The following is a 193,639-nucleotide window of genomic DNA, read 5'->3' on the forward strand; positions in this document are numbered from 1 at the left end:
TTCCTGGGCCTGGATGTACGGGTCAAGGAGTCGGGGCGTTACAACGGTCGACGCAAGCTGAGCAAGCAAGGCGACTCGGAAACCCGACGCTTGCTTTACAACGCCGCCATGGCGGCAAGCAGGACCAAGGCTTGGCAATCCCGCTATCAGCAATACCTGCAGCGCGGTCTGAAGCGAACAGAAGCGCTGATCATCCTTGCGCGTAAATTAGCCCGTATTGCCTTCGCTCTGATGAAGACCCAACAGCCGTATCGACCTACGGTCGATACGGTGGGGTAGACATAGAATCTCCTACAGGGATTTGCATTGACTCTTTTTCCGGAGGCTCGAATGACCCAGGCAGACTTCATCATCATCGGCGGCGGCATTGCCGGTGCCTCCACCGGCTACTGGCTGTCGCGCCATGGCCGGGTGCTGGTGCTGGAACGCGAATCGCATCCGGCCTACCACTCCACCGGGCGCTCCGCCGCGCTCTATACCGCCGCCTATGGCACGCCCCAGGTACGCGCCCTGACCCTGGCCAGCCGGGACTTTTTCGATGCACCGCCGCAAGGGTTCTGCGAGCACCCGCTGCTGACCCCGCGCGGCGAAATGACCGTGGACTTCACCGGCGACCCCAGCGAGCTGAACAACCAGTACCTGAGCGCCAAGGCCACGGTGCCGGAGATGCAGCTGCTGAGCGCCGACGAAGCCTGCGCGCGCCTGCCGATCCTGCGTCGCGAGAAGGTCCACGGCGCCCTCTACGACCCAAGCGCCAGCGACATCGACACCGACGCCCTGCACCAGGGTTACCTGCGCGGCATCCGGCGCAACCAGGGCGAGGTGCGTACCGACTGTGAAGTGCTGGAGCTGAGCCGCGACGAACAAGGCCAATGGCAGGTACGGACCGCCGGCCAGACCTTCAGCGCGCCCATCCTGATCAACGCCGCCGGCGCCTGGGCCGACCAGGTCGGCGCCATGGCCGGCGCCCGGCCCCTGGGCCTGCAGCCGAAACGCCGCGCAGCCTTTATCTTCGCCGGCCCCGAAGGCGTCGATATCCACCACTGGCCGATGCTGGTGAGCCTCGACGAATCCTTCTACATGAAGCCCGACGCCGGCATGTTCCTCGGCTCGCCGGCCAACGCCGACCCGGTGGAGCCCCACGATGTACAGCCGGAAGAGCTGGACATCGCCATGGGCATCTACCAGATCGAAGAGGCCACCACCCTGACCATTCGCCGCCCGACCCGCACCTGGGCCGGCCTGCGCAGTTTTGTCAGCGACGGCGATCTGCTAGCCGGCTTCGACCCCCAGGTACCGGGCCTGTTCTGGGTCGCCGCGCAAGGCGGCTACGGCATCCAGACCTCGCCGGCCATGGGCCAGGCCAGCGCCGCCCTGGTGCGTGGCGAAGCCTTGCCGGAGCAACTGGCGCGCTTTGGCCTGGACGCCGCCATGCTCTCCCCCGCCCGCCTCGGCTGACCCCGCTCAGGTGACGCGCCCCAACGATTGCGGCACACTCGCAGCGCCCTGCCTCGCAGGGCGCTGACACCGCCTGGAGACCCACCCCATGACCTCACCCGCGCAGGACCCTGTCCTGGATAACTTCCGAGCGATCGCCGATGCCATCGCCACGCTGTTCTTCCCCCATGCCGAGGTGGTCATCCACGATCTGCGCACACAGAAGATCGACTACATCGCCAACAACATCTCCAAGCGCGAAGTGGGCGACGACTCCGCCCTCGAAGACATGCTCGGCGAGGACGCCAATGAGCGGAATATCGGCCCCTATGAAAAGCTCAACTGGGACGGCCAGAAGATCCGCAGCCTCAGCAGCGTGCTGCGCGACGGTAGCGGCCAGCCGCTGGCGGTGCTGTGCATCAACCTGAATATTTCGCTGTTCGAGAATGCCAAGGCGGCGCTGGACCTGTTCCTCTCGCCGAGCAAACTGATCCCGCAACCGGACTCGTTGTTTCGCGACGACTGGCAGGAGCGCATCAACACCTTCCTGCACAACTGGCTGCGCGAACGGCAGCTGGGCCTGAACCTGCTGACCCGCGAACATAAGCGCGAACTGGTGCTGGCGCTGCACGCCGAAGGCGCGTTCAAGGGCAAAAGCGCCGCCAACTATGTGGCCAACGTGCTGAACATGGGGCGGGCGACGGTGTACAAGCACCTGAAGGAATTGAAGGGCTGACGGCCCCCTGAAAAGCCTCGCTCCGACAAAACCGTAGGAGCGAGGCTTGCCCGCGATGGCGTCCTCACGAACGCCACGCGACATCAGTCGCCGTAGATGTCGGACTTGAAGTACTTCTCGGAAATCTTCTGATATTCGCCACTGGCGCGAATGCCATCGATGGCGCTATTCAACTGGCTGACCAGCTCGGTATTACCCTTGCGCACCGCGATCCCCGCGCCCTCACCCACGTATTTCGGGTCCTTCAGTTCCGGCCCTACAAACGCATAGCCCTTGCCGCGCGGCATCGACAGGAAGTCATTCAGCGGAATGGTGTCCGCGAAAATCGCATCGAGGCGCCCGGCCGCCAGGTCCATGTAGATCTCTTCGTTGTTGCTGTAGCGCTTGACGTTGATGCCCTTGGGCTCGAATACCTCGGTGGCGTAACGGTCGGTGGTGGTCGCCCGTTGCACACCGACGTTCTTGCCCTTGAGGCTGGCGTACTGATCATCGACCGTGGCGCCTTCCTTCATCACCAGCCGCGAGGAAGTGAAGTAGTACTTGTGGGTGAAGTCGACCGACTTCTTGCGGTCTTCGTTGATGGTCATCGACGACAGCGCCATGTCGATCTTTTTCACTTTCAAGGAGGGAATCAGGCCGTCGAATTCACCCTCGCCCCATAGGCACTTGACCTGCATCTGCGCACACAGGGCATTGCCGATGTCGTAGTCGAAACCGACGATCTCGCCCTTGTCGGTTTTCGAGGCGAACGGCGGATAAGCCGCCTCGATGCCGATGCGCAGGGTTTTCTCGGCGGCGAACAGGCTGCTGCACGCCAACAGGCTCAGGGCCAGGCCACTGATGAGGGGGAGTTTCTTCATGTTCGTTCTCTCGCGGGTTGTTGTTGGTTTGGCAAGACAGAAGAAAGGGGTGAAACGGTGGAGCCTTGTTTGTACTTTTAAATCCATACTGGACTTTTACGTATATTTCGTCAACGCAGCGGACGCGGTTCAGCCGGCCTTTGGTCGAGAGGCAGAAATGGGAAAAAACAGGGAAATGGAGGGTGCAGTTGAGGACCTGCGGTCAAGACGGATGGATCAGGCAATCATTCTTTCCAACGGTCCGCCGCCGCGTGATCGCTGTCGCGACCTTCCACCCAGCGCGGGCCGTCGGCGGTGGTTTCCTTCTTCCAGAACGGTGCGCGGGTTTTCAGGTAGTCCATGACAAAGGCACAAGCGTCGAACGCCGCCTGGCGGTGGGCGCTGGCGGCGCCGACAAAGACGATCGGCTCGCCCGGCTCCAGCGCGCCGATGCGATGCAGCACTTCCAGCTTGAGCAGCGGCCAGCGCTGTTCGGCCTCGGCGGCGATCTTGCCGAGGGCCTTTTCGGTCATGCCCGGGTAATGCTCAAGAAACATCCCGGCCACCTCCAGGCCATCGTTGAAATCACGCACGTAGCCGACAAAGCTCACCACTGCGCCGACGCCGACATTCGCCGCATGCATCGCGTTGACTTCCGCCCCCGGATCGAAGGCGCCCGATTGCACACGAATCGCCATGTCAGCCCCCGGTCACAGTAGGAAAAAACGCCACTTCGTCGCCGTCGCTCACTGGCTCGTCGAGCTGGCACAGGTCTTCGTTGCGGGCGCACATCAGGTTCTGCTCGCTGAGCACCTCGGCGCCCTCGCGTTGGGCCAGCAGGGCGCGCACATCGTCGACCGTGGCGAAATCGCCGGCGACCCGCAGCGAATCCACGCCCAGCGCCTCGCGATAGCGGGCGAAAAACTTCACAGTCAGGTTCATTGTTCATCCGCCTGGTAATGACCGCTCTTGCCGCCCAGCTTCTCCAGCAAGCGCACACCTTCGATGGTCATGCCGCGGTCCACGGCCTTGCACATGTCATAGATGGTCAGGGCGGCGACGCTGGCGGCGGTCAGGGCTTCCATTTCCACCCCGGTCTGCCCGGCCAGCTTGCAGCGGGCAACGATGCGCACGCTGTCCTCGCCTTCGGCGCTGAGCTCGACCTTGACGCTGGTAAGCATCAGTGGATGGCACAGGGGGATCAGATCGCTGGTCTTTTTCGCCGCCTGGATGCCGGCGATGCGCGCCACGGCGAACACATCACCCTTGGGGTGACCGCCGCTGACGATCATTTGCAGGGTTTGCGGGAGCATGCGCACCCGGGCTTCGGCCGTGGCTTCGCGGGACGTCACGGCTTTGTCGGTGACGTCGACCATATTGGCGCGACCTTGGGAATCGAGATGAGTCAGCACAGCCTTACTCCTGATCAGGAAAGGCGATTGTAAACCCGAGGGTCAAATTTCCGCACGCTTGATTACGCGATCCTTGTAGCCGCTGGCGCAGCCTGCGATCGGCCGCGTAGCGGACGTGATCCGGACTTCCCCAGGGTTACCGGGGAAATGCAACAGGTCCTCTGGCGTCTGCTGCGCAGCCGATCGCAGCCTGGCAGCAGCTACAGAAGATTTCATCCAGGCATAAAAAAACGGGCGGCCTCGCGGCCGTCCGTCTGGCGAGGGTTACAGATGGGATTCGGCGTATTCGGCCAGAATCGAGCGTGGAACCCCTTGCAGGGTGATGTGCACCCCGTTGGGGAAGTCCTTGAAGCGTTCAGTGAGGTAGGTCAGCCCGGAGCTGGTCGCGGACAGGTAAGGGGTATCGATCTGCGCCAGGTTGCCCAGGCACACCACTTTGGAACCGGCGCCGGCACGGGTGATGATGGTTTTCATCTGGTGCGGGGTGAGGTTCTGGCATTCGTCGATCAGGATCAGGCTCTGCTGGAAGCTGCGGCCACGAATGTAGTTGAGGGATTTGAACTGCAGCGGCACCTTGCTGAGGATGTAGTCGACGCTGCCATGGGTGCTTTCGTCATCCATGTGCAGGGCTTCGAGGTTGTCGGTGATGGCGCCGAGCCAGGGCTCCATCTTTTCCGCTTCGGTGCCCGGCAGGAAGCCGATCTCCTGGTCCAGCCCCTGCACGCTGCGGGTGGCGATGATGCGCCGATAACGCTTGCTGACCATGGTCTGCTCGATGGCCGCGGCCAGGGCCAGGATGGTCTTGCCTGAACCTGCTGCCCCGGACAGGTTGACCAGATGAATGTCCGGATCGAGCAGGGCGAACAGCGCCAGGCCTTGATAAATGTCGCGCGGTTTCAGGCCCCAGGCTTCCTGGTGCAACAGGGGTTCCTGATGCAGGTCGAGAATCAGCAGCACATCGGCGCGAATCTCCTTGATCCAGCCGACAAAACCCTGTTCGTCGATGATGAACTCGTTGATGTGCACCGCCGGCAGGTTGTCGGTGAGTTGCACCTGGTGCCAGGTGCGGCCGTGATCCTGGCGGGTTTCCACCTTGCTCACGCGGTCCCAGAAGGAGCCGGTCATGTTGTGGAAGCCGTTGGGCAGCAAGGCCACGTCGTCGACCAACTGGTCGGTGCTGTAGTCCTCGGCGGCGATCCCGCAAGCGCGCGCCTTGAGGCGCATGTTGATGTCTTTGGTCACCAGCACCACGCGCAGCTCCTTGTCGCGCGCGTGCAGGTCGATCAACTGGTTGATGATGATGTTGTCGTTGAGATTTTCCGGCAACAGGCTGTTGGGCTCGGAGCGCTTGCTCATGAGGATCGACAGCAGGCCTTTGGGGCCGCTCTTGCCACGCTGGATAGGCACACCCAGCTCGACGTCTTCAGGCGAGGCCTCACCCAGGGTCTTGTCGATCAGGCGAATGGCCTGGCGGCATTCCGCTGCAACGCTGTGATGGCCGCTCTTGAGCTTGTCGAGTTCCTCCAGGACGATCATCGGGATCGCCACATGGTGTTCTTCGAAGTTCAGCAGGGCGTTTGGATCGTGAATCAATACATTGGTATCGAGTACATAAAGGATTGGCTGGTTGGAGGAAGGGCTACGTCCGTGGTCATCCATACTCGGTCACCTTATGTGGGGGCCAGTCGACGCAATACCATGGCGGTGCTGCGCCTCGAATTGACCGTCGAATTCACCCGCAGGGGTTCGAGTGAAGTGCACACAAAAGGAGTCTTGGGAGACGCCACCTGTGTTGCAGGTTTCGGCGGTCTGACTTCGTAATACTCCAAAACCTGTGACAGGAAAAAGCACTTTGACGCTTTTTTTAAGTTTATTTTGCAGAGTGACGAATAGCCCTTGGCGCGCTGCCCCGGCACCGTTAAAGTCGTAAGTCCGCCTGCCTCGAAATCCTGGCCAAAATCGGCAAAAACCTCCTCTCTCCCCCGTAAATACGGACCTTTCGTCGTTTCTAGCGAAACGCGTCCTGACAATCCTCCCAACCGATTCCGCTCTGCGCCGTCTGCGTCAGCAACCAGGGCAATGCCGTCTTCACCGCGTCCTGCCGGGCGTTGAAATTGATCACCCCGTGCCGCCACAACAGCATCAGGGTCAGCACCCGCTGGCCACTCTGTTCGCCCTTGAGCTTGCCGGCGCCGTCCTGCGGATCGATGTCCCACAGCGCCACCTGCAAACCCTGTGCATTAAAGAAGGCCTGCGCATCCGTCCGGCGCTGGCCGTAGGGCGGGCGAAACAGCGGCACGTAGTTTTCCGGCAACTTGCCCTTGGCCAGTTCGACGCCGCGCTCGATCGAGTCCTGCCAGTCCTGCCAATGACTGTGGGAACGATACTCCCAGCCCAGCACACCCACGCACTGCTGCGAATACAGGGCCTGCAGGCTGGCCACCGAACGCTGCTCCAGGCGGCTCTGCAACTCGCTGCCAAGTACGAAGAAGGTGCCGTTCATGTTCGACTTGCGCAGGTATTCGGTCAGCCAGGGGGTGTTGTCCGGGGCGAGATTGGCGGCACTGTCGAAGGTCAGCAAAAACAGCCGGTCATTGAGCTCGTCGCCATTGCGCTCGTAGTCGCCAAAACGCTCGATCTCGCTGGCGGTCTGGGGAAACAGCGCGGCCTTGCGCAGCAGCTCGTCCAGATATTGCTCATGGAAGGCCCGGCTTGGTTCGGCCCAGCGGGCGTAATAGGAGTCGTCGCCCAACTGGAACTTGCCGGCCTGCTCGCGCAGGGTGTCCATGTCTTCCACCAGGAAACAGAAGGAAGCGTCCTGGTCGCAGCTCTGCTGGGCGAAGTTGTAGTTGCTCAGCAATTGCCGCCAGAGCCGCTGGCGAACGGCATCGATCGACGCCATGTTGATGATCCGCAGGCCCAGGCGCTGCTTCAACGAGGCTTCATCCCAGGCCTCGCTGTCCAGCAGGGCGCGGGCGAAGGTGAGGATCTCCGCCCGTGACGCCACGTCGAACAGGGTCGGGTTGCCGAGTTGTTCCGGCCAGGTGCTGCGATCCAGGGTCGCCACCTCGTTCGGCGCCGCCAGGGCGCCGAAACTCAATAGCCAGATCGAAAGAAAAAACGCGCTGCGCAAAGGGATGTCTCCATAACAAAACCCGCGCGGCACTATAGCCGATGCCAGCCTCTCGGCCCTATTGCCTAGGCCGCTCCCCTTCCCTTTATAAAGAGCAGACACGCGCCTCCCTGCAGCAGGCCATCGCCGATCGACGGACGACCGGCGGCATGCCCTATTGCCTTCATAGGTGGAGTCAAAGCGCCCAAGCCCCTAGAATCCCCCGACGCTTACAGGAGACGACTTCATGCTGATGGTGATTTCACCCGCCAAGACCCTCGATTTCGAGACCCCGCCCGTCACTCAACGCTTCACCCAGCCGCAGTACCTCGATCACTCTCAGGAATTGATCTTGCAATTGCGCGAACTGAGCCCGGCGCAAATCAGCGAACTGATGCACGTCTCCGACAAGATCGGCGGCCTCAATGCCGCGCGCTTCGGCAGCTGGACCCCGGCCTTCACTCCGGCCAATGCCAAGCAGGCGTTGCTGGCGTTCAAGGGCGACGTGTACACCGGCCTGAATGCCGAAACCCTGAGCGAAGCCGATTTCGACTACGCCCAGCAGCATCTGCGCATGCTCTCCGGCCTGTACGGCCTGCTGCGCCCGCTGGACCTGATGCAGCCCTATCGCCTGGAAATGGGCACCAAGCTGGCTAATGCCCGCGGCAAGGACCTGTACGCCTTCTGGGGCACGCGCATCAGCGAATGGCTCAACGAAGCCCTGGCCGAACAGGGCGACGACCTGCTGCTCAACCTGGCTTCCAACGAATACTTCTCGGCGGTCAAGCGCACGGCCCTGAACGCCCGGATCATCAATACCGAGTTCAAGGACCTGAAGAACGGCCAGTACAAGATCATCAGTTTCTACGCCAAGAAGGCTCGGGGCATGATGAGCCGCTTCGTCATAGAAGAACGCATCAACGACCCGGCGGCCCTCAAGCAGTTCGATGTCCAGGGTTACCGCTACAGCGACGAACAGTCGAAACCCGATAATCTGGTTTTCCTGCGCGATCACGCACCGGAATAACGCACGCGGTCGATGCACTGGTTTCGCGCAAACGAGTGCGTCGACGAGCGGTCACTTTCCTCTTTGACTCCCGCCAAAACGCCAAACAATTGGCGCCAAAATATTTTCTTCTGAATTTATAACTTTTGTTTCACTCGACAGAGGTCATTTTTTTCAGTAGTGGCACACAAATTTTTTATCGGTAGTGGCATAAAAATATCCCCGCGCTTTAACTCCCCATAACTAAAGGCTGAAATGGTAAGTGCTATCAATATGAAAGCAGTGCCATCTTTTGCAATATTTCAAGAAATTTCAGAAAACAGGATCAGCGGTCTGGAACTATGTCCTGAACCACCGCTCATACCACCGGTAACGATTCTCAACGAGTTTGTAGGAGATGACTTACATGGAATCCAACGACAGTAGCGAAGTTGTCATATTATCCTGACCTACTGCTCAGGAACTCGAACTTAGGGTCAATACACAGGAGATAATGCACCATTACTATCCCCTACAAGGCCATGGCATAGCCCGCCTTAAAACGCTTCCGGGAGCGTGTAACTACCTGATTATCATGGGCCTGCTCCTATAAATCAGGATTATCGCCAACCTCGGAGCTGCCTTCCAGCAGGAAGGACGGCGACATTTAAGGGCAGCCCCTACAACAAGGCCAAGTTGCGCACAACTTGAGTGCAATTATTTAGACACTCGGAACTTAGTCTGCCTGCACTGGATATCTCAACGCCTGCTCGTTGAACTTCCGAGTGCGCAATTAAAGCTGGCAAACATTAACTCCGGCCATCTAATGGCGTGAATAACACAGAGGTAAATGCGATGCGCATCAGCATATTTGGTTTGGGTTACGTCGGTGCAGTATGTGCCGGTTGCCTGTCTGCACGGGGCCATGAGGTCGTTGGCGTCGATGTTGCCAAGGACAAGATCGATATGATCAACGCCGGTAAATCGCCGATCGTTGAACCGGGTCTGGGTGAACTTCTGGCGCAAGGTATTCAAACCGGTCGTCTGCGCGGAACCACCAACTTCGCCGAGGCGATTCGCGACACCGACTTGTCCATGATCTGTGTCGGCACGCCCAGCAAGAAGAACGGCGACCTGGAACTCAACTACATCGAAGCGGTATGCCGCGAGATCGGTTTCGTCCTGCGTGACAAGACCTCCCGCCACACCATCGTGGTGCGCAGTACCGTACTGCCGGGCACTGTCGCCAACGTGGTGATCCCGATCCTCGAAGACTGCTCCGGCAAGAAGGCCGGCGTCGACTTCGGCGTCGCGGTCAACCCTGAGTTCCTGCGTGAAAGCACCGCGATCAAGGACTACGACTTCCCACCGATGACCGTGATCGGCGAATTCGACAAGGCCTCGGGCGACGTCCTGCAATCGCTGTACGAAGAACTCGACGCACCGATCATCCGCAAGGACATCGCTGTCGCCGAGATGATCAAGTACACCTGCAACGTGTGGCACGCCACCAAGGTCACCTTCGCCAACGAGATCGGCAACATCGCCAAGGCCGTCGGCGTCGATGGCCGTGAAGTGATGGACGTGGTCTGCCAGGACAAGACCCTCAACCTGTCCCAGTACTACATGCGCCCGGGCTTCGCCTTCGGCGGTTCCTGCCTGCCCAAGGACGTGCGCGCCCTGACCTTCCGCGCCGGCTCCCTGGACGTCGATGCGCCGCTGCTCAACTCGCTGATGCGCAGCAACGAGTCCCAGGTGCAGAACGCCTTCGACATCGTCTCCAGCCACGACAAGCGCAAAGTCGCCCTGCTCGGCCTGAGCTTCAAGGCCGGTACCGACGATCTGCGCGAAAGCCCGCTGGTGGAGCTGGCGGAAATGCTGATCGGCAAGGGCTTCGACCTGAGCATCTACGACAGCAACGTCGAATACGCCCGCGTCCACGGTGCCAACAAGGACTACATCGAGTCCAAGATCCCCCACGTCTCGTCCCTGCTCAACGCGGACTTCGACTCGGTGATCGACAACTCCGACGTGATCATTCTCGGCAACCGCGACGAGAAGTTCCGCGCCCTGGCCGAAGACGTGCCGCATGGCAAGCAGGTCATCGACCTGGTCGGGTTCATGTCCAAGGCCACCAGCGCGAGCGGCCGGACCGAAGGTATCTGCTGGTAACCAGCGGTATCGGGGGCAGTCCCCCGTTCCTGTAGCCGCTGCCGCAGGCTGCGATCGAACCCGAAGGGTCGCGACGTACCTGCAACCGCCGGAGGTCCTGCGGACCTATCGCAGCCTCCGGCAACGGCTACAGGAATGTGCCCCCTTTGGCTTTTTTGCCTGCCTTAACCCCATCGGGCCACCCCACAGGCTCGCCCGAGATCGAGACGGATGCAGATTATGCACAGGCTAAAGCACGGCCTACTTCAGGCCGCAGGTTGGCTGTTTTTCTTGAGTTTACTGATGGGTCTCGCCCTGGCGTTGCCCGCGTCCACATTCGACTCCGAATCGAAGGACTTCATCTTCCTGATTGGCGCCGTGGGTATCTGGCGCTACTCGATGGGTGCCACGCATTTCGTGCGCGGCATGCTGTTTCTCTACGTGGTCTACCCGCACCTGCGCCGCAAGGTCCGCAAGCTGGGCAAGGCCGCCGATCCGTCCCACGTGTACCTGATGGTCACCAGCTTCCGCATCGACGCCCTGACCACCGCCCAGGTCTATGGCTCAGTGATCCGTGAAGCCATCGACTGCGGCTTCCCCACCACCGTGGTCTGCTCGATTGTGGAGATGTCCGACGAGCTGCTGGTGAAGAGCCTCTGGGCCCGCATGAACCCGCCGGCCCACGTCAAGCTCGACTTCGTGCGCATCCCCGGCACCGGCAAGCGCGACGGCCTGGCCTTCGGTTTCCGCGCCATCTCCCGCCACCTGCCGGACGACCGCGCCGTGGTCGCGGTGATCGACGGCGACACCGTGCTCGGCGAAGGCGTGGTGCGCAAGACCGTGCCCTGGTTCCAGCTGTTCGGCAACGTCGGCGGCCTGACCACCAACGAGTTCTGCGAAGTGCGCGGCGGCTACATCATGAGCGAGTGGCACAAGCTGCGCTTCGCCCAGCGCCACATCAACATGTGCTCCATGGCCCTGTCCAAGCGCGTGCTGACCATGACCGGACGCATGTCGGTGTTCCGCGCCAGCGTGGTCACCAACCCGGACTTCATCGCCGACGTGGAAAGCGACTCGCTGCAACACTGGCGCCTGGGCCGCTTCAAGTTCCTCACCGGCGACGACAAGTCCAGCTGGTTCAGCCTGATGCGCCTGGGCTACGACACCTTCTACGTGCCCGATGCGGCGATCAACACCGTGGAGCACCCGCCGGAGAAGAGTTTCATCAAGGCCAGCCGCAAGCTGATGTTCCGCTGGTACGGCAACAACCTGCGGCAGAACTCCCGGGCCCTGGGGCTGGGTCTCAAGCGCCTTGGCCTGTTCACCAGCGTGGTGCTGTTCGACCAGCGCGTGTCGATGTGGACCTCCCTGCTCGGCCTGACCGTGGCCCTGATCGCCAGCTTCAAGTACGGCACCGCCTTCATCCTGGTGTACCTGCTGTGGATCGGTATCACCCGCCTGCTGCTGACCCTGCTGCTGTCCTGCTCGGGGCACCGGATCGGCCCGGCCTACCCTTTGATCCTCTATTACAACCAGATCGTCGGGGCCCTGGTGAAGATCTACGTGTTCTTCCGCCTCGACCAACAGTCCTGGACCCGCCAACCGACTGCTCTGTCCCGTGACCTCGCCAGCTTTCAACGTTGGTTCAACACCTGGTCGTCTCGGACCATGACCTTCTCCGCCGGCAGCATTTTCGTCGCCGCGCTGCTGCTGATGGTCTGACCCGCCTTGCCTGAATTAACTAGGAAATCGCCCTTATGAACACCGCCGTGAACGTCAACGTAGTGCATGAATCCGAAGCCCAACGCCAACACGCCCGGGTCAAGATCCCGGCCAAACTGCGCTTCTTCGGCCCCGACCGGACCCCGGTCGAAGCGCGGGTCATCGACCTCTCGGCCGGCGGCCTGAGCTTCAACTGCGGGCAGCTGCCGATCAAGGTCGGCGACGTGCACAAGGGTCGCCTTCAGTTCGTCATCGACAACCTCGGGCTGGCCATGGACGTGGAGTTGCAGGTGCGCTCCGTGGATCGCCAGAGCGGCCGGGTCGGCTGTCAGTTCCAGAACCTCGAGCCCCAGGACATCTCGACCCTGCGCCAGCTGATCACCTCGCACCTGGCCGGCGACATCGTGACCATGGGCGACGTGCTCGCCACCCTGCAGCGCGACAACTTCACCAAGGCGCGCAAGAACAAGGACGCCGGCCACGGCATGAGCGCCCTGGGCCGCCTGCGCGCGGTGACCTTCAGCGCCGGGATCTTCGTCGTTGGCCTGGCGGCCTTCGGCTTCATCCTCAAGTCGGTGTACGGCATGTACTTCGTCAGCCACGCCCAGGCCGGCCTGGTCAGCGCGCCGGGGATGAACGTCACCATGCCGCGCGACGGCACCGTGCAGAGCCTGATCCAGGCCGACGGCGTGGCCGCCAAGGGCGCCCCGCTGGCGACCTTCAGCACCAGCATGCTCGACGTGCTCAAGGGCCACCTGAACGAAGACCAACTGCAACCGGCCAAGGTCGAGGAACTGTTCGGCAAGCAGATGACCGGCACCCTGACCTCGCCCTGCGACTGCACCGTGGCCCAGCAGATGGTTGCCGACGGCCAGTACGCCAGCAAGGGCGACGTGATCTTCCAGCTGGTGCCGCGCAACAGCCAGGCCAACGTCGAAGCGCGTTTCTCCTACCGCCAGTTCGCCGACGTGCGTCCAGGCACCAAGGTCAGCTTCCAGATCGCCGGCGAAGACGAGGTGCGCAGCGGCACCATCGTCAGCAGCACCAGCCTCAACGGCAGCGACCTGTCCTCGGACATTCGCGTGCAGATCAAACCCGACGCCCCGCTGAGCAGCACCTTCGCCGGCCGCCCGGTGGAAGTCAGCAGCGACCGCGGTCCGTCCGTGAACTGGCTGATCGACAAAGCCATGGCTGCCGGTCTCTAACCATGACTATTCATACCCCACTCCCGATGACGAAAACGGCCCCTGTAGCCGCTGCCGCAGGCTGCGATCGAGTGCAACGCACTCGTGAAGGGGATGAATGCAGTCTGGCGAACACAGCGCGCCGTCCAGAACCCGTCCGCTACGCGGCCGATCGCAGCCTGCGGCAGCGGCTACAGGGTTCGGCATTGCTGTTGCCTCTGGTGACCGCCATGGCCCTGGCCGGTTGCGCCGGCCTGCCCGACCAGCGCCTGGCCAACGAAGCCCTGAAGCGCGGCGACACTGTGCTCGCGGAGCAGAACTACCGGCAGCTGGCGGACCTGGGTTACAGCGACGCCCAGGTCGGCCTGGCCGATATCCAGATGGAAACCCGCGACCCGGCGAAGATCAAGCAAGCCGAGGCGACCTACCGCGCCGCGGCCGACACTTCGCCGCGGGCCCAGGCGCGCCTGGGTCGCCTGCTGGTGGCCAAGCCCGGCTCCACCGAAGCCGAGCACCACGAAGCCGAAGGCCTGTTGAAAAAGGCCTTCGCCAATGGCGAAGGCAACACCCTGATCCCGCTGGCGATGCTCTACCTGCAATATCCACAGAGCTTCCCCAAGGTCAACGCCCAGCAGCAGATCAGCCAATGGCGCAGCGCCGGCTACCCGGAAGCCGGCCTGGCCCAGGTGCTGCTGTACCGCACCCAGGGTACCTACGACCAGCACCTGGCCGAGGTGGAAACCATCTGCAAGGCGGCGCTGAACGTCACCGATATCTGCTACGTCGAACTGGCCACCGTGTACCAGAAACGCGGCCAGCCGGAGCAACAGGCCGAGCTGCTCAAACAGCTGCAGGCCGGCCACGCCCGCGGCGTCATCAGCGCGCAACGGGTCGACAGCGTGGCCCGGGTGCTGGGCGACGCCAGCCTGGGCAAGACCGACGAGAAAACCGCGCAGGCGCTGCTGGAGCCGATCGCTCCCGGCTACCCGGCCTCCTGGGTCACCCTGGCGCAACTGCTCTACGACTTCCCTGAACTCGGCGACGTCGACAAGATGATGCAGTACCTGGACAACGGTCGCGCCGCCGACCAGCCCCGCGCCGAACTGCTGCTGGGCAAGCTCTACTACGAAGGCAAGATGGTCCCGGCCGACGCCAAGGTCGCCGAAGAGCACTTCAAGAAGGCCCAGGGCAAAGAAGTCGCCGCCGATTACTACCTCGGCCAGATCTACCGCCGTGGCTACCTGGGCCAGGTCTATCCGCAAAAAGCCCTGGACCACCTGCTGACCGCCGCGCGCAACGGCCAGAACAGCGCCGACTTCGCCATTGCCCAACTGTTCTCCCAGGGCAAGGGCACCAAGCCCGACCCGCTCAACGCCTATGTCTTCAGCCAGCTGGCCAAGACCCAGGACACCCCGCAAGCCAACGAGCTTGCGCAACAACTCGAAGCCCAACTGCCGCCAGGCCAACGCGCCGAGGCCCAACGCCTGCTGCAACAGGAGCAGGCCGTGCGTGGCGCCTTGAGCCAGAACACGTTGGAACTGCACGCGCTGCAGGAAGAAGACGGTGAGGAATCCCTATGAAGTTCACTCCATCCAGCCACGCCAATCCTGTAGCCGCTGCCGCAGGCTGCGATCGAGCGCGTAGCGCTCGCCAACCGGGCGACCGAGATCTGTCAGTGGCACCGCGTGCGCAGGTTTTGCGGCTGCTGCGCAGCCAATCGCAGCCTGCGGCAGCGGCTACGGGAAAACTGTTCAGTCTGTCGAAACTGGGTGTGGCCCTGGGTTTTGCCCTGCTCTGGTCCAACCCGACGCTGGCGGCCGTCACCGACACCAAGAACTTCGGCCTGGAAGTGAAGATCACCGGCCAGTCCGAAGACGACCGTGACCTCGGCACCCTGGGCGGCGGCGACGTCAACGGCGTCGGCCTCGACCTGCGCCCCTGGGTCTACGGCGAAAGCGGCAACTGGAGCGCCTACGCCATGGGCCAGGCGGTGACCTCCACCGATATCATCGAGACCGACACCCTGCAGCAGTCCGACGGCGCCAGCACCGAAAGCAGCAACAACAGCGATCGCAAGAGCAAGAAGAACTACCTGGCGATGCGCGAGTTCTGGATCGGCTACAGCGGCCTCACCCCCTACCCGGGCGAGCAGTTGAAGTTCGGGCGCCAGCGCCTGCGCAACGACGATGGCCAATGGCGCGACACCAACATCGAAGCCCTGAACTGGACCTTCGACACCACCCTGCTGCGCGCCAACGTCGGCATCGCCGAGCGCTTCAGCGAGTACCGCACCGACCTCAAGGAGCTGGCGCCGGAAGACAAGGATCGCCTGCACGTCTACGGCGATGTGGCCTACCAGTGGACCCCAGGGCATTGGGCTGGCGTGCGCGCGCACCACAGCCACGACGACGGCAAGCTCGACTACCCGGTCCCGGGCGAAGCCACCGACTCCCTGGACAAGCGCCAGAACGGCGACCTGACCTGGCTCGGCCTGGAAGCCAACAGCGACGCCTACAACTGGCGCAACACCAACACCGTCAACTACTGGGCGAGCATCACCGGCATGAGCGGCGACCGCGACAAGGTCAACGCGCTGAACGCCGACGGTACCCGCCCGGCCCAGGCCAAGAGCGGCGAGAACCTCGACGGCTGGGCCACCGACCTCGGCGTGCGCCTGCGCCTGGACCCGAAATGGCAGGTCGGTGCGGCCTACGCCCGCGCCAGCGGCGACTACGAACAGAACGGCCTGGAAAGCAACCGCTCGAACTACACCGGGACCCGCTCGCGGGTGCACCGTTTCGGCGAAGCCTTCCGCGGCGAAATGAACAACATGCAGACCGCCACCCTGTTCGGTTCCTGGATGCTCGCCGACGAATACGACGCCAGCCTGATCTACCACAAGTTCTGGCGCGTGGACGGCAACAAGCCGGTGGGCAGCAACGGTATCAACGCCGTGGAAAACAACTACGACGACGCCACCGGCGCCCTGCTCTCCAGCTCGTCCCTGCCGCTGCGCGATGGCGAGAAAGACCTTGGCCAGGAAGTGGACCTGGTGGTCACCAAGTACTTCAAGCAAGGCCTGCTGCCGGCCGCGCTCAGCCAGTCGATCGACGAGCCTTCGGCGCTGGTGCGCTTTCGTGGCGGCGTGTTCAAGCCGGGCGATGCCTATGGCAAGAACGTCGACTCGTACATGCACCGCGCCTTTGTCGACGTGATCTGGCGCTTCTGATGCGAGCCGCCAAGGGAGTGCCTGAGATGAACAGCCCGATGAACAGCCCAGCGATCAGAGGCTCGATCAGCCTGTTGGCCGGCGCCATGCTGCTGGCCAGCAGCGCCGCCTTCGCCAACGTCGAACCGGCCCCGGCCGCCGCGCCCGGCAAGCAGCCGACCGTGGCCAAGGAGCTGCAACAGGCCAAGACCTACACCGTCAGCAGCGCGCCCACCGCGCCGCTGCACCTGGCCAAACCGGCCCTGCCCGACCTCTCCGGCTACACCGCCGAAGCGGCGGCGGCGAAGATCGTGCGCAGCAAGCCCGGCAAGATCAGCGTGCGCCGCATGATGCAGGAAGACGCGCTGAAGGACTTTATCGGCGGTGACAACAAGATGGCCGAATGGGTGGTGCGCCAGCACGGCATCCCCCAGGCGATCTTCATCGACGACGGTTACGTCAACCTCAAGGAGCTGGCGAAGAAGCTGCCCAAACAGTACATCAGCGAAACCTCGCCGGGCGTGTACCTGGCGCGGCTGCCGATCGTGGTCGGGCGCAAGGGCATCCTGGAAATCGACCAGCAGACCCAGGAACTGCGCCTGTCCCAGGAAGGCGGTTCGTTCCTGGTCAACGACGGCCAGCTGTTCGTGCGCGACACCAAGGTCACCGGCTGGCGCGAGAAGGACAACGGCCCGGCGACCTTCAACTCGCCCAAGGAATTCCGTCCGTTCCTGCTGGCCTGGGGCGGCACCGAGACCTATATCGTCAACAGCAAGATGGCCAGCTTCGGCTACGCCAACAGTAAGTCCTACGGCGTGAGTATTTCCCAGTACACGCCGAACATGGCCAAGGTGCTCAAGCGCCCCGAACCCACCGGCTGGATCATCGGCTCGGAGTTCTCGGACATGTGGTACGGCTTCTACTGCTACGAGACCCGCGACTTCGTGGTCAAGGGCAACACCTACAAGGACAACATCGTCTACGGCATCGACCCCCACGACCGTTCGCACCGGCTGATCATCGCCGACAACACCGTCTACGGGACCAAGAAGAAGCACGGGATCATCATTTCCCGGGAAGTGAACGACAGCTTCATCTTCAACAACCGCAGCTACGAGAACAAACTTTCGGGCCTGGTGATCGACCGTAACAGCGTGAACAACCTGATCGCCGACAACGAGATCTACCGCAACCACACCGACGGCATCACCCTCTACGAGAGTGCCGACAACCTGCTGTGGGGCAACAAGGTGATCAGCAACCGGCGCCACGGCATCCGCATTCGTAACAGCGTGAACATCCGCCTGTACGAGAACGTCGCCATGGCCAACGGCCTGACCGGCGTCTACGGCCACATCAAGGACCTCTCCGACACCGACCGCGACATCAAGCTCGACCCGTTCGATGCCCAGGTGTCGCTGATCGTGGTCGGCGGCGAGCTGGCCGCCAATGGCAGCGGCCCGATGTCCATCGACTCGCCGTTGAGCGTCGAGCTGTACCGCGTGTCCATGCTCGCCCCGACCAAGAGCAGCGGCATCAGCTTCTCGGGGATCCTCGGCGAGCGCCAGGACGAAATTCTTGACCTGCTGGTGCGCCAGCAGAAAGCCGTGCTGATCGACCCTGTCGAACGCCAGACCGAAATGCACGATTGAGGATGACTGTCATGCGCCCACACCTGATCAAACTCTTGAGCCTCTCGGCATTGACCGCGGGCATTCTCGCCGCCAGTAACAGCGCTCGCGCCGATGAAACCCAGGCACCGAAGTTCACCGCCGAGCCCTGCTGCAACCTGTGCCCGGCGGCCCACGACGCGAAGAACTACACCACCCGCTACCAGCAGAACTTCACCACCCTGGTGCAAGCCCAGGGCGACTGGCTGTTCCGTACCCAGGAAGACCTGCGCACCGAATTCAACACCACCCCGGAAGGTTATCGCCGCCTGCAACAGCTGCACGACGCCTTCAAGAGCAAGGGCGTGGAGCTGGTGCTGGTCTACCAGCCGACCCGTGGCCTGGTGAACCGCAACAAGCTCAACCCACAGGAGAAGGCCAGCTTCGACTACGACAAGGCACTGAAAAACTACCAGGGCATGCTCGGCCGTTTCGCCCAGATGGGCTACGTGGTGCCGGACCTGTCGCCGCTGACCAACGAGCAACTGCCGGAGACCCTGCCGGCCCACGATTTCTACTTCCGCGGCGATCAGCACTGGACTCCGTACGGCGCCCAGCGCACGGCGAAGATCGTGGCGCAGAAGGTCAAGCAGTTGCCGGCCTTCGCCGACATTCCCAAGCGTGAGTTCGAGACCCACAAGTCCGGGCGCATGGGCAAGACCGGCACCCTGCACAACATGGCCGGCCAGCTCTGCGGCACCAGCTACGCGATCCAGTACATGGACCAGTTCACCACCGAACCCAAGGGCGAAGCCGGCGACGGCGACCTGTTCGGCGATTCCGGCAACCCGGAAATCACCCTGGTGGGCACCAGCCACAGCGGCAAGAACTACAACTTCGCCGGCTTCCTGCAGGAAGAGATCGGCGCCGACATTCTCAACGTCGCCTTCCCCGGCGGTGGCTTCGAAGGCTCCATGCTGCAGTACCTGGGCAGCGAGGAATTCCAGACCAAGCCACCGAAGATCCTGATCTGGGAATTCTCGCCGCTGTATCGCCTGGACCAGGAAACCATCTACCGGCAGATGATGGCCCTGCTCGACAACGGCTGCGAAGGCAAGCCGGCGCAAATGAGCGCCAGCGCCACCCTCAGGCCCGGCAAGAACGAGCTGATGGTCAACAGCAAGAACATGGACCTGCGCAACAGCAGCCACCAGGTCGATATCCGCTTCGCCGACACCTCGGTGAAAACCCTGCAAGCCACCCTCTGGTACATGAACGGGCGCCACGAGGACATCAAGATCGACAAACCGGAAACATCCGACACCGACGGGCGTTTCGCCTTTGAACTGCGCACCGACGAAGACTGGGCCTCGCAAAACCTGCTGGCGGTCGAAGTCCAGGGTCCGGAAGCCGGCGCCGCGGCACAGAAAGTCGAAGCGAAAATTTGCAAACGCAACGTATTCCCGGACGCCGGTCAACGCACCGCGCAAATCGGGCAATGAGGTTCCTATGCAAAGCAAAACGCTGAAACAGTTACTGGCACCGAGCCTGTTGAGCCTGGCGATGTTCGCAGGCCTGACCCAGGCCGCGGCCCCACTGCGCCCGCCCCAGGGTTATTACGCGCCGGTGGATAAATTCAAGAGCGGCGACCACAGCGAAGGCTGCGACGCCATGCCCGCGCCTTACACCGGCTCGCTGCAATTTCGCAGCAAGTACGAAGGTTCGGACAAGGCTCGCGCGACCCTCAACGTGCAATCGGAAAAAGCCTTTCGCGACAGCACCGCCGACATCACCAAGATCGAGCGCGGCACCAGCAAGCGGGTGATGCAGTTCATGCGCGACGGCCGTCCGGAACAATTGGACTGCACCCTGAGCTGGCTGAGCGCCTGGGCCCAGGCCGACGCGTTGATGTCCAAGGACTTCAACCATACCGGCAAGTCCATGCGCAAATGGGCCCTGGGCAGCATGGCTTCGGCCTACCTGCGCCTGAAGTTCTCCGACTCCCATCCGCTGGACACTCACCAGCAGCAGGCGCAGCAGATCGAGGCCTGGTTCAGCAAGATGGCCGACCAGGTGGTCAGCGACTGGGACAACCTGCCGCTGGAGCAGACCAACAACCACTCGTACTGGGCCGCCTGGTCGGTGATGGCCACCGCCGTGGCGACCAACCGCCGCGACCTGTTCGACTGGGCCGTGAAGGAATACAAGGTCGGCGCCCACCAGGTCGACGCCGACGGCTTCCTGCCCAACGAACTCAAGCGCCAGCAACGTGCCCTGGCCTATCACAACTACGCCCTGCCGCCGCTGGCGATGATCGCCAGCTTCGCCCAGGTCAACGGCGTCGACCTGCGCCAGGAAAACAACGGCGCCCTGAAACGCCTGGGCGAGCGGGTGCTGGCCGGGGTGAAAGACCCGGATGAGTTCGAGGAAAAGAACGGCAAGGAACAGGACATGACCGACCTCAAGGTCGACTCGAAATTCGCCTGGCTCGAACCCTTCTGCAGCCTCTACACCTGCGCTCCGGATGTACTGGAACGCAAGCACAAGATGCAACCGTTCAAGACCTTCCGCCTGGGTGGCGACCTGACCAAGGTCTACGACCCCTCGCATGAGAAGGGCAACAAGGGTTCATAAGCGACACCTGTAGCCGCTGCCGAAGGCTGCGATCGACTGCGAAGCGGTCGTGCTTTTGAGGCCGAGGGAAGGCCCTTCGGGCCTTATCGCAGCCTACGGCAGCGGCTACAGGGAATGATGTGAATGCAATACGCCGCCCCCGGTTTTTCACGGGGGGGTTTGGGGGGGCTCTGGCCCTTTACTGTTGGTCAAACATGGAGAGATCGGGATGGTTTTCTCATCCAATGTGTTCCTGTTCCTGTTCTTGCCGATCTTTCTCGGCTTGTACTACCTGAGCGGGCAACGCTATCGCAACCTGCTGCTGCTGATCGCCAGCTACGTGTTCTATGCCTGGTGGCGGGTGGACTTCCTGGCGCTGTTCGCCGGCGTCACCCTGTGGAACTACTGGATCGGCCTGAAAGTCGGCGCCGCCGGTGTACGCACCAGGCCGGCCCAGCGCTGGCTGCTGCTCGGCGTGGCGGTCGACCTGTGCATCCTCGGCTACTTCAAGTACGCCAACTTCGGCGTGGACAGCCTCAACGCGATCATGACCTCGTTCGGTCTGGAGCCGTTCATCCTGACCCACGTCCTGTTGCCGATCGGTATCTCGTTCTACATCTTCGAGTCCATCAGCTACATCATCGACGTCTACCGCGGCGACACCCCGGCCACCCGCAACCTGATCGACTTCGCGGCGTTCGTGGCGATCTTCCCGCACCTGATCGCCGGCCCCGTGCTGCGTTTTCGTGACCTGGCCGACCAGTTCAACAACCGCACCCACACCCTGGACAAGTTCTCCGAAGGCTGCACGCGCTTCATGCAGGGCTTCATCAAGAAAGTGTTCATCGCCGACACCCTGGCGGTGGTCGCCGACCATTGCTTCGCCCTGCAGAACCCGACCACGGGCGACGCCTGGCTGGGCGCCCTGGCCTACACCGCGCAGCTGTACTTCGACTTCTCCGGCTACAGCGACATGGCCATCGGCCTGGGCTTGATGATGGGTTTTCGCTTCATGGAAAACTTCAAGCAGCCCTACATCAGCCAGTCGATCACCGAGTTCTGGCGGCGCTGGCATATCAGCCTGTCCACCTGGCTGCGCGACTACCTGTACATCACCCTGGGCGGCAACCGCAAAGGCACGCTGATGACCTATCGCAACCTGTTCCTGACCATGCTGCTCGGTGGCCTGTGGCACGGCGCGAACATCACCTACGTAGTCTGGGGCGCCTGGCACGGCATGTGGCTGGCGATCGAGAAGATGCTCGGCATCAACACTTCGCCGCGCAGCCTGAACCCGATCCGCTGGGCGCTGACCTTCCTGCTGGTGGTAATGGGCTGGGTGATCTTCCGCGCCGAGAACCTGCACGTCGCCGGTCGCATGTACGGCGCCATGTTCAGCTTCGGCGACTGGTCGCTGTCGGAACTCAACCGCGCCAGCCTCACCGGCCTGCAAGTGGCGACCCTGGTCGTGGCCTACGCCACCCTGGCGTTCTTCGGCCTGCGTGACCTGTATCGCAACCCGACGCCGGTCAAGAGCAAACCCGAAATCAACACCGAGGCCGACGGTCCGGCCACCGCCCAGCCGGGCCTGATCAAGGCCGTACCGGGGGACAAGCCAGGCAGCATCCACCAGCCGGGCTACACCGTGGGCGTCGAAGCCCAGGTCCAGCCGGCCTACTGGGTCGCCGACTGGCCGCGTTACGTGATGCGCGCCCTGGTGCTGCTGCTGTTCATCGCTTCGATTCTCAAACTCTCGGCGCAAAGCTTCTCGCCGTTCCTTTACTTCCAGTTCTGAGGGATCTGACCATGACCCGCTCATTACGCGTCTTCTATATCGCCCTGTTCCTGGTGACCCTGATGGTCCTGGGCCTGTGGTCGGTGCGCAGCTTCTTCGGCTTCAGCACCAGCAACGACGCCACCGTGCTCAACGGTCGCTGGGCCAAGGCCGTGGAAACCCACTACGACGACGAGTTCCCGATCAAGCGCCTGGGCACCAACCTGTGGGCGGCCCTGGACTTCAAGCTGTTCAACGAAGGTCGTCCGGGCGTGGTGCTCGGCCGCGACCAGTGGCTCTACAGCGATGAAGAGTTCCACCCGATCGTCAACGAAGAACTCAACCTGCAAGGCAACTACGCGCTGGTCGAAGGCGTGCGCCAGGCCCTGAAAGAGAAAGGTGTGAAACTGGTGATGGCGATCGTGCCGGCCAAGGTGCGCCTCTACCCGGAACACTTGGGCGACGTCCAGCCGGCCAGCATCCACGCCAACCTCTACCAGGACTTCCACGCCCGCGTGGCGGCCGACAAGATCCTCGCCCCCGACCTGCTGGGCCCGCTGCAACAGGCCAAGCAGAACGGCCAGCAAGTGTTCCTGCGCACCGACACCCACTGGACCCCGGCCGGCGCCGAAATCGCCGCCAACCAGTTGGCCAAGGCGATCGCCGACAAGGCACCGCTGATGGGCCAGCCGCAACGCTTCGTCACCGAAGCCGAGCAGACCGTGGTGCACAAGGGCGACCTGCGCCTGTTCCTGCCCCTGGACCCGCTGTTCGAAAACCTGATGCCGGCCAAGGAGCCGCTGCAGAAACGCGTGACCCGTGCCGCCGACGATCAGCCGGCCGCCGACGACGCGCTGTTCGCCGACAACGAAGTGCCGGTGGCCCTGGTGGGCACCAGCTACAGCGCCAACCCGAACTGGAACTTCGTCGGCGCGCTCAAGCAGGCCCTGCACAGCGACGTGGTCAGCTACGCCGAAGACGGCCACGGCCCGGTGTTGCCGATGCTCAGCTACCTGAAAAGCGATGCCTTCAAGAACAGCCCGCCCCAGGTGCTGATCTGGGAGTTCCCCGAACGATATCTGCCGGTCAATAACGAAATCGGCGACGCCGACCCGCAGTGGGTCGCAGAGCTCAAACAAGCCGGCGCCCGCCAACAGAACGTAGCTGCACTCAACAAATCCGAGACGCCCGATCGGGCGCAAAACTGAAAGAGAGGTGACATCCATGACTTTCACTATCACTGCGCGTTGTCTCGCCAAGGCAATCACACTGGCTGCCGGCATGAGCGTCCTGTCCCTGCCCGCCTTCGCCGGTGGCGACGCCGCGCTGTACGGCCCGACCGCGCCCAAAGGCTCGTCCTTCGTGCGTATCTACAACGCCAGCAACCAGGAAGTCAGCGCCACCGTCGGCAGCACCAACCTCAGCGACGTCGCGCCGCTGGCCAGCAGTGACTTCAGCTTCATGCCCGGCGGCGACTACACCGCCAAGGTCGGCAGCCAGAGCGTGCCGGTGAAACTCGCCGCCGACCACTATTACACCCTGGTCAATAACGCCAGCGGCCAGCCGCAACTGATCGAAGAACCGCCGTTCAAGAACAAGCAGAAATCCCTGGTCCGGGTGCAGAACCTGAGCGACAAGGCCCTGACCCTGAAGACCGCCGACGGCAAGACCGACGTGGTCCAGTCGGTGGCCGCCAAGGGCCGTGGCGAACGTGAAATCAACCCGGTGAAAGTCAGCTTCGCGCTGTACGAGGGCGAGAAAAAAGTCAGCGACCTCAAGCCGGTCGCCCTGGAGCGCGGCGAAGCCGCGGTGCTCTACGTCACCGGCAACGGCAGCAGCCTGTCGCCAGTCTGGGTCAAGCGCCCGGTCTCGACCCGCTGATGGATCGATCGGGCAGGTGAAGGCCATTTCTGTAGCCGCTGGCGAAGCCTGCGATCGGTTGCGCAGCAATCGTGAAAACGGCTCACGCGGTCTTTCAGCAAGACCGTAGCGCCTGAGTCACGACCGCTTCGCGATCGTTCGCAGCCTGACGGCAGCGGCTACAGGGATCGGCATACACCGCCCGGCAAGCAACAAAAACAAGAGAGTGAAACGACAGAACTTTCGTGGCTCTAACCCAAACGATTTTTGAAGGAGTAACAACATGATTCCGGTGATCTTGTCAGGTGGTAGTGGCTCACGTCTTTGGCCGCTTTCGCGTAAGCAATTCCCCAAGCAGTTCCTCGCCCTGACCGGCGAACACACCTTGTTCCAGCAAACCCTCGAGCGCCTGGTGTTCGAAGGCATGGACACGCCGATCGTGGTCTGCAACAAGGACCACCGCTTCATCGTCAACGAGCAGCTGGCGGCGCGCAAACTCGAAGCCCAGCGCATCCTGATGGAGCCGTTCGGCCGCAACACCGCGCCGGCCGTGGCCCTGACCGCGATGATGCTGGTCAACGAAGGACGTGACGAGCTGATGCTGGTGCTGCCGGCCGACCACGTGCTGGAAGACCAGAAAGCCCTGCAACGCGCCCTGGCCCTGGCTACCGTGGCCGCCGAGCGTGGCGAGATGGTGCTGTTCGGCGTGCCGGCGACCAAGCCGGAAACCGGTTATGGCTACATCAAGTCGACCAATGATGCGCTGCTGCCGGAAGGCGTGAGCCGCGTCTCGCACTTCGTCGAGAAACCCGACGTCAAGCGCGCTGCCGAGTTCGTCGAGGCCGGTGGCTACTTCTGGAACAGCGGCATGTTCCTGTTCCGCGCCAGCCGCTTCCTCGAAGAGCTGAAAAAGCACGACCCGGACATCTACGACACCTGCCTGCTGACCCTGGAGCGCAGTGCCCAGGACGCCGACACCGTGGACGTCGACCCGGCCACCTTCGCCTGCTGCCCGGACAACTCCATCGACTACGCGGTGATGGAAAAGACCCAGCGCGCCTGCGTGGTGCCGCTGAGCGCCGGCTGGAGCGACGTGGGCTGCTGGTCGTCGCTGTGGGACGTGCATGAAAAGGACGCCAACGGCAACGTCAGCAAGGGCGACGTAGTGATCCAGGACAGCCGCAACTGCATGATCCACGGCAACGGCAAACTGGTGTCGGTGATCGGCCTGGAAAACATCGTAGTGGTGGAAACCAAGGACGCCATGATGATCGCCCACAAGGACAAGGTCCAAGGCGTGAAGCAACTGGTCAACACCCTCAACGAACAGGGCCGCAGCGAAACCCAGAACCACTGCGAGGTCTACCGTCCGTGGGGTTCCTACGACTCGGTGGACATGGGCGGGCGCTTCCAGGTCAAGCACATCTCGGTCAAGCCGGGCGCGTGCCTGTCCCTGCAGATGCACCACCACCGCGCCGAACACTGGATCGTGGTCAGCGGCACCGCCGAAGTCACCTGCGACGAGAACGTGTTCCTGCTTACCGAAAACCAGTCCACCTACATCCCGATCGCCTCGGTGCACCGCCTGCGCAACCCGGGCAAGATCCCGCTGGAGATCATCGAAGTGCAATCGGGCAGCTACCTGGGCGAAGACGACATCGAACGCTTCGAAGATATCTACGGGCGCTCTACTCCGGTGGAACGCGGCATCTCGGTGAAAACCATCGCCCAGTAACCACAGCGACAAGTTTCAAGCGGCAAGCTGCAAGTAAAAGCAGGGAGTCGTTGCCAGCAAGTCCTTGCCCCCCGTCCGACCGACTGCGTCCCCTATCCGCAGGCGGTTGGGCGGGGGATTTTTTATGTCCGCGCGCCTGAACGAGGACCTCCTGTAGCCGCTGCCGCAGGCTGCGATAAGGCCGAAGGCCTTCCAGCGATCTCATGACCCTGCGCCCGCTTCGCGGTCGATCGCAGCCTGCGGCAGCGGCTACAGTCGTTTCGCCAATTCCTACCCGACATTTCGAAAACACCGCAGGGCGTTTCAGATAGCTCTCAACGACTCCATCCATACCGCTCATTAGTGTTTCGCGAGGCTCAAACACATAGCGAACACAGCGATGGCCGAGCAACCCTCCGGCAACAAATACACCACCGATTCTCGTGGCGAACCGACCCCGATGCCTCGTGTGCTGCGCCCGGCCAACCCCAATCCACCGCTGCCGGGCGCACGTACAAATAACACTTCGATACTGACCACGCCTCAAGGCCTTGACGCTCCGGTGAAACCACCACAAGTCCAGCCCCCGGCACCGGTCGCTCCCGGCTTCTACATCGTGCCCCGGAGCATGCCGCTGAGCGAGTTGCAGCGCCGCCTGTTCGACAGCCCCTCATCCGACGTCCTGGCCAAATATCTGGCCCTCAATCCGGGCCTTGGCGATACGGTCAAGGCCGGCAGCCTGATCGTGCTCAGCGACCCCGCCAACCACGCCTGCACCTACGAGGAAGCACAACTCATGCTCGCCGCCGAGCAGGTTAAGATCGCCCTCGAACCGCTGACGCCCGACGAAGCCGACTTTATGGTCCGCCATCAGGCCGAGATCGCCGGCTTTACCGGCCAGGCCTCGACCTGGCTGGGCATCGGCACCGCGACGATGGGCAAACACCTGGACAAACTGCGCGAGACCCTGCACGACATGGAACGTCTGCATCAAGACAGCTACCGCCAACACGGCCACCTCAAATCCCCCGAGTTCTTCGCCCGGCGCCAGCAATTGCTCAGGCAACTGGACGCCCAACTGCTGAACTCCACCCGCCTGCGCGGCTACACCACCCTGAGCGACCACCCCAAACTGAAAACCGCCCTCGGCCTCTCCAGCCGCAGCCTGGTCCATCAATGGGACAAGGCCGGTGGGCCCGGGCAGATACCGGGCTATGTCGCCCACGTAAAATCGGTCAGCCGTGCGGCGAAGTACATGCAGATGGGTGGGTATGTGGGGATTGCGCTGGGTGGGGTTTCGTCGGTATTGAAGGTTCAGGAGGTCTGTCAGGGGGGGTCAGATAATCAGAGTTGCAGGAAGGTGATGTTTACTGAGACGGGGAAGTTTGTCGGGTCAACCGCTGGAGGAATACTGGGTACTGAAACCGCAATGGCAGGAAGCAGATTTATTTGTGCTGCTCTCGGGGCCTCTACCGCAATTGGCGGAGTGCTATGTGTTGCAACCTTGGTAGGCGTAGGAGCATCCCTGGGAACAGATTCTGGTGATGTGATTGGGGAGAGGATTGGGGAAATCATTTATGAGCGCGCGCAGCCATGGTAGATGAGAAATTCTGGTATTCAGGGATCGCGCTTGTACTACTCCTCTGTCCAGTTCTGCTAGCTCTTGCAAGTCTTACATTCAGCTACTACCTGAGTCGCCGCCACTTGAAAGAGATGCTGGTAGCCATGCAGGAGAGTTCTTACTTCTATGGATGGCTCGACAAGCTTCCCTATCAGGGATGGTTCGAGCGCATTCTGATGTTTGTCAGCGTTCGAGGAATGATGCTCTTCCCTAACGCCGGAGTTCGTAGAGGCTTTCTTTGTGCAAAGGATGTACGCAATTTCCCTCCACGACTGAAACACCTTCTGACTGTAAAAAATACGTTGGACGGCGTCGTGATCCTATGGACAGCCATTGTGTATACGTTTTTGAAGTTGGATAGCTGATGACCTCTATGGAGCTTTACACGTCTTGTGGGATGAAGGCATCCAAGACAGTTGTTCAGGTGATGAGCCGGGAAAGAACTGAGGAAGTTATTTACGGGGTAATCCGACCATGATGGCAAAGAGTTTTTGGTATTCATGGTTAGGCCTCGTACTGGTCGCCAGTCCGCTTCTACTGTGCGTAATAAACCTCTTGTTCAGCTACTACCTGAGCCGTCGCTACCTGAGAGAAATGCTGGAGGCCCTGCAACGGAACCAACACTTTTATCGCTGGGCCGAGAGCCTTCCCTACGAGGGATGGTTCACCCATTTTTTTATGCTGGCCGCCGTTCGAGGATCGATGCTTTGGCCTGGTCCTGCGGTTCGTAGAGGCTTTCTTTCCGAGGAAGACATAGACAACTTCCCTCCCCATCTCCAACGCCTGTTAACTATCAGGAACTGGATGGATGTTGTGCTACTGACCTGGGGCTCGATCATGTATGCGTTGTTGAAATTAACAGGCTGACTTTCTCTAGCCAGGGAGGCATCTTTTCATCAGGTTTTATTTTTAAAGATGCGCATGTACATCCTTGAGCGTCTCGAAGATCTCTTTCCCATCGGCGGCCAGTATATTCAGTTCGCCAAACACCGTTTCCCAGTTGCCCAGCGCTTCCAGCGTCTGATCGATGTAGTCGTCAGGCTTGAGAAACTTGTAGTCCGCACACAAACGCCTGATCGCCTTTCTGGAGGGGCGCCCCTGGCCGTCGAACGCGGTGGTGTGTTCTCCCATGCCGGTGGAGAAGGTAAGGTCGTACGCGGGCGCGAGAACCCATTGCCCCTCCAGGCCGTCCTGCCTCTCTTCGTACAGAAAGGCAAAGTTCTTCGCGTGATCGTCGTAGTTGTGGGCCAGGCCGTTGAACACCATGAGCCGGGCCATTTTCTCCACTTCCTTGGCGCTCTTGGTCAGTGCGAAAGTCAGCCTCAGCAAGTCCTTGTAGTCCAGGCATGGAATTCTGAAGTCCGCATGCAGAATCCCGGCAGCGGTCATCATGTGGACTTTCCGGTTGTGCTGTCGATCAAAGCGTCGAGTCGCAAAGAAGCGCTCGTTCCGTCCCTGTTCCGAGGGCACTGTGATCAGTTCGCAATGAGCCATGGCAACCCCGGCCGTGCGGGCCATTCGGGCATAGGCACATTCAATTGCGCCCATCGACCACGGCTCCTGAAGGGCTCTGAACTTCACGATCCAGTGCGCGTAGCCCTCAGGCAAGGGTTCAAAGGCCGAAACCACATGGGACAGATCCTCCGAAAACGCAACGGCTGCCTTGGGACGCGCGCCCCCCGGCGAGCCACCGGCAATCCGCAGAGCCTTCAGGACCTCAACCGTCTCCCCCACCTGGACCTGGATCGAAGCCTCATACAACGCTGAAAGACTGATGGGCTCCCGAGCCACTTTTTCCGACATGGGGTAGTACTCAAGGGCGCCCATCCCCCGGTTGCCGATGTAGGCAAGCCGGTCGAGCTGAGTCAGGCCATGGGTGACCCGCGCTCCATACTCCGCAGTAAAAAAACGCCCCATCAGCAGCAACCCCCAACCGTCGGGAAGGGAATCGGCAAAGGCCCCATGGATACCGAGAAACAGATGGGTATCGGGCTGCTGCGGCTTCTCGTCGAAGGTCAGTTGGGGGGATAGGTTGAAACCCTGGGTCAACCAGTCCTTGGCGTAGGTGAAGTAGGTACCTTGGCGGTTCCAGCTAAGCAGCCCCACCTGCCGGCCATGCATGAAGACCCCCAACGCCTCGATCGGCTTGTATTTCTTGATGCCTGGTTCAGTCATCGGGTTCCCCTTTGGCGTTTTGAGTTTTGCAACTCAAACAGCGTGTTCGGTGAAGGTGGCTTGAACAGTTTGAGCATCGGATCGAGTTCATCCAAAGCTGCCGCGATCAGCACCATCGATTCGAGGGAAATTGCCCCATGCAGCTCGAAGCGCTTGATCGTCGAAGCGGGTACCCCGGATTTCTCGGCCAGGGTTCTGCGCGACAGGTTTTTTGACAATCTGAGGGCCTGTGCGTTTTTTCCGATCTCGGCCGTGATCTCGGACGGTGTGTACATAAAACGGGTAAGCGACATAACGCTGCGTCTGCCTCCGGCTTGCTGATTATAAATCAATCATATGGATAACATAGACTCCATTATAATATAAAGCTAACAATAAGGGGCCATATATTACCCATAACAAAATATTGGCTACGAGGCATTGAGTAAAACGTACCCAAGGCATCATCCATCGCCAATCCCACCTACGCTTAGGTAGGATGACTGCTCTATTCCCCCCGAGGTTCTCCTCATGTTCATCGGCGTTCTGCTGGTTATCACCTGGCTGATCCTGCTGGTCCGTTACCCCGCCAAGGCCTTGCCGGTGTCCATGGCTGCCGCTGTCGGCCTGGGCCTGGTGGCGGTGTGGGTGGTCTGGCTGGACAACCGCGAAGCCCAGCAACTGGCGCGCCTGGAATTGCGCATCAGCTATGCCCCCGAGCATTGCCCGGCGGATCGCCCGCTGCTGCTGAAGATGAACAACGGCAACGATGTGCCGCTGACCGAACTGCGCTGGCGCGTCGCCGCCTACGCCCCGGGCGACACCGTGAACCTGGCCGACAACCAGTACAGCGCCCCGCGTTATCGCGGCCCCGGCGAGTTGCAGGCCGGCGCCAACTGGGAAGACTGCCTGCCCCTGCCGCCGCTGCGTCCCGGCTACCGCCCGCAAACCCTGGAGTTTCGCGCCGAACGCTTGCAGGGCAGTTTCTCCGACTGATTCCCCCCTTCCCTCTTTTTGTACAAGGACCGCGCCATGCCCGTTGCGCTGATCACCGGTTGTTCCAGCGGCATCGGCCGCGCCCTGGCGGATGCTTTCAAGGCCGCCGGTTTCACCGTCCTGCCCACCGCCCGCAGGGCCGAGGACGTAGCCATGCTGCAAGCCGCGGGTTTTGACGCGGTGCAACTGGACGTCAACGACGGCCCGGCGCTCACCGCCCTGGGCGAGCGCATCAACCAGCAATATGGCGGCCTCGACCTGCTGATCAACAACGCCGGTTATGGCGCCATGGGCCCGCTGCTCGATGGCGGTGTCGAGGCCATGCAACGACAGTTCGAAACCAATGTGTTCGCCCTGGTCGGCGTGACCCGGGCCATGTTCCCGGTGCTGCGCCGCAGCCGCGGGCTGGTAGTGAATATCGGCAGTGTGTCGGGCGTCCTGGTGACGCCTTTTGCCGGTGCCTACTGCGCCTCCAAGGCGGCGGTGCATGCCTTGAGCGATGCGCTGCGCATGGAGCTGGCGCCGTTCGGCATCCGGGTGATGGAGGTCCAGCCCGGGGCTATCGCTTCGAGCTTTGCCAAGAATGCCGGGCACGAAGCCGAACAGCTGTTGACCGAACGATCGCCCTGGTGGCCGTTGCGCGAAGGCATCCGCGCACGGGCCAGGGCCTCCCAGGACCACCCGACACCCACCGGCGAATTTGCCGCCAGGCTGCTCAGGGCCGCGCAGCAGGACAAACCACCGCGCCTGGTTCGGATCGGTAATGGCAGCCGGGCGTTGCCCTTGATGGCCAGTCTGTTGCCCAAGGGGTTGCTGGAGAAGGCGCTGATGAAGCGTTTTGGCCTGGGCGCAAAACTGTAACGGCCAATCACCGGCCGCGGAACGTCGCGCGGCCGTTCCCACGGGTTCCAGAAAACGTCTTTTAGTCGCCTAGGTTGTACCCTCCCCCAATCCCAGTAGAATGCGCGCACTCAAGGCTCCCAGGGCCTCGATCAGGCCGCATGGATCGCTGGCGAACCGCTGAAACTCCCCCTCTCCTTTCCATGCTCGCCGTCACTCAATCGTCGATCAGGGAATATCCATTGAAACCTCAACACTTGCTGCCGCTGGTACTGGCCACCGCGCTTATCGGCTGCACACCGTCGCCAGACGAGGAGCTGAACGCCACCCTGCCCCAGCTCAGCCTCAAGGAGCTGTTGCCGCCAGCCGTCGCCAACGAGTACTGCAACCCCAAGCTGGACAGCGATCTGCTGTATGGCATCGGCTACCAGCTGTACAACGACGATAAACCCGAGCAGGCGCGCAGCTGCCTGATCATGGCCGCGCCCACCCACGACCGGGCCCTGTGCTACCTAGCGAGCATCGCGGAACAGGACAGCAGCAAGGACAGCGCCGAGCGCGACCGCGAAGCCTTCGGCTACATGGCCTATTCCGCACTGAAGAATGACTCCTGTGCCGAGTTCGGCATGTTCCAGAACTTCACCTACGGCATGCGCGGGCAGACCCCGGACAGCGACCTGGGCCTGCGCTGGCTGGAGCGTTCCGCGCGCCATGGCGACGCGGACGCGCAACAGACCCTGGTGCGCCTGCACAGCAACAAGAACAATCTGCCTCTGGCCTACAGCTGGGCCAGGGTCCTGGATGACAGCGCACAGATCGACGCCTTGAAACAACGGATGAACCCGCAACAACTCAGCGAAGGCGAACAAGGTTTCGAGCAACTGGGCAAGCACGTCACCAGCAAGGACGCGGTGCGCAAGGAAGCCCGCGAGGAAAACATCGCGGTGTACTCGGCGAACATCCATATGGAATACCCCGAGACCTTCAAGGGCCTGTCGGTGGCCGAGCGTCATGCCCTCATGGAGCAGGCCGTGGCCACGGTGAGCGCCCGTCCCGAGTTCAGCACCCGTGGCCAGCTTTACGCCTATGTGATCATCGCGCGGCAGGCCCAGTTGAAGCAGGCCGGCGTCGATGTGCTGCAGAACCCGCAGATCGTGGAACTGCTCAGCGATAAAGAACTGGAAGTGGCGGATGCCGTGAAGAAAGCCGACGTGATCCTCGGCCAGGCCGCCCTGTAACAGCGGGAACACCGCCGGCCGCGCCTACAGGGGCCTTATACATGGCCGCTGTCTTGTAGGTGCCAGCTCCTACAAGGGGGCGGGGTCAGGGTCAGGTTGTTCACCCAGGCAACCCCAGTAGAATGCGCGACCTTGAGCCCTTGGGGCTGCTGAAAAAGGTGCTGATGAAGCGTTTCGGATTAAGCGCCAGGCTCTGCGCATTCAACGCCGGCCATCACGCGCATGACACCGTTGTATGCCGCGCCGATGCCCGTAGAATGCCCGCACTCCAATCGCAAGGAAGCGGCACCTCAAGCACGGAGCGGCTGCACCCCGCCCCTGCTCATGCCCTCTTGGCGTCCTCCCTTTTACGATTGAACCTCAGGGACTCTCCATTGAAATCTCGTAGCCTGCTGCCCTTGGCTATCTTCACTCTGCTGCTGGGCTGCAATGCCTCGTCACCGGACGAAAAACTCAATAATTCCCTGCCGGACTTGAGCCTCGAGCAGATCCTGCCCAAGGTCGAGGCCAACCAGTACTGCACGCCGGAGATGGACAGCGAATTGCTGCTCGGCCTCGGCATCCGGCTGATCAATGAGGACGAGGTGCTGTATGGCGCAGGCCGTACCTTGCTGGCGAGCAAGGAAATAAAAATGGCCCGCAGCTGCCTGATCATGGCCGCCCCCCGCTACACCACGAGCTTGTGCATCCTGGGCAGCATTGTCGGCGCCAGGCAAAACGACTATGACAAAAGCGAAGCCTTCAACTATATCGCCTACGCCGCCAAGCATAATGAATCCTGCGCGGAAGCAGGCCTGTACGACATCTACAGCGTTGGCAAGCTGGGCTATCCACCGAACAAGGAATTGGCCATGGGCTGGCTTGAGCGCGCCGCTCGGCACGGCGACCAGGAGTCGCAACAGGACATGGTGCGTTGGAACAGCGAACAGGACAATTTCCCGGTGGCCTATGCCTGGGCCAGGGTCCTGAATGAGGCAAAAACAATCGAGGCAGTGAAGCGCAAAATGAGCCCTCAGCAAATGGCCGAGGGCGAGCAGCACTACACCCAACTGCTCAGCCAACTCACCCCCGAAAAGGATATCAAGCAGGCGCTGCGCAAGGACATCATCGCCCTAAGCTCAGGGGATCTTTACTACAGCCACCCGGAGGTGTTCGAGGGCATGTCCCCTATGCAACGGCGTGCTTTCGTGGCCCAGCTGGTGGACATGCAGGACCTCTATCCGAAGTTTCACACGCGCGGCCAAGTGGTGGCCTACGCCTTGATTTCCCGCCTTGTGCAAAGTACCGGGCCGGCCGTGGACCTGTGGCAGGACCCGGCGCTACATGCCTTGCTGATCGACGATGATCTGAGCGTGGAAGACACCGTGGCCAAGGCCAAAACCATCCTGGCCAAGCGCAAGCAATAGCTTGAGAGGCTGGCGCTACTCCTCTTGAAGCCGCCGCCGAGGCGTCGCGTGCGCAAGGCCCAAGAGCCCTTTGCCGTGGCCAAACAGATGCTGCGGTTTCGGTTGTGCCCCCTCGCAATCCCAGTAGAATGCGCGCTCTTGAGCGCTTGCGCTCAACACAGCATGGAATCGCTGGCATCGACACTGAAAGCACGGAACTGCTCAAGCTCCCTCCTCTCCCGTCCTGTCCCTGCTTCATTCCATGCATCTCTTCATTCAATCGCAGATCAGGGAATATCCATTGAAACTGTTCAACGTGCTGCCAATGGCATTGGTTGTGTTGCTGGCCGGCTGTACTACCGCATCCGATAAAACCGCCGATAAAGAATCGTCCCTCAACGACACACTGCCCAAGTTGACCCTGCAAAACGTATTGCCAACTGTGGCCAGCAACGAACAGTGCAATGCACAAATGGACAGCGACATTCTGTTCGGCGTCGGCTTCCTGCTGTACGAAAACCAAGAGCTCGATGCTGCGAAAACCTGCATGGTGCTGGCCGCGCCGAAACACCCTCGCGCGTTCTGCTACCTGTCGATGATTGCCGGTCAAGATGAAAGCAAAACCGATGAACAGCGCAATACCGAATCTTTCAACTACATGGCTTACTCGGCGCTGCAGAACGACTGGTGCGCCGAATATGGCCTGTACCAGGCCTACAACTACGGCAATACCAGCGCCAAACAGGACACGGCCCTCGCCCTGCGCTGGCTGGAGCGCTCGGCCCGGCACGGCTACCCCGAAGCGCAAAAGGACCTGATCGAAAAGTACGAGGAACAAGGCAACCTGAGCGCCGCCTATGCCTGGACCCGAATCATGGCCAAGGCCGATGACACCAGCGCAGCCGATGCCTTGAAAGCCAGGATGAGCGCCGCACAGATCGCCGACGGTGACCAGCGCTACACCCAACTCACCGGCCAGGTCACCAGCAAACAAGCCCTGTACGCCGAAGCGCGGGAAGAAGACGTCGGCCGTTACTCTGCCGAGATCTATCAGGACTACCCGGACACCTTCAAGGGCCTGTCGTCCGCCGAGCGTTACAACTACGTCAAGCAAAGCATGTTCAAGGCCATCGACCTGCCGTTCGTCAAAGGTCGTGGCCATGTCCTGAGCTACATCGTGGTGAATCGCCAGGCTCAACTGAAAAAGCCCGGCGTGGACATCGCGCAGGACAAGAAAATCGTCGCGGTGATGAAGGACGATGAACTGTCCGTCGCCGAAACCATCGAGCAGGCACTGTCGATCGTCAACAAGACCTACCGCTAACCAGGCCTGTGGCGAGGAGCTTGCCTGCTCGCCACAACCCGGCCTTGGCCACAAATACCCCTGTGAGGCGGGCTACTCCCCATCCTCCTTCACCACCACCGTGCAGGTAATCCCCGCCGCCAGCAGCACGCCTTCCGGCACTTCGTCGATATGGATGCGCACCGGCACGCGCTGGGCCAGGCGCACCCAGTTGAAGGTCGGGTTGACGTCGGCGATCAGCTCGCGGCTTTCCGGGTTGTCGCGGTCGTAGATGCCGCGGGAAATACTCTCCACATGGCCCTTGAGCACCTCGCCGCTCATCAGCTGCATCTCGGCCTTATCGCCGACGCGCACATGGGGCAGCTTGGTTTCCTCGAAGAAGCCGTAGACCCAGAACGAGTTCATGTCGACCACTGCCATCTTCGGCTCGCCGATGCGCGCGTAGTCGCCGCGGTGCACGTTGAGGTTGGTCACGTAGCCGTCCACCGCGGCGCGCACCTGGGTGCGCTTGAGGTTGAGTTCGGCGGCCTCCAGTTGCGCCTGGGCCTGCTGGTAGTCGGCCAGGGCCGAGTCGGCGATGTTGCTGGCGTCGTCGCGGTTCTCCTTGGAGATCACCAGGTTGTCCAGGTCGGCGCGGCGGTGGGCGTTGACCTTGCGCATCTCCCAAGTGGCCTTTCTCGAAGCCACCAGCGACTGCGCCTGCTTGACCGCGATCTGGTAGTGCTCGGGGTCGATCTGCATCAGCAGGTCGCCCTTTTTCACCAGTTGGTTGTCGCGCACCGGCACGTCCACCACTTCGCCGGTGACGTCGGCGGCGACGTTGATGATGTCGGCGCGCACCCGGCCGTCGCGGGTCCACGGCGTGTTCATGTAATGCACCCACAGGGTGCGGCCGATCCACAGGGCCAGGGCCAGCACCAGCAGGGTCGCGAGCAGGCTGAAAAACTTTTTCATCAAAGGACTCTCAACGGTAGACAGTCAGCGCCATGGCGCCGAACAGACAGCAGAACAGGCTCAGGCGCAGCAGCGCCGGGTGCCAGAAAAAACGGTACAGGTCATAACCCGAGATGAAGCGGTCCAGGGCCCAGGCCAGGGCCGCGGCAATGAAGAACATCAGGGTCATGGTCGGCATGTACACGCCGTGGAAGGCGATTTCACGAGGCATGTTCAAGTCCTTGGGGCGGGGCCTGTACGGCTGGCGGCGCGGCATAGGCGGCCAGCGGCGATTGCGGGTCGAGCAATGAGCTGCGGATGAAGTGCAGGTAGCTCTTCACCCGGCGCAAGACCGAAGTATCGAAGTGCGGGGCGAAGGGTTCGTCGCTGGCCTGGACCCGGCCGATCGCGTGATCGACCGCGACCAGCGCGCGCGCAAGGTTGCTCTGGCCCGGTTGCAGGAACAGCCGCACCAGCGAACGGCCCATGACCCGGATCGCCTGGCGCCACGGCTGGGATTCGGCGTAGGCCGGGTGCACCGGGAGGATCGCCTGTTCCTTGCGCAGCTCGATGATGGCGTGGCCCACCTCCAGCACCACGAACATCCAGCGCAGCAGCTCGCGCTGCACCTGTGGCTGCCCCGCCGCCAGGCCATAGGCCTGGTGCAGCAGGTCGCGGGTGCGGCTTTCGAAGCTCGACGCCAGGCCCTTGAGCTTGCCGCTGATGGCGTACACCACCTGGCCACGCAGGTCCTGCTCCAGGCGGCGCCACAACCAGCGGCTGTTGGGCGGCAGGATGATCGCCCCGGCGGCGGCGCAGACCAGCATGCCCATGACCATGGCGATGTAGTCGTTGATGAAGGCGTAGGGGTTGTAGACGGTCAGGTTATCCGGCACCGAACCGGTGCTGAAGAAGATCAGCAGCCCCAGGCCGACCCCGGCGTACTGCGGGCGTGAAGCGAGGAACGAACCGAGCACGATCACCGGCGCCAGCATCACGCACAGCAGTGGAAAACCGTCGATCCAGGGGAACACGAAAAACATCTCGACGAAGCCGACCACGGCCCCGATCAAGGTGCCGCAGGCCATCTGGAAGGCCATGCGTTTCGGGTTCGGCGTGGCGGCCGAGAGGCCGACGGTGGCCGCCGCGATCAGGGTCATGGTGGCGCCGCTGGGCCAGGCGGTGGCGACCCAGTAGCTGCCGAGCACGATCAGAATGAACGAAGCGCGGATGCCCGAGGCGGCCGAGGCCAGCCAGTTGGTCTGCGGGGTGAAAGGTTCGTCCCAGCGCTCGCGTTCATGGCTGTGCTCGGCCAGGGACGCGTGGGTCTGGGCATAGCTGTGCAGCTCGTCGACGAAGCGATAGAGCAGCTCATAGGCGGTGTGGAAATCCAGTTGCTCGGCATCGCTCGGCTCGTGCTCCTGGAACAGCGCGCGCATGCTGCGCACCCGCGTCGGCAGCTCGGCCTTGTAGCTCGCCAGTTGCTCGGCCAGGCGCGCGGCATCGGGGCTGGTCAGGGCGCGGCCGGAGAAACCGTCCAGCAGTTCGGCGAGGTCCTGCAACCCCGGTTTGGTCGCCGCCAGCACATACTCGGCGGCACTGTTGCGCAAGCGTTCGAGCAACTGGTGCAGGGCGTTGAAACGGGTGGTGATGCCCATGAACTCACTGTTCAAACGGCTCAGGCGACCATTGCGCCGACGCATGTGCGGGTCTTCGAACACCGTGACGCTGCGCAGGCCTTCCAGGCCCACCGCCTCGGCGATGAAACGCACGTTGCCGCTCTCGAACGCGTCGCGCTGGCTGCGGCCGCGCAAACCGTCGGTGACGAACAGGGCGAACACCCCGAAGCGCTGGTACAGGGCGTTGCGCATCGCCGCGCTGGCGGTCTGCGGCAGGATCGCGGCGCTGACCAGGGTCGAGCAGAGAATCCCCAGGGAGATTTCCAGTACCCGCCATACCGCCGCCATAAAGGCCCCGTCCGGATGGGCCAGGGCCGGCAAACCGACCATCGCCGCGGTGTAGCCGGCCAGCACGAAGCCGTAGGCGCGGAAGTTGCGATAACGCGCGGCGCCGGCCGAGCAGATGCCGACCCAGATCGCCAGCGAACCGAGGAACAGTTCGGTGTTCTGGGCGAACAGGGCGATCAACGCCACCATCACCGCCGACCCGGCCAGGGTGCCGAGAAACCGATAGAAGCTCTTGGCGAACACCTGGCCGCTCTGCGGCTGCATGACGATAAACACGGTGATCATCGCCGTGCGCGGTTGCGGCAGCTCCAGGCGCATGGCCAGCCACAGGGTGAGGAACGCGGCGGCCAGGACCTTGAAGATATAGACCCAGGTCACGCCGTCGCTGCGTGCCCAGTCGAAGAAACCCCGGCGCCATTCAAGGGAGTACAGCCAGCGCAAGGGAGCAGGCAAGGGAGTCATGGGGTCTTACTCGGTGATCAGCACTTGGTGGTCGGCTTTTAATGGTCAGCTTTTAATGGTCAAAGATGGCCAGCGCCGCCGGGGTCTTGCTCGGTTGGGTCCGGCTGTCCTCGGGCACATCGCGCCCCGCCTCCAGGCCGCCGCCCAGGGCCGTCACCAGCTCGGCATGGGCGCTCAGGCGCGCGGCCTGGACCTGCTGCTGGATCTGCTGCTGGCGGAACAGCATGCCCTGGGCATTGAGCACATTGAGGTAGTCGGTGAGGCCGCGCTGGAAGGCGACCATGGCGATGTCGTAGGTCTTCTGCGCCGACGCCACCGACTCGGCGGCGAACTCGGCCTGCTTGTCCATGGACTCGCGGCGGATCAACTGGTCGGAGATGTTCTTCAGGGCGTTGACCAGGGTCTGGTTGTAGTGGGCCACGGCGATGTCATAACCGGCCGCGGCCTCGCCCAGCTCGGCGCGCAGGCGGCCGCCGTCGAAGATCGGCAGACTGATGGCCGGGCCGACGTTGTAGTTGAGCTTCTTGCCGGTGAGGAACTCCAGCGCTCCACCACCGGTGGCCATGTAGCCGAGGCTGCCCACCAGGTCGACGTTGGGGTAGAAGCCGGCGTGGGCGACATCGATGCCGCGGGCCTGGGCCGCCACCTGCCAGCGGCTGGCGACCACGTCCGGGCGCTGGCCGAGCAGTTCGGCGGGCAGCGCCGACGGCAGTTTCAGCGGCGCGGCCAGGGACAGGCTCGGCCGTTGCAACTGCGCGCCCGCCCCCGGTCCCTTGCCGGCCAGGGCGGCGATCTGGTTGCGGCCCAGGGCGATTTCTTCGTCCAGGGCGTCCAGCTGGCGATGGGTTTCCGGCAGCGGGGTCTGCGCCTGGCTGACTTCGAAGTGGGTGCCGATGCCGCCGGCCAGGCGCTTTTGCGCCAGTTCGAGAATCTGTTCCTGCTGCTTCAGGGTGGCGAGGACGATGTCGCGCTGGGCGTATTGCAGCGACAGCTGGATATAGGCGCGCACGACATTGTTCTGCAGTTCCAGCTGGGCCAGGCGCGCCTCGGCGGCGCTCATGTGCGCCAGGTCCACGGCACGCTCGCTGGCATTGCTTTCCCGGCCCCAGAGGTCGAGGGCGTAGCTGAAGCCGAGCGCGGCGTTGTTGTCCCAGGTGGTGCTGTTGGCCAGTTCGCCCGGGCCGTAGAACTGATCGGTGGGCCAGTTATGGCGCTTGAGGGTGGCGTCGCCCTTGATCTGCAGCGACTCGGCCGACTCGGCGATGCCGGCCATGGCACGCGCCTGGCGCACCCGGGCGGCGGCCATGGCCATGCTCGGGCTGCCCTGCACGGCCAGGCTCACCCAGTGGTTCAGCTGCGCATCGCCATAGGCCTGCCACCATTGGGCGGCGGGCCAGCGGGCGTCACGCGCGGCGCTCTGGATCGCCTCGTCGGTGGCCAGTGTATTGGCCGGTAGTGCCTTGCCCTGCGGGGCAATGCCCCCGGTTCCGATGCAGCCGCTGATTGCTAACGATAAAGCCCAAACACTGAGAGTCTTCAGCTCTCTGCTGATGCGACGCGGCACTGCTGCGAATTCCTGAAATAGGGAGGGAGGCGATTCTGTGCGGGAGCCGGTCGCTCGCGAGGCGGCGTCGCTGAAACACCGCGTTGCGGGATCGCCAGCGCGGCGGCCCCTACAGATCGGCGCAATTCTAGGCGGCGGGCTTTACGGCGATAAGCTGGGATTCCTGTGAATCTTTATTACCGTTCGCGCGATAATCCCTTGGTGCAATAGCCAACAATCTGTTACTTCGTGTCACAATTTGCCATCTCCCCAGAGAGCACCCCATGGACACTTTGCAAAACATGCGTGCCTTCAGCTGTGTCGCCGAAGCCGGCAGCTTCACCGCCGCCGCCGTCCAGCTCGACACCACCACGGCGAATGTCTCGCGCGCGGTCTCCAATCTGGAGGCCCATCTGCAAACCCGCTTGCTCAACCGCACCACTCGCCGCATCGCGCTCACGGAGGCCGGCAAGCGCTACCTGCTGCGCTGCGAGCAGATCCTGGCCTACGTCGAAGAAGCCGAGGCCGAGGCCAGCGATGCCCACGCGCGGCCGTCCGGGCAGTTGAAAGTGCACACCATGACCGGCATCGGCCAGCACTATGTGATCGACGCCATCGCCCGGTACCGCAAGTCGCACCCGGACGTGACCTTCGACCTGACCCTGGCCAACCGCGTGCCGGACCTGCTGGACGAGGGTTACGACGTGTCCATCGTGCTGGCCAGCGAACTGCCGGACTCGGGTTTCGTTTCCCAGCGCCTGGGCATCACCTACAGCATCGTCTGTGCGTCGCCGGCGTACGTGAAAGCCAATGGCTGCCCGAGCAGCCCCAGCGACCTGTCGAACCATGCCTGTCTGCGCCTGGTGAGCCCGGTGATCGCCCTGGACAAGTGGCTGTTCGACGGCCCCGAGGGCCAGGAAGGGGTCACCCTCAACGGCTCGCCGTTCCTGGTGAACTCCGCCGACGCGCTGAAAACCGCGATCACCAGCGGCATGGGCCTGGGCGTGCTGCCGGTGTACGCGGCCATCGAAGGCCTGCGCAACGGCACCCTGGTGCGGGTCATGCCCAAGTACCGCTCCCAGGAGCTGAACCTGTACGCCATCTACCCGTCGCGCCAGTACCTGGACGCCAAGATCAAGACCTGGGTCGAGTACCTGCGCAACACCCTGCCGGAGATTCTCGCCGCCCATCAGGCGGAGCTGACGGCCTATGAACTGAGCGGCGGCCTCAGCGGCGTGCGCCTGGTCCCATGAGCCAAGCCCTTCAGGGCTTTGTCATGCTTCTCCCATCCCTGTAGCCGCTGCCGCAGGCTGCGATAAGGCCGAAGGCCTTCGGCGATCTCAAGAGCACGTCTCCTGCGGAGCCGATCGCAGCCTGCGGCAGCGGCTACATTCGCAGAACCTTCTCGCCCCCACGGCCTGCCGCAGCCGCTACAAAAAGCCCGTGGGGAATGTTAGCTTGCTTGGCATTCTCCTCTGCCTGACGAGCTTTCCCGCGATGAAAAAGACCGTACTTGCCTTCAGCCGCATCACCCCGGACATGATCGAGCGCCTGCGCCAGGACTTCGAGGTGATAGTGCCCAACCCCAAGCTGGGCGATATCGGCGCGCAATTCAACGAAGCCCTGCCCCACGCCCACGGCCTGATCGGCGTCGGTCGCAAGCTGGGCCGTGCGCAGCTGGAGAACGCCAGCCGGCTGGAAGTGGTCTCCAGCGTCTCGGTGGGCTACGACAACTATGACCTGGCCTACTTCAACGAACGCGGGATCATGCTCACCAACACCCCGGACGTGCTCACCGAAAGCACCGCCGACCTGGCCTTCGCCCTGCTGATGAGCAGCGCCCGGCGCGTCGCCGAACTGGACGCCTGGACCAAGGCCGGGCAATGGCAGGCCAGCGTCGGCGCGCCGCTGTTCGGTTGCGATGTGCATGGCAAGACCCTGGGCATCGTCGGCATGGGCAACATCGGCGCGGCCATCGCCCGACGCGGGCGCCTGGGCTTCAACATGCCGGTGATCTACAGCGGCAACAGCCGCAAGGCCGCGCTGGAACAGGAGCTGGGCGCGCAGTTCCGTAGCCTCGAGCAGTTGCTGGCCGAAGCGGATTTCGTCTGCCTGGTGGTGCCGTTGAGCGAAAAGACCCGGCACCTGATCAGCCACCGCGAACTGGCACTGATGAAGCCAAGCGCGATCCTGGTGAACATCTCCCGCGGCCCGGTGGTGGATGAGCCGGCGCTGATCGAAGCCCTGCAGAACGGCACGATTCGCGGCGCCGGCCTGGACGTCTACGAGAAGGAACCGCTGGCCGAGTCGCCGCTGTTCCAGCTGAAAAACGCCGTGACCCTGCCGCATATCGGCTCGGCCACCCATGAAACCCGCGACGCCATGGCCAACCGCGCCCTGGCCAACCTGCGCAGTGCCCTGCTCGGCGAGCGCCCGCAAGACCTGGTCAACCCGCAGGTGTGGAAAGGCTGATACCACTGCCTATCACCACCTGTGGCCGCCTGCCCCCCTGTAGCCGCTGCCGAGCCTGCGAGGCTGCGAAAAGGTCCGCAGGACCGTCAGCGCTAGACCTGCAGAATCAGGTCGCCTGGTTTTGCGACGGCTGCGCCGCCGTTCGCAGCCTCGCAGGCTCGGCAGCGGCTACAGATTCAGATTCAAATCCGGATGCAGATGCAGGCACAAGTCTGGGCTTGCGGAACACCAGCACGTTGCCCAGCATCACCAGGACCAGCCCGGCCAGCGCCGGGGCGGTCCACTGGTAACCTTCGGCGAAGGCCGAGACATTCAGCGCCACCACCGGGAACAGCACCGTGCAGTAGGCCGCCCGCTCCGGGCCCATGCGGCCGACCAGGGTCAGGTAGGCGGTGAAGCCGATCACCGACCCCGGGATCACCAGATACAGCAAGGAGCCGATGTAGCGCGTGTTCCACTCCATATCGAAAGGGATGCCCTTGACCAGGCAATAGCCCGCCAGCATCGCCGCGCCATAGGCCATGCCCCAGGCGTTGGTGGTCAGCGGCCTGAGGCCGGCTTTCTGTTGCAGGCTGGACAGCATGTTGCCCGCCGAGAAACACAGGGTGCCCAACAGCGCCAGCCCCAGGCCGAGCAGGGTTTGCGGGCTGGCGCTATGGCCGGCCAGCTCCGGCCAGAACAGCAGGCCCAGCCCCAGCAGCCCCAACGCCCCGCCCAGCAGCACGTTGCGGGCGATCTTCTGGGCAAAGAACACCCGGGCATTCAGGGCGTTCCACAGGGTCGCCGTGGAAAACACCACCGCCACCAGGCCGCTGGGAATCCACTGGCTGGCGTGCAGGAAACACATGAAGTTGATACAGAACAGGCACAGCCCCTGGGCCAGGCAGATCAGGTGCCCGCGGCGGTTCATCACCTGCAGCTTGCGGCTGAGCAGCAACATGGCGAACAGCACCAGGGCCGCCAGGGCGAAGCGATAGACGATGGACACCGGAATCGCCACCACCCCCAGCTGCCACTTGAGGGCGATCCAGGTGGTGCCCCAGATCAGGACGGTGAGCAGATAAAGCGAAAGGTTCATGGCGCGGGACTCCTGTGCAGGGCAACCCAGTCTCAGGCCATCGCGTGCCCGGACGCTTGCATAAACTTGCGCTTTTGTCGGTTGCCGGGCTGGCAGCGCACCGCCCACGGAGTAGGATGCAAAACATCGTGTAGCCGCTGCCGACAGGCTGCGATCGGCTCCGCAGGAGACGTGCTCTTGAGATCGCTGAAGGCCTTCGGCCTTATCGCAGCCTATCGGCAGCGGCTACAGAATGCCGTTCAATTTCAGACCTGACCGCCATGCCCGCACTGGAAACCCTGCAAGTCTTTCAAGCCCTGAACCGCTCGCCCAATGCTCGCCTGGAGCACAGCGCCGAGCTCGGTGACGGCCTGGCCGCGGCCTTGTGGAGCAACCATCACGACGCCCAGGACTACGAAGCGCCGAGCCACCACACCCTGTCGTGCTACATCGCCGGCGGCACCGGGACCTTTCGCCGCGGCCAGCCGGGGACCAAGGGCGGCCCGGACAAACTGTGCATCCTGCCCGCCGAGCACCAGTCAGCCTGGGTGATCAACGGCGGGATCCGCCTGGCCCACCTGTATTTCAGCCCGGAACAATTCGCCCTGGGCTGCGTGACCCTGCTGGACCGCGAACCCCGCGAGCTGCAATTGCAGGAAACCACCTTCCTCGACGACCCGCAGCAGGCCAGGCGCTTTCGGCAACTGATCCGGATGAACTGGGACGAACCCGGCGAGCGCCTGCTGACCAGCAGCCTGGCCCACGAGATGCTCAGCCACGCCCTGCTGACCCAGGTCGGCCAGCGCCAGGGCCTGCGCCTCAAGGGCGGGCTGGCGGCGCATCAGCGCCGGCAACTGGTGGAGTACATCGACAGCCAGCTGGCCGAGCCGATCAGCCTGGGGCAACTGGCCGCGCGCTGCGCCTTGTCGGAATACCACTTCGCGCGGATGTTCCGCGCAAGCTTCGGCCTGCCGCCCCATCAATACCTGCTGGCGCGACGCCTGAAGCATGCCCGCGACCTGTTGCGCGGCACCCGCCTGCCCCTGGGCGAGATTGCCCTGGCCTGCGGCTTCGCCAGCGCCAGCCACTTCACCAACCGCTTTCGCCAGGCCCTGGGCGGAACGCCCGGGGAATATCGCCAGGCGTTTCTGGGCTGAGCGCAACCGTCAGTTACACCGCGTCGCCTTTATCGCGAGCAAGCTTCTCCTACAGAAAATGAACGCTGCTTCTGTAGGAGCGAAGCTTGCTCGCGATGGCGATGTGTCAGGCAAACCCGGCCCCAGCCTTATTGCAGCAGCACCTGCGTCACCCGGTCTTCCAGGGCCTTGATCTGCGCCCCATCGGCGCGGTAGTTGTTCGACAGCATCACCAGCACCAACCGGCGGCCATCGGCCGCGCGCAAGTAACCGGACAGCGACGACACGCCCTGCATCGAGCCGGTCTTGGCGTGCAGGTTATCCACAGCCCCGGTGCCTTGCAGGCGATAACGCAGGGTGCCGCCGGTCATGCGCTGGGCATCGCCAGCCACCGGCAGCGCCGCGTACCAGGTGGCGAACCAGGGCTGCTTGCGCGCCACCAGCAGCAGGTCGCTGAGGCTCTGGCTGGAAATCTGGTTACGCCGCGACAGCCCGGAACCGTCCACCTGCACCAGCCCCTGCGGGCTCAGGCCCTGACGTCGCAGGAAAGCCTCGATGGCCGCCACCCCGGCAGCGGCGGTGCCGGCATTGGCGGTCTTGCGGCCCATGGCCTTGAGCAGCACTTCGGACATGTTGTTGTTCGACAGCTTGAGCAAGGGTGTGATCAGGCCCGCCAGCGGCATCGACGAGTGGCTGGCCAGCACCCGGGCGGCGGGCGCCGTGGGCTGGCCGAGGCGCACCTGGCCCTGCACCGTCACGCCCTGCTCGGCCAGGGCCTGCTGGAACACGTCCGCCACCAGCCGGGTCGGCTCCCACACGCTGACCCAGTTGCGCCGCGACTGCCCCGGCGGCAAGGCGCCGCTGACCAGCAGCAGATTGCTGCCATGCTCACGGCCGACCTGCAGGCTGTCCGTCGCCCCGACCCGACCCTGATTGCGCAGGCTCATCAGCCGGTTTTCCGGGCTGACGCGCACCGCCAGCGGCGCTCCCGGCACCGTCGGTGCGGTTACCGCAACCAGTACGCTGCCGGCGTCGAAGTCGTCGTTGGGGGAGATATTGAGGGCGGAAATCTGCGCCGCGTAATACAGGCTTTCATCGTCGCTGGCCCAGTCGACGCCGAGCCGCTGGTCATCGAAAGCGGTGTCGTCGAGCACCAGGTCACCCGTGACCTGACGAATGCCGGTACGCGCCACCGCCGCCGCCAGCTCACGGTAGTCCGCGACCTGCATGCTCGGATCGCCGGAGCCGCGCAGGTAGAGATTGCCCTGCAGCCGCTCGCCCTGTTGCGCACCGTCGCCCAGCACCTCGGTGGCGAAACGGTAGTCGGGGCCGAGGATGTCCAGCGCGGCGGCGGTGGTCAGCAGCTTGAGGCTCGAAGCCGGGATCAGGCGGCTGTCGGGGTTGTGCTGATACAAGGCCGCACCGCTCTTGGCATCGCGCACCGTCAGCGATACCGTGGCGCCCTGGAGCGCCGGGTCGGCCAGGACCTGATCCAGGTTGGCGGCGTACCGGGCGCCGGGATGGCTGGCGCAAGCCGCCAGCGACAAGGCCAGGAACAATCCCAGCCCGCGAGTGTAAAAACGATGTACTGAACCCATGAGAAAGGTATTTCCTTGATGACCTCGAACCCACCGCCGACAGCCTTGCGGCTGTGGCGGGCGCCCAGATAACGATTGGCGAGGGGCGCGTGTCAACGAACAATCGAAGCCGACACCTCAGGCCGGACGTTGCGCAGCGCTCATTGCGCCAACGCGGCCAGCGGACTGACCAGCAACCCCAGCCCGGCCGCCAGCAGCGCCAGGCGTGGTTGATACGGCAGCAACAGCACCAGCGACAAGGCGCTGAGCATCAAGGCCGCGCACCACTGCACCAGGCCGAAAGCCCAACCGGCCGCCGCGATCGCCGCCCACAGCGAACCCGCCAGCAGCAACCAGCCGCCGAGGCGCAGGCCACTGCGGCGCCGGGCCGTGGGTTTGTAGCCCAGGAGTTCGGCGTGGTGACGGTCCATCGACAGGCACAACCCGGCAAAGCCTGGGTAACACAACAGCAGCGCCAGGAGCATTCAGTTCACCTCGGTTTCAAGGGCGGCCCGTCGCGAGCGGGCGGCAACGGCAGGCTGGGCGACAGGACGCGACATCTTCCAGGCCGCCCAGGCCAGGAACAGCCCCGCCGCCAGACAGGTCAGGTCGAACCCGGCCCGGACCCAGTCGCCGTGCACCAGGAAACCATCCAGCACATCGGGCACCGTCAGCGCGTCCAGCAGCGGCACACTGGCCAGCAGCAACGCCGCCGTGCCCAACTGCTCGACCCAGGCCTTGCGCCCGCGACGCAGCGCGGCGTGCAGCAGGCTCAGGCCCCAGACGATAAAGAAGCTGTTCACTTCCCAGTCCGCCCGCTCGGCAAAGCTCACCGGCAATAGGCGGTTGGCCCAGAAGAAGGTGGCGACGGCCAGCACCAGGCCGGACATGCTGGCGATGTTCAGCACTTCCACCAGCCGCAACTCGAAGGGCGTCACGCCGCTCTTGGCATGCTTGAGCTGGCGCTTGCCGAGCCAGATCACCAGCCCGGTGCCGATCATCGCGGTGGCGGCCAGGCCGCAGACAAAGTACAGCCAGCGCAGCAGCGGCCCGGCGAAGAGGCCCATGTGCAGCCCGTAGAAACCGCCTCGGATAGCGACGATCGGCGACTGCGGCGGGGCAACCTGCAGCAGCTTGCCACTGACGCCGTCGAACGAAACCGCACTGCCAAAATCGCGAACCACCTGGTCGCCACCGTGGCGCATGACATTCACCGAGGCATTGGCATCCCCTGGATTGTTCACCGTGATACGCCCCACGCGGCCACCCGGCCACTGCTCGCGGGCCTGCTGCAACAGCGGTTCGAGCTGCACCAGCGGCGCCGGCCGGCCCGCGGCCGGTGCGTTGCTGGTGGCGGGAAACGCCTCATTGAACAGTGCCCGGCTGTCTTCGCCGTAGGTGGCCAGGATGCTCGCCGGCATGACCATCGACATGAAGATCACCAGGCTGCTGTAGGTGATCATCAGGTGGAACGGCAGCACCAGCACACCCACCGCGTTGTGCCCGTCGAGCCAGGAGCGCTGGCCCTTGCGAGGGCGGAAGGTAAAGAAGTCCTTGAAGATTTTCTTGTGGATGATGATGCCGCTGATCAAGGCGACGAACATCAGCATGGCCGCCGCGGTGGACAGCCAGCGGCCCCAGGGATAGGGCATCTGCAACTGGAAATGGAAGCGGTAGAAGAATTCGCCGCCGCGGGTATCGCGGGCCTGCAGCTCGGCGCCGGTGGCCGGGTCCAGCAGCTTCTGGGTGAAGGCGCCGCGCTCGCCGGGCTTGCCCGGAAATTGCCACATCACCGACAACACCGGCTCGCGGGCATCGGGCAAGTTGATGAACCAGCGCGAGGCGCCTTGGGCGTGCTGCTGCAAGTAGCTCTGGGCGAGGATCACGCTGGTCTCATTGCTGACCGAGCGCGACGGCACTTCGGGCTGCATCCAATGGCTGATTTCATCCTTGAAGTAGGCCAGGGTGCCGGTCAGGAAAATCGCCAGCAGCAGCCAGCCGAATACCAGTCCGACCCAAGTGTGCAACCAGGCCATGGACTGGCGAAATCCCTCCTTCATGAGAGATTCATCCAATACGCCAACGCAGAAATCGCCGCCAACACCAGCGCCGGCAGCAGCAACCCGGACCAGGCCTGCCAGGCCGTGCGGCAGGCAAAGCACCAGAGCACCGCCACCAGGTAGAACAGGAAGGACGCCATCATGCCGCCGAATACCGCATCGGCGCGGGACACAGGGAGCAGCAGGGTCAGGCAAGTGCTGGACAGCGCCGCCAGCAGGTAACCGCCGAACACCGCGGCCAGCACCCGCGAAATCACAGCCAGACGATAGGAAAAAGGGATCGCAGCAACTTTGCTTTTCATGTTTCGACCTTGAAACCAAGACAGCCCGGCATTGGCAAATACCTCACGCGAGCTCAAGTCGGCGCAATATTAATGATAAATATTCTCATGTGCAAAAAACACCAATCTACCGAGGGCTCTTCCGTCGGTCCGGGTTGATTGCCCAATGCCATGTCAGGCCACTACAATGCGAACAATTCTTGTTCTCTTAAGCATTTTCATGCTGCCGGAGCGTTCGGCTTGGCTCACTCCTCTACCGTCGAAGTCCTCTATCACGCCCATCACAGCTGGCTGAACGGCTGGTTGCGGCGTCGGCTCGGCTGCCCCGACAGCGCCGCCGACCTGGCCCAGGACACTTTCATGCGGGTGCTCAGCGCCCGGGAAACGCCGTCGATCGTCGAGCCACGGGCGTTCCTCACCACCATCGCCAAACGGGTGCTGTGCAACCACTACCGGCGCCAGGACCTGGAACGGGCCTACCTCGACACGCTGGCGCAGATGCCGGAACTGCTGGCGCCGTCCGAGGAGGACAAGGCGATCATCCTGCAGACCTTGATGGAGCTGGACCAGTTGCTCGACGGTTTGCCGCGCCTGGTGAAACGCGCGTTCCTGCTGGCCCAGGTCGATGGCCTGAAACACGGCGAGATCGCCCGCGAACTGGGGATTTCCATCGCCACGGTCAAGCGCCACCTGCACAAGGCAGCCCTGCGCTGCTACTTCGCCCTGTGATCGCTGCACTCCCCCGCCCGCCGGACATCGGCGCCCAGGTCGCCGAACAGGCCGTGCACTGGCTGCTCGAAATGCAGGCGGGGCCGCTCAGCCCGCGCCAGCAACTGGCCTGGCAGCAGTGGCACGACGCCCACAGCGAACATCAACGGGCCTGGGAACATATCCAGCGGGTCAACCAGCGGCTGCGCGGCCTGTCTTCGCCCCTGGCCCATGCCGCGCTCAATGCGCCGAAGTCCTCCAGCCGGCGCCAGGCGCTGAAACTGCTGCTGATCCTCGGCGCCGGTTCCGCCGCGGCCTGGGGCTTGCGCGAACACAATCCGCTGACCCCGCTGATGGCCGACTACCGTAGCCCGGTGGGCCAGCGGCGCACGCTGCAACTGAGCGATGGCAGCCAGCTGCAGCTCAATACCGACAGCGCGGTGGACGTGAGTTTCGATGGCCAGCAACGGCTGATCCGGCTGTTGGCCGGGGAGATCCTGCTGACCGTCGCGGCCGATAGCCGGCCGCTGTTGATACAGAGCACCCACGGCCTGCTGCGCCCGCAAGGCGCACGCTTGAACCTGCGCCAGTTCAGCCAGCGCACCCAGCTGGCGGTGTTCGAGGGCAACGTCAGCCTCAGCCCGTCGGATTACTCGGCAGCGCCATTGCAGGTAAGCAAGGGGCAACAATTGAGCTTCACCCGCAGCGCCTGGGACACCCCGCGACCGCTGGACGCCAGCAGCGGCGCCTGGAGCGAAGGCATGCTGGTGGCCGCCCATATGCGCCTGGCGGACTTCCTCGACGAATTGGGCCGCTACCGTCGCGGCCAGCTCAACTGCGATCCACGGGTCGCCGACCTGCTGATCTCCGGCAGTTACCCACTGGACGACAGCGAACGGATCCTCGACCTGCTGGAAATCAGCCTGCCGGTGAAGGTCCGGCGCTTCACCCGTTATTGGATCACGGTCGAGGCCCGCGCCTGAAACCTATCGCCTCTGTAGCCGCTGCCGCAGGCTGCGATAAGGTCCGAAGGGCCTTCGAGGACCTCAAGAGCACGTCCCCTTCGGGGCCGATCGCAGCCTGCGGCAGCGGCTACAAATCAGCGCCGATTCCAGGTTTTTTCCGACGCGCAGATTTTTTTCATTTTGTGTGAGCCGTTTTCCAGCACTCGCGTGACAGAGAAGGAAAGCCCCCTTGACTGCAACCTTCTCAGGATCGATGTCCATGCCCCAGCGCCCCACTCGCCTTACGCCCCTTGCCCGTACCCTGCGCCAGTTGCTGCTGGGCGCCAGCCTGAGCTTTTCCGCCCTGCCGCTGGCCATCGCCGCCGACGGCCCGACGCGCGATTACCACATCGCGGCGGCGTCGCTGGAAAACGCCCTGAACCAGTTCGGCCGTGAAGCCGGGGTGCTGATTTCCTTCGGCTCCCAGGTCACCCGCGGCATGCAGAGCCAGGGCCTGGAAGGCCGCTACACCACCGAAGAAGGTCTGAATGCCTTGCTCAAGGGCACCGGCCTGCAAGCCCGCGCCGAAGGCAACAATGCCTTCAGCCTGCAACCGGTGAGCGCCGAGGGCGCACCGGCGGCCCTGGAACTGGGCGCCTCCAGCGTGGTCGGCGACTGGCTGGGCGACGCGGCGCAGAGCAACGTCTTCGAACACCCGGGTGCGCGGGACGTGATCCGCCGCGAAGAATTCGAACGCCAGGGCGCGACCCAGGCCCGCGATGTGCTCAACCGCATCCCCGGGGTCAACGCCCCGGAAAACAACGGCACCGGCAGCCACGACATGGCGCTGAACTTCGGCATTCGCGGGCTCAACCCGCGCCTGGCCTCGCGCTCCACGGTTCTGATGGACGGCATTCCGGTGCCCTTCGCGCCCTATGGCCAGCCGCAGCTGTCCTTCGCCCCGGTCAGCATGGGCAACATGGACGCGGTGGATGTGGTGCGTGGCGGTGGCGCGGTGCGTTACGGGCCGCAGAACGTCGGCGGCATCGTCAACTTCGTGACCCGCGCCATCCCCGATGCGCCTACGGTCAAGGGCGGCTTCCAGACCGAGACCAGCCCGTCCTCCAGCCACGACGGTTTCAAGACCACCGGCAACCTGCTGGCCGGCGGCACCGCCGACAACGGCCTGGGCGGCGCCCTGCTGTACTCCGGCACCCGTGGCGGTGACTGGCGCGAACACAGCGACACGCAAATCGACGACCTGATCCTCAAGGGCCATTACCAGCTCGACGACGCCAACAGCTTCAACGCCATGGCCCAGTACTACGAGGGCGAGGCCGACATGCCCGGCGGCCTGAACGTCGCCGACTACAAGGCCGATCCCTATCAGTCGACCCGCCCGTACGACAAATTCTGGGGCCGCCGCACGCTGATCAACTTCGGTTATCGCTACCAGGAAGATCGTCGCGAATTCACCGTCAACAGCTTCTTCACCAAGACCCTGCGCAGCGGCTACCTGGACCAGGGCAGCTTCCTGTCGCTGTCGCCACGCGAATACTGGGTGCGCGGCATCGAAACCCGCTTCGCCCAGGGCTTCGACCTGGGGCCGACCAGCCATGAGCTGGGCATCGGCTACCGCTACGTCAACGAGGCCGGCCACGAGTTGCGCTACCGCACGCCGATCAGCACCAACCAGCAATTACCGAGCACCAGCAGCCGCAACGACCGCGATACCCGCGGCGGCACCGAGGTCAATGCATTCTTCGTCGACGACCGCATCGACATCGGCAAGTGGACCCTCACCCCGGGCATCCGCTACGAGATGATCGAGTCCCAGCAGACCAACAACCTGACCAACGTCAAATATAAGGGCGACTACAACACCGCGCTGCCGGCGCTGAACGTGATGTACCACCTGACCGACAGCTGGAACCTCTACGCCAACACCGAAGGTTCGTTCGGCAGCGTGCAGTACAGCCAGATGCCCAACCGCGTGAGCAGCGGCGAAGTGAAACCAGAGAAGGCCCGCACCTGGGAACTGGGCACCCGCTATGACGACGGCGCCCTGCGGGCGGAGATCGGCGCGTTCCTGATCAACTTCGACAACCAGTACGACAGCAACCAGACCAACGACTCGGTGATCGCCCGTGGCGAAACCCGCCACCAGGGCATCGAGACCAGCGTCAATTACGCGCTGGACGGCCTGAGCCCGGCGCTGGCCGGTTTCGATCTGTACGCCACCTACGCCTATGTCGACGCCACCATTCGGGAAGACGGGCCGAACAAGGGCAACCGTGTGCCGTTCTCGTCCAAGCACAAGGGCACCCTCGGCATCGGCTACACCGAAGGCCCGTGGAAGCTGAACTTCGACAGCAGCTACCAGAGCAGCCAGTTCGCCGACAATGCCAACACCTCCGCCGAAAGCGCCGACGGCAGCACCGGGCGGATTCCCGGCTACATGCTGTTCAGCAGCCGCGCCGCCTACGACTTCGGCCCGCAACTGTCGGACCTGAGCGTGGCGGTCGGGGTGAAGAACATCTTCAACCACCAGTACTTCACCCGCTCGTTCGACGACAACAACAAAGGCAAGTACGTGGGCGAACCGCGGACCCTGTACGTACAGACCTCCGTGGCGTTCTGATCCACGGCCACCACCTGGCAGTAGGAGCGAAGCTTGCTCGCGATAGCGTCCGGCCTGACACACCGCGCCGCCTTCATCGCCGGCAAGCCTGGCTCCTACAGAACACCAAATCATTCCGCTCTGCCGGCACGCACTTGCTGGCGATGGCATCGAGGCTGACAAAACAGCTCGACATGTTTATCAAGGCGTTCAAGCCAAAAGATCAGTAATCAATTACAACGGCGCCAAAAATCAGCTGCTGATGACTTGCGCCCTGTCATTCAGAAATAACCATATAACAAATCAAACCTATAAAAATCCGATGTTGGTTGCACACAGCAATGACGATGAATTGAAGGCAGTAGTCAGTCACGTGATGCCATCCTTTTCAGGAGTATCGATCTCACGGACAACCTCAATTGGAGCTTGCTATGCAAAACGACTTTACGTCCCCAACCTCTGTTGTCTTTTCTAACCGAGGTGCAGATATTGAGTTCAAACCCAGGAAGAAAAATATCCTGATGAGAATCATATCTAAAACCTCCATTTGCAGTCAGTCTCTCGCAGCCGGCGGCTGCGAAGGGTGGAAGTGGTAAACATGATCGTTTGACAGTGGAGAACCTCTTTGCTTGCAAAGAGGTTCTGATAATTGGTTGAAAGCGAGTATGATCAATATGAGTTCAAACTTCTACTCTATTGCCGACTTTGATGAAGATAGCGTCCCCGGCTTCGCGGCAAAAGCCTACAAACTGACACTGCCTTATGTGACTCAATTCTTGACAGCCAGACACCCGCATCGAAATGGCGCTGTCTGTCCATTTATCGCTGGCGCCCTTAAAAACGAAACGCTGTATTTCAGCTTTGCCGACTTCCATGACCATCACGACTGGTCCGCCTTCATAGAACAATGCATCAGATTCATGGAAAGCAAGCGGAGTGATAATAAACTTGGTCGCGCCTTGATCATCCTGCTTCCTGACGACTTCGACCTGGAGGCCTTGTTACGAATTCATGTAGATAACAAAGTAAAATGTGTAGAGTCCTTTTTAATGCTTGGCGCCCTCTACAAAGACAGCAATGCAAAAAGCCTTCACAGCCCTGATTTTTTCCCTCTGAGAACACCTACCCCAACTCTTGTGATGCGAGAAATCACCGCTGGCGACTTAGTTTTTCTTGAACCTAAGCATTACAGCATTTTTACCCGCCTGAAGTTTCTTAAATCATATGTTCGTCGCTTCGAAAGCGACAATTCTTCAGCGTACGAAATGCGCCAGGCTTCTGTTTCAAGGAAGATCATTAGGCAATACAGCATAAAAATAGTTTTGGATTGCCTTTTCCGACTGGCATTGCTCTCTATCGTCATCGGCAGCATCACTGTAGCTCTTAAAGGAGCCACGCATGTTTACCTCCAATAGGTATTTCATTTCAGGCATTGTGCTGATCATCTCTCAGCAAGTCTCCCTGGGCATATCAACCTATTATATTGCCATGGCTGGTGCAGCTCTTTCGCTGCAAGACTACCAACTGCTAAAGACTCGGATCATCCTTTTCTTCTCATTTGCCTTACTGGGATACCTGATTAGCTCCGCAGTAGAGTTCATTTCTGCAAAGCTCAAGATTGATTTATGGGAGAAATACATTTTTTCCGTTTACGAGCATCTTCGCCATAATCAACCTCTTTCGTCTGAAGCAAACCGCAAGAATGTCCAGAGCTGGCTGGGCAGTGAAGTACCGACAACGCTGGATGGCACGGTCAATCTCTATTTCGGCATGACTTCCGTGTATAGCAATATCATAGCCACCCTCTATGTATTTTATTGGGTACTCGGGACCCACATCGCCATACTAATGGCAAGCTCCATTCTGATTTCATACTTCCTGGTAAAAGCCATGAAAAGCAGAATAAGTGCCTCCGCCACAGAAATACAACAGAAGAGGCTCAACGTAGTCAAGCGTGCAAGTTCGCTTTGGGATTACTACCTGAATGCAAACTCATCCATGATTGGTTACTCGGAGGCTTCTTCCAGATCATTGATCGCAGACTTCCTGAAATCCTCCCTGTACTACACCAGGCTTGAGCAACTGGCCGCGTGCTTGCCGATATCTATAGCCGTCGCAATAATTCTGATATACCTGCAAGGGCTGCCTCTGAGCCAATCTGTTCCTTGGGGGATGATCGTTGCGGTTTTACCGCGGTCCCTGCAAGTATTCGGAAATGTTCACTCAATGAGTTTGTATAACAGCAAGTACGTGTACTTTCGCAAAAGAATCAGCAACCTGTTGAATTTCACCGATACATTGGAGCCACTGAACCTCAACAAACAAGTCGTTCGCGAAGACATATCGATTTGCAATACCGTGAATGGAAAGACCATCCCCATTGATCAATTGCTCGATGACATTCGCACAATCGCCAGCCTTAAAGGAAGGTTTCTCGTGTCAGGCAAGAATGGCTCTGGAAAGTCGTCTTTTTTAAAACTGATCAAATCAGAGTTTGCCGAGTCGATTTTGCTGCCAAACCACGTAAGTTTTCATGAAACCGACGCTCCACTTTCCACTGGAGAAAGTCAGGTTCAAAAGCTCCTTCATGTACTGAATCAAAAAGCCCGGATAATCCTGCTTGATGAGTGGGATGCAAATCTGGACAGCCAGAACAAGATACGAATCGGCAACATCCTGAGCCAGAAAGCCGAGGAAATATTGATTATTGAAGTTCGGCATATTCAAGAGGCGATCTGAAATCAACTCCAAATGCCTACTGTCGAGTCCCTTGCCACGCGGGTATCCGCATTTGCCCGATCAGCCCACGACCTGTCACGAACACAACAGGATGAGCCAGGGTTGAGCTACAAAAAAAGGCCATCGCAGTGCGATGGCCTTTATGTCTCCCCCAATAATGAGGGCCTGCATTGGATGTCCAGCATCTACAAACATCACCTGCGCAGCAGGCGCATGTTTTTGAACAGTAACTCAGCCGTCAGCTATTGAGCGCGGCCTGTTCGTTTTCCAGGAATTCCTCTTCAAGCAAGGCGTCGGCCTGGCCTTCGCGGGCGCTTGGCGCTGCCGCGGCGCGCTTGTTGCGCAACCGGCCGAACAGGTGTTCCAGGGAATTCTCCAGCTTGGTGGCCGCTCCTTCGATGGCCAGTTCCAGGGATTCGGCTTTGTGGGTCACGGAAATCGGTTGATGGCCTTTTGGCCGCGCCTCCAGTTGGCAGCGTAAATCGTGGGGACCGGGCTTGTCGCCGTTCTCGTCCCGCAGGTGAACCTCGACTCGGGTCAGGTCCTCCTCGTAGCGTTCGAGCGTGCTCTCAATGGTAGTACGTACCCACTCCTCCAGTCGGATGCTGCTTTGAATATGGTTATCGCTATTGACCTGGATTTGCATAGTTCTTCCCTTATTTCAGCTAGCTCGCGAGAGGAACCGCGTGCCCCTGAGGGCGTACTTTTTGCGGCCTCTTGGTTACAGAGTTGGGCAGAGCGCGGAACAATTCAAGCCCTTAAAAAAGATAAATATCTATTCGCAAATAAAGCCGGACAAGGAGCAAAAGCGCTGTTAATGTCGGGAGTTGGGTCGCCTCTGTCCCTGGCCTTTTTCACTCATAACTGCCCCTCTCCCAGAGGGTGCTGGCTGCGAAAAATCCCCGCCTCCTCCACCAGCCAGTCGTGCACCGCGCGCACGCCCGGATGGCTCAGCGCACCCGGCGCATACAGCAGCACATAACGCTTGTGATTGGGCACCGCGAGGCCGAACGGCACGATCAAGGTGCCGCGCTCCAGCTCATCGTTGAGCAGGGTACGCCGGGCAATCGCCACCCCCATCCCGGCGATCGCCGCCTCGATGGTCAGGTGATTGCGATTGAAGGTATGCCCGCGCCGCACATCCGCGCCCTCGAAGCCGATGGCATTGAGATAGAACTCCCACTCCGCGTACTCATAGCTGCCGCGCCAGGCGGTGATGTCGTGCAGCAACGGAAAATGCACCAGATCCGCCGGGCCGTGCAACGGCGGTCGCCCACGCAACAGGCCCGGGGCACAGACCGGAAAGATCTGTTCATCCAGCAGGGCTGTGGATAACAGCCCCGGATAACTGCCGTCGTTGAGGTCGATGGCCAGGTCGAAATCGCCTTCGTGCAAGGCCACGCTGCTGTCCTCAGCCACCAGCCGCAATTGAATGTCCGGAAACCGCTGCTGCAGCCGGGGCAAACGCGGGGTCAGCCATTTGCCGAGAAACGACGGGATCGAGCGCAGGCGCAAGGTGCCGCTGATCATCCCGGCATCCAGCCGGCGCAATTCGGCGTCGATGCTGCCATAGGCCTCGTTCACCGTAATCGCCAGCCGCTGCCCCTCGGCGCTCAGTTCCACCCCACGGGCGCGCCGGTGAAACAGGCGAAAGCCGAGCCGCTCTTCCAGCAGGCGGATCTGCTGGCTGACCGCCCCCGGGGTGATGTGCAGTTCTTCCGCGCAACGGGTGAACGACAAGTGCCGCGCGGCACAGGAAAACACATGCAGCCAGACATAGGTCTGGGCATGAAACTGACGACTCATCGTTTAGTCCTGCTAAAGGCTGTCTTAGGAAAATTCGTTGGTCAGTCTTGACCGAGCTAGGCAGTATCGCCGACCTAACGCTCGGCCTACAAAAAATGGCAGCGATTTCTCTTCCATTGCTTGTAAGGCTTTAGCATGGCTATCAGTGTTTTCGATCTCTTCAAAGTCGGTATCGGTCCATCCAGCTCCCACACCGTCGGCCCGATGCGCGCCGCCGCGACCTTCGCCCAGGGGTTGTTCGAGCAAGGGTTGCAGGAGCAGGTGCAGCGGGTGGAAATCCGCCTGTACGGCTCGCTGTCCGCCACCGGCGTCGGCCATGCCACCGACCGTGCCTGCGTCATGGGCCTGATGGGCGAATGGCCCGACAGCATCGACCCGCGCAGCATCGGCCCGCGCATCCAGCAACTGCGTGAAAGCGGCGAGCTGAGCCTCGGCGGTCGCTCGACCATCGCCTTCGACTGGCACCGCGACCTGTTGCTGCTCGACGAGAGCCTGCCCTACCACCCCAATGCCATGTCGCTGTCGGCCTTCGGCGCGGACGGCCTGCTATGGCGGCAGACCTACTACTCGGTGGGCGGCGGTTTTATCGTCGAGGAAGCCGAAGTGGCCGAAGGCGCCCCGACGGCCAACGGCGTCGAACTGCCCTACGACTTCAACAGCGCGGTGGAACTCCTGGCCCTATGCCAACGGCACCAGTTGCGAGTCTCGGAACTGATGATGGCCAACGAACGGGCCTGGCGCAGCGATGCCGAAATCCGCAGCGGCCTGCTGCACATCTGGGCGGTGATGCGCGAATGCGTCGAACAGGGCCTGCGCCACGAAGGCACCCTGCCCGGCGGCCTGGATGTGCCGCGCCGCGCGGCCAAGCTGCATCGCAACCTGCTGGAAATCGGCAAGCCCAACGTCATCAGCTCGACCCTGTCGGCCATGGAATGGGTCAACCTGTTCGCCCTGGCGGTGAACGAGGAAAACGCCGCCGGCGGGCGCATGGTGACGGCGCCGACTAACGGCGCGGCGGGGATCATCCCGGCGGTGCTGCATTACTACATGAAATTCAACCCCGAAGCGTCGGACGACGACGTGGTCGACTTCTTCCTCGCTGCCGCCGCGGTGGGCATCCTCTGCAAGAAAAACGCCTCGATCTCCGGCGCCGAAGTCGGCTGCCAGGGCGAGGTGGGCTCGGCCTGCGCGATGGCTGCCGCGGGCCTGGCCGAGGTGCTTGGAGCCACCCCGGAGCAACTGGAAAACGCCGCCGAAATCGGCCTGGAACATAACCTCGGCCTGACCTGCGACCCGGTCGGCGGCCTGGTGCAGGTGCCCTGCATCGAGCGCAACGCAATTGCCGCGGTGAAGGCGATCAACGCCACCCAGATGGCCCTGCGCGGCGACGGCCAGCACTTCATTTCCCTGGACCGGGTGATCCGCACCATGCGCGATACCGGCGCCGACATGCACGACAAATACAAAGAAACTTCACGGGGCGGCCTGGCCGTGAGCTGGGTGGAGTGCTGAGGAGCATTCCCCCAGGCCGTAGGAAAACTACTGCGCTCGGCAATACTGCGTTAAAAACAGGCTCGGAATGCTCATGTAGGTCCCTACACTCCGCTTCCTCGCCTGTTTTTGCCTTGTCTTGCCTTCGCTCGCTACGTTTTCAAACGGCCTGACTGTCCGCCCCACGTGAGCCCGAGCAAAAATAATAACGAGGCAATACCGATGACCGATGTACGAACACCCGCTGCCGAAAACCCTGCTGTAGAAACTGCCCGCGACACCACGACCGCCAGCCAGGGCTGGAGCAAGCACGACACCACCTGGATGCTCGGCCTGTACGGCACCGCCATCGGCGCCGGCACCCTGTTCCTGCCGATCAACGCCGGGGTCGGCGGCTTCTGGCCGCTGATCGTGCTGGCGCTGCTGGCCTTCCCGATGACCTTCTTCGCCCACCGCGGGCTGACCCGCTTCGTGTTGTCCGGGCGCTCCGGCGACATCACCGAAGTGGTGGAAGAGCACTTCGGCATCGGCGCCGGCAAGCTGATCACCCTGCTCTACTTCTTCGCCATCTTCCCGATCCTGCTGGTGTACAGCGTGGCGCTGACCAACACCCTGGGCAGCTTCATGGAGCACCAGCTGCACATGACCCCGCCGCCACGGGCGATCCTGTCGCTGGTGCTGATCCTCGGCCTGATGGCCATCGTGCGCTGCGGCCAGGGCGTGATCGTGCGAGCCATGAGCGTGCTGGTCTATCCCTTTGTCGCCGCGCTGTTGCTGCTGGCCCTCAGCCTGATCCCGAACTGGAACGGCGCCTTCTTCGCCTCGGCCAATGACGGCATGTCCATGCCGCTGTTCCTCAAGACCCTGTGGCTGGCGATCCCGGTGATGGTGTTCTCGTTCAACCATTCGCCAATCATCTCGGCCTTTGCCGTCGACCAGAAGCGCCACTACGGCGCCCAGGCCGAAGGCAAGAGCAGCGGCATCCTCGCCGTGGCCCACGGCATGATGGTGCTGACGGTGATGTTCTTCTGCTTCAGTTGCGTGCTGGCCCTGTCGCCGGCCGACCTGGCCGCGGCCAAGGCGCAGAACATCTCGATCCTGTCGTACCTGGCCAACCACTTCCAGACGCCGGTGATCGCCTATGCGGCGCCGCTGATCGCGCTGGTGGCCATCACCAAATCCTTCCTCGGCCACTACATCGGCGCCAGCGAAGGTTTCCAGGGGCTGATCGTGAAAAGCCTGCGCAGCCGCGGCCGGAGCCTGTCGTCGCGCTGGCTGGAGCGTTGCACCGCGCTGTTCATGGTCCTCACCTGCTGGGCCGTGGCCACCTTCAACCCGAGCATCCTCGGCATGATCGAAACCCTGGGCGGACCGGTGATCGCCTGCCTGCTGTTCCTGATGCCGATGTACGCGATCCGGCGCGTGCCATCGCTGCGCCAGTATTCGGGCCAGCTGTCGAATCTGTTCGTGGTGCTGATCGGTCTGATCGCACTGTCAGCGATCATTTATTCGTTCATGCCCTGAAACGGGTAGCCAAAGAAAAACGGACCTTTTGGTCCGTTTTTTTTCGCCCCCGGGTTTATTGGTCGGCGGCTTTCCCGGCATGCCCTTTGCTTTGCAAGACCTGAGGAATACGGACGTTATCAAACCTCAGCGAACGGCCTGCCAATGGTCTGGAAATGCGAACTAATCCCGATCCCGGCCGGTCAATGACTGCACGATACAATCAGGCGGTGACGCACATGGATAACCCCTTTCAGCTGATTACCGATGCCTTCGCCCCGGAATACCGGGTCAACCTAAGCATCCAGGGCCTGGACGGCAGCATCATGCTGACCCTGTCCAAGGCCGGCCGGGTCGTGGCCAAACGCATGATCAGCGCCGAGCAGCGCAACGATCCGCAGCGGCTCAAGCGCCTGGTGCAAAGCATTCAGTTCGGCATCGCCATCGAGCAGGGCCACAGCGCCGTGGCCATCCTCGAAGCCATGACCAACAGCGACAGCTTCAAGCTGCCGCTGCCGGCCGCCAAGGGCCGGCCGCCCCTGAGCGTGGCGATTTAAAGCTCGCCCTTCTCGACTTCCGGGTGCTCGCTGGAACCCGCGCCGACTTTGCGTTGCGGGTGTTCGATTTTCACCGAGGGGAACTGCGACGAGGCGTAGCGCACCACCAGGATCGAGAACGCCAGCAGCAGGATACCGCCGCACAGGTAGATGATCCCCAGGTCCGGCGGGTTGTGGTGCGACACGTTGGAGATCAGCAGGCGGGTCAGCGCGGTGATCGCCACGTAGATCAGGAAGCGCACCGGCATGTGGTTGGTCTTGAAGTAGATGCCGACCATGGCGCCCAGTTCGAGGTAGATGAACAGCAGGAGAATGTCATCGATCTTGATATGACCTTCTTCGAGCATCCCGAGAAACTCCATCACCGCCGCCCAGGCCGTCACCGCGCCGATGGCGAACAGCGCCAGGTAGTGAAAGGTCTCGACGAACAGGTTGCCCAGGGACTCGGCCAGCTGATGGACGTTCTGCCGCAGTTTCTCGGCCCAATTGATTTTCACGATGGTTTTTCCTTAGGTCGACTCGACCGGATGATGCGGGTTGGACGTGACGGTTGTTCCTGCATGCAGAAAAAAGGCCAGCGTCGGGGGTGAGATGGTGGCTGATGCCGACAAGGCACGTTCAGGCCGGTGGCAATCTGTAGCAGCGAGCTTGCTGGCGATAGCGTCTGTTCAGACAAGGTGCTGAATGGCCGCTGCGCGGATCGCGCGCAAGCTCGCTCCTACAGGGGAAGGCTGACAAACCCGGAAACCCGACTAGATTAAAAAGCCACTATTCAAAGCAGAAGGATTCGCTTATTCTTCGCGCCTGTATATAAATACAGTAGTAGCAAATACCCATTATCGTGAAGGCATGTGAGGTGGTGAATGGCCGTCGAAGTGGTATACCGCAGCAGCCGAGATCTGGAGCGCTTGTTCATGGATAAAGCCGAAGCTGACCGTCATGACAAAATGCTCGAACTGGCTGAATTGCTGGCGCAAGTGTTACAAAAAGCCGTGCCGTCCCTGAGCGAGCAGCAGGTGGAAGAAGCCGGGATCTACATGGCGAAGAACCGCGATGTGTTCGCCAAGGCCTTCAAGAGCCAGCCGGACGCCCTGTCCGAACTGCTCAGCGCGCCGGTTGCGGCGGCCGAGCCAGAAGCTCCGCTGGCAGCGCCCGAAGCCGCTGAACCCGCAGCACCGGCCAAGCCCGCCAAGGCGAGCAAAGCCGCCAAGTAAGCAGGCTCGAATTGAACAGGCCCTGGGTTTGCGCCCAGGGCCTTTTTCATGCCTGTGGAAAACTAAAGCTCAGGTTGCTCCAGCGCCTCGACCAGCGCCTTGAAGAAGCGCGCCGCCTCGCCGCCGGTCACCACCCGATGATCGAAGGTCAGGGACAGCGGCAGCAGCGGATGCACCACCACCGCGCCGTTCAGGGCCACCGGTTCGTCGCGGATCACCCCGGCGGCGAGGATCGCCACTTGCGGCGGCACCACCACCGGGTTGGCGTAACGGCCGAACAGGGTGCCGAAGTTGGACAGGGTCAGGGTCGCGCCCATCATCTCCTGGGGCGGAATCGAGCGTGCCTGCACGTCGGCGCGCAGGCGCGTCACCCCGGCCTTGAGGTCCGCCGCGTCGCGCTGGCCGACATTGCGCAGCACCGGCACGAACAGGCCGTCGGGGGTGTCCACGGCAATGCCCAGGTCGAGGTGCTGGTGCTGCTTGATCGACAGGCTCTTGCCATCGAACGCGCTGTTGAGCACCGGTTCCACCGCGCAGGCCGCCGCCAGCGCCTTGGCCAGGCGGATCAGCGGATCCCGGGCCTGACCCCAGCGGTGCAGGTCGGCATCGCCGTAAATCGTCACCGGCACCACCTCGGCATGGGAGCGGGCCATATTCAGCGCCATGCTCCGGCGTACCCCGCGCAGCCGGTCGCCGCCGAACCGCTCGCGCGCCTGCTGCGCGGCGTTTTCCACATCGCCGCGGCTGATCAGCCCATCCTTGGCCGAACCGCTCAAGGCATTCACGTCCACGCCCAGTTGCCGGGCCAGTTGGCGCACCGCCGGCGTGGCGCGGACCGCCATATGCTCGCGGGTCGAGGGCGCGGCGCCGACAAAAAACCGGTCTTCCTGGCTGGCCCCGCCACCTTCGAGGCGCCCGACTACGGTGCCGGCATCCGCCTCGCCTTCGTAGCCGAGCAAGGGTTCGCCGACATGCAGGATGTCGCCCGGCGCGCCATAGGTTTTCGCCACCACGCCGTCATAGGGCGCGGGAATGTCCACCAGGGCCTTGGCGGTTTCCACCGACACCAGCAACTGATCGGCCTTGACCGTATCGCCGGCCCTGACGTGCCATTGGACAATCTCCGCTTCCTGCAGGCCTTCGCCCAGATCGGGCAGTTTGAAATATTTCATCGCAGCCTCCTCAGGCGAAGTTCAGGGTGCTGTCGCAGGCGTGAAGAATGTCTTCGACGCCGGGGATGTACAGCGACTCCAGGCGATACAACGGCGGTGGAATGTCCGGCGCGGTGACCCGCAGGATCGGCGCCTGCAACTCCAGCAACACCCGCTCGTAGAGGCTGGCGGCGATTTCCGCGCCGACGCCGCAGGTGCGGGGCGCCTCGTGCACGATCACGCAGCGCCCGGTCTTGCGCACCGAGGCTTCCAGGGTATCGAGGTCCAGCGGCTTGATGCAGGCGACGTCGATCACCTCCGCCGACACGCCCTGCTCGGCCAGCGCACTGGCGGCCTGCAAGGTCTCGACGATGCTCGCGCCCCAGCTGACCAGGGTGATGTCGCTGCCTTCGCGCAGGGTGAAGCAACTGTCCAGCGGCAGGCGCTTGCCGTCGTCCACCAGCGGTTGCGGGTTCATGCGGTAGAGGCGGGTCGGCTCGAGGAACAGCACCGGGTCGGGATCGTCGATGGCCGCCAGCAGCAGGCCATAGGCCCGCGCCGGCGAGGACGGCACCAGCACCCGCAGCCCCGGAATATGGGCGAACAAGGCTTCGGTGCTTTCACTGTGATGTTCCGGTGCGCGAATCCCCGCGCCCATGGGCGTGCGCAACACCATCGGGCAGGTGATGCGTCCGCGGGTGCGGTTGCGCATGCGGCTGGCATGGGACACCAGGTGCTCCATGGTCGCGTAGATAAAACCCATGAACTGGATTTCCACCACCGGCTTCAGGCCTTGGGCGGCCATGCCCACGACCAGTCCGCCAAGCATGGTTTCCGCCAGCGGCGAGTCGATCACCCGCTTGAAGCCAAAACTGTCGCGCAGCCCCAGGGTGGCGCGGAACACCCCACCGTTCACGCCGACGTCCTCACCCAGGACAATCACGTTCTCGTCCTCGGCCATGGCCCGGTGCAGCGCCAGGTTCACCGCTTCGAGCAGGCTGAATGTGCCGTTACTCATGGTCCGCACCTCCCGCGCGGCGAGCCAGCCGTTCGAGGAACACCTCGCGCTGCTCGGCCAGGGCCGCCGGCCACTGTGCGTAGACGTAGTCCAGTACCGACTCGGGGGCCTGGGTGCCCGCCGCCTCGAAGTTATCCACAGCACGTTGCACCAGCGCCTGGCATTCCACCATCAGCGCCTGCTCGCGGTTTCCGTCCCAGACGCCCTGCCCGACCATGAAGCGTTGCAGGCGCTTGACCGGTTCTTCCAGCCAGGCCTGCTTGACCTCATCCGCGGCCCGATAGCGCGTGGCATCGTCGGCGGTGGTGTGGTCGCCCAGGCGATAGCTCAGGCATTCCAGCAGCACCGGTCCCTTGCCATGCCGGGCACGCTCCAGGGCCGCCTGCACCCGGTCGTACACCGCGAGCATGTCGTTGCCATCGACCTGCTCGCCGTGGAAGCCGGCGCCGATGGCCTTCTGTGCCAGGGTCGGCGCGCCGCACTGGATACGCCGTGGCACCGAGATCGCCCACTGGTTGTTGTTGACCACGAACACCACCGGCAACTGCCAGGTGCCCGCCACGTTGAGGGCTTCGAGGAAGTCGCCCTTGCTGGTGGCGCCGTCGCCACAGGTGGTCACCACCACCCGGTGCTCGCCACGGATCTTGAACGCACTGGCCACGCCGCAGGCATGCAGGGCCTGGGTGGCGATCGGCACGCAGATGGGGAAATCCTCGGCCGACGCCGGGTCGGCGAAATCGCTGCCGCGCTCGTCACCGCCCCAGTACAGCAGGATTTCCTCCATGCGCACCCCGCGCATCAGTTGCACGGCGGTGTCGCGGTAATAGGGCACCAGCACGTCTTCGGGCCGCATCAGGCTGCCGATGGCCACGCCAATGGCTTCCTGGCCGAGGGTCGGCGCATAGGTGCCGATGCGTCCGGTGCGTTGCAGGGCCACGGCCTTCTGGTCGAACAGGCGGGTCAGGACCATCTGCCGGTAGAGCCGGGTCAGCAGATTGAAGTCATCGGCCCAGGCCGGCAGGTCGCCGAGCAACTGGCCGTCCGGGGACAAATAGCGGGTATAGGGAAGTGCAACCTTGTGCGGCATCACATGGCTCCTGGCACGCCGGGTCAGCGTGCAGTTGTTGCGCCCCGTGCTTGTGGCGCGGAGCCTACAGGGCGAAATGCCGGGTAAGGCCTTCGCGCCTAGCGGTACAGCACGCGCTCCGCCAAGTCGTCGGCCACCCGCGCCGGGGAGCGCTTTTCAGCCTGGGCGTGAGCGAAGACTTCGGTGAGCCGCTGGCTGATCTTCGACAGGTGGGCGGTGATGGTCGCCAGGTCTTCACCGCGATGCTTGAGCGAAACGTAGATCAGCCCGCCGGCGTTGATCACGTAGTCCGGCGCGTAGAGGATGCCGCGGTTTTCCAGCTGGTCGGCGACCTGCAGGTTGGTCAGTTGGTTGTTGGCCGAGCCGGCGACCGCCGAGCAGCGCAGTTGCGCCACGCTGTGGCTGTTGAGCACGCCGCCCAGCCCGCAGGGCGCAAGGATGTCGCACGGGGTGCTGAGCAAGGCTTCGTTGGCGATCGGATGGGCGCCCAGTTGCTCCATGGCCAGTTGCACCTTGCCGGAATCGATATCGCTGACCAGCAGTTCGGCACCCGCGGCATGCAGCTGTTCGGCGAGGGCGAAGCCGACATTGCCCAGGCCCTGGATCGCCACCCGCAAGCCTTCGAGGTTGTCGCTGCCCAGGCGGGCCATGGCGGTGGCGCGGATGCCGGCGAACACTCCCATGGCGGCATGCGGCGCCGGGTCGCCGGAGGCGGTGGTGCTGGTGACGTGCTGAGTGGTTTGGGCGATGCAGTCCATGTCGGCGACCGAGGTGCCGCTGTCGATGGCGGTGATGTAGCGGCCATCGAGTTGCTCGACGCAGCGCCCGAAGGCTTCGAACAAGGCGGCGCGGCTTTCGACGTGTGGCGGACGGATGATTACCGCCTTGCCGCCGCCGTGGGGCAAGCCGGCCAGGGCGGCCTTGTAGCTCATGCCCTGGGCCAGGCGCACGGCATCGACCACGGCACTTTCGTCGTCGGGGTAGGCAAGGTAACGACAGCCTCCCAAGGCAGGCCCCAGGCGACTGCTATGAATGGCAATCACCGCCTTCAACCCGGTGGCCGGGTCAACGCTCAGGTGCAGCGATTCAAGGCGAGTGCTTTGCATGAGAGCGAACATCGTCAGGCTCCCGAATCACTTCTTGTAGTCGCCAGTATAGGCTTGTGCATGAAAATTGCTGGAGCGCGCGGGAATAAGCCCGGCGCCTTTCCGGGGCTTTAGGAAATAACCTGCTACGGCATGTGTGCGGCACTGGACGAACGCCCGCGACGGGGCTAAAACGAGGCATTCGCCGGAGATTTCGATGAACCCGCGTCAAGCTTTTTTCGCCTGCCTGCAACAGTCCCCGCCCGCACTTTTCGAGGCGGCGCTGTGGATCGCCGCCGAGCACGACAAAGAGGTGGCGCCCGAGCAGTTGCTGCAGGACTTCAAGGAGCTGCAACAGCGGGTCAGCACAGGCTTGCCGCTGCTGCCAGTCAGCGAACTGGGCCAGCCGCTGCTGCGGCGCATGAACGACCTGGGGTTCCAGCAGGACGAGTTCTTGCCGCTGCGCCCGCAGGCGGCGCTGCTGGACAAGGTGCTGCACACCCGGCGCGGGCAACCGCTGGCGCTGGGGCTGATCGCCCTGGAGCTGGCGCGGCGCCTGGAAATCCCCATGGTCGGGGTCAACTTCCCCGGGCACTTTCTATTGCGCGTGCCCGGTGCCGATCATCTGCTCGACCCTTGCGGCGGGCGCCGCCTGTACCCCAACGACTGCCGTGAGCTGCTGGAGCGCCAGTACGGGCCGAACATCAAGCTGGCCGCCGAGCACCTGGCCACGGCCAGCCCGCAGCAGATGCTCCAGCGCCTGTCGCGCAACCTGCGCCAGTTGCACCTGAGCCACGACGACCACCTCAATGCGCTGATCGATGCCGAGCGGGTCCTGGAACTGGGCAATGGCAGCGCCTCCGACTACCTGGCCCGCGCCAGCCTCTACCAGCACCTGGACTGCCCCAACGCCGAACGCTTCGACCTGGAGCACGCCCTGCTGCTCAGCGAAGACCCGATCCAGCGCCTGCGCCTGACCGAACGCCTGGGGCACTTGCCGCCCAATACCATCGTGCACTGATGGGGCGCTCTGCCTCCCATGCCACAATGCCCGGCGACAACCCTTCGTTTGCTTCAAGGATGAACAGCATGAACAGCGCCGAACGCTTTCTTCAGGACTTCCACCAACGTCGCCCCGGCACCACGCCGCCGGCTTTTTCCGGGCTGAGCCTGCCAGGGCGCGGTTCATCCTACGAGATGCTGGCAGCCACGCTCGCCGCCGCTCAGCCCCACGCACGGGTGCTGGACCTGGGCTGCGGCGACGGTTTCCTGCTGGATCTGCTGGCCAGGGAGTATCCCGATGCGCAGTTGACCGGCGTGGACATGAGCGCAACCGAACTGCAGGCGGCCCGCACCCGCCTCGCGAACCGCAGCGTGCTGCTCAATGAGCGGGCCCAGTGCCTGTCGATGGCCACCGGCAGCGTCGATGCCGTGGTCTCGCACCTGGCCCTGATGCTGATGAGCGATATCGAACAGGTGCTGGGGGAAATCCATCGGGTCCTGGCCAAGGGCGGGCAACTCTCGGCCATCGTCGGCCGGGCCTTTCTGTTGGGCGAGCCGGGCCAGCACTACCTGCAGGCCTTTCGCGCCGCCGCCCGACGCGACCAGCTCCGTCCCCTGCCCCTGGTGGATCCCCGTACTCAGTCACGGCGTGGATGGCGGGCGCTGTTGGACCACAGCTTCACCTCGCTGCACTTCGAGGAACTGGACCTTGAGTGGACGCCCACCTTCGAGGAGCTCTGGGATTCGTTGGCAGAAACCTACGACCTGGATCGCCTGACACCCGCCAATCGCGCCTTGATGAAGAGCGAACTGCGCACGGCCACACAACCCTTGCTGCGGGCGGACGGCACGCTGCTGACCGGCTGGGGGTTGCTGCTGATCCAGGCCACGGCGGCATGACAGCCCCGCCCGGGCTCTGGCAGGATGCTCGGCTCACACCAGGGAATGGGCACAGCATGCTGATCAGAAAAGCTCATGGCGACGACGCGCAACGCGTCTTCGTCATTCGCAACCAAGCCATCAACCACCAGTGCAGCGGCCATTACCCCGCCGCCGACCTGCAGGTCTGGACCGCCGGCAGCCTGGGGGACTACTTCATCGAAGTCCTGGAAAAGACCGGGCACGTAGCCGTCATCGACGGCCAGATCGCCGCCAGCGGCATGCTCGACCTGGAGTCGGGGCAGGTCGATGCGGTGTTTGTCGATCCGACGTACATGGGCCGCGGGATCGGCCGGCAGATGATGGACTACCTCGAACAGCTGGCACAGCAGGCCGGCCTGCCGCACCTGATCCTGGACTCGACCCTGAACGCCGCAGACTTCTATCGCCACTGTGGCTTCGTCGGCGAGCAGGTTGCCCAGTACCATTCGCCCCGGGGCCTGACCCTGGCCTGCGTGCCGATGATCAAGCATCTGGCACGCTGAGCCCGCGCTCGTTCAGGGTTTGAGCGGCGCCTGCAGTTCTGGGGCAGGCCCCGCGCCTGCCGAAGGCGCCTCGGACGGCGAACGCACCTGGATGATCAGCAGCGCCGCAATCACCGCCGGAATCGCGCAGAAGAAAAAGATCTGCTGCACCGGGATGTGCATCGCCAGCAGCAGGCTGCCGAACAGCGGGCCGAGGATCGAGCCGAAGCGGCCGACGCCCAGGGCCCAGCCGGTGCCAGTGGCGCGGACATGGGCCGGGTAGAAGTTGCTGGCGAAGGCGTTGAGGGTCAGTTGGCCGCCGATGATGCAGAAGCCGGCGGCGAAGACGAAGGCCACCAGGTAGCGCGGATTATCGTGGTTCAGGCCCAACAGCAGGGTGCACAGCGCCGCCCCGGCCAGCACCGCCGAGAGCAGCCGTACCTTGCGTTGCAGGCGGTCGGCGAACCAGGCCATGCAGATCGCCCCCAGGGTGCCGGCGAACAGGAACATCGAGGTCACCAGGTTCGCTTCGTTCAATCCCAGGCCACTTTCCAGCAGCAGCGACGGTAACCAACTGATCATGAAATACAGCAGGATCAGGCTGACGAAAAAAGTCGACCAGATCAGCAGCGTCGGGCGCGCATAACCGTGGCGGAACAACTCGATCACCGTGAGCTTGCTGCCCTGCCCGGCTTGGTTCTGCGCGGCCGAAGCGGCCGGTGGCTGCCAGTCCGGCAGCATGCGCGCGGTGACCCTGCGCAGGCGGGCATAAGGCGGCTGATCGCGCAGCAGGCGCGGCAACGATTCGGGGAGGAACCAGGCCAGGAAGGGAAACAGCAGCAACGGCGTGGCGCCGCCGGCGAGGAATACCGCCTGCCAGCCGAAGCGGTCGATGAAACCCGCGGCGACAAAACCGCCGGCCGCGCCGCCGAAAGAGAAACCGCAGGCGGCCAGGGTCACCATCAGGGTGCGCAGGCGGGGTGGCGAATATTCCGACATCAACGCCATGGCGCTGGGCATCGCCCCGCCCATGCCGATGCCACAGATAAAACGCGCGACCATCAGGCTGTTCAGCGAATCGGCGAACACCATCATCACCGTGAGGCTGGCGTAGATCAGCACGCAGGCCAGCAGAATCCGCCGAACGCCAAAGCGGTCCGCCAGCGGCGTCACCGCCAGCGAGCCCAGGGTCAGGCCCAGCAGGTTGGCACTGAACACCGGACCGAACGCGGCCTTTTCCAGGCCCCAATCCTGGGCCAGGGCCGGCACCACATAACCCAGCACCTGGGCGTCGTAGCCGTCGGTGACCAGCAACAGGGCCAGGAGCAGAAGAAGCAACCACTGATAACGCGACACCGGACGGGCGTCGAGGGCCGCCCGGAAGCTGGCAATCTGATTGTGCATCGCAAGGTACCTGCTGTTTTTTATGGTTATGGGAGCCGGCAGACCGTCATTGCTCTTGGGCGGCAAGGATCGGTCTTGTGTACGTCTTCAGGCGCGGGAGCAAACTGCTCCCGCGGACCTGTCCCCTGTAGCCGCTGCCGCAGGCTGCGATGGTCCGGACCACGCTGGTCGCGGGACCGCCAGCGCCCTCAGGAGCGGCGCCCGCAGCGCGGTCGTGCGCAGCCTCGCGTTGCTCGGCAGCGGCTACAGGAGTAAACCCGCGCAACACAGTCGATGTAGCCGCTGCCGCAGGCTGCGATCGCCTCGAAGAGGCGTGGATCTTCAGACCGCTGAAGGCCTTCGGCCTTATCGCAGCCTGCGGCAGCGGCTACACAGGTCAGGCAGGCGTATCGGGCTGGTTGGCCGGATGGGCTTTCTGGAAGGCTGGGTGTTCGGCGGCCAGGGCGGCGACCCGGCGAATCCGCGGGTAGGCGTCCAATGGCACCTTGAAGCGCTCGGCCGCGTACAGCTGGGGAATCAGGAAGGTGTCGGCCAGCCCCGGTTGCTCGCTAAAACAATACCCCTGCTCGCCGATCAACTGCTCGACCGCCGCCAGGCCATTGCTGATCCAGTGGCCGATCCACTCCAATACCCGGGCCTCGTCGTAGCCCCACTGGCGCAGCAGGTTCTGCGTGCTGGAGTTGTGCAGCGGATGGATATCGCAGCCGATCAGCAACGCCACCGCCCGTTCGTGGGCGCGGGCCGCCAGCTCCTTGGAGAGCAGCGGCACCTGTGGATAACGTTCTTCCAGGTATTCGACGATGGCCAGCGACTGGATCAGCAGCTCGCCGTCGTCGGTGCGCAAGGCCGGCACGCGGCCTTGCGGGTTGATTTGCAGGTATTGCGGCTGGCGGTTCGCACCGCCGCCGGCCGCCAGCAGGTTGACCGGCAGCGCCTGGTAATCCAGGCCCTTGAGCGCCAGCGCGATGCGCACCCGGTAGGAGGCGGTCGAACGGTAGTAGGTATAGAGCTCCATGACGCGCACCTCTTCTTAACGGGCAGGCAGGATTTTGCCGCGGCATTCGCCGAAACCGATGGACGCGAAACCCTCGCGACGGCAGCGGCCGCGCAGGATGATTTCATCACCGTCCTCAAGAAATCTACGCACTTCGCCGGACGCCAGTTCGATCGGTTTCTTACCGCCTTCGGTGATTTCCAACAGGCTGCCGAACTGGTTGCTTTGCGGGCCCGACAGGGTGCCCGAACCGAACAGGTCGCCGGCCTGCAACTGGCAGCCGTTGACGCTGTGGTGGGCGACCATCTGCGCCACGGTCCAGTACATATACTGGGTGTTGCTCAGGGTCAGGCGATGAGCCGGCAGGCCTTGCTCACGCATCGCTTCGGTGAGCAGCAGCACTTCCAGCTCGATGTCGAAACCGCCGGCGGCCTGGTCGCGCTTGTCCAGCAGGTACGGCAGCGGCTGCGGGTCGCCTTCGGGACGTGGCGTCTGGGCACGGCGGAACGGCTCCAGGGCTTCGGCCGTCACCACCCAGGGCGAGATGCTGGTGATGAAGCTTTTCGACAGGAACGGGCCCAGCGGCTGGTATTCCCAGGCCTGGATATCCCGCGCCGACCAGTCGTTGAGCAGGCAGAAGCCGGCGATGTGCTCGGCGGCGTCGCCAATGGCGATCGGCTCGCCCAGCTCATTGCCCTGGCCGATCCAGATGCCCAGCTCCAGTTCGTAGTCCAGCCGCGCGCATGGGCCGAAGGTCGGCTCGCTCTGGCCGGCGGGCAGGGTCTGGCCCTTGGGCCGGCGTACGTCGGCACCGGAGGTACGGATGGTGGAAGCGCGGCCGTGGTAACCGATCGGCACGTACTTGTAGTTCGGCAGCAACGGGTTGTCCGGGCGGAACAGCTTGCCGACGTTCTGCGCGTGCTCGATGCCGACATAAAAGTCGGTGTAGTCATTGATCCTTGCCGGTAGGTGCATCTGGCAATCGGCGGCCAGGGGCAGCAGTTTCGCCCCCTGGGCCTCGACCTTGCCACGCAGGCTGCTGCCTTCGCCGAGCAATTCCAGCAGGCGCTCGCGCAGGGCCACGCGGGCCGGACGGCCCAGTTCGAAAAAGGCATTCAACTGGCCGCCACGGGTGGCTTGCACCGCGGCCTTGGCCGGGCCCTCGAACAGCCCGGCGTCGAGCGCCGCTTCCAGGTCGAAGATGTGCTCGCCGATGGCCACGCCGCTGCGTGGCGCCGAACCCTTGTGGCTGAACACCCCCAGCGGCAGGTTCTGCAACGGGAAGTCGGCATGATCGTTGGCGGAGGCAACCCAGCTGCGGGTGATAGTTGGCTGATTCATGGGTTATTTCCGATTCGGGTTGAAGGTGGCGGGCAGCGAGGCCCAGCAAGCATCGTAGTCGTTCTGCAATTGCGGGCACTGCAGGGCGAACTGGCTCGGACGCAGCACCTGGCTGGTCTCGAACATGAAGGCCATGGTGTTGTCGATCTTGGCTGGTTGCAGCTCGGCGTTGATGGCCTTGGTGCAGCTTTCGCCATCCGGGCCGTGGGCGCTCATGCAGCTATGCAGCGAAGCACCGCCGGGCACGAAGCCTTCGGCCTTGGCATCGTAGGCGCCCTGGATCAGGCCCATGTATTCGTTCATCAGGTTGCGATGGAACCACGGCGGACGGAAGGTGTTCTCGGCCACCATCCAGCGCGGCGGAAAGATCACGAAGTCCAGGTTGGCCAGGCCGTGCACGCTGGTGGGCGAGGTCAGCACGGTGAAAATCGACGGGTCCGGGTGATCGAAGCTGACAGTGCCGAGGGTGTTGAAACGGCGCAGGTCATATTTGTACGGCACGTTGTTGCCGTGCCAGGCCACCACGTTCAGCGGCGAATGATCCAGCTCGCAGCCCCACAGCTCGCCGAGGAACTTCTGCACCAGGGTGGTCGGCTGCTTGAGGTCTTCGTAATGGGCGACCGGGGTCAGGAAGTCCCGCGGGTTGGCCAGGCCGTTGCTGCCGATCGGCCCCAGGTCAGGCAGGCGCAGGGGCGCGCCGTGGTTTTCGGCTATATAGCCGCGCGCCTGCGGGTCGAGCAGTTCGACGCGGAACTTCAGGCCGCGAGGCAATACCGCGATCTCCAGCGGTTCGACTTCCAGCACCCCAAGCTCGGTGGCGATGCGCAGGCGGCCCTGTTCGGGCACCAGCAGCAACTCGCCGTCGGCGTTGAAGAACACCCGCTCCATGGAGCGGTTGGCGCGGTAGGTGTAGATGCTGATCCCGGCGGGTTTCTGTGCTGCCGAGTTGGCGACCATGTTCACCAGGCCGTCGATGAAGTCGGTCGGCTCGCTGGGGATCTCCAGCGGGTTCCAGCGCAGCCGGTTGGGGGTGATCTCGCCCAGCGGCCCGCCCGCCAGCTGGCGATCCAGCTTGACGAAGGCCGGGTGGTTGGCCGATGGCTGGATACGGTACATCCAGGTGCGCCGCGCTTCGCTGCGGGCCATGGTGAAGGCCGTGCCGGTGAAGAGTTCGGTGTAGAGGCCGTAAGGGGCTTTTTGCGGGGAGTTCTGACCGACGGGCAAGGCGCCTGGCAGGGCCTCGCTGGAAAACTGGTTGCCGAAGCCCGACTGGTACGCAAGCCCGGACGCCGTGGAATCGAGGTTCATGGAGCCTCCTGGAAGTGGAGTTGGCAGCGGCCTGCGACTCCATGGGGAGAGCTCTCGGCACGCCAGTGTTATTTTTATCGTAATCCAATTACGGATAACGTAATTTGATTGGTATTGACCGTCAAGCTATAAAGACGCCCATTCGTCCCGGGATCACACCGCCTCCATGGAAAAGCCGCGCAGTACCAGCGACAGCAACGGTAAACAGAAAGTCCGCTCGGCCGAGGTCGGCACCGACATCCTCAAGGCCCTGGCCGAGCTGTCGCCGGCGACCTCGCTGTCGCGCCTGGCCGAACATGTGCAGATGCCGGCGAGCAAGGTCCACCGTTACCTGCAGGCGCTGATCGCCAGTGGTTTCGCCGAACAGAACACCGCCACCAACCACTATGGCCTGGGCCGCGAGGCCTTGCGGGTGGGCATGGCGGCGCTGGGCAGCATGGATGTACTGAAGGTCGCCGCCCTGCCCCTGGCCGAGCTGCGCGATGAATTGAACGAAACCTGCTTCCTCGCGGTATGGGGCAACCAGGGCGCGACCGTGGTGCATATCGAACCGGCCGTGCGCGCGGTGACGGTGGTGACCCAACTGGGTTCGGTGCTGCCCTTGCTCAGCTCGTCCACCGGGCTGGTGTTCGGCGCCTACCTGCCGAATCGCGAAACCGTCGATTTGCGCGAGCAAGAACTCAAGGCCCACGCGCCCCATGCGCTGGCGGACGAGCAGGCCTATGCCGCCCTGTGCGAGCAGATCCGCCAGCGCGGCCTGCACCATGTGCACGGCCTGCTGATGCCCGGCGTGGATGCCTTGTCGGCGCCGGTGTTCGACGCCACCGGCAAGGTCGCCGCCGTGCTGACGGTGGTCGGCCCGACCTCGCTGTTCCACGCCGACGAAAACGGCCCGGCGGCGCAACGCCTGCTGGCCGCGTCCCAGGCGGTGAGCTGGCGCATGGGGTACCAACCCTAGACGCGGATACACCAAGTCGTCAGGTTGGCGGCCGCTGCGCGCCCGATCGCAGGCTGCGCCAGCGGCTACACAACCCTGTAGCCGCTACCGAAGGCTGCGATCGGCGGCATAGCCGTCGTAAAAAGACCCACGCCATTTGATGAAACACCGCGTCTCCTGGGGTTGGCGGCCGCTGCGCGCCCGATCGCAGGCTGCGCCAGCGGCTACACAACCCTGTAGCCGCTGCCGAAGGCTGCGATCGGCGGCGTAGCCGTCGTCAAAGCGGGCCACGCGGTTTGGCGGGAGGCCGCGTTGTCAGGTTGGTGGCCCTGATAGCTGTCCGACCACTACATCAATCCCAACGCCTTGGCCTTGGCCACGGCCTGGGTGCGGCGCTCCACCCCGAGCTTGCTGTGAATGCGCCGCGCATGGGTCTTCACCGTGTGCAGGGAAATGAACAATTGCTCGGCGATCTGCTGGTTGGAGCTGCCCAGGGCGATCAGTTGCAGCACCTCCAGCTCCCGCTGGCTCAGCGGGCTCTCCCCTGCCGCCGGCAGCGGCATGGGCGCTTCGGGTTCGGCCACCGGCTGGACGTCAAACATCCGCGGCTGACGCAGACGCAATTCATGCAGCGCCTGCTGCAGGTTGCACCGCGCCCCAAGCTCCAATCCCTCCTGCAAGGCACGGGCGGACAACGCCCGATCCCCCAGCACAAAGGCGACCTCGGCCAGGGCCAGGTGCAACTCGGTCTGCAGGCACAGCATGCCCCGTTGCCGGGCCTGTTCGAGCAGGCGCTGCAAGCTTGCCATCGGTGCCTCGGCGCGCTGCAGGTACACCTCGGCCAGCACCAACAGGTACTCGATACGCGGAATCAGTTCGAGGGTGGCCGGTGGCGCCTGGCGCGCCTGGGGCCCGCGGTAGTGACGCAGCACCCGGCTCAAGGCCTCCCGGGCCAGTTCCGGCCGCCCCTGTTGCAACCAGAACACGCTGCTGACCTGCAGCAGCACGGCGCGGTACACCGTGTCCGGGATCTGCCGTTGCTGCATCAGCCGCTCGGCATCGCGCAGGCGTACAAACGCGTGGGCATAGTCGCCCTGGTTGGCGGCCAGGAACGCCTGGCCGAGAAACCCGTACAACGCGCGTTTGTCATGGCTGAGCAGACAACGTTCGAGCCCAATCTGGAAATGCCCGGCGGCCTGTTCCGCCTGCCCCTGGCGCAAGGCCAGGCGCCCTTGGCACAAGGCGATACGACCGAGCAGCGGGCCGGCCCGATAAGCCTGGCGACTCAACAATTGCTGCACATCGTCCAGCAGGCTCTGCGCCCTGTGGGGCGCCCCACGCTGCTCCAGCAGTTGGGCATGGTCCAGTTCCAGCAGCGCTTCGAACAGCAAGGAATCCTGGGCCCTGGCCAGGCACAGCGCCTCGCGGTTGAGCATTTGCGCCACGTCCAGTTCGCCCCGGAGCAAGGCCTGCTGGGTCAGGCCCGAAAGGCACAGCAGGCGGGTCGGCCAGGCATGGGCCGGCAGTTCGCTCAGCGCCTCGAGAAAATGCATTCGCGCCGGTTCCATCAACCCTTGCAGATGCAGCAGCCAGCCCTGCTGCGCCTGCCAGCGCGCCACCAGTTGCCGCTGCCCGGAGGCCGTCGGCTGCGGCGTAAAACGCGCCATCTGCGCCACGCAGTGTTGCGCCTGGTCGAAACGCCCGGCGAACAGCAAGGCCGCCGTCAACAGCCCGACCAACTGCGGGCTGCCGAGCAGCAGTTCCTCGCCCTGCTGCTCATGCAGGCGCAACAGCAACACCACGTTCTGCTGCTCGAACAGGTGCTCGAAACTGAAGTGCTGCAACAGGCTGACCGCCACTTCGTATTCCTGCGCCAGCAACGCCTGCTCGAACGCCGCCTGCCAGTCCTCCTGCGCGGCGAACCACTGGCAGGCGCGACGATGCCAGGAGCGTCCCGCCGGCCAGGGCTCGTCGCGCATCAGCCGGGCCAGGGGCGCGAACACTTGCAGCCACTCCGGCGCAGCCTCCCAGGGTTCGATGAAGCAGCCCAGTTCCTGCAATGTCCGCAGGTACCGGGCGCCCTCCCCGGCGCCGAACAGGTGCTCGCACAACGCGGCATTGAAGCGCGGCAGGTGCGCCAGCACATGCCAGACCTCGGACAGCTCCGCCGGCAACACGCTGAACAGTTCGTGCTCCAGGTATTCCAGCAGAGTATTGGGCCGCCCTTGCCGGCACGGCGTGGCCACCAGCTCGCTGCCTTCGAGCAGGGCGATGCGCACCCCGGCGCACCAGCCGGCACTGCACTGGAAAATCCGGCTGGCGGTGTGGATCGACAAAGGCTTCGGCAATTGTTGCAGCAGTCGCTCGATGTCCTCCTGGGTGAACGCCAGCTCGGGCCCCGTGCATTCGTAGAGCTGGTCGTCGAGCAGCAGCCGCGGCCAGTTGCATTGCGGCCGGCGGCGCCCGCCCAGCCACCAGGTCAGCGCCGGGTTGCTGATCGCCAGCAGGCGGTCGAGCAGCAGGTCCAGCGGCGGCGCGGCGACCCGGCAGTAATCGTCAAGGAACAGCCAGGTCGGGGTCTGCACCTGCGCCAGATGGTCCAGCACGGCGGCCTCGTCCGATGCGGCCAGGCCCAACGCCCGCGCCAGCTCGCCGCACAATTGCAGCGGTGTCTGCGCCGCCCCGGCCTGGGGCAACCAGCACACCCGGCACCCGGCCGGCGCCTGCAACAGGCATTCGGCGAGCAGGGCCGTCTTGCCGCTGCCGGCCGGCGCACAAAGCAGTTTCACCCGGGCGGGCGATGCCAGGAGCGGGGCACTCAGACGGCTGCGGGACAGGTGATGGGACGACAAACGGGGCAGGAATCCAGGACAAGGGGTCATGGCGGTCATGGCGGCGTGCCTTTTTATAGTTTTAGCCTGCGTGCCCCCACCCTAGCCTTGTCGCCGGTGCTTGTTGAGAAGTATTCAGCACGCTGATCCGCGCCCATAAAAAAGGCGACCGATTGGTCGCCTTTTGCCATCGTTTGTATCCCGGGCCTTACCGGACGCCGGTTGCGCGCAGGGCGGCCGGGGTGTAGTCGGCGGCCTTGGCGGCGAAACCGAACTCGAAGCTGTGCTTCTCTTCGTTCTTCATCCCCAGGGCGAGGTAGCGCCCGGCGATGATGTCGTACAGCGCTTCGAGGGTGTAGGCCGGCACCTGGGCGTTGTAATAGAACTGCGCATGCCCTTCGGCCACCCGCCACAGCTGGCCGCGCCCGTCGTAGTGGTCCACCAGCGCCACCTGCCAGCTGTCCTCGTCGATGTACATGTGGCGCTTGGCGTAGATATGCCGCTCGCTCGGCTTGAGCGTGCCGACCACTTCCCAGACCCGGTGCAGCTCGTAGCGGGTCAGGTCCTGGTTGATATGCCCGGCCTTGACGATGTCGTCGTACTTGAGGCTCGGCGAATCCAGCTTGTAGCTGTTGTAGGGGATGTACATCTCCTTCTTGCCCACCAGCTTCCAGTCGTAGCGGTCCGGCGCGCCGGAGAACATGTCGAAGTTGTCCGAGGTGCGCAGGCCGTCGGCGGCGGTGCCCGGCCCGTCGTAGGCCACTTGCGGGGCGCGACGCACACGGCGCTGGCCGGCGTTGTAGATCCACGCCAGGCGCGGTTCCTTCACCTGGTCGAGGGTTTCATGCACCAGCAGCACGTTACCGGCCTGGCGCGCTGGAGCGGTCACCGCCTGCTTGAAGAAGGTCAGCACGTTGGCGCCTTTCTCCGGGTCCAGGTCGGGGATTTGCTGCGGCACCGCCACCTCTTCCTCGAAGCGGATCGGCGTGTAGCTGCCGTTGGTCTGCGGCGTGGCCTGGGTGATGATCCGGCGCAGGTTGCCGCCGTGATAACGGGTGACGTGGTTCCACAGCACTTCCACGCCGGTCTTCGGAATCGGGAAGGCGTAGTAGCGGTTGCCGGTGAAATTGGCCAGGCCGTTGCCTTCGTTGATCGAAGTGACATTCAGCGCGCTGCGCTTGGCCGACTCGTAGATGTCCGCCGGCAGGCCGACCGTGCGGTGGGTCGGGTAGACCGGGATCTTGTAGGTTTGCGGGTAGCGCTTGAACATCGCCACCTGGCCGTCGGACAGCTTGTCCTTGTACTTGTCGACCGTGGCCGCGGTGATAGTGAACAGCGGCTTCTCGCTGGCGAACGGGTCGGCGAGGAAGCCCTTGGCATCCACCGCCCCGGCGTTCTTGCCGATACCGCCGGTCCAGGCCGGGATCGAGCCGTCGGCATTGCCAGCCTTTTCCGCGCCGAGCGGGGTCAGGCTGGTGCCGAGCTTGTCCGCTTCCTGCGGGGTGACCGCCGCCATCACGTTGACCGCCAACAGGGTCAAGGCCAGGGCACCGCATTGCAAAATCGTCTTGCGCATAAAGTTGTCCTTCTTCAGGGCCGGATCAGAAGTTCACGCCGAAGCTCAACGCGAGGAAGTCGCGGTCTTTGAGGGTGTTGTAGTCACCGCCGAAAAAGTCGGTGTAACTGAGGCTGGCGGTGTAGGTGTTGCGGTAGTCGGCATCGACCCCGAGGCTCACCGCCTTGGCGCCTTCGTTGAACAGGCCGTTGGGCCCGTAGCCGTTGACGTCGTGGGACCAGGACAGGTTGGGCTTGAGGTTGATCCCGGCGATCAGGTTGTTGTAGTCGAGGATCGCCCGGGCGCGATAACCCCAGGACGTGGCCGTGACGAAACCGTCGGTATCGCCGCCGAAACCGTACTGGCCGTAGACCGAATCGCGGCCGTAGCGCAGCTGGCTTTTCGACTCCAGGCCACCGACATGCACGATCGCCGCCTCGCCCACCAGGGTCAGGCGGTCGGCGCCCAGCACCTGATCGAAGAACTGGGTCAGGGTGCTCTGGACCTGGGTGATTTCCTTGCGCCGGTAACCGGTGTTGTCGGCACCCGCCGAGGTCCGCACCGGCGACGCCAGGCCGCCGGCGATGGGGTTGACCAAGGCCAGGGTCAGGTCGTTGGTGTTGATCTGCACCGGGGCGTTGGGCCGGTAGCTGATCTCGCCGGTCCAGGCGGTGCCGGTGGGCAGCGTGGTGGAGAAGCTGGCGCCGTACAGGCGGATGTCTTCCGGATATTCGAGGTAGTACTGGCCGCGACCGAGCATCACGCTCTGGGCCAGGGCCGAACCGGTGCCCGGGGCGATGCGGTTGGCGGTGCTGACGATCCCCGGAATGCTCGCCAGGGTGCTGCCCGGGGCCGTGATGGTGCCAACCGTCGGGGTGCGCGCATGGTAGTTCATGAAGTACAGGCCGTACTCGGTGTCGTCGCCCAGCCAGCGCAAGGCGGTGCCCCACTGCCCGGAGTCGCGGGCATCGCGGTCGCCGGCGCGGCCGATCACCACGCCTTCGGGGGCCACGGTGAAGCCCTGGCCGAACGCCGCGGCAATCGGTTGCAGCGGGCGGATCGCCGGGCTGCCGACGGTGTAGCCCGTGGTGCAGCCGTCCGCCACCACGTCGTTGCCGAAGAAGGTGCCGCAGTTGTCGACCACGGTCTGGTCCCACTCCAGCTGATAAAAGCCTTCCACGGTCAGCTGGTCGGTCAGGCCCTGGGAAGCGAACAGCATGTTCACCGGGATCAGGCCTTCCTTGATCTCGGCACCCGGACGGCGAAACGCCGAGACATCGATCGGGTTGATGCTGTTGATCGAGTTGCCGATGAAGGTGCTTTCGCCCCAGCTGACCACCTGCTTGCCGGCGCGCACGGTGCCCGGCAGGTCGGCGATGGAGTAGTTGTGATAGATGAAGGCATCGAGGATCTGCCCACCGGACGACTTGGCGCCCTCCTTGCGGTTGTGGTCGCTGATGGGCTTGAACTCGCGGTCTTCGTCCTTGAGTTCGAAGTCGTACCAGTACTTGCCGCGGACGAAGACGCCGGTGTCGCCGTACTTCAGTTCAAGGTCATGGATGCCCTTGAAGATCTTCGAAAAGGTCTCGCCCTTCTTGAAATTCAGACGCCCGTCGTCGCCGGTGGAAGACTGCCCGCGACCGCCGTTGGACACACCCACCAGGTCCTTGTCGGCATCGCGCATGCCCCAGCTGGCGCCGATGGACAGCGAAGAATCGAACTGCCCCTCGATCTCCCCGATGTTGAATGAAACGGCCTGCGCCTGGGCGCAGCCCCCCAAGGCCACCGCGACGGCCAGCGCCCGCGGTGTGAAGATGGCGCGCATTGTTGTTTTTGTCATGCGTCTTCCCCGGTGAGTGACAGAAGGCCTCACCCTACTGCCGGCGCACAGGAGCGATAAGCGCACCAAGGAGGTATTCGCGCTGTCGCTCGAAAGGATGAATGCCCCCTCCAGCCGGGCCTTTGCGCGATGCATCGACGGGCTGGATGGACGGGTATCAGGTGGATGGATTGCGCCCTTGCGGGGCATGCCCGGGCGACGTGCACCACTGTTGCCCAGGCTGTAACAGTCCTTGTCCACAATCGCTATTTTTCATTGAGCAGCCAGCCCTTATTCTGGCCTCGCTCTCACGGTAAACAGCCACGCAGAGTCGCCCAGAGGTGTGATCACGCCACCTTGGGGGTAAGAGGATTCAGAAGGTTTGAAGCAACGATATTCAGATCTTCACCGGGTGTTCACTGACGTTGATTTGTTGCTCCTTGATCTAACGTCTTCCTTCGGCCGCTGCCTTGCAGCGGCCTTTTTTATGCCCGGTAGAAAGCCAGGTCGATGCTCAAGGTGTCTGCTCGCCGTGACAATGGAAACGCTGCAACAGGCGATGGGCTAACGGCGCCAGGATCAGGCCGAAGGCAGTGATGAAGGCATAAGGCAAACAGCCGCGCAGGCCGCGGCTGTTCGGGTTGGCGGGCGCTGCTTCAGATCGCGTATTTCTGCAGGTTCTGCATCATCTCTTTCAAGGCTTCGATGTTGTCCTTGGGGTGCGCCGCGCCTTCGAAGTCGCAGATCTGCTGCCAGTGGGCGGCGACATCTTCCGGGGAGAAGCCTTCGCGCGGATCGAAGCCCAGGCCCAGGCTGCGCTCCCAGCGCACCTTGCCCATCCAGCCGCCGCCGACCTCGAACAGGCCCGATGTCTCCTGGCAGTTCTCGCTGCCCAGGTACACCACCAGCGGGCTGATCAGCTCCGGCTTGAGTTGCTCGAACACCTGGGGCGGGATCAGCCCTTCGGTCATCCGCGTGCCGCCGGTTGGCGCGATGGCGTTGACCAGGATGTTGTTCTTGCGGCCTTCGATGGCCAGGGTGCGGGTCAGGCCGTAGAGGCCGAGCTTGGCCATGCCGTAGTTGGACTGGCCGAAATTGCCGTAGATGCCGGAGGTGGACGCGGTGAAGATCACCCGGCCATAACCCTGATCGCGCATGTGCGGCCAGGCGGCGCGGGTCACCTTGTAGGCGCCCTCGACGTGGACGCGGTACACCAGGTCCCAATCGGCGTCTTCCATCTTGTGGAAGGTCTTGTCGCGCAGGATGCCGGCGTTGTTCACCAGCACATCCACCCGGCCGAAGGCATCCAGGGCGTTCTGTACGATCTTGTCGCCGTCGGTGACCGAATCGTGGTTGGCTTCGGCGATGCCGCCGGCTTCGCGAATCTGCGCCACCACCCGGTCGGCCGCCGAAGCATTGGCGCCCTCGCCCTGGGTCGAACCGCCCAGGTCGTTGACCAGGACCTTCGCCCCGTGCCGGGCGAACAGCAATGCATGAGCCTGCCCCAGACCGCCGCCGGCACCGGTGACGATCACGACTTTATTCTCGAAGCGCACAGACTCACTCATACCGAACTCCCACAGGCCAGATGGACAACAGACGGACAATGGCTTCGAGTGTCAGGTACGCGGCTGGCGGTCACAATAAACACGGCTGGAGCTGAATGGTGCGCAATAAGGCAGGGGGATGATCGAGGGGTAACGACGGCGTGGGGCGCATCGACGCCTGGCGTGCACAGGCCAAGGTCGCAGCATCGCGATAGCTGCGGACAGCGGGTGTCTCAGGAGCAGGCCAGTTTTCGCGGTGGAAACTCCAGGCTGTCGCGGAAAGCCAGATAGTGCTTGAGCACCTGGCCCGGGGCCTCAATCTGCGGGTAGTGACCGATCCCGGCCAGCAGCACGGTATCCGGTGCAGGGATCAGCTGGCAGTAACGCTCGACCATGTGCGCCCCGGAAATCGGGTCCACCGCGCCGTCGATCACCCGTAGCGGCACCTCGCCGCGCTGCATCGCACTCACCCAGCGGTCGCGCTGCACCCGGCGCTCAGGAATGTAGCCGATCAACTTGTGCAGGATCCGCGGGCCGTTATTGGCCTCCACCAGGCTCCAGAAGTCATCCAGCACGCTTTCGCTGGGCCGGGTCTGCGGGCCGAAAATCTGGCTGAAACTCTTGGCCAGGCCCTCACGGCTGAAGACGCGACCGAGCATCCAGCCCAGCGGGCTGAGCAGCAGCTTCTGCGTCAGCACCGGGCGATGGGTTTCCGGGAACAGGCCGCCATTGAGGAACACACAGCTGGCCATGTTGCAACGCTCTTCGTAGTGCCGGGCGAGCATTTCCTGGGCGACGCTGTCGCCATAGTCGTGGGCCAGCAGATGCACTGGGCCATCGACCCCCAGATGCTCGAGCAAGGCCTGCTGCAGGTCCGCCTGTTCCAGCAGGCTGTACTCATGGTCCCGCGGCTTGGCCGAATCGCCAAACCCCAGCATGTCGCAGGCGATCAGCCGATAGCGCTGCGCCAAGGGCTGCCACAGGTAATGCCAGTCCCAGGCGGCGGTGGGAAAACCATGGATCAGCAGCAGTGGCTCGCCCTGCCCCGCGGTCCAGTAGCGAATGGCATGGCCGCGAAACGCGAAGCTATGTCCGCGCTTGCGCCACACGCACAGAGGAATCTCGGCCATAGGCATCAGAGTTTATAACCCGCGTCTTGTTTATCGAGTTTGCGCAGCAGTGCCGGCCACGCCAGCGCGCCGCCCATGCCTTGAGCGCTTTTGGTGACCCCGGCGATCATCGCCTTGGCCCCGGCCAGAATCTGCGGCTCGATGGCGATCAGTTGCGCCGCACCGTTCTGCGCCAGCACCTGGATCTCGCAGGCGCGCTGGAAGGTGAACATCATCAGGAAGGTATCGGCGATGGTGCCGCCACAGGTCAGCAGGCCGTGGTTGTGCAGCATCAGGAAATTGCTGTCGCCCAGGTCGGCCTGCAGCCGGGCCTTTTCCTCGTGGTTCAGGGCCACGCCCTCATAGGCGTGATAGGCCAGGCTCGACAGCACGAACAGCGACTGCTGGCTGATGGGCAACACTCCCTGCTGCTGCGCGGACACCGCGACCCCGGCCGCGGTGTGGGTGTGCAGCACGCAGGCCACGTCGTGCCGCACTTCGTGCACGGCGCTGTGGATGGTGTAGCCGGCAGGGTTGATCTCGTAGGGGCTGTCCATCAGCTTGTTGCCGGCCTGGTCGACCTTCACCAGGCTGGAGGCGGTGATCTCATGGAACATCAGGCCGAACGGGTTGATCAGGAAATCTTCGGTGCCAGGGACCTTGGCGGAGATGTGGGTGAAGATCAGATCGTCCCAGCCATGCATCGCCACCAGGCGGTAGCAGGCGGCCAGGTCGACGCGGGTCTGCCATTCGGCGGCGCTGACCTGGTCTTTCACACTCGATGTCGATTGAACGGAGGATAGGCTCACGGCAAGGACCTCAGTGACGGCAGTTTTTTATTATTTTTTGGACGTGGGGATCAGTCTAGTCAGCCCCTCGGGTTCAGGTAGTTGCCTTGGCAGCCAGCTTACTGACCGAGCGGGTCAGTGGTCATTTTAGTTGCAATCGGCACAGGTCAAACGTCAAAGCAACGACGCCAATAAAGGGGCGGCGAACAGGTTCAGCAGGCCCGTGAGAACCATCACCAACCCAGCCACCGAGCCCTCTTCGCCACCGACTTCATGAGCGCGGCTGACCCCGGCGCCGTGGGCGCCGACTCCGAACAAAGCACCGCGAGCCAGGGCGCTGCGCAGCGGCAGCCACTTGAGCAGGACACCGCCGAGCATGGCGCCGAACACCCCGGTGAACATCACGAACACCGCCGTCAGTTCGGGCACGCCGCCCAGGTCATGGGCCAGCGGCATGGCGAAGGGCGTGGTGATCGAACGCGGCACCAGCGACATAGTCACCGAGCTGTCCAGGGCCAGCACCCGCGCCAGTCCGAAGGAGCTGGCGATAGACGCCGCGCTGCCCGCCAGCATGCCCAGGAGCAACGCCGACCAATGCCGCACCAACAGCTGCCGCTGCTGCCAGATCGGCACTGCGAAAGCCACGGTGACCGGCCCCAGCACCAGCATCAGCCAATGGGTATTGGCGGCGTATTCGGCATAGGCGGTGTGCAGCGGCACAGCGATCGCCAGCAACAGGGCCGGCACCAGGATCAGCGGCGACAGCAGGTAGCGCCCGGTGCGCCGGTAGATCCAGCGGCTGAACAGATAGGCCGCGAGCGTCAGCAACAGCCAGAACACCGGCATGGGCTCAAGCGTCATGGCGCATTCTCCAGCGGCACACCCACTCCACCGTGAACGCGGTGACCAGCATCACCATCAGCGTACTGACGCCAATCACCAGCAGGATCCGCCAGCCGTCCTGGCGCAGCAGGCCGCCGTAGTCCAGCAGGCTCATCAGGGCCGGAATGAAGAACAGCAGCATCTCGGCCATCAGCAGGCCCGCGCCCATCTGCAACGCCGCCGGCTTGACCCAGCCCAGGGCGAACGCCAACAGCAGCAAGGCCAGGCCGATCACCCCACCAGGAATCGGCCACGCCAGCCACCCGGCCAACTGGCAGCCGAACAGATAAATAGCCAGCAACACCGCCAGTTCGGATAACAGGCGACCCAGGTGTTTCAAGGTGGAAGCGTTCATGGAATTCGGTCCTCGCAGGCCTGCATTTTAGGCAAGCGCCTGCCATCACCGAAGCGAATTGTTAGACTGGAAGCCATTCCAAAATGGAATCAAGAGCACGGACTCAACCCCATGGACTTCAAACAGCTGCGCAGCTTTGTCGAAGTGATTCACCAGGGCGGCTTCACCCAGGCCGCCAAGACCCTGCACATCAGCCAGTCGGCGGTGAGCAAGCAGATCGCCCAGTTGGAACAGAGCCTGGGCACGCCGCTACTGGATCGCCAGGGCTCGCATATTCATCTCACCGCCGCCGGCAGCGTGGTGCTGCAACGCGCCGAAGGCATGCTGCGCCTGCGCAACGAGTTGCTCAGCGAGCTGGACGACCTGAGCCTGTTGGCTCGTGGGGAATTGCGCCTGGGCCTGCCCCTGCTGGGCAGCGACGCACTGTTCGCCGGCCTGTTCGCCGAGTACCGCCGGCGCTACCCGAACATCAGCGTGCAGTTGCTTGAAGGCGGCAGCCTGAATATCGAGCAGGCGGTGCTCAACGGCGAACTGGAGATCGGCGGCAGCCTGACACCCAAGGATCCGACCTTCGCCTATCAGCCTTTCTGCGACGAACCGCTGGATGCCTTGCTACCGGCCGACCATCCACTGGCGATCAAGGCCCAGGTGCGCCTGGAGGAACTGGCGGACACGCCGTTCCTGCTTTATCAACGCAGCTTTGTGCTCAACGACCGGCTGTTGCAGGCCTGTCAGCAGGTGGGGTTCACCCCGAAGGAAGGTGGGCGCAGCGGCCAGGCGGACTTTCTCGCCGCCCTGGTAGCCGCCGGGCAAGGCGTGGTGCTGTTGCCCAGCGTGGTGGCGCGCGGCCTGGTGCGGCCTGGCGTGGTACGCCTGACGCTGCAAGCGCCCGACTACCTGCGCTGGGACATCGCCTTCATCTGGCGCCAGGGCGCCTATCTGTCCAAGGCCGCACAAGCCTGGCTGGCGCTTTTGCGCGAGCGTCCGGTCAGCCGCGCAAAGCGCTGATCAAGTCGGCCAGCCAAGGCTCGGCGTCGGTTTCCGGGGTCACGCTTTCGCTGGCGTCCAGGCGCAGCATTGCCAGCACTTCACGCACGCCCAGCTCGGCGAACAGTTCGCGCATCTGCTCGCCACCGCCACAGAAGGTGTCGCCATAGCTCGAATCACCCAGGCCGATCACCGCGCCGGGCAAACCGCGCCAGGCCGCCGGCAGTTGGTCGCGAATGGCCAAATACAGCGGCAGCAGGTTGTCCGGCAACTCGCCCATGCCGGTGGTCGAGGTCACGGCCAGGAACGCCTCGGGGCCAAACGCCTGGACATCCGCCAGGGTCGCGCGCGGGTTGTGCCAGGCTTCGAAACCTGCGGCATTGAGGAGCTTGGCGGCGTGCCGGGCGACTTCTTCAGCCGTGCCGTACACCGAGCCGGAAAGGATGGCGACTTTCATCAATCTGATCCTGAAGCTGAGTAAAAGACTGGGATATTAACAGTTGCACGAAAAAATCCAGCCTTGTAGCGCGATTTACCCATCATGGCCAGTGGACAGCTTCGCGCCATGTCTTAGAATTGCCGCCACCTGCCGATCGACTGCGGAAAGCCTCCGATGATCAACGCCCATCTGCTGCAACTGGTGATCAACGCCTCCAACGACGGGATTGTCGTGGCCGAACAGGAAGGCGAAGACAACATCATCATCTACGTCAACCCGGCGTTCGAACGGCTCACCGGCTACAGCGCCGACGAGGTGCTGTATCAGGATTGCCGCTTTCTCCAGTCGGGCGACCGTGACCAGCCGGGAATCCCGCTGATTCGCCAGGCCTTGGATAGCGGCCAGCCCTGCCGCCAGGTGCTGCGCAACTACCGCAAGGACGGCAGTCACTTCTGGAACGAACTGTCGATCACCCCGGTGTTCAACGAAAGCGACCAGTTGACCTATTTTGTCGGGGTGCAGAAAGATGTGACGGTCCAGGTCAAGGCCCAGCAACGGCTGGCGCAGGTGGAAAAGGAGCTGGCCGAAACCCGCGCGGAACTCGCCGTTTTCCAGGCGACGAGCGGCGCTAACAAGATGCCGAATTAGTTGTCAGTACGCTTAATCACCAATGATTTTGTCACCTTCCCCTTCGAGCAACATCATGCGCCGTGACGCTCTCCTCACCCAGGATGAACTGGACTTCATTCAGACCATGCAGCACAACCCGCAACTCAACATGCGGGATGCGAACTCGAGCCTGCTGGTGAATGGAGGCTCACAGATCCGCGACCTGCTCACCCGCCTGGCGGCCAATGAGCAAGTGACCATTCAGGCGCACTTTGAAAACCAGCAGATGAGCTTTCCCCTGCACCTGGTGGAAGACGAGTTCCACGCGCTGCATCTGCGCCTGGGCGTGCCGAGCATCTTCGAGGACGGGCCGAGGGTCCGCCCCTGGCGCCTGACGCTGGCGGAGCCGGTGGCCTTGGAAAACGCCAAGGGGCAGCCCACTGCGCTGTGGGTGCATGAGGTGTCGTTCAACAGCGTGTTGCTGGAAATCCGCAACCGGGCCAAAGCGCCAAAACAGTTCGCCCAGTGGTTCAGCCCGTCGGGCTACGAGCGCATCGCCCTGCGCGGCCGCCTCGAACGCCAGACCGACGCCGGCTTCTATGCCTATCGGTTGAACCAGAGCGACACGGATGAAACCGAGCGCCTGCGCCAGTTCATCCTGCAACAGCACCGCCTGGCACACCCCAACCTGCACATCTGAAATCGCAGCTTTTGGCTGCCTGGGTATCAGCTCAGGTATCGAGCGTACCGCTGAGAAACTGCCGCAGGCGCTGCATCATCAAACGCCCGTCACTCCCCAGGCAGCCCACCGGCGAAGCGCTCAGGCTGTCCTGGGCCAGCTCGGCGACATCTCCCGCCAGCATCAGCGGACACTCCAGGGTCAGCGCCAGGCGGTTCAAGCGTCGAGGCAGCTCCGGCGCCGGCGCGTGATTGGAAAACAGCACCAGCGCCTGGGGCTTGATCTTCTCGCAGACCAGGGTCAGCTCGTCGAACGGCTGCCCCAGCGCCAGCACCCGGACTTCCAACTCGGCACTGCCCAGCATCAGCGCCGCCACCAGCAATTCCAGTTCCCGGCATTGCCCGGCAAGCGCCGCCAGCAGCACCGGGCGCAGCGCTTGGCCGCGCTGCAACAGCAGGCGCTGGGAGACCCGCGAACGCAGGAAGTGATCGAAGAACAGCCATTCGCTGGTGTGGCCGTAAGGTTCCTGGTACTGCGCCAGCTGCCGCCAGAACGGCATGAGGATGTCCTGGAACACCACCGACAATGAATAGCTGGAGAAGATCTGGCCGTACAGCCGCTCCAGGTGCGGCTCGTCGAAGCCGCCGACCGCCCGCTTGAGTTGCCCCTGCCACTGCAGGTAATCGCCCGATGCGCTGTCGCCCGGCATGGCCTGCGGCGCCTCGCGGGCGGCCCGGGTCTTGGCGAGGATCTTGCCGACCTTGCTGACCGCGACACCTCGATCGATCCAGCCGAGGATCTCGCGGACCGTCTCGACATCGTGCATCGAATACAAACGGTGCCCACTCTCGGTGCGCGTCGGCTGGATCAATCCATAACGACGCTCCCAGGCCCGCAGGGTCACCGGGTTGATCCCCGTGAGCCGTGAAACTTCCCGGATTGGAAACAGATCGTCCTGCGAGGGTTGGTCGAGGGGCTGTGTCGGGCGGGAAAGTTCAGTAATAACGGGCATCTGGGCAGAAAACACCGATGGATAAAGTGACGGCCATTCTACTCCCCATCGGTGACAGTTCTTCAACACAGGGCAAAGCGACCGCTGCCTCTGGTGTATTTGTCACAATCAGGAATAATCCTTGCTTGCTTTCAAGACGCAGCCCAACACCCCGGTGCTGCGTCCGGCGTACGGCCTTACCCAGGCAGCGCATTGGTTTTACGGAGATACATAATGTCTACCTCACCCGTTACCCTGATGGTCGCCCGGCGTGTCGCCGATGGCCGTTACCAGGACCTGATCGCCTGGCTGCGCGAAGGCGAACAATTGGCCACCGACTTTCCCGGTTATCTCGGCTCCGGCGTGCTCGCTCCGCCGCCCGACGATGACGAATTCCAGATCATCTTCCGCTTCGCCGACGAGCAGACCCTGCACGTCTGGGAGCACTCCGCCTCGCGCACCGCCTGGCTGGCCCGCGGCAGCGACCTGTTCGCCCATCCCCATGAACACCGGGTCAGCGGCATCGACGGCTGGTTCGGCGCAACCGGCCAGCGCCCTCCGCGCTGGAAGCAGGCGGTGGCCATCTGGTTGGCGTTCTTCCCGGTGTCGCTGATCTTCAACTTCATCCTCAGCCCGTTGCTGGGCGAACTCAGCCTGGCGCCGCGCGTGCTCGTCAGCACCCTGGCCCTGACGCCGCTGATGGTCTACTGGTTCATTCCACTGTCCACCCGCCTGCTGTCCGGGTGGCTGAACAGCACGCCGCCCCGTCCGCTGCCGACAGCACCCGCCCCGCAGAGCCACCGGTAGGAACCGGCTCGCCGGCGATGAACGATAACGCGGTCTGCCAGACAGACCGCGGCGCCATCGTCGCGGGCAAGTCGGATCGCCGCCCGCTCGCTCCTGCAGCGGCTTGGGCGAACCCCGCCCCGCGCTGGTATAGTTTTGCTCTACCTGCGACGCGAGCCGTTCATGACTACTTCCCCTGCCCCGATCCTGATCACCGGCGCCGGCCAGCGTGTCGGCCTGCATTGCGCATTGCGCCTGCTGGAAGACGGTCACCGGGTGATCATCAGCTATCGCACCGAACGCCCCGGCGTACAGGCGTTGCGCGAGCTTGGCGCGATTGCCCTGTTCGCCGACTTCTCCAGCGAAGCCGGGATCCAGGCCTTCATCAGCCAATTGCACGAGCACACCGACAGCCTGCGGGCGATCGTGCACAACGCCTCGCAATGGCTGGAGGAAACGCCCGGCCAGGAAAGCGCGGCCTTCGCCGACATGTTCAGCGTGCACATGCTCGCGCCCTACCTGATCAACCTGCATTGCGCCGACCTGCTGCGGCGCTCCAGCCCCGCCGACATCGTGCACATCGGCGACGACGTCACGCGCCGCGGCAGCAGCAAGCACATCGCCTATTGCGCCACCAAGGCCGGCCTCGACAGCCTGACCCTGTCCTTCGCGGCGAAATATGCCCCGACGATCAAGGTCAACGGCATCGCCCCGGCTCTGTTAATGTTCAATCCCGACGACGACGCGGCGTACCGCGCCAAGGCCCTGGCCAAGTCCGCCCTGGGCATCGAACCCGGTTGCGAGGTGGTCTACCAGAGCCTGCGTTATCTGCTCGACAACCCTTATGTCACCGGCACGACCCTGACCGTCAACGGCGGGCGGCACCTCAAGTAAGGCTTCCCGCGAGGACGTTGCATGACGCTTTCCCTGCCCCAGCACTACCGCGAGATCCTCAAGGGTCTCGGCGAAGACCCCGAGCGCGAAGGCCTGCTCGACACCCCGCAACGCGCGGCCAAGGCCATGCAGTACCTGTGTCATGGCTACAGCCAGTCGGTGGACGAGGTGGTCAATGGCGCGCTGTTCGCCTCCGACAACGATGAAATGGTCATAGTCGCCGACATCGAACTCTATTCCCTGTGCGAACATCACCTGCTGCCCTTCATCGGCAAGGCCCATGTGGCTTATATTCCCACCGGCAAGGTGCTGGGCCTGTCGAAGATCGCCCGGATCGTCGACATGTTCGCCCGCCGCCTGCAGATCCAGGAAAACCTCACGCGGGAAATCGCCGACGCGGTGCAGCGGGTAACCCAGGCCGCCGGCGTCGCGGTGGTCGTCGAAGCCCAGCACATGTGCATGATGATGCGCGGTGTCGAGAAGCAGAACTCGACCATGCACACTTCGGTGATGCTCGGCGCCTTTCGCGATTCGAGCACCACGCGCCAGGAATTCCTGCAATTGATCGGACGGAGCAAGTAGCAATGCCACAACTTCAGCCAGGAATGGCTCGCATCCGGGTCAAGGACCTGTGCCTGCGGACCTTCATCGGAATCAACGAGGACGAGATCCTCAACAAGCAGGATGTGCTGATCAACCTGACCATCCTGTATGCCGCGCAGGAAGCCGTGCGCGACAACGACATCGACCATGCGCTGAACTACCGCACCATCACCAAGGCGATCATCGCTCACGTGGAGGGCAACCGCTTTGCCCTGCTCGAGCGCCTGACCCAGGAAATCCTCGATCTGATCATGGCCAACGAATCGGTGCTGTACGCCGAGGTCGAAGTCGACAAACCCCACGCCCTGCGTTTTGCCGAGTCGGTGTCGATCACCCTCGCGGCCAGCCGCTGATATCATCCGCGCCACATTTGATCGCACAGAGCCGAACATGACCGAGCAACAACGCCTGGAACTCGAAGCCGCCGCCTTCCGCCGCCTGGTCGCACACCTGGACAGCCGCAAGGACGTGCAGAACATCGACCTGATGAACCTCGCCGGCTTCTGCCGCAACTGCCTGTCCAAGTGGTACAAGGCCGAGGCCGACGAGCGCCAGATCGAGGTCAGCCTCGATGACGCCCGTGAAGTGGTGTATGGCATGCCCTACGCCGAGTGGAAGAACCTCTACCAGAAAGAAGCCAGCGCCGAGCAGCAAGCGGCGTTCGCCAAAGGAAAACCCAATGACTGACCTGAACCCCCTGCGCGCCAGCCTCAAGAGTGGGGAGCATGTCTTCGCCGACACCCTGGCCTTTATCGCCGCGGGCTACGACTACCAGCCGCAGGCCTTCAACAACGGTGGCGTGGAAAACGCCGCCGGGCAGAACGAAGGTTCGTGCAAGACCCTGGGCCTGGCCCTGCTGGAAGGCTTGAGCGACGAAGAAGCGCTGCTGGCGTTCGGCGAACATTACCGCTCGGTACTGGCCACCCCTGAAGGCAGCGACCACGGCAATATCCGCGCGCTGATCGCCCATGGCCTGGCGGGTGTGAAGTTTGCCCAGCAGCCACTCAAGCGCCGCTGACCCGCTCGCTCCTACAGAAGAAGCAGATACAAAAAAACCGGCCTGGGCCGGTTTTTTCATTGCAACGGTCTGAGAATCAAGCGTTCTGCAGGCCATCCAGGTAACGCTCGGTGTCCAGGGCGGCCATGCAGCCGGCGCCGGCCGAGGTAATGGCCTGGCGGTACACGTGGTCGGCCACGTCGCCGGCGGCGAAGATGCCCGCGATGCTGGTGGCGGTGGCGTTGCCTTCACGGCCGCCCTGCACGACCAGGTAGCCGTCCTTGAGCTCCAGCTGGCCTTCGAACAGCGAAGTGTTCGGGGTGTGGCCGATGGCGATGAACACGCCGTCGACCTTGATTTCGTCGAAGCTGCCGTCGTTGTTCTTCAGGCGCGCGCCGGTGACACCCATGTTGTCGCCCAGCACTTCGTCCAGGTTGGCGTTCAGCTTGAGTTCGATCTTGCCTTCGGCAACCCGGGCATTGAGCTTGTCGATCAGGATCTTCTCGGCGCGGAAGGTATCGCGACGGTGGATCAGGGTGACCTTGCTGGCAATGTTGGCCAGGTACAGGGCTTCTTCGACAGCGGTGTTGCCGCCACCGACCACGGCCACTGGCTTGTTGCGATAGAAGAAACCATCGCAGGTTGCGCAGGCCGACACGCCCTTGCCCATGAACGCTTCTTCCGAAGGCAGGCCCAGGTAACGGGCGCTGGCGCCAGTGGCGATGATCAGGGCGTCGCAGGTGTAGGTCGCGCTGTCGCCGGTCAGGGTGTATGGCTTGGCGGCGAAGTCCACGGCATTGATGTGATCGAAGACGATTTCGGTCTCGAAACGCTCCGCGTGTTCACGCATGCGCTCCATCAGCGCCGGGCCGGTCAGGCCGTGGACGTCGCCCGGCCAGTTGTCGACTTCGGTGGTGGTGGTCAGCTGACCGCCGGCCTGCATGCCGGTAATCAGCAGCGGCTTCAGGTTGGCGCGGGCGGCATAGACCGCGGCGCTGTAACCGGCAGGGCCGGAACCGAGAATAATCACACGCGAATGACGTACATCAGACATGACTCACTCCTATCGACCGGCCCGGATCACTGGCGCGGAACGCCGGATTGCCGGCTGGAATAAAAAAGGACGGCGAAAGCACTTGGGGAAGGCTTCAGGTTCGCCCGTCCGAAAAATAATGGGTGCAGCGTATAGAGGGGGCGAAGATTAAGGAAATACGGTTTAACAATCCAGCTCATAGGAGGTCTCTATCCGGTATCGGTGTATTTACCGGCGCCTTTGTTACAGTTGATGTCGACCTTGCGACCGCGCTTTCGCCGGTGGGGCAAAGCCGGTAAGGTCGGCGCGTTTTCCCCTAGGAGCTCCCTATGCCCGCCCCCGTTCTGTCCGGCCCGCAATACCTGCGCGAAGGCCTCAAGCTGGTGCTCAGCCCCGGCTTGCGTCTGTTCGTCCTTTTGCCCCTGGCTATCAACCTGGTGCTGTTCGTCGGATTGATCTATTTCGCCGGCCATCAGTTCAGCCTGTGGGTCGACACCCTGATGCCTTCCCTGCCGGACTGGCTGAGCTTTCTCAGCTACATCCTCTGGCCGCTGTTCGTGGTGCTGGTGCTGCTGATGGTGTTTTTCACCTTCACCATGCTGGCCAACGTGATTGCCGCGCCCTTCAACGGGTTTCTCGCGGAGAAAGTCGAAGTGGTGGTCCGCGGCACCGACGATTTCCCGCCCTTCAGCTGGGCCGAACTGCTGGCCATGATCCCGCGCACCCTGGCCCGGGAAATGCGCAAGCTGGGTTATTTCCTGCCGCGGGCCATCGGCCTGTTCATTCTGTCCTTCATTCCGGTGGTGAACCTGGTGGCCGCGCCGCTGTGGCTGCTGTTCGGCGTGTGGATGATGGCGATCCAATACATCGACTACCCGGCGGACAACCACAAGCTGGGCTGGAACGAGATGCTCGCCTGGCTGCGGGAAAAGCGCTGGCAGAGCATGAGCTTTGGCGGGATCGTCTATCTGGTGCTGCTGATCCCGGTGGTCAACATCCTGATGATGCCGGCGGCGGTGGCCGGGGCGACGCTGTTCTGGGTGCGTGAGCGCGGCGCGGAAAACCTGGTGGCCCAGCAAGGCTGAGCGGGTCACAAATCCATCATCGCAACGTCACAATGACGACATGGCCTCGGCTGACACTGAGGCCATGACGACAGCTCTGCATATCACTCTGATCACCGAAACCTTCCCACCGGAAATCAATGGCGTGGCCAATACCCTTGGCCGCCTGTGCGATGGATTGCGCGCCCGTGGACACCAGGTGGAACTGATCCGCCCGCGCCAGGGCAGCGATCAGAGCCGGATCAGCGACGACGGCCTGCTGCTGTGCCGCGGCTGGCCACTGCCGGGTTATCCGGGGCTGCAATGGGGCCAGTCGTCGATGCACAAGCTGCTGCGGCGCTGGAAACGCCATCGCCCGGATGTGCTGTACATCGCCACCGAGGGCCCACTGGGCCTGTCCGCGCTGCGGGCGGCGCGGCGCCTGGGGATCTCCGTGGTCAGCGGTTTCCACACTAACTTCCAGCAGTACTCCAGCCAGTACGGCCTGGGTTTGCTGACGCGCCTGCTGACTCACTACCTGCGCTGGTTCCACAACCGCTCCAAGCTGACCCTGGTGCCCAGCGCCAGCCAGCGCCTGGAGCTGGAGCGGCGCAACTTCGAACGCCTGGCGCTGCTGTCGCGCGGGGTCGACAGCCAGCTGTTCCACCCGGCCAAGCGCCTCAACGAACTGCGCCAAGGCTGGGGCCTGGGCAACGACGATATCGCGGTGATTCACGTTGGCCGCCTGGCGCCGGAGAAAAACCTGGGCCTGCTCAAACGCTGCTTCGCCCAGCTACAGAGCACTTATCCACAGCAGTCGATGAAATTGATCGTGGTGGGCGATGGCCCGCAACGCGCGGTCCTGCAGAAGGAGTTGCCGGACGCCGTGTTCTGCGGCTCGCAACGCGGCGAAGCGCTGGCCAGTCACTACGCGTCGGGGGATCTGTTCCTGTTCCCCAGCCTGACCGAAACCTTCGGCAACGTGGTGCTGGAGGCCCTGGCCTCGGGGCTGGCCGTGGTGGCTTACGACCAGGCCGCGGCGGCCCAGCATATTCGCCATGGCTACAACGGTGTGCTGGCGATGCCCGGGGACGAATGCGCGTTCTGCGATGCCGCCAGCTGGCTGCTGGAAGATCCCGAGACCTTGCGCCGGGTGCGCCTCAATGCCCGCCAGCACGCCAGCCGCCAGGGCTGGGCGGCGATCATCGAGCAGTTTGAAAGCCAGCTGCGCGGCGCTTGCACGGAAGAAGTGGTGGTGCCTGAGGGGCGGTTGTTGCCCTAGCGTTGAAAACATCAGGGCCAAAAGCATCGCGGGCAAGCCTCGTGATCCTGTAGGAGGCTTGCCCGCGACGGTGTTTCCGGGGCCGCGCTCAGACCAGCGTCATCAACGCCTCACGGCTGAACGGCAGGATGTCCTGCTCGCGACCGTCCCGCACCTTCTGCGCCCAGTCCGGGTCCACCAGCAACGCGCGCCCTACCGCTACCAGGTCGAACTCATCGTTGTTCAAGCGCTCCAGGAGCTTTTCCAGGCTCGCCGGCTGCGCCACCTTGTCGGTGTTGACCATGAACTGCAGGAACTCGCCGTCGAGGCCGACGCTGCCCACGGTGATGGTCGGCTTGCCGGTGAGCTGACGGGTCCAGCCGGCCAGGTTCAGCTCGGAACCCTCGAACTCCGGCTCCCAGAAACGCCGGGTAGAGCAGTGGAAGATATCCACGCCAGCGTCCGCCAGCGGCTTGAGGAACTCGCCCAGGGCCTCGGGGGTTTGAACCAGGCGGGCGCTGTAGTCCTGCTGCTTCCACTGCGAAAAGCGGAAGATGATCGGGAAGCCAGGGCCCACCGCGGCGCGCACGGCCTGGATCAGCTCGATGGCAAACCGCGAACGCTGGGCCAGGTCGCCACCGTACTCGTCGGTACGCTGGTTGCTGCCCTCCCAGAAGAACTGGTCGACCAGATAGCCGTGGGCACCGTGGATCTCCACGCCGTCCATGCCGATGTCCTGGGCATCCTTGGCGGCCTGGGCGAAGGCGGCGATCACTTCGCCGATGTCGTCCTGGGTCATGCCGTGGACCACCACCTGGCCGTCCTTGAGTTTTTCCGACGGGCCGTAACCCGGCACGCTGGCGTCCGGCTCGGTGCCCAGGCGGCGCACACTGCCCACATGCCACAGCTGCGGAACGATCTTGCCGCCTTCGGCGTGCACCGCGTCCACCACCTTCTTCCAGCCGGCCAGGGCCGCTTCGCCATAAAAGCGCGGAACGTTCGGATAGCCGTTGGAGGCCTTGTGCCCGACCGTGGTGCCTTCGGTGATGATCAGGCCGACCCCGGCCGCGGCGCGACGACGGTAGTACTCGATGACTTTCGAGTTCGGCACGCCACCTGGGGAAAACGAACGGGTCATCGGCGCCATCACCACCCGGGTCGACAGCTCCAGGGCACCCAGCTGAAAGGGTTTGAACAAGGCTTGAACGGGCATGCGGTACTCCAGGGGTGACGGTCTTAATCGCGGGAAATGGCAAGTCGGGCGGGTACACCGACGGCCTTATGATGGCGATAATATTCCGTGCTCCCGGCAACGCCCAGCACTATTGATCGGGGTGATTAAGGTGCCAAAGCGGAGGAAAGCGAAGGTGCGCGAACGCGCGGTAAAACCGGCCGGGCAGCGGGGCCCGGCGTGCAGATTCAGCTCAAGGCTTTTTCGATGGCCTGGATGACCGTCGAATCGTCGGGCGCGGTGCGTGGCGAGAAACGCGCCAGGACGCGGCCGTCCTTGCCCAGCAGGAATTTCTCGAAATTCCAGGTGATGTCGCCCGGGAACTCCGCCCCTTCGCCCGCCAGCAGACGGTACAACTGATGGCGCTCCGGACCGTTGACGTCCAGCTTGCTGCTCAACGGAAAGGTCACCCCGTAGTTGAGGCTGCAGAATTCCTGGATCTCCTGCTCGGAGCCCGGTTCCTGCCCGGCAAACTGATTACACGGCAGGCCTAGCACGCTGAACCCCTGGCCTTTGTATTGCTGGTAGAGGTTCTCCAGCGCCGCGTATTGTGGTGTCAGACCACACTTGGAGGCGACGTTGACCACCAGCACGACGTGCCCCTTGAAAGGCGCGAGCGGTAGCTCCTGACCATCCAGGGCTTTCAATTTAAGGTCGTGAAAAGCACTCATGACGAACTCCAAATTCCCGTGTTCTTGCAGAAAACAGCCACTCGACAGTACCGCTTGTTGCCCGGCGATAAAAGCCGCCGACTAAAAAGGCGCCCTCGGGCGCCTCTCCAGTCAGATTTGAGCTTAGCGCAGAAATCAGTGGTGATGGCCACCTTCGCCATGGACGTGACCATGGGCGATTTCTTCCTGGCTGGCGTCACGGATGTCGACAACCTTGACCTTGAAGTTCAGGCGCTGGCCGGCCAGCGGGTGGTTGCCGTCGACAGTCACGTCGTCGCCGTCCAGGTCGCGGATGGTGACGATCTGCATCTGGCCGTCCGGAGCGGAAGCGTGGAACTGCATGCCCACTTCCAGTTCGTCGACGCCTTCGAACATGCTGCGGCTCAGGGTGCTGACCAGTTCGGCGGCGTATTCGCCATAGGCATCTTCCGGCTCAACGGCAACGCTCAGCTCGTCGCCGACGTTCTTGCCTTCCAGGGCCTTTTCCAGGCCTGGAATAATGTTCCCTGCGCCATGCAGGTAGACCAGCGGTGCGCCGCCGGCGGAGCTGTCGATGACCTCACCAGCGTCGTTGGTGAGGGTATAGTCGATGGAGACAGCCTTGTTGGCGGCGATCAGCATGGGGCGAGACCTTTTGCATAAGAATGAAGAACGTCCAAGTTTAGCGAAGCAATCGCCCGAAAGCGAACGGAACCCGGACAAACGGAACCTGACGCCAGGCTCGACGATCGTCGGCTTTCATCAGGATGAAGATGGCCACTGGGTCGTCGAGCTGTCCTGTGGCCATACCCAGCACCTGCGCCACCAGCCGCCCTGGCAATCCCGGGCCTGGATCCTGGATCCGCTCAAGCGTGCGGAAAAAATAGGCCAGCCCTTTGCCTGCGGTTGGTGCGCACAAGGCTCGGTTAGCGCTAACCTTGGCGCCTGAATTTCCGGTAGAGCAGTAAACATAAGCGACTCACCGTTGCCATGCACCCGTCGAGAATCCGCATGCAAACTTTTTTTATCGCGCCCACCGATTTTGGTGTGGGTCTGACCTCCATCAGCCTCGGGCTGGTGCGTACCCTGGAACGGGCCGGCCTCAAGGTCGGCTTCTTCAAACCCATTGCCCAGCCTCACCCAGGCGATACCGGCCCTGAACGCTCGACCGAGCTGGTGGCCCGCACCCATGGCCTGAAACCGCCGCAGCCGCTGGGCCTGGCCCATGTCGAACGGATGCTCGGCGACGGCCAGCTGGACGAACTGCTGGAAGAAATCATCACCCTGTACCAGCAGGCGGCCGTCGGCAAGGACGTGCTGGTGGTCGAAGGCATGGTGCCGACCCGCAGCGCCAGCTATGCCGCGCGGGTCAACCTGCACCTGGCGAAAAGCCTGGACGCCGAGGTGATCCTGGTGTCCGCCCCGGAAAACGAAGTGCTCACCGAGCTGTCCGGTCGCGTGGAGTTGCAGGCCCAGTTGTTCGGCGGCCCGCGCGACCCAAAAGTGCTGGGAGTGATCCTCAACAAGGTGCGGACCGACGAAAGCATGGAAGCCTTTTCCGCTCGTCTGAAAGAGCATTCGCCCCTGCTGCGCAGCGGCGACTTCCGCCTGCTCGGCTGCATCCCCTTCCAACCGGAACTGAACGCACCGCGCACCCGCGACGTCGCCGACCTGATGGGCGCCCAGGTGCTCAACGCCGGCGACTACGAAAGCCGGCGCATGACCAAGATCATCATCTGCGCGCGCACCATGCGTAACACCGTGGAGCTGCTCAAGCCCGGCGTATTGGTAGTGACGCCCGGCGATCGCGACGACATCATCCTCGCCGTGAGCCTGGCGGCGATCAACGGCGTGCCCCTGGCCGGGCTGCTGCTGACCAGCGACACCCTGCCCGACCCACGGATCATGGAGCTGTGCCGTGGCGCCTTGAATGCCGGCCTGCCGGTGCTGTCGGTGAGCACCGGTTCCTACGACACCGCCAACCAGTTGAACGGCCTGAACAAGGAAATCCCCATCGACGACCGCGAGCGCGCGGAGATCATCACCGACTTCGTCGCCAGCCACCTGGACGCCAAGTGGCTGCACCAGCGCTGCGGCACGCCGCGGGAAATGCGCCTGTCGCCGGCGGTGTTCCGCTACCAGTTGATCCAGCGCGCCCAGGAAGCCAACAAGCGCATCGTCCTGCCCGAAGGCAGCGAGCCGCTGACCGTGCAGGCCGCGGCGATCTGCCAGGCACGCGGCATCGCCCGTTGCGTGCTGCTGGCCAAGCCGGCGGATGTCGAGGCGGTCGCCCGGGCCCAGGGCATCGAGCTGCCGCCTGGCCTGGAAGTCATTGATCCGGACCAGATCCGCGAACGCTACGTCGAGCCGATGGTGGCGCTGCGCAAGAGCAAGAGCCTCAACGCGCCGATGGCCGAACAGCAGCTGGAAGACCCGGTGGTGATCGGCACCATGATGCTGGCCCTGGACGAAGTCGATGGCCTGGTGTCCGGCCTGATCCACTCCACCGCCAATACCATCCGCCCGGCCCTGCAGTTGATCAAGACCGCGCCGGGTTGCACCCTGGTGTCGTCGGTATTTTTCATGCTGTTCCCCGAGCAGGTGCTGGTCTACGGCGACTGCGTGATGAACCCGCACCCGAGCGCCAGCGAGCTGGCCGAGATCGCCCTGCAAAGCGCCGACTCGGCGGCCGCGTTCGGCATCACCCCACGGGTGGCGATGATCAGCTATTCCAGCGGTGAATCGGCCAGTGGCGAAGAAGTGGAGAAAGTCCGCGAAGCCACCTTGCTGGCCCATGAAGCCCAGAGCTCGCTGCTGATCGACGGCCCGTTGCAATACGATGCCGCGGCCAACGAGGCCGTGGCCCAGCAACTGGCGCCCAACAGCCTGGTCGCGGGCAAGGCCACGGTCTTCGTGTTCCCCGACCTGAACACCGGCAACACCACCCACAAGGCCGTGCAGCGCAGCGCCGACTGCGTCAGCCTTGGGCCGATGCTGCAAGGCCTGCGCAAGCCGGTGAACGACCTGCCGCGCGGCGCCCAGGTCGACGACATCGTCTACACCATCGCCCTGACCGCGATTCAAGCCGCCAACCGACCCCTGGATGTGTAAATTGGATTTTCTACCTGCACCGCTGCGGGGCGTGATCGCCTCGCTGTTGTTGGCGCTCAACACCATCGTCTGCTGCACCCCGCTGTTCGTGGTGGCGATCTTCAAGTTGCTGCTGCCCTTCCCGGCGGCCCAGCGCTTCACCGACTGGCTGATGAGCCACATCCATGAAGCCTGGATCAGCAACAACAAGGCCTGGATGAGCCTGCTCGGGCACACCCGCTGGCACCTCAGCGGGCTCGACAGCCTGGACTACCGGCACTCGTACCTGATCACCAGCAACCACCAGAGCTGGGTCGACATCATGGTCCTGCAGTACGTGCTCAACCGGCGTATCCGCCCGCTGAAGTTCTTCCTCAAGCAGGAGCTGATCTGGGTCCCGGTGATCGGCCTGGCCTGGTGGGCCCTGGGCTTCCCGTTCATGAAGCGCTATTCCAAGGCCTACCTGGAAAAACACCCGGAGAAAAAGGGCAAGGACCTGGAGACCACCCGCAAGACCTGCGCGAAATTCCGCGACAACCCGGTGGGCATCTTCAACTTCGTCGAGGGCACACGCTTCACCCAGGCCAAGCACGCGCAACAGGCCTCGCCGTTCCGCTACCTGCTCAAGCCCAAGGCCGGCGGCATCGCCTTCGTGCTGGACGCCATGGGCGAGCAACTGGAATCCATCGTCAACGTCACCATTCATTATCCGGCGGGCCAGCCGGGTTATTGGGACCTGCTGTGCGGCAAGGTCAACGAGGTGGTGGTGCATTTCGAGGAGTTGCCGATCCCGCCGCAGTTCATCGGCAAGAACTACGACCAGGATGGCGTGTACCGCCTGGAGTTCCAGGGCTGGATCAACCAGCTGTGGCAGAACAAGGATGCGCTGCTGGAACAGATGCATCGGGAATATCCGGGCAAATAACGGAACATCCGCGATAGCTTTTCAAGGCCACAAAAAAGCCCGCCGTCGATCACTCGACGGCGGGCTTTTTTATCGGCCGCTAAAGCTTAGATCGCGCCACGCTTGCGCAGCAGTTCCAGCACTTGCTTGACGCCCTCTTCCAGCGACACGGACTGGGTGTCGATCACCAGATCGGCATCCAGCGGCACGTCGTACGGGAAGGACTCGCCCGGGATGTTATCCCCGCCCGCGGCGTACAAGCCCTGCGGATCACGCTCGGCGCAGGCCGCCGGCGAAGCCTGGACGTAGACCGTCAGCAGACGTTCCTTGCCGATCAGGTCCCTGGCCTGTTCACGACCTTCCGCACTCGGTGCAACGAACGCCGCCAGGGTCAGCAGGCCGGCTTCGTTGAACTGGCGCGCCACGTGCGCAGCACGCCGCCAGTTCTCGGTACGCCCCGCGCGATCCTGGGGCAGGCCCTTGTTCAGATCATGACGCAGGTTCTGGCCGTCGAGGACGAACACCGCGCGGCCCAGGTCGAACAGCTTGCGCTCGACCGCGTAGGCCAGGGTGCTCTTGCCGGCGCCGGAAAGGCCGCTGAACAGCACGGTGGCCGGTTGCTGGCCGAAGCGCTGGGCACGCTCCTCGGTGGCGACATGGGCCAGCTTGCCATGGTGCGTGGCGCTGCCATGCACCACAGGCTGGGCGACGATCATGCCGGCGCCAACGGTGCCATTGGTCAAGCGGTCGATGACAATGAACGCACCGGTGGTGCGGTTGCTGTCGTAACCGTCGAGGGCAATCGGCGCGTCGAGGGCGATCTTGACCTTGCCGATCTCGTTCAGTTGCAGGGCGCTGGCCGGACCTTCTTCAAGGGTGTTCACGTCGACCCTGTTGACGATGCTGGCGATGGAGCCCGGCACGTAGCTGGTGGCGCGCTTGATGTCGTATTTCTTGCCCGGCAGCATCGGCTCTTCGGCCATCCAGACCAGCATGGCTTCAAAGCTGTCAGTCACCGGCGGTACGTTGTCGGCATGCACCAGCAGGTCGCCACGGGAGATGTCGATCTCGTCTTCCATGGTCAGGGTCACGGCCTGGCCCGGGCCGGCATGCTCCAGCTCGCCTTCGAAGGTGACGATGGATTTCACCCGGCTGCTCTTGCCCGACGGCAGCACCACGACTTCGTCGCCCTTGTGCACGATGCCGCTGGCCAGGGTCCCGGCGAAACCACGGAAGTTCAGGTTCGGACGGTTCACGTACTGCACCGGGAAGCGCAGGTCGCTGAAGTTGCGGTCGCCCGCCACTTCCACGGTCTCGAGGATCTCCATCAGCGACTGGCCGGTGTACCACGGCGAGCGCTCGGACTTGTTCACCACGTTGTCGCCCTTGAGGGCCGACATCGGCACGAAGTGCAGGCTGGTGGGCTTCATCTTCAGGCCTTCGGCGAACTTCAGGTAGTCGGCCTTGATCGACTCGAACACGCCCTGGTCGAAGTCCTTGAGGTCCATCTTGTTGATGGCCACGACTATGTGCTTGATGCCCAGCAGGGAGGCGATGAAGCTGTGGCGACGGGTCTGGGTCTGCACGCCGTAACGGGCATCCACCAGGATGATCGCCAGGTCACAGGTGGAAGCACCGGTGGCCATGTTGCGGGTGTACTGCTCATGGCCGGGGGTGTCGGCGATGATGAATTTGCGCTTGGCGGTGGAGAAGTAGCGGTAGGCGACATCGATGGTGATGCCCTGCTCCCGCTCGGCCTGCAGGCCGTCGACCAGCAACGCCAGGTCGATATCGTCGCCGGTGGTGCCGACTTTTTTCGAGTCGCGGGTAATGGCTTCCAGATGGTCTTCGTAGATCATCTTCGAATCGTGCAGCAGGCGCCCGATCAGGGTGCTCTTGCCGTCGTCGACGTTACCGCAGGTCAAGAAGCGCAGCAGTTCTTTGCGTTCGTGCTGGGCCAGGTAGGCGAGGATGTCCTCGCTGATCAATTCGGATTGATGCGACATGTTAGACCCTACTTAGAAATAGCCCTGACGTTTCTTGTCTTCCATGGAACCGGCGCCATCGTGATCGATGACCCGGCCCTGGCGCTCGGAAGTTCGCGTCAGGAGCATTTCCTGAATGATGTCCGTCAGGCTTTCGGCCTCGGACTCCACCGCGCCCGTCAACGGGTAGCAGCCAAGGGTACGGAAACGCACCTTCTTCTTGACGATGCGGGCCTTCTCCTCGTCGGAGAGGTGCTCGAGGATGCGCTCGTCGTCGATCATGATCAGGGTGCCGTTCTTCTCGATCACTTCGCGCTCGGCGGCGAAGTACAGCGGCACGATCGGGATGCCTTCCAGATAGATGTATTGCCAGATGTCCAGCTCGGTCCAGTTCGACAGCGGGAAGACGCGGATCGACTCGCCCTTGTTGACCTTGCCGTTGTAGACGTTCCACAGCTCGGGGCGCTGGTTCTTCGGGTCCCAGCGGTGCTTGCTGTCGCGGAACGAGTACACGCGCTCCTTGGCGCGGGATTTCTCTTCGTCACGCCGGGCACCGCCGAACGCCGCATCGAAACCGTACTTGTCCAGCGCCTGCTTGAGGCCCTCGGTTTTCATGATGTCGGTGTGCTTGGCACTGCCGTGGGTGAAGGGGTTGATGCCCTGCGCAACGCCTTCCGGGTTGACGTGGGTGATCAGTTCCAGGCCCAGCTCTTCGACCATGCGATCGCGGAACTTGTACATCTCCTGGAATTTCCACTGGGTGTCGACGTGCATCACCGGAAACGGCAGCTTGCCCGGGAAGAACGCCTTGCGCGCCAGGTGCAGCATCACGGCGGAGTCTTTACCGATGGAGTACAGCATCACCGGGTTGTCGAACTCGGCGGCCACCTCGCGGATGATGTGGATGCTTTCCGCCTCCAGCTGTTTCAGATGCGTCAGTTTGTCGACCATGGCTACTCACGAAAGCTTTCTTATGGACGGCCTGCGGGCCGTGTTCGAGCGGGGCATGCTAGCACAGCGACCTCTTCTAATCAGGACGCCAACTAGATCGAAACGGTATATGAATATACCCGCCTGTTTGTTGTGTTTACGCCTCTCTGTAGCCGCTGCCGCAGGCTGCGATCGACTGCGCAGCAGGCGTGCTCTTGAAGGCCCTGCGGGCCTTGTCGCAGCCTGCGGCAGCGGCTACAGGACAAGGCTTTATATAGGGTTCGGGCAGTCGATGAACAAGTGCTCGAGGGCGAAGCGTCGGGCCAGGTAGTCCCCCAGCGCCTGCACGCCGTAACGCTCGGTGGCGTGATGGCCGGCGGCGATAAAACTGATGTCGTTTTCCCGGGCGCTGTGGAAGGTCTGCTCCGAGGCCTCGCCACTCAGGTACAGGTCGACGCCGGCCAGCACCGCCTGGTCGATGTAGCCCTGGCCGCCGCCGGTGCACCAGCCGACACGCCGGATCATCTTGCTGCCTTCGACCACCAGTGGCTCGCGCCCCATCACCTCCTGGACCTTGCGCGCGAAATCCCGCGCGGTCATGGGCTCGGCAAGGGAGCCGACCAGCCCGACGATCTTCAGGTTGTCCGGGTCCAGCGGACCTTCCACGGTGATATCCAGTTGCCGCGCCAGCTGCACGTTGTTGCCGACATCCGGGTGCAGGTCCAGCGGCAGGTGATAAGCCAGCAGGCTGATATCGTGCTTGAGCAGGGTTTTCAGCCGGCGCTGCTTCATGCCGGTGATGCAGGGGTTCTCGCCTTTCCAGAAATAACCGTGATGCACCAGCACCAGATCGGCATTGGCCTCCACCGCGGCGTCGAGCAATGCCTGGCTGGCCGTGACGCCGCTGACGATGCGCATCACTTGTGGCCGGCCTTCGACCTGCAGGCCATTGGGGCAGTAATCGGCGATTCGCGAACTGCCCAGGTAACGGTCCGCTTCCTCTACCAGAGTGCTCAGGGCAACGGCCATAAAAGACTCCTAAATATCCCGTTCAGAGGCGCGCGCGGCCTCGTATAATGCGCGACATTATGGGCCGTCCCGGGCGGCCTGCAACCTCTCAGGACTTGCTCAATGCTCAAGGCTCTGCGTTTTTTTGGCTGGCCACTGTTGGCCGGCGTGCTTATCGCGTTGCTGATAATTCAGCGCTACCCGCAATGGGTCGGCCTGCCCAGCCTGGACGTCAACCTGCAGCAAGCCCCACAAACCAAGGCGCTTCGACAAGGCCCGGTATCCTATGCCGATGCCGTGGCAATCGCCGCGCCGGCGGTGGTCAACCTGTACACCACCAAGGTCATCAACAAACCGGCGCACCCGTTGTTCGAGGACCCGCAGTTCCGCCGCTTCTTCGGCGACAACCTGCCCAAGCAGCAGCGCATGGAATCGAGCCTGGGCTCCGGGGTGATCATGAGCCCCGAAGGTTATCTGCTGACCAACAACCACGTGACCGCCGGCGCCGAACAGATTGTGGTGGCGCTCAAGGACGGTCGTGAAACCCTGGCCCATGTGATCGGCAGCGATCCGGAAACCGACCTGGCGGTCCTCAAGATCGACCTGAAGAACCTGCCCTCGATCACCGTCGGGCGCTCCGACAGCATCCGCATCGGCGATGTGACCCTGGCCATCGGCAACCCGTTCGGGGTCGGCCAGACCGTGACCATGGGCATCATCAGCGCCACCGGGCGCAATCAGCTGGGCCTGAACAACTACGAAGACTTCATCCAGACCGACGCGGCGATCAACCCGGGCAACTCCGGCGGCGCGCTGGTGGATGCCAACGGCAACCTGACCGGGATCAACACGGCGATCTTCTCCAAGTCCGGCGGTTCCCAGGGCATTGGCTTCGCCATCCCGATCAAGCTGGCCATGGAGGTGATGAAGTCGATCATCGAGCACGGCCAGGTGATTCGTGGCTGGCTGGGTATCGAGGTGCAGCCGCTGACCCAGGAACTGGCCGAATCGTTCGGTTTGTCCGGGCGCCCGGGCATCGTGGTGGCGGGGATATTCCGCGATGGTCCGGCGCAAAAGGCCGGCATGCAGTTGGGTGACGTGATTCTCAGCATCGATGGCGAACCGGCCGGCGATGGCCGTCGCTCGATGAACCAGGTGGCGCGGATCAAACCCAGCGACAAGGTCAGCATCCAGGTGATGCGCAACGGCAAGGAGCTCAAGCTCACCGCCGAAATCGGCCTGCGCCCACCACCGGCGCCGGTCAAGGAAAAAGAGTAAAGGCATCGCGAGCCAGCTCTCTCCTATTGGAGCGAGCTGGCTCGCGATAGGGCTTACAGCTCGCCCAGGCCGTCGATCAGGGCCTGGTTCTGCTCCGGCGTGCCGATACTGATCCGCAGGAACTGGGCAATCCGCTCCTGCTTGAAGTGCCGGACAATCACCCCCTGCTCCCGCAGCTTGGCCGCCAGGCCCGCCGCATCGTGTTGTGGATGACGGGCAAAGATGAAGTTGGCGGCCGACGGCAGCACTTCAAAGCCCTTGGCGCGCAACTGCGCCACCACCTGCTCGCGACTGTCGATCACCAACTGGCAGGTCTTGGCGAAGTACTCACGATCATCGAACGCCGCCGCGGCACCAACGATCGCCAGGCGATCCAGCGGGTAGGAGTTGAAGCTGTTCTTGATCCGCTCCAGCGCTTCGATCAGGTCCGGGTGCCCCACCGCCAGGCCGACCCGCAGGCCAGCCAGCGAACGGGACTTGGACAGGGTCTGGGTCACCAGCAGGTTCGGATAGCGATCCACCAGGCTGATGGCGGTTTCACCGCCGAAGTCGATGTACGCCTCGTCCACCACCACGACCGAGTCCGGGCTGGCCTTGAGGATCTGCTCGACGGCCTCCAGGGCCAGCAGGCAACCGGTCGGCGCGTTCGGGTTGGGGAAGATGATCCCGCCGTTCGACCTGGCGTAATCGGCTGGGCGGATCTGGAATTGCTCATCCAGCGGCACCGCCTCGAAGTCGATGCCGTACAGGCCGCAATACACCGGATAGAAGCTGTAGCTGATATCCGGGAACAGCAGCGGCCGGTCGTGCTGCAGCAAGCCGTGGAAGATGTGCGCCAGCACTTCGTCGGAACCATTGCCGAGGAACACCTGGTTGCTCTGTACCCCGTAATAGCGGGCCACCGCCTGCTTGAGCAGGTCGCCGTTGGGGTCCGGGTACAGGCGCAGGTTGTCGTTCAGTTCGCCCTGCATCGCGGCCAGCGCCTTGGGCGACGGGCCGTAAGGGTTTTCATTGGTATTGAGCTTGACCAGTTTGGTCAGCTTCGGCTGTTCGCCCGGCACGTAGGGCACCAAGTCCTTGACGAACGGACTCCAGAATTTACTCATGCTTATTGCCCCTGTTCCTGGTCAGCGATGATCCGGTATTCCGCACTGCGGGCGTGGGCGCTCAGCGATTCGCCACGGGCCAGCACCGAGGCGGTCTTGCCCAGTTCGGAAGCGCCCTGCTCCGAGCAGAAAATGATCGACGAACGTTTCTGGAAGTCATACACCCCCAGCGGCGAGGAGAACCGCGCCGTGCCGGAAGTCGGCAACACGTGGTTCGGGCCCGCGCAGTAGTCGCCCAGGGCCTCGGAAGTGTGACGGCCCATGAAGATCGCGCCAGCGTGGCGGATCTGTGGCAGCCAGGCCTGCGGATCGGCAACGGACAGCTCGAGGTGCTCCGGAGCGATGCGGTTGGCCACGTCGATGGCCTGCTGCATGTCGCGCACCTGGATCAGCGCGCCACGGCCGTTGATCGAGGTATTGATTATTTCCGCGCGTTCCATGGTTGGCAGCAACTTGGCGATGCTGGCGGCGACCTGGTCGAGGAACGCGGCGTCCGGGCTGACCAGGATCGCCTGGGCGTCTTCGTCGTGCTCGGCCTGGGAGAACAGGTCCATGGCGATCCAGTCCGGGTCGGTCTGGCCATCGCACACCACCAGGATCTCCGAAGGGCCGGCGATCATGTCGATACCCACCTGGCCAAACACGTGACGCTTGGCGGTGGCCACATAGATGTTGCCCGGGCCGACCACCTTATCCACCTGCGGCACGCTCTCGGTACCGTAGGCCAGGGCGGCAACGGCCTGGGCGCCACCGATGGTGAACACCCGATCGACGCCGGCGATGCAGGCCGCGGCCAGCACCAGTTCGTTGACTTCGCCACGCGGGGTCGGCACCACCATCACCACCTCGGTGACGCCCGCCACTTTGGCCGGGATGGCATTCATCAACACCGAGGAGGGATAAGACGCCTTGCCACCCGGCACATACAGGCCGGCGCGGTCCAGCGGCGTGACCTTCTGGCCCAGCACCGTGCCATCGGCCTCGGTGTAGCTCCAGGAGTCCTGCTTCTGTTTTTCGTGGTAGCTGCGCACCCGCGCCGCGGCTTTTTCCAGGGCTTCGCGCTGGGCCAGGGTGATCCGGGTCAGGGCCAGTTCCAGGCGCTCGCGCGGCAGGATCAGGTCGGCCATGGATGCCACTTGCAGGCCGTCGAAACGCTGGGTGAATTCCACCAGCGCCGCGTCGCCGCGCTCGCGCACCGCCTTGATGATGTCCAGCACCCGCTGATTGACCGAGTCGTCAGACACACTTTCCCAGCTCAGCAGATGATCCAGATGATGCGCGAAATCCGGGTCAGCAGCGTTGAGTCGGCGAATTGCAGTGGGAGCGGTCATAGCGAGGGCCTCATTGAATGGCTAATGCTCAGGCACCCTAAGCTACCAGTCCATTCGCGCGGGCACCTGAGAAAATTGGCTATGACACGGATAGACGGGCGCGGCTCGCGCCGCGCGAGTGAATCAACCGCGGTGTCGCGACTCCACTGCTTTGCGCAGGGTGTCGATCAGTGCCTGGATGCGGGCGTGCTGCATTTTCATGGAGGCCTTGTTGACCACCAGACGGGAACTGATCATGGAAATCAGCTCCTGGGGCTCCAGGCCGTTGGCCCGCAGGGTGTTGCCGGTGTCGACCACGTCGATGATCTTGTCCGCCAGGCCGATCAGCGGCGCCAGCTCCATCGAGCCGTACAGCTTGATGATGTCGACCTGACGGCCCTGCTCGGCGTAGTAGCGCTTGGCAACGTTGACGAACTTGGTGGCGACGCGCAGGCGGTCCTTGGGCTCGACCGCGCCGATGGCACCGGCGGTCATCAGCTTGCACTGGGCGATCTGCAGGTCCAGTGGCTCGTACAGGCCCTGGCCGCCGTATTCCATCAGCACATCTTTGCCGGCAACGCCGAGGTCGGCGGCACCATGTTCGACATAGGTCGGCACGTCGGTGGCGCGCACGATCAACAAGCGCACGTCGGCCTGGGTCGTGGGGATGATCAGCTTGCGGCTCTTGTCCGGATTCTCGGTGGGCACGATGCCGGCTTCAGCCAGAAGCGGCAAAGTGTCATCAAGGATGCGGCCCTTGGACAGTGCGATGGTCAACATGGGAAACGTAAGTCCTTATCAGGATACTCATGCCCGGTCGCAAATGGCGCCAGACACGCATCGAGCCTGAACACAGGCTCGACTTGGAACGAAACCTTGGGGCACGTCCCTGTGCCCATCACGCAAACTAGCCCGGTACGCGGCGGATCTTGGCGCCGAGCATCTGCAGCTTCTCTTCGATGCACTCGTAACCACGGTCGATGTGGTAGATGCGATCGATCAGGGTGTCGCCTTCGGCCATCAGGGCCGAGATCACCAGGCTAGCCGAAGCCCGCAGGTCGGTGGCCATCACGGGTGCACCCTTGAGGATTTCGGTACCGGTGACGATGGCGGTGTTGCCTTCGACCTGGATCTTCGCGCCCATACGGTGCAGTTCATAAACGTGCATGAAGCGGTTTTCGAAGATGGTCTCGATCACCGCGCCAGTGCCTTCGGCAATGGCGTTGAGGGAAATGAACTGGGCCTGCATGTCAGTCGGGAACGCCGGGTACGGCGCGGTACGCACGTTGACCGCCTTCGGACGCTTGCCGTGCATGTTCAGCTCGATCCAGTCCTCGCCAGTGGTGACTTCGGCGCCGGATTCCTTGAGCTTTTCCAGGACGGCTTCGAGGATGGTCGGATCGGTGTCCTTGACCTTCACGCGACCGCCAGTCACGGCGGCGGCGACCAGGTAGGTGCCTGTCTCGATACGGTCCGGCATGACCTTGTAGGTCGCCGAGTGCAGGCGCTCGACACCGTCGATGGTGATGGTGTCGGTACCAGCGCCGGAAACCTTGGCGCCCATGGCGTTGAGGAAGTTCGCCAGGTCGACCACTTCCGGCTCGCGGGCGGCGTTCTGCAGCACGCTGCGGCCCTTGGCCAGGGCCGCTGCCATCATGATGTTCTCGGTACCGGTCACACTCACGGTATCGAAGAAGAAGTGCGCGCCGCGCAGGCCGCCTTCAGGCGCCTTGGCCTTGATGTAGCCGCCTTCGACGTCGATCACCGCGCCCATGGCTTCCAGGCCGCGGATGTGCAGGTCGACCGGACGCGAACCGATGGCGCAACCGCCAGGCAGCGCGACTTCGGCTTCGCCGAAACGGGCAACCATCGGGCCCAGCACCAGGATCGAGGCACGCATGGTCTTGACCAGTTCATACGGCGCGACCAGGGTCTTGATGGTGCGTGGGTCGATTTCGACGCTGAGTTTCTCGTCGATCACCGGCTCAATGCCCATGCGACCGAACAGCTCGATCATGGTGGTGATGTCGTGCAGGTGTGGCAGATTGGCGACCGTGACCGGGCCATCGCACAGCAGGGTTGCAGCCAGAATCGGCAGGGCAGAGTTCTTTGCCCCGGAAATGCGGATTTCGCCATCAAGACGAACGCCGCCGGTAATAATCAATTTATCCATAAGAATCTCGACGCCCTTGGGCTCAGGTGCGCTCGGCCCAAGCCGCGCTGCTGAAAAATTTCATAGTGACCGCATGGATGCTGCCATCGGCGATCCATGGGTTCAAATGGGCATAGATGCTCTGCTGACGCTTGACCGGACTCAAGGCCACCAGTTCGTCACTGATCACATTCAGCTGAAAGTTGCAGCCTTCGCCCTCAACTTCTACCTGAACGGATGAAAGAGTCTCGGACAGCTTTCCTTCAAGGAAGCTCTTCACTTCGTTGGCCTGCATGCTCAACCTCAATCGGCGCCCTGTGCGCGCGGGTCGGACATCATACAAAAAAGCCCCGCGCCTGCGAACCCCGCATAGCAGGACTCTGACGGGGGGCTTGCTTGTCGATGGTTACTAAGGCTGCGCCAGCAGCTCGGTCAAACCGGAAACCTCGGCGATTTCGCGCATGTCTTCAGGTAACGCACGGATGCTGACGGCCTTGCCGGCTGCCGCGGCGTCGCGCATGAAGGCCAGCAGCAACGACAAGCCGACGCTACTGGACTTCTCCACCGCCGAACAGTCGAGCACCAGCGCCGCCGCGGTGCTGGAGGCGATCAGGGCCTGCCCCTGCTTGCGCAGGCCCGGGCCGGAACGATAGTCCAGCACACCGCTGATCAGCAGTTCGCCGGCTTCACCCAGACGGACGGCCGACTCACTCATTTCACGACCTTCTCTGGAGAGTTTTCGGTCGATTCCTTGGCCTTGGCCACTTCGCCAGCCCAGTTGTTGATGGTCTTGTCCAGGTCATTGCCGTTGCGCTGCATGGCATCGGCGAACTGATCGCGGAACAGCTTGCCGATATTGATGCCGTTGATGATCACGTTGCGCAGCTTCCACTCACCGCTGATCTTCTCCAGCGTGTACGACACAGGATAGATCGCACCGTTGCTGCCCTTGACCGTCATGCCGACGCTGGTACGGTCACCCGACTCGTCCCTGGCAGGGTCAACGACGATGCCCTGGTTGTTGTACTCCAGCAAGGCGTTGCCATAGAACTGGAACAGGCCCTTCTTGAAGTTCTCTTCAAAGGTGCGCATCTGTTCCGGCGTGGCTTTACGCGAGTACTTGACCGTCATGATGCTCTTGGAAATGCCTTCGGCATCCACGACCGGCCCCACGATGCTGTTCAGCGCCGCATAAAAGTCCTGCGGGTCCTGCTTGTACTTTTCTTTGTTGGCGGCCAGGTCGGCCAGCAGACGGTTGGTGGTGTCCTGTACCAGATCATGCGCGGAAGGCGCCGCCACGGCGTGAGCCATCAACGGCAACGCCGCCAGTAATACCAACAGGCTACGTCGCAAGGTAGAGATCATGAAAAAATCCTCATTTGGCGTCTTTGCTAACGGTATTGAGCAGGAATTTACCGATCAGGTCCTCAAGCACCAGTGAAGACTGGGTGTCGTGGATGGTCCCGCCATCCTTGAGCAACGTGTCTTCGCCGCCGACGCTGATACCAATGTATTTCTCGCCGAGCAACCCAGCGGTCAGGATAGATGCAGTGGAGTCGGTCGGCAGGTTATCTACGCGTTTTTCCAACTGCAGCGTGACCCGACCGGTGAAACTGTCGCGGTCCAGATCGATAGCCGTAACCTTGCCGATGGTCACACCGGCCATGGTCACTTTAGCTCTGACCGTCAAACCGGCGATATTGTCGAAATATGCGTAAAGTTTATAAGTATCGGTGCTCGAGGTCGGGGACAAGCCACTGACCCGCAAGGCAAGCAACAGCAAAGCCAGGATGCCAGCCAGCAGGAAAAGGCCGACACCGATTTCCAGGGTGCGGTTTTGCATCAGAAATCTCCAAACATCAAGGCGGTCAGAATAAAGTCCAGGCCGAGTACAGCCAACGAGGCGTACACAACGGTCTTGGTAGTGGCACGACTGATCCCCTCTGAAGTGGGCTCGCAGTCATAGCCTTGGAATACGGCGATCCAGGTCACGACAAAGGCGAAAACGATGCTCTTGATGATGCCATTGAGCACGTCATCGCTGAACGTCACGCTGTTTTGCATGTTCGACCAGTAGGAACCTTCATAGACTCCCAGCCAGTCGACGGCCACCCACGAACCGCCCCAGATGCCCACCACGCTGAAAATGATCGCCAGCAACGGCAGGGAAATGAAACCGGCCCACAGCCGTGGCGCGATAATGTATTTGAGCGGGTCGACACCGATCATCTCCAGGCTGGAGAGCTGCTCGGTGGCTTTCATGTTGCCGATTTCCGCGGTCAGCGCCGAACCGGCCCGGCCGGCGAAGAGCAATGCCGTGACCACCGGCCCCAACTCACGCAACAAGGTCAGGGCCACCATCTGCCCCACCGCTTGCTCCGAACCGTAGCTGGACAGGATATTGAAGCCCTGCAGCGCCAGTACCATGCCGATGAATATCCCGGAGACCACAATAATCACCAGGGACATCACGCCCACCGAATGCAGCTGCTTGACCAGCAGGCCGAAGCCGCCGCCGATACTGCCGCGGCCGAACAACACATGAAACAGCATCAGGCTCGAACGCCCGAGCACCGCGAGAACGTCGATGCCCGAGTGGCCGAACAGACGAATTCGCTCCAATAAAGATACTTTGCGCATCAGCGCTTCCCCAGAAGATCTGCGCGGTAGTCCGGCGCTGGAAAGTGAAAGGGTACCGGACCGTCGGGGTCGCCTTTCATGAACTGGCGGATCCGCGGGTTATCGGAATCCATCAGCTCGTCGGGCGTGCCCTGCCCCAGCACCTGGCCATCGCCCACCACATAGATGTAGTCGGCGATGCTCGCGGTTTCCGCCAGGTCATGGGAAACCACGATGCTGGTGATACCCAGCGCGTCATTGAGCAGACGGATCAGGCGCACCAGCACGCCCATGGCAATGGGGTCCTGGCCTACGAACGGCTCGTCGTACATGAGGATCTGCGGGTCCAGGGCGATGGCCCGGGCCAGGGCCACGCGACGTTTCATGCCACCGGACAGCTCGTCGGGCATCAAGTCGATGGCACCGCGCAACCCGACCGCCTGCAACTTGAGCAGGACGATATCGCGGATCATTTCATCCGGCAGCTTGGTATGAACGCGCAGCGGAAAGGCGACGTTCTCGAACACATCGAGATCGGTGAACAGCGCGCCGCTCTGGAACAGCACGCCCATCTGCTTGCGGGCGTCGAACAGATCGCCGCGCGACAATTTGGGCAGGTTCTGGCCATTGACCCAGACTTCACCGCTGCTGGGACGCAATTGCGCGCCCATCAACCGCAGGAGCGTGGTCTTGCCGCAACCGGAAGGCCCCATGATGCCGGTGACCTTGCCCCGCGGAATACGGATATCGACATTATTGAAGATGCTGCGCGCACCGCGCTTGAAGGACAGTCCCTTCAGCTCGACCGCGTAGGCGTTATCGGCACTCATCTAAACTCCTTGCGATGCAGCCTCTCACTCGGACGCTTGGCTCCCTGCCGGGAGTACATGCACCCAGGGCAGGCCGAACTGGCGGCGAACTATATCACTGCTGATACGGAGCCCCCAAGGCCGAAGCCATCCGTGTTCAGGATCACGACAGCCTAAAACAGGCTTTACAGAACAATTCCTGCCTATAGAAGGACAAAGGCTGACGAACTTGCGTGAGGGAATCGATCATTACCGCTATAATCGCCGCCTTTTCATCAGGCTATACGATTTCTGACATGAGCCAATCCAGCGACCTGATTCAATCGGCACAACGCACCATCCGCCTCGAGATAGAAGCCGTACAAGGCTTGCTGCCACATATCGACGCAGATTTCGTACGCGCTTGCGAGATGATTCTGGCCAGCAAAGGCCGCGTAGTAGTGGTCGGTATGGGCAAGTCCGGGCACATCGGCAACAAGATCGCCGCCACCCTGGCCAGCACCGGCACCACCGCGTTTTTTGTCCATCCGGCCGAAGCCAGCCATGGCGACATGGGCATGATTACCCGGGACGACGTGATCCTGGCCCTGTCCAACTCCGGCTCGACCAATGAAATCGTGACCCTGTTGCCGCTGATCAAGCGCCTGGGCATCCAGTTGATCAGCATCACCGGCAACCCTGATTCGCCACTGGCCAAGGCCGCCGAGGTGAATCTCAACGTCCAGGTCGAGCAAGAGGCCTGCCCGCTGAACCTGGCTCCGACCTCCTCGACCACCGCCGCCCTGGTCATGGGCGACGCCCTGGCCGTGGCGCTGCTGGAAGCCCGCGGCTTTACCGCCGAAGACTTCGCCTTCTCCCATCCGGGCGGCGCGCTGGGCCGGCGCCTGCTGCTGAAAGTCGAGAACGTCATGCATGCCGGCGAGCAACTGCCGCAGGTCCAGCGTGGCACGCTGCTCAAGGACGCCTTGATGGAAATGACCCGCAAGGGCCTGGGCATGACCGTCATTGTCGAGGCCGACGGGCGCCTGGCGGGGGTCTTCACCGATGGCGACCTGCGCCGCACCCTGGATCGCACCATCGACATCCACCACACCACAATCGATGAAGTCATGACCGTTCACGGCAAGACCGCCCGCGCCGAAATGCTCGCGGCCGAAGCCCTGAAGATCATGGAGGACAATCGAATCAACGCACTGGTCGTGGTGGACAAGGACGATCGCCCGATCGGCGCCTTCAACCTGTCCGACCTGCTGCGCGCGGGAGTCATGTAATGAGCACGGATCTGCTGCAACGCGGCAAGAACATCAAGCTGGCGGTATTCGACGTCGACGGCGTACTGACCGACGGTCGCCTGTATTTCCTCGAAGACGGCAGCGAATTCAAGACCTTCAACACCCTCGACGGCCAAGGCATCAAGATGCTGATGGCCACGGGCGTGCAGACGGCGATCATCAGCGGCCGCAAGACGCCGGTGGTCGAGCGTCGGGCGAAAAACCTGGGGATTCCCCACCTGTTTCAGGGTCGCGAAGACAAACTGGTGGTGCTGGACGGGCTTCTTGCCCAACTGGGCCTAAGCTATGAACAGGTCGCCTACCTGGGCGACGACCTGCCCGACCTGCCAGTGATCCGCCGGGTCGGCCTGGGCATGGCCGTCGCCAATGCCGCCAGTTTTGTCCGTGAACACGCCCATGGCGTCACCCAGGCCCGTGGCGGCGAAGGCGCCGCCCGCGAGTTCTGCGAGTTGATCCTGCGCGCCCAAGGCAGCCTTGAAGCAGCCCACGCCGCCTACTTATAGAGCCTCCCATGCTGAGCAAAAAGATTCGCAACATCCTGATCTTCGGCATCATCACCGTGTTGTTCCTGGCGGTGGGGTACTGGAACATCAGCCCGGAACGCTTCCTCGACAAGCCGGTCGCGCAGGTCGACGAAAGCGCCATCGACTATTACGCCATCAACGCCCGTAGCGTGCAGTACCTGCCCGACGGCAAGCTGCAGTACGAAATGACTTCCGACAAGGTCGAGCACCTCAAGGCCACCGAGGTAACTCTGCTGACCAAGCCGGACCTGCAGATGTATCGCGGCACCGCCTTCCCCTGGCACGTCCAGAGCGAGCGCGGCGAAGTCAACCCGGACGGCACCCAGGTCGAGTTGATCGATTCGGTGCGGGTTTCGCGCACCGACGAGAAAAATCGCAACCTGCTGATCACCACGACCCGCATGACAGTATTCCCGCAGAAGCAATATGCGCAGACCGATCAAGACGTTAGAATCGACGGCGCCGGCGGCGTGACGACTGGCAAGGGAATGAAAGCGTATTTGAAAGACGGCAGGATGAACCTGCTATCGAACGTAAGAGGACAGTATGAGGCTCGTTAAAACCCTCCCTATTTTGCTCGGTCTGGGCGCAGCACTGGGAAGCGTGAGCGCCTGGGCTCTGCCGAACGATAGCCAGCAACCAATCCGCATCCAGGCCGACGACGCTCAACTGGACGACAAGAATGGCGTAGCCACCTACAGGGGCGACGTGATCATCACCCAGGGCTCGATGAAGGTCACCGGCAATACCGTGACCATCACTCGTACCCAGACCGGTGATATCGACGTGGTGACCTCGGTGGGCAACCTGGCCTACTTCGAGCAGATTCAAACCCAGGGCGACACCAAGCCGGTCCAGGGCTACGGTGTGACCATCCAGTACCACGCCGCGCAGAACCGCGTCGTACTGATCGACCGCGCCAAAGTCGTCGACAAGGACGGCAACATCACCCAGGGCGAGAAAATCGTCTACGACACCAACAAGAAGCTGGCCAGCGCCGGTCGCGCCACCGGCAGCAAGGTCACCGAGTCGCGCCCACGGATCGACATGGTCATCCAGCCGAAAAAGAAAACTGACGAGCAAAAGGCCCAGTAATGGCAACTCTGAAAGCTCAGCACCTGGCCAAGAGCTACAAGAGCCGCCAGGTCGTGCGTGACGTCAGCCTGTCCATCGACAGCGGCCAGATCGTCGGCCTGCTCGGCCCCAACGGCGCCGGCAAGACCACCTGCTTCTACATGATCGTCGGTCTGGTCCAGGCCGATCAGGGACGCATCCTGATCGACGACCTGGATGTCAGCCACCAGCCGATGCACGGCCGCGCCCGCGCCGGGATCGGCTACCTGCCGCAAGAAGCCTCGATCTTCCGCAAGCTTTCGGTGGCCGACAACATCATGGCCATCCTCGAGACCCGCAAGGAGCTCGACAAGGCCGGCCGTCGCCAGGAGCTGGAAAGCCTGCTGCAGGAGTTCCACATCAACCACATTCGCGACAACCTGGGCATGAGCCTTTCCGGCGGTGAACGTCGCCGCGTGGAAATCGCTCGCGCCCTGGCCACCGCACCCAAGTTCATCCTGCTCGACGAGCCCTTCGCCGGCGTGGACCCGATCTCGGTAGGCGACATCAAGCAGATCATTCATCACCTGAAGGCCAAGGGTATCGGCGTGCTCATCACCGACCACAACGTCCGTGAAACCCTGGATATCTGCGAAACCGCCTACATCGTCAACGACGGTCAGCTGATCGCCGAAGGCGACGCCGAAACCATTCTCGCCAACGAGCTGGTCAAGGAAGTTTACCTGGGCCATGAGTTCCGCCTGTAAGCCCTGAGGTGTTTGGCTGGTCGCCAGAGCGCCCGCCCCAATAAAACCCTGCCGTTTTTATTGTTACAGCGCTCTAGGCAAACACTTCAGTTTCAGGCATATAATTTGCTTATGTTTGGCGCTCACGCGCCCTGTAGTGGATGGCGCATGTGCGCCGGCGAATAAGGTGTTAAGCCCCTGCCATGAAACCATCGCTAGTCCTCAGAATGGGCCAGCAGCTGACGATGACACCGCAGCTGCAACAGGCCATCCGCCTGCTCCAATTGTCGACCCTGGACCTGCAACAGGAAATCCAGGAGGCCCTGGAGTCCAACCCGATGCTCGAGCGCCAGGAAGAAGGCGACGACTTCGATAACACCGATCCGCTGGCCGACAACGCCGAGCAGAAACCCAATACCGATATCCAGGAACCCTCCTACCAGGAAACCGCCCCGACGGTGGACAACCTCGAGGACGGCGAATGGAACGAACGCATTCCCAACGACCTGCCGGTCGACACTGCCTGGGAAGACGTCTACCAGACTAGCGCCAGCAGCCTGCCCAGCAACGATGACGACGAGTGGGATTTCACCACCCGCACCTCGGCCGGCGAAAGCCTGCAGAGCCATCTGCTCTGGCAGTTGAACCTGGCGCCCATGTCCGACACCGATCGCCTGATCGCCGTGACCCTGATCGACTGCATCAACAATCAGGGCTATCTGGACGAAACCCTCGAGGAAATCCTCGAAGCCTTCGATCCGGAACTGGACATCGAACTCGACGAAATCGAGGCTGTCCTGCACCGTATCCAGCAATTCGAGCCCGCCGGCATCGGCGCCCGCAACCTGGGTGAGTGCCTGCTGCTGCAACTGCGCCAGCTACCCGCCAAGACCCCTTGGCTGACTGAAGCCAAGCGCCTGGTCAGCGACTTCATCGACCTGCTCGGCAGCCGCGACTACAGCCAGCTGATGCGGCGCATGAAGCTCAAGGAAGACGAACTGCGCCAAGTCATCGAACTGGTACAGAGCCTCAACCCACGGCCGGGCTCGCAAATCGAATCCACCGAAGCCGAATACGTGGTCCCCGACGTCATCGTGCGCAAGGACAACGAACGCTGGCTGGTGGAGCTGAACCAGGAGTCCGTGCCGCGCCTGCGCGTCAACCCACAGTACGCCGGCTTCGTGCGGCGCGCCGACACCAGCGCCGACAACACCTTCATGCGCAACCAGTTGCAGGAAGCCCGCTGGTTCATCAAGAGCCTGCAGAGCCGTAACGAAACCCTGATGAAAGTCGCCACCCAGATCGTCGAGCATCAGCGCGGCTTCCTCGAGTACGGCGATGAGGCGATGAAACCGTTGGTCCTGCATGACATCGCCGAAGCAGTCGGCATGCACGAATCGACGATTTCACGGGTGACCACGCAAAAATTCATGCATACCCCACGGGGCATTTATGAACTGAAATACTTTTTCTCCAGCCACGTAAGTACCTCCGAAGGCGGTGAATGCTCGTCCACGGCGATCCGCGCGATCATCAAAAAACTGGTCGCCGCGGAAAATCAGAAAAAGCCGTTGAGTGACAGCAAGATCGCTGGTTTACTGGAGGCACAAGGCATTCAGGTAGCCCGTCGTACCGTCGCCAAGTACCGCGAATCCCTGGGGATCGCGCCTTCCAGCGAACGGAAGCGGTTGATGTAGCCGCCGGGCTCGCCACAGCGTTCCAGTGGCAGGTCAATCGACCTGCCGCTTTATGCACTGGCAACGAAGGAGAAGCTGTATGCAAGTCAACATCAGTGGACACCAACTGGAAGTGACCGAACCTCTGCGCGCTTACATCGGCGAAAAACTCGACCGACTTGAGCGGCACTTTGACAAGATTACCAATGTGCAGGTAACGCTGGCCGTCGAAAAACTGAAGCAGAAAATCGAGGCCACGCTGCATATCCATGGTGGGGAAGTCGTCGCCAATGCAGAACATGACGACATGTATGCCGCAATCGACTTGCTCACGGACAAGCTTGACCGCCAACTGAAAAAGCATAAGGAAAAGCAACTCCACCTTCTCCAAGGCACGGGTCGCTAACACTCCCCTCCCATGATCCGACTTGAAAGCATCCTGACCCCCGGCCGTTCCCTGGTGAACGTGCCGGGCGGCAGTAAAAAACGCGCCCTCGAACAAATTGCCAACCTGATCAGCCGCGAAGTGCCCGATCTGGAGATGCAAGATGTCTTCGAAAGCCTGATTGCCCGTGAAAAACTGGGCTCTACCGGTTTTGGCAACGGCATCGCCATTCCACACTGCCGCCTTAAAGGCTGTGAGTCGCCCATCAGTGCCCTGATGCACCTGGACGCTCCCATCGATTTCGACGCCATCGACGGCGCACCGGTCGACCTGCTGTTCGTACTGCTGGTCCCGGAAGCCGCCACCGATGCGCACCTGGAACTGCTCCGGCAGATTGCCAGCATGCTGGACCGCAAAGAAGTGCGCGACAAGCTGCGCAGCGCCACCAGCAACGAAGCCTTGTACAAGGTTGTCCTGGACGAACAGAACGGTCAGTAATCATGCGCTTGATCATCGTCAGCGGCCGGTCCGGCTCAGGTAAAAGCACCGCCCTCGATGTACTCGAGGACAATGGTTATTACTGCATCGACAACCTGCCGGCCGGGCTGTTGCCCGAACTGGCCGAGCGGGCGCTGATCCATACCGAACTGACACAGCCACTGGTCGCCGTGTCGATCGACGCCCGCAACCTGCCAAGCCACCTGTCGCGCTTCCCCGAACTGCTCGAAGAAGTCCGCAGCCGGCATATCCAGTGCGATGTGGTGTACCTGGACGCTGACGAAGAAACCCTGCTCAAGCGCTTTTCCGAAACCCGCCGCCGTCATCCCTTGAGCAGTAACAATCGCTCACTGGCCGAGGCGATCCAGGACGAAAGCCATCTGCTGGGACCGATCGCCGACCTCGCCGATCTCAAGGTCAACACCACCAACCTGAACCTCTATCAACTGCGCGATACCATCAAGTTGCGCCTGTTGAACCAGCCGGAGCCGGGCACCGCCTTTCTGGTGGAGTCCTTCGGATTCAAGCGTGGCATGCCGGTCGATGCCGACCTGGTGTTCGATGTGCGCTGCCTGCCCAACCCGTACTGGAAACCCGAGTTGCGCGCCCAGTCCGGACTCGACCAGCCGGTTGCCGAATACCTGGCCGCCCAGCCAGACGTCGAGGAAATGTTCCAGGACATCTCCAGCTACCTGCTGAAATGGTTGCCCCGTTTCGCCGCCAGCAACCGCGCCTACGTCACTATTGCCATTGGTTGCACGGGCGGCCACCATCGCTCGGTCTACCTGACCGAACGCTTGGGCCAAGTCCTGCAAAAGTCCCTGAAGAACGTCCAGGTTCGCCACCGCGACCTTAGCTGAAAGGATCTACCCCGCGATGCCTGCTCTGGAAATTGAAATCATCAACAAACTGGGCCTGCATGCCCGTGCCTCGGCAAAGTTCGTCGGCGTGGCCGGCCAGTTTCCTTGCCAGATCCGCGCAGGGAGAACGCCGGAGTCGATGGTCGACGGCAAGAGCATCATGGCAATGATGATGCTGGCCGCGGGCAAGGGCACCAAGATTCATCTGAAGACCGAAGGCGAACAGGAGCAGGAGGCGCTGGAAGCGCTGGTGGCACTGATTAACAACTTCTTCGACGAAGGCGAGTAAGGTCGGCAGGGCAAACCTGCCGAAAGGCACTCAAGCGAGTGCCGTATCCATGACCATCATCAGGCAAAAGCCGACACACAAGCCCAGGCTGGCCAGCTTCTCATGACCGTTGCGTCGGGATTCGGGAATCACTTCGTGGGTCACCACCAGCAGCATCGCCCCCGCCGCCAACGCCAGCCCGAGCGGCAACAGCATCTCGGCCAGGCTCACCAGCCACGCACAAAGCAACGCGAACACCGGCTCCACCAGGCCTGAAGCGGCACCGATCAGGAATGCCTTGACCCGAGACATGCCGGCGCCAGCCAGCACCAGGGCAATCACCAGGCCTTCCGGCACATCCTGCAAGGCAATCCCCATAGCCAGGCTATCCGCCTCCGGCATGCCGCCACCCGCGGAAACACCCACGGCCATTCCTTCGGGAATGTTGTGGGCGATGATGGCAAACACAAACAGCCAGATTCGCGGCGGGATGACCGGATGCTCAAGAGTGCCCACCAGCTTCTCCGGGCTGCCTCCTGACACCTTGCGATCCACCAGAAACAACCCCAAGGCACCGAGCATGATGCCGAAGCTGATCAGGCCACTCGAAGCCCAGGGCGACAACCCGAGTTTTTCCGCCGCGGCGATCCCGGGCACGATCAGCGAAAAGGCCGTGGCCGCCAGCATCACCCCAGCGCCGAATCCCAACAGGGTGTCACTCAGCGCCAGCGGCATCTTCCGAATGACCAGCACCGGCACTGCCCCCAGCGCGGTTCCCAGGGCACAGACCGCCCCGCCCTGCAACGCACGCAACAAGCGCGGCTCCAGGTCCAGCCAGGACAAGCCCTGGGCAACCAGCAATGCAGTGCCCGCCAACAGCAACAGCGAACCGAATGCGTAACGAAACATCCGCCCGCTGCCGATCGTCAGTGTTTCAGTGCCCATAGTCAGCCTTAGGTCTTTTTATAGGAGGGGGCTCAAACCAGTGCGGCCTGGTAGCGCTGGGCTACTTCGGGCCAATTGATCACGTTGTAGAACGCATTGATGTATTCCGGCCGCCGGTTCTGGTAACGCAGGTAATACGCGTGCTCCCATACGTCCAGACCGAGAATCGGGGTATTGCCGTTCATCAATGGGCTGTCCTGGTTGCCGCTGCTCTCGACGACCAGGGTCTTTTGCGGGGTCACGCTGAGCCAGGCCCAACCGCTGCCGAAACGCGTGAGCGCGGCCTTGGTGAAGGCCTCCTTGAAACTCTCGAAACCGCCCAGCTGCTCGTCGATCGCCTGGCCCAGCGCACCGTTCGGCTTGCCTCCGCCGCTCGGCGCCATCACCGCCCAGAACAACGAATGGTTGGCATGGCCACCGCCCTGGTTGATCACCGCTGCACGCAGTTTCTCCGGCAACTGCTGGACCCCGGCCACCAGTTTCTCTACTGACCAGTCGGCCCATTCGGTACCTTCCACAGCCGCGTTGAGGTTGTTGATGTAGGTCTGGTGATGCTTGGTGTAGTGAATTTCCATGGTCTGCGCATCGATGTGCGGTTCCAGGGCATCGTAGGCGTAGGGCAATGCAGGCAAGGTAAAGGACATATCAATGTGCTCCGTAATGAGGGGCATTCGGCGTCGCGGTGCCGGCAGTCGATTGCGCGATATTGCTCTCCAGCAGGCGATGCGTACGGGGGTATTCACCGTGCTCACTAATGAAGTTGAGCAACTCAACGTAAGTCTTGCTGCTCTGGCGCAGCGCGGCTTCCCGCAGCGCCGGCGCCAGGCGGCTGTCCTGCATGGTCTGCAACAACCGCTGATGGATGGCGCAGAGGTACTCCGCGCTCTCCTCCGGCTGGTTCAGGCGCAGGTGCAGGTCCGCCAGGTTGTGATGGGAGATGACACAGGCCGCCACCGCTTCGTCGGCATCGCTCCAGCGCTCGAACAACACCTGCGCCAGGGCCAGGGCCTGCAAGTAATACTCGCGGGCATCCACCAGGTCGCCCTGCATGAAGAAACGGTTTGCCCTTTCGATCGTGCGTTTCCAGTGCTCCATGGTGAACCTCCAAAGCGATGTCGGGATTTACACGCCGCCCGCGGTGAGTTTTTCCGGGTCGAGCAGGATCTCCAGCTGGCTGCGTGACAGATCAGTGTGTTCAAGGGCGACATCGATCACCGGGCGCCCCTGCTTGTAGGCGGTCTTGGCGATTTCAGCGGCCTTCTGGTAACCGATGATCGGATTGAGCGCCGTGACCAGGATCGGGTTGCGCGACAGCGCCTCCTTGAGCTTGGGCTCGTTGACCTTGAAGCTGGCAATCGCCTTGTCCGCCAACAGACGGCTGGAATTGGCCAGCAACTCGATGCTGCTCAACAGGTTCTGGGCAATGATCGGCAGCATGACGTTCAGCTCGAAGTTGCCCGACTGCCCCGCCACCGTGATGGTCATGTCGTTACCGATCACCTGCGCCGCCACCATCGCCGTGGCCTCCGGAATCACCGGGTTAACCTTGCCGGGCATGATCGAAGACCCCGGCTGCAATCCTTCCAGTTCGATTTCGCCGAGACCGGCCAACGGCCCGGAGTTCATCCAGCGCAGGTCGTTGGCGATCTTCATCAAGGTGACCGCGATGGCCTTGAGCTGGCCCGAGACCGCCACCGCGGTGTCCTGGGAGCCGATCAGGGCGAACAGGTTCTTGCCCGGGGTGAACCGCACCTGGGTCAGGCTGCTCAGCTGCCGGCTGAAACCCGCGGCGAACTGCGGGTGAGCGTTGATCCCAGTGCCCACGGCCGTGCCACCCTGCGCCAGGGATTGCAGGCTCGGCAGCAGATCCTGCAGGTGACCGATATTGGCCTTGAGCTGCTGCGCCCAGCCTTCCAGCACCTGGCTCATACGCACCGGCATCGCGTCCATCAAGTGAGTGCGGCCGGTCTTGATGAAGGGATGGACCTCGACCGCCTTGCGCTCGATGACGTGCACCAGATGCACCAGCGCCGGCAGCAGTTGTTCGTGCAAGCCCAGCGCGGCGCTGACATGGATGGTGGTCGGAATGATGTCGTTGCTGCTCTGCCCGCAGTTCACATGGTCGTTGGGGTTGACCGGTTCGCCGAGCAGGCGGCTGGCCAGGGTGGCAATGACTTCGTTGGCATTCATGTTGGAACTGGTGCCGGACCCGGTCTGGAAGATATCCACCGGGAAATGCTGCATGAAGTCGCCTTCCAGCAGGCCCTGGGCAGCGTCGACTATGGCCTTGCCCTGGGATTCGCTCAGTTGCTTGAGCTCGACGTTGGCCTTGGCCGCGGCCGCCTTGGCCAGGATCAGCGCGCGGATGAACTGCGCCGGCATGCGCTGGTGGCTGATGGGAAAGTTATCCACCGCACGCTGGGTCTGTGCGCCATACAGCGCCTGCTCCGGAACATGCAGTTCGCCCATGCTGTCGCATTCGATACGGGTATTACTCATCGGGAAATCCTTGCACCAGTTCGATAAGGGGAATGGATGGCAGCAACGAGCAGGTCGCCAGTTGCCAGGCATGGCTTTGCCAGCGCTTGAGCCGGCATTTGCAGAAAGACAGGCGTTCCAGGTCACGCAACGGGCGCCAGGCCTGGTCCAGGCACTGGCTGCGCCAATGCCAGGGCAGCGCGGTATCGGTGGCAGTATCGAGCAGCAGGCGGAATGAGGTTTCGGCAATCAGCCAGGGCGAGGTGGCGGTGCAACACGCCAGATAGCGCCCTTCGGCCAGGTAATGCTCGATCAGCCGCGGCTCGTCCGGATCGAGGGCACAACGGATCTGGCGGCTCATCCAGCGCCAGCTTTCGAGGTAAGGCTGCTCGTGCAAGGCAGAACTCATGACCTGGGCTCATTCGATAATGAGATTTATTATTATATGATATTGAGAATCAAAACAAGCTCAAGACCAGGCTATCCACACAGGTCGCTACGGTTTGTCAGTGGCCGAAACCCAGGAAATAAAAAAGCGCGCGCCCCGGACGGGACGCGCGCTTTGGTTGATGTCGTCGCAGCTTAGCTGCCAGCGACCGTCATGCGTTCGATCAATACCGAACCGGTGCGAATGTTGCTGCGCAGCTCCAGATCGTTACCGACGGCGATGATCTGCTTGAACATGTCACGCATGTTGCCGGCAATGGTGACTTCCTGGACAGCGAACTGGATTTCGCCATTTTCGACCCAGAAACCGGCCGCGCCTCGGGAATAATCGCCGGTGACCATGTTCAAGCCGTGGCCCATCAACTCGGTGACCAGCAGGCCCCGGCCCATGCGACGCAGCAAGGCCGCCTGGTCTTCCTCGCCATGGGTGACGAACAGGTTGTGCACACCACCGGCGTTGGCGGTGCTGGGCAGGCCGAGCTTGCGCCCGGAATAAGTCCCCAGCACGTAGGACACCAGTTCGCCGTTCTCGACGAAAGGCTTGGCGTAAGTAGCCAGGCCATCGCCATCGAAGGCCGAACTGCCCAGAGCGCGCATCAAGTGCGGACGCTCATCGATGGTCAGCCATTCGGGGAACAGCCGCTGCCCCAAGGCGCCTTCGAGGAAGGACGACTTGCGGTACAGGTTGCCGCCGGAAATCGCCCCCAGGAAGCTGCCAAACAGACCGCCGGCCAGTTCCGCGGAAAACAGCACCGGCACTTCGCAGGTCGGTACCGGGCGCGCGCCCAGGCGGCTCGCGGCACGTTGCGCGGCGCGCTGGCCGATAGTCACCGGGTCCGTCAACAGATGGCCCTGGCGATTGACGTCATACCAGTAGTCACGCTGCATCTGACCGTCGGCTTCGGCGATCATCACGCAACTCAAGCTGTGCCGAGTCGAAGCATAACCGCCGATAAAACCGTGGCTGTTGCCGTACACGCGGCAGCCCTGGTGGGTGCTCAGGGTGGTGCCGTCAGCGTTCTTGATCCGGCTGTCGGCGGCAAAGGCCGCGGCTTCACAGGCCAGCGCCTGTTCGATGGCTTGCTCCGGGGTAATGTCCCAGGCGTGGAACAGGTCGAAGTCCGGCACGTCCCGGGCCATCAGGGCGGCATCGGCCAACCCAGAGCTTTCGTCTTCCGAGGTGTGCTTGGCGATAGCCAGGGCCGCGGCAACGGTTTCGCGAATGGCCTCGGGGCCACTGGCCGAGGTGCTGGCCGAGCCCTTGCGCTGGCCGACATACAGCGTGATGCCAAAACCCTGGTCGCGATTGAACTCGACGGTTTCCACTTCCCGCTGGCGAACCGAAGTCGACAGGCCCTGCTCCAGAGAAACCGCCACTTCGCAGGCACTGGCACCCTGGCGCTTGGCCTCGGCGATGATCTGCTCGACTTGTTCCTGCAGTGCCGGCAAAGCCTGCGGGCCGACGCTTTGTGCTGCACTCATGGTTTTCTCCACTCAAATTCTGCTTTCGGTTAAGGCCTTCGAGCGACCGGGCCGGACAAGCGGCCCCCGACTGGTTATCATGGCGGCGTTTCTTTGCGGACTGCCACCATGGTTGATTCTTACGACGACTCCCTCGATGGGGAGAAAAGCAAATCCCAGGTCAAACGCGAGCTGCATGCTCTGGTTGACCTCGGCGAGCGCCTTACAACACTCAAGCCCGACTTGCTGAACAAACTGCCGTTGACCGACGCTCTGCGCCGGGCCCTGGCGGATGCGCCCAAGCATGTCGCCCATATCGCGCGCAAACGCCACCTGCAATTCATCGGCAAGCTGATGCGCGATCAGGACACCAGCGCGATCCTGGTGCTGCTGGACCAGCTCGACGCCTCGACTCGCCAGTACAACGAACGTTTCCATGGCCTGGAGCGCTGGCGCGATCGCTTGATCGCGGGCGATGACGCGGTCCTGGAAAAGTTCGTCACCGACTATCCAGAAGCGGATCGTCAGCAGCTGCGCTCCCTGATCCGTCAGGCCCAGCATGAGGTGGCCCATAACAAGCCGCCTGCCTCCAGCCGTAAAATCTTCAAATACATCCGCGAGCTGGACGAGACTCAACGCGGCCTGCGCTGAGCCTCGACTCGGGTGGGTTGCCCGGCAACTCACCCGCCGCTTCACTTCTTAAGCGCCCGTGCCACCCACGGTGATCGCATCGATCTTCAAGGTCGGCTGGCCGACACCCACCGGCACTGACTGCCCATCCTTGCCACAGGTCCCAACGCCACTGTCCAGCGCCAGGTCGTTACCGACCATCGACACCCGGCTCATGGCTTCCGGCCCGTTGCCGATCAGGGTCGCGCCCTTGACCGGGGCGGTGATCTTGCCGTCTTCGATCAGATACGCCTCGCTGGTGGAGAACACGAACTTGCCACTGGTGATGTCCACCTGACCTCCGCCCAGGTTGGCGCAATAGATGCCCTTTTTCACCGAAGCAATGATTTCCGCCGGATCGCTTTCGCCACCCAGCATGTAGGTGTTGGTCATGCGCGGCATCGGCAGGTGCGCATAAGACTCGCGACGACCGTTGCCGGTGCGGGCCACGCCCATCAGGCGGGCATTGAGTTTGTCCTGCATGTAGCCCTTGAGCACACCGTTCTCGATCAGGGTGGTGCATTCGGTCGGGGTGCCTTCGTCGTCGATGCTCAGCGAACCGCGCCGCCCGGCCAGGGTGCCGTCGTCGACGATGGTGCAGAGTTTCGAGGCCACCATTTCGCCCATGCGGCCGCTGTAGGCCGAGCTGCCCTTGCGGTTGAAATCGCCTTCCAGGCCATGCCCCACTGCTTCGTGCAACAGCACGCCGGACCAGCCCGAACCCAGTACCACCGGCAAGGTGCCGGCTGGCGCGGGGATGGCTTCCAGGTTGACCAGGGCCTGGCGCAATGCCTCACGGGCGTAGCCCATGGCGCGGTCTTCACTGAGGAAATAACGGTAGTCGGTACGCCCACCGCCGCCATGACCGCCACGCTCGCGGCGACCGTTCTGCTCGACGATCACGCTGACGTTGAAGCGCACCAAAGGCCGCACATCCGCCGCCAGGCCGCCATCGGTGGAGGCCACGAGGATGCGCTCCCAGACCCCGGCCATGCTGACGCTGACCTGCTGGATGCGTGGGTCCAGAGCACGGGTCGCGGCGTCGACTCGCTTGAGCAGCTCGACCTTTTCCGCGCGGCTGATGACTTCCAGGGGGTTGTCCGGCGCATACAGCTGGGCCACATCCTGGGTGGTAAAGGCCTGCACGGTGCCGTTCTGCCCGGCGCGGGAAATCGAGCGCGCGGCCCGGGCAGCCAGGCCGAGCGCTTCAAGGGTGATGGCATTGCTGTAGGCAAAACCGGTTTTCTCACCCGACTGCGCCCGCACGCCAACGCCCTGGTCCAGATTGAAGCTGCCTTCCTTGACGATGCCGTCCTCCAGCGACCAGGACTCGGAAATCTGCCCCTGGAAATACAGGTCGGCGGCATCGATACCCGGGCCGGCCAGATCGCCGAGCACGCCCTGCAGGCTTTCCAGCGTCACGCCACCGGGCGCCAGAAGGTGTTCACTGACTGAAGATAACAACCCGCTCATATGCTTTACGCCTTAAATTCGTCGTTCTTAAGCAAGTCGCTGCGCGCCTTGCGAGAAAAAGCGCCGGTGACTGGCCACCGGCATGCGCGCCCGGATGGACGCCTGTTCGCTGCTGTCGCGCTCGGCCAGCAGCACGGCCTCGCCTTGATCCTGCTGCGCCAGCACCCGGCCCCAGGGGTCGACGATGGCCGCATGGCCGAAGGTCTCCCGGGGTCCCGGATGAATGCCGCCCTGCGCCGCCGCCAGCAGGTAGCACTGGGTTTCGATGGCCCGGGCGCGGATCAATACGTCCCAATGCGCCGCGCCGGTCACGGCGGTGAACGCCGAAGGAGCGCTGATCAGCTCCGCCCCGGCGGCTCGCAATTCGCTGTACAGCTCGGGGAAACGCAGGTCGTAGCACACGGTCAGGCCAACCCGGCCCACCGGCGTATCCGCCACCACCACCTGCTCTCCATGAGCATAGTCATCCGACTCCCGGTAACGGCCGCGATTGTCGGCCACGTCCACGTCGAACAGATGCAGCTTGTCGTAGCGCGCCACTTGCTCGCCATGCTCGTCGATCAGCAGCGAGCAGGCACGGGCCTTGGTCTCCGGCTGGTCCACCGGAGGCAGCGGCAAGGTACCGGCGACTATCCATAACTTGAGGTCGCGGGCGGCCTGTTTCAACCAGGGCAGGATCGGGCCTTCGCCCCGGGCCTCGGCCCGACCGATGGCCGCCGCATCGCGGCGCCCCATGGCGGCGAAGTTCTCCGGCAGCACAGCCAGGCGCGCACCGCCGGCAGCAGCCCGCTCCAGCAGTTGGCGCGCCTGCTGTAGATTGGCCAGAACGTCGCTCTGGCTGACCATTTGAATCACCGCAAGGGACATGGCGCACTCCAGGTTGGATATGTGGCCATGCTACTCCATAGGCCCGGGCCGCGGTTTTTCAAAAAGGTTTGTCGAAGGTGATTTTCGGGTCCTTCCAGGGACCCTTGACGCTGTACTGGACGCTGGCGAAGCGCGACACCCGGTCGCCGATCAGCTTGTCGATCAGGAACAACGCCCCGCCGACCGCCGGCGCACCGACGATCAGCGCGGCGATCGGCAGATTGTTGGTCACCGGCAGCGTCACCAGCAGCTTCGAATCCACCTGGTCGGCCACCAGGTCCAAGGTACCATTGAGCTCCAGATTGCTCGACGGCCCGGTCAGGGTGATGGGCTCACGGGTCACGTAGACACCGTTGCTGGCCACCAGCAAACCCTTGACCCGGTCGTAGCTCAGGCCCTTGCCGAACAGGTCGGAGAAGTCCAGGCGCAAGCGCCGGCCAATGGAATTGAAGTTCAGCAGACCGAATACCCGCAAGGCCTGCGCCCCGCCTTCGACTTCCACGAACTGGCCTTTGCGCAGGGTCGCATCCAGGCTGCCCGAGAACCGCTTGAGCCCGACCCAGGCCGGCGACCCGGGCCAGCGCCCGTCCACATCCATATGGAACTCTTCGCTGGTCACGGTCGGCGCAAAGCCCCAGCCCTTGAGCACGTCCGCCAGGTTCTTGCCGCCCAGGCGGCCCTTGTACCAGCTGGTGGCCGCGCCGGGTTCGCCCTCCCAGCCGCCGGAGCCTTGCAGGACCATGCCCTTGAGACCCAGGTCGAGGCTGTTGAAAGCCATGCCCTTGGCGGTTGGGCGCACTTTCAGCGACCAGGCGCCGATCAGGTCATTGCCCTGGTACAGCTGATTGATCGAGAGATCCAGCGCCGGGACTTTCTTCGGGTCGACCGAAGCCAGCGGGTCCGGCGCGTTTTCGTCGGCCTGCACCGTCGGATCGGCGGCCGGCAGGCGCACATACTGCAGATTGATCGCCATCGGCGCCGCCTTGGCATCGGGAATCGCCACGTTGCCCTTGGCTTGCTGGCTGTCGAGCTGCAGGGCCCAGGAAGACGGCTTGCGCGTCAACTGCACGCGGGCCTCGTCCAGGGTGGTGCCGAAACCGCTGAGCTTGCCGACCCGGAAGTCGGCGCCACTGAGCAGCTGCTTGGCGCTACCGCCCGCGTCCTGCCCGGCATACCGATCGACCAGCGCCTTCCACGGCTCCACATCCAGTTCCGATAGCACACCGCGCACCCGCAAGCCCTTGCCCCCCGGCAACACGGCGTCGCCTTCGCCGAGGAACAGCTCGCCACGGCCATCGGCAAAGTTTCCGCTCGGCGCGGCGAAAGTAAAGTTGGCCAGATCGCCGTAATCGAACCAGTAACGTCGCTCGGCGCCCTGCAAGGTCATGCGCAATACGCTGTCACGCCCCTGGCTGGCCGCCATGCCGAAAGGCGCAGGCAAGTCGACGGCAACCCCCTTGAGGCTGGAACTGACCATCAATTGGCTGTCCGCGCCATCGAGGTTGAGCTGCAACTGGTAGGGAATATCGCCGGAAACCGGCAGTGGCTGGTTGTATTTCAGCCATTGCGTGAGCTTATTGACCGACACCTGGCCCTTGGCGACGACCCGGGTATCGAGCTTGCCAGGACGGCCGTCGGCAAAAATCTGTGCGGTCACCGGGCGCTCGAAGGCCTGGGCGCTGATGCCCTGGCCGCTCAGCCCTTTGCTGCTGTCGAAGCGGAAATCGCCCTTGAGCTGGCTCAATTCCAGCTCCGGCTCGCTCAATTTGAGCCGTGCCTTGTTGGTCTTGAAGTCCACCAGCACCTTCGGCTCTTCGCCCTTGACCAGCGGGATATCCAGCTTCAGCTTGCCCTGCAGATCGCCATCGCCCTGCCAGCCGGCAAAGGTCGGACCCGTGCCGATCGGCGCCTCCTGAAGGATCTTCAAGCCATCGCCCAGGCCACCGGCGAACTCGCCGTCGATAAACATGTGGGGACTTTGCCCGGCGGGCACATGGGGAATATTGACGTAGACATCCTTCACCTGGGTGTCGAGCAACTGCCCCTGGCTGGCCAGGATGCGCACACCGCTGTCTTCGATGAACACATCGCCGCTGACCTTGCCGATGTGCGGCCAGCCCGGCTGGAAGGCCAGCTCGGCATCGTGCACCTTGAAAAACAGGCTGATGCTGCGCGCGGTGTCGGCTGCGCCATGGTTCAGCGAACCCTGGTACTGGAAGAAACCTTCATCCACCGCGCCCTTGAGGATTGCCGTGCGCAGCCACTCGTCCAGGGCCGGGCTGAGCACCTTGGGCAGGTACTTGGCGGTGTAACGACCGTCGCCATCGACCAGCCCGACCCGCAGATCCATATAGTCTTCCTGGGTGTGGTCGAAATGCAGGCGGATCAGGAAGTCGCCGGCGATCTTGCCCTCCTCGCCCAGGACCTTGAGGTACGGCGCGATCAGGGTGAACCCCTGCTGATCGAGCTTCCAGGTCAGCCGGGCATTGGCCTGCAGGTACTGCCAGGGCTTGGCGAAGATCGGGTCCAGGTGCAAGGCAAAGTCCTTGCTGTCCATGCGCAGCTCGCCCTGCCCCAAGTCGCCGCTGATGCTGCCGCTGACGTTACGGGCCGCCGGCGCGCCGCGATAGGCGTTGAACCCGACCTGCTCCAGGTTGGCGGCAAAACTCAGGCGCTGATCGCCGCTGACCTGCGGCCGGAAGTCGAACAGGATGTTGCGCAGCGCGCCGGTGACCTTGAGGTTGTCGATGACAGTCGCGACCTTTTCCGGCAACGGCGCCCAGGCATCCAGGACCGGCGTGATCGGCGTCAGGTCAAGGCGGTCGGCCTGCAAGTGCCAGAGTTCTTCGGCACTGTTGACGGTGCCGGTCTGTTGCAGCTGCAGGCGGGACTCCCAGCGCGTCTCGCCGATGTTCATGGCCAGCGAGTCGAAGGCGACGCTGAGGCCCTGCTCGTTGCGCTGGAAATAGGCATTGAGCGCCAGATTCTTCACGGTGACCGGTTTGCGCTCGTCATAGGCCCCGCTGACCTGCGGCGCGTTCAGGCGCGCGACCATGCTTTGCAGCAGGCCATCGCCCCAACTGAGCCAGAACTCGCCACCGGCCTTGAGTTCGGAGAACGTCCACTGTTGGGTCACGCGCGGCGGCAGCCATTTCGCCCAGTCGCTTTGCGGCAGGCTCAGGTAGGCGTCGGCCTGCCCTTCGCGCCAGGCGCTGGCGCGGATTCGCGTGCGCAAGCTGACAGCCAGAGGCTGACCGTCCGGCAGGGTCAGGCGCGCATCCAGGCGTTGACGGCTGGGGCCAACACGCAGATTGAGGCCGACGTAGGTCAAGGCAATCGCAGGATGATCGAGCGGTTGCAGGGTCACCTGGCTGTCGAGCACCGACAGCTCACTGAGCATCTGCATGCGGTTGAGCAACTGCTCGGGGTCGAGAGGCTGGTTATCCTGCACCGGCAGGCCTTCGAGCGCCCAGCGCCCATCCGGACCTTCCTTCAGGCTCAGGTTGAGGCCGCTGAATTCAAGGTGCTTGACCCGCAGTTGGCGCGCCAGGGCGCTGCCGGGCAGATCGGGCGCCACCCGCACCTGATCCAGGCGCAAGGCGTTGGCGCCCTCGCCAACTGTCACATCGTGGGCCAGCAGGATGGGCGAGAAACCGCTCCAGCTGCCTTCCAGCCGACCGATCTGCACCGGCATGCCCAAGGCTTCCTGAGCCTTGGCCTGGACCTCGGCCCGATATTCAGCCACCAGCGGGGTCAGCTCCCGACCCAGGCTGACGTACAAGGCCGTCAGTACCAGCAGTAACGCACAAAGCCCCAGCCCCCAGCGGGTCAGAGCAGCGAGAAAGCGCATCAGACGCTCCATGTCAGTTGGCCCCCGTGGCAAGAGTCATGTGAAAACCGGGGCCAGCTGTATCCGGTAAATGTAGGGTACGCGGACTCAGAGCAGCACCACGTCGTATTGTTCCTGGGAATACATGGTTTCGACCTGAAAACGGATGGTCCGGCCGATAAAGGCCTCCAGCTCCGCGACGTTGCCCGACTCTTCGTCGAGCAGCCGGTCGACCACTTTCTGGTTCGCCAGGACCCGATAACCTTCGGCCTGATAGGCCCGCGCCTCCCTCAGGATTTCCCGGAAGATTTCGTAGCAGATGGTTTCCGGGGTTTTCAGCTTGCCGCGGCCCTGGCAGCTGCTGCAGGGCTCGCACAGCACCTGCTCAAGACTTTCCCGGGTACGCTTGCGGGTCATCTGCACCAGGCCCAACTCGGTGATGCCGATGATGTTGGTCTTGGCGTGATCGCGCTCCAGCTGTTTCTCCAGGGTGCGCAGCACCTGGCGCTGGTGTTCTTCATCTTCCATGTCGATGAAGTCGATGATGATGATCCCGCCCAGGTTGCGCAGGCGCAGCTGGCGGGCAATGGCGGTCGCCGCTTCGAGATTGGTCTTGAAGATGGTTTCTTCGAGGTTGCGGTGACCGACGAAAGCCCCGGTGTTGACGTCGATGGTGCTCATGGCTTCCGCCGGGTCGACCACCAGGTAACCGCCGGACTTGAGCGGTACCTTGCGCTCAAGGGCCTTCTGGATTTCGTCTTCGACGCCATACAGGTCGAAGATCGGCCGCTCGCCCGGATAATGCTCCAGGCGATCGGCAATTTCCGGCATCAGCTCGGCGACGAACTGCGTGGTTTTCTGGAAGGTTTCCCGGGAATCGATGCGGATCTTCTCGATCTTCGGGCTGACCAGGTCGCGCAGGGTACGCAGGGCCAGGCCCAGGTCTTCGTAAATGACACTGGGGGCGCCGATGGTCTTGATCTGCGCGCCGATCTGGTCCCACAGGCGACGCAGGTAACGGATGTCCATCATGATTTCGTCGGCGCCCGCGCCCTCGGCGGCGGTACGCAGGATAAAACCACCGGCTTCCTTGATGCCTTCCTGGGCCACGCAATCGCTGACCACCTGTTTCAGGCGCTCGCGCTCGGCTTCGTCCTCGATCTTCAGCGAGATGCCGACATGGGCGGTGCGCGGCATGTACACCAGGTAGCGCGAAGGGATCGACAGCTGGGTGGTCAGGCGCGCGCCCTTGGAGCCGATCGGGTCCTTGGTCACCTGCACCACCAGGCTCTGCCCCTCATGGACCAGGGCGCCGATGCTTTCCACCGCCGGCCCTTCGCGCAGGGAGATTTCCGAGGCATGAATGAATGCCGCGCGATCCAGGCCGATATCGACGAACGCCGCCTGCATGCCGGGCAGAACCCGGACCACCTTGCCTTTATAGATATTGCCGACAATCCCGCGACGCTGGGTCCGCTCGACATGGACTTCTTGCAGCACACCGTTTTCGACCACCGCCACGCGCGACTCCATCGGCGTGATGTTGATCAGAATCTCTTCACTCATGGCAGGGTCTCGTTCAGGCATATTCACTATGGATGGCCGCATCGGTAGGTACGGCGCTTAGCGCTCTGCAAGGTTTTGCCAACAGGGTATGCCGAAATGGCCAAGTAATTCTGCGGTTTCGCATACCGGCAGGCCGACGACAGCGGAATAACTGCCATTGAGCCCTGCCACGAATACCGCCGCAAGTCCCTGGATGCCATAGCCACCAGCCTTGTCGCAGGGCTCGCCGCTGGCCCAGTAGCGGGCCGCTTCGTCATCGCCGATCGCCCGGAAGCGCACCAGGCTGCGGACCACCCGCGACTCGCAGCGCTGGCCATCGAGCACGGCAATGGCGGTCAGCACTTCATGTTCGCGATCCGACAGGGCCATGAGCATCGACTGCGCATCGGCCTGGTCCAGGGGTTTGCCCAGGATCCGCCCCTCCAGGACCACCGCGGTGTCGGCGCCCAGGACACAGGCCGCAGACTGGCCATCGGCGATCAGCGCGTACCCGGCCGCCGCCTTGTCGCGCGCCAGGCGCTCGACATAGGCCGCTGGGTTTTCATCGGGGAGAGGGGTTTCATCGATATCCGCGCTGATGGCGGTAAAAGGCACGCCGATCTGCGTGAGCAGTTCCCGTCGACGCGGCGAGCCTGAAGCGAGGTAAAGCGATTTCATCAAGACATCTCCCTGTCGAGGTACGGGCAAATGCCTGACCGAATCAGTTGATTTTGAAACGTCGGCGCAACCCGCGCAAACCGAAGCTGACCCAAGGCCAGAGCAAGGCACTGACCAATGCCGGCAGCACCAGTGCAAGGGTCGGTTGACGGTTGCCGGTCAAGGCGCTGAGCCACAGCTGGACCAGTTGCGCCAGGCCGAAGATCACCAGGATCACCAGGCATTGCTGCCATATCGGGAACATGCGCAAGCGCTGTTGCAACGACAGCACCAGGAAGGTGATCAGGGTCAGGATCAGTGCGTTCTGCCCCAGCAATGTGCCGTACAGCACATCCTCGGCCAGCCCCAGGCACCAGGCCGTGACCATGCCGACCTTGTGCGGCAGGGCCAGGGCCCAGAACGCCAGCAGCAAGGCCAGCCAGAGCGGGCGCAGGATTTCCATGAATTGCGGCAAAGGCGACACGCTGAGCAGCATGCCGATGGCGAAGGTCAGCCAGACCATCCAGCCGTTTCGGGACATTATTCTCTTCCTCCCGTGGAGGCCGGGGCCGCTGCAGGCGGCTTAGGCGCGGCGGGTCTGGTGGCGGCGGGCTTGACCGGGGCCGGATGGGCCACGGGCTTGACCGGCGTCGTGGCGGCTGGCGTCGCGGGTGCAGCGGCCGGTGCGGCAGGAGCGGTCGCGGTGGCCGGCGTCACGGGCACGACAGGCTTGGGCACGGTCGCCGGAACCACCGGCGTGACGGTGCCGCCCTGCTGGTCCTGCGCTTCCTGAGCCTGGGCGGCGTCGTTGGCACGCTCTTCGGCGGTGCGGTTATCGCTGAACACCAGCAACAGGTAACGGCTGCGGTTCAAGGCGGCCGTCGGCACGGCGCGCACTATGGCAAACGGCTGGCCGGAGTCATGGATCACTTCCTTGACCGTCGCCACTGGGTAGCCTGCGGGGAAACGCTGGCCCAGGCCGGAACTGACCAGCAGGTCGCCTTCCTTGATGTCCGCGGTGTCGGCCACATGGCGCAGCTCAAGGCGTTCCGGGTTGCCGGTACCGCTGGCAATCGCCCGCAGACCGTTGCGGTTCACCTGGACAGGAATGCTGTGGGTGGTGTCGGTGAGCAGCAGCACGCGGGAGGTATAAGGCATCAGCTCGACCACCTGCCCCATCAGGCCACGAGCATCGAGCACCGGTTGCCCGAGCACCACGCCGTCGCGCTCACCCTTGTTGATAATGATGCGATGGGTGAAGGGGTTGGGGTCCATGCCGATCAGCTCGGCCACTTCGACCTTCTCGTTGACCAGCGCGGAGGAGTTGAGCAACTCGCGCAGGCGAACGTTCTGCTCGGTCAAGGCGGCGAGCTTTTGCATGCGGCCCTGGAGCAACAGGTTTTCGGTCTTGAGTTTTTCGTTTTCGGCGACCAGTTCGGTGCGGCTGCCAAACTGGCTGGCCACACCCTGCCATAGCCGTTGCGGCAGGTCGGTGATCCAGTAGGACTGCATCAGCACCAGCGACATTTGGCTACGCACTGGCTTGAGCAGTGTGAAGCGGGCATCGACCACCATCAGCGCGACCGATAGCACGACCAGCACCAACAGGCGTACGCCCAATGAGGGGCCTTTGGCGAAAAGCGGTTTAATAAGCCGCTCCTCCCAGGCAAATGTTCTCTTTATTCATACGGCTTCAAACCGGCCTGGAGCAGAATGACAGAAGATAAACGCCAACAGGCAGCACTGCAAAGTGCTGCCTGCGAGCGGAACACATGGATGCACCCGGCGCGATTATTCGCTGGAGAGCAGGTCCATGGTGTGTTTGTCCATCATTTCCAATGCACGGCCACCGCCGCGGGCTACGCAGGTCAGCGGGTCTTCGGCGACGATCACCGGCAGACCGGTTTCCTGGGCCAGCAACTTGTCCAGGTCCCGCAGCAGGGCGCCACCACCGGTCAGCACCAGACCGCGCTCGGCGATGTCCGAAGCCAGTTCCGGAGGCGATTGTTCCAGCGCGCTTTTCACGGCCTGAACGATAGTTGCCAGGGACTCTTGCAGAGCTTCCAGCACTTCATTGGAGTTCAGGGTGAATGCGCGTGGCACGCCTTCGGCCAGGTTACGGCCACGAACGTCGACTTCACGGACTTCGCCGCCCGGGTAGGCAGTACCGATTTCCTGCTTGATGCGCTCGGCGGTGGATTCGCCGATCAGACTGCCGTAGTTGCGACGCACGTAGGTGATGATCGCTTCGTCGAAACGGTCGCCGCCGACACGTACGGATTCGGCGTAAACCACACCGTTCAGGGAGATCAGGGCAATCTCGGTGGTACCGCCACCGATATCCACGACCATCGAACCGCGGGCTTCTTCGACCGGCAGGCCGGCACCGATCGCGGCCGCCATCGGCTCTTCGATCAGGAACACTTCACGGGCACCGGCACCGAGGGCCGATTCACGGATGGCACGACGCTCGACCTGGGTGGACTTGCATGGAACGCAGATCAGCACACGAGGGCTGGGCTGCAGAAAACTGTTTTCGTGAACCTTGTTGATAAAGTATTGCAGCATCTTTTCGCAGACACTGAAATCGGCGATCACGCCGTCCTTCATCGGACGAATGGCAGCGATGTTGCCCGGAGTACGACCAAGCATGCGCTTGGCTTCGGTACCGACAGCCACGACACTTTTCTGATTACCGTGGGTCCGAATGGCCACAACCGATGGTTCATTCAGGACAATACCGCGCTCGCGCACGTAAATAAGGGTGTTGGCAGTGCCCAGGTCAATGGAAAGATCGCTGGAAAACATGCCACGCAGTTTCTTGAACATGGGAAAGGGACCCTAGGCAACGCGTGGGTAAAAAAGTGCGGCAAACTCTAACAACGACAGGGATTTTGGGCAAGGCGCCAATATGTTAAATTGGCGGCTTTTCTGTGCACCAACCCCCACAATCGCGGCCTTATGACCGTAGAAATGCGGTAGTGTTCCGACAATCTAACACACGGACGAGATCCGTTCTGTTTTCCACTGGAGAATCCCATGGCGCTTGAACGCTCCGACGTGGAAAAAATCGCTCATCTGGCCAGCCTTGGCCTCAATGAAGCCGATCTTCCACACATCACCTCCGATCTGAACAGCATTCTCGGGCTGGTGGATGCAATGCAGGCAGTCGATACCGATGGTATCGAGCCCCTGGCCCACCCGCTGGAAGCCAGCCAGCGCCTGCGTGCAGACGTTGTGACCGAATCCAATCATCGCGAGGCCTATCAGTCCATCGCACCAGCGGTCGAAAACGGCCTGTACCTGGTTCCGAAAGTCATCGACTAAAGGGAAAGAGCCTGCAATGCATCACATGACCCTGGCCGAGATCGCCCGCGGACTCGCCGACAAGAAGTTTTCCTCCGAAGAGCTGACCAAGACCCTGCTGGCGCGTATCACCCAGCTCGACCCGCAGCTCAACAGCTTCATCAGCCTCACCGAAGATCTCGCGCTGCAGCAGGCCAAGGCCGCTGACGCCCGTCGCGCGAACGGTGAGAGCGGCGCCCTGCTCGGCGCGCCGATCGCCCACAAGGACCTGTTCTGCACCCAGGGCATCCGCACCAGCTGCGGCTCGAAGATGCTCGACAATTTCAAGGCACCCTACGACGCCACCGTGGTCGCCAAGCTGGCCGCCGCCGGGACCGTGACCCTGGGCAAGACCAACATGGACGAATTCGCCATGGGCTCGGGCAACGAGACCAGCTATTACGGCGCGGCGAAAAACCCGTGGAACCTGGAACGCGTTCCGGGCGGCTCGTCCGGCGGTTCGGCGGCCGCGGTTGCTGCGCGCCTGCTGCCTGCCGCCACCGGCACCGACACCGGCGGCTCGATCCGCCAGCCGGCTGCATTGACCAACCTCACCGGCCTGAAACCGACCTACGGTCGCGTCTCGCGCTGGGGCATGATTGCCTACGCCTCCAGCCTCGATCAGGGTGGCCCGCTGGCGCGCACCGCCGAGGACTGCGCGATCCTGCTGCAAGGCATGGCCGGCTTCGACCCGCAGGACTCCACCAGCATCGACGAACCGGTGCCGGACTACAGCGCCAGCCTCGACGGCTCGCTGCAGGGCCTGCGCGTCGGCGTACCCAAGGAATACTTCAGCGCCGGCCTCGACCCGCGCATCGCCGAGCTGATCCACAACAGCGTCAAGGCGCTGGAAAAGCTCGGCGCCGTGATCAAGGAAATCAGCCTGCCGAACATGCAGCACGCCATCCCGGCGTACTACGTGATCGCGCCGGCGGAAGCCTCCTCCAACCTGTCGCGTTTCGACGGCGTGCGCTTCGGCTACCGCTGCGAGAATCCGGCAAACCTGGAAGACCTGTACAAGCGCTCCCGTGGCGAAGGTTTCGGCAGCGAAGTGCAGCGCCGGATCATGGTCGGTGCCTATGCCCTGTCGGCCGGTTACTACGACGCCTACTACCTGAAGGCGCAGAAGATCCGTCGCCTGATCAAGAACGACTTCATGGCTGCCTTTAATGAAGTCGACATTATCCTTGGCCCGACCACGCCGAACCCGGCCTGGAAAATCGGCGACAAGAGCAGCGACCCGGTCGCTGCGTATCTGGAAGACGTTTACACCATCACCGCCAACCTCGCGGGTCTGCCGGGCTTGTCCATGCCCGCCGGCTTTGTCGATGGCTTGCCGGTCGGCGTGCAGCTGCTCGCCCCGTATTTCCAGGAAGGCCGTCTGTTGAACGTTGCCCACCAGTATCAGTTGAACACTGACTGGCACACCCGCACACCAACCGGCTTCTGAGGAGAAACACATGCAATGGGAAGTCGTGATCGGGCTGGAGATTCACACCCAGCTCACCACCAAATCGAAGATTTTCTCCGGTAGCTCCACCGCCTTCGGTGCCGAGCCCAACACCCAGGCCAGCCTGGTGGACCTGGGCATGCCTGGCGTACTGCCAGTACTGAACCAGGAAGCAGTGCGCATGGCGGTCATGTTCGGCCTGGCCATCGACGCCGAGATCGGCCAGCACAACGTGTTCGCCCGCAAGAACTACTTCTATCCCGACCTGCCCAAGGGCTACCAAATCAGCCAGATGGAGCTGCCGATCGTCGGCAAGGGCCACCTGGACATCCCGCTGGAAGATGGCACGGTCAAACGCGTCGGCATCACCCGCGCGCACCTGGAAGAAGACGCCGGCAAGAGCCTGCACGAAGAGTTCAACGGCGCCAGCGGCATCGACCTGAACCGCGCCGGCACCCCGCTGCTGGAAATCGTTTCCGAGCCGGACATGCGCAGCGCCAAGGAAGCCGTGGCCTACGTCAAGTCGATCCACGCCCTGGTGCGCTACCTGGGGATCTGCGACGGCAACATGGCCGAAGGCTCCCTGCGTTGCGACTGCAACGTCTCGGTACGCCCCAAAGGCCAGGCCGAGTTCGGCACTCGCTGCGAGATCAAGAACGTCAACTCGTTCCGCTTCATCGAGAAAGCCATCAACTCGGAAGTCCAGCGTCAGATCGAACTGATCGAGGACGGCGGCAAGGTCATCCAGCAGACCCGCCTGTACGACCCGAACAAGGACGAGACCCGTCCGATGCGCAGCAAGGAAGAAGCCAACGACTACCGTTACTTCCCCGACCCGGACCTGCTGCCGGTGGTCATCGAGGACTCGTTCCTCGACCAGGTACGCGCCACCCTGCCCGAGCTGCCACCGCAGAAACGCGAGCGCTTCCAGGAACAGTTCGGCCTGTCGGTCTACGATGCCAGCGTGCTGGCCTCGAGCCGCGAACAGGCGGACTACTTCGAGAAAGTCGCGAGCATCGCCGGTGATGCCAAGCTCGCCGCCAACTGGGTCATGGTCGAGTTGGGCAGCCTGCTGAACAAGCAGGGCCTGGAAATCGACGAGGCGCCGGTCTCGGCCGAGCAACTGGGCGGCATGCTGCTGCGCATCAAGGACAACACCATCTCCGGCAAGATCGCCAAGACCGTGTTCGAAGCCATGGCCAATGGCGAAGGCAACGCCGACGAAATCATCGACAAGCGCGGCCTCAAGCAGGTCACCGACACCGGCGCCATCTCCGCCGTGCTGGACGAAATGCTGGCGGCCAACGCCGAGCAGGTCGAACAGTATCGCGCCGCCGATGAAGCCAAGCGCGGCAAGATGTTCGGCTTCTTCGTCGGCCAGGCGATGAAGGCTTCCAAAGGCAAGGCCAACCCGCAGCAAGTGAACGAATTGCTGAAAAGCAAACTCGAAGGCTGATGGCGGCGTGGATGGCGGGCATTCGATAGTGCACCGCCCTGTGCAGGAGCGAACTTGCTGGCAATACGTTGTCTCAGACACAACGCTATCGCCAGCAAGTCCGCTCCTGTCTCTGCATTTAGGGCTCCCTTTTATGAAGTCGCTACTGGCTGCCTGTTCGCTGCTCTTTCTTCTGGCCGGCTGCGCCAGCCATGTCATCGATCCGCGGGGTTACGACAAGACCGGCGTCGCCTCCTATTACGGCGCCAAGCACCATGGCAAACGCACCGCCAGCGGCGAGCCCTTCAACCAGCACGGCATGACCGCCGCGCACCGCGAGCTGCCGTTCGGCACCCGCGTCAAAGTCACCAACCTCAATAACGACAAGAGCGTCGTGGTCCGGATCAACGACCGCGGCCCGCATACCCGTGGCCGCCTGATCGATTTGTCGCGTGCCGCCGCGCAACAGTTGGGTATGATCAGAAGCGGCACCGCCAAGGTGCGTGTGCAAGCCATCAGCGACTGACCCACGGAGCCCTGATCATTTTCGGATTAACCGATTTACCGCTGCTCAGCGTCCTTCAATTGTTCAGCGGCCTGGTCCTGCTGGTCGCCGGCGCCGAATTGCTGGTACGCGGCGCGGTCCGCCTCGCCGCCCGCCTGCGCGTACGAGCGCTGATCATCGGCCTGAGCATCGTCGCCTTCGGCAGCAGCGCCCCGCAGATGGCCGTCAGCCTGCAAGCCACCCTGGCGGAAAACACCGACATCGCCGTCGGCAGCGTGATCGGCAGCGGCATCTTCAACATCCTGGTAACCCTCGGCCTGTCCGCCCTGATCATTCCGCTGCGGGTATCGCGCCAGCTGGTGCGGCTGGATATCCCGTTGATGATCCTCGCCAGCCTGCTGGTGTTCACCCTGGCCTACAACGAAGAACTGACGCCCCTCGACGGCCTGATCCTGCTGGCGACCCTGATCCTCTACCTGGGGTTGCTGCTGCGCCAGTCGCGGCACTCGGCGCGCCCACAGTCCCAGCAAGGTTCCGACGCCCCCCGCGCGCACTGGCTGAGCAGCCTGCTGTGGATGATCGGCGGCCTGCTCCTGCTGGTGTTCGCCGGCCATCTGCTGGTTGAGGCGGCGGTGGAAGTCGCCACCGACCTCGGGCTGTCCGAGCGCATCATCGGCCTGACCATAGTCGCCGTCGGCACCTCCCTGCCGGCCCTGGCCACCTCGCTGATCGCCGCCTTGCGTGGCCAGCGCGACATTGCCGTGGGCAACGTCATCGGCAGCAACCTGTTCAATCTGCTGGGGGTCCTGGGTTTCACCGCCCTGGTGGCGCCGACGCCCTTGTCGGTATCGCCCAATGCCGTGGACTTCGACCTGCCGGTAATGCTCGGTGTCGCGGTGCTGTGCCTGCCGGTGTTCTATTCGGGTTATCGGGTCACCCGCGCCGAAGGCCTGCTGTTTCTCGGCCTGTACCTGGCCTATGGGCTGCACGTGGTGTCCTTCACCACCGGCATGCCGCTGGCCGGCAAGCTGGAAGACCTGATGCTGTTTTTCGTCCTGCCAGTGCTGGTGGCGTTCCTGCTGTTCAGTTCGCTGCGGGCCTGGCGCCGCCAACATAAAAAAGGGGAAGCGCAATGACCGAGAATAAAAAGCAGGGCGTACAGATGCGCCGCCAGGTGATGGGCGATGCCTTCGTCGATCGCGCCCTGGGCAATGCCACCGAGTTCAGCCAGCCGTTGCAGGACTTCGTCAACGAACACGCCTGGGGCAGTGTCTGGAACCGCGAAGGCCTGCCGCTGAAAACCCGCAGCCTGATCACCCTCGCCGCCCTGACCGCGCTCAAGTGCCCGCAGGAGCTCAAAGGCCATGTCCGCGGCGCCCTGAATAACGGCTGCACAGTGGAAGAGATTCGCGAGGCGCTGCTGCATTGCGCGGTGTATGCCGGCGTACCGGCGGCGATCGACGCGTTCCGCGCCGCCCAGGAAGTGATCGACACTTACCAGAAGCCCGAGTGATCTGTAGCGAGGTTTGCCCGCGATAGCGACCTGCCTGACACACCGCTATTGCGGGCAATCGAGCATCGACCGGCCGCTCCTACAAGAGCACTAGATCCACCCGCCCCACTGCAGCAGAAAGATCCCGATATTGGTGGTCACCGCCGCCATCAGCGTGGTGATGACGATGATTGCCGCCGCCAGCTCATGATTGCCATTGGCCGCCCGGGCCATGACAAAACTCGCCGCCGCGGTCGGGCTGCCGAAATACAGGAACAGAATCCCCAGTTCCGCCCCGCGGAATCCGCAGAGCCAGGCCCCCAGGGTGGCGAGGATCGGCAGGCCGACCATTTTCACCAGGCTCGAACTCAAGGCCAGGTCGCCGCTCTCGCGCAGCGCCGCCAGGGACAAGGTGCCGCCGATGCAGATCAAGGCCAGCGGCAGGGTCATCTGCGCCAGGTACTGACCAGACGTCTCCAGCCAGGTCGGCAGGCCGATCTGAAACACGGCGAAAGGCGCTGCCGCCAGGACGCTGATGATCAACGGGTTGCTGACCACGCTTTTGCAGATGCTCCACGGATCGGACTTGATCACCGGGCTGTACACCGCCAGGACGATGGTCGACAGGGTGTTGTAGAACAGGATCACCAGCGCCGCGAGAATCGCCCCGAGGGAGATCCCGTAGTCGCCATACATGCTGGCCGCGAGCGCCAGGCCGATGACCCCGTTGTTGCCGCGAAAGGCGCCCTGGGTGTAGATACCCCGGTCTTCCCGCGGGCAGCGCCAGATCGCCCAGCCCCAGGCGAAGGCAAAGCTGGCCAGGGTGGCCACGGCGAAATAGATCAGCAGCCCGGGCTTGAGCGCCGAATGCAGGTCGGCGTGGAGAATCCCGAGAAACAGCAGCGCCGGCATGGTGACGTTGAACACCAGGGCCGACGCTGTGTGGATAAAACCGTCGTTGATCCAGCCGATGCGCTTGAGCAGCACACCGAGAAACAACATGGCGAATACCGGCGCGGTGATATTCAGCGTTTCGAGAAAAATGGCCAGCATGCCGGGTCAACCTTGAGCCTGTCGTTAGGCGGCTAATGATAAGCCAGCCCGCGCGCTTAAGCCCGATGGATTTGCCCGGACCGCAAGCTGATCCATCGGGCCGCAGGCGTTCGAGGCTATCAAACGCCACGCCCGCGCTACGGTCGATCGCAGCCTGCACAGCACCACCATCCACCCACGCCCAGCACAACCCTGTAGCCGCTGCCGAAGGCTGCGATAGGTCCGCAGGACCTCCAGCGATTTCAAAAGCCACGCCCGCTCCGCGGTCGATCGCAGCCTGCGGCAGCGGCTACCCGGATTGCGACCTGCCATTCAACCGAGCCCAGCACAAACCCTGTAGCCGCTGCCGCAGGCTGCGATCGACCCGAAGGGGCGCTGGCGTACTCAGCCACGCTGGATATCGCCTCCTGCAGCAACCATTACGGCTCAGGTAATCGGCGCCGGATTGAACAAGGTGATGTCGTTGTGCAGCTTGTGCCGTTCGGCCCAGGTCTGCCGCTTGCCACTGGCCACGTCCAGGTAGAAGTGGAACAGCTCCCAGCCCAGCTCTTCGATACTCGCCCGCCCGGTGGCGATGCGCCCGGCGTCGATGTCGATCAGGTCCGGCCAGCGCTGGGCCAGTTCGGAGCGGGTCGAGACCTTGACCACCGGCGCCATCGCCAGGCCGTAAGGCGTGCCACGCCCGGTGGTGAACACATGCAGGTTCATCCCCGCCGCCAGTTGCAAGGTGCCGCAGACAAAGTCGCTGGCCGGCGTCGCGCAGAAGATCAGGCCTTTGCGGGTAGAACGCTCGCCCGGCCCCAGCACGCCATTGATCGCGCTGCTGCCGGACTTGACGATGGAGCCCAGGGACTTCTCGACGATGTTCGACAACCCGCCCTTTTTGTTGCCCGGTGTGGTATTGGCGCTGCGGTCGGCCTCGCCTTTGACCAGATAGCGGTCGTACCAGTCCATCTCGCGCACCAGCTCCCGGGCCACTTCTGTGGATTCGGCGCGGGAGGTCAGCAGATAGATGGCATCGCGCACCTCGGTGACTTCGGAAAACATCACCGTGGCGCCGGCCCGCAGCAACAGGTCCGAGGCATAGCCCAGGGCCGGGTTGGCGGTGATCCCGGAAAAGGCATCACTGCCACCACATTGCATACCAAGGACCAGCTCCGAGGCCGGCACGGTTTCCCGGCGCCGCTGATCGAGCTTCTGCAAACGCACTTCGGCCAGCTGCATGATCTGCTCGATCATCTCGGTAAAACCGTGGCTGGAGTCCTGCAGGCGGTACAGCCAGGGCTCGCTGAGGTCCACCGAGCTGTCGCCTTCGTGCATCACCTGCCCGGCCTGCAACTTCTCGCAGCCCAGGCTGATCACCAGGGCTTCCCCCCCCAGGTTCGGGTTACGCGCCAGGTTGCGCACGGTGCGGATCGGGATATAGGCATCGGTGGCGGTGATCGCCACGCCGCAACCATAGCTGTGGGTCAGCGCCACCACATCGTCGACATGGGGATATCTGGGCAGCAGTTCGTCCTTGATGCGCTTGACCGCATGATCGAGCACCCCGGCCACGCATTGCACGGTGGTGGTGATCCCCAGAATGTTGCGCGTGCCGACCGTGCCGTCGGCATTGCGATAACCCTCGAAGGTAAAGCCGTCCAGGGGCGCCTGGGCCGCCGGCACTTCGGTGGACAGCGGCAGGCTGTCCAGCGGCGGCGCACTGGGCATGCGCAACTGCTCTTCCCTGACCCAGCTGCCGCGCAGGATCGGCTGCAAGGCATAACCGATGGTCTGGCCGTAGCGGATCACCGGGCCACCTTCGGCGATATCCTCCAGCGCCACCTTATGGCTCTGGGGGACGAAGTCCAGGGTCACCAGGCCGTCGGCGAACGCCGTGCCTGCCGGTACGCCCTGGTCATTGACCACAACCACCACGTTGTCCCGCTCGTGCAGGCGGATATAGCGCGGCGAATCGGAATGTTCAATCAACTGCATGACGCCGCCCCTTCAGGAATGCGCTTGGGAAAGTTGGGTCAGCTCGGGGCCGTTGCTCGGTGGCTCCTTGAGCACCACGCGCTTGATCGGGCCGACGATCACCAGGTAGCTGAACACTGCCAGCAGCGCGTTGCAGCCGACGAACACCAACGCCCATTTGAACGAGCCGGTGGAACTGATGATGTAGCCGATGACGATCGGCGTGGTGATCGACGCCAGGTTGCCGAAGGTGTTGAAGAGGCCGCCGCTCAAGCCGGCGATCTGCTTCGGCGAAGTGTCGGACACCACCGCCCAGCCGAGCGCGCCCACGCCTTTGCCGAAGAACGCCAGGGCCATGAAGCCCACCACCATCCATTCGATGTCCACATAGTTGCAGGCCACGATGCTGCTGGAGACCAGGAGGCCGGCGATGATCGGCGCCTTGCGGGCGAAGGTCAAAGAATGCCCCTTGCGCAGCAGATAGTCGGAAATCACCCCGCCAAGCACCCCACCGATAAAACCGCAGATGGCGGGCAAAGAGGCGATGAAACCGGCCTTGAGAATGGTCATGCCACGCTCCTGCACCAGGTACACCGGGAACCAGGTCAGGAAGAAGTAAGTGATGCCGTTGATGCAGTACTGGCCCAGGTACACGCCAAGCATCATGCGATTGGTCAGCAACTGGCGCAGGTAGTCCCATTTCGGGCCGTCGCTGCGTTTGCCTTTGCCGTCCTGGTCCATGTCGACCATGCCGCCATTGTCGGCGATGTGTTTGAACTCGGCCTCGTTGATCAGCGGGTGCTGGCGTGGGCTGTAGATCACCTTGAGCCAGACCAGCGAGAAGACGATGCCGATCGCGCCCATCACGATGAACACGTGCTGCCAGCCGAAGTGATAGACGATCCAGCCCATCAGCGGAGCGAACAGCACCGTGGCGAAATACTGCGCCGAGTTGAAGATCGCCGAAGCCGTACCGCGCTCGGCGGTGGGGAACCAGGCCGCGACAATCCGCGCGTTGCCGGGGAAGGACGGTGCCTCGGCCAGCCCCACCAGGAACCGCAGCATGAACAGCGCCACCACCGCGGTGGAAACGCCGAACTCACCGACATAACCCTGCAGCACGGTGAACAGCGACCAGGTGAAGATGCTCAGGGCATAGATTTTTTTCGAGCCGAAACGGTCGAGAAGCCAGCCGCCGGGGATCTGCCCCGCTACATAAGCCCAACCGAATGCGGAGAAGATATAACCGAGGGTGACGGCGTCGATGCCGAGGTCTTTTTGCAGGCTGGAGCCCGCGATGGCGATGGTGGCGCGGTCGGCATAGTTGATCGTGGTCACCAGGAACAGCATGAACAGGATCAGGTAGCGGACGCGAGTCGGCTTGGTCGCTTGCATATGGATGTACTCCCACTAGTTATTTTTATGCGGGTAAAACATTCGTTTCATCGACCCCGCCGGGCCTCAGGCAACGGCCGGCGGGGGTACAGCGGGACTTAGGATCCGATGTAGGAAGTCTTCACCACGGTGTAGAACTCCTGCGCGTAGCGACCTTGCTCGCGGGAACCATAGGATGAACCTTTGCGGCCACCAAAAGGTACGTGGTAATCGACGCCGGCCGTCGGCAGGTTGACCATGACCATCCCGGCCTGGGAATGGCGCTTGAAGTGGTTGGCGTATTTCAGCGACGTGGTGGCGATGCCCGCCGACAGGCCGAACTCGGTGTCGTTGGCCATGGCCAGCGCCGCCTCGTAATCAGCCACCCGAACCACGTTGGCCACTGGGCCGAAGATCTCTTCGCGGCTGATGCGCATCGAGGCCTGGCTGTCGGCAAACAGGGTTGGCGCGAGGAAGTAACCTTCGGTATCGCAGGTCACCAGGCCACCACCGCTGACCAGCCGCGCCCCTTCGGACTGGCCGATATCGATGTATTTCAAGTCCTGTTCGAGCTGCGCCTGGGACACCACCGGACCGATATCGGTGCCGGCCCGCAGCGCGTGGCCGACCTTGATCGAACCCATGCGTTCGGCCATCGCCGCGACGAACCGGTCGTGGATGCCCGCGGTGACGATCAGCCGGCTGGAAGCGGTGCAACGCTGCCCGGTGGAATAGAAGGCACTCTGTACCGCCAGCTCCACCGCCTGCTTGAGGTCGGCATCGTCGAGGATGATCTGCGGGTTCTTGCCGCCCATCTCCAGTTGCACCTTGGCCTGGCGCGAGACGCAGCTGACGGCGATCTGCCGGCCCACGCCCACGGAACCGGTGAAGCTGATGCCGTCGACTTTCGGGCTGTTGACCAGGGCATCGCCGACCAGCCGGCCGCTGCCCATCACCAGGTTGAACACCCCGGCCGGGAAGCCGGCGCGGGAGATGATTTCCGCCAGGGCCCAGGCACAGCCCGGCACCAGCTCGGCGGGCTTGAGCACCACGCAGTTGCCGTAGGCCAGGGCCGGGGCGATCTTCCACGCCGGGATGGCGATCGGGAAGTTCCACGGGGTGATCAGGCCGACCACGCCCAGGGCTTCGCGGGTCACTTCGACGTTGACGCCCGGACGCACCGACGGCAGGTAATCCCCCGACAGGCGCAGGCATTCGCCGGCAAAGAACTTGAAGATGTTGCCGGCGCGGGTCACCTCGCCGATGGCCTCGGGCAGGGTCTTGCCCTCCTCCCGGGCCAACAGGGCGCCGAGCTCTTCGCGACGGGCGAGGATCTCGCTGCCGACCTTGTCCAGGGCATCGCTGCGCGCCTGGATACCGGAAGTCGACCAGGCCGGGAATGCATCGCGCGCCGCATCGATCGCGGCATGCACCTGAGCAAGGTCGGCCTTGGCGTATTCGCCAATGACATCGGACAACTCGGACGGGTTGATATTGGTCGAGTAGTCGGCACCGGCAAGCCATTGGCCACCGATGTAGTTATCGAAGCGTTTTACCTCTGCCACGCGCCCTCTCCTTACACAAAAGCCATACGCAAAAGGCCGCTGATTGCTCAGCGGCCCCGGGGATGAATTACTGCGCGCCCTGGGCGTCGATCAACGCCGCCAGCGCTGCATATTCTTCCGGCAACAGGTCGGTCAACGGCGCCCGCACCGGGCCTGCGTCATGGCCGACGATGCGGGCTCCGGCCTTGACGATGCTCACCGCATAACCGGCCTTGCGGTTGCGGATATCCAGGTAAGGCAGGAAGAAGTCGTCGATGATCTTGCCGACCGTGGCGTGATCTTCCCGGGCAATGGCGTGGTAGAAATCCATCGCGGTTTTCGGGATGAAGTTGAACACCGCCGAGGAGTACACCGGCACGCCGAGGGCCTTGTAGGCCGCGGCGTAGACTTCGGCGGTCGGCAGGCCGCCCAGGTAGCTGAAGCGATCGCCGAGGCGGCGACGGATCGACACCATCAGCTCGATATCGCCCAGGCCGTCCTTGTAGCCGATCAGGTTCGGGCAGCGCTCGGCCAGGCGCTCCAGCAGCGGCGCGGTCAGGCGGCAGACGTTACGGTTGTAGACCACCACGCCGATCTTCACCGATTTGCACACCGCTTCCACATGAGCGGCGACCCCATCCTGACTGGCTTCGGTCAGGTAGTGCGGCAGCAGCAACAGGCCCTTGGCCCCCAGGCGCTCGGCCTCCTGGGCGTATTCGATGGCTTGGCGGGTCGAGCCGCCGACGCCGGCCAGGATCGGCACGCTGCTGGCGCAGGTGTCGACCGCAGTCTTGATGATTTCCGAATATTCGCTGGCCGCCAGGGAGAAAAACTCACCGGTGCCACCTGCCGCGAACAGCGCCGAGGCGCCGTATGGGGCCAGCCATTCCAGGCGCTTGATATAGCCCGCGCGATGGAAATCGCCCTGGGCGTTGAAATCGGTCACCGGGAAAGACAGCAGGCCGGAGGAGAGGATGGACTTCAGTTCTTGTGGATTCATTATTCGAACACCCTGGGACGCACATTGTGATGAAAAACACATCAGCTTTGGCCGAAGTTGTAAGTCATCGTACAACTTAAAAAACAATCGTCAACAGCAATTCGTCAGCCATCGCCAAAATACGCGGCAAAAAATACCTGCTTGACGAGTCAGGTTTTTGCTTTATGCTCGCAAACAACTGTATATGCATACAGTTAATTTCTTGAAATACCTACGACATATCAAGGAGCTAGAAATGTCAGGTCTACACACTCAGCAGCGGGAACAGCTGCAGCACAAAAGCCAGGTCATTGCCGATCTGGACAGCCTTTTCAGCGAACGCGGCATTACCATTTCCGGTGATGGCGACCACCTGGTGCTGATCGCCGACGGTCATCACACCATCAAGTATCACCAGCCCGGGCTCCTCCCCGCGGCACCGGGCAAAAACCTCAAGGCCCTGCCCCAGCTACGTTTCGAGGGGGGCGAGCACACCGCCATCGGCGATGCCACCCTGCTGCGTTTCGTCAAGGACGCCCCCGGCGTTCCAGCCTGGCAGGTCGAATTGCACCTGCCCAATGGCCTGGCCCTGACCTACGGCCAAGTGGTGGCGCTGGGTGGCGATTTCTATGGCATCCCCGACCAGCCGATCTGCGAAGGCGCGACGCCGGTGGATCGTTTGCAGCGTTTTACCGCCGCGTTCAACTCCCTCGCCGTGTTGCCGGCGGCCAAGGACGAGGCAAAACAGATTCTCGCGGTAATGCAGAAGGAAATCGCCGCCGCCAACCAGGCGCTCAAGGACGGCAGGCAACCTCACGAGGCCTATGACGCCCTTGGAGATACGTTGTCCGAAGAGTGGAACAAGATCACTGGCGGCGGCAGCTTCGCCTCGGCGCTGTTCCCCCTGGGCCGCTACCTGAAGCTGGCGGCCAACAATGCCGACCATTTCGGCGAGTGGGCGCTGCTGGCCTATATCGCCGGGCACACCGCGGCCCTGCAGCAGGCGGTACTGGCGCACAAGAACGCCGACGAGAAGCAGCTGGAACTGGCCTACGCCATGAACGCCTTCGCCGATCACTTCCTCACCGACCTGTTCTCCGCCGGCCATGTGCGGGTACCGCGCAAGCAACTGGCGGCGGTGGTCACGCCGAGCGATCTCGGTTCGCTGATCACCCGCTTCATGCACGACGAGGACAGCAAGTTCGGCCTCAACGTCAGCAACGCCCAGGGCGACCGCTGGCATGCCTATGGCGACAAGCGTTATTTCGACACCCTCGACAGCAACAACCGCAAGCAGGTCAAGTTGGCCGTGCAACGCTCGGCGGACGAAATCTTCGAAAGCTACCTCAGCGGCGCGGCCCCGACGCCCGGCAACTTCACGGCGCTGAAGCTGTTGCCGGACCTGAACGCGGCGAAGAGCGGCAACTTTTCACCGCTGTTCGTGATGCAGGGCGACAAGGTGCTGCGACGCAGCGACGTGACCAACCTGAACGACACCAAGACCATCGACAACTGGTGGGGCTGGAGCACCTACCTGCTGCTCAAGGACTACAAGCCCAACAAGCCGGCGGGCTACCTGGAAGCACCGACGCTTGCCCCGAGCATCCAGGCCGATGGCTGGCAGAGCCAGACGCCCAGCGAACCCAACTGGCTGCCCGGCAATGCCGTGCGTTATGCCTTCAGCTATACCAACGGTTTGAACGAGTCGTACATCGGCCCCTGGTCCGCCTACGCCGAACTGAGCGAGCGCTTCCAGCCGACCCTGAATGTGCCGGTGGACACCAGCGGCGGTTCCAGCGGACGCAACATTTTCCGCCAGTTCCGCGGTGGCTCGCCGGAGCTGATCGCCTCGATCGACAAGACCGCCACCACTTACATCGACCGCAATGCCTGATAAGGACACCGACATGGCTATCAATCTGACTCTAGCACTGGCCTCGGGCCAATCCCTGCAGGGCGCGCCCCTGGAACTGCTGGTCAACGGCGCCCCCGTCGCGCGGGCAACCGTCGACCAGCAAGGGCATGTGACCTTCAATGCCAAACCCGGCGTCGGGCAACTGGCCGTGAGGGTGGATCGCTCGATTCTCAAAAACCGCTAAAAGCATCGCAGGCAAGCTCGCTCCTACAGGGTCACCTCCCCTCTCTGCAGGAGCGAGCTTGCTCGCGATAAGAACCCAAGGGCGACGCAATGACCGCCCCAACCGCATTACCCGCGCTGCGCCTCTGCCTCTTCATGGGCATGGCGCAGCCGTTCGCGGCTGTTGGTCAGGTGCAGACGCATGGCCGCCCGGGCCGCGTCCGAATCCTGGCGGGCAATGGCTTCATAGATTTCTTCATGCTCGCGGCTCAGGCGGCTCATGTAGTGCTGCTGATCGTCGTGAGCCAGGCGTGCCGAATTCAGGCGGGTGCGCGGAATGATGCTGGTTCCCAGATGGGTCATGATATCGGTGAAATAGCGGTTGCCCGTGGCCAGGGCAATCTGCAGGTGGAACTGGAAATCCGAGGCCACCGCATCGCTGTCGTGGGCCGCGCTTTCATTGAGGGCATCCAGCGCCGCCCGCATCGCCGCCAGTTGCTCGATGCTGCGCCGCTGCGCGGCCAGCCCGGCCGACTCCACTTCCAGGCTGATGCGCAGTTCCAGGATCGCCAGCACATCGCGCAAGGTCACCACGGTCGCCGGATCGATCCTGAAGCCGCTCGGGCTCGGCGTGTCGAGCACAAAGGTGCCAATGCCGTGGCGGGTTTCCACCTGGCCGGCGGCCTGCAAGCGGGAAATGGCTTCGCGTACCACGGTCCGGCTGACGCCATGGGCCTCCATGATCGCCGACTCGGTGGGCAACTTGTCACCGCGCTTGAGCTGACCGTCGCGAATCTGCTCCGACAGCACGGTCACCAGCTCCTGGGCGAGGCTACGGCGCTTGCGTGGAAGGCGGGGCGCCGTGTTCTGGTTGTCCATGGTGAAGTTCTTTCTCCGAAAACTGATGACGCATCATAGCTCAGCCGGGTTGTACGATCACTGTTGACTACACCGTCACCGCCTGGTCGACCAGATGCCCGCGCTCGATGCGGATGTGCCGCGGGTGGAAACGCTTGAGGCTGCTGCGATGCCCGACGCTGACAATGCTCAGCCCCGGTAGCTGGTCGATCAGCGCCTGGTACAGGGTCGCCTCGTCTTCTTCGTCCATGGCCGAGGTGGCCTCATCCATGTACAGCCACTGCGGCGCATAGAGCAACGCACGGGCAAAGGCCAGGCGCTGCTGCTCGCCCGGGGACAACATGCGCTGCCAGTGATTGCTCTCGTCCAGGCGAGAAATCAGGTGCGGCAGTCGGCAGGTTTCCAGCACCTGCGCATAACGCTCCTGCGGGTAAGTGTCGCCCGACTGTGGATAACTCAAGGCTTCACGCAGGCTGCCAATCGGCAGGTAAGGCTTTTGCGGCAGGAACAGATAACGCTCGGCGGGCATGCGAATGCTGCCGTGACCGGCCGGCCAGAGCCGCCCCATCGCCCGCAGCAGGGTACTTTTGCCACTGCCGGAACGGCCGCTGAGCATCAGGCGCTCACCGGGAGTCACGGTCATCTCGGCACCGGCCAGCAGGTGCCGGCCGTCCGCCAGGTCCAGGCCAAGGTTATGCACCTGCAGGGTTTCACCCTGGCTCTGCACGTCGATGGCTGGCGCGCGCTCTTCGTTTTCGCTCATGGCCTGGCGGAAGCTCAGCAGCCGGTCGCAGGTGGCGCGCCATGCCGCGAGCTCGGAATAGGCGGTGATGAACCAGCTGAAGTTCTCCTGGACGTTGCCGAATGCCGAGTTGATCTGCATCAGCTCGCCCAGTTCGATCTTGCCCGTCAGGTAACGCGGGGCCGCGACGATGAAGGGGAAAATGATCGCGATCTGGCCGTAGCCCGAGGTGAAGAAGGTCAGGCGCTTGGACACTTTCATGATGTCCCAGAAGTTGTGCCAGACCATGCCGAAGCGAGCGCTAAGGCGTTTGTTCTCATTCGGCTCGCCGTCGTACAGGGCAATGCTCTCGGCATTCTCCCGCACCCGCACCATGGAAAAACGCAGGTCTGCCTCGAAACGTTGCTGGTTGTTGTTCAAGCCGATCAGGCGTCGACCGATCAGGTGCGTCAGCCAGCTGCCGACGGCGGCGTACACCAGGGCGCACCAGAACATGTAGCCGGGAATGGTGTAGCCGAAGACTTCGATACTGCCCGACACGCCCCACAGGATGATCGAGAACGACACCAGGCTGACCACGGTACGCAGCAGGCCCAGGGCGAGCCCCAGGGTATTGCTGGTGAAACTGTTGAGGTCTTCGGAAATCCGCTGGTCCGGGTTATCGGTGTAGCCGCCCTGCTCCAGCTGGTAGTAGTTCTTGTGGCCCAGCCAGCGAGCGAAGTGTTTTTCCGTGAGCCAGGCGCGCCAGCGGATGGTCAGCATCTGGGTCAGGTAGAGCCGGTAGACCGCGGCCAGGATGGCCACCGCGGCAATTCCGCAGAAATACAGGATCAGTTGCCAGAACGCCGCCTCGTCCTTCTTTTGCAGGGCGTTGTAGAAATCCTTGTACCAGCTGTTGATCCACACCGAGATCGCCACGCTGAACAGGGTCAGGGCGATCACCGCGAACAGCAGCAACCAGGCCTTGCCCTTCTCTTCACTGCGCCAGTAAGGCGTAGTCATTTCCCAGACACGACGGAAAAACTGCCCGCGCACAGCATCGTTGACCGCGGAATACTCAGCGTTCTGATTCATCATCAAGGCTCGATTGGGATAGGGACAAGCATCGAGCCGATCATAGAGGATCGGCTCGCTTTTTCACTTGTCCTGAAGACATTCGTTCAGTCGCGGTTCAGCGGCGAACCGGGCGCTTCTGCAACTTGCGTTGCAGCGTTCGGCGGTGCATGCCCAGGGCGCGGGCAGTGGCGGAGATGTTGCCTTCGTGTTCGGTCAGCACCCGCTGGATGTGCTCCCATTGCAGGCGGTCCACCGACATCGGGTTTTCCGGCACCAGGGTGTCGAGGTCGGCGTGCTCGGAGAGCAGCGCGGCCAGTACATCGTCGGCATCGGCCGGTTTGCACAGGTAGTTGCAGGCGCCGCGCTTGATCGCTTCGACCGCGGTGGCGATGCTCGAATAACCGGTGAGGATCACCACGCGCATCTCCGGATCGAGCTCGAGCAGCTTGGGCAGCAGCACCAGGCCGGAGTCGCCGTCCATCTTCAGGTCCAGCGCGGCGAAGTCCGGCAGGTCCTGCTGGGCGAGGGCCAGGCCTTCCTCGGCGGAACCCGCGGTGCTGACGCGAAAGCCGCGACGGCTCATGGCGCGCGCCATCACCCGGGTGAAGGTGGCGTCGTCATCCACCAGCAACAGATGCGGCAGTTCTTCGCCTTCGACTTGGATTTCTTCACTCATGTTGGTCTCCTCGGGCGCCGTGGGGCAGGCGCAGCTCGGTGAGCGTGCCGCCTTCCTCATGACTGTAGAGTTTCACTGAGCCGCCGGCGCGTGTCACGCTGGCTTTGCTCAAAAACAGGCCCAGGCCGAAACCTTTGCCCTTGGTGGTAAAAAACGGTTTGCCGATCTGCTCGGCGATGGCCAGCGGCACACCGGCGCCGTGGTCACGAATACTGATGGTCAGGTTCTCGGCGTCCCAATCCAGCTGGACTTCCAGCCCTTCCGGACAAGCATCGGCTGCATTGTTCAGCAGGTTGAGCAACGCCTGGGTCAGGTCCGGCGGCGGCGCCAGCCGCGGCATCGTGCCCTTGCCCAGCAGCTGGAAGCGGTAGCTGGCTTCGGGGCGCATCAGGTGCCAGCGGTTCAGCGCTTCGTCGAGCCAAACGGTGGCATCCTGCATCTCCACCGCCAGCCGGCGGTTGGCCTCGGCGGCGCGCACCAGTTGCTGCAGGGTTTCCTTGCACAGTTTGACCTGGTCCTGGAGCACGCCCAGGTCATCTTGCAGCATTGGGTCGAGGTGGTCCTGGCGCATTTCCTTGAGCAGCACGCTCATGGTCGCCAGGGGCGTTCCCAGTTCGTGGGCGGCGCCAGCGGCCTGGGTCGCGACAGCCAGCAACTGCTGGTCGCGCAGGCCCTCTTCGCGGCGGATCGCCCGCAACTCCTCCTGCCGCCGCAGCTCCTCGGCCATTCTCGCGGCAAAGAAGGTGATCACCGCCGCGGCCAGGGCGAAGCTCAGCCACATCCCGTAGATCTGCAGGTTCTCCCGGGCGATGGGGAAAGTCTGCAGCGGGTAGAACTGCGCCAGCAGCAAGGTGTACATGGTCAGCGCGATACCGGAAAGGACCACCGAATAGCGCCATGGCAAGGTGACGGCGGCGATGGTCAGCGGCACCAGGTAATAGGAGACGAAGGGGTTGGTCGAACCGCCGGAGAAATACAACAGGGCACTGTGGATAAACAAATCACAAGCCAGTTGCACGGCGTATTCCAGCTCGGTGACCGGCCACGAGGTGCGCAGGCGAATGGCAGTGAAGACGCAGAGAATCAGCGACAGGCCCAGGGTGATGGCCAGTTGCAGCCAGGGCAGCGGTAGCAGGTCGAACCAATAGGCGAGCCCCACCGAACCGGCCTGAGCGGCCAGAACCAGGATGCGGATGAAAGTCAGACGCCAGAGGTTCTGGCGAGTGGCGGAAAGCAGTTGTACGGGGGCGAGCATGAGCTCTCCTGATGAGCGCTCCAGGCGGATCGCGACGAGTATAACCAAGCAGCGGCCCAGACAGGCAAAACTGCGGCAAACCGCCACAGTCTTGGGCGGCTACCAAAGCCCCCGCAGTTGGCGTTGGGTTATAGATGTATAGAAGTTGTTAACGGGCCGAACCAGACAATAAAAGCTAGAGTCTGATGGTTTCACGCAGGCTGGGACCCAATACCTGCGGACCGCACTCAAGGAGTTTTCATGCATACATTCAGTCGCAGCGCCGCCCTTCTCGCCCTCAGCGCCGGCACCCTCGCCAGCCTGCCGGCCCTGGCCGCCGATGAGCTTCATTACAACCAGATCTCCCTGCGCGCCGAAGTCAGTCAGGAAGTGGCCCGCGACCTGATGATCGTCACCCTCTACAGCGAATCGCAGAACGCCGACCCGGCCAAGCTCGCCGCGGAAATCACCACCACCATGAACAAGGCCCTGGGCCAGGCACGCCAGGTCAAGGACATCACCTTGCGCCAGGGTAGCCGCAACAGCTACCCGATCTACGACACCAAGGGCCAGAAGATCACTGGCTGGCGCGAACGCGCCGAACTGCGCCTGGAAAGCTCGGACTTCGCCGCGCTGTCCAAGCTCACCGGCGAACTGCTGAGCGACCTGAAGATGGGCGGGATGGATTTCGCCATCGCCGACCCGACCCGCAAGGCCAGCGAAGACAAGCTGCTCAAGGAAGCGGTCGACGCCTTCAAGGCTCGTGCGCAGCTGACCACCGAAGCGCTGGGCGGCAAGGGCTACAAGATCGTCAACCTGAACTTCAACAGCAACGGTTATCCACAACCGTATCTGCGCGGACCGGTGATGATGAAAGCCGCGGGCATGGATGCGGCACCGGTCACTCCGGAAGTCGAGGCCGGCACCAGCCAGGTCAGCATGACCGCCGATGGCTCGATCGAAGTCCTGATGCCATAACGTTTTCCCTGCTCCCCAACGGCGGTAACCTGCAGCACAAATGAGGTTACCGCGTTTTTTTGCTAGCCACTGTTTCAACCCGAGCCTGAGGAACTCGCCTTTTTTTGGGGTAAAGGGGTGAGCTCGGCCACATCGGTGATGCTAAAGTTGCGGCCCCCGGTATTGCGCCTATCAGACGTGATTGACGTCCACCGGGTATACTGCGCCTTTCCTATAAGAGTCTCTCCAATGACCGCAGACCGCATCGGCGAACGCCTGCGTCGCTATCGCCGCGCCGCCAAGAAAACCCTGCGTCAGATCGCCAGCGAATCCGGTCTGACCGCCAGTTTCCTCTCCCAGGCGGAACGCAACCTCACCGGAGTCTCGATCTCCTCCCTGGTCAACATTGCCAAGTCCCTGAACGTTCCGCTGAACGCCCTCTTCGACCAGCCGACCCAGGCACAACCCGACTCCCACGACGGCAAGCGGGTGCGCTACACCATCGAAGGCCAGCCCCTCTCCTACGAGCGGCTGTCCAGCTCCTTTCCCGGCAACCTGATCAACGCGGTGAAGATGAACATACCGGTGGGCTACCAGTCGGAACTGATCTCCCATGATGGCGCCGAGTTCTCCTACGTTCTTGCGGGGCAGATTGTCTACACCATCGAGGGGCAGCAGTATCCCCTCGGCGCCGGCGACTCGGTGCACTTCGACTCGACCAAACCGCACTATCTGGCTAACGCCGGCAACGACCCGGCAGAAGTATTGACCGTCACGACCATGGGCCTGTTCGACGACCATTCGGCGGCCTGAACCCGCCCCGTGGCCGCCTGCACAACCTCACAGACACCTCCTGCGCAAGAGAAATGTTAGTCACGCTTAATTTTCGTTGACCACGATTTCAGCATGACTTAATTTCGGCATCGGCGAATCGTCAATCGACCCACAACAAAGCGATCGCCGGCGCCGCACAGGGTCCATGGGGCTGCATCCACTCCCCATAGAAGGCGAGTTGCCCCGGCCCACAAGGCCACTCCTCAGATACGCCCTAGAAAAAGAAAAAATGAGGTTTGCATGCGTAAGACCTTTCCGCTCCAGGTTTGGCAGACAGCGGGGCTGATCCTCGGCACCCCGCCATCACACGTCACCCGCAACCTCCACAGTGACAACTTCACTGCGAGCCACAACGTCAACACCGCCGACGATGTGCTGTGCACCCGCCATCGCCTGCAAGATCCCGGGCATCCGTTCTCCCGCGGCCTCCCTCAGCAAGTCGCCCTACTTCATCCGGTCAACCCAATGCGCCCAACATTTACGCCAGGCAGGCCAGGTCAGGCGGCTCAACCGAAGCCGGTCGACACCCACTCCAGCGACGCACCAATCAGAGGCACGACTCGCCCCGGATGCCCCGTAAGAAGGCAACCCATGCACCAGAAAAAACCAGCGCATACGGTCAAATTCGTCAATATTTATACAAATGCGTCATTCCTGTACGTTCGTTCCACTCCTTGATACTTGTGACGGCCCCGCATCTTGCATTGGGTATGGGGCCTGCATAAGTATCGGCGGGTCGACTCATAAGGTCGCCCTCTACACCAAAAATGACAACAAATCATGAGGCCACCATGTTCAAACAAGCAGTCATTCCGCTTTTAGTCAGCGCCGGCTTGCTCGCCAGCGCACCCTTCGCCCAGGCAGCGACTAACCTGGTGTTCTGCTCCGAAGGGAGCCCGGCCGGTTTCGACCCAGGCCAGTACACCACCGGAACCGACTTCGACGCCTCAGCAGAAACCATCTTCAACCGCCTCAGCCAGTTCGAGCGTGGCGGCACCGCCGTCGTTCCTGGCCTGGCGACCAGTTGGGACATTTCCGACGATGGCCTGACCTACACCTTCCATCTGCGCGATGGGGTGAAGTTCCACACCACGCCGTATTTCAAGCCGACCCGTGATTTCAACGCCGACGACGTGCTCTTCACGTTCAACCGCATGCTCGACAAGGACATGCCGTTCCGCAAGGCGTACCCCACCGAATTCCCTTACTTCACCGACATGGGGATGGACACCAACATCACCAAGGTCGAGAAAGTCGACGACAAGACCGTCAAGTTCACCCTGAAAACCGTAGACGCCGCGTTCATCCAGAACCTGGCGATGAGCTTCGCCTCCATCCAGTCCGCCGAGTACGCCGACCAGCTGCTCAAGGAAGGCAAGCCGGGCGACATCAACCAGAAGCCGATCGGCACTGGCCCGTTCGTGTTCAAGAGCTACCAGAAAGACTCCAACATCCGTTACACCGGCAACAAGGAGTACTGGAAGCCTGAAGACGTGAAGATCGACAACCTGATCTTCGCCATCACCACCGACCCGTCGGTACGCATCCAGAAGCTGAAAAAGAACGAATGCCAGGTCACCCTGTTCCCGCGCCCGGCCGACCTCAAGGCCCTGGGCGAGGACAAGACCCTCAAGCTGCCGCAGCAAGCCGGCTTCAACCTCGGCTACATCGCCTACAACGTGATGCCTGTGCTCAAGGGCCGCACCGACGCCAACCCGCTGGCCGACCTCAAGGTCCGCCAGGCGCTGGACATGGCGGTGAACAAGCAGCAGATCATTGACTCGGTCTACCAGGGCGCGGGCCAGCTGGCGGTCAACGCCATGCCACCGACCCAGTGGTCCTATGACGACACCATCAAGGATGCCAAGTACGACCCCGAGAAAGCCAAGGCGCTGCTCAAGGAAGCCGGCATCAAGGAAGGCACCCAGATCACCCTGTGGGCCATGCCGGTGCAGCGTCCGTACAACCCGAACGCCAAGCTGATGGCTGAAATGCTGCAGTCCGACTGGGCGAAGATCGGCCTGAAGGTCAACATCGTCAGCTACGAATGGGGCGAGTACATCAAGCGTTCCAAGGGCGGCGAGAACCAGGCGATGATCATCGGCTGGAGCGGCGACAATGGTGACCCGGACAACTGGCTCGGCACCCTGTTCGGCTGCGACGCCATGAACGGCAACAACTTCTCCAAATGGTGCGACAAGCCGTACGACGCACTGATCAAGCAAGCCAAGGCCACCCCGGACGTGGCCAAACGCACCGAGCTGTACAAGCAGGCGCAACACCTCCTCAAAGACCAGGTCCCGATGACACCTATCGCCCACTCGACGGTGTTCCAACCCATGCGCGCCAACGTGCAGGACTTCAAGATCAGCCCCTTTGGCCTGAACTCGTTCTACGGCGTCAGCATCAGCAAATAAGGGTCTGCAACGGCGACCTCAGCTGACGTCGCCGTTGCCTTACCTGCCAGGACTGCCGGAACTCGAACGCTCTTCCTCTTGCTGCGCCCCATCATGGTGAGTACGGGCATTTCGGAAGTTCCTTACATGTCTTTCAGGCTCTTTGGCATTTACTACCCATGCGGCGACCCCTACCGTCAAAGCATGGAGTGGTGCATCCATTGCCCGGCACTTGCTGCAAGCGAGACTTGGGATCGATGACATGACCGCCTCCGGATGGGGCGATTGCTCATCGATCAAAACAATAAAAGGGAGAGGGATCGTCATGCGTCATTCTCTGGTTTTATCCGCCCTGTTGGGCACGGGTCTGTTGACCGCAACCTCCGCCAGCCTGGCGGCCGGCAACAGCCTGGTGTTCTGCTCCGAAGGCAGCCCGGCCGGTTTCGACACCGCGCAATACACCACCGCCACCGACAACGACGCGGCAGAGCCGCTGTACAACCGCCTGGTGGAGTTCGAAAAAGGCGCAACCAATGTGGTGCCGGGCCTGGCCACCCGCTGGGATATTTCCGCGGACGGCCTGCAGTACACCTTCCATCTGCGCGAAGGGGTGAAGTTCCATACCACGCCGTACTTCAAGCCGACGCGTGATTTCAACGCCGACGACGTGGTCTTCACCTTCACCCGTATGCTCGACCCCGAGCATCCTTTCCGTAAGGCCTATCCGACCGAGTTTCCCTACTTCAACGGGATGAGCCTGAACAAGAACATCGCCAAGGTCGAGAAGACCGGGCCGCTGACCGTGGTGATGACCCTCAACTCGGTGGACGCCGCGTTCATCCAGAACATCGCCATGAGCTTCGCCGCGATTCTCTCGGCCGAATACGCCGACCAGTTGCTCAAGGCCGGCAAGCCCAGCGAGATCAACCAGAAGCCGATCGGCACCGGTCCGTTCGTATTCAAGAGCTACCAGAAAGACTCGAACATCCGCTACACCGCTAACAAGCAGTACTGGGACCCGAGCCGGGTCAAGCTCGACCAGCTGATTTTCGCCATCAACACCGATGCCTCGGTGCGCGTGCAGAAACTCAAGGCCGGCGAATGCCAGGTCACCCTGCACCCGCGGCCGGCCGATGTCGAAGCGCTGAAAAAAGACCCGAAACTGCAACTGATCGAAAAGCCCGGCTTCAACCTCGGCTACATCGCCTACAACGTTCGCCACAAGCCCTTCGACCAGCTCGAAGTGCGCCAGGCGCTGGACATGGCGGTGAACAAGCAGGGCATCCTCAACGCCGTGTACCAGGGCGCCGGCCAGTTGGCGGTCAATGCCATGCCGCCGACCCAGTGGTCCTACGACAGCAGCATCAAGGACGCCGCCTACAACCCGCAAAAGGCCCGTGAGCTGCTCAAGGCCGCCGGGGTCAAGGAAGGCACGAAAATCACCCTCTGGGCCATGCCCGTGCAGCGCCCCTACAACCCCAACGCCAAGCTGATGGCCGAAATGCTCCAGTCCGACTGGGGCAAGATCGGCCTGAAAGTGAAGATCGTCAGCTACGAATGGGGCGAGTACATCAAGCGCACCAAGAACGGCGAGCACGACATCAGCCTGATCGGCTGGACCGGCGACAACGGTGACCCGGACAACTGGCTCGGCACCCTGTACAGCTGCGACGCCATTGGCGGCAACAACTACTCCATGTGGTGCGACCCGCAGTACGACAAGCTGATCAAGCAGGCCAAGATCGTCACCGATCGCGAACAGCGCACAGCGCTCTACCAACAGGCCCAGCAGTTGCTCAAGCAGCAGGTACCGATCACCCCGGTCGCCCACTCGACGGTCAACCAGCCGTTAAGCGCCAAAGTCGAAGGATTCAAGGTCAGCCCCTTCGGCCGCAACGTGTTCTCGGGCGTCAGCATCGACCAATAAATGATTAACCAGGCCGCTGGGGGCGATATTCGCCCCCACGCAAATCTGTTGCCTGAATTCGGTGATCCCACCTCATGCAAACGTTTGCGATGCCTTGAATGAGTTGTAAAGCAAAAGCCGGTCAACCCAAAAAGACCGGCATAAAAATAAAGAAAGCAAAGGAGCTTCACCCATGAAACCGAGCAACACCGCGTTACTGGCCCTGGCCATCAGCAGCATCACGGCCATGGCCCATGCGGAAAGCGTGAGTCAGGAATTCGTTCCGACCGAACTGAACGGCACCAGCGCCCAGGCGGAGGCCAAGGGCTTCGTCGAAGGCCAGAGCCTGTCGGGCACGACCCGCAACTGGTACGCCAACGAGCTGAAGCGTCGTGACGACCGCTTCTCCTACAACCACAACGGCCAGCCGACTTCGACCCCACGCCGGATCAACTGGGTCCAGGGCACCATCCTCAACTACAGCTCGGGCTTCACCGAAGGCACTGTCGGGGTCAGCACCGAGGTGGCCGCCTACAACGCCATCGCGCTGGATCGTGACCGCAAGAACATCGCCGGCAAGAACAACCGTACCCTGACCCACTCCGACGGCGATGCTGTCGGCCAGTGGAGCAAACTGGGCCTGGCCAACGTCAAGTTCCGCGTCTCCAACACCACCCTGACCGCCGGTCGCCAGAACTTCAGCACGCCGATCGTCGACGTCATCGGCAACCGTGCCCTGCCTTCGAGTTTCGAAGGTGTGAGCCTGCACAGCGAAGAGTTCAACAACCTGTCGTTCGATCTGGCCGGTTTCGATCGCGTTTCGCCGCGTACCGAACAGAGCCTGTCGAAATTCCGCACCGAGTATTCCGCCACCGGCGTGGAAACCGACAAGGTCTACACCGCAGGTGTGAACTACCAGCCGTTCAAGAGCCTGAAAACCAGCCTGTATGGCGCCAACGTCAAAGACTTCTGGAACCAGTACTACTTCGGCGCCACCCACGAGCTGGGTGACAGCCAGGTATTGAGCCTGACCACCGGCCTGAACTACTACAAGACCGTCGACGAAGGTAAGAAGTTGATGGGCGAGATCGACAACGACACCTACTCGCTGTCGCTCGGCCTGGCTCACCAGGCCCACAGCCTGACCTTCTCCTACCAGCAAGTGAACGGTAACGAGTACTTCGACTACCTGCATGAAACCAACGGTATCTACCTGGCCAACTCCCTGCTCTCGGACTTCAACGGCCCGAACGAGAAGTCCTTCCAGATCGCCTACGGTCTGAACATGGCCGAATACGGCGTGCCAGGCCTGAAGTTCAACATCTACTCGGCACGCGGCTGGGGCATCGACGGTACCCACTACCGCGGCACCGCCTACACCGACCCAGGCGCCCAACGCGGCGACCTGAGCCTGATGGATGGCGAAACCCACTACGAATACGGTATTGGCGCGTCTTATGCAGTTCAGAGTGGTCCACTCAAGGCCACCGCCATTCGTGCGACCTACACCACCCACCGGGCCAGCGAACACCAGGCCGACGGCAACATCAACGAGTTCCGCCTGGTTACCACCATCCCGTTCAAGATTCTCTAAAAACACATCGGCTGGTTGGCGAATTCATGACGAATTCGCCATTCCAGCTACTCTGGTTCAACCGATTGCAGAGGGTTCTAGATGAAAATGCTTCCCCTGAAAGCGGCCATCGCCGCCGCACTGCTGAGCGTCGCCGCAGGCGTCTCGGCCAAGCCCTTGGTGGTCTGTACCGAAGCCAGCCCGGAAGGCTTCGATATGGTCCAGTACACGACTGCAGTCACTGCCGACGCGGTGGCGGAAACCATCTTCAACCGCCTGGTGGACTTCAAGCCCGGCACCACGGACATCGAGCCGGCCCTGGCCGAGTCCTGGGAGATCAGCCCGGACGGCCTGACCTACACCTTCCACCTGCGCAAAGGCGTCAAGTTCCACAGCACCGATTACTTCAAGCCGACCCGCGAGATGAACGCCGACGACGTGCTCTGGAGTTTCCAGCGTCAGCTGGACCCGAAACACCCGTGGCATGACAAGTCCAGCGTGGGCTTCCCCTATTTCGAGAGCATGGGCTTCAAGGAACTGCTCAAAAGCGTCGAGAAAACCGACGACCACACCGTGGTCTTCACCCTGACCCGGCGCGAAGCACCGTTCCTGGCCGACGTGGCCATGGCCTTCGCCTCGATCTTCCCGGCCGAATACGCCGACCAGCTGCTCAAGGCCGGCAAGCCCGGCGACCTCAACAGCAAGCCGATCGGCACCGGCCCGTTCATCTTCCAGCGCTACGCCAAGGACGCCCAGGTGCGGTTCAAGGCCAACCCGGACTACTTCCGTGGCAAGCCGCCGGCCGACGCACTGATCCTGGCGATCACCACCGATAACAATGTGCGCCTGCAGAAGCTCAAGGCCAATGAGTGCCAGGTCGCCCTGTATCCAAAACCCGACGACATCCCGAGCATCAAGGCCGACACCAACCTGAAGGTCGACGACCTGGCCGCCATGACCGTGGGCTACGTGGCCCTGAACACCACCAAGAAGTACATGAGCGACCCGCGTGTCCGTCAGGCCATCAACATCGCCTTCGACAAGGAAGCCTACGTCAACAGCCTGTACGGCAAGGGCAACGCGGTGGTCGGCACCGGCCCCTACCCGCCGACCCTGCTGGGCTTCAACACCAGCCTGGGCAACCCGGCCCGCGACCTGGACAAGGCCCGCGCCCTGATCAAGGAAGCCGGCGTGCCGGAAGGCACGGTCTTCACCCTGTTCACCCGCAACGGCGGTGGCCCGACCAACCCCAACCCGCTGCTCGGCGCGCAGATGATGCAGTCCGACCTGGCGAAGATCGGCCTCAAGATCGATATCCACGTCATGGAATGGGGCGAGATGCTCAAGCGCGCCAAGAACGGCGAGCACGACATGGTTTCTGCCGGCTGGGCGGGGGATAACGGGGACCCGGACAACTTCCTGACCCCCAACCTCAGTTGCGAGGCCGCCAAAAACGGCGAAAACTACGCTCGCTGGTGCAATAAAGCGTTCCAGAGCCTGATCGATCAGGCCCGCGCCGAATCCGAGCCGGCCAAACGAACCGCACTCTATGAACAGGCCCAGGACATTTTCGACAAGGAACAACCCTGGATCCCCATGGCCTATCCGAAAATGTTCACGGCAATGCGCAAGAACGTCGAGGGCTACCACCAGAGCCCCCTGACCACCAACAACTTCGCTACCACCCAGGTGAAGTAGATAAGAAACGCCCGGCATCCCTGACCCCAGGGGTGCCGGACACGCCTAACCGGCTGATGAGGTACACCAGAAGATGTTTAGTTTTATTGCCCGCCGTGTGGGGTTGTTGATTCCCACATTCTTCGGCATCACCTTGCTGACGTTCGCATTGATTCGCATGATTCCCGGCGATCCCGTGGAAGTCATGATGGGCGAGCGCCGGGTCGACCCTGAGATGCATGCCCAGGCAATGGAACGCCTTGGTCTGAACAAACCGCTGTATGCCCAGTACCTGGACTACATCGGCAAACTCGCCCAGGGCGACCTGGGTGAATCCCTGCGGACTCGCGAGAGTGTGTGGAGCGAATTCACTTCCCTGTTCCCCGCAACCCTGGAGCTGGCCTCGGCCGCGATGCTGTTCGCTGCCGTGATCGGCCTGCTGGCCGGGGTGATCGCCGCGCTGAAACGAGGATCCCTGTTCGACCACGGGGTGATGGGCATCTCCCTCGCGGGCTACTCGATGCCGATCTTCTGGTGGGGCCTGATCCTGATCATGTTCTTCTCCGTGAGCCTGGGCTGGACCCCGGTTTCCGGGCGGCTCGACCTGCTCTACGACATCGAGCCGAAAACCGGCTTCATGCTGATCGACACCCTGCTGGCCGATGACACCGGCGCCTTCTTCGACGCCCTGCACCACCTGATCCTGCCGGCCATCGTGCTTGGCACCATTCCGCTGGCGGTGATTGCGCGGATGACCCGTTCCTCGATGCTCGAAGTGCTGCGCGAAGACTACATCCGCACCGCCAAAGCCAAGGGCCTGTCGCCCGCCCGCGTGGTGTTCGTGCACGGCCTGCGCAACGCGCTGATCCCGGTGCTGACCGTGGTTGGCCTGCAAGTCGGCACCCTGTTGGCCGGCGCGGTCCTGACCGAAACCATCTTCTCCTGGCCCGGCATCGGCAAATGGCTGATCGAAGCCATCGGCGCCCGGGACTATCCCGTGGTGCAGAACGGCATCCTGTTGATCGCCTGCCTGGTGATCCTGGTCAACTTCGTGGTGGACATCCTCTACGGCTTTGCCAACCCACGCATTCGCCACCAGCGCTGAGGACAATACTCATGAGCACTCCAACCTCCTCAGTAGCCGTATCCGCCGTGGCCGTGGATCAAAGCCTGCTGTACCCGTCGCCGTACAAGGAATTCTGGCAGGCCTTCTCGCGCAACAAGGGCGCGGTGGCCGGCCTGCTGTTCATGCTGCTGGTAATCTTCTGCGCGATCTTCGCGCCCTGGGTCGCCCCGCATAACCCGAGCGAGCAATACCGCGACTTCCTGCTGACCCCGCCGGTCTGGCTCGAAGGCGGCCAATGGCAGTTCATCCTCGGCACCGACGAACTGGGCCGCGACCTGCTGTCGCGCCTGATCACCGGTTCGCGCCTGTCGCTGCTGATCGGCCTGTCGTCGGTGGTCATGTCGCTGATCCCGGGCATCCTCCTGGGCCTGTTCGCCGGCTTCTTCCCGCGCCTGCTCGGCCCGACCATCATGCGTCTGATGGACATCATGCTGGCCCTGCCATCCCTGCTGCTGGCCGTGGCGATCGTCGCCATCCTCGGCCCAGGCCTGATCAACACCGTGATCGCCATCGCCGTGGTATCGCTGCCGTCCTACGTGCGCCTGACCCGTGCCGCGGTGATGGGCGAGCTCAACCGCGACTACGTGACCGCCGCGCGCCTGGCCGGTGCCGGCCTGCCGCGCCTGATGTTCATCACCGTGCTGCCCAACTGCATGGCGCCGCTGATCGTCCAGGCGACCCTGAGCTTCTCCTCGGCGATTCTCGATGCCGCGGCCCTGGGCTTCCTCGGCCTTGGCGTCCAGCCGCCCACCCCGGAGTGGGGCACCATGCTGGCCTCGGCCCGCGACTACATCGAACGCGCCTGGTGGGTGGTGAGCCTGCCCGGCCTGACCATTTTGCTCAGCGTGCTGGCAATCAACCTGATGGGCGACGGCCTGCGCGATGCGCTGGACCCGAAACTCAAGAACGCCGCCTGAGGAGATTCCCATGTCACTGCTAGAAATCAAGAATCTCAACGTGCGCTTCGGCGACGCCCAGGCCGTTCCCGTGGTGGATGGCCTGGACCTGAACGTGGACAAGGGCGAAGTCCTGGCTATCGTCGGCGAATCCGGCTCCGGCAAGTCCGTGACCATGATGGCGCTGATGGGGCTGATCGAGCATCCCGGCATCGTCACCGCCGACGCCCTCAGCTTCGACGGCAAGGACATGCTCAAGCTCAGCGCCCGGCAACGCCGGCAGATCGTCGGCAAGGACCTGGCCATGGTTTTCCAGGACCCGATGACCGCGCTGAACCCGAGCTACACCGTGGGCTTCCAGATCGAGGAAGTGCTGCGCCTGCACCTGAAAATGTCCGGCAAGGCGGCCCGCAAGCGCGCCATCGAACTGCTGGAAAAAGTCGAGATCCCGGGCGCCGCCAGCCGCATGGACGCCTACCCGCACCAACTGTCCGGCGGCATGAGCCAGCGCGTGGCGATTGCCATGGCGATTGCCGGCGAGCCGAAGCTGCTGATCGCCGACGAACCGACCACCGCCCTGGACGTGACCATCCAGGCGCAGATCATGGAACTGCTACTCAACCTGCAACGCGAGCAGAACATGGGCCTGGTGCTGATTACCCACGACCTGGCGGTGGTCGCCGAGACCGCCCAGCGCGTGTGCGTGATGTACGCCGGGCAAGCGGTGGAAGTGGGCCAGGTGCCGGAGTTGTTCGACATCCCCGCCCATCCCTATACCGAAGCGCTGCTGGCAGCAATTCCCGAGCACAGCATGGGCGCCGCACGCCTGTCGACGTTGCCGGGCATCGTTCCCGGGCGCTACGACCGTCCGCAAGGCTGCCTGCTCTCGCCGCGCTGCCCGTACGTGCAGGAAAACTGCCGCCAGCAGCGTCCAGGCCTCGATCCGAAAGCCGCCAGCCTCGCCCGCTGCTTCTACCCGCTGAATCAGGAGGTGGCGTAATGGCCGTCGTTCTTACCGCCCGCAACCTGACCCGTCACTACGAAGTGTCCCGCGGCCTGTTCAAGGGCCATGCGACCGTTCGCGCCCTCAACGGCGTGTCGTTCGAGCTGGAAGCCGGCAAGACCCTCGCCGTGGTCGGCGAGTCCGGCTGCGGCAAGTCCACCCTGGCCCGGGCCCTGACCCTGATCGAAGAACCGTCTTCCGGCTCCTTGAAAATCGCCGGCCAGGAAGTCGCCGGCGCCGACAAGGCCCAGCGCAAGCAACTGCGCAAAGACGTGCAGATGGTGTTCCAGAGCCCCTACGCCTCGCTCAACCCACGGCAGAAGATCGGCGATCAACTGGCCGAGCCGCTGCTGATCAACACCCAGCTGTCGGCCAGCGAGCGTCGGGAAAAGGTCCAGGCGATGATGAAGCAGGTGGGCCTGCGCCCCGAGCATTATCAGCGCTACCCGCACATGTTCTCCGGCGGCCAGCGCCAGCGTATCGCCCTGGCGCGGGCAATGATGCTGCAACCGAAAGTGCTGGTGGCGGACGAACCGACCTCGGCCCTCGACGTGTCGATCCAGGCCCAGGTGCTGAACCTGTTCATGGACCTGCAGCAGGAGTTCAACACCGCTTACGTGTTCATCTCCCACAACCTGGCGGTGGTGCGTCACGTCGCCGACCACGTGATGGTGATGTACCTCGGCCGGCCGGTGGAAATGGGCCCGAAAGAGGACATCTACACCCGTCCGCTGCACCCTTACACCCAGGCGTTGTTGTCGGCCACACCGACCATTCACCCGGACCCGGACAAGCCGAAGATCAAGATCGTCGGCGAATTGCCCAACCCGCTGAACCCGCCATCCGGCTGTGCGTTCCACAAGCGCTGCCCGTACGCTACCGAGCGTTGCAGCAGCGAAGAGCCGGCCCTGCGCCTGCTCGACACCCGCCAGGTGGCCTGCCACTACGCCGAACAGTTCCTCGGCTGAGCCGGCAAAAAAAGGCGCCGCGGTGACCCGCGGCGCCTCATCTGTGTTGACCAAACCCCTTCTGCCGGATTGCGCATCAGTCCGACAGGAGGGGTTTCTTTTTCCGCCAGCCTGGCTCAGCCCTGGCTAGCTTCGTCGTCGCTGTCGGGATCCGGCTCGTCGGTGGTCGAATCGTCATCGCCCTCGCTACCACCCTGTCCCTGATCGCCCGGCTCGGATTCCGACTTGGCGATCATCTGCACCCCGTTCTGCAAATGCCCCGGCCCCCAGAAACCCGGCCCCCGTGCGGCCTGGTCGCCGGCCCAGGCCGCGGACATGCCCAGCGACAACAGCACCAGCACCTTGAGTAACAGCACACCCCGTTGGAAGACATTCATGTTGATTCCGTCCCTTTATGTAGGTGAATCAATGATGGCCACAGGCCCTGACCTGCAAGGCGCGGCTTCGTATGAAACCCAGCCCCTGAAACCTAGCCCCGAAGCCAGCGCTTTTCCAGATAGGAAGCTAGCTATCCGCCCACTGGATAGACGGCTTTCGACTAGGCCCTAAAACCTGCGGTTATGCCCCACAGGTGTGCGTGCATCACCTATCCACGGATATAAAAAAGCCCCGCTGTTTGCACAGCGGGGCTTTTTTGTGAGGCTTGGCTCAGACCTTAGTGATGCTCGCGGGTCGCGCGGAATTTCACGTCGGGCCAGCGCTCTTCCATCAGCGCCAGGTTGACCCGGGTCGGGGCCAGGTAGGTCAGGTGACCGCCACCGTCCAGTGCCAGGTTTTCCACGGCCTTGTTGGAGAATTCCTCGAGTTTCTTCTTGTCGCTGCAATCGATCCAGCGCGCGGACCACACGGTGATCGGCTCGTAGGAGCACTCGACCTTGTATTCCTCTTTCAGGCGGCTGGCGACCACATCGAACTGCAGCACACCGACGGCGCCGAGGATGATGTCGTTGCTGCGCTCGGGGAAGAACACCTGGGTCGCGCCTTCTTCGGCCAGCTGTTGCAGGCCCTGGCGTAGTTGTTTGGATTTCAGCGGGTCCTTCAGGCGCACGCGGCGGAACAGCTCCGGGGCGAAGTGCGGGATACCGGTGAAGCCCAGGGCTTCGCCTTCGGTGAAGGTGTCGCCGATCTGGATGGTGCCGTGGTTGTGCAAGCCGATGATGTCGCCGGCGTAGGCTTCTTCGAGCTGTTCACGCTCGGAGGAGAAGAAGGTCAGCGCATCACCGATGCGCACGTCCTTGCCGGTGCGCACGTGGCGCATCTTCATGCCTTTCTCGTACTTGCCCGAGCAGATGCGCATGAAGGCGATCCGGTCGCGGTGTTTCGGGTCCATGTTCGCCTGGATCTTGAACACGAAGCCGGTGAACTTCTCTTCCTGCGGCTCCACGGTGCGCTCGTTGGCCACGCGCGCCAGCGGCAGCGGCGCCCAGTCGACGACGGCGTCGAGCACGTGGTCGACCCCGAAGTTGCCCAGGGCGGTACCGAAAAACACCGGGGTCAGCTGGCCGTCCATGAACGCCTGCTGGTCGAACTCATGGCAGGCGCCCTGCACCAGCTCCAGCTGCTCGATGAAGCGCTCGTACTCGTCGCCCAGGTGGGCGCGGGCTTCATCGGAATCGAGCTTCTCGATGATCTTGGTTTCGGTGCGCTCGTGACCGTGGCCGGGGGTGTAGACGATGATGTAGTCGCCCGCCAGGTGGTACACACCCTTGAAGTCGCGGTAGCAACCGATCGGCCAGGTGATGGGTGCCGCCTTGATCTTCAGGACCGCTTCGATTTCGTCGAGCAGTTCGATCGGGTCGCGGATGTCACGGTCGAGTTTGTTGATGAAGCTGACGATCGGCGTGTCGCGCAGACGGCAGACGTCCATCAGGGCAATGGTCCGTGGCTCTACGCCCTTACCGCCGTCGAGCACCATCAGCGCCGAGTCCACCGCGGTCAGGGTGCGGTAGGTGTCTTCCGAGAAGTCTTCGTGGCCCGGGGTGTCGAGCAGGTTGATCATGTGTTCGCGATAAGGGAACTGCATGACCGACGTGGTAATGGAAATACCCCGCTGCTTCTCCATCTCCATCCAGTCGGAGGTGGCGTGGCGGTCGGACTTGCGGGACTTCACCGTACCGGCAACGGCAATCGCCTTGCCCATCAGCAAGAGCTTCTCGGTGATGGTGGTTTTACCCGCATCCGGGTGGGAAATAATGGCGAAAGTGCGGCGTTTCGCGACTTCGGCGGCCTGTTTGGTCATGGGAAATCGCCTGGCAGGTGATTCAAAAAAAGGGCGGCGAGTATAGCGCAAAGCAAGCTCCACGGACCACCGTTCGGCCCTCCCCCCTGCAACCCTTGCCCTGTAGCCGCTGCCGAGCGCAGCGAGGTTGCGATCAGGCTGGGCGGTATTGCGACATAGCGCTCGCAAACACTGAATACACCGTTTGGCTGAACCACCGCACCGCCTGGTTCTGCGACGGCTGCGCCGCCGATCGCAGCCTCGCTGCGCTCGGCAGCGGCTACAGATGCCAGGTATCAGAGATATCGGAGTTATGGGATTGAGGGTGGCCAAACGCTGCCAAATATGGAACCTTTTAAAAGGTGGAGGCGTCCACTCCCCTGTTACGAGCTTTCGTCAGGGGTAGAAAAATCAGCAAGTTAGCCTGACGAGGCTATGCGTATGGCTCGATCCCGCGCTGTTTCCAGCGCAGCGACGAGCTGCTTCTCGCGACCGTTCTTTTGGCAGCCAGGTATGGCCTTGCCACACGAAAGAATGCTCGCCGACATGAAAAAGGAGTCCGCCTGTGGCTATTCGCTATGGCAAAGGGCTGATAGGAGGCGCGGCGGTCATCGCTCTCCTGGCCCTGCTGGTCCACTGGATCGGCATCAGTACGATCGAACACTACCGCGACGATCTGTTGTTTTACCTGCAAGCCCATCTGTACCTGGTACTCGCTTCAATGTTCGCCGCCCTCGTGGTGGGGATACCCGCCGGCATCTTCCTCAGCCGACCGCAAATGGTCGGGCGTGCCGAGCGCTTCATGCAGGTGTTCAACATCGGTAACACCGTCCCTCCCCTGGCCGTCCTGGCCATCGCTCTGGGGATCCTCGGCATCGGCAGCGGGCCGGCCATCTTCGCCTTGTTCCTCGCCTCCTTGCTGCCCATCGTGCGCAACACCTACGAAGGCCTGAAAAACGTCCAGGGTTCCCTCAAGGAAGCCGCCGTCGGCATCGGCATGACGCCGCGCCAGGTGCTGTGGAAAGTCGAGCTGCCCAACGCCGTGCCGATCATCATCGGTGGCGTGCGCGTGGCCCTGGCGATCAACGTCGGTACCGCGCCGCTGGCCTTCCTGATCGGCGCCAACAGCCTTGGCAGCCTGATCTTCCCCGGCATCGCCCTGAACAATCAGCCGCAACTGCTGCTCGGCGCGGCCTGCACCGCCTTGCTGGCGCTGCTGCTCGACGGCCTGGTGACACTGGCCAGCCGCCTCTGGCTGGAACGCGGCCTGCGCCCGTCTTAAGCCTGCGCGAAGGAATTCACATGAAAAAAATAGCTTTGATCATAGGCTGCGTCCTGCTGTGCGCGGGAATTGCCCAGGCCGCGCAAAAGCCGGTGATCCGCATCGGCGCCCGGGTCTTCACCGAGCAGACGCTGCTGGCGGAAATCACCTCGCAGTACCTGCGCAGCAAGGGTTACGACACCCGGGTCACCGGCGGCCTGGGCAGCAACCTGGCACGCAGCGCCCACGAAAGCGGGCAGCTGGACATGCTCTGGGAATACACTGGGGTGTCCCTGGTGGCCTACAACCACGTGACGGAAAAACTCGACAGCCAACAGTCCTATGAGCGGGTCAAGGAGCTCGACGGGAAAAAAGGCCTGGTCTGGCTGACCCCGTCGAAGTTCAGCAATACCTACGCCCTGGCCTTGCCGAAAAACGTCGCGGACGCATACCCGCAGATCAACAGCGTCAGCGACCTGAAACACGTCCTCGACGCCGAACGCCAGGACCACCATCTGATCGCCCTGGACACCGAGTTCGCCAACCGCTCCGACGGCCTGCAAGGCATGGTCAAGCTGTACGGCATGGACCTGACCCGCAAGAACATCCGGCAGATGGACGCCGGGCTGGTCTACACCGCCCTGCGCAACGGCCAGGTGTTCGCCGGCCTGGTCTACACCACCGACGGCCGGCTCAATGCCTTCAACCTGAAATTGCTCAACGACGACCTGCATTACTTCCCGGACTACACCGCGGCCCCCGTGGTGCGCCAGGCCTACCTCGACGCCCACCCGCAACTGGCCGCCGACCTCAAGCCGCTGGCCGAACTGTTCGACGACGAAACCATGCGCCAGCTCAACGCCCGGGTCGACGTCGACCATGAAAGCCCATCCGCCGTTGCCGCAGATTTCCTGCGCCAGCATCCACTGAATTGAGGGAGGAAAGAGCCATGGAATTTCTCAACGCCTTTTCCCATCTCGACTGGCAGCAAGTCATCCAGCTGACCTGGCAGCACATCACCCTGGTGGGCATCGCCGTGACCCTGGCGATCCTCTTCGGCGTGCCCCTGGGCATCCTGATGACCCGCTTCCCGAGCCTGGCCGGGCCGCTGCAAGCCAGCGCCACCGTGCTGCTGACCATCCCGTCGATCGCCCTGTTCGGCCTGCTGCTGCCGTTCTACTCCAGGTTCGGCCAGGGCCTGGGGCCGCTGCCGGCGATCACCGCGGTGTTTCTCTACTCCCTGCTGCCGATCATGCGTAACACCTACCTGGCGCTGACCGGCGTCGAGCCGGGGATTCGCGAAGCGGCCCGCGGCATCGGCATGACCTTCGGCCAGCGCCTGCGCATGGTCGAGTTGCCGATCGCCGTGCCGGTGATCCTCGCCGGCGTGCGTACCGCGGTGGTGATGAACATCGGTGTCATGACCATCGCCGCCACCATCGGTGCCGGCGGCCTGGGTGTGCTCATTCTTGCTTCCATCAGCCGCAGCGACATGTCGATGCTGATCGTCGGCGCGGTGCTGGTCAGCCTCCTGGCCATCTTCGCCGACCTGCTTCTGCAATGGCTGCAACGTTCGCTGACTCCAAAAGGACTGCTCAAATGATCGAACTTCAAAACCTGACCAAGACCTTCCAAAGCAACGGCAAGACCATCACCGCCGTTGACTCCGTAAGCCTGACCGTCAATGAAGGCGAAATCTGCGTGTTCCTCGGGCCATCGGGCTGCGGCAAAAGCACCACGCTGAAGATGATCAACCGCCTGATCATGCCGACCTCGGGCAAGGTGCTGATCAATGGCGAAGACACCACCGGCCTCGACGAAGTGACCCTGCGCCGCAACATCGGCTACGTGATCCAGCAGATCGGCCTGTTCCCCAACATGACCATCGAGGAAAACATTGTGGTGGTGCCCAAGCTGCTGGGTTGGGACAAGCAGAAATGCCATGACCGCGCCCGCGAACTGATGAGCATGATCAAGCTGGAACCCAAGCAATATCTGCATCGCTACCCACGGGAACTGTCCGGCGGCCAGCAACAGCGGATCGGCGTGATCCGCGCGCTGGCGGCCGATGCGCCGTTGCTGCTGATGGACGAACCTTTCGGCGCGGTCGACCCGATCAACCGCGAGATGATCCAGAACGAGTTCTTCGAAATGCAGCGGGCGCTGAACAAGACCGTGATCATGGTCAGCCACGACATCGACGAGGCCATCAAGCTCGGCGACAAGATCGCCATCTTCCGCGCCGGCAAGCTGTTGCAGATCGACCATCCAGATACCCTGCTGGCCCATCCGGCGGACGACTTCGTCAGCAACTTCGTCGGCCAGGACAGCACCCTCAAGCGCCTGCTGCTGGTGAAGGCCGAGGACGCCGCCGACAACGCGCCGTCGGTGAGCCCGGAAACCCCGGTGGCCGACGCCCTGGAACTGATGGACGAACACGACCGCCGCTACCTGGTGGTGACCTGCGCCGACAACAAGGCCCTGGGGTATGTGCGCCGCCGTGACCTGCACCGCCAGACCGGCACCTGCGCCCAGTACCTGCGCGAGTTCAACGCCACCGCGGCCTACGACGAACACCTGCGCATCCTGCTGTCGCGGATGTACGAGTTCAACCGTTCGTGGCTGCCGGTGCTGGATGCCGAGCGGGTGTTCCTCGGCGAAGTGACCCAGGAATCGATTGCCGCCTACCTCAGCTCCGGCCGCTCGCGCGGCATGAAAACCAACATCGTCTCGCCGGCCGAGACTGCACTGGCCTGACCTGCCGCATCGGTCCGATCTTGTAGCCGCTGCCGAAGAATGAGGCTGCGATCGGCCGCGAAGCGGCCGTGCCCCCCGCCCTCGGTGTATCTGATATACCGAGGTGCCGGCTCTGCGCCTGCTTCGCAGTCGATCGCAGCCTCGTGCCTCGGCAGCGGCTACAGTGCCTCGCGACACCTGCCCGCACTCGACCGGGAACCGGGCCCCTCACGCCACGAATTCCCCACCCTGGGGAACATCAGCCTGTCATCTGGGTCGGTTACATAAATGACTGGCTCGGGCCACGCGACGAACGCGTGCAAAAACGCGACATTTTTTGTTGATCTCAGGCCCCTCACGCCCTAAAGTTCGCGCCGAACGTCCATGCTGGAAACGATCCATCCGGCTCAAGTACTGACGACGAGACAGCAAGGCCAAGGGCAAATACGCCCGTGGCCTTTTTGCTTTCGGCGGCAATGCCTTGGGAAGTAGGCGAACCAAAGTGGGGATACGGAGGACGTTCATTTGCACCCATTGTTTTTACCCGTTTGCCATTAGGAGCTCCCAGGTATGTCGATTCAGGTCGAAGACTATTTCGCGCGCGAAACCTTTCAGAAAATGAAGGCGTTCGCCGACAAGCAAGAAACCCCGTTCGTGGTCATCGACACCCAGATGATCGCCCAAGCCTACGATGACCTGCGTGCCGGTTTCGAGTTCGCCAAGGTCTACTACGCGGTAAAGGCCAACCCGGCCGTCGAAATCATCGACCTGCTGCGGGAAAAAGGTTCGAACTTCGACATCGCCTCGATCTACGAGCTGGACAAGGTGCTGGGCCGCGGCGTCAGCCCGGACCAGATCAGCTACGGCAACACCATCAAGAAATCCAAGGACATCCGCTACTTCTACGAGAAGGGCGTGCGTCTGTATGCCACCGACTCCGAAGCCGACCTGCGCAACATCGCCAAGGCCGCGCCGGGCTCGAAAGTCTATGTACGCATCCTCACCGAAGGCTCGACCACCGCTGACTGGCCGCTGTCGCGCAAGTTCGGCTGCCAGACCGACATGGCCATGGACCTGCTGATCCTCGCCCGCGACCTGGGCCTGGTGCCTTACGGCGTGTCGTTCCACGTGGGTTCGCAACAGCGCGACATCAGCGTCTGGGACGCGGCGATCGCCAAGGTCAAGGTGATCTTCGAACGCCTGAAGGAAGAAGACGGCATCCACCTCAAGCTGATCAACATGGGTGGCGGCTTCCCGGCCAACTACATCACCCGCACCAACAGCCTGGAAACCTACGCCGAGGAAATCATCCGCTTCCTCAAGGAAGACTTCGGCGACGAGCTGCCGGAAATCATCCTCGAACCAGGCCGTTCGCTGATTGCCAACGCCGGCATCCTGGTCAGCGAAGTGGTGCTGGTGGCGCGTAAATCCCGGACCGCCGTGGAACGCTGGATCTACACCGACGTGGGCAAGTTCTCCGGCCTGATCGAAACCATGGACGAAGCCATCAAGTTCCCGATCTGGACCGAGAAGAAAGGCGAGACGGAAGAAGTGGTAATCGCCGGTCCGACCTGCGACAGCGCCGACATCATGTACGAGAACTACAAGTACGGCCTGCCGCTGAACCTGGCCATCGGCGACCGCCTGTACTGGCTGTCCACCGGTGCCTACACCACCAGCTACAGCGCTGTGGAATTCAACGGCTTCCCGCCACTGAAATCCTTCTACCTGTAAGCGCCACGCCGTAACGAAAAAGCCCATGACGCGTCATGGGCTTTTTCATTCAGGGCATCGGGCGGCTCGAATCACTAGCGGTCTTCTCGTACATGCCACACTCGCAGGATGTAGAGCGTCGCATCCTGGATCTCGTAACGCATCTCGTAAGGCCCGACCAATAAACGCCGAACATCGCGAGGCTGAAACTCCTCCAACTGTTCGCCGATACGCGGGTTGGTCAGCAGGGTATCCGGGGCCTGCGTGAGCGATTGCACAGTTCGAGCTGCCACCGAACGGTTCACCGGAGCAAGAAACTCAAACAGTCGGGCCAGGTCCGACAGTGCCTTGCTCGTCCATTTCAATTCCCTCACTTGGGCACCGGCAAAGGCTTGTCACTCATCAGGCTTTCAGCCCATGCCTGGACCGCCTGGTGATCGATGACCCGCCCAGCATCCACATCGGCCAAAGCCTCATGGGTCAGGCGACTGCGCTCCTCTTCCTGATCGACCCACGCCACCAGAGCCTGCTTGACGATCCAGCCGCGCGAGCGCTCCAGCCGGGAGGCCATCTGGTCGACCTTGTCGGCCAACTCCAACGGCACATGTGCGGTCAGCACTTTAGTTGCGGTCATGATGGTTCTATCTCCGCCGTATCAAATGATGAAGAGTGATTAACTTTCAATCATAGTGATTTACATCTGAGCAGCAAGCAGCGCCAAGTCCCGCTCGTCACCCAGCTCTGCCGCACGCCGGTGATAGGCCAGGGCCAAGCCGCGGATCTGCGGATGAGCCGCCTGCAACAAGGCGCCGCGGGCGACCCGCAAGAAGTTCAGATTACCGTCTTCCAGGGCCTTGTTTAGCCAACCCAGCGCCTCATCGATACGCCCGGCATCGGCCAGCACCGCGGCATGGCTGAACTGCCCACGAAAATCCCCACCCTCGGCCGAACGGCGATACCAGTCACAGGCCGCCGCGACATCCCTGGGGCAGTGGCGCCCCTCCTCCAGATAACGGCCCAACAGGTTCATGGATTTGGCGTGGCCCATCGCCGCCGCGCGCTGGTAGCAGTTCAAGGCCAGGGCGTGGTTTTCAGCGACTCCGCGTCCGGTGGCCAGCAGGTTGGCGTAGTTGTACAGCGCCCAGTCCAGCCCGGCTTCGGCGGCCTGGCGATAATGCCCGGCGGCGGCCTGGGCATCGGCCTCGCAGCCCCAGCCATGCTCGTGGCAACGCCCCAGCATGTTGCGCGCCATCAGCTGCCCGCCCTTGGCGGCGATCGCGAACCAGCGCAGCGCCAGCGCCTGGTCGCGCTCGATGCCCAGGCCATCGAGCAGGATCTGCCCGAGCAGCGCCTGGGCATCCGGCACGCCCTCCCCGGCCGCCAGCAGGATCGCCTGGGCGGCCCGGGCCGGGCTCTGTTCGAGCATGGCGCGCAGTTGCTCGCCGTCGAGGACTTCCTCGCGGCGTAACTGGAAACTCACGGCTTACACCTCGACCCAGCGACGCAACAGGTTGTGGTAGGTGCCGGTCAGGCGGATCAGCGACGGATGCTCCGGCATGTCGCGGGTCAGTTGCTGGATCGCCTCGTCCATCTCGAACAGCAGGGCGCGCTGGCTGTCTTCGCGCACCAGGCTCTGGGTCCAGAAGAACGATGCGTAACGGGTGCCGCGGGTGACCGCGTTGACCTTGTGCAGGCTGGTGCCCGGGTACAGCACCATGTCGCCGGCCGGCAGCTTCACCCGCTGGGTGCCGAAGGTGTCCTGGATTTCCAGCTCGCCGCCGTCGTAGTCCTCCGGGTCGCTGAAAAACAGGGTCGACGACAGGTCGGTCCGCACCCGCTCGACGCTGCCCTTGGGCTGGCGCACGGCGTTGTCGATATGAAAGTCGAAACTGCCACCGGCGGTGTAGCAGTTGAGCAGCGGCGGGAAAACCTTGTGCGGCAGCGCCGCCGACATGAAGCGCGGGTGCTGCCACAGGCGCTCGAGCATCGCCGCGCCGATCTCCTGGGCCAGCGGATGGCCTTCGGGCAGTTGCAGGTTGTGCTTGGCCTTGGCCGACTGGTAACCGGCGGTGATCTTGCCGTCGGCCCAGTCCGCCTGCTCCAGGGCCTCACGGATACGCAGCACTTCTTCACGGGAGAACAGGCCGGGAATATGCAGGAGCATGAGGCAATACCTGAAAGCAAAGGGGTGCAAATGATATTGATTCTTATTGCAAATGTAAAATGCGTAGACGAATGAAAGCGTAAAAACCGTAAAGCGAAATTGTAAAGAATGTAAATTCCACGCGAATAGCAATATTTCGCAATTGATACATAGACTTGTTCGCCTTATATTCCGCCGCCTCAAATCCTTGGGGAGGGGAATCACCATGTCGCGCCAACCACCACAATTACCGCTCGGTTCACCACGCCTGCTGGCGTCTGCGATTGGCGTGGCAATCACCGCCGGCTCCGCAGCCCATATGGCTTATGCCGCGGAAAACACCGAGAAGAAAGCCGCCGGCAATGCCATTTCCCTGGACGCCACCAGCATCACCGGCGAAGCCCAGGACCAGACGTCCTACCAGGTCGAAAAAGCCTCGTCGCAGAAGTACACCGCACCGCTGGTCAACACCCCGCGCTCGGTCACCGTGGTGCCTCAACAAGTGCTCAAGGACACCGCCGCCACCTCGCTGCAGGATGCGCTGCGCACCGTGCCGGGCATTACTTTCGGCGCCGGCGAAGGCGGCAACCCGCAAGGCGACCGTCCGTTCATCCGTGGCTTCGATGCCCAGGGCGACACCTACCTCGACGGCGTGCGCGATACCGGCGGCCAGAGCCGCGAGATCTTCGACATCGAATCGGTCGAAGTCAGCAAGGGCCCCAACTCCTCCTTCGGCGGTCGCGGCTCGGCCGGCGGCAGCCTCAACCTGGTGAGCAAGACGCCCAAGCAGCAAGACTTCCTCAACGGCGGCTTCACCTACGGTTCCGACCAGACCCGCCGTTATGTGCTGGACGTCAACCGCCAGTTCCTTGACAGCGCCGCCTTCCGCCTGAACCTGATGAGCCACGAGCAGAACGTGGCCGGTCGCGACGCCGTCAACTACGACCGCTGGGGCGTGGCACCGTCCCTGACCTTCGGCCTGGGCACCCCGACCCGGGTCAACTTCAGCTACTACCACATGGAAAGCGACGATCTGCCGGATTCGGGCATTCCCTACGGCTACAGCTCGGCCAGCGCCACCGCCCACAAGCACGACAAACCCACCGACGGCGGCGACAGCGACAACTTCTATGGCTTGAAGGATCGGGACTTCCGCAAGACCCGCGCGGATATCAGCACCGTCTCCATCGAGCACGACCTGAACGACAACATGACGCTGAAAAACACCCTGCGTCATGGCAACACCGGCCAGGACTACATCCTCACCCAGCCGGACGACAGCAAGTTCAACGTCAACAAGTACGGCACCGTGTGGCGTCGCGCCAACTCGCGGGTGTCCACCACCGAAACCACCACCAACCAGACCGACCTGTTCGGCGAATTCCAGGCCCTGGGCTTCAAGCACACCTACTCCACGGGCCTGGAGTTCACTGGCGAAGAGACACGCGTCAGCAGCTACAACATCGCCGGCAACACCGCCAAGGTCTGTAATCCGGGCAGCATCCCCAGCTGCACCTCGCTGAGCAACCCGAACCCGGACGATGCCTGGACCGGCGACATCAGCCGCAACTACAACGGCACCAACACCAAAGCCACCAGCCGCGCGGCCTATGTGTTCGACACCATCGAACTCGATCCGCAATGGCTGCTCAACGTCGGCCTGCGCTACGACACCTTCGACACCGAGGCCAATACCAACGCCGCCACCGGGCGCACCAAGATCAAGGACGACAGCCAGTTCTGGAACTGGCAGGCCGGCCTGGTGTGGAAACCGACGGACAACGGCAGCGTCTACGCCTCCTACGCCACCTCGGCCTCGCCAGCGGGCGGCCTGGTCGGCGAGGGCGCGGACGGCAACCCATTGTCCGCCGGCGCCAGCGTCAGCGATCTGCAACCGGAAGAAACCGTCAACTACGAGCTGGGCACCAAGTGGGACGTGTTCAACGACCGCCTGTCCCTGACCGCCGCGGTGTTCCGTACCGAGAAGAAAAACACCCGCATCCTGGTCGATGCCCTGACCTACCAGAACGCCGGTGAGTCCCGCGTCGACGGCCTGGAGCTGTCGGCCAGCGGCAAGATCACCGACAAGTGGCAAGTCTTCGCCGGCTACAGCTACCTGAAAAGCGAGCTGGTGGACGCCGGCCTCAACGGGCGTAACGGGGTCGTCAGCGCCGGTTCGAACAAAGGCAATGAAATGCCGAACACGCCGAAAAACAGCTTCAGCCTGTGGACCACTTATGAAGTGTTGCCGAAGCTGACCGTCGGCGGCGGTGCGTTCTATGTCGACGAGGTGTATGGCGATGCCGGCAACACCGTGTATGTGCCGTCCTACACCCGCTACGACGCCATGGCCAGCTACAAGCTGAGCAAGAACGTCGACCTGCAGCTGAACGTGCAGAACCTGACCGACAAGACCTACTACGACAAAGCCTACTCGGCGCACTTCGCCAACCAGGCAGCCGGCCGTACCGCCTTGTTCACCACCAACTTCCACTTCTGACGGGTTTCACCTGTAGCCGCTGCCGCAGGCTGCGATCGACCCCGCAGGGGGCGCAAGATCGTGAAATCGCTGGAGGACCTGCGGTCCTATCGCAGCCTTCGGCAGCGGCTACACCCACGCAAGCCCCATCCACTTCGGTGAGTGGGGCTTTTGTGCGTAAGAAAGAATGTTTCTCGACAACTCACGGCATAATGCGCGCCGTGGCACAGACTTAAGAACCAGCGAGGCGGTCGACGTGTTGAAGAAAACCCTGTTCCAGTTGCACTGGTTTTTCGGCATCAGCGCCGGTCTGGTCCTGGCCTTGATGGGCATTACCGGAGCGACGGTATCGTTCCAGGATGAAATCCTGCGTGCCCTCAACCCCTCCACACTGCAGGTGGAAAAGCAGCCGGCCGGGGTCCTGCCGCCCGCCGAGCTGGTGGAAAAGATCCAGGCCGCCTCGGGCAAGACCGTGTCGATGCTCACCGTGGAAGCCGACAGCGGCAACGCCGCCCGCGTGTGGTTCACCCCGCCACCGGGCCAGCGCCGTGGCGAGATGCGCTATTTCGACCCCTACACCGGCGAATTCATGGGCAGCGCCCTGGGCCAGGACTTCTTCGGCCTGATGCTGCAACTGCACCGTTTCCTGGCCATGGGCGACAGCGGCCGGCAGATCACCGGTGCCTGCACCCTGATCCTGATTTTCTTCTGCCTGTCCGGCCTCTACCTGCGCTGGCCGCGCCAGGTGGCGAGCTGGCGCGCCTGGCTGACCCTGGACTGGGCGAAAAAAGGCCGCGGCTTCAACTGGGACCTGCACGCCGTGGCCGGGACCTGGTGCCTGCTGTTCTATCTATTGGCGGCGCTGACTGGCTTGTCCTGGTCCTACGAGTGGTACAACAAGGGCCTGAACAAACTGCTGGCCGACTCGCCACAAAGCCAACGCATGAAGAACCGGGGCGCGCCGCCCAAGGGTCCGGCGCCGACCGCCGACTACAACGCCATGTGGCTGGGCATCTACAGCACCGCCGGCAAGGACCTGAGTTCCTACAACATCCGCATGCCGGCGGTGGCCGGCCAGCCGGCGACCGTGTTCTACCTGCTGAAGCATTCGCCCCATGACCGGGCGCTGAACCAGATCACTATCGACCCGAACAGCGGCGTGGTCAGCCGCCACGACCGCTACAGCGACAAGAGCCTCAAGGCCCAGTTGCTGACCAGCCTCTATGCCCTGCACGTGGGCAGCTACTTCGGCATTGTCGGGCGCATCCTGGTGACCATTGCTTCGCTGACCATGCCGCTGTTCTTTATCACCGGCTGGCTGCTGTACCTGGATCGCCGGCGCAAGAAACGCCAGATCAAGGACGCGCGCCAGGGACTGAGCGCCGACACCGGCGATACTTCGGCCTGGCTGATCGGTTTCGCCAGCCAGAGCGGTTTCGCCGAACAACTGGCCTGGCAGACCGCCGGGCAATTGCAGGCCGCCGGCGTACCGACCAAGGTCCAGCCGTTGGCCAGCGTCAGCGAGCAGGACCTGCTCAATACCCAGAACGCATTGTTCGTGGTCAGCACCTTCGGCGACGGCGAAGCGCCGGACAGCGCCCGGGGCTTCGAGCGCAAGGTGCTGGGCCGCGCCTTGTCCCTGGACAACCTCAAGTACGCCGTACTGGGCCTGGGCGACCGGCAATACCCGCACTTCTGCGGTTTTGCCAAGCGCCTGCATGGCTGGCTGACCGAGCATGGCGGCAACACCCTGTTCGCCCCGGTGGAAGTCGACAGCGGCGACAGCTACGCCCTGCGCCACTGGCAGCAGCAACTGGGCCAATTGATCGGCCAGGCGCCGGTAGACCTGTGGCAAGCGCCCGCCTACGACAACTGGACCCTGAATCAACGCGAGCTGTTGAACCCGGACAGCAGCGGTTCGGGCGTCTACCTGCTGGGCCTCACCCCACAGCAGCCGAGCAGCTGGCTGGCCGGCGACCTGGTAGAAGTGCTGCCGCGCAATTGCGCATGGGCCATCGAGTTCTTCCTCGACGGCCTCGGCCTGGACGGCAGCGCCACGGTGCAGCTCGACGGCCTGACGGAAACCCTGACCCAGGCCCTGGCCAGCCGCCAGCTCCCGGAAAACCGTGCCCATCTGGTGGGCCTGCATGCCCAGGCGCTGGTGGATGCCCTGGTGCCGCTGGCGATGCGTGAATACTCCATCGCCTCGCTGGCCAGCGACGGCCAGCTGGAACTGCTGGTGCGCCAGGAACGTCACCCCGACGGCAGCCTGGGCATCGGCTCCGGCTGGCTCACCGAGCATGCGCCGGTCGGTTCGGCCATCAGCCTGCGGGTGCGGCGCAACAGCGGCTTCCATCTGCCAGCCGAGCCTTGCCCGCTGATCCTGCTGGGCAACGGCACGGGCCTGGCCGGCTTGCGCAGCCTGCTCAAGGCGCGCATCGCCGACGGCCAGCAAGACAACTGGCTGATCTTCGGCGAGCGCAACGCCGAGCATGACTTCTACTGCAAGGACGAGCTGCAGGAATGGCTGACCGCCGGCGACCTGCGCCGCCTGGACCTGGCGTTCTCCCGCGACCAGGCCGAGAAAATCTACGTCCAGGATCGCCTGCGCCAACAGGCCGAACGCCTCAAGCAATGGCTGGCCGACGGCGCCGCGATCTACATCTGCGGCAGCCTGCAAGGCATGGCCTCGGGCGTGGATCAGGTGCTCAACGAAGTGCTGGGGGCCGAGGTGGTCGAACGGCTGATCGAACAAGGCCGCTATCGCCGCGATGTCTACTGACCCACTGATGCTTCTGTAGGAGCAAAGCTTGCTCGCGATAGGCCGAAGGCCGGTAGCGGCCTTGATACCGCCATCGCGAGCAATCGAGGTCGACCGGCCGCTCCTACAGAAGCGGGCAGGTGGCTAAACCGGCTGCAACTTGCGCTCGAACACCGCCACCCCGTCCAAGTCCCGCAGGATCACCTTCAACTCCCCGCTCTGCCCTTCGATCTGCACCTCGCCGAAGAACTGGAAGCCGGCGAACGGCGAGGTGTTCTGCGCCGGCGGCGCCTTCTGGAACACCACCTCCGGGCCGAAGGTCTGGTCCAGCGCGTTGGGCCCGAAACTGCCGGCATTCAAAGGCCCGGCGACGAATTCCCAGAACGGTTCGAAGTCCTGGAACGCCGCGCGGTCCGGGTGGTAATGGTGCGCCGCGCAGTAATGCACGTCTGCCGTCAGCCATACATGGTTGCGCACCTTGTGCTTGCGCAGGAACGCCAGCAACTCGGCGATCTCCAGCTCGCGGCCCTGGGCCGGGCCCGGGTCGCCGTTGGCGATCGCCTCCCAGCGCGGCACGCCGGGGCTGACCTCTCCGTCCGGCACGCCAAGGCCGATGGGCATGTCGGCCGCCACCACCTTCCACTGCGCCTTGGAGTGCTTGAGCCCCTGCTTGAGCCAGTCCAGCTGCTCACGGCCGAGAAACGGCTTGGCCGCGCCAAGGTTGTCGTCGTTGCCACCGCGATAGCTGCGCATGTCCAGCACGAACACATCCAGCAGCGGCCCGTAGCTCAGCTTGCGATAGATGCGCCCACCCTGGTCGGCGCTCTGCAAGCGCATCGGCGCGTATTCCAGCCAGGCCTGCCGCGCGCGCCCCACCAGGGTGTGGATATCTTTGCTGGTGTAACGCTCATCCAGCATCTTGCTCGGCGACCAGTTGTTGACCACCTCATGGTCGTCCCACTGCCAGATTTGCGGCACCTCGGCGTTGAAGCGCCGCACGTTCTCGTCCAGCAGGTTATAGCGGTAGTTGCCGCGGTATTCGTCGAGGGTCTCGGCGACCTTGCTCTTGGCCTCGGTGGTGATATTGCGCCATACCCGGCCATTCTCGGTGGTCAGCTGCGCCGGCACCGGGCCGTCGGCGTAAATGGTGTCGCCGCTGTGGATAAAAAAGTCCGGCAGGCGCCGGCGCATGGCCTCGTAGATGCGCATGCCGCCAATGTCCGGGTTGATGCCAAAACCCTGGCCGACGGTGTCGCCACTCCACACAAAGCGGATATCGCGGCGGGTCTGCGGCACGCTGCGCAAATGGCCGAACCAGGGTTTGCTGCGCACGCCGGTCTGCGCGTCCTCGAAATACACCCGATAAAAAATCGCCTGATCAGTGGGCAGCCCGCCCAACTCGACCCGCGCGGTGAAGTCGGTGCGGGCATCGACCAGGGGTGAGACAAACTTGCGCGGATTGCTGAACAGGCTGCGGGTATCCCACTCCACCACCATCCGCGCCGGCCGATCGGTACGGCTCCAGACCATCGCCCGGTCGCCGAGCAAGTCGCCGGACTGCACGCCATCGACCATCTTCGGCCGGTCCTTGGGCGAAGCGATCACCGCCGGCGCCAGCCCCGGCAGCAACAACCCCGCCCCCGCCACCTGAATCAAACGCCGCCGACCGAGAGTGAAATCGCTCATGGTTGCTCCCTGACCACCTGTCAAAAGGCAACCTTAGTAGGCGGCGATGAAGGGGATATGACAAGGGACGGGGCTGGCAAATGTCATGGCTGCAAAAACGGGACGCGGTGTTATTCCCGGCACTGGCGGATGCTGGAGGATAGGCGTTGGGGCTGCCTGTACGGCAGTGAACGCCTGTTCCGCGAGTGCAGACATTCGTTCAGGCTCGATCATCTGTGGCGAGCTGCTCGTAATCGAATGCTACCTGCCCGCCGCAGCTGTCAGCGTGTGCTCATTCAGGGTGATTCAAGGACGGAAAGGATCAGGCCCGCCATTTACTGTGGAGCAGGACAGCTCTTGGCGGCGGCCTGGAGTGCCTTTGCGTAGTCCACGTAGGTTTCTAGATCGTAAGGTTCGGCGGTTATTTCAAAGCTCGACTCTCCGTCGGAGCCGATCTCCTGCCAGACTTCCAGAGCCCATTTCCGACCATTCTGCGATGCTACCAAGTCAAAAGTATGGCTATTCAGATCACTGCTTTCACCTAGAAAGGAGTAGCGATAATGCAGACTCTTGTACCAGTTAGGTATCGCCGTAATTGCTCTAATGGCGTTTTTTGCGAGTCCCTTATCGGTCTCATTCAACTCATACATTTTGCCAATGATGAATTTTCCAGTTCGTTCTAGTTCTGCTATCGGTACAGGCAGCGGTTCTCGACTGATCAACCGAGAATACTGGCAGTCAAACACCCAGCGACCAGTCTTCACATAGTCGTCGGCGTAGATCACCACGCCGTTGCCCAAGTCCGTCTTGTATACGCTCGTCATTACTTTGAATCCGTAGTTGGCCGCAATCAGCAACAAAGGAGAAAAAATGCTAAAGGCTATCCAGAAGCCTTTACTTCGGTAAAAACTCAAAGTGGCCTCCCGGTACGCCAAGGGGTGTATCACCAGAAATCACGGGATTGATAGCGCCCATGGTCTGGTAAGTGAATTCGAGTAAACGATGGCTATTCTTTCGCTCCTTTTCCAGTGTTTCCCACTTCCTGCACCATTCTTTCCCAGGTGCTGCGTTGCCACTGATTCCGCAAAGATCGCCCATGCGGCGCTCCTCGAACGAACCCCAGGTGTTCTTGTAGTCCGAGCGTCGAACAAAGGCGTGCACCTTGATCTGCAGATGATTGGCCAGCAACTGCGCCAGGCTCTCATTCGTCTGCGGAAAGAACTGGATACCATCTTCGACGGGGAAGTCTGACCGACTGCCCATGCCGGTCCTACAGGCGTAGCTGTCGATCTGCGCCGAACTGGCAAACGCCGAAGGTGAAATCTTCTCGTAGCTCAGTACGTCCAGGGACATTTGGAAGTCGCCGGCGAGCTGATAGCCGAAGGCGATCCGATGCGGCACGCCGTGGCTGAACAGCGATAGGTGTTGGATGGGTGATTGCTTGCGGTCCTTGCCCTGGTTCATGTAGTCGATCAGTTCCTGAACGTTGGTTACGCCAATAAAGCCAGCATCATAGGCATCAGCGGATTCACGTGCAGCACTGAGCATTGCTTCACTGTACGACGGAGTGAATACCACCAGCGTCCGCGCCAGGGCAGGCTTGCTGCGCTTGAATTCAGCCAGCTCGCGCACAGCCTGGCCGATGAACATCATTTGGTTACCCGAGCCTGTGTCGTGCTGGCTGCCGGCGACTGCGATTAGCTCGGGAGTCAACGGCTCCTTCGGGGTTGTTAAGGACGAACTGCCAGGTTGCACCAGAGCGCCCGAGAGCAAGGCGCGCTGCTCCAGTTGTGGATCGGCCAACAGCTCAGACATCAGTTGATCATTCACTGAGCCGTCCGGGCGCACGGCACCGAGCTTGGCGAAGTCAACGATAGTCTGGATTGCTGCACCACCGAACTGGAAACCGCCGAAGGTATCGGGGCTGCCCGAGATGATCGTTCCGCCGTGACTGGTAGGGCTGCCCAGGTGAGCCATTGGGCGCCCGTTCAAGATGATCGAGGGAAACCCCGTGGTAATAACCGCACCACAACCGCAGGTGTCTCCAACTCGGGCGGCACCCATGAAGTTGATGTTTATGTCACTGGAAGCGGAGGTAATCGAGGTGGTGCCATGACCTGGAAGTGGGCAGACGTGTTTGTCGCCCAGGCGAGCAGAGGGGAGCATTTATCATCCTTGCCTTAGCTGATCCGTGGGGGAGGCTCTGATTCTTTGCAACTCCCCGAACCTAGCAAGTGGCGAAAGGCAAGGCTGTAAGACGATTCTGAACTTTGATGAGGTGGCTGTTTTGGTAGTTCGCCTCTTACGGGTCTACAGACAAAAAAACGCCCCGACCGGGATCGAGGCGAGCTCCCACTCTACCGACCATTAACGCCAGTCGTTAAAGCGAGTTGGGCCATACCTTCAATGCGTTTATGGCAGTTGCCTATTCGGCAGTGAACACTCACCCCGCGCCCATCGGCAACCAGCGGGATTTCTAAGCTGCCTATCCGGCAGTGAACATCGCAGCCATGCTCAAGCCGTGCTTTGTTGTTTTCTAAGCTGCCTATCCGGCAGTGAACCGAGCAATCGACCAGGGGCGCGGCGCGGTCCCGCAGTAAGCTGCCTATCCGGCAGTGAACTAGACAAATATCCCAATAGCACCATGATTTCAAAGAGAAATCATGCTGAACACCGTATTTACCCCTCTTTTCGGGGACCATTGTAAGTGCTTGATTTACATAGGTCCGGAATCCGCTCGGAAAAAAGGGTCAGCGTCAGGAAGCAGAACACCGGCGCTCAGACTAGCGCCATGGATTTGTTTTGTCTGGCCCAACCAGCCGCGAATATCAAGAAGGATCGCGGCCAGCGGGCCGTTGCCGATCAGCGACGATTGCCGTCGAGCAAGGCATCCACCACACCGCGCGCCATTTCCACGGAATGCACCAGCGACCAGATCAGGCCACGCTCCACGCCACTGGCCCGCTCGGTGATCTCATCGGACACCTCTTCGGCCGCCTTGAGCAGGATCGAAACGTGAAGCAACGCCTCTTCGGCGCTGATGCCGGGACGGACGGTGAAGAGCGAATCGTTACCGCAGGCCCCGCCGCGGTGGGTTTCAAGGCTGCGAGCAACGAACCTTCCACCGGATGGTTGGCCAGCGCCTGACGGACCTGCTCATTGGCCTGGTCGTGGTCTGGATTGCGGCGTGAGAACGGCAGGGAAACGGGTGGATCGGGGACGAGCTTTTTCATGGTGTAACTCCCGAGCAATGGAGCTTTCACCCGTCGCTGCTAAACGATTGAGGGTGGCAGATGGACGCGGGTTAGCAGACCAGGGCTCAGGAACCCGGCGCACCCGAAGGTGCCCCACGTACAGCCGCCATAACAGACCAGCCAGAATGAAATCCGACCGGGAAGACATGGTGTCTTATACGCCTGAGACTTACCGAGCTGCTAAACCCGGCCACTGAAAAACCAGTGACAAACCCGAGGCTAGACAGCGCCCTTCCCAGACGCAAGCGGCCCGGAGTTTCTCGGAAAAGCCTTACAAAGGAAAGCGAAGTGCCTCACTTTCAGACGGCGTCTTACACGACAAACCTGTCAGCCGCGGGACCTGATCGCGAGCAAGCTCGCTCCTACAAAAGGCTCCGATATAACCGCGATCTCTGTAGCCGCTGCCGAAGGCTGCGATAGGACCGAAGGTCCTCCAGCGGTCTCAAGACCCTGCGTCCGCTTCGCGGCCGATCGCAGCCTCGCAAGCTCGGCAGCGGCTACAAGGTTTAGCGCCGACCGGTAGGTCGCGCCCGGCTTTTGATCTTGATCTACCCGCCCCATCGGGAGGCCGAGCGGAGGCGTTCATCAGGGGGATGGCGCGCAGCGCCCCTCGACGCAGTCGAGGACATCGTATGGAGGTCGAAGCG

The 193,639-nt window shown here is 62.7% G+C and carries 178 protein-coding genes, 2 pseudogenes and 1 CRISPR repeat array; of the genes and pseudogenes, 92 read left to right on the top strand and 88 right to left on the bottom strand.

Annotated features, from left to right (window positions below; all coding sequences use genetic code 11):
• From CRO75_RS13070 to CRO75_RS13080, 3 genes are all read left to right on the top strand, one after another.
• The coding region (locus tag CRO75_RS13070) for a transposase (RefSeq protein WP_143503879.1) at positions 1-279 on the top strand (279 nt) is incomplete at its 5' end.
• A gap of 51 nt (positions 280-330) precedes the next feature.
• A complete protein-coding gene (locus tag CRO75_RS13075; RefSeq protein ID WP_097135831.1) occupies positions 331-1,458 on the top strand; it encodes an FAD-binding oxidoreductase in 1,128 nt (375 codons plus the stop codon).
• 88 nt (positions 1,459-1,546) lie between these two features.
• A complete protein-coding gene (locus tag CRO75_RS13080) occupies positions 1,547-2,173 on the top strand; it encodes a transcriptional regulator (protein WP_009042281.1) in 627 nt (208 codons plus the stop codon).
• An 83-nt stretch (positions 2,174-2,256) separates the two neighbouring features.
• On the opposite strand, the gene CRO75_RS13085 is transcribed toward CRO75_RS13080, so the two are convergent.
• The 6 genes from CRO75_RS13085 to CRO75_RS13110 form a co-directional block, all read right to left on the bottom strand.
• Complete coding sequence (locus tag CRO75_RS13085; RefSeq protein ID WP_097135834.1) at positions 2,257-3,033, bottom strand: ABC transporter substrate-binding protein; 777 nt, start codon at positions 3,031-3,033, stop codon at positions 2,257-2,259.
• 224 nt (positions 3,034-3,257) lie between these two features.
• The gene (gene moaE / locus CRO75_RS13090; RefSeq protein WP_009042279.1) at positions 3,258-3,710 is read right to left on the bottom strand and encodes a molybdopterin synthase catalytic subunit MoaE; all 453 of its coding nucleotides are present in this window, start codon (positions 3,708-3,710) and stop codon (positions 3,258-3,260) included.
• Between the two features lies 1 nt (position 3,711).
• Positions 3,712-3,954, bottom strand: coding sequence for a molybdopterin converting factor subunit 1 (moaD, locus tag CRO75_RS13095; protein ID WP_007932097.1), 243 nt, complete (start codon positions 3,952-3,954; stop codon positions 3,712-3,714).
• Entirely contained in the window at positions 3,951-4,424 is a 474-nt protein-coding gene (gene moaC / locus CRO75_RS13100; protein ID WP_009047097.1) for a cyclic pyranopterin monophosphate synthase MoaC, read from the bottom strand. The genes moaD and moaC overlap by 4 nt, the downstream gene beginning before the upstream one ends.
• 264 nt (positions 4,425-4,688) lie before the next feature.
• Positions 4,689-6,083, bottom strand: a complete 1,395-nt coding sequence (locus CRO75_RS13105; protein ID WP_007929389.1) for a PhoH family protein — start codon at positions 6,081-6,083, stop codon at positions 4,689-4,691.
• A gap of 349 nt (positions 6,084-6,432) precedes the next feature.
• Entirely contained in the window at positions 6,433-7,557 is a 1,125-nt protein-coding gene (locus tag CRO75_RS13110) for a polysaccharide deacetylase family protein (RefSeq protein ID WP_097135836.1), read from the bottom strand.
• Positions 7,558-7,783: 226 nt separating this feature from the next.
• Between CRO75_RS13110 and yaaA the strand changes: the two genes are divergently transcribed.
• The 16 genes from yaaA (at position 7,784) to CRO75_RS13190 (ending at position 28,845) form a co-directional block, all read left to right on the top strand.
• Positions 7,784-8,563, top strand: a complete 780-nt coding sequence (gene yaaA / locus CRO75_RS13115) for a peroxide stress protein YaaA (protein WP_097135838.1) — start codon at positions 7,784-7,786, stop codon at positions 8,561-8,563.
• Between the two features lie 813 nt (positions 8,564-9,376).
• Positions 9,377-10,693 carry a nucleotide sugar dehydrogenase gene (locus CRO75_RS13120; RefSeq protein ID WP_097135840.1) on the top strand — a complete coding sequence of 439 codons (1,317 nt, stop codon included), beginning with the start codon at positions 9,377-9,379 and terminating at the stop codon, positions 10,691-10,693.
• 216 nt (positions 10,694-10,909) lie between these two features.
• A complete protein-coding gene (gene alg8 / locus CRO75_RS13125) occupies positions 10,910-12,394 on the top strand; it encodes a mannuronan synthase (protein ID WP_172833405.1) in 1,485 nt (494 codons plus the stop codon).
• 35 nt (positions 12,395-12,429) lie between these two features.
• Positions 12,430-13,599 carry an alginate biosynthesis protein Alg44 gene (locus CRO75_RS13130; protein WP_062823610.1) on the top strand — a complete coding sequence of 390 codons (1,170 nt, stop codon included), beginning with the start codon at positions 12,430-12,432 and terminating at the stop codon, positions 13,597-13,599.
• Between the two features lie 26 nt (positions 13,600-13,625).
• The gene (algK, locus tag CRO75_RS13135) at positions 13,626-15,158 is read left to right on the top strand and encodes an alginate biosynthesis TPR repeat lipoprotein AlgK (RefSeq protein WP_097135842.1); all 1,533 of its coding nucleotides are present in this window, start codon (positions 13,626-13,628) and stop codon (positions 15,156-15,158) included.
• Positions 15,155-16,807 (top strand): alginate export family protein, encoded by a 1,653-nt coding sequence (locus CRO75_RS13140; RefSeq protein ID WP_239990580.1) that lies wholly within the window; start codon positions 15,155-15,157, stop codon positions 16,805-16,807. The genes algK and CRO75_RS13140 overlap by 4 nt, the downstream gene beginning before the upstream one ends.
• A 26-nt stretch (positions 16,808-16,833) precedes the next feature.
• Entirely contained in the window at positions 16,834-18,438 is a 1,605-nt protein-coding gene (gene algG / locus CRO75_RS13145) for a mannuronan 5-epimerase AlgG (protein WP_097135844.1), read from the top strand.
• An 11-nt stretch (positions 18,439-18,449) separates the two neighbouring features.
• Complete coding sequence (locus CRO75_RS13150) at positions 18,450-19,898, top strand: alginate O-acetyltransferase (RefSeq protein WP_097135846.1); 1,449 nt, start codon at positions 18,450-18,452, stop codon at positions 19,896-19,898.
• A gap of 7 nt (positions 19,899-19,905) precedes the next feature.
• Complete coding sequence (locus CRO75_RS13155) at positions 19,906-21,030, top strand: mannuronate-specific alginate lyase (RefSeq protein WP_092417938.1); 1,125 nt, start codon at positions 19,906-19,908, stop codon at positions 21,028-21,030.
• A gap of 208 nt (positions 21,031-21,238) precedes the next feature.
• Entirely contained in the window at positions 21,239-22,804 is a 1,566-nt protein-coding gene (locus CRO75_RS13160; RefSeq protein ID WP_097135848.1) for an MBOAT family protein, read from the top strand.
• Positions 22,805-22,815: 11 nt separating this feature from the next.
• Positions 22,816-23,991 (top strand): alginate O-acetyltransferase, encoded by a 1,176-nt coding sequence (locus CRO75_RS13165; protein ID WP_009042267.1) that lies wholly within the window; start codon positions 22,816-22,818, stop codon positions 23,989-23,991.
• 16 nt (positions 23,992-24,007) lie between these two features.
• Positions 24,008-24,664, top strand: coding sequence for an alginate O-acetyltransferase AlgF (locus CRO75_RS13170; protein ID WP_097135850.1), 657 nt, complete (start codon positions 24,008-24,010; stop codon positions 24,662-24,664).
• 262 nt (positions 24,665-24,926) lie between these two features.
• Positions 24,927-26,378: a mannose-1-phosphate guanylyltransferase/mannose-6-phosphate isomerase gene (locus CRO75_RS13175; protein ID WP_097135851.1), complete on the top strand. Its 1,452-nt coding sequence runs from the start codon at positions 24,927-24,929 to the stop codon at positions 26,376-26,378.
• Positions 26,379-26,757: 379 nt separating this feature from the next.
• Positions 26,758-27,957 (top strand): hypothetical protein, encoded by a 1,200-nt coding sequence (locus CRO75_RS13180; protein ID WP_097135853.1) that lies wholly within the window; start codon positions 26,758-26,760, stop codon positions 27,955-27,957.
• Positions 27,951-28,343: a hypothetical protein gene (locus CRO75_RS13185; RefSeq protein ID WP_009042263.1), complete on the top strand. Its 393-nt coding sequence runs from the start codon at positions 27,951-27,953 to the stop codon at positions 28,341-28,343. The genes CRO75_RS13180 and CRO75_RS13185 overlap by 7 nt, the downstream gene beginning before the upstream one ends.
• A 109-nt stretch (positions 28,344-28,452) precedes the next feature.
• On the top strand, positions 28,453-28,845 hold the full coding sequence (locus CRO75_RS13190) for a hypothetical protein (RefSeq protein ID WP_177409746.1): 393 nt from the start codon (positions 28,453-28,455) through the stop codon (positions 28,843-28,845).
• A gap of 42 nt (positions 28,846-28,887) precedes the next feature.
• Here the strand turns inward: CRO75_RS13190 and CRO75_RS13195 are convergent, their stop codons facing one another.
• A complete protein-coding gene (locus CRO75_RS13195; RefSeq protein WP_097135856.1) occupies positions 28,888-30,153 on the bottom strand; it encodes a type II toxin-antitoxin system HipA family toxin in 1,266 nt (421 codons plus the stop codon).
• Entirely contained in the window at positions 30,150-30,446 is a 297-nt protein-coding gene (locus CRO75_RS13200; protein WP_097135857.1) for a helix-turn-helix transcriptional regulator, read from the bottom strand. The genes CRO75_RS13195 and CRO75_RS13200 overlap by 4 nt, the downstream gene beginning before the upstream one ends.
• 217 nt (positions 30,447-30,663) lie before the next feature.
• On the opposite strand from CRO75_RS13200, the gene CRO75_RS13205 reads away from it, so the two are divergent.
• The 5 genes from CRO75_RS13205 (at position 30,664) to CRO75_RS13225 (ending at position 35,915) form a co-directional block, all read left to right on the top strand.
• Positions 30,664-31,128: a hypothetical protein gene (locus CRO75_RS13205; protein WP_009042259.1), complete on the top strand. Its 465-nt coding sequence runs from the start codon at positions 30,664-30,666 to the stop codon at positions 31,126-31,128.
• Between the two features lie 36 nt (positions 31,129-31,164).
• Positions 31,165-31,989, top strand: a complete 825-nt coding sequence (locus tag CRO75_RS13210) for an SDR family oxidoreductase (RefSeq protein ID WP_097135859.1) — start codon at positions 31,165-31,167, stop codon at positions 31,987-31,989.
• A 221-nt stretch (positions 31,990-32,210) separates the two neighbouring features.
• On the top strand, positions 32,211-33,206 hold the full coding sequence (locus CRO75_RS13215; protein ID WP_239990581.1) for a hypothetical protein: 996 nt from the start codon (positions 32,211-32,213) through the stop codon (positions 33,204-33,206).
• Between the two features lie 374 nt (positions 33,207-33,580).
• Entirely contained in the window at positions 33,581-34,612 is a 1,032-nt protein-coding gene (locus CRO75_RS13220; RefSeq protein WP_097135864.1) for a hypothetical protein, read from the top strand.
• 280 nt (positions 34,613-34,892) lie between these two features.
• The gene (locus CRO75_RS13225; RefSeq protein ID WP_239990583.1) at positions 34,893-35,915 is read left to right on the top strand and encodes a sel1 repeat family protein; all 1,023 of its coding nucleotides are present in this window, start codon (positions 34,893-34,895) and stop codon (positions 35,913-35,915) included.
• 72 nt (positions 35,916-35,987) lie between these two features.
• Here the strand turns inward: CRO75_RS13225 and CRO75_RS13230 are convergent, their stop codons facing one another.
• From CRO75_RS13230 to CRO75_RS13245, 4 genes are read right to left on the bottom strand one after another with little or no spacing between them, the layout of a single operon-like run.
• Positions 35,988-36,848, bottom strand: a complete 861-nt coding sequence (locus tag CRO75_RS13230) for an HlyD family secretion protein (RefSeq protein ID WP_053259699.1) — start codon at positions 36,846-36,848, stop codon at positions 35,988-35,990.
• Positions 36,849-36,858: 10 nt separating this feature from the next.
• A complete protein-coding gene (locus CRO75_RS13235) occupies positions 36,859-37,059 on the bottom strand; it encodes a DUF1656 domain-containing protein (RefSeq protein ID WP_007930063.1) in 201 nt (66 codons plus the stop codon).
• Complete coding sequence (locus CRO75_RS13240; RefSeq protein WP_097135868.1) at positions 37,049-39,256, bottom strand: FUSC family protein; 2,208 nt, start codon at positions 39,254-39,256, stop codon at positions 37,049-37,051. Before CRO75_RS13240 ends, CRO75_RS13235 begins: the two co-directional genes overlap by 11 nt.
• A 52-nt stretch (positions 39,257-39,308) precedes the next feature.
• The gene (locus tag CRO75_RS13245) at positions 39,309-40,820 is read right to left on the bottom strand and encodes an efflux transporter outer membrane subunit (RefSeq protein ID WP_097135870.1); all 1,512 of its coding nucleotides are present in this window, start codon (positions 40,818-40,820) and stop codon (positions 39,309-39,311) included.
• A gap of 263 nt (positions 40,821-41,083) precedes the next feature.
• On the opposite strand from CRO75_RS13245, the gene CRO75_RS13250 reads away from it, so the two are divergent.
• Together CRO75_RS13250 and CRO75_RS13255 are read left to right on the top strand one after the other, a co-directional pair.
• Complete coding sequence (locus CRO75_RS13250) at positions 41,084-42,052, top strand: LysR family transcriptional regulator (protein WP_097135872.1); 969 nt, start codon at positions 41,084-41,086, stop codon at positions 42,050-42,052.
• 244 nt (positions 42,053-42,296) lie between these two features.
• Positions 42,297-43,271, top strand: a complete 975-nt coding sequence (locus CRO75_RS13255; protein WP_097135874.1) for a D-glycerate dehydrogenase — start codon at positions 42,297-42,299, stop codon at positions 43,269-43,271.
• 106 nt (positions 43,272-43,377) lie between these two features.
• Here CRO75_RS13255 and CRO75_RS13260 read toward each other — a convergent pair whose 3' ends face one another.
• Positions 43,378-44,349: a DMT family transporter gene (locus tag CRO75_RS13260; protein WP_097135875.1), complete on the bottom strand. Its 972-nt coding sequence runs from the start codon at positions 44,347-44,349 to the stop codon at positions 43,378-43,380.
• Positions 44,350-44,609: 260 nt separating this feature from the next.
• On the opposite strand from CRO75_RS13260, the gene CRO75_RS13265 reads away from it, so the two are divergent.
• Positions 44,610-45,485, top strand: a complete 876-nt coding sequence (locus tag CRO75_RS13265) for an AraC family transcriptional regulator (RefSeq protein ID WP_009042248.1) — start codon at positions 44,610-44,612, stop codon at positions 45,483-45,485.
• Positions 45,486-45,613: 128 nt separating this feature from the next.
• On the opposite strand, the gene dacB is transcribed toward CRO75_RS13265, so the two are convergent.
• The 4 genes from dacB to CRO75_RS13285 all read right to left on the bottom strand — a co-directional run bounded on the left by dacB (position 45,614) and on the right by CRO75_RS13285 (position 49,403).
• A complete protein-coding gene (gene dacB, locus CRO75_RS13270) occupies positions 45,614-47,062 on the bottom strand; it encodes a D-alanyl-D-alanine carboxypeptidase/D-alanyl-D-alanine-endopeptidase (RefSeq protein WP_097135877.1) in 1,449 nt (482 codons plus the stop codon).
• A 140-nt stretch (positions 47,063-47,202) separates the two neighbouring features.
• A complete protein-coding gene (locus CRO75_RS13275; RefSeq protein ID WP_007929380.1) occupies positions 47,203-47,526 on the bottom strand; it encodes a DUF3325 domain-containing protein in 324 nt (107 codons plus the stop codon).
• A complete protein-coding gene (locus CRO75_RS13280) occupies positions 47,527-49,101 on the bottom strand; it encodes a PepSY domain-containing protein (protein ID WP_097135879.1) in 1,575 nt (524 codons plus the stop codon).
• Positions 49,098-49,403: a DUF3649 domain-containing protein gene (locus CRO75_RS13285; RefSeq protein ID WP_097135881.1), complete on the bottom strand. Its 306-nt coding sequence runs from the start codon at positions 49,401-49,403 to the stop codon at positions 49,098-49,100. The genes CRO75_RS13280 and CRO75_RS13285 overlap by 4 nt, the downstream gene beginning before the upstream one ends.
• Positions 49,404-49,622: 219 nt before the next feature.
• Between CRO75_RS13285 and CRO75_RS13290 the strand changes: the two genes are divergently transcribed.
• From CRO75_RS13290 to CRO75_RS13310, 5 genes are all read left to right on the top strand, one after another.
• Positions 49,623-50,111: a sigma-70 family RNA polymerase sigma factor gene (locus CRO75_RS13290; protein WP_097135882.1), complete on the top strand. Its 489-nt coding sequence runs from the start codon at positions 49,623-49,625 to the stop codon at positions 50,109-50,111.
• Positions 50,108-51,073, top strand: coding sequence for a FecR domain-containing protein (locus CRO75_RS13295; RefSeq protein ID WP_097135884.1), 966 nt, complete (start codon positions 50,108-50,110; stop codon positions 51,071-51,073). Before CRO75_RS13290 ends, CRO75_RS13295 begins: the two co-directional genes overlap by 4 nt.
• A 241-nt stretch (positions 51,074-51,314) precedes the next feature.
• Positions 51,315-53,675 carry a TonB-dependent Fe(3+) dicitrate receptor FecA gene (gene fecA / locus CRO75_RS13300; protein ID WP_097135886.1) on the top strand — a complete coding sequence of 787 codons (2,361 nt, stop codon included), beginning with the start codon at positions 51,315-51,317 and terminating at the stop codon, positions 53,673-53,675.
• Between the two features lie 644 nt (positions 53,676-54,319).
• On the top strand, positions 54,320-55,069 hold the full coding sequence (locus CRO75_RS13305; RefSeq protein WP_097135888.1) for a DUF6875 domain-containing protein: 750 nt from the start codon (positions 54,320-54,322) through the stop codon (positions 55,067-55,069).
• The gene (locus CRO75_RS13310) at positions 55,053-56,393 is read left to right on the top strand and encodes an ABC transporter ATP-binding protein (RefSeq protein ID WP_097135890.1); all 1,341 of its coding nucleotides are present in this window, start codon (positions 55,053-55,055) and stop codon (positions 56,391-56,393) included. The genes CRO75_RS13305 and CRO75_RS13310 overlap by 17 nt, the downstream gene beginning before the upstream one ends.
• A 238-nt stretch (positions 56,394-56,631) precedes the next feature.
• Here the strand turns inward: CRO75_RS13310 and CRO75_RS13315 are convergent, their stop codons facing one another.
• On the bottom strand, positions 56,632-57,039 hold the full coding sequence (locus CRO75_RS13315) for an HPF/RaiA family ribosome-associated protein (protein ID WP_007932409.1): 408 nt from the start codon (positions 57,037-57,039) through the stop codon (positions 56,632-56,634).
• Positions 57,040-57,251: 212 nt separating this feature from the next.
• A complete protein-coding gene (locus tag CRO75_RS13320; protein ID WP_023969654.1) occupies positions 57,252-58,199 on the bottom strand; it encodes a LysR substrate-binding domain-containing protein in 948 nt (315 codons plus the stop codon).
• 135 nt (positions 58,200-58,334) lie between these two features.
• Here CRO75_RS13320 and CRO75_RS13325 point away from each other — a divergent pair, with 135 nt between their 5' ends.
• The 3 genes from CRO75_RS13325 (at position 58,335) to CRO75_RS13335 (ending at position 61,750) form a co-directional block, all read left to right on the top strand.
• Positions 58,335-59,711: an L-serine ammonia-lyase gene (locus CRO75_RS13325; protein ID WP_097135893.1), complete on the top strand. Its 1,377-nt coding sequence runs from the start codon at positions 58,335-58,337 to the stop codon at positions 59,709-59,711.
• A gap of 201 nt (positions 59,712-59,912) precedes the next feature.
• On the top strand, positions 59,913-61,214 hold the full coding sequence (locus CRO75_RS13330) for a serine/threonine transporter (RefSeq protein WP_053259686.1): 1,302 nt from the start codon (positions 59,913-59,915) through the stop codon (positions 61,212-61,214).
• A 218-nt stretch (positions 61,215-61,432) separates the two neighbouring features.
• On the top strand, positions 61,433-61,750 hold the full coding sequence (locus CRO75_RS13335) for a DUF3509 domain-containing protein (protein ID WP_007932393.1): 318 nt from the start codon (positions 61,433-61,435) through the stop codon (positions 61,748-61,750).
• On the opposite strand, the gene CRO75_RS13340 is transcribed toward CRO75_RS13335, so the two are convergent.
• Positions 61,747-62,247: a phosphate-starvation-inducible PsiE family protein gene (locus tag CRO75_RS13340; protein WP_009042237.1), complete on the bottom strand. Its 501-nt coding sequence runs from the start codon at positions 62,245-62,247 to the stop codon at positions 61,747-61,749. The two genes, CRO75_RS13335 and CRO75_RS13340, sit on opposite strands and share 4 nt — an antisense overlap.
• Before the next feature lie 366 nt (positions 62,248-62,613).
• Here CRO75_RS13340 and CRO75_RS13345 point away from each other — a divergent pair.
• Positions 62,614-62,853: pseudogene (locus CRO75_RS13345) on the top strand (YebG family protein); the annotation flags it as partial.
• A gap of 173 nt (positions 62,854-63,026) precedes the next feature.
• On the opposite strand, the gene CRO75_RS13350 reads toward CRO75_RS13345, so the two are convergent.
• From CRO75_RS13350 to CRO75_RS13365, 4 genes are all read right to left on the bottom strand, one after another.
• Entirely contained in the window at positions 63,027-64,136 is a 1,110-nt protein-coding gene (locus CRO75_RS13350) for a dihydrolipoamide acetyltransferase family protein (RefSeq protein ID WP_097135894.1), read from the bottom strand.
• A gap of 10 nt (positions 64,137-64,146) precedes the next feature.
• Positions 64,147-65,133, bottom strand: a complete 987-nt coding sequence (locus CRO75_RS13355) for an alpha-ketoacid dehydrogenase subunit beta (protein ID WP_053259683.1) — start codon at positions 65,131-65,133, stop codon at positions 64,147-64,149.
• Complete coding sequence (gene pdhA / locus CRO75_RS13360; protein ID WP_177409747.1) at positions 65,126-66,223, bottom strand: pyruvate dehydrogenase (acetyl-transferring) E1 component subunit alpha; 1,098 nt, start codon at positions 66,221-66,223, stop codon at positions 65,126-65,128. The genes CRO75_RS13355 and pdhA overlap by 8 nt, the downstream gene beginning before the upstream one ends.
• A gap of 95 nt (positions 66,224-66,318) precedes the next feature.
• Positions 66,319-67,338 (bottom strand): Glu/Leu/Phe/Val dehydrogenase dimerization domain-containing protein, encoded by a 1,020-nt coding sequence (locus tag CRO75_RS13365; RefSeq protein ID WP_007932382.1) that lies wholly within the window; start codon positions 67,336-67,338, stop codon positions 66,319-66,321.
• A gap of 184 nt (positions 67,339-67,522) precedes the next feature.
• Here CRO75_RS13365 and CRO75_RS13370 point away from each other — a divergent pair, with 184 nt between their 5' ends.
• From CRO75_RS13370 to CRO75_RS13380, 3 genes are all read left to right on the top strand, one after another.
• Positions 67,523-68,326: a tetratricopeptide repeat protein gene (locus CRO75_RS13370; protein WP_062823633.1), complete on the top strand. Its 804-nt coding sequence runs from the start codon at positions 67,523-67,525 to the stop codon at positions 68,324-68,326.
• Between the two features lie 68 nt (positions 68,327-68,394).
• Positions 68,395-69,207, top strand: a complete 813-nt coding sequence (locus CRO75_RS13375; protein WP_177409748.1) for a class I SAM-dependent methyltransferase — start codon at positions 68,395-68,397, stop codon at positions 69,205-69,207.
• A 56-nt stretch (positions 69,208-69,263) separates the two neighbouring features.
• Positions 69,264-69,731 carry a GNAT family N-acetyltransferase gene (locus CRO75_RS13380; protein WP_097135900.1) on the top strand — a complete coding sequence of 156 codons (468 nt, stop codon included), beginning with the start codon at positions 69,264-69,266 and terminating at the stop codon, positions 69,729-69,731.
• A gap of 12 nt (positions 69,732-69,743) precedes the next feature.
• On the opposite strand, the gene CRO75_RS13385 is transcribed toward CRO75_RS13380, so the two are convergent.
• From CRO75_RS13385 to hmgA, 4 genes are all read right to left on the bottom strand, one after another.
• Positions 69,744-71,114: an aromatic acid/H+ symport family MFS transporter gene (locus tag CRO75_RS13385; RefSeq protein ID WP_097135902.1), complete on the bottom strand. Its 1,371-nt coding sequence runs from the start codon at positions 71,112-71,114 to the stop codon at positions 69,744-69,746.
• Between the two features lie 376 nt (positions 71,115-71,490).
• On the bottom strand, positions 71,491-72,129 hold the full coding sequence (maiA, locus tag CRO75_RS13390) for a maleylacetoacetate isomerase (RefSeq protein ID WP_097135905.1): 639 nt from the start codon (positions 72,127-72,129) through the stop codon (positions 71,491-71,493).
• Positions 72,130-72,144: 15 nt separating this feature from the next.
• Positions 72,145-73,449: a fumarylacetoacetase gene (gene fahA / locus CRO75_RS13395; RefSeq protein WP_097135907.1), complete on the bottom strand. Its 1,305-nt coding sequence runs from the start codon at positions 73,447-73,449 to the stop codon at positions 72,145-72,147.
• Between the two features lie 3 nt (positions 73,450-73,452).
• Positions 73,453-74,757, bottom strand: coding sequence for a homogentisate 1,2-dioxygenase (hmgA, locus tag CRO75_RS13400; RefSeq protein ID WP_097135908.1), 1,305 nt, complete (start codon positions 74,755-74,757; stop codon positions 73,453-73,455).
• 166 nt (positions 74,758-74,923) lie between these two features.
• Between hmgA and CRO75_RS13405 the strand changes: the two genes are divergently transcribed.
• Complete coding sequence (locus CRO75_RS13405) at positions 74,924-75,715, top strand: IclR family transcriptional regulator (RefSeq protein WP_007930806.1); 792 nt, start codon at positions 74,924-74,926, stop codon at positions 75,713-75,715.
• Positions 75,716-76,041: 326 nt separating this feature from the next.
• Here the strand turns inward: CRO75_RS13405 and CRO75_RS13410 are convergent, their stop codons facing one another.
• From CRO75_RS13410 to CRO75_RS13445, 8 genes are all read right to left on the bottom strand, one after another.
• Complete coding sequence (locus CRO75_RS13410) at positions 76,042-78,585, bottom strand: LuxR C-terminal-related transcriptional regulator (protein ID WP_097135910.1); 2,544 nt, start codon at positions 78,583-78,585, stop codon at positions 76,042-76,044.
• A gap of 148 nt (positions 78,586-78,733) precedes the next feature.
• Entirely contained in the window at positions 78,734-80,101 is a 1,368-nt protein-coding gene (locus CRO75_RS13415) for a DUF1329 domain-containing protein (RefSeq protein WP_097135912.1), read from the bottom strand.
• Between the two features lie 25 nt (positions 80,102-80,126).
• Positions 80,127-81,920 carry a DUF1302 domain-containing protein gene (locus CRO75_RS13420; RefSeq protein ID WP_097135915.1) on the bottom strand — a complete coding sequence of 598 codons (1,794 nt, stop codon included), beginning with the start codon at positions 81,918-81,920 and terminating at the stop codon, positions 80,127-80,129.
• 635 nt (positions 81,921-82,555) lie between these two features.
• On the bottom strand, positions 82,556-83,467 hold the full coding sequence (locus CRO75_RS13425) for an SDR family oxidoreductase (protein WP_097135917.1): 912 nt from the start codon (positions 83,465-83,467) through the stop codon (positions 82,556-82,558).
• 212 nt (positions 83,468-83,679) lie between these two features.
• Positions 83,680-84,582 (bottom strand): alpha/beta hydrolase, encoded by a 903-nt coding sequence (locus tag CRO75_RS13430; protein ID WP_097135919.1) that lies wholly within the window; start codon positions 84,580-84,582, stop codon positions 83,680-83,682.
• A complete protein-coding gene (locus CRO75_RS13435; protein ID WP_009042221.1) occupies positions 84,582-85,364 on the bottom strand; it encodes a class II aldolase/adducin family protein in 783 nt (260 codons plus the stop codon). The genes CRO75_RS13430 and CRO75_RS13435 overlap by 1 nt, the downstream gene beginning before the upstream one ends.
• 153 nt (positions 85,365-85,517) lie before the next feature.
• Positions 85,518-86,204 (bottom strand): LrgB family protein, encoded by a 687-nt coding sequence (locus CRO75_RS13440; RefSeq protein ID WP_085529852.1) that lies wholly within the window; start codon positions 86,202-86,204, stop codon positions 85,518-85,520.
• Positions 86,194-86,580, bottom strand: a complete 387-nt coding sequence (locus CRO75_RS13445; RefSeq protein ID WP_007929806.1) for a CidA/LrgA family protein — start codon at positions 86,578-86,580, stop codon at positions 86,194-86,196. Before CRO75_RS13445 ends, CRO75_RS13440 begins: the two co-directional genes overlap by 11 nt.
• Positions 86,581-86,691: 111 nt before the next feature.
• Here CRO75_RS13445 and CRO75_RS13450 point away from each other — a divergent pair, with 111 nt between their 5' ends.
• A complete protein-coding gene (locus CRO75_RS13450; protein WP_097135921.1) occupies positions 86,692-87,588 on the top strand; it encodes a LysR family transcriptional regulator in 897 nt (298 codons plus the stop codon).
• Here CRO75_RS13450 and CRO75_RS13455 read toward each other — a convergent pair.
• Complete coding sequence (locus CRO75_RS13455; RefSeq protein ID WP_097135924.1) at positions 87,569-88,024, bottom strand: flavodoxin; 456 nt, start codon at positions 88,022-88,024, stop codon at positions 87,569-87,571. The two genes, CRO75_RS13450 and CRO75_RS13455, sit on opposite strands and share 20 nt — an antisense overlap.
• 156 nt (positions 88,025-88,180) lie before the next feature.
• Between CRO75_RS13455 and CRO75_RS13460 the strand changes: the two genes are divergently transcribed.
• Both CRO75_RS13460 and CRO75_RS13465 read left to right on the top strand, forming a co-directional pair.
• A complete protein-coding gene (locus CRO75_RS13460) occupies positions 88,181-88,654 on the top strand; it encodes a PAS domain-containing protein (RefSeq protein WP_097135925.1) in 474 nt (157 codons plus the stop codon).
• 55 nt (positions 88,655-88,709) lie between these two features.
• The gene (locus tag CRO75_RS13465) at positions 88,710-89,315 is read left to right on the top strand and encodes a hypothetical protein (RefSeq protein WP_009042216.1); all 606 of its coding nucleotides are present in this window, start codon (positions 88,710-88,712) and stop codon (positions 89,313-89,315) included.
• Between the two features lie 31 nt (positions 89,316-89,346).
• Here the strand turns inward: CRO75_RS13465 and CRO75_RS13470 are convergent, their stop codons facing one another.
• Positions 89,347-90,306, bottom strand: a complete 960-nt coding sequence (locus CRO75_RS13470) for a MerR family transcriptional regulator (RefSeq protein ID WP_097135928.1) — start codon at positions 90,304-90,306, stop codon at positions 89,347-89,349.
• A gap of 213 nt (positions 90,307-90,519) precedes the next feature.
• On the opposite strand from CRO75_RS13470, the gene CRO75_RS13475 reads away from it, so the two are divergent.
• The 6 genes from CRO75_RS13475 to CRO75_RS13500 all read left to right on the top strand — a co-directional run bounded on the left by CRO75_RS13475 (position 90,520) and on the right by CRO75_RS13500 (position 93,586).
• The gene (locus CRO75_RS13475) at positions 90,520-91,092 is read left to right on the top strand and encodes an antibiotic biosynthesis monooxygenase (RefSeq protein WP_097135930.1); all 573 of its coding nucleotides are present in this window, start codon (positions 90,520-90,522) and stop codon (positions 91,090-91,092) included.
• Positions 91,093-91,254: 162 nt separating this feature from the next.
• A complete protein-coding gene (folM, locus tag CRO75_RS13480; protein WP_097136013.1) occupies positions 91,255-91,965 on the top strand; it encodes a dihydromonapterin reductase in 711 nt (236 codons plus the stop codon).
• 21 nt (positions 91,966-91,986) lie between these two features.
• Positions 91,987-92,547 (top strand): GTP cyclohydrolase I FolE, encoded by a 561-nt coding sequence (gene folE, locus CRO75_RS13485; protein ID WP_007929828.1) that lies wholly within the window; start codon positions 91,987-91,989, stop codon positions 92,545-92,547.
• 2 nt (positions 92,548-92,549) lie between these two features.
• Positions 92,550-92,921: a dihydroneopterin triphosphate 2'-epimerase gene (folX, locus tag CRO75_RS13490; RefSeq protein ID WP_007929829.1), complete on the top strand. Its 372-nt coding sequence runs from the start codon at positions 92,550-92,552 to the stop codon at positions 92,919-92,921.
• Between the two features lie 37 nt (positions 92,922-92,958).
• Complete coding sequence (locus tag CRO75_RS13495; protein ID WP_009042212.1) at positions 92,959-93,255, top strand: DUF1244 domain-containing protein; 297 nt, start codon at positions 92,959-92,961, stop codon at positions 93,253-93,255.
• Entirely contained in the window at positions 93,248-93,586 is a 339-nt protein-coding gene (locus CRO75_RS13500; protein ID WP_097135932.1) for a HopJ type III effector protein, read from the top strand. The genes CRO75_RS13495 and CRO75_RS13500 overlap by 8 nt, the downstream gene beginning before the upstream one ends.
• A 76-nt stretch (positions 93,587-93,662) precedes the next feature.
• Here the strand turns inward: CRO75_RS13500 and trxB are convergent, their stop codons facing one another.
• Positions 93,663-94,619 (bottom strand): thioredoxin-disulfide reductase, encoded by a 957-nt coding sequence (gene trxB / locus CRO75_RS13505; protein WP_009042210.1) that lies wholly within the window; start codon positions 94,617-94,619, stop codon positions 93,663-93,665.
• Positions 94,620-94,927: 308 nt separating this feature from the next.
• Here trxB and cysZ point away from each other — a divergent pair, with 308 nt between their 5' ends.
• Together cysZ and CRO75_RS13520 are read left to right on the top strand one after the other, a co-directional pair.
• Positions 94,928-95,683 (top strand): sulfate transporter CysZ, encoded by a 756-nt coding sequence (cysZ, locus tag CRO75_RS13515; protein ID WP_025806444.1) that lies wholly within the window; start codon positions 94,928-94,930, stop codon positions 95,681-95,683.
• A gap of 40 nt (positions 95,684-95,723) precedes the next feature.
• Positions 95,724-96,923 (top strand): glycosyltransferase family 1 protein, encoded by a 1,200-nt coding sequence (locus CRO75_RS13520; RefSeq protein ID WP_097135934.1) that lies wholly within the window; start codon positions 95,724-95,726, stop codon positions 96,921-96,923.
• An 88-nt stretch (positions 96,924-97,011) separates the two neighbouring features.
• Here CRO75_RS13520 and CRO75_RS13525 read toward each other — a convergent pair whose 3' ends face one another.
• The 3 genes from CRO75_RS13525 to CRO75_RS13535 form a co-directional block, all read right to left on the bottom strand.
• On the bottom strand, positions 97,012-98,115 hold the full coding sequence (locus CRO75_RS13525; RefSeq protein WP_097135936.1) for an NADH:flavin oxidoreductase: 1,104 nt from the start codon (positions 98,113-98,115) through the stop codon (positions 97,012-97,014).
• A 206-nt stretch (positions 98,116-98,321) separates the two neighbouring features.
• A complete protein-coding gene (locus CRO75_RS13530; RefSeq protein WP_009042206.1) occupies positions 98,322-98,804 on the bottom strand; it encodes a glutathione peroxidase in 483 nt (160 codons plus the stop codon).
• Positions 98,805-98,939: 135 nt separating this feature from the next.
• Positions 98,940-99,425, bottom strand: a complete 486-nt coding sequence (locus tag CRO75_RS13535; protein ID WP_007929845.1) for a peptidylprolyl isomerase — start codon at positions 99,423-99,425, stop codon at positions 98,940-98,942.
• Between CRO75_RS13535 and CRO75_RS13540 the strand changes: the two genes are divergently transcribed.
• The 3 genes from CRO75_RS13540 to CRO75_RS13550 all read left to right on the top strand — a co-directional run bounded on the left by CRO75_RS13540 (position 99,394) and on the right by CRO75_RS13550 (position 102,798).
• Positions 99,394-99,732, top strand: a complete 339-nt coding sequence (locus CRO75_RS13540; RefSeq protein WP_081002212.1) for a DUF3565 domain-containing protein — start codon at positions 99,394-99,396, stop codon at positions 99,730-99,732. The two genes, CRO75_RS13535 and CRO75_RS13540, sit on opposite strands and share 32 nt — an antisense overlap.
• Before the next feature lie 62 nt (positions 99,733-99,794).
• Positions 99,795-101,894: a phosphate acetyltransferase gene (gene pta / locus CRO75_RS13545; protein ID WP_009042204.1), complete on the top strand. Its 2,100-nt coding sequence runs from the start codon at positions 99,795-99,797 to the stop codon at positions 101,892-101,894.
• Positions 101,887-102,798 (top strand): acyltransferase, encoded by a 912-nt coding sequence (locus CRO75_RS13550; RefSeq protein WP_007929847.1) that lies wholly within the window; start codon positions 101,887-101,889, stop codon positions 102,796-102,798. The genes pta and CRO75_RS13550 overlap by 8 nt, the downstream gene beginning before the upstream one ends.
• Positions 102,799-102,884: 86 nt before the next feature.
• On the opposite strand, the gene cysN is transcribed toward CRO75_RS13550, so the two are convergent.
• From cysN to CRO75_RS13570, 3 genes are all read right to left on the bottom strand, one after another.
• Positions 102,885-104,783, bottom strand: coding sequence for a sulfate adenylyltransferase subunit CysN (cysN, locus tag CRO75_RS13555; RefSeq protein ID WP_007929848.1), 1,899 nt, complete (start codon positions 104,781-104,783; stop codon positions 102,885-102,887).
• Between the two features lie 12 nt (positions 104,784-104,795).
• Positions 104,796-105,713, bottom strand: a complete 918-nt coding sequence (cysD, locus tag CRO75_RS13560) for a sulfate adenylyltransferase subunit CysD (RefSeq protein WP_007929849.1) — start codon at positions 105,711-105,713, stop codon at positions 104,796-104,798.
• Between the two features lie 249 nt (positions 105,714-105,962).
• A complete protein-coding gene (locus tag CRO75_RS13570; protein ID WP_009042201.1) occupies positions 105,963-106,721 on the bottom strand; it encodes a Nif3-like dinuclear metal center hexameric protein in 759 nt (252 codons plus the stop codon).
• Positions 106,722-106,823: 102 nt separating this feature from the next.
• Between CRO75_RS13570 and algW the strand changes: the two genes are divergently transcribed.
• A complete protein-coding gene (algW, locus tag CRO75_RS13575; protein WP_007929855.1) occupies positions 106,824-107,978 on the top strand; it encodes a Do family serine endopeptidase AlgW in 1,155 nt (384 codons plus the stop codon).
• A gap of 53 nt (positions 107,979-108,031) precedes the next feature.
• Here algW and hisC read toward each other — a convergent pair whose 3' ends face one another.
• The 10 genes from hisC to CRO75_RS13625 all read right to left on the bottom strand — a co-directional run bounded on the left by hisC (position 108,032) and on the right by CRO75_RS13625 (position 115,995).
• Positions 108,032-109,084: a histidinol-phosphate transaminase gene (hisC, locus tag CRO75_RS13580; protein ID WP_097135940.1), complete on the bottom strand. Its 1,053-nt coding sequence runs from the start codon at positions 109,082-109,084 to the stop codon at positions 108,032-108,034.
• A 2-nt stretch (positions 109,085-109,086) separates the two neighbouring features.
• The gene (hisD, locus tag CRO75_RS13585) at positions 109,087-110,415 is read right to left on the bottom strand and encodes a histidinol dehydrogenase (protein ID WP_009042199.1); all 1,329 of its coding nucleotides are present in this window, start codon (positions 110,413-110,415) and stop codon (positions 109,087-109,089) included.
• A 123-nt stretch (positions 110,416-110,538) separates the two neighbouring features.
• A complete protein-coding gene (gene hisG / locus CRO75_RS13590; RefSeq protein WP_097135942.1) occupies positions 110,539-111,174 on the bottom strand; it encodes an ATP phosphoribosyltransferase in 636 nt (211 codons plus the stop codon).
• A gap of 127 nt (positions 111,175-111,301) precedes the next feature.
• Positions 111,302-112,567, bottom strand: a complete 1,266-nt coding sequence (gene murA, locus CRO75_RS13595) for a UDP-N-acetylglucosamine 1-carboxyvinyltransferase (RefSeq protein WP_007929859.1) — start codon at positions 112,565-112,567, stop codon at positions 111,302-111,304.
• A 22-nt stretch (positions 112,568-112,589) separates the two neighbouring features.
• Positions 112,590-112,841, bottom strand: coding sequence for a BolA family protein (locus CRO75_RS13600; protein ID WP_007929860.1), 252 nt, complete (start codon positions 112,839-112,841; stop codon positions 112,590-112,592).
• Positions 112,842-112,955: 114 nt separating this feature from the next.
• Positions 112,956-113,261: an STAS domain-containing protein gene (locus CRO75_RS13605; RefSeq protein WP_007929861.1), complete on the bottom strand. Its 306-nt coding sequence runs from the start codon at positions 113,259-113,261 to the stop codon at positions 112,956-112,958.
• A complete protein-coding gene (locus CRO75_RS13610; RefSeq protein WP_009042198.1) occupies positions 113,258-113,911 on the bottom strand; it encodes an ABC transporter substrate-binding protein in 654 nt (217 codons plus the stop codon). The genes CRO75_RS13605 and CRO75_RS13610 overlap by 4 nt, the downstream gene beginning before the upstream one ends.
• 10 nt (positions 113,912-113,921) lie before the next feature.
• The gene (mlaD, locus tag CRO75_RS13615) at positions 113,922-114,389 is read right to left on the bottom strand and encodes an outer membrane lipid asymmetry maintenance protein MlaD (protein WP_007929863.1); all 468 of its coding nucleotides are present in this window, start codon (positions 114,387-114,389) and stop codon (positions 113,922-113,924) included.
• Positions 114,389-115,186, bottom strand: coding sequence for a lipid asymmetry maintenance ABC transporter permease subunit MlaE (gene mlaE / locus CRO75_RS13620; RefSeq protein ID WP_007929864.1), 798 nt, complete (start codon positions 115,184-115,186; stop codon positions 114,389-114,391). Before mlaE ends, mlaD begins: the two co-directional genes overlap by 1 nt.
• Entirely contained in the window at positions 115,186-115,995 is an 810-nt protein-coding gene (locus CRO75_RS13625) for an ATP-binding cassette domain-containing protein (RefSeq protein ID WP_097135945.1), read from the bottom strand. The genes mlaE and CRO75_RS13625 overlap by 1 nt, the downstream gene beginning before the upstream one ends.
• A 275-nt stretch (positions 115,996-116,270) precedes the next feature.
• Between CRO75_RS13625 and CRO75_RS13630 the strand changes: the two genes are divergently transcribed.
• The 10 genes from CRO75_RS13630 to CRO75_RS13675 all read left to right on the top strand — a co-directional run bounded on the left by CRO75_RS13630 (position 116,271) and on the right by CRO75_RS13675 (position 123,297).
• Positions 116,271-117,245 carry a KpsF/GutQ family sugar-phosphate isomerase gene (locus CRO75_RS13630; protein WP_007929866.1) on the top strand — a complete coding sequence of 325 codons (975 nt, stop codon included), beginning with the start codon at positions 116,271-116,273 and terminating at the stop codon, positions 117,243-117,245.
• Positions 117,245-117,769: an HAD family hydrolase gene (locus tag CRO75_RS13635; RefSeq protein ID WP_007929867.1), complete on the top strand. Its 525-nt coding sequence runs from the start codon at positions 117,245-117,247 to the stop codon at positions 117,767-117,769. The genes CRO75_RS13630 and CRO75_RS13635 overlap by 1 nt, the downstream gene beginning before the upstream one ends.
• Positions 117,770-117,777: 8 nt before the next feature.
• Positions 117,778-118,350 (top strand): LPS export ABC transporter periplasmic protein LptC, encoded by a 573-nt coding sequence (gene lptC / locus CRO75_RS13640; protein ID WP_097135947.1) that lies wholly within the window; start codon positions 117,778-117,780, stop codon positions 118,348-118,350.
• The gene (gene lptA, locus CRO75_RS13645; RefSeq protein WP_009042195.1) at positions 118,337-118,885 is read left to right on the top strand and encodes a lipopolysaccharide transport periplasmic protein LptA; all 549 of its coding nucleotides are present in this window, start codon (positions 118,337-118,339) and stop codon (positions 118,883-118,885) included. The genes lptC and lptA overlap by 14 nt, the downstream gene beginning before the upstream one ends.
• Positions 118,885-119,610 (top strand): LPS export ABC transporter ATP-binding protein, encoded by a 726-nt coding sequence (gene lptB, locus CRO75_RS13650; protein ID WP_007929870.1) that lies wholly within the window; start codon positions 118,885-118,887, stop codon positions 119,608-119,610. Before lptA ends, lptB begins: the two co-directional genes overlap by 1 nt.
• A gap of 182 nt (positions 119,611-119,792) precedes the next feature.
• A complete protein-coding gene (locus CRO75_RS13655) occupies positions 119,793-121,286 on the top strand; it encodes an RNA polymerase factor sigma-54 (RefSeq protein WP_009042194.1) in 1,494 nt (497 codons plus the stop codon).
• A gap of 79 nt (positions 121,287-121,365) precedes the next feature.
• The gene (gene raiA / locus CRO75_RS13660; protein ID WP_007929872.1) at positions 121,366-121,671 is read left to right on the top strand and encodes a ribosome-associated translation inhibitor RaiA; all 306 of its coding nucleotides are present in this window, start codon (positions 121,366-121,368) and stop codon (positions 121,669-121,671) included.
• Between the two features lie 12 nt (positions 121,672-121,683).
• Positions 121,684-122,148, top strand: coding sequence for a PTS IIA-like nitrogen regulatory protein PtsN (gene ptsN / locus CRO75_RS13665; RefSeq protein WP_007929873.1), 465 nt, complete (start codon positions 121,684-121,686; stop codon positions 122,146-122,148).
• Between the two features lie 2 nt (positions 122,149-122,150).
• Complete coding sequence (gene rapZ, locus CRO75_RS13670) at positions 122,151-123,008, top strand: RNase adapter RapZ (protein ID WP_009042193.1); 858 nt, start codon at positions 122,151-122,153, stop codon at positions 123,006-123,008.
• A gap of 16 nt (positions 123,009-123,024) precedes the next feature.
• Positions 123,025-123,297, top strand: a complete 273-nt coding sequence (locus tag CRO75_RS13675; protein ID WP_009046999.1) for an HPr family phosphocarrier protein — start codon at positions 123,025-123,027, stop codon at positions 123,295-123,297.
• Between the two features lie 30 nt (positions 123,298-123,327).
• Here CRO75_RS13675 and CRO75_RS13680 read toward each other — a convergent pair whose 3' ends face one another.
• From CRO75_RS13680 to pmbA, 6 genes are all read right to left on the bottom strand, one after another.
• On the bottom strand, positions 123,328-124,221 hold the full coding sequence (locus CRO75_RS13680) for a ZIP family metal transporter (RefSeq protein ID WP_097135948.1): 894 nt from the start codon (positions 124,219-124,221) through the stop codon (positions 123,328-123,330).
• Between the two features lie 32 nt (positions 124,222-124,253).
• Entirely contained in the window at positions 124,254-124,865 is a 612-nt protein-coding gene (locus CRO75_RS13685) for a superoxide dismutase (RefSeq protein ID WP_009042191.1), read from the bottom strand.
• A gap of 1 nt (position 124,866) precedes the next feature.
• Positions 124,867-125,316: a hypothetical protein gene (locus CRO75_RS13690; RefSeq protein ID WP_097135953.1), complete on the bottom strand. Its 450-nt coding sequence runs from the start codon at positions 125,314-125,316 to the stop codon at positions 124,867-124,869.
• Positions 125,317-125,343: 27 nt separating this feature from the next.
• Positions 125,344-126,720, bottom strand: coding sequence for a class II fumarate hydratase (locus tag CRO75_RS13695; RefSeq protein WP_097135955.1), 1,377 nt, complete (start codon positions 126,718-126,720; stop codon positions 125,344-125,346).
• On the bottom strand, positions 126,713-127,108 hold the full coding sequence (locus CRO75_RS13700; protein ID WP_007929895.1) for a hypothetical protein: 396 nt from the start codon (positions 127,106-127,108) through the stop codon (positions 126,713-126,715). The genes CRO75_RS13695 and CRO75_RS13700 overlap by 8 nt, the downstream gene beginning before the upstream one ends.
• 173 nt (positions 127,109-127,281) lie before the next feature.
• The gene (gene pmbA / locus CRO75_RS13705) at positions 127,282-128,628 is read right to left on the bottom strand and encodes a metalloprotease PmbA (RefSeq protein WP_007929896.1); all 1,347 of its coding nucleotides are present in this window, start codon (positions 128,626-128,628) and stop codon (positions 127,282-127,284) included.
• A 108-nt stretch (positions 128,629-128,736) separates the two neighbouring features.
• On the opposite strand from pmbA, the gene yjgA reads away from it, so the two are divergent.
• Positions 128,737-129,258: a ribosome biogenesis factor YjgA gene (yjgA, locus tag CRO75_RS13710; RefSeq protein ID WP_025806420.1), complete on the top strand. Its 522-nt coding sequence runs from the start codon at positions 128,737-128,739 to the stop codon at positions 129,256-129,258.
• 48 nt (positions 129,259-129,306) lie between these two features.
• Here the strand turns inward: yjgA and tldD are convergent, their stop codons facing one another.
• The 8 genes from tldD to mreB all read right to left on the bottom strand — a co-directional run bounded on the left by tldD (position 129,307) and on the right by mreB (position 140,476).
• Entirely contained in the window at positions 129,307-130,749 is a 1,443-nt protein-coding gene (gene tldD / locus CRO75_RS13715) for a metalloprotease TldD (RefSeq protein WP_007929903.1), read from the bottom strand.
• Positions 130,750-130,776: 27 nt separating this feature from the next.
• A complete protein-coding gene (locus tag CRO75_RS13720; protein WP_097135957.1) occupies positions 130,777-131,616 on the bottom strand; it encodes a carbon-nitrogen hydrolase family protein in 840 nt (279 codons plus the stop codon).
• Positions 131,617-131,674: 58 nt separating this feature from the next.
• The gene (locus CRO75_RS13725) at positions 131,675-135,478 is read right to left on the bottom strand and encodes a YhdP family protein (protein WP_097135960.1); all 3,804 of its coding nucleotides are present in this window, start codon (positions 135,476-135,478) and stop codon (positions 131,675-131,677) included.
• A 75-nt stretch (positions 135,479-135,553) separates the two neighbouring features.
• Positions 135,554-137,011, bottom strand: coding sequence for a ribonuclease G (rng, locus tag CRO75_RS13730; protein ID WP_007929907.1), 1,458 nt, complete (start codon positions 137,009-137,011; stop codon positions 135,554-135,556).
• Between the two features lie 57 nt (positions 137,012-137,068).
• On the bottom strand, positions 137,069-137,668 hold the full coding sequence (locus CRO75_RS13735; protein ID WP_097135962.1) for a Maf family protein: 600 nt from the start codon (positions 137,666-137,668) through the stop codon (positions 137,069-137,071).
• 43 nt (positions 137,669-137,711) lie between these two features.
• Positions 137,712-138,188, bottom strand: coding sequence for a rod shape-determining protein MreD (mreD, locus tag CRO75_RS13740; RefSeq protein WP_097135964.1), 477 nt, complete (start codon positions 138,186-138,188; stop codon positions 137,712-137,714).
• A complete protein-coding gene (gene mreC, locus CRO75_RS13745) occupies positions 138,188-139,297 on the bottom strand; it encodes a rod shape-determining protein MreC (protein WP_097135966.1) in 1,110 nt (369 codons plus the stop codon). Before mreC ends, mreD begins: the two co-directional genes overlap by 1 nt.
• A gap of 141 nt (positions 139,298-139,438) precedes the next feature.
• Positions 139,439-140,476 carry a rod shape-determining protein MreB gene (mreB, locus tag CRO75_RS13750; RefSeq protein ID WP_002555108.1) on the bottom strand — a complete coding sequence of 346 codons (1,038 nt, stop codon included), beginning with the start codon at positions 140,474-140,476 and terminating at the stop codon, positions 139,439-139,441.
• Positions 140,477-140,686: 210 nt separating this feature from the next.
• On the opposite strand from mreB, the gene gatC reads away from it, so the two are divergent.
• The 6 genes from gatC to CRO75_RS13780 all read left to right on the top strand — a co-directional run bounded on the left by gatC (position 140,687) and on the right by CRO75_RS13780 (position 145,895).
• Positions 140,687-140,974: an Asp-tRNA(Asn)/Glu-tRNA(Gln) amidotransferase subunit GatC gene (gatC, locus tag CRO75_RS13755; protein WP_009042181.1), complete on the top strand. Its 288-nt coding sequence runs from the start codon at positions 140,687-140,689 to the stop codon at positions 140,972-140,974.
• A 16-nt stretch (positions 140,975-140,990) separates the two neighbouring features.
• Positions 140,991-142,442, top strand: a complete 1,452-nt coding sequence (gene gatA / locus CRO75_RS13760) for an Asp-tRNA(Asn)/Glu-tRNA(Gln) amidotransferase subunit GatA (protein WP_097135969.1) — start codon at positions 140,991-140,993, stop codon at positions 142,440-142,442.
• A 10-nt stretch (positions 142,443-142,452) separates the two neighbouring features.
• Positions 142,453-143,898: an Asp-tRNA(Asn)/Glu-tRNA(Gln) amidotransferase subunit GatB gene (gene gatB, locus CRO75_RS13765; RefSeq protein ID WP_009042179.1), complete on the top strand. Its 1,446-nt coding sequence runs from the start codon at positions 142,453-142,455 to the stop codon at positions 143,896-143,898.
• 133 nt (positions 143,899-144,031) lie between these two features.
• Positions 144,032-144,403, top strand: a complete 372-nt coding sequence (locus CRO75_RS13770; RefSeq protein WP_009046986.1) for a septal ring lytic transglycosylase RlpA family protein — start codon at positions 144,032-144,034, stop codon at positions 144,401-144,403.
• A gap of 41 nt (positions 144,404-144,444) precedes the next feature.
• Positions 144,445-145,518, top strand: coding sequence for a calcium/sodium antiporter (locus CRO75_RS13775; RefSeq protein WP_256596211.1), 1,074 nt, complete (start codon positions 144,445-144,447; stop codon positions 145,516-145,518).
• Positions 145,515-145,895, top strand: a complete 381-nt coding sequence (locus tag CRO75_RS13780) for a carboxymuconolactone decarboxylase family protein (RefSeq protein ID WP_085529833.1) — start codon at positions 145,515-145,517, stop codon at positions 145,893-145,895. Before CRO75_RS13775 ends, CRO75_RS13780 begins: the two co-directional genes overlap by 4 nt.
• 90 nt (positions 145,896-145,985) lie before the next feature.
• On the opposite strand, the gene CRO75_RS13785 is transcribed toward CRO75_RS13780, so the two are convergent.
• The 5 genes from CRO75_RS13785 to kdgD form a co-directional block, all read right to left on the bottom strand.
• Positions 145,986-146,927: an AEC family transporter gene (locus tag CRO75_RS13785; protein ID WP_007929928.1), complete on the bottom strand. Its 942-nt coding sequence runs from the start codon at positions 146,925-146,927 to the stop codon at positions 145,986-145,988.
• Positions 146,928-147,353: 426 nt separating this feature from the next.
• Entirely contained in the window at positions 147,354-148,907 is a 1,554-nt protein-coding gene (gene garD, locus CRO75_RS13790) for a galactarate dehydratase (protein WP_097135973.1), read from the bottom strand.
• A 12-nt stretch (positions 148,908-148,919) separates the two neighbouring features.
• On the bottom strand, positions 148,920-150,281 hold the full coding sequence (locus tag CRO75_RS13795) for an MFS transporter (RefSeq protein WP_097135975.1): 1,362 nt from the start codon (positions 150,279-150,281) through the stop codon (positions 148,920-148,922).
• 98 nt (positions 150,282-150,379) lie between these two features.
• The gene (locus CRO75_RS13800; RefSeq protein WP_097135977.1) at positions 150,380-151,825 is read right to left on the bottom strand and encodes an aldehyde dehydrogenase family protein; all 1,446 of its coding nucleotides are present in this window, start codon (positions 151,823-151,825) and stop codon (positions 150,380-150,382) included.
• A 67-nt stretch (positions 151,826-151,892) separates the two neighbouring features.
• On the bottom strand, positions 151,893-152,804 hold the full coding sequence (kdgD, locus tag CRO75_RS13805; protein ID WP_009042171.1) for a 5-dehydro-4-deoxyglucarate dehydratase: 912 nt from the start codon (positions 152,802-152,804) through the stop codon (positions 151,893-151,895).
• A gap of 235 nt (positions 152,805-153,039) precedes the next feature.
• Between kdgD and CRO75_RS13810 the strand changes: the two genes are divergently transcribed.
• A complete protein-coding gene (locus CRO75_RS13810) occupies positions 153,040-154,677 on the top strand; it encodes a phospholipase (protein WP_097135979.1) in 1,638 nt (545 codons plus the stop codon).
• Positions 154,678-154,690: 13 nt separating this feature from the next.
• Positions 154,691-154,882 carry a hypothetical protein gene (locus CRO75_RS13815; protein ID WP_097135981.1) on the top strand — a complete coding sequence of 64 codons (192 nt, stop codon included), beginning with the start codon at positions 154,691-154,693 and terminating at the stop codon, positions 154,880-154,882.
• A 107-nt stretch (positions 154,883-154,989) separates the two neighbouring features.
• Here CRO75_RS13815 and CRO75_RS13820 read toward each other — a convergent pair whose 3' ends face one another.
• The 4 genes from CRO75_RS13820 to CRO75_RS13835 all read right to left on the bottom strand — a co-directional run bounded on the left by CRO75_RS13820 (position 154,990) and on the right by CRO75_RS13835 (position 159,447).
• Entirely contained in the window at positions 154,990-155,739 is a 750-nt protein-coding gene (locus tag CRO75_RS13820; protein WP_085529829.1) for a FadR/GntR family transcriptional regulator, read from the bottom strand.
• A gap of 67 nt (positions 155,740-155,806) precedes the next feature.
• Positions 155,807-157,534, bottom strand: a complete 1,728-nt coding sequence (locus CRO75_RS13825) for an ABC transporter ATP-binding protein/permease (protein ID WP_085529828.1) — start codon at positions 157,532-157,534, stop codon at positions 155,807-155,809.
• A 97-nt stretch (positions 157,535-157,631) separates the two neighbouring features.
• The gene (locus tag CRO75_RS13830; protein ID WP_009042166.1) at positions 157,632-158,192 is read right to left on the bottom strand and encodes a response regulator transcription factor; all 561 of its coding nucleotides are present in this window, start codon (positions 158,190-158,192) and stop codon (positions 157,632-157,634) included.
• Positions 158,185-159,447 (bottom strand): ATP-binding protein, encoded by a 1,263-nt coding sequence (locus tag CRO75_RS13835; RefSeq protein WP_062823674.1) that lies wholly within the window; start codon positions 159,445-159,447, stop codon positions 158,185-158,187. Before CRO75_RS13835 ends, CRO75_RS13830 begins: the two co-directional genes overlap by 8 nt.
• Positions 159,448-159,687: 240 nt before the next feature.
• Here CRO75_RS13835 and CRO75_RS13840 point away from each other — a divergent pair, with 240 nt between their 5' ends.
• From CRO75_RS13840 to CRO75_RS13890, 11 genes are all read left to right on the top strand, one after another.
• On the top strand, positions 159,688-160,404 hold the full coding sequence (locus CRO75_RS13840) for an SIMPL domain-containing protein (protein WP_097135983.1): 717 nt from the start codon (positions 159,688-159,690) through the stop codon (positions 160,402-160,404).
• A 228-nt stretch (positions 160,405-160,632) separates the two neighbouring features.
• Positions 160,633-161,196, top strand: a complete 564-nt coding sequence (locus CRO75_RS13845; RefSeq protein ID WP_038582113.1) for a cupin domain-containing protein — start codon at positions 160,633-160,635, stop codon at positions 161,194-161,196.
• 261 nt (positions 161,197-161,457) lie between these two features.
• On the top strand, positions 161,458-161,895 hold the full coding sequence (locus tag CRO75_RS13850; RefSeq protein WP_097135985.1) for a hypothetical protein: 438 nt from the start codon (positions 161,458-161,460) through the stop codon (positions 161,893-161,895).
• 113 nt (positions 161,896-162,008) lie between these two features.
• The gene (locus CRO75_RS13855; protein WP_009046971.1) at positions 162,009-163,634 is read left to right on the top strand and encodes an ABC transporter substrate-binding protein; all 1,626 of its coding nucleotides are present in this window, start codon (positions 162,009-162,011) and stop codon (positions 163,632-163,634) included.
• Positions 163,635-163,938: 304 nt separating this feature from the next.
• Entirely contained in the window at positions 163,939-165,540 is a 1,602-nt protein-coding gene (locus CRO75_RS13860) for an ABC transporter substrate-binding protein (RefSeq protein WP_097135987.1), read from the top strand.
• A gap of 172 nt (positions 165,541-165,712) precedes the next feature.
• Complete coding sequence (locus CRO75_RS13865) at positions 165,713-167,113, top strand: OprD family porin (RefSeq protein ID WP_097135989.1); 1,401 nt, start codon at positions 165,713-165,715, stop codon at positions 167,111-167,113.
• Between the two features lie 81 nt (positions 167,114-167,194).
• Positions 167,195-168,790 carry an ABC transporter substrate-binding protein gene (locus CRO75_RS13870; protein WP_097135991.1) on the top strand — a complete coding sequence of 532 codons (1,596 nt, stop codon included), beginning with the start codon at positions 167,195-167,197 and terminating at the stop codon, positions 168,788-168,790.
• Positions 168,791-168,863: 73 nt separating this feature from the next.
• Entirely contained in the window at positions 168,864-169,874 is a 1,011-nt protein-coding gene (locus CRO75_RS13875) for an ABC transporter permease subunit (protein ID WP_007927028.1), read from the top strand.
• Positions 169,875-169,885: 11 nt separating this feature from the next.
• The gene (locus CRO75_RS13880; RefSeq protein ID WP_007927027.1) at positions 169,886-170,812 is read left to right on the top strand and encodes an ABC transporter permease subunit; all 927 of its coding nucleotides are present in this window, start codon (positions 169,886-169,888) and stop codon (positions 170,810-170,812) included.
• Between the two features lie 10 nt (positions 170,813-170,822).
• Positions 170,823-171,791: an ABC transporter ATP-binding protein gene (locus tag CRO75_RS13885; protein WP_009042158.1), complete on the top strand. Its 969-nt coding sequence runs from the start codon at positions 170,823-170,825 to the stop codon at positions 171,789-171,791.
• Positions 171,791-172,762 (top strand): peptide ABC transporter ATP-binding protein, encoded by a 972-nt coding sequence (locus CRO75_RS13890; protein WP_009042157.1) that lies wholly within the window; start codon positions 171,791-171,793, stop codon positions 172,760-172,762. The genes CRO75_RS13885 and CRO75_RS13890 overlap by 1 nt, the downstream gene beginning before the upstream one ends.
• Positions 172,763-172,878: 116 nt before the next feature.
• Here CRO75_RS13890 and CRO75_RS13895 read toward each other — a convergent pair whose 3' ends face one another.
• Both CRO75_RS13895 and CRO75_RS13900 read right to left on the bottom strand, forming a co-directional pair.
• Positions 172,879-173,139, bottom strand: a complete 261-nt coding sequence (locus tag CRO75_RS13895; protein WP_097135993.1) for a hypothetical protein — start codon at positions 173,137-173,139, stop codon at positions 172,879-172,881.
• A 278-nt stretch (positions 173,140-173,417) separates the two neighbouring features.
• A complete protein-coding gene (locus CRO75_RS13900; RefSeq protein WP_007923830.1) occupies positions 173,418-175,001 on the bottom strand; it encodes a peptide chain release factor 3 in 1,584 nt (527 codons plus the stop codon).
• Positions 175,002-175,545: 544 nt separating this feature from the next.
• Here CRO75_RS13900 and CRO75_RS13905 point away from each other — a divergent pair.
• From CRO75_RS13905 to CRO75_RS13925, 5 genes are all read left to right on the top strand, one after another.
• Complete coding sequence (locus tag CRO75_RS13905) at positions 175,546-176,262, top strand: ABC transporter permease (RefSeq protein WP_009042154.1); 717 nt, start codon at positions 175,546-175,548, stop codon at positions 176,260-176,262.
• Positions 176,263-176,282: 20 nt separating this feature from the next.
• Positions 176,283-177,176, top strand: a complete 894-nt coding sequence (locus CRO75_RS13910; protein WP_085529822.1) for a glycine betaine ABC transporter substrate-binding protein — start codon at positions 176,283-176,285, stop codon at positions 177,174-177,176.
• 14 nt (positions 177,177-177,190) lie between these two features.
• Positions 177,191-177,844 (top strand): ABC transporter permease, encoded by a 654-nt coding sequence (locus CRO75_RS13915; protein ID WP_053259627.1) that lies wholly within the window; start codon positions 177,191-177,193, stop codon positions 177,842-177,844.
• Positions 177,841-178,998 (top strand): ABC transporter ATP-binding protein, encoded by a 1,158-nt coding sequence (locus tag CRO75_RS13920; RefSeq protein ID WP_097135995.1) that lies wholly within the window; start codon positions 177,841-177,843, stop codon positions 178,996-178,998. Before CRO75_RS13915 ends, CRO75_RS13920 begins: the two co-directional genes overlap by 4 nt.
• Positions 178,999-179,547: 549 nt before the next feature.
• Positions 179,548-180,711, top strand: a complete 1,164-nt coding sequence (locus tag CRO75_RS13925; protein WP_009042150.1) for a type III PLP-dependent enzyme — start codon at positions 179,548-179,550, stop codon at positions 180,709-180,711.
• 74 nt (positions 180,712-180,785) lie between these two features.
• On the opposite strand, the gene CRO75_RS13930 is transcribed toward CRO75_RS13925, so the two are convergent.
• Genes CRO75_RS13930 through CRO75_RS13945 form a run of 4 tightly spaced genes read right to left on the bottom strand, consistent with a single transcriptional unit; the run spans position 180,786 to position 182,854 of the window.
• Positions 180,786-181,064, bottom strand: coding sequence for a type II toxin-antitoxin system RelE/ParE family toxin (locus CRO75_RS13930; RefSeq protein ID WP_009042149.1), 279 nt, complete (start codon positions 181,062-181,064; stop codon positions 180,786-180,788).
• The gene (locus CRO75_RS13935; RefSeq protein WP_016701682.1) at positions 181,061-181,324 is read right to left on the bottom strand and encodes a ribbon-helix-helix domain-containing protein; all 264 of its coding nucleotides are present in this window, start codon (positions 181,322-181,324) and stop codon (positions 181,061-181,063) included. The genes CRO75_RS13930 and CRO75_RS13935 overlap by 4 nt, the downstream gene beginning before the upstream one ends.
• 60 nt (positions 181,325-181,384) lie before the next feature.
• Positions 181,385-182,170: a tetratricopeptide repeat protein gene (locus CRO75_RS13940; RefSeq protein ID WP_097135996.1), complete on the bottom strand. Its 786-nt coding sequence runs from the start codon at positions 182,168-182,170 to the stop codon at positions 181,385-181,387.
• 3 nt (positions 182,171-182,173) lie between these two features.
• On the bottom strand, positions 182,174-182,854 hold the full coding sequence (locus tag CRO75_RS13945) for a Fe2+-dependent dioxygenase (protein ID WP_009042146.1): 681 nt from the start codon (positions 182,852-182,854) through the stop codon (positions 182,174-182,176).
• A gap of 205 nt (positions 182,855-183,059) precedes the next feature.
• On the opposite strand from CRO75_RS13945, the gene CRO75_RS13950 reads away from it, so the two are divergent.
• Positions 183,060-185,333, top strand: coding sequence for a TonB-dependent siderophore receptor (locus tag CRO75_RS13950; RefSeq protein ID WP_097135999.1), 2,274 nt, complete (start codon positions 183,060-183,062; stop codon positions 185,331-185,333).
• Positions 185,334-185,568: 235 nt separating this feature from the next.
• The gene (locus tag CRO75_RS13955) at positions 185,569-188,094 is read left to right on the top strand and encodes a sulfite reductase flavoprotein subunit alpha (protein WP_097136001.1); all 2,526 of its coding nucleotides are present in this window, start codon (positions 185,569-185,571) and stop codon (positions 188,092-188,094) included.
• Between the two features lie 123 nt (positions 188,095-188,217).
• Here the strand turns inward: CRO75_RS13955 and CRO75_RS13960 are convergent, their stop codons facing one another.
• The 4 genes and pseudogenes from CRO75_RS13960 to CRO75_RS13975 form a co-directional block, all read right to left on the bottom strand.
• Positions 188,218-189,759, bottom strand: a complete 1,542-nt coding sequence (locus tag CRO75_RS13960) for an alkaline phosphatase D family protein (protein WP_097136003.1) — start codon at positions 189,757-189,759, stop codon at positions 188,218-188,220.
• 314 nt (positions 189,760-190,073) lie between these two features.
• Entirely contained in the window at positions 190,074-190,652 is a 579-nt protein-coding gene (locus CRO75_RS13965) for a hypothetical protein (protein WP_143503922.1), read from the bottom strand.
• Complete coding sequence (locus CRO75_RS13970; protein ID WP_097136007.1) at positions 190,633-191,904, bottom strand: PAAR domain-containing protein; 1,272 nt, start codon at positions 191,902-191,904, stop codon at positions 190,633-190,635. The genes CRO75_RS13965 and CRO75_RS13970 overlap by 20 nt, the downstream gene beginning before the upstream one ends.
• 251 nt (positions 191,905-192,155) lie before the next feature.
• Positions 192,156-192,359: direct repeats of the CRISPR family, unit length 24 nt; unit sequence TAAGCTGCCTATCCGGCAGTGAAC.
• A 241-nt stretch (positions 192,360-192,600) separates the two neighbouring features.
• A pseudogene (locus CRO75_RS13975) lies at positions 192,601-192,971 on the bottom strand (hypothetical protein).
• Between the last annotated feature and the right edge of the window lie 668 nt (positions 192,972-193,639).

The sequence above is a fragment of the Pseudomonas sp. LAMO17WK12:I10 genome (assembly GCF_900215185.1).
GTDB classification, from domain to species: Bacteria; Pseudomonadota; Gammaproteobacteria; order Pseudomonadales; family Pseudomonadaceae; genus Aquipseudomonas; species Aquipseudomonas chlororaphis.

Bases quoted from the DNA above. Each gene is read 5' to 3' on its own strand.
- CRO75_RS13075 (WP_097135831.1), top strand. From the start codon at position 331: ATGACCCAGGCAGACTTCATCATCATCGGCGGCGGCATTGCCGGTGCC.
- CRO75_RS13080 (WP_009042281.1), top strand. From the start codon at position 1,547: ATGACCTCACCCGCGCAGGACCCTGTCCTGGATAACTTCCGAGCGATC.
- CRO75_RS13085 (WP_097135834.1), bottom strand. From the start codon at position 3,033: ATGAAGAAACTCCCCCTCATCAGTGGCCTGGCCCTGAGCCTGTTGGCG.
- moaE (WP_009042279.1), bottom strand. From the start codon at position 3,710: ATGGCGATTCGTGTGCAATCGGGCGCCTTCGATCCGGGGGCGGAAGTC.
- moaD (WP_007932097.1), bottom strand. From the start codon at position 3,954: ATGAACCTGACTGTGAAGTTTTTCGCCCGCTATCGCGAGGCGCTGGGC.
- CRO75_RS13105 (WP_007929389.1), bottom strand. From the start codon at position 6,083: ATGGATGACCACGGACGTAGCCCTTCCTCCAACCAGCCAATCCTTTAT.
- yaaA (WP_097135838.1), top strand. From the start codon at position 7,784: ATGCTGATGGTGATTTCACCCGCCAAGACCCTCGATTTCGAGACCCCG.
- CRO75_RS13120 (WP_097135840.1), top strand. From the start codon at position 9,377: ATGCGCATCAGCATATTTGGTTTGGGTTACGTCGGTGCAGTATGTGCC.
- CRO75_RS13130 (WP_062823610.1), top strand. From the start codon at position 12,430: ATGAACACCGCCGTGAACGTCAACGTAGTGCATGAATCCGAAGCCCAA.
- algK (WP_097135842.1), top strand. From the start codon at position 13,626: ATGACGAAAACGGCCCCTGTAGCCGCTGCCGCAGGCTGCGATCGAGTG.
- CRO75_RS13140 (WP_239990580.1), top strand. From the start codon at position 15,155: ATGAAGTTCACTCCATCCAGCCACGCCAATCCTGTAGCCGCTGCCGCA.
- algG (WP_097135844.1), top strand. From the start codon at position 16,834: ATGAACAGCCCGATGAACAGCCCAGCGATCAGAGGCTCGATCAGCCTG.
- CRO75_RS13150 (WP_097135846.1), top strand. From the start codon at position 18,450: ATGCGCCCACACCTGATCAAACTCTTGAGCCTCTCGGCATTGACCGCG.
- CRO75_RS13155 (WP_092417938.1), top strand. From the start codon at position 19,906: ATGCAAAGCAAAACGCTGAAACAGTTACTGGCACCGAGCCTGTTGAGC.
- CRO75_RS13160 (WP_097135848.1), top strand. From the start codon at position 21,239: ATGGTTTTCTCATCCAATGTGTTCCTGTTCCTGTTCTTGCCGATCTTT.
- CRO75_RS13165 (WP_009042267.1), top strand. From the start codon at position 22,816: ATGACCCGCTCATTACGCGTCTTCTATATCGCCCTGTTCCTGGTGACC.
- CRO75_RS13170 (WP_097135850.1), top strand. From the start codon at position 24,008: ATGACTTTCACTATCACTGCGCGTTGTCTCGCCAAGGCAATCACACTG.
- CRO75_RS13175 (WP_097135851.1), top strand. From the start codon at position 24,927: ATGATTCCGGTGATCTTGTCAGGTGGTAGTGGCTCACGTCTTTGGCCG.
- CRO75_RS13180 (WP_097135853.1), top strand. From the start codon at position 26,758: ATGGCCGAGCAACCCTCCGGCAACAAATACACCACCGATTCTCGTGGC.
- CRO75_RS13185 (WP_009042263.1), top strand. From the start codon at position 27,951: ATGGTAGATGAGAAATTCTGGTATTCAGGGATCGCGCTTGTACTACTC.
- CRO75_RS13190 (WP_177409746.1), top strand. From the start codon at position 28,453: ATGATGGCAAAGAGTTTTTGGTATTCATGGTTAGGCCTCGTACTGGTC.
- CRO75_RS13195 (WP_097135856.1), bottom strand. From the start codon at position 30,153: ATGACTGAACCAGGCATCAAGAAATACAAGCCGATCGAGGCGTTGGGG.
- CRO75_RS13200 (WP_097135857.1), bottom strand. From the start codon at position 30,446: ATGTCGCTTACCCGTTTTATGTACACACCGTCCGAGATCACGGCCGAG.
- CRO75_RS13205 (WP_009042259.1), top strand. From the start codon at position 30,664: ATGTTCATCGGCGTTCTGCTGGTTATCACCTGGCTGATCCTGCTGGTC.
- CRO75_RS13210 (WP_097135859.1), top strand. From the start codon at position 31,165: ATGCCCGTTGCGCTGATCACCGGTTGTTCCAGCGGCATCGGCCGCGCC.
- CRO75_RS13230 (WP_053259699.1), bottom strand. From the start codon at position 36,848: ATGAAAAAGTTTTTCAGCCTGCTCGCGACCCTGCTGGTGCTGGCCCTG.
- CRO75_RS13235 (WP_007930063.1), bottom strand. From the start codon at position 37,059: ATGCCTCGTGAAATCGCCTTCCACGGCGTGTACATGCCGACCATGACC.
- CRO75_RS13240 (WP_097135868.1), bottom strand. From the start codon at position 39,256: ATGACTCCCTTGCCTGCTCCCTTGCGCTGGCTGTACTCCCTTGAATGG.
- CRO75_RS13250 (WP_097135872.1), top strand. From the start codon at position 41,084: ATGGACACTTTGCAAAACATGCGTGCCTTCAGCTGTGTCGCCGAAGCC.
- CRO75_RS13255 (WP_097135874.1), top strand. From the start codon at position 42,297: ATGAAAAAGACCGTACTTGCCTTCAGCCGCATCACCCCGGACATGATC.
- CRO75_RS13260 (WP_097135875.1), bottom strand. From the start codon at position 44,349: ATGAACCTTTCGCTTTATCTGCTCACCGTCCTGATCTGGGGCACCACC.
- CRO75_RS13265 (WP_009042248.1), top strand. From the start codon at position 44,610: ATGCCCGCACTGGAAACCCTGCAAGTCTTTCAAGCCCTGAACCGCTCG.
- dacB (WP_097135877.1), bottom strand. From the start codon at position 47,062: ATGGGTTCAGTACATCGTTTTTACACTCGCGGGCTGGGATTGTTCCTG.
- CRO75_RS13275 (WP_007929380.1), bottom strand. From the start codon at position 47,526: ATGCTCCTGGCGCTGCTGTTGTGTTACCCAGGCTTTGCCGGGTTGTGC.
- CRO75_RS13280 (WP_097135879.1), bottom strand. From the start codon at position 49,101: ATGAAGGAGGGATTTCGCCAGTCCATGGCCTGGTTGCACACTTGGGTC.
- CRO75_RS13285 (WP_097135881.1), bottom strand. From the start codon at position 49,403: ATGAAAAGCAAAGTTGCTGCGATCCCTTTTTCCTATCGTCTGGCTGTG.
- fecA (WP_097135886.1), top strand. From the start codon at position 51,315: ATGCCCCAGCGCCCCACTCGCCTTACGCCCCTTGCCCGTACCCTGCGC.
- CRO75_RS13305 (WP_097135888.1), top strand. From the start codon at position 54,320: ATGATCAATATGAGTTCAAACTTCTACTCTATTGCCGACTTTGATGAA.
- CRO75_RS13310 (WP_097135890.1), top strand. From the start codon at position 55,053: ATGTTTACCTCCAATAGGTATTTCATTTCAGGCATTGTGCTGATCATC.
- CRO75_RS13315 (WP_007932409.1), bottom strand. From the start codon at position 57,039: ATGCAAATCCAGGTCAATAGCGATAACCATATTCAAAGCAGCATCCGA.
- CRO75_RS13320 (WP_023969654.1), bottom strand. From the start codon at position 58,199: ATGAGTCGTCAGTTTCATGCCCAGACCTATGTCTGGCTGCATGTGTTT.
- CRO75_RS13325 (WP_097135893.1), top strand. From the start codon at position 58,335: ATGGCTATCAGTGTTTTCGATCTCTTCAAAGTCGGTATCGGTCCATCC.
- CRO75_RS13330 (WP_053259686.1), top strand. From the start codon at position 59,913: ATGACCGATGTACGAACACCCGCTGCCGAAAACCCTGCTGTAGAAACT.
- CRO75_RS13335 (WP_007932393.1), top strand. From the start codon at position 61,433: ATGGATAACCCCTTTCAGCTGATTACCGATGCCTTCGCCCCGGAATAC.
- CRO75_RS13350 (WP_097135894.1), bottom strand. From the start codon at position 64,136: ATGAAATATTTCAAACTGCCCGATCTGGGCGAAGGCCTGCAGGAAGCG.
- CRO75_RS13355 (WP_053259683.1), bottom strand. From the start codon at position 65,133: ATGAGTAACGGCACATTCAGCCTGCTCGAAGCGGTGAACCTGGCGCTG.
- CRO75_RS13365 (WP_007932382.1), bottom strand. From the start codon at position 67,338: ATGTTCGCTCTCATGCAAAGCACTCGCCTTGAATCGCTGCACCTGAGC.
- CRO75_RS13370 (WP_062823633.1), top strand. From the start codon at position 67,523: ATGAACCCGCGTCAAGCTTTTTTCGCCTGCCTGCAACAGTCCCCGCCC.
- CRO75_RS13375 (WP_177409748.1), top strand. From the start codon at position 68,395: ATGAACAGCGCCGAACGCTTTCTTCAGGACTTCCACCAACGTCGCCCC.
- CRO75_RS13380 (WP_097135900.1), top strand. From the start codon at position 69,264: ATGCTGATCAGAAAAGCTCATGGCGACGACGCGCAACGCGTCTTCGTC.
- CRO75_RS13385 (WP_097135902.1), bottom strand. From the start codon at position 71,114: ATGCACAATCAGATTGCCAGCTTCCGGGCGGCCCTCGACGCCCGTCCG.
- maiA (WP_097135905.1), bottom strand. From the start codon at position 72,129: ATGGAGCTCTATACCTACTACCGTTCGACCGCCTCCTACCGGGTGCGC.
- fahA (WP_097135907.1), bottom strand. From the start codon at position 73,449: ATGAATCAGCCAACTATCACCCGCAGCTGGGTTGCCTCCGCCAACGAT.
- hmgA (WP_097135908.1), bottom strand. From the start codon at position 74,757: ATGAACCTCGATTCCACGGCGTCCGGGCTTGCGTACCAGTCGGGCTTC.
- CRO75_RS13405 (WP_007930806.1), top strand. From the start codon at position 74,924: ATGGAAAAGCCGCGCAGTACCAGCGACAGCAACGGTAAACAGAAAGTC.
- CRO75_RS13410 (WP_097135910.1), bottom strand. From the start codon at position 78,585: ATGACCGCCATGACCCCTTGTCCTGGATTCCTGCCCCGTTTGTCGTCC.
- CRO75_RS13415 (WP_097135912.1), bottom strand. From the start codon at position 80,101: ATGCGCAAGACGATTTTGCAATGCGGTGCCCTGGCCTTGACCCTGTTG.
- CRO75_RS13420 (WP_097135915.1), bottom strand. From the start codon at position 81,920: ATGACAAAAACAACAATGCGCGCCATCTTCACACCGCGGGCGCTGGCC.
- CRO75_RS13425 (WP_097135917.1), bottom strand. From the start codon at position 83,467: ATGAGTGAGTCTGTGCGCTTCGAGAATAAAGTCGTGATCGTCACCGGT.
- CRO75_RS13430 (WP_097135919.1), bottom strand. From the start codon at position 84,582: ATGCCTATGGCCGAGATTCCTCTGTGCGTGTGGCGCAAGCGCGGACAT.
- CRO75_RS13440 (WP_085529852.1), bottom strand. From the start codon at position 86,204: ATGACGCTTGAGCCCATGCCGGTGTTCTGGCTGTTGCTGACGCTCGCG.
- CRO75_RS13445 (WP_007929806.1), bottom strand. From the start codon at position 86,580: ATGAACGCTTCCACCTTGAAACACCTGGGTCGCCTGTTATCCGAACTG.
- CRO75_RS13450 (WP_097135921.1), top strand. From the start codon at position 86,692: ATGGACTTCAAACAGCTGCGCAGCTTTGTCGAAGTGATTCACCAGGGC.
- CRO75_RS13455 (WP_097135924.1), bottom strand. From the start codon at position 88,024: ATGAAAGTCGCCATCCTTTCCGGCTCGGTGTACGGCACGGCTGAAGAA.
- CRO75_RS13460 (WP_097135925.1), top strand. From the start codon at position 88,181: ATGATCAACGCCCATCTGCTGCAACTGGTGATCAACGCCTCCAACGAC.
- CRO75_RS13465 (WP_009042216.1), top strand. From the start codon at position 88,710: ATGCGCCGTGACGCTCTCCTCACCCAGGATGAACTGGACTTCATTCAG.
- CRO75_RS13470 (WP_097135928.1), bottom strand. From the start codon at position 90,306: ATGCCCGTTATTACTGAACTTTCCCGCCCGACACAGCCCCTCGACCAA.
- CRO75_RS13475 (WP_097135930.1), top strand. From the start codon at position 90,520: ATGTCTACCTCACCCGTTACCCTGATGGTCGCCCGGCGTGTCGCCGAT.
- folM (WP_097136013.1), top strand. From the start codon at position 91,255: ATGACTACTTCCCCTGCCCCGATCCTGATCACCGGCGCCGGCCAGCGT.
- folE (WP_007929828.1), top strand. From the start codon at position 91,987: ATGACGCTTTCCCTGCCCCAGCACTACCGCGAGATCCTCAAGGGTCTC.
- folX (WP_007929829.1), top strand. From the start codon at position 92,550: ATGCCACAACTTCAGCCAGGAATGGCTCGCATCCGGGTCAAGGACCTG.
- CRO75_RS13495 (WP_009042212.1), top strand. From the start codon at position 92,959: ATGACCGAGCAACAACGCCTGGAACTCGAAGCCGCCGCCTTCCGCCGC.
- CRO75_RS13500 (WP_097135932.1), top strand. From the start codon at position 93,248: ATGACTGACCTGAACCCCCTGCGCGCCAGCCTCAAGAGTGGGGAGCAT.
- trxB (WP_009042210.1), bottom strand. From the start codon at position 94,619: ATGTCTGATGTACGTCATTCGCGTGTGATTATTCTCGGTTCCGGCCCT.
- cysZ (WP_025806444.1), top strand. From the start codon at position 94,928: ATGCCCGCCCCCGTTCTGTCCGGCCCGCAATACCTGCGCGAAGGCCTC.
- CRO75_RS13520 (WP_097135934.1), top strand. From the start codon at position 95,724: ATGGCCTCGGCTGACACTGAGGCCATGACGACAGCTCTGCATATCACT.
- CRO75_RS13525 (WP_097135936.1), bottom strand. From the start codon at position 98,115: ATGCCCGTTCAAGCCTTGTTCAAACCCTTTCAGCTGGGTGCCCTGGAG.
- CRO75_RS13530 (WP_009042206.1), bottom strand. From the start codon at position 98,804: ATGAGTGCTTTTCACGACCTTAAATTGAAAGCCCTGGATGGTCAGGAG.
- CRO75_RS13540 (WP_081002212.1), top strand. From the start codon at position 99,394: ATGGAGACAGCCTTGTTGGCGGCGATCAGCATGGGGCGAGACCTTTTG.
- CRO75_RS13535 (WP_007929845.1), bottom strand. From the start codon at position 99,425: ATGCTGATCGCCGCCAACAAGGCTGTCTCCATCGACTATACCCTCACC.
- pta (WP_009042204.1), top strand. From the start codon at position 99,795: ATGCAAACTTTTTTTATCGCGCCCACCGATTTTGGTGTGGGTCTGACC.
- CRO75_RS13550 (WP_007929847.1), top strand. From the start codon at position 101,887: ATGTGTAAATTGGATTTTCTACCTGCACCGCTGCGGGGCGTGATCGCC.
- cysN (WP_007929848.1), bottom strand. From the start codon at position 104,783: ATGTCGCATCAATCCGAATTGATCAGCGAGGACATCCTCGCCTACCTG.
- cysD (WP_007929849.1), bottom strand. From the start codon at position 105,713: ATGGTCGACAAACTGACGCATCTGAAACAGCTGGAGGCGGAAAGCATC.
- CRO75_RS13570 (WP_009042201.1), bottom strand. From the start codon at position 106,721: ATGGCCGTTGCCCTGAGCACTCTGGTAGAGGAAGCGGACCGTTACCTG.
- algW (WP_007929855.1), top strand. From the start codon at position 106,824: ATGCTCAAGGCTCTGCGTTTTTTTGGCTGGCCACTGTTGGCCGGCGTG.
- hisC (WP_097135940.1), bottom strand. From the start codon at position 109,084: ATGAGTAAATTCTGGAGTCCGTTCGTCAAGGACTTGGTGCCCTACGTG.
- hisD (WP_009042199.1), bottom strand. From the start codon at position 110,415: ATGACCGCTCCCACTGCAATTCGCCGACTCAACGCTGCTGACCCGGAT.
- hisG (WP_097135942.1), bottom strand. From the start codon at position 111,174: ATGTTGACCATCGCACTGTCCAAGGGCCGCATCCTTGATGACACTTTG.
- murA (WP_007929859.1), bottom strand. From the start codon at position 112,567: ATGGATAAATTGATTATTACCGGCGGCGTTCGTCTTGATGGCGAAATC.
- CRO75_RS13600 (WP_007929860.1), bottom strand. From the start codon at position 112,841: ATGCAGGCCAACGAAGTGAAGAGCTTCCTTGAAGGAAAGCTGTCCGAG.
- CRO75_RS13605 (WP_007929861.1), bottom strand. From the start codon at position 113,261: ATGAGTGAGTCGGCCGTCCGTCTGGGTGAAGCCGGCGAACTGCTGATC.
- CRO75_RS13610 (WP_009042198.1), bottom strand. From the start codon at position 113,911: ATGATCTCTACCTTGCGACGTAGCCTGTTGGTATTACTGGCGGCGTTG.
- mlaD (WP_007929863.1), bottom strand. From the start codon at position 114,389: ATGCAAAACCGCACCCTGGAAATCGGTGTCGGCCTTTTCCTGCTGGCT.
- mlaE (WP_007929864.1), bottom strand. From the start codon at position 115,186: ATGCGCAAAGTATCTTTATTGGAGCGAATTCGTCTGTTCGGCCACTCG.
- CRO75_RS13625 (WP_097135945.1), bottom strand. From the start codon at position 115,995: ATGAGTGCCGATAACGCCTACGCGGTCGAGCTGAAGGGACTGTCCTTC.
- CRO75_RS13630 (WP_007929866.1), top strand. From the start codon at position 116,271: ATGAGCCAATCCAGCGACCTGATTCAATCGGCACAACGCACCATCCGC.
- CRO75_RS13635 (WP_007929867.1), top strand. From the start codon at position 117,245: ATGAGCACGGATCTGCTGCAACGCGGCAAGAACATCAAGCTGGCGGTA.
- lptC (WP_097135947.1), top strand. From the start codon at position 117,778: ATGCTGAGCAAAAAGATTCGCAACATCCTGATCTTCGGCATCATCACC.
- lptA (WP_009042195.1), top strand. From the start codon at position 118,337: ATGAGGCTCGTTAAAACCCTCCCTATTTTGCTCGGTCTGGGCGCAGCA.
- lptB (WP_007929870.1), top strand. From the start codon at position 118,885: ATGGCAACTCTGAAAGCTCAGCACCTGGCCAAGAGCTACAAGAGCCGC.
- CRO75_RS13655 (WP_009042194.1), top strand. From the start codon at position 119,793: ATGAAACCATCGCTAGTCCTCAGAATGGGCCAGCAGCTGACGATGACA.
- raiA (WP_007929872.1), top strand. From the start codon at position 121,366: ATGCAAGTCAACATCAGTGGACACCAACTGGAAGTGACCGAACCTCTG.
- ptsN (WP_007929873.1), top strand. From the start codon at position 121,684: ATGATCCGACTTGAAAGCATCCTGACCCCCGGCCGTTCCCTGGTGAAC.
- rapZ (WP_009042193.1), top strand. From the start codon at position 122,151: ATGCGCTTGATCATCGTCAGCGGCCGGTCCGGCTCAGGTAAAAGCACC.
- CRO75_RS13675 (WP_009046999.1), top strand. From the start codon at position 123,025: ATGCCTGCTCTGGAAATTGAAATCATCAACAAACTGGGCCTGCATGCC.
- CRO75_RS13680 (WP_097135948.1), bottom strand. From the start codon at position 124,221: ATGGGCACTGAAACACTGACGATCGGCAGCGGGCGGATGTTTCGTTAC.
- CRO75_RS13685 (WP_009042191.1), bottom strand. From the start codon at position 124,865: ATGTCCTTTACCTTGCCTGCATTGCCCTACGCCTACGATGCCCTGGAA.
- CRO75_RS13690 (WP_097135953.1), bottom strand. From the start codon at position 125,316: ATGGAGCACTGGAAACGCACGATCGAAAGGGCAAACCGTTTCTTCATG.
- CRO75_RS13695 (WP_097135955.1), bottom strand. From the start codon at position 126,720: ATGAGTAATACCCGTATCGAATGCGACAGCATGGGCGAACTGCATGTT.
- CRO75_RS13700 (WP_007929895.1), bottom strand. From the start codon at position 127,108: ATGAGTTCTGCCTTGCACGAGCAGCCTTACCTCGAAAGCTGGCGCTGG.
- pmbA (WP_007929896.1), bottom strand. From the start codon at position 128,628: ATGAGTGCAGCACAAAGCGTCGGCCCGCAGGCTTTGCCGGCACTGCAG.
- yjgA (WP_025806420.1), top strand. From the start codon at position 128,737: ATGGTTGATTCTTACGACGACTCCCTCGATGGGGAGAAAAGCAAATCC.
- tldD (WP_007929903.1), bottom strand. From the start codon at position 130,749: ATGAGCGGGTTGTTATCTTCAGTCAGTGAACACCTTCTGGCGCCCGGT.
- CRO75_RS13720 (WP_097135957.1), bottom strand. From the start codon at position 131,616: ATGTCCCTTGCGGTGATTCAAATGGTCAGCCAGAGCGACGTTCTGGCC.
- CRO75_RS13725 (WP_097135960.1), bottom strand. From the start codon at position 135,478: ATGGAGCGTCTGATGCGCTTTCTCGCTGCTCTGACCCGCTGGGGGCTG.
- rng (WP_007929907.1), bottom strand. From the start codon at position 137,011: ATGAGTGAAGAGATTCTGATCAACATCACGCCGATGGAGTCGCGCGTG.
- CRO75_RS13735 (WP_097135962.1), bottom strand. From the start codon at position 137,668: ATGAAATCGCTTTACCTCGCTTCAGGCTCGCCGCGTCGACGGGAACTG.
- mreD (WP_097135964.1), bottom strand. From the start codon at position 138,188: ATGTCCCGAAACGGCTGGATGGTCTGGCTGACCTTCGCCATCGGCATG.
- mreB (WP_002555108.1), bottom strand. From the start codon at position 140,476: ATGTTCAAGAAACTGCGTGGCATGTTTTCCAGCGATCTTTCCATTGAC.
- gatC (WP_009042181.1), top strand. From the start codon at position 140,687: ATGGCGCTTGAACGCTCCGACGTGGAAAAAATCGCTCATCTGGCCAGC.
- gatA (WP_097135969.1), top strand. From the start codon at position 140,991: ATGCATCACATGACCCTGGCCGAGATCGCCCGCGGACTCGCCGACAAG.
- gatB (WP_009042179.1), top strand. From the start codon at position 142,453: ATGCAATGGGAAGTCGTGATCGGGCTGGAGATTCACACCCAGCTCACC.
- CRO75_RS13770 (WP_009046986.1), top strand. From the start codon at position 144,032: ATGAAGTCGCTACTGGCTGCCTGTTCGCTGCTCTTTCTTCTGGCCGGC.
- CRO75_RS13780 (WP_085529833.1), top strand. From the start codon at position 145,515: ATGACCGAGAATAAAAAGCAGGGCGTACAGATGCGCCGCCAGGTGATG.
- CRO75_RS13785 (WP_007929928.1), bottom strand. From the start codon at position 146,927: ATGCTGGCCATTTTTCTCGAAACGCTGAATATCACCGCGCCGGTATTC.
- garD (WP_097135973.1), bottom strand. From the start codon at position 148,907: ATGCAGTTGATTGAACATTCCGATTCGCCGCGCTATATCCGCCTGCAC.
- CRO75_RS13795 (WP_097135975.1), bottom strand. From the start codon at position 150,281: ATGCAAGCGACCAAGCCGACTCGCGTCCGCTACCTGATCCTGTTCATG.
- kdgD (WP_009042171.1), bottom strand. From the start codon at position 152,804: ATGAATCCACAAGAACTGAAGTCCATCCTCTCCTCCGGCCTGCTGTCT.
- CRO75_RS13810 (WP_097135979.1), top strand. From the start codon at position 153,040: ATGTCAGGTCTACACACTCAGCAGCGGGAACAGCTGCAGCACAAAAGC.
- CRO75_RS13815 (WP_097135981.1), top strand. From the start codon at position 154,691: ATGGCTATCAATCTGACTCTAGCACTGGCCTCGGGCCAATCCCTGCAG.
- CRO75_RS13820 (WP_085529829.1), bottom strand. From the start codon at position 155,739: ATGGACAACCAGAACACGGCGCCCCGCCTTCCACGCAAGCGCCGTAGC.
- CRO75_RS13825 (WP_085529828.1), bottom strand. From the start codon at position 157,534: ATGAATCAGAACGCTGAGTATTCCGCGGTCAACGATGCTGTGCGCGGG.
- CRO75_RS13830 (WP_009042166.1), bottom strand. From the start codon at position 158,192: ATGAGTGAAGAAATCCAAGTCGAAGGCGAAGAACTGCCGCATCTGTTG.
- CRO75_RS13835 (WP_062823674.1), bottom strand. From the start codon at position 159,447: ATGCTCGCCCCCGTACAACTGCTTTCCGCCACTCGCCAGAACCTCTGG.
- CRO75_RS13840 (WP_097135983.1), top strand. From the start codon at position 159,688: ATGCATACATTCAGTCGCAGCGCCGCCCTTCTCGCCCTCAGCGCCGGC.
- CRO75_RS13845 (WP_038582113.1), top strand. From the start codon at position 160,633: ATGACCGCAGACCGCATCGGCGAACGCCTGCGTCGCTATCGCCGCGCC.
- CRO75_RS13850 (WP_097135985.1), top strand. From the start codon at position 161,458: ATGCGTAAGACCTTTCCGCTCCAGGTTTGGCAGACAGCGGGGCTGATC.
- CRO75_RS13855 (WP_009046971.1), top strand. From the start codon at position 162,009: ATGTTCAAACAAGCAGTCATTCCGCTTTTAGTCAGCGCCGGCTTGCTC.
- CRO75_RS13860 (WP_097135987.1), top strand. From the start codon at position 163,939: ATGCGTCATTCTCTGGTTTTATCCGCCCTGTTGGGCACGGGTCTGTTG.
- CRO75_RS13865 (WP_097135989.1), top strand. From the start codon at position 165,713: ATGAAACCGAGCAACACCGCGTTACTGGCCCTGGCCATCAGCAGCATC.
- CRO75_RS13870 (WP_097135991.1), top strand. From the start codon at position 167,195: ATGAAAATGCTTCCCCTGAAAGCGGCCATCGCCGCCGCACTGCTGAGC.
- CRO75_RS13875 (WP_007927028.1), top strand. From the start codon at position 168,864: ATGTTTAGTTTTATTGCCCGCCGTGTGGGGTTGTTGATTCCCACATTC.
- CRO75_RS13880 (WP_007927027.1), top strand. From the start codon at position 169,886: ATGAGCACTCCAACCTCCTCAGTAGCCGTATCCGCCGTGGCCGTGGAT.
- CRO75_RS13885 (WP_009042158.1), top strand. From the start codon at position 170,823: ATGTCACTGCTAGAAATCAAGAATCTCAACGTGCGCTTCGGCGACGCC.
- CRO75_RS13890 (WP_009042157.1), top strand. From the start codon at position 171,791: ATGGCCGTCGTTCTTACCGCCCGCAACCTGACCCGTCACTACGAAGTG.
- CRO75_RS13895 (WP_097135993.1), bottom strand. From the start codon at position 173,139: ATGAATGTCTTCCAACGGGGTGTGCTGTTACTCAAGGTGCTGGTGCTG.
- CRO75_RS13900 (WP_007923830.1), bottom strand. From the start codon at position 175,001: ATGACCAAACAGGCCGCCGAAGTCGCGAAACGCCGCACTTTCGCCATT.
- CRO75_RS13910 (WP_085529822.1), top strand. From the start codon at position 176,283: ATGAAAAAAATAGCTTTGATCATAGGCTGCGTCCTGCTGTGCGCGGGA.
- CRO75_RS13915 (WP_053259627.1), top strand. From the start codon at position 177,191: ATGGAATTTCTCAACGCCTTTTCCCATCTCGACTGGCAGCAAGTCATC.
- CRO75_RS13920 (WP_097135995.1), top strand. From the start codon at position 177,841: ATGATCGAACTTCAAAACCTGACCAAGACCTTCCAAAGCAACGGCAAG.
- CRO75_RS13925 (WP_009042150.1), top strand. From the start codon at position 179,548: ATGTCGATTCAGGTCGAAGACTATTTCGCGCGCGAAACCTTTCAGAAA.
- CRO75_RS13935 (WP_016701682.1), bottom strand. From the start codon at position 181,324: ATGACCGCAACTAAAGTGCTGACCGCACATGTGCCGTTGGAGTTGGCC.
- CRO75_RS13945 (WP_009042146.1), bottom strand. From the start codon at position 182,854: ATGCTCCTGCATATTCCCGGCCTGTTCTCCCGTGAAGAAGTGCTGCGT.
- CRO75_RS13950 (WP_097135999.1), top strand. From the start codon at position 183,060: ATGTCGCGCCAACCACCACAATTACCGCTCGGTTCACCACGCCTGCTG.
- CRO75_RS13960 (WP_097136003.1), bottom strand. From the start codon at position 189,759: ATGAGCGATTTCACTCTCGGTCGGCGGCGTTTGATTCAGGTGGCGGGG.
- CRO75_RS13970 (WP_097136007.1), bottom strand. From the start codon at position 191,904: ATGCTCCCCTCTGCTCGCCTGGGCGACAAACACGTCTGCCCACTTCCA.